Below are 230,686 nucleotides of genomic sequence, written 5' to 3'. Positions count from 1 at the left end.
GCCGAGCACGACGGCGCGCGGGGTCCCCGGGATCGCGCCGGCCGCGCTCACGGCGGACATGATGCCCATGACATCTGTGTTGTCCGCGACCACGCGTCCGTCGTCCTCGAACGTGAGTGTGTTGGCCACGCCGAGCGCCCGCACGAGCGGGGTGACCCGGTCGGCGTCTCGGGCGGCGAGGGGTTTCAGGGGCATGGTGACCGAGAACCCGCCCCAGTCCCCCGCGGCCCGGGCGCCCGCCCAGAAGGTGTCCCATTCGCCCACGGGCACGTCCCGGCGCGTGTAATGCGCCGTGAGGCCCAGGGCCTCGTAGGCGGCCGCGTGCAGCACCGGGGACAGAGAGTGGTCCACGGGGTGCCCCAGCACCGCGGCCCGCACGGAGGATCGCGTCATCGCGCGCCCCTCAGGAGCACTTACCGGGGTTGTCCGAGCACCACTGCTGGTACTCCTGCACGTAGCGCTGGTGCTCCTCGTACGTCTTGGAGAATTTGGTCTCGCCGGTGTCGAGGTTCACCGTGACCCAGTAGTAGTAGTCGTTGTCCTCGGGGTGCGCCGCCGCGGCGATCGCGTCGTCGCTCGGGGACCCGATGGGACCCACGGGCAGGCCCGGGTTCGCGTACGTGTTGTACGGGTTGGACTTGTCCCGCTTCTCCTCGTCCGTGAGGTGCACGGTGGTGGTTCCGAGCCCGTAGGTCACGGAGGCGTCCGACTGGATGAACCCGTTGGTCTCGCCGTTCGGGTTGTTGATCCGGTTCTCGATCGCGCCGGCCACGGAACGGTAGACCTGGGGCGTGCCCTCGAACTCCACGATCGAACCGATGGTGAGCACCTCGAACCAGCGGTCCTCGGGGACGTCGTTCTTGGCCAGCGTGTCCTTGGTGCGGTCCACCATCTCCTGCAGGATCTGCTCCGCGGTGGCGTCGAGCGGGAAGTGGTACTCCCCCGGGTGCAGCCAGCCCTCGAGGTTGGGGAACCGGTCCGGGATCCCGAACTTCGCCTTGTCCGTGGACAGCTTCTCGAACTCGGACTTGTCGATCCCGGTGGCCTGGCTCAGGGCCGTGAACGTGTCCCCCATGCGCTGGGTCTTGGGGATGGCCGCGTAGTGGGTGGCCTCCCCCCGTTCCATGAGGGCGTCGATGGCGGCGTCGGAGCTCATACGGGTCTTGAGCTGGTACTCCCCGGGCTGGATGAACTGCTCCGGGTAGCGCTGCTGGAACGTGGAGACGAAGTGGGAGGCGTTGGCCACGATGTCCTGCGCCTGCAGGTCCTGGGCGATCTGTCCCGTGGAACTGCCGTCCGCCACGGAGAACGTGACGTCCTGGTCCCCGGAACCGCGGTAGTCCTTGCGTTCGAACAGACCGAACGCGGACCCCAGGACGGCCACGACCACGACCAGAGCCGCGATGAACAGCGCGATCGCCGTGGCCAGGGACGCGCGCGAACGGACCTTGCGGCGCTGCCGCTGTTCCGGGGTCACGTCGTGGTGTTCGAAGGCCCCCGCCAGGCGGGATTCCCCCGCGTCGTTCGAAGAGGTCAGCACGTCACCGTCGGACCGGTGGCCCTGTCCGTCACCGGTGCCGGTCTCCCGCGGCTCTCTGCTCACGAATTCTCTCCGCTCACGAATTCTCTCCGTCCGCCGTTCATGGTGCACGTGTGGGGTGCTGCGGGCCAGGATCACCGCCCGCACGGTCAACTCTAATCAGCAGCCCGGTCCGGGACGGGTTCGCCCGGTTCCGTACCGGTCCGCCGCCCCTGGTCCACCGCCGTCTGCAGGAACGTCACCGCGGCGGCCTGATCGACCCTGTCCATGTGATGACGTCGTGACACACCCGAGTCCGACAGCGACCGGTGCGCGCTCACCGTGGACAACCGCTCGTCCACCAGGCGCACCGCTGTGGTGCACCCCCGTGAGCCTAACCGACGAACCAGGGAGGCGGCGTAATCACGAGCCATCCGCGTCGAGGCATTCTCACCGCCGTCGAGGCTGCGCGGCAGCCCCACGTAGACGGTCACCACGTCCCGTTCCTCGCACAACCGGGTGATGATCTTCACATCGAAGGCCTTACGGGGGTTGCTGTCCCGCCCGAGGGTGTCGTGCGGGGTCGCGAGCACGGCGTCGGGGTCGGTCAGGGCGATACCCACCCTGACCGTCCCCACGTCCACGCCCATGCGCACACCGCGTGCGAAGGGTTGCGGCATCAGCCCGCCGTGGCCAGGATCTGCTCGCGGATCCCGGCCAGCGCATCGGGGATGCGGGCCGGGTCGGAACCGCCGCCCTGGGCCACGTCCGGCTTTCCGCCCCCGCCACCACCGAGCGCGGTCGCTGCGGTGCGCACGAGCTGGCCCGCGGCCAGGCCGGCGTCGCGAGCGGCGTCGTTGACGGCGACGACGACGAGCGGGCGCCCGTTCGCGACACCGGTCACCGCGGCTACGGCGGCGTCGGATCCCAGACGGGCGCGCAGGTCGAGCGCGAGGGTGCGCAGGGCGTCCGCCGAGGCGATCTCACCGGCGTCGTGCAGGACGGCGCGCACGGAGCCCACGGTCTGCGCGTCCTGCGCGAGCTGGCCGGCCTGCGCCTGCAGCTGCTGCTGGCGCAGCCCCGCGAGCTGGCGCTCGGTCTCCTTGAGCTTCTCGAGCGTCGCGGCGAGGCGCTCGGGCAGTTCGGCGCTGGACTGGACCTTGAGCATGCCCGTGAGCTGGTTGACCAGGGTGCGCTCGGCGGCCAGGTGGTTGAACGAATTCAACCCCACGAGCGCCTCCACACGGCGGTTGCCCGAGCCCACGGACTGCTCCGAGACCAGGGACAGCGAGCCGAGCTGGGACGTGGAGCCCACGTGCGTGCCACCGCACAGTTCACGTGACCACGGGCCGTTCATCTCGACCACGCGCACCTCGTCCCCGTACTTCTCACCGAACAGGGACATCGCCCCGAGCTTTTTGGCCTCGGCGAGCGGCATCTCGCGGGTCACGACCTCGAAGTCGTCCCGGATCGCGGTGTTGGCGATCTGTTCGATCTCCTGCACCTGGGACGGCGTGAGGGCCTCCCCGTGGGAGAAGTCGAAGCGCAGGTAACCCTCCTTGTTGAACGACCCGCGCTGGACGGCGTCGGGACCCAACACGTCGTGCAGCGCCGCGTGGATCACGTGCGTGCCCGAGTGGGCGGCCTCGCCGTCGTGACGGCGCCGCGAGTCCACGCGCGCGGTGACCTCGTCACCCGTGACGACCTGGCCCGCGGCCACGGTGACCCGGTGCACGGACAGTCCCTTGACGGGTTGCTGGACGTCCTCCACGATCAGGCGCAGCCCGTCCGCGGAGTCGATCACGCCGGTGTCGGCGGCCTGGCCACCGGACTCGGCGTAGAACGGCGTAGCCTCGAGCACGACCTCCACGCGCGCGCCCTCGCTCGCCGCGGGCACCGGGACGCCGTCGGCGAGGATCGCGCGCACGGTCGTGGGGGTCACGAGCTCGGTGTAGCCCGTGAACCGGCTGCCGTGGTCGTCCAACAGGCGGCGCAGTTCGGACAGGTCCGCCATGGCGCCCTTCTTGGCGCGCGCGTCCTGCTGGGCCCGCTCACGCTGCTCGGCCATGAGCTCACGGAAGGCCCGCTCGTCCACGGCCACGCCCGCCTCACCGGCCATCTCCAGGGTCAGGTCGATGGGGAAACCGAACGTGTCGTGCAGCGCGAACGCGTCCGCGCCGCTCAGGGCGCGCTTCTCGCCCTTGGCGAGCTCCACGGCGTGCTCGAGGCGGGTGGTGCCCGACTCGATGGTCTTGAGGAACGCGCGTTCCTCGGCATACGCGATCTTGGAGATCCGTTCGAAGTCATCCGCGACCACGGGGTAGACGCCCTTCATCGCGTCGCGAGAGCGCGGCAGCAGCACGGGCAGGCAAGGGTCCGTCACCCCGAGCAGGCGCATCGCGCGCACCGCGCGGCGCAACAAGCGGCGCAGGATGTACCCGCGGGCCTCGTTGCCCGGCGTGACACCGTCCGCGATCAGCATGAGCGAGGAGCGCACGTGGTCGGCGACGACGCGCATGCGGACGTCGTCCTCGTAGCCCTGCTCCCCCGGCTTCTCCGCGCCGCGGTAGGCGCGACCGGACAGTTCGGCGGCGGCGTCGAGCACGGGGCGGACCTGGTCCGTCTCGTAGAAGTTCTCCACGCCCTGCAGCAGCATGGCCAGACGCTCCACGCCGAGACCGGTGTCGATGTTCTTCTGGGGCAGGTCCCCCAGGATCTCGTAGTCCTTGCCGTTGCCCTCGCCACGCTGGTACTGCATGAACACGAGGTTCCAGATCTCGATGAACCGCTCGTCGTCCACGGCCGGACCGCCGTCCTGGCCGTAGCGCGGGCCGCGGTCGTAGAAGATCTCGGAGTCGGGACCCGCGGGGCCCGGCTGGCCGGTGTCCCAGTAGTTCTCGTCCCGGCCCATGCGCTGGATCCGCTCGGCGGGCAACCCCACGGTGTCGTGCCACAGGTCGTAAGACTCCTGGTCCCCCTCGTACACGGTGACCCACAACCGCTCCGGGTCCAGCCCGAAGCCGCCGTCCTCGAGCGAGGAGGTCAGCAGCTCCCACGCCATGGGGATCGCGCCGGACTTGAAGTAGTCACCGAAGGAGAAGTTCCCGGCCATCTGGAAGAACGTGCCGTGCCGGGCGGTCTTGCCGACCTCGTCGATGTCGAGGGTGCGGATACACTTCTGCACCGAGGTGGCCCGCGAGTACGGGGGCGTCTCTTGGCCCAGGAAGTACGGGATGAACGGGACCATACCGGCAATGGTGAACATGGCTCCGGGCTGCTGCGACACCAGCGAGGCCGAGGGCACCACCTGGTGGCCCTTGCCCTCGAAGTAGCTCAGCCAGCGCTGCGTGATCTCATGGGAGAGCATTACCGGTCATTCCCTTCCGATGGGACGTGTGTGATGATCCGACCCCGGGGGTCGCCCGGTGCGGGGCCCGGTTCGTGGGCGGTGTCCGCCCGCCACGGGGCATCCGGCGGTGGTGCGGCGTGGTGCGGGGCGTCCGGGTGGTTCGCGGTGTGGTCCACGGGCGTGCGCACGCCGAACTTCTCGTGCAGCTCGGCCTCGCGTTCGTTCATCCCCGCGCGCACCCGGGCGGCGAAGTCCTGGAACCGCCGCGCGGCGGTGCGGAAGAGCTCCACGGCGCTCCCGCTCGCGCGGCGTTCGACGGCGCCCGCGGAGCCGTGGCGGGCCACCGCACCCTGGGTGCCGCTCTGCACCTGCCGCCCGATCGCCTCGCGTGCGGCGGGGTCGGAGGCCACGCGCGTGGCCGCTCCGCCCACCACGGCACCCGCGGCGAGCAGTGCGAGTTTGGACCACAAACCCATGCTCAGCTCCTGGTGTCCGAGGGCCCGGTCGCGCGGCCTGCAGCGTGCGGGTCCGTGGACCCGGTGGTCGTGCCGGTCGCCGCGCCACCGGGCGCGGCACCGGGCTCGGTATGGGGGCCGGGCCGGGTCTGGGCACCGGCCTGGGGGCTGAACGCGCGGCGCAGCCCGTGGGAGAAGGACGCGACCTTGATCAGCGGCTGCCCCACCGTGGAGGCCACGAGCGAGGACAGCGCGGAGACGTTCGCGGAGGCGTCCGAGACGTTGGACGTGATCCCGTCCACCTTCTCGAGCTGGGTGTTGGTGGTGGCCACGGTACGCGTGACCTCGTCGATCAGCGGGGCGGTGCCGTCGTTGATGGAGCGGATGCTCAGGCGCAACTCATCGAAGACACGACCTAGCTTGATGATGGGCACCGCGAGCAACCCCACGAGCACCGCGAAGACCAATGCCGCGAGCAATCCGGCGATATCCCCACCGTCCATGGGCGACCACAACTCCGTTCCTACTTCGAGATCAGGGTCGGACCCGCGCGCAAGACCGACCGAAGCGCAACTCTACCCAAGAACCCGGGTGCAACGGGGAATCCGGCGCCACCGGGCCCGGTGTGCCCGTGCGCCGTCGTCCCCGGGACGCGAACAGCCCGCAGCCGAGGGCCGCGGGCTGTTCGCCCGTCACCCGTGACACGGGCGACGGAGGGCACGGAGGATCAGACCATCCGTGCGTAGTACTCCACCACGAGCTGTTCCTCGCAGGTCACGGGGACCTCGGAACGCTGCGGCTTGCGCGTGAGCTTGGCCTGCAGACGGTCGATCGTGACGTCCAGGTAGGCCGGGGTGTCCGGGAGGACATCCTGGTTGGCGCCGGTCGCGGCGATCTGGAACGGGACCATCTTCTCGGAACGCGGGTGCACGTGGACCGTCTGGCCCGGGCGCACGCGGTACGAGGGGCGGTCCACGCGCTGACCGTCCACCATGATGTGGCGGTGCACCACGGCCTGGCGGGCGGCGGCCATCGTGCGGACGAAGCCGGCACGCAGGACAAGGGCGTCGAGACGGGTCTCGAGCAAGGCGATGAGGTTCTCACCGGTCTGACCCTCGACACGCTTGGCCTCGACGTAGGCGCGGTGCATCTGCTTCTCGCGGATGTTGTACTGCGCGCGCAGCCGCTGCTTCTCCATCAGCCGGACCTTGTAGTCGGAATCCTGCTTGCGGCGGGCACGGCCGTGCTCACCGGGAGCGTACGGGCGGCGCTCGAAGTACTTCTCGGCCTTCGGCGTCAGCGGGATGCCGAGGGCACGGGACTTGCGCACCTGACGGCGCACACGAACACTGTTGGAGCTGTTGGACACAACTTGCCTTTCATGCGGTTCGACGGCGTACGGGATGGACCCGCGTTCCGTTCTGGGTGGTACTGGCCTCCGGCGCGGGAATCGGTTCCCACGGGAGAGGTGCGGATCAGCCGCAATCCGACGGACCTAGCGTCCGCCGGGCACGCGCGGGATCGTGAGGGTGCCACGGGTCCCGGGAGTGCGCCGACGAGACGTGCCAGCCAACCGTCCACTATAGCCGATTCAGTCCACGTCCTCGTTCACCCAGTCGAGCGACTTGGTCACGGCCTTGCCCCAGTTGCGGAACAGCTTCTCCTGCTGCTCACGGTCCCCCTGGGGGTCCCAGCGCTTCTCCTCGGCCCAGTTGCGGGAGATCTCCTCGAGGTCCGCCCAGAAGCCCACGGCGAGACCGGCCGCGTACGCCGCACCCAGGGCCGTGGTCTCAGTGATCTTCGGCCGGATCACGGGCACACCCAGCTGATCCGCCTGGAACTGCATGAGCAGCTCGTTGGCCGTCATGCCACCGTCCACGCGCAGTTCCGTGAGGTCCTGCTTGGAGTCCTTGTTCATGGCCTCGACCACCTCACGGGACTGATACGCGGTGGCCTCGAGCACGGCACGGGCGATGTGCTCCTTGCGCACGTAACGCGTGAGCCCCACCAGGGCGCCGCGGGCGTCCGGACGCCAGTGCGGTGCGAACAGACCCGAGAACGCGGGGACGAAGTACGCCCCGCCGTTGTCCTCGACCGCGCGCGCGAGCGGCTCGATCTCCTTGGCGTCCTGGATCAGCCCCAGGTTGTCCCGCACCCACTGCACGAGCGAACCCGTGACCGCGATGGAACCCTCCAGCGCGTAGACCGGCTTCTCGCCCTCGATCTGGTAGCACACGGTGGTGATCAATCCGTGCTCGGAACGCACCGGGGTCTCCCCCACGTTCATGAGCAGGAAACTGCCGGTGCCGTAGGTGTTCTTGCCCATGCCGGGTTCGAAACACGTCTGGCCGAACATGGCCGCCTGCTGGTCACCCAGGATGCCAGCGATCGGGACCTGCTTGAGGAACCCGCGGGCGCGGCCCTTGCCGTAGACCTCGCTGCTGCACCGGATCTCCGGGAGCATGGACATGGGCACGCCCACGGTCTCGCACAACTCCTCGTTCCATTCGAGGGTGTCGATGTTCATGAGCAGGGTCCGGGACGCGTTCGTTACGTCCGTGACGTGCACCCCGTCCTCGGAGCCGCCGGTCATGTTCCACACGAGCCAGCTGTCGGTGGTACCGAAGAGCAGGTCCCCGGCCTCGGCGCGCTCACGGGCGCCGTCCACGTTGTCCAGGATCCACTTGACCTTGGGGCCGGCGAAGTAGCTGGCCAGGGGCAGACCCGTGAGCTCGCGGAAGCGTTCCTCCCCGCCGTCCTTGGCGAGTTCGTCCACGATCTCCTGCGTGCGGGTGTCCTGCCACACGATGGCGTTGTACACGGGCTCGCCCGTGTTCTTGTCCCACACCACGGTGGTCTCGCGCTGGTTGGTGATGCCCACCGCGGCGAGATCGTCCTTGGTCAGCTCCGTCTCCGCGAGGGCGTCCGCGACGCAACGGCGGGTGTTGCGCCAGATCTCCTGTGCATCGTGTTCGACCCAGCCGGCGCGCGGGAAGATCTGCTGGTGCTCGTACTGGCCCACACCCATGATGGTGCCGGAATGGTCGAAGACAATGGCGCGGGTGCTCGTGGTGCCCTGATCGATGGCCATCACGTACTGGGGATCACCAGAACCTGTGGTCCTGGTACCTCGGGCGGTCTTGGTGGTGTTTGATGTGCTCATGGTGCTCACTCCTTGGGTCGAGGGGCGGAAATCGATGGTGGTGCGTTCAGGGGATCAGAAAGCCGCGCCCGGGAACAACTGGAAGACACCGCCGGCGAGCAGCGCGCCGAGGATGGGACCCACGATCGGGACCCACGCGTAGCCCCAGTCGCTGCCACCCTTACCTCGGATCGGGAGGATCGCGTGGGCGACGCGAGGGCCCAGGTCACGCGCGGGGTTGATGGCGTAGCCGGTGGGGCCGCCGAGGCTCGCACCGATCCCGACCACGAGCAGCGCCACGGCCAGGGGGCCCAGGCCGGAGGGGGTCCCGCCGAACATGAGGATGACGAACACCAGGACGAACGTGGCGATCACCTCGGTCAGCACGTTCCACCCCGCGGAGCGGATCTCCGGTCCGGTGGAGAACGTGCCCAGCTTGGCGGCCGGGTCCAGCGGCTCGTCGTAGTGCTGCTTGTACGCGATCCAGCAGACCACGGCACCCAGGAAGGCGCCCAGGAACTCGGCGGCCAGGTAGACCAATGTCGACGCGGCGGTGATGGCCACCCCCGGCGCGTAGACATCGGCGCCGGAGGCCCAGATGCCGACCGTCACGGCGGGGTTCAGGTGGGCGCCCGATTGCCAGGCGACGTACACGCCGGCGAACACGGCGAGACCCCACCCGAAGTTGATGAGCAACCAGCCGCCGGCATTGCCCTTGGTCTTGCCCAGGAGGTGGTTGGCCACGACACCGACACCCAGAAGGGTCAACAGTGCGGTGCCCAGGACTTCGGACCAGAACACCGTGCCCAGGGGCACCACTTCCGCCGCCTCCATGGGCAGCATCGCGCTCAAAGTGGTCATGGATTGACTCCTTGCAGTTCGTGTCGGCGTTGGGTGATTCGGGCACACCGCCTCCCGATAGCGTGAGCCAGCGGGAAGCGGTGTCGGCGGGAACGGGACGCCCGCCTACGTCACAGGGTGTTGAGCGAGGGGGCTGCGCTGCGCGCGGCCGCCGCGGAGGCGTCGTCCGTGGTCTGCGCGGCGGCGTCCTCGGCGGCGCACACGGCGCGGTAGGCCTCGATCTCCTGCTCCTTACGGGCGTCGTCCCAGCCCAGTTCGGCGGCGAGCAGATCGGCGACCTCCTCGACCGCGGCCAGACCGTGATCGGGCTGGTCGTAGGACATCCGGGTCCGGGTCTCGAAGACGTCCGAGACGTGCAGGACACCCTCGTGCCGCGCCGCCTGGACCACCTCGGCCCGCAGGTAGGCGGGCGCCGCCGCGAGCGGCCGGGCCAGATCCTCCTGCTCCGCCACGAGGTCCTCTATCTCCGTGATGGCCGATCCGTAGCGGTTCAACAGGTGGTTGACCATGTCGTCGCTCCAGCCGTGGCGTGCGCCGATCCGGTCCGCCTGCCGGGTCATGGGAACGTACCCGTTGGCACCGTGGAGCAGCGTACGGTCGGTGACCGAGGGCAGGCTCTTGGCGCGCTCCTTGCCGAGTGCGAAGTCCACGGCGTCCTGGGCCATGATGCGGTAGGTGGTCAACTTGCCGCCGGCGATCGAGATCAGCCCCGGCGTCGCCTCCGCGACCGTGTGCTCGCGGGAGATCTTGGTGGACGCGGTTTCCGTGCCCTCCTTGACGCCCGGCTGCAGCAACGGCCGCAGACCCGCGTAGGTGCCCATGACGTCGTCCCGGGTCAGGGGCTCGTCCAGGACCACGTTCGCGTGTTCGAGTACGTAGTCGATGTCCGCGGCCGTGGCCACGGGGGCCGAGATGTCCTGCTCGTAGGGGGTGTCCGTGGTGCCGATGATCCAGTAGTGCTCCCACGGGATCACGAACAGCACCGATTTCTCGGTCTGCAGGATCAGGCCCACCTCACCGCGGATCCTGTCCCGGGGCACCACGATGTGGATGCCCTTGGATGCGAGCACCTTGAGGCCCCCGTCCGTGTGGGCCATGTCCTGGGTCTCCTCGGTCCACACGCCGGTGGCCGCGATGACCTTGCGGGCGCGGATCTCGTGCTGCGTGCCGGTCTCCAGGTCCGTGACGCGCGCGCCCACGACGGCGCCGTCGTCGTTCTTGAGGAGTTCCGTGACTCGCGTGCGGGTCGCGGCCAGGGCGCCGTAGCCCACGGCCGTGCGGATGAGCGTCAGGACCAGACGGGCATCGTCCACGCGACCGTCCCAGTACTTGACGGCGCCCACCATGACGCCCGGCTTGATGCTGGGGAACGCCTCCTTCACACCGCGCTGCGAGAGCTGACGGTGGAAGGGCATGGACGCGACCTTGGAGCCCACGTGGGCCAGGGTGTCGTAGAGACCGACGCCCGCCGTCACGTACGGGCGCTCCCAGAACCGGTGCAGGATCGGGTAGAGGAAGGGGACGGGCTTCACCAGATGGGGAGCCAGCGTGTACAGCAGGCGCTCCCGTTCGTGCAGCGCCTCCGTGACGAGCTTGAAGTCGAACTGTTGCAGGTAGCGCAGGCCACCGTGGACCAGCTTGGACGACCAGCGGGACGTCCCTCCCGCCCAGTCCTGGGCCTCCACGATGCCGGTGCGCAGCCCTCGCGTGGCCGCGTCCAGCGCGATGCCGGCACCCGTGATGCCACCGCCGATCACCAGGACGTCCAACTCGGTCCCTTCGCTCATTTCACGGAGCGCGGCCTGACGGGTCTCGGAATTCAATTGGGTGGCAGTCACAGTATCTTCCTCACTCAATGTCGGTGTGGATGCGGTGTGGCCCGCAGTTCTTGCGGATCATGCTACGCACTGGGATGTGACGTACATCCCATTTCGTAGCCGTGCGCACTACCATGTCGCGCCGATGCACGTATGCTCAACCTATTTGCACATGTGTGCACGGGAGGTGAGGGGCGATGCACGACGATTCACTGCTCTACCAAGCCGCGGAACTGTACTTCGTGCAGGACATGACCATGGGTGCCGTGGCCGAGCGGCTGGGGGTCTCACGGTCCACGGTCTCGCGCATGCTGGCGGATGCGAAAGCCAGGGGCATCGTGACGATCACCCTGCGCCCACCCGACACACCCACGGACCGGCTGTCCCGTCGCATCCACGACACGTTCCGGGTCACGGCGCACATCGCGGGGACCCAGCGGGCGTCGCATAGCGGCCAACGACTCGACGCGGTCTCGCGCTACACCGCACAACTACTCGCATCGTGGGTCCAGGACGGGACGTCCCTGGGGGTCGCGTGGGGCACCACGACCTCCGCGATCGCCTCGCACGTGCGCCACACCAATACCCAGGACGTCTCGGTGGTGCAGCTCAACGGGGCCGCCGGGCCGCGGACGGCCGGCACGGATACGTCCGCCCCACTGCTCTCGACGTTGGCGCAGGCCTTCAACGCCGAGCTGTACCCGTTCCCGACCCCCGCTTTCTTCGACTGGGAACAGACCCGGACGCTGCTCTGGCAGGAATCCTCGGTTCGCCGCATTCTCGCGGCCCGGGCGAGTGTTGACCTGGCGGTGTTCAGCGTGGGGGCCTTCCACGGCCCGGTGCTGTCCCAGGTCTACACGGAGGGCCACCTCAGCTCGTCCGAGCTGCGCAGTCTGAGCGCGCACCGCGTCGTCGGGGACATCTGCACCGTCTTCATCCGCGAGGACGGCAGTTACTCGGACATCGAGCTGAACCGGCGGGCCTCCGGACCCACCCCCGCGGATCTCGCCAGGATTCCCCGCCGTGTGTGCGTGGTGTCCGGGCGGCACAAGGTGCGCGGCATCGTGGGCGCGCTGCGGTCGGGGGCGGTGACGGACCTGGTGATCGACGACCTGACCGCCAAGGATGTGCTGGACCACGTGGACGGCGCGGGAGCACGGCCCTGACCACGCATCGTCGTAACCGCGCCCTACGGCCGGGTGTCGCCGCGCACGATGTCGCGCAACCGGATCACGCGCTGCGCCAGGTCCCGTTCGTGGCCGTACCCCGTGGGCCGGTAGTAGTCCTTCCCCACGAGCTCGTCCGGCGGGTACTGCTGGGTGGCCACCGCGTTGGGCGTGTCGTGGGCGTAGACATAACCCGCGCCGTGGCCGAGCTCGTTCGCGCCCGGGTAGTGCGAGTCCCGCAGGTGCGGGGGCACGGGCCCGGCACGTCCGGCGCGGACGTCCGCGATGGCCTCGTCGATGGCCAGGTACGCGGCGTTCGACTTGGGCGCGGTGGCCAGGTGCGCGACGGCCTCGGCGAGTGGGATCCGCCCCTCGGGCATCCCGATCAACTGCACGGCCTGGGCCGCCGCGACCGCGGTCTGCAGCGCCGCGGGATCAGCGAGACCGATGTCCTCCGACGCGCTGATGATCAACCGGCGCGCGATGAACCGCGGGTCCTCCCCGGCCTCGATCATCCGGGCCAGGTAATGCATCGCGGCGTCCACGTCCGAGCCGCGGATCGATTTGATAAACGCGCTCACGACGTCGTAGTGCTGATCGCCCTGCTTGTCGTAGCGCACCGCCGCGCGGTTGACGGCCTCCTGCGCGTGCTCCAGCGTCACGGTCACGACCGATGCATTGGGGGTTTCGCCCGCTGCCCCGGGCTCGGCCGCGTCGTCGTCCGATACCTCGGCTCCCGAACCCTCCGTGCCCGGGCCCTCGGCCCCGGAACGCGCGGCGCCATCGGCGTCGTCGTCCAACGCCGCCGCGTGGGAGAGCGCGACCGCCGCAGCCGCCTCGAGGGAAGTGAGCGCCTTGCGCGCGTCTCCCCCGGAGACGTCCAGCAGGTGCTCGCGCGCCTCCGGGCTCAGGACGACGGCACCGTCCAGCCCGCGCGGGTCGGTCACCGCGCGGTCGAGCAACTCCCCGATGTCCGGGCGCTCGAGCGGTTGCAGGGTCAGCAGCAGGGAGCGCGAGAGCAGCGGTGCGATCACGGAGAACGAGGGGTTCTCGGTTGTGGCGGCCACGAGGACCACCCACCCGTTCTCGACCCCGGGCAACAGCGCGTCCTGCTGCGCCTTGGTGAACCGGTGGATCTCGTCGAGGAACAGCACCGTGGTGCGCCCGTGCAGGTCGCGCGCGGTCAGCGCCTCGTCCATGACGCGCCGCACGTCCTTGACCCCGGCCGTGACGGCGGACAGCTCGACGAAGGTGGTGTCGTGGCCGCGCGCGATCACGTGCGCGATCGTCGTCTTGCCCGTGCCCGGCGGGCCCCACAGGATGACCGACGACGCCGCGGTCGGTCCCGAGCGCCCAGCGGTCAGTCCGCGCAGGGGCGAGCCGGTGCGCAACAGGTGCTTCTGGCCCACGACCTCGTCCAGGGTGCGGGGGCGCATGCGCACGGCGAGCGGTGCGCGGGAGCGCGCGCGGGACGGGGTCCGATCCCTCGCGTGGGCGGATGGGCCGGACCCGTCCTCGCTCAGGGGATCCGGGACGTCGAACAATGCATCGCTCACGCCTCGACCCTACTGCCCGCCTCGGACACGCACGGGCCGCCGCGGGTTCAGTCGCGACGCGGGCGCTGCAGCTCGTCGCTGTCCACCACGAGGGTCACGGGCCCGTCGTTGACGAGCGAGACCTCCATGTGCGCACCGAACTCCCCGGTTTCCACCGGCAAACCGCGCTCCCGTAGCGCCGCCACGAAGGCGTCGAAGAGGGGTTCGCTCACGTCCCCGGGGGCGGCGCGGGACCACGACGGTCGGCGCCCCCTCCGCACGTCCCCGTACAGCGTGAACTGGCTGACCACGAGCACCGGGGCCGAGCGGTCCTCGCATGAGGTCTCTCCCGGCAGGATGCGCAGCCCGGCGATCTTGGCCGCGAGCTGCGCGGCGATCTCCGGGGTGTCCGAGTGGGTGACCCCCACGAGTGCGACGAGCCCGGGGCCGGTGATCTCGCCCGTGCCCCGTTCCCCCACGGTGACACTGGCCCGTGACGCCACCTGTAGCACGATTCTCATGACGCCAGTCCATCACACTCGCGCGGCGGGGCCGCCGACCCCGGGGTGACATCCCGGATCGGCGGCCCCGCAGCGTGTAGCGACGGTGTCACGTGTCGATGGCGTTACTTCGCGTCGCCGTCCTTGTCGGCGGAGGCTGCCTCGCGCGGCGCCTCGGCCTTCTTGGGCTCGGGCTTGGCGTCCACGCCGGCTTCCTTGCGCTGCTGCGCCGTGATGGGCGCAGGCGCGGCGGTCAGGGGGTCGTAGCCGTTGCCGGTCTTGGGGAACGCGATGACATCCCGGATGGACTCGGTGCCCGCGAGCAGCGCGACCACGCGGTCCCAGCCGAAGGCGATGCCGCCGTGCGGGGGCGCGCCGAACTGGAAGGCGTCCAGCAGGAAGCCGAACTTCTCCCGGGCGTCCTCCTCGCTGAGCCCCATCACGCGGAACACGCGGTCCTGCACGTCCCGGCGGTGGATGCGGATGGAACCGCCGCCGATCTCGTTGCCGTTGCACACGATGTCGTACGCGTAGGCCAGCGCGGAGCCGGGGTCCGTGTCGAAGGTGTCCATGAACTCGGGCTTGGGGGACGTGAACGCGTGGTGCACGGCCGTCCACGCACCGGAGCCCACGGCAACGTCGCCGGACTCGACCGCCTCGGACGCGGGCTCAAACAGCGGCGCGTCCACGATCCACACGAAGGCCCAGTCATTCTCGTCGATCAGGCCCACGCGGTGGCCGATCTCCACGCGCGCGGCACCGAGCAGCGCGCGGGAGGTCTTGGCCCCGCCCGCGGCGAAGAACACGCAGTCGCCGGGCTTCGCGCCCACGGCCTCCGCGAGTCCGGCCTTCTCCTCCTCCGAGATGTTCTTGGCCACCGGCCCGGCGATCTCGCCGTCCTCCTTGAACAGCACGTAGGCGAGGCCCTTGGCGCCGCGCTGCTTGGCCCACTCCTGCCACGCGTCGAGCTGGCGGCGGGGCTGGGATGCACCGCCTGGCATGACCACGGCACCCACGTACGGGGCCTGGAACACGCGGAACGGGGTGTCCTTGAAGTACTCGGTGAGCTCCGTGAGCTTCAGGTCGAAGCGCAGGTCCGGCTTGTCGGAGCCGTAGTCGGCCATGGCCTGGGCGTAGGTCATGCGCGGGATGGGGGTCGAGACGTCCACGCCGATCAGAGCCCACAGGGACTTCACGATCTGCTCGCCCAGGGCGATGACATCGTCCTCCTCCACGAAGGAGGCCTCAACGTCCAGCTGGGTGAACTCGGGCTGGCGGTCCGCGCGGAAGTCCTCGTCCCGGTAGCAGCGGGCGATCTGGAAGTACTTCTCGATCCCGCCCACCTGCAGCAGCTGTTTGAACAGCTGCGGGGACTGCGGCAGCGCATACCAGGAGCCCGGGGACAGCCGTGCCGGCACCACGAAGTCGCGCGCACCCTCGGGCGTGGAACGGGTGAGGGTGGGGGTCTCCACCTCGGTGAAGCCGTGGTCGTGCAGCAGGTTGCGCGCGACCCGGTTGACCTCGGAACGCAGGCACATGATGCGCGCGGGCTCGGGGCGGCGCAGGTCCAGGTAGCGGTACTTCAGGCGAGCTTCCTCGCCCACCTCCACGTGCTCGTCGATCTGGAACGGCAACGGCGCGGCCGTGTTGAGCACGGTGAGCTCGTCCACCATGACCTCGACCTCACCCGAGGTCAGGTTGGGGTTCTCGTTACCCTCCGGACGCCGCTCCACGGTGCCCGTCACCTGCAGGACGTACTCGTTGCGCAACTGGTGGAACTGGTCCTCGTCCCGCACCACGATCTGCGCCACACCGGAGGCGTCCCGCAGGTCCACGAACGCCACGCCGCCGTGGTCGCGGCGCCGGCCGACCCAGCCCGCCAGCGTGACGGTCTGTCCAATGTTCTCGGCGGTCAACGTGCCAAGTTCATGCGTTCGCAACAAGTGCATTCACCTTTTCAATCAATGGGATGGTCGGGTCGCGGGCCGGTGGAGCGCGTCGCGCCGGGTGCCTGCGGTGCCGCACCGGATCGGGCGCCCTGGAGCAGGGCGTGCTCCCGTCCCCGCGAGTCTACAAGCCGACGCCGCGTGCGCACGGCCGTCGCACGCGGGCACGCCTCTCGTAGGACGGAGCCGGTATCAGTCGTCCGTGTCGGCGGCGCGCAGCACCGTGGCGTGCAGGTCCTCGGCGGGCGGCTGCCACGACGCGGGGTCCGCGGCCACCTGTTCGCCCGAGCGGATGTCCTTGACCTCGTGGGTCGGGCTCCCGTCCTCGGCCACGGACGAGAACCACACGAACGGGATGCCGCGGCGCTCGGCGTAGCGGATCTGCTTGCCGAACTTCTGGGCCGTGGCGGCCACCTCGGTCGCGATCCCGCGAGCGCGCAACTGCCCGGCGACGTCCTGCGCGGCGGACCACGATGCGTCGTCGTTCAGGGCCACGAGCACCGCGGAGGGCACCGAGCGGGAGGCCTGGGCCATGGAGCGGGACAGGATCCGGGTGACCAACCGGGTCACACCGATCGACAGGCCCACACCGGGGTAGGTCTTCTTGCCGGAGGACGCGAGGGACTCGTAGCGACCGCCCGAGCACACGGAGCCGAGCTGTTCGTGACCCACGAGGACCGTCTCGTACACGGTGCCCGTGTAGTAGTCGAGCCCGCGAGCGATGGACAGGTCCGCCACGACCTTGCCGGGGGCGCGCCGGGAGGCCTCCCCCACGACCTCGGCGAGTTCGTCCAGGCCCTCGTCCAGCAGCTCGTTGCTCACCCCGAGTTCCCGCACGCGCTCCACGAAGGACGTGTCCTCGGTGCGGATCGCCGCGAGGGACAGCGCCGCCTCCGCCTGTTCGGGCGTGGCACCCACCGTGTCCTGGAGATTCCGGGAGACCTGCTCGGCACCGATCTTCTCGAGCTTGTCGATCTCACGCAGCACCGCGGGGGCGTCCGTGAGACCCACACCGCGGTAGAAACCCTCGGCGAGCTTGCGGTTGTTGACCCGCAGCACGAACGGCGGGATGGGCAGCTCGGACAGCGCCTCGATCATCACGAGCGCGAGCTCCACGTCGTAGCGGAACGCGAGCGTGCCGTCCCCCACCACGTCGATGTCCGCCTGGGTGAATTCGCGCGCCCGGCCCTCCTGGGGGCGCTCGCCGCGCCACACCTTCTGGATCTGGTAGCGGCGGAACGGGAACGTGAGGTAGCCGCTGTTCTCCACGACGTAGCGGGCGAACGGCACGGTCAGGTCGAAGTGCAGCGCCAGCGCGTCCTCGCGCGAGGAGTCCTCGTCCTGCTGCAACCGGGAGACCCCGTAGACCTCCTTGTCGATCTCGCCCTTGCGCAGCAACTGCTCCACGGTCTCCACCGCGCGCGTCTCGATCGAGGAGAAGCCGTGGAGTTCGAAGGTCCTGCGCAGGGAGTCCAGCACGTGTTGCTCCACGATCCGTTCCTCCGGGAGCCATTCGGGGAAACCGGACAGAGACGTGGTGCGGGCCATGGGTGGGAACTCCTCGGTAGTGGGTCTCGGGCGGTCCGGGGCTCGGCCGGTGCGCCGGGGAAGCCCCGGGCGGCGCGGCGTCGTCGTACGAGCAACCCCCGGAACCGGGGCGTGCGCGAGCGCGGACGGTGTCAGCTGCCAGTCTAAGCCGCGCGGCTCGATAGGATGGCCGGTGTCCACCATTGGAAACCCCACCGGGACGCCCGCAGCTGCGGGCAGCGCCGGCGGGGTCGTGCAGAAAGAGTTGTAGCGGTGACAGAACGTCCTGAATCCGACGACCGCCGTCCCGTCCCGGGTCCGGCCACCCCCGCGGCGTCCGCGCCCAAGCCCGCGGCGCCGTCGACCCCCAAACCCACCCCGAGCGCGGCACCCGCGCCCGCACCGGCGGCGGCCCAGCCGCGTCCCGCGGAGGGCACCCACGCCGCGCTCGCCCCGGCCGAGTCCGTGGAACGCGCCCGGGCCTTCGGCCGCGCGGACGAGAACGGCACCGTGTACGTGAGCGTCCAGGGCACCGAGTACGAGTGCGGGCAGTTCCCGGACGCCACGCCCGACGAGGCGCTCGCCTATTTCGCGCGCAAGTTCGACGACGCCGAGGCGCAGGTCGCGCTGCTCGAACAGCGCATCGCTGCCAAGGCACCCGCGGGTGACATGCGCAAGACCGTGGACCACGTACGCGAGCAGGTGGACGCGCACACCATGGTGGGCGATCTCACGGATCTCTCCACGCGCCTGGACACCCTTGAGGACGCGATCAAGGTGGCCGTCAACCGCGAACGCGAGGAGGCCAAGGCCGCCAAGACGCAGCAGCTCGCGCACCGCACCGCGATCGTGGAGGCCGCCGAGGAGGTCGCCGCGCAGGACCCCGCCAAGACGCAGTGGAAGCACTCGTCCGCGCGCATGGCGGAGCTGTTCTCGCAGTGGCAGGACCACCAGCGCTCTGGCGGACGCCTGCCCAAGTCGGACGAGGACGCCCTGTGGAAGCGCTTCCGCAAGGCCCGCACCACGTTCGACCGGCACCGCAAGGCCTTCTTCTCGTCCCTGGACGAGACCAACGCCAAGGCCAAGCGCGTCAAGGAGGGCCTGATCAAGGAGGCCGAGGCGCTGTCCTCGTCCACCGAGTGGGGTGAGACCGCCGGGAAGTACCGCGAGCTCATGGACCGGTGGAAGGAGGCCCCGCGCGCGTCCCGCAAGGAGGACGACGCCCTGTGGGCCCGGTTCCGCGCCGCCCAGGACGTGTTCTTCTCCGCGCGCACCGCCGCGAACGAGCGGATCGACCAGGAGTACGCGGGCAACCTCACGGTCAAGGAGCAGCTGCTCGCCGAGGCCAAGCAGATCCTGCCCGTCAAGGACCTCGACGCCGCCAAGAAGCAGCTCGCGTCCGTCCAGCAGCGCTGGGAGGAGGCGGGTAAGGTCCCCCGCGCCCACATGCGCCGCGTGGAGAACGAACTGCGCGCCGTGGAGGACGTCGTCAAGAAGGCCGAGGACGACCGCTGGCGGCGCACCGACCCTGAGACCAAGGCGCGCTCCAACTCCATGCTGTCCCAGCTGGAGAACAAGATCGCCGATCAGCGCGCCGCCCTCGAGGCCGCCCGTGCGGGTGGCAACACCAAGAAGGCCGCGTCCCTCGAGAAGGACCTGGCCACGAGCGAGCAGTGGCTCGCCACACTGCAGGCTTCGGCGTCCGAACTGCGCTGATTCCCTGCCGCCGACTGCAGGAACGCCCCCGTCCCGGTTCGCCGGGGCGGGGGCGTTCCTCGTGATTGCGACCGGGGGTCCGGCCGTTCCTCGCCGCGGAGCGCGATGCGTGCGGTACCGGCCCGCGCACCGTCGGGGGATCTCGCGGCGCGGCTCGTTGCACGGGCGTTCTCCACAATCCGGCTGCTGCCCTGCCCTTCCGGTACGCCGTGGGGTGGGATTGGGTCCATGACTTCCGTGCTCACCGCTCGCGGCACCACCGCGCCCCTCGTCCTGCTCCCGGGCCACCCGTTCAGCCGCGCCGAACTGAGCGCGATGGCCGAGGACGGTTTGTTGCGCCGCGAACTGCTCGACGCCTACGTACCCGCGACCGCCGCCCCCACGCTCCAGTTGCGAGCCACGGCGGTGAGCAGGGTCGTGCCCGGGCACCTTCAACGGCGGGGTGTGCTCGGGCGGCTCGGGGCCGCATGGTTCTACCGCTGCGCGCCCGAGCCCTCGCCCGTGACGATCCTCGTGGACAAGTCCGCGCGCACGACCACCACGGTGCCGCCGGGTCTCGTGATCCATCAGACGGGGTTCGCGCCGCGGGACCTCGTGGTCCACCACGGCATCACACTGACCACTCCCCTGCGCACCGCCGTGGACCTCGCGGTGCACGTCACCGGCCCGGCCGGCGACGCCGCTCTGCTCGCCCTGCTGAGCGCACCGCGCCTGCACTGCTCACCGCAGCACCTGCTTGCCGAACTCGAGGCCCTGGCCAAACTGCCGGGTCGCCGGGTCGCGATCGCCCGCGTCCGCAAGCTCGCACGGGCGCTCGAGGCCGGACGCGCGGGCGGACCCTTCAGGAGTTGACCGGGCGGTGTCCCGAGGTGCGGTAGACGTCGTAGACGCCGTCGATCCGGCGCACCTGGTTGAGCACGTGGTCCAGGTAGCGGGTGTCCCCCATCTCGAACGAGAACCGGGAGATCGCCAGCCGGGAGCGGGACGTGTGCACCTGCGCCGAGAGGATGTTCACGTGATTCTCCGACAGCGCCTTGGTCACGTCGTAGAGCAGGGACTTGCGATCCAGGGCTTCCACCTGGATCTCCACGAGGAACAGCGAGGACTGGGTGGGCGCCCACGAGACGTCCTTGATCCGGTCGTCGTCCTCCGGGATGACCCGCATGTTGGCGCAGTCCTTGCGGTGCACCGAGATCCCGGACCCGCGCGTGACGAAACCCACGATCTCGTCCGGGGGCACCGGGGTGCAACACCGGGCGATCTTGACGTAGACGTCCGAGGCCCCCTGCACGAGCACACCCGCGTCCGAGACGCCGGGGCGCACGGGGTGGGTCACCCGCGTGGTCTCGGCGAGGTCCTCCTCCGTGCCCTCGGCCCCGCCCAGGTGCTGCAACAACTTGTCGACGACCTGGTGGGCGCCCACGGCGTCCGAACCGATGGCTTCGTAGAGCGCGGCCACGTCCCCGCGGTTGAAGTCCTGGGCCACCGCGAGCAGCGCTGCGCTCGTGACCGTGCGCTGCAGCGGGAGGTGGTGCTTGCGCAGCGCCCGGGTGAGCTGGTCCTTGCCCCGCTCGATCGCTTCCTCGCGGCGTTCCTTGGAGAACCACTGCCGGATCTTGGTGCGCGCCCGCGGGGAGCCCACGAACTTGAGCCAGTCCTGGGACGGCGCCGCCTGTTCCGACTTGGACGTGAGGATCTCCACGCGGTCCCCGTGCTGCAACCGGGACGACAGCGGGGCGAGCTTGCCGTTGACGCGCGCGCCGATCGTGCGGTTGCCCACCTCGGTGTGCACCGCGTACGCGAAGTCCACCGGCGTGGACCCCGTGGGCAGGGCCATGACCTCGCCCTTGGGCGTGAACACGTACACCTCGGCGGTGTTGATCTGATAGCGCAGCGAGTCCAGGAAGTCCGAGGAGTCCTTGGCCTCCTCCTGCCACGACACCAGGGAGCTGAGCCAGTTCAGCTCACCCTCCTTGGCCTTGGGGGTCGCGGAGTTCGCCTGGTTGACCTTGTCCTTGTACTTCCAGTGCGCGGCCACGCCGTACTCGGCGCGGCGGTGCATCTCGTGGGTGCGGATCTGGATCTCCACGGGACGCCCCGCGGGCCCGATCACCGTGGTGTGCAGGGACTGGTACATGTTGAACTTGGGCATGGCGATGTAGTCCTTGAACCGCCCGGGCAGCGGCCGCCACTTCGCGTGCAGCACACCCAGCGCCGCATAGCATTCGCGCACGGAGTTCACGAGCACGCGCGCGGCCTGCAGGTCGTGGATCTCGTCGAAGTCCTTACCCCGCACGATCATCTTCTGGTAGATCGAGTAGTAGTGCTTCGGCCGGCCCGTGATGGTCGCCTCGATCCCGGACGCGTCCAGCGCCTCGGCGATCTGACCGCGGATCTCCGCGAGGTGACGCTCGCGCTCGGGGGTGCGCTCCCCCACCATGCGCACGATCTCCTCGTACACCTTGGGGTGCAGGGCCGCGAAGGACAGGTCCTCGAGCTCCCACTTGATCGTGTTCATGCCCAGTCGGTGGGCCAGCGGAGCGAAGATCTCGAGGGTCTCGCGCGCCTTGCGCCCGGAGGACTCGGAGGACACGAAGCGCCACGTCCGGGCATTGTGCAAACGGTCCGCGAGTTTGATGACCAACACGCGGATGTCCTTGGCCATGGCCACGATCATCTTGCGCACGGTCTCCGCCTGCGCGTTCTCCCCGTACTGGATCTTGTCCAGCTTGGTCACGCCGTCCACGAGCGCGGCGACCTCCTCGCCGAACTCCTCGCGCACTTGCTCGAGCGTGTAGGACGTGTCCTCCACGGTGTCGTGCAGCAGACCGGCCACGAGCGTGGCACCGGTCATCCCGAGTTCCGCGAGGATCGTGGTCACGGCCACCGGGTGGGTGATGTACGGGTCCCCGGACTTGCGCTTCTGTCCCTCGTGGTGGGTGTCCGCGACCGTGAAGGCCCGCTCCAGGACCGAAAGGTCCTCCTCGGGATGGGTGTTCTGCACCGTGCGCAGCAGGGGCACCAGGATGGGCGAGCTCGGGACCGATTCACCGCTGAGCACCGAGAGGGTCGAGCGGGTGCGTTCGCTGCGCCCCGGGAAGACCGCCCGCCCGAACACGGGCCGAGAGGCGGGCAGGACGAAATGGGTGCCCCCGAAGTCGCCGCGCGCGGCACTCGGGCGAGCGGGCGGCGCGGAACTCGGACGGGACGCCTCCTGAGCGGAGGCCGCGCCGGAGGACGTGACCGCGGAGCCCACGGGTGCCTGGGCACCACCGTTCTCGGACTGGCTGGACATGATCCGTGGCCTCCTCATCGTCGCCGCGACCGCGGGAGGCCGGACATGAGCCCCCGCGGGCTGATGTCCCAGTCTAAGCCCGCGCCGACACGCCGCGGACAACGGTGCCGATGCGCCGCGGACACAGTACGGACGTGCCGCGGACGCAGTGCTCACCTGCCGCGGGCGGGGTACCGAGCGGCGTCGCCGCCCGCACGTTCGGTCACAACGCACGTGGCCGGTCACGCCATGCGCGACCGGCCGCGAGTGCGAGGTGTCGCGTCAGACCGCCACGGGATCCGCGCTCACCGGAGGCGCCTCGCCCGTGCGGTGTTCGAGCACCCGGCGGGTCTGCTCCCGCACGCCGGGTTCGCGGTCGCGCAACCACGAGTACAGGGGCGCGGCCACGAACAGTGTAGCGAGCGTGCCCACGATGATGCCCACGAACAAGGACAGCGAGAGGTCCTTCAACGTTCCGGCCCCGAGCAGGTAGGCACCGATGAACAGGATGGACCCCACGGGGAGGATGCCCACCACGGACGTGTTGATCGAGCGCACGAGGGTCTGGTTCACGGCCAGGTTGACCTGTTCCCCGAACGTGCGTTTCCTGCGTTCCTCGGGCGCGCTGCCGTCCACGAGCCCCGCGGTGTTCTCACGCACCTTGTCGAAGACCACCACCGAGTCGTAGAGCGAGTAGGACAGCACCGTGAGGAAGCCGATCACCGCGGAGGGGGTGATCTCGAAGCCCACCAGGGAGTACACACCCGCGGTGATGACGATCGTGAAGAGCATGGCTGCGATCGCGGACACGGACATCTTCCACGTGCGGAAGTACAGCGCCATGAGTGCGAGCGCGAGCACCACGAAGATCACGAGCCCCCACAGGGCCTGCCGGGTCACGCCCTGGCCCCACGTGGGTCCCACGAAGTTGGAGGTCACCTGGTCCTCGCCCACGCCGTAGGCGTCCTGCAGCTTGTTCTTCAGGGTCAGGGTCTGGTCGTCGTCGAGTTGCTGGGTCTGCACCCGCACGGTGCCCGGGGCGATGTTCGTCACGGTGGCCTCGTGGGCACCGGGGGTCTCGGCGACCGCCCGCTCGCCCAGGGAGACGTCCGTGGTGGACACGTCCGAGACCGTGAACTCGGAGCCGCCCGTGAAGTCGATCCCCAGGTTGAACCCGCCCTTGATCACGGGGATCAGCACGGAGATCACCACGAGGGCCAGGCTCACGGCGAGCCACGGTCCCCGCTTCTGGACGAAGGGGTAGGACGTGCGCCCGCTGTGCAGGTCATTGCCGAAACGCGCGAGTCGGTTGCTCATCGCTGGGTCTCCTCGGAATCGGGACGGGCGGTGGCCGCGGTGGAGCCGACGGACGCGTTCCCGCCGGGTTCGGCGGCGGACGACGGCGCTGCGGACGACGGCGCTGCGCTCGCCTGCTGTGCCGCGCGGCGTCGTCGTTCGGCGATCGTGAGACCGTCACCGTCCTCGGGGCTGCGCAGCCGGCCGGCGCCGCGGTAGAGCGGGACGGCGTCGAGCGCTTCGGGGTCCAGACCCGAGTGCCGCGCGCCGTTGCCGAAGTAGCGGGTGCGTGCGAGCAACACCATGATCGGGTGGGTGAACAGGAACACGACCAGCAGGTCCGCGATCGCGGTGAGACCGAGCGTGAACGCGAAGCCGCGCACGTTGCCCACGGCCACGAAGTAGAGCACCACGGCGGCCAACAGGTTCACGGCCTTGGACGCGAGCACCGTCTGGCGCGCGCGTTGCCAGCCGTGGTCCACGGCGGCCGGGATCGTGCGCCCGGCGCGGATCTCGTCTCGGATGCGTTCGAAGTACACGATGAACGAGTCCGCGGTCTGACCGATGGCCACCACGAGACCCGCGACGCCGGCCAGGGACAGTCGGTAGTTCGCGCCCCACCCCAGCAGGGTGATGGCCAGGTAGGTCACGACACCGGCCACGACGAGTGAAGCGATGGTCACGAGACCCAGCCAGCGGTACTGGAACAGCGAGTAGATGCACACGAGCGCCAGACCGATCAGGCCCGCGATGATGCCCATCCGCAACTGGTTGCTACCCAGGGTCGCGGAGATCTGCTGTTCGGAGTCGATCGAAAAGGACACCGGCAACGCACCGTACTTCAACTGCTCGGACAGGAACTTGGCCTCGTCCTCGGTGAAGTTGCCGGTGATCTGCGCACGGCCGTCCGTGATCACGGCGTTCATGGTCGGCGCGGAGACCACGGAACCGTCCAGCACGATCGCGAACCGGTTGCGTGCACCGTTCTGTCCGCCCTGGCCGAGCCCGTAGAGCCGCTCGGAGAGTTCCTTGAAGGTCTGGGTGCCCTCGTCGTTGAACTGCAGGTTCACGGCGAACCCGCCCGTCGCGTGGCCCTGGGAGTTGGTCGCCTGGGCGTAGGACGCCGTGGCGATGTCCGTGCCGGGGATCTCGACGGGGCCCAGGATGAACTTGGAGTTGCTCTGCGGATCGCACGCCACGATCGCCTCGTCCTGCGGCTGGGAGGCGCGCTCCTCCTGGGGCCGCGGCGCACTGCAGTCGAGCGCCTCGTACCTGGCGAAGAGATCCCGCGTGACCCACTTGGGGTCGGACGAGTTCTCGGGCTCACCCTCCGGTTGGGGGATCGACTTGGGGTCGGTGCGTTGGTTCTCCGGGGTGGCCGCGCCGGGACCCGAGACGATCACGGGACGGAACGCCATCTGCGCGGAGGTCTGGATCAGCTCACGCGTCTCGGACGAGGGCACACCGGGCATCGACACCACGATGTTGCGACCGGACTGCGTGGTGATCTCCGCCTCGGAGACACCCGCACCGTCCACGCGCTGGCGGATGATCTCGACCGCCTGGTCCAGTTGCTCCTGGGAGATGTCCTGACCGGAGTTCTCCCCCTGCAGCGTGGGCGAGAGCACCATCTGCGTGCCACCCTCGAGATCCAGCGCCAGCTTGGGCGCCCACCCGGTGCGGTCGGTCGTCACACCGTAGACGAGTACCCCGGCGAGGATCGCGATCACCGCTGCAAGAGCCACCAGGGCCTTGCGCGCCGACGACGCCGCCGCGGCCGCTCCGGAGCGGGGTCGCCGCTTCGCGGTACCCGTCCCGTTCCGACCGGACGTGCCGTTCGCCGCTGCGGTCCCGTTCCCGGGGGTCCCCTCCGAGGTGCCGGAGGCCTTGGTGCGCCGCCAACGGGACCCGCCACGCGATCCCGGGGTCTGCGCCTTCTTCTCTGCTGCCATTGCTGTCCTTCAACGAGCCCTCGACCGGGGCCGCGGCCCGGTCGACACATGAGAAACGGGCCGAGGTCCTCGGCCCGTGTCCCGGTGGGGGAAAATCAGGTGGTGGGGTTACCGCGGTCGTCGCGGTCGCGGGCGTCGCGCCAGGTTTGGTGCGAGGCGTCCGGGGCCGCCGCACCCGGTGTGGTGCCGGACTGGGCGGAACCGGGCTGGATGGTGCCGCGCTGGGTGGTGCCCTGCTCGCCGGCGGCCGTGGAACCGTCCACGGGGTCGATCGGGTCCACGCGGTGCGCCGAACCGGCCGCCTCGGGGGTACCGGCCCGCACGGAGTCCGCCTCGACCACGCCGGGGGCGGCGGTGGTCGCGGACTCGGCGGGCAGCTCGTCCACCACGGTGGTCACGGTCTGGGAGTGCACCGTGACGAGCTGGCCCGGGGAGATCTCCAGGACGGCCTTGTTGTTCTCCCGGTCCATGTCCCGCAGGGTGCCGTAGAGACCGAAGCTCGTCATTACACGCGTGCCCGGTTCCATGGTGGCCTGCTTGGCCTTCATCTGGGCCTGGGCCTTCTTCTGTCGGCGCATGGGCAGCCACAGCAGCAGGACCATGACCACGAGCATCACGGGCAGGAACCATGCGGTTCCGGCGCCGCCACCGGCAGCGTCCTGGGTCTGAGCGAGGATGGTCACGAAGGATCCGTTCTGTCGAGGTGCACGTACAGCGCGACCGGGCACGACTGCGCAGGGGTGCGAAGGTCCCGGCCGATCCTCCCCAGCTTAGGGGATGGATCTGGTCACGTGCTGGACGGATCCTCCGAGTCCGGTTCGGTCGCGAGCGCGGTTCTCAGCGCCGGGTCCTTGAACGCGGCGTGCTCGGGGACGTCGAGTCCCAGGTGCTCCCACGCCGCGGCCATGGCGATGCGCCCGCGCGGAGTGCGACCGAGCAGGCCCTCCCGGACCAGGAACGGTTCCGCGACGGTCTCGACCGTCTCGGTCTCCTCCCCCACGGCGATCGCCAGGGTGGACAGCCCGACGGGGCCGCCGTTGAACTTGTTCACCAGCGCCGAGAGCACGTTGCGGTCCAGGCGGTCCAGACCCCGGGCGTCCACCTCGTACATGTCGAGTGCGGATCCGGCGGCCCGCGCGTCGATGCGCTCCACGCCGTGCACGAGCGCCCAGTCCCGCACGCGCCGCAGCAGTCGGTTGGCGATACGAGGGGTGCCGCGCGAGCGCGATGCGACCTCCGTGAAGGCCTCGCTCGACATGGTGAGGTCCAGCAGCCCGGCCGAACGGCGCAGCACGAGCTCGAGTTCCTCGACGGAGTAGAACTCCAGGTGACCCGTGAACCCGAACCGGTCGCGCAGTGGTCCGGGCAGCAGCCCCGCCCGGGTCGTGGCACCCACGAGCGTGAACGGGGGCAGGTCCAGCGGGATGGACGTGGCACCGGCGCCCTTGCCCACCACGATGTCCACGCGGAAGTCCTCCATGGCCATGTACAGCATTTCCTCCGCGGGCCGGGACATCCGGTGGATCTCGTCCAGGAACAGCACCTCCCCGTGGGTCAGGGAGGACAGGATGGCCGCGAGGTCACCCGCGTGCTGGATCGCAGGGCCGGACGAGATCCGCAGGGGGACGTCCAGCTCCTGCGCGATTATCATGGCCAGGGTCGTCTTGCCGAGGCCCGGGGGCCCGGACAGCAGCACGTGGTCCGCGGTGCGCCCACGCAGCTTGGACGCCTCGAGCACGAGCGACAACTGTGCCCGCACCCGTTTCTGCCCCACGAAGTCGTGCAGGGTCCCCGGGCGCAGGGACGCCTCGAGCTGCTGGTCGTCGTAGTCGCCCTCAGCGCCCACGAGACGCTGTTGGCCCACCGATCCGCGTTCCTCCACGGCCATGCTCACCGCCCCCTGGTCCGCGTGTGGGACGTGGCCTTGGCGGTGCCGAGCCACGACAGCACGGCGCGCAGGATCTCGGCCACGTTGGCGGACTCCGCGAGCTCGGGCTGGGTCTCGAGGGCGTCGTCGATCCCGCGAGCGGCGTCCTTCTCGCTCCAGCCCAGACCCGTGAGCGCGTCCACGACCTGTTCACGCCACACCTGCATGCCGGGCTGTGCGCTCTGCTGCGGCGCGGGGTCCGGCAGGACGATCTTGTCCGCGAGTTCCAGGACGATGCGCCGCGCGGACTTCGGTCCGATCCCGGGGACGGCCGTGAAGGCCTTGTCGTCGCCGGCGGCGATCGCGCGCCGGGCGTCGTCGGGCCCGAGGACGGACACCGCGGCGAGCGCGGTGCGCGGGCCCACCCCGGAGACCCCGAGCATGACGGAGAAGATCTCCTTCTCGTCCGCCTGGGCGAAACCGAATAGCACCGGGGCCTCGTCCTTGCGCGCGATGTACGCGGTGTGCAGGTGCGCGGTGGCACCGACCCGCAATCCGGCGAGCGTGCGGGGGCTCGCGTTGACCTCGATGCCGAAGCCCGAGACCTCCACCACGGCGAGCGTGGCGCCCACGAAGCGCACCTCACCGGTTATCGAGGCGATCACGGTGCCCCTCCCCTCCCACGGCCACCGGCCGAGAACGTCGGTGTGCCCGAATGCGCCGCGACCTGGGGGCAGGACGTGGTGCGTCGTTCGAACACGTGTACGAATTCCTGCTCGTCACTGTACCAAGCGCCGGGGACACCTGGAACGCGTGCTCCCGCTCGGGAGGCGGGCCGCAACGGGCGCTCAGGACACCCGGCCGCGCCGCCCGCGGGCACCGGTCGCTGCACCCGGCGCGCGGGACGCGGCCGTACCGGATGCGCGGGGCGCGGTGGCACCGGGGGCTCGCGATGCGGCCTCGGCGCGTCGCCACGCCTGCTGTGCCGGAGTGAGGCCAGCACCCCGGCGGGTCTGCACCGGGCGCGAACCCGAGTGGGTGGACGTGCGCTCGGCCGCGTTGACACCGGCCATCCCACCGCGCCACCCGTGGCACACGGCCAGGGCCAGCGCGTCGGCGGCGTCCGCGGGCCGCGGCGGGGCGTCCAGGCGCAGGATGCGCACGACCATGCGGTTGACCGATTCCTTGTCCGCGGAGCCGTCCCCGGTGACCGCGGCCTTGACCTCGGACGGGGTGTGCCACGCGACCGGGATGCCCCGCGCCGCGGCCGCCGCGATCACGACGCCCGTGGCCTGGGCCGTGCCCACGACCGTGGGGGCGTTGTTCTGCGCGAACACGCGCTCCACGGCCATGACGTCCGGGCGGAAGCGGTCCATGAGTTCCTCGGCGGCCCGCATGATCGACAGCACGCGGTGTTCGAGGGCCTCGTGCGCGCGCGTCCCGCTCACCTGGACGTGCACGAACGTCCCGGTGCGCTGCGCGGACATGTCCACCACGGCGAAGCCGCACCGGGTGAGACCGGGGTCCACCGCGAGCACGCGCTGTTGGGACTGCCGGGCCACCGCAGGACTCACGGACTTACTCGTCGTCCTCGAGCTCGGCCATGACCTCGGCCGGGATGTTGGCGTTCGAGTAGACGTTCTGCACGTCGTCGAGCTCCTCGACCGCGTCCGCGAGCTTGAGGAACTTACGGGCGCCCTCGGCGTCCAGGTCCACCTTCATGGTGGGGCGGAACTGGGGGTCGTCGTTGTTGTACTCGAGACCGGCCTCGTCCAGGGCGGTGCGGATCGCGGGCAGATCGGTCGCCTCGCTGACCACCTCGAAGTCGTCGGATTCGTCGAGCACTTCCTCGGCGCCAGCGTCGAGCACGGCCATCAGGACGTCGTCCTCGGTGAGACCGTCCGTCTTGGCGACCTCCACCACGCCCTTGCGCTCGAACAGGTACGCCACGGAACCGGAGTCCGCCATGGTGCCGCCGTGGCGGGTCACGGCCACGCGCACCTCGGAGGCCGCGCGGTTCTTGTTGTCCGTGAGGCACTCGATGTACAGCGCGGTGCCTTGCGGGCCGCGGGCCTCATAGAGGATCTCGGTGTAGTCGATCGTCTCGCCCGTGAGCCCGGCGCCGCGCTTGATCGCGCGGTCGATGTTGTCGTTGGGCACCGAGTTCTTCTTGGCCTTGGAGACCGCGAGTTCGAGCGCGGGGTTACCCGAGGTGTCCGCGCCGCCCATGCGGGCCGCGACCTCGATCCCCTTGATGTACTTGGCGAACGCCTTGGCGCGCTTGGCGTCAATCGCCGCCTTCTTGTGCTTGGTCGTGGCCCACTTGGAGTGACCTGACATGAATGACCTCCTCGAAAGAATGCGTCCGGCCCCTGCGGACCGGACACGGATCGACCTCCATGATAACGAGCGCGGGGCGGGGCCCGTCAGCGCGGGCGCGACGCTGCGACGTCGCGGGCGCGCTGCGCGAGCGTGTCGTCGAGTTCGCCCTCGGGCAGGGTCTCGCCGCGCAGCTCGAGTGCCGCCGCGAGCAGGAAGTCCGCGACACGCGGGTTCTTGGGCAGCAGCGACCCATGCAGGTAGCTGCCCAGCACGTTCGCGGTGCGCGCACCCTCCGTGGCGTCCTGCCCGTTGTTGCCGGCCCCCGAGACCACGCTCGCGAGGGGTTGTTGCCCCGCGCCCAGGTGGGTGAGCCCCGAGTGGTTCTCGTAGCCGATGATCGTGCCCAGGTCCGGGGACTCGGTCACGATGTTGCCGATCAGCCGTTCCGGACCGGCCACCGTCTCGAGGTCGAAGATCCCGATCCCGGACAGTGTCTCCCCGGTGCCCGTGCGGAAACTGTGCCCGAAGAGCTGGTAGAGCCCGCAGATCGCGAGCATGGGCACGCCTCGTGCCACGGCCTCGTGCAGTCGCGGTGCCACCACGGCGAGGTCGTCGGCCACGCGGAACTGTCCCGAGTCCTGTCCTCCGCCGCCCACGAAGAGGTCGGCGTTCTCGGGCCACGGGTCGCCGGGGTTGTAGTCCACGATCTCGGTCCCGAGGCCGTGGCGTTCGGCGCGGCGCTTGAGCGTGAGTGTGTTGCCCCAGTCGCCGTAGATGTTCATGTCCCGGGGGTAGAGCTGCACGATGCGCAGCGCCCGGGCGGTGTCGTGTGCCACGGGTGTCCTCCTAGATGGCCGCCACGTGCGTCATGTCGCCCAGGATCCTGCGCAGGGAGAGCATGGCCGTGTACGTGCAGAAGATTCTCATGGGGCGCTCCCCCGAGTCCGCGATGAACCGGCGTAACGCGTCCTCGAGGTCCGGTTCCACCGCGGCCACGCGCACGAGGTCGTAGTCCAGGCGCAGCGCCATGTCCCACGCGCGCACGCCCGAGACCATGTCCACGCCGCCGTCGCGCAGCGCGTCGAAGTCCACGTCCCACAGCCACGAGACGTCCCGGCCGTCCGCGTACTGGTCGTTGATCGCGATCATCGTGGCGTAGTCCTGCGCGGACGCCGAGGCCAGGGAGAGCCGGAAGCCCGCGGGGTTCTTCACGAGCAGCAACTGCAGGGGCTTGTCCTGGACCGTGATGGTCTCCCCGCGACCGAACGCCGGGGTGACCTTCCCCAGTTCGGCCACGAGGGAGGGGACGTCCGCGGCGTCGCCGAGCACCTGCAGGCTCGTGGCGAGGGCGGCCGCGGCGTTGTACTGGTTGTAGACGCCGTACAGGTCCACCGTGGCGTCGTGCTTGCGCCCGCGCACGTCGAGTTCCACGCTGCGCGCGTTCACGGCCTCGAGCACGACGTCGGCGTCGGGCCGGCGCGTGGACGGCACGTCCGAATCCTGGGCGCCGGGGTCCACCTGCCGCAGCCCGTCACGCATGTCGTCGTCGGACGGGAACATGGGGCGCAGGGCGTCCGAGAGCCCGAACCAGCTCACGGCGGTCCCCTCGGTCACGTCCTGGGCGAGACTTGCGATCCGCGGGTCCTCGCGGTTGAGCACGACCGTGCCCGTGGTGGCGCGCGCGACCTGGCTCAGCATCCGGCGCGTGGTGTCGATCTCCCCGAACCGGTCGAGCTGGTCCCGCATGACGTTGAGCAGTAGCGAGATCCGGGGCCGGACCTGCTTGACGAAGTGCACCGCGTGGGCCTCGTCCAGCTCGAGCACCGCGACGTCCGCCGCGAGCCGACCGAACGCGTCCATCTCCGCGAGCAGGGACGCCGCGACACCGCGCACGAAGTTGGAGCCCGTGCGATTGGTGAACACGCGCAGTCCTTGTGAACGCAACAACTGGACGGTCATCTTGGTCGTGGTGGTCTTGCCGTTGGTGCCGCTGATCACCACCACGCCGAGCGGCAGCTTGGCGAGCTCCTCCGCGACGAACCGGGGGTGCAGTTTCTCCATGACCAGGCCGGGAAAGGCGGAGCCACCGCCGCGCAGGCTCGACGCCCAGCGCACCCCCTGGCCGAGGACACGTACGAGTGGTCGGGACATGGTCTCCATCCTAGTGAGCGGGCGGATCCGCCCGGCGGGGCGGTCCGGGGCCCGCGGGGGGGGTCAGTCCCGGGGCCACGCGCGGGCGATGTCCTCGCGCGTGGCCGCCAGGGTCTGGATGAGGGGTTTGGTGTGGGCGACGACGGGCATGAAGTTCGCGTCCCCCGTCCAGCGCGGGACCACGTGTTGGTGCAGGTGCTCGGACAGCGAACCGCCGGCGGCCTGGCCCAGGTTGAGTCCCACGTTGAACGCCGCGGGGCTGGCGACGTCCCGGATCACGAGGACCACGGTGCGGGTCAGCGTGTTGAGCTCCCACAGTTCGTCGTCCGTGAGCTCCGTGAGCTCCGCCACGTGGCGGTACGGGCACACGAGCACGTGGCCCGGGTTGTACGGGAAGAGGTTGAGCACCGCGAAGCAGTGCTCCCCGCGGTGGACGATCAGCGCGTCCTCGTCCGAGCGGGCCGGCGCGGTGCAGAACGGGCAGCCCGGAGGCTGCTCCACGGACGTCTCCTCCCCGCGCACGTACGCCAACCGGTGCGGGGTCCACAGCCGTTGGAAACCGTCCGGGTCGCCGGGCAGTTCGAACTCGTCCCGGCTCACGCCCTCCCCGTCCGACGCCGCGGCGTCCGGGGCACTCACGACTGTCCCGACGCCGCGTCACCCGCCGCGGTGTCGGCCGCGACGGCGCCGTTCCCGGCCTCCGGGGCCTTCGGGGTGTCCTGCGCGGGCGCCGTGGGGTCCGCGTTCTGACGCCGATCGATGTGGCCCGTGATCAGTTCCACCGCGTCCTGCTGGGACACTCCGTTGTACTGCGAGCCATCGCGGAAGCGGAACGAGACGGTACCGGCCTCGGCGTCGTCGCCCCCGGCGATCACGACGAACGGGATCTTGTCCTTGGAGGCCGTGCGGATCTTCTTGGGGAACCGGTCCGAGGACGTGTCCACCTCCACACGTACGCCGCGTTCACGCAAGGCCTGAGCGAACTCGTCGAGGTAGTCGTCGAAGGCGTCCGCCACGGGGATCGCCCGGACCTGGGTGGGCGACAGCCACACCGGGAACGCCCCCGCGTAGTGCTCGGTGAGCACGCCCATGAACCGCTCCACGGACCCGAACAGGGCCCGGTGGATCATCACGGGCCGGCGCCGGGTGCCGTCCGAGGCCTGGTACTCGAGGTCGAAGCGCTCGGGGAGGTTGAAGTCGAGCTGGATCGTGGACATCTGCCACGTGCGCCCGATCGCGTCCCGCGCCTGCACCGAGATCTTGGGACCGTAGAACGCCGCTCCCCCGGGATCCGGTACGAGCTGGAGCCCCGAGTCCTGGGCGACCTCCTGCAGGGTGCGAGTGGCCTCCTCCCAGATCTCGTCCGAACCCACGAATTTCTCCGGGTCCTTGGTGGACAGTTCCAGGTAGAAGTCGTCCAGACCGTAGTCCTTGAGCAGGGACAGCACGAAGTTCAGGGTGCTCGTGAGCTCGCCCTTCATCTGCTCACGCGTGCAGTAGATGTGGGCGTCGTCCTGCGTCATCCCACGCACACGCGTCAGACCGTGGATCACACCGGACTTCTCGTAGCGGTAGACCGCACCGAACTCGAACAACCGCAGCGGCAGTTCCCGGTAGGAACGGCCCCGGGAGCGGTAGATCAGGTTGTGCATGGGGCAGTTCATGGGCTTGAGGTAGTAGTCCTGGCCCGGTTTGGTCAGCTCACCCGTGGCCGGATCGCGCTCCTCGTCCACGTGCATGGGAGGGAACATCCCGTCCCGGTACCAGTCCAGGTGACCCGAGACCTCGTAGAGATGACCCTTGGTGATGTGGGGCGTGTAGACGAACTCGTACCCGGCCTGGGCATGGCGCTCGCGGGAGTAGTCCTCCATCTCCTTGCGGATGATCCCGCCCTTGGGGTGGAACACCGGCAGCCCGGAGCCCAGTTCGTCCGGGAAGGAGAACAGGTCCAGCTCCACACCCAGCTTGCGGTGGTCGCGGCGCTCGGCCTCTGCCAATCGTTCCTTGTACTCGCGCAGTTCGTCCTTGGTGGGCCATGCCGTGCCGTAGATCCGCTGCAGCTGCTTGTTCTTCTCGCTCCCGCGCCAGTACGCGGCGGCCGAACGCATCAGCGCGTAGCCGTTGCCGATGTGCTTGGTGTCCGGCAGGTGCGGGCCGCGGCACAGGTCCCGCCACACCACGTCCCCGCTCTTACGGTCCAGGTTGTCGTAGATCGTAAGGTCACCGGCGGCCACCTCCACCGAGGCACCCTCCGCGGACTCGTCCATGGCACCGGAGCCGGGACCGCCGGCCAGGTCGATGAGTTCGAGCTTGTACGGCTCGTCCGCCATCTCCGCCCGGGCAGCGTCCTCGCTCACGCTGCGCCGGCGGAAGATCTGGTTCTTGTTCACGATCTTGAGCATCGACTTCTCGAGCTTCTTCAGATCGTCCGGGGTGAACGGCTCCTCGACGTCGAAGTCGAAGTAGAACCCGTCCGTGATGTAGGGCCCGATCCCCAGTTTCGCGTCCGGGCGCAGCTCCTGCACGGCCTGGGCCATCACGTGGGCCGTGGAGTGGCGCAGCACCTCGAGGCCCTCGGGGTCACCGATCAGCACGCGCTCCACGGTGTCCCCGTCCCGCAGCTCGGTCGCGAGGTCCTTGAGCTCACCGTTGACGTGCGCCACCACGACGTCGCGCTGCTCGCTGTACAGCTCCGCGGCCGTGGTGCCCTGGTCCGCGGTGCGTGACTCGCCGTCCACCGTCAACCGCAGGGAAGGGGCATCCGTCATGGTGTTTCTCCTCGTCAGATCTTGTGTGCGCCCGCCCGTACCGGGGGCGGGCCGTCGTGCAGGACTCGCGCGCTGGACGCGCCGACGACCTCATTGATGCTACCGCCCCGGCCCCGCCGCCATGAAGACGGGCACGACGCCGCTGCGGGGCCGCGTCCGTGCGGACCGCACCTCTCCGGCCGAGCGGCCGCCTCCACGACAGCGCAGTGCGCGGACGCGGGCGTGCCCCGGCGCGGTTGTACCCGGACATGGCTGTACCCCGGGCTGGAACCCGGGGTACAACCGTCAATGCTCACACGGCGTCAGCCGCGCGCCGCGGATCAGCGGCGGGGAGCCTCGCCGTCACGGCCGAGGTCACCACGATCGACGTCGGTCTCGACATCGACCTGTTCCTTGCGGACGTCGGCCTCGACGCGCTGGGTCTCCTGGACGGTCTGCTTGTTCAGTCCGACCTCTTCCACGGCTACGGTTTCCTTCTGGACGACGGGACGCTCTTCGTACAGGGTCACGTCCACCTCTTCCTCACCAATGGTGCCGTTGTCCACGCGGGCGTTCGTGTCGTTGATCGGCGTGCGCTCGACGGTGACCTCTTCGCGCTCGACGGGGACGTCCACGGTCTCGTGGTCGGTCACGACGTACTTGCGCAGGCGGGCGTGTCCGGCCTCGCGCTCCTGCGTGCCCACGTTGAGGCGCTCCTCGTGGCGGACCACGGAGGCCTCGTCACCGGCGGTCGCGGCGACGTCGCGGCGGTCCTGGGCCACGGCGGCGCGGTCACGATCGGCGGCGCCGGCGACACCCGCGGTACCAGCGGCAGCGGTGGCGCGATCACGATCGGTGCCCGCGGTACGGCCGTCGTCGTAGTTCAGCTCGTAGTAGCGGTACAGCTCCTCTTCCTCGGCCGGGGAGAGGTGCTGGTCGGCGTCGACCTTCGGAGCGTCCTTGATGACGTCCTTGGTGTAGGGCAGGACCACACGGTCGCCGTCCTGACGAGCACCCTTCACAGGAACGAAGTTCTCTTTGGCGCCGAACAGACCGGTGTTGACGGTCAGGAACGTCGGCTCGCCCGAGTTGTCGTCCAGGAAGACCTGCTCGACCTTGCCGATCTTGTCACCGTCGGAACCGTAGGCCGTGCTGGACAGAATTGCATTCACGTCGAACGTGGTCATCGCATTAACTCCTCAGTAAGTCTCTGCTGCCGGCGCACGGTTTGTGCGCCGTAGGCCGCCGCACCCGCAATGGGTGTGTGGTCCGGCTTCGTGCCCCATATTACGACCCCCATAGTGACGCGCCACTGATTTCCCGCACGTTTCTCTCACGGGGAAACCGGCGCGCCGTTGCCGTGGGGGCGCCGCGGCATGTGATTATCAGCGGCACTGGCATGGGGCCTACGGGAGCACGTCGGTGTCGTAGGGCACAATGGGCTGGACCACGTGAGATGGATCCCCGGGCTCGCACCGGGGCATCCGAGAACCGATGACACCGGACGAGGACGGAGCCGCACCGTGTGGGACGCACTGGTCAACAATCCCTGGATCCTGTGGCTGATCGTGATGCTGGTGCTCGCAGCCATCGAGATGCTCACCCTGGACTTCCTCTTTCTCATGATGTCGCTCGCCGCCCTGGTCACCGCCGGCGTGAGCCTGGCCGTGGACAGCTTCACCGCGCAGGTCGTGCTGTTCGCGCTGGTGTCGGTGCTATTGATCTTCCTGATCCGCCCGATCGCCCTGCGACGTCTCAACAGGTCCACGCCCACGACCCGCTCCAACACCGACCGCCTCATCGGGCTGCGGTGCATGGTGCTGGAGCCCGTGAGCCAGCACAGCGGCCTGGTGCGCCTGGAGGGTGACATCTGGACCGCCCGCACCGCCACAGCCGCCGCCCTGCCCGAGGGCAGCACCGCCTACGTCCACCGCATCGAAGGAGCCACCGCGGTCATCGCGGACGTGGCCCCGGTGCCCACGCACACCGACCCCGGGCGCGGCGTCCGACCCTGACCCCGGACGAGCGCCCCGGCGCACCGCCGAACCCCCACCGAAAGGACCCCATGTCCATCGTCATCATCGTCCTGTTGACCGTGGTGGTGCTCGCCGCGGTCATCGCCCTCATCAAAGCGGTGCGGATCGTCCCGCAGTCGCGCGCGGGAATCGTGGAGCGACTGGGCAAGTACCAGTCCACCCTCAATCCCGGGTTGCACTTCCTCATCCCCTTCATCGACCGGTTGCTGCCCCTGATCGACCTGCGCGAACAGGTCGTGCCGTTCCCCGCCCAGTCCGTGATCACCGAGGACAACCTGGTCGTGGGCATCGACACCGTGGTCTACTTCCAGGTCACTGATCCCCGCGCCGCCACGTACGAGATCACCAATTACATCCAGGCCGTGGACGAGCTCACGAGCGCCACGCTGCGTAACGTGGTGGGTGGGTTGAACCTCGAGGAGACCCTGACCTCCCGCGACAAGATCAACGCGGAGCTGCGCGGCGTACTGGATTCCACGACCGGGCGCTGGGGCATCCGGATCTCCCGCGTGGACATCAAGGAGATCACTCCCCCGCCGTCCATCCAGGACTCCATGGAGAAGCAGATGCGCGCCGAGCGTGACCGCCGCGCCGCGATCCTCACCGCCGAGGGCGAGAAGCAGTCCCAGATCCTCACCGCCGAGGGTGAACGTCAGGCCGCCGTGCTCTCCGCGGAGGGTGACGCGAAGGCCGCAATCCTGCGCGCGGACGGTGAGGCGCAAGCCATCGCCAAGGTATTCGACTCGATCCACCGCGCCCGCCCCACCCAGAAGCTGTTGGCGTACCAGTACATCCAGACCCTGCCCAAGGTCGCCGAGGGCACGGCCAACAAGGTGTGGATGATCCCCGCCGAGCTGAGCACCGCACTGCGCGGTGTGGGTTCCTACCTCAACCCCGGCGCGTCGGACGGCCCCGAGGACGACGAGTACGAGGACGAGGCCCCCGTGGCACAGGACCTGCCGGAGAGCGCCCCCATCGTGGAGCACGAGACCGTCAAGGTCACCGAGAAGGACCTGGAACCGGACCTCACCCTCACGGAGCCGAGCGAGTTCGAGATGCCGGATTCGCCCTACACGTCCCCGATCGCGCAGGAAGCCGCCGATCCCCACGTGGACGAGGTCGACCTGCCGGTCACAGACCCCGAACCCACGACCGCCGACACCATCGGGACGGATGCCGAGTCCGGCTCGTCCGCGCGTCACGCCCGCCCGGAGGCTCCCGGGGCCGATCCGGGGAATGAATCCCGCTGACTCCCCGTTACGCTGGGGAGGAACGGGTGGGTCCGCGTGGACGGGACGCCGGGTGTGAACGCACCGCAGCGTCGTCGTCCCGCGGCCCACGAGAACGTACGTCGGGAAGGATCGTCGCGTGAGTGATCGCAGCCTACGAGGGATGCGCCTGGGCTCCCAGTCCATGGAAACCGAGGCCGGGGTGGAGCCCGCGCCGCGTCAGCGCGTGGAATACCGCACCGCGGACGGCGAGTCCGTGTCCGTGATGTTCGCGGCGGAGGCGGAGATCCCCCCGGTGTGGACCACCAAGACCGGCCAGGAAGCCATCCTGGTCAACGGTGAGAAGCCCGAGAACCCCAACGAGAAGCACCAGCGCTCCCACTGGGACATGCTCCTGGAGCGGCGCAGCATGGAGGAACTCGAGCAGACCCTCGAGCAGCGGCTGGCGTTCTACAAGGAGCAGCACGCTCTCTGATCCCTTCGGGCGGTCGATGATCGACCGCCGACACACCGACGGAACGACCCCCGCCCGATGGGCGGGGGTCGTTCCGTTGGACGAATAGCAGGTACGCGCGAGGCGATGCCGGCGCGGCGGCTCGAACCGACCCGTGAGCCGGCCGGGCACGGAGCAGCGGCCGGTCAGCGGCCCAGGCCCAGCTTCCCGGCGAGCGTGCGCGCACGGGCCGTGAGGCCCCACTTGGCCACGCTCGTGGCGGCCTCCACGGTGACGTCGTTGCTCATCTTGGACGCACCCTCCTCGCGTTCGACGAACGTGATGGGCACCTCCACGATCTTCAGCCCCAGGCGCTCGGCGCGCCACGCGAGGTCGATCTGGAAGCAGTAGCCGCGCGAGCGGACCGAGTCCAGGTCCAGGGCCCGCAACGTGGTGTCCCGGTAGGCGCGGAAGCCACCCGTGATGTCGTGGATGGACGTGCCCAGCAGGACACGCGAGTAGATGTTGCCACCGCGCGAGATCAGCTGTCGCGGCAGCGGCCAGTTCTCGGTGCGCCCACCCGGGACGTAGCGCGAACCGATGGCCATGTCCGCGCCCTGCTGCACGGCGTCGAGCAGCAACGGCAACTGCTCGGGCTGGTGGGAGCAGTCCGCGTCCATCTCCACGAGGACGTCGTAGTCGCGCTCGAGACCCCACGCGAAACCGGCCAGGTACGCGGGCCCCAGGCCCTCCTTGGCGGGTCGGTGCAGGACGTGGATGTTGCCGTCCTGCTCGGCCATGGCATCGGCCATGTCACCGGTACCGTCCGGGCTATTGTCGTCGGCGACCAGCACGTGGGCGTCCGGCACGGCGGCGCGCAGCCGCTTGATGACCGTGGGCAACGATTCACGTTCGTTGTACGTGGGGATGATGGTGAGAACTCGCACCGGGCGTCCTTTCATGCCGCTGGCAGCCGGGCACCCGAGCCCGGACAGACCACTGGGCGGGCCCATCCGCCTTCGGACCAGAGCGGCCCGAAGGGCGCGCGCTGTTTTCTAAGGACGGATGAACCCACCCGGCAGTAAGAACTCAGTCTAACGTCAGGGGCGATCAGGACCAAGATGAAAACGCGACGTCATGGGCGCGGTTCCGCGCCGCTCACGAGTGTCCCGGCCACCACGGTGGCCTCGCACCGCGGCAAGCGGGAATCGTCGAGCGCGGGCAGGACAGGCGTGCGTGCCCTTGGGTCCGTGCTCCACGACGCGCCCGTGCCCTGGGCCTGCTGCACCATGACGGATTCGGCGTCCCACACCGCGAGCGTGGCCTCCGCGCCCGGCGCGAGCTGCCCCGCGAGGGGTGTGCCCCCGCGGTGGGCGCGCCACACCCCGCGGGTCAGCGCGAGGAAGGCCGCGCGGGCCGAGGTCCGCAGGTGCTCGTCGGGGGCCTCGAGGGCGGTCTTGACGGCGGTCCACGGGTTGGGGTCGTCGGTCATGAGCGTCACGGGCACGCCGGCGCGTGAGAGATCCCGCAGCGGCGCCCGCCCGGGCTCGCACGAGACCGTGATCGCGAGACCGGCCAGCCGTTCGCACTGGGCCTCGGACAACCGTTCGACGCCCACGATCCGGTGCCCCCGCGCATGGAACGCGCGGCCGCCGAGCTCCTGCGTGGCGGCGTCCGCAGCGTCCAGCAGAGCGTCCACGCGGGGATCCTCCGACGACGACGCCGCGTCCTGCCCCGCGGTTCCGGCCGACCTGTTCTCACAGGGGACGTCCCCGGTCGAGCCCTCTCCCGACGAACCGTCCCCGGACGGGCCGCCCTCGTCCGACGAACCGTCCTCGGACGGAGGCAGGACGAGCACCGCTTGCAGTCCCGCCCGCGCGCACGCCACGAGGTGCTCCCGCGCGGCATCGGCCAGGGCGGCGGGATCACCGAACGGAGCGGCGTCGAACCCCAGGGTGGGCGACGGCAGGGCCGGGGGGTCCAGCTGCTCGGTGTCCCGTGCGCGGCGCACCAGGACCGGCAGGGCATGCAGCCCGTCCGCGCGGACCTCCCGCGTCGCGGCGTCGAGCGCGTCGGGGTCCGAGCTCAGCAGTTCCACGGCTCCGTAGCCGTGCTCGGCACGCGGCAGCTGCCGGGACCCGTCCACCCGGTGGTGCGCGACGAACGCGGGGGTGACCACGGCGGCCCTCAGATCCCCCGGGGTGACGTCCGCGCCGGCCATGGCCCGGGCGGCGTCGTCGGAACCGACCCACGCCACGGTCGCACCGTCCAGGAGGACGGCGGTGGCGAACGGGTCCGCGGGCGAGTACACCGATCCGTTGACCCACACCCGCACGGTTTGCTGTTCTGACTTCACGTGTTTCCCTCCGGCCGGGCGCGCGGGACCCCCGCCCCCGGCATTGTCTTACTGGTCGAAGACGCTGTACTCGACGACACCGCGGCGCACGGCCTCGATGGCCCGGTGCGCGGTCTCGCGCAGCTCGGGATCGAGCCCTTCCACGCCGCGCAACTGGTCCAGCACGTCCACGGTCTGCTTGGCCCAGCGCACGAAATCCCCCGCGGCCAGGTCAGTGCCGGTGAGCGTCCGGGTCAGGGTGGCGCCCCGGGCCCAGCGGTACATGGCGTCCGCGAGCCCCAGCTCGGGGGCCGCGGTGAGCGGCAACCGGTGCTCGGCCTCGCGTGCGGAGAGTACGGACCAGTTGTCGAGCAGGGTCTGGACGGACTCCTCCATGTGGGCGGTGGGCATCTTGGGGCGCGCGCCCTGGTCCTCGCGCCGGGGCTGGTAGACGAGCGCCGTCATGACCCCCGCGAGCCCCGGGGCGTCCAGACCGTCCAGGAACCCGTCCCGCAAGCACAGCGCGAGCAGCAGGTCCCGCTCGCCGTAGAGGCGGCGCAACTGCTCGCCGGCCGCCGTGGGCTGCAGGTGACCGGACTCGTCCGGGCTCAGGTACTCGAAGTGCGTGAGCACCGCGCATACGCGGTCGAAGGTCGCGGCGATGCTCCCGGTGCGCCCGGCGATCTGCTTGCGCAGCGCCTGGGTGTCCTTCTCGAGCTTCCACGCGCGCTCCGCCCAGCGGGCGTGCTGTTCGCGGTCCGAGCAGCCGTGGCAGGGGTGCGAGCGCAACCGTCGACGCAGGTCGTCGATCCGGTGATCGCGCGCCGAGGTCCCCCGGTCGAATCGGATCGCGTGACCTCCCGAGCGGGCGCGCGCGGGACGGTGCTCGCGCAACGCGGCCCGCACGGTCGCCGCGAGGTCCTTGCGTTCCTGGGGCGATTTGCCGGAGAAGTGCTTGGGGATCCTGATCCGGGATTCCGGTTCCAGGGAACCGTCCAGGTCGTTGACACCGACCCGGCGCAGCTTGCCGTCCACGGTGAGGATGTGTGGGCGCGGGTCGAAGGGGTGCGCGTCCTCCCGCAGCACCACGGCCCACCCGGCGTTGCGACCCTGGGGGATCTCGATCACATCACCGGGCAGCAGATCCTGCAGGGCCACCGCGGCGTCGTTGCGCTGGCGCGCCGAGCGGGATTTGCTCGCGGACTTCTCCTCCGCCGTGAGTTCACGGCGCAGCGCGGCGTACTCCGTGAAGTCCCCCAGGTGGCACGTCATGGCCTCCCGGTAGCCCTCCAGCGTCTTCTCCTGCGAGCGCACCCGCTTGGCCAGGCCCACGACCGAGCGGTCCGCCTGGAACTGCGCGAACGAGGTCTCCAGGATGGACCGGGAGCGCTTGGCACCGTAGCGCGCGATCAGGTTGGTGGACATGTTGTACGTGGGCCGGAAGCTCGAGTTGAGCGGGTACGTGCGCGTGGACGCGAGTCCCGCGACGGCCTGGGGGTTCATGCCGTCCCGCCACAGCACCACGGCGTGGCCCTCGACGTCGATCCCGCGCCGGCCCGCGCGCCCCGTGAGCTGGGTGTACTCCCCCGGGGTGATGTCCACGCGGGCCTCACCATTGAACTTGTCGAGGCGTTCGAGCACCACGGAACGGGCGGGCATGTTGATCCCGAGCGCCAGTGTCTCCGTGGCGAACACGGCCTTGATGAGCCCCTCGGAGAACAGTTGCTCGACCACTTCCTTGAACACCGGCAGCATGCCCGCGTGGTGGGCGGAGATCCCCCGGATGAGCCCCTGGTACCAGTCCTCGTAGTTCAGCGCCGCGAGGTCCGCGGTGGACATGTGCGCGGTGGCCTCCGCCGCGAACGCGCGCAGGGTGCGTTGTTCCTGGGGCGTGGTGAGCCACAGGTCCGCGGCCACGCACTGGGCCACGGCGGCGTCGCACCCGGCGCGGGAGAAGATGAAGGTGATGGCGGGCAGCAGGGCCTCGGCGTCGAGCCGGCGCAACAGCTGGGGGCGGGAGATCCGCTCCTGCCGTCCGGTGCGCGGCTCCTGGTGGCGCCCGCCGTGGCGACGACGATTGCGGTGTCCGGGACCGCGCCCGCCCGAGCGACCCCCGCGGGGGTGCTGGGCGCGGAACAACCGCAACAGCTCGGGGTTGACCTCGGGTTCGTCGCGGTGCTTGTCCGAATGGCGCTGCGCGGCCTCCTCGACCGTGGTGTCGTCCACGAACAGGTCCAGCAGCTGCGGGCCCACCTGGACGTGCTGCCACAGCGGGACCGGGCGGTGTTCGGAGACCACCACGTCCGTGCTGCCGCGGACGTCGTCGAGCCAGGCCCCGAACTCCTCGGCGTTGGAGACGGTCGCGGACAGGGACGCGAGCTGCACGTGCTCGGGCAGGTGGATGATGACCTCTTCCCACACCGCACCGCGGAAGCGGTCCGCGAGGTAGTGCACCTCGTCCATGACCACGAAACCCAGGTTCATCAGGGTGGAGGAGCCCGCGTAGAGCATGTTGCGCAGCACCTCGGTGGTCATGACCACCACGTCCGCCTCCGAGTTCACGGACGTGTCCCCCGTGAGCAGACCCACCCGGTCCGATCCCCAGCGGCGGGAGAACTCGTGGAACTTCTGATTGCTCAATGCCTTGATGGGCGTGGTGTAGAAGGCCTTCTTACCCCGGGTCAGCGCGAGGTGGATCGCGAACTCCCCCACCACGGTCTTGCCCGCGCCCGTGGGGGCCGCTACGAGCACACCCCGACCCTCCTCGAGAGCGCGGCACCCCTGCGTCTGGAACGGGTCCAGTTCGAAGTCCACGGTGTTCTCGAAGGCCGACAGCTCCGTGCTCGCGTGGGCCGCGCGAGCCTTCGCGGCCATGTACCGTTCGGCGGGGGATAACATGCTCCCACCCTACGCGGTGGCTCCGACGCCCCGGGAATCGGAGCGGTCAGTCCTCGTGGGCGGTGCTGCCCATGGACCGCAGCGCCTCCGCCGAGGTCCCCCGGTCCGCGCTCGCACCGGTCGCGGCGGCCTGCCGAGCCTCCTTCTTGGCCCGACGACGGTCCAGGTACAGGCACAGCCCCACGGCCACGAAGAACAGCAACAACAAGGGGATGGCCAGGTACAGCATGGTCACGGGATCCGGCCCCGGCGCGGCCATCGCGGCGATCACGAGCACGACCACGACCACGATCCGCCACGCCTTGAGCACGGTGCGCCCGGACAGCAGTCCCAGCATGTTCAGCCCCACGAGCAACACGGGGACCACGCACGAGATGCCGAAGGTCAGGATCAGTTGCAGGAAGAAGCGCAGGTAGATCCCGGCCTCCACGAAGTTCGCCCCGCCCTCGGGCGTGAACGCGGTCAGCGCGTAGACGGCCGCGGGCAGCGCGGTCACGGCCAGGGCGCACCCACCCAGGAACAAGGGAATCGCCGCGGCGAGGAAGCCCATGGCGTAGCGGCGTTCGTTCTTGTGCAGCGCGGGCGTGATGAACGCCCACAGCTGGTAGAGCCACACCGGGGACGCGAAGATCAGCCCGAGCACCACGGCGACCTCCACCATGATGTTGAAGGACCCGCCCACCGAGGAGTAGTTGATGGTCGCGGTGCGCCCGGACTCGGCCAGGCGCTGCAGCGGCTCGGTGATGTACTGCATGAACGGCTCGTACGCCATGAAGCCGAGCACCGCACCCAACACGGTGGCCACGGCGGACTTGATGAGCCGGTTGCGCAGCTCCCTCAGGTGCTCCTTGAGCGCCATCTGGGCCTGCGGGTTGTGCCGCCGCGACGTGGTCTTACGACGTTCCCGGCGCTGTTGCCGGGTAGAACCGGGGGCCTTCCCGGAATCCGTGGTGGACATGGGTCCCTGTCCTCTCTGACGGGCCGTTCACCCGCATGCGACGGGGCCGAGCCGTGCGGCTCGGCCCCGCGCGGGTCCCGACGGAAGATGCCGGGATCAGGCGGTGGGGCGCTGGTTCTGGTCCACGGTGGGCGCGGGCTGGCCCGGCTGCGGGGTGATCACGGTGGGCTGCTCGGCGGCCGGCTGTTGCACGGAGGGCTGCACCGTGGGCTGGGCGCTCGGCTGTGCGGCGGCCTGCTGGGGAGCGGCCTGCTGCGGCGCGGCGGGCTGTGCGGCGGTGGTGCCGGCCACGGGCTGGCCGTCGGCGACGGGCTGACCGTTGACGGTCACGTTGGGATCGTCGTCACGCTTCATCTCCTTGACCTCGGACTTGAAGATGCGCATGGACTGGCCCAGGCTGCGAGCCATCCCGGGCAGCTTGGGGGCACCGAAGAGGAGCAGGATGACCACGAGGATCAAGACGAGGGTCAGGGGGCTGTCAAACAAGCGGCCCATGGCGGAGTCCTTTCTGTTCAGCCCGGCGCACGTCCGAGTACCTCTGGGGTTGCCCCAGGGTGTCCCTGCGCTGCATCCTGCGGATGAGCCGAGCTGTTTGTCGTTGGTCCCGGCCGCTACGGTAGGCGGCGCGGGTCTCGTCCACCGGGGTGAACATGGCTGGCGGGGCGGGTGTGCGCAACGGCGTGGAGTGTCCCTGGGCCGCGGCGTTCCAGCGGGTGGCGAAATCGGTGCCGCTGCGCTCGATCTCGTCCAGCGCGGGCAGCACCTGTGTGCGCACGACCCGGTAGAGCACCCACCCGATGAACGCGGCAGCGCCCAGGACCAGAACGGTCCACAGCACGACCCACATCCACCACAGCATGGCCCCAGTATAGGCAGTCGGCGGCTACGGACGCCCGGGGGTGGGCTCGGGACAGCTGCTGTTCAACCACTGTTCAACGGCGGCCACGGCCTCGGGTGGTGAGACCACGCCCACGTGTCCCGCATGCCGTGTGACCAGGGACGACAGCGCGTCCAGCGTGGGGAAGTCCACTTCCGCGGCCACGTACTCGGGCAGGGGACGCGGCCCCCGCGCGGCGCGTGCGCGGGACCCGGGAATCGGCTGGGAGTTCGCGTCGCGGGGCGCGGCGTCGGAGTCCTCCGTCTCCCCCGGTGCCGGAGGCACGGAGACCTCCACGAAGCGCTTGGCGTGGTAGTGCTCCACGATCCACCGCCCGCGCCGGTCGGTGACGACCACGGCCTGCACCGGACGACGCTTGGCAGGTTGGATGCTCGAACGCACCTCCGATTCCATGCGCGGGTGCACCTCGGCCTCACCCGCGTCCTCGCAGCCCACGATCCGGTCGGTGCGGAACGTGCGCGGCGCATTGGCCTGCAGGCACCAGCCCCGCACGTACTGCTGACCGTCCGAGAAGATCATCCGCACGGGGTCCACGTGCCGCTCCGTGACCTCGTCCCGGGAGGCCACGAGGTACTGCAACCGCACGCGCCGGCCGTTCTTGATCGCGTCCCGCAGACGGGTGACCAGTTCGCTGTCACGGGGCTCCGCAGCGGCGTCGGCGTCCGGTGCCGCGAGGGCGTCCGCGAGCGGCAGGGCGTCCGCGGCAGTCGCGACCTTCTGCATGGCCGAGCGCACGACCCTGCTGTCACCGCCCGGCACGGCTTGCAGGGTCTGCAACCCCATGAGCAGCGCGCTGGCCTCGGGAACGGTCAACCGCACGGGTTCGGACAGTTCCTGCGCGTTGCCCAGGTAGATGTGGCCGTCGTCCCAGGACGCGTCGATGAGCTGGTCCGGCATGTGCCCCGGGCGCCCGCACACGAACAGGGTCTGCAGGTCGTTGACGAGTTCCGCGTCCGTGATCCCGAAGTGCCGGGCCGTCTCCTCGAGCTCCGCGCCCTGGTGGGCGTAGACGTGGCGCACGATGTGCAGCAACCGGGCGAGGTGCTGTTCGGTGCTGGTCTTGGCCGCGCCGTGACGCCGCTGCTTGCCCCAGCGCACGTCCACGCCGGGCATCCGCGCCTGGAAGGCCCGCGCGTCACGGAGTCTGCGGGCCACGGCGTCGGCCACGGCGTTCTGGGTCGCGATGTCCTCGGCGGTCGGGGCGTCCTCGCTCGTCGAAACGGACTCGGCCGACGGCCCGCCCTCGGTCGTCGGGGCGCTCCCGCCCTGTGCGGCGTCGTCCCGAACGCCGGGCGCGGGTTCGCGGGGCACCCGGGCGTCCGGGCCCGCCGCGCACACGTGTTCCGCCGCGGACTCGGTGTCGTGCACCGCGAGCGCCACGGCGTCGAACCCCTCGGGGGCCCGCCACGCGGGCGACGGCGCGGGGGCGGCGATGCGGCGCAGCAACTGTCCCGCGCCCTCCCGCACGAACACGATCACGCGCAGGTGCGGGCGTTGGCGCACCATGCCCGCGAGCCGCCCGCCCATGGAGAAGTTCCGGGGCGGGTCGAAGGTCTCGCGCGTGACCGCGACCTCGGAGATGATCCGTGAGAGCCGGAACGTGCGTTCGGCGTTGCGGTCGGTGTCCCACCCGGCGAGGTACCACGCGCCGTAGCGGGAACCCACACCCCACGGTTGCACCGTGCGCTGGGTGAACGCGCCCGTGCGGTCCACGTAGTCGAAACGCACGGTCCGGTGGGCGAGTACGGCCGAGAGCAGGGGTTCGAACGCGGGGTCCGCGACGGCCACCGTGGGCTGGAGATCCTTGCCCGGGGCGGCCTCCGTGCTCAGCGCGGGTTCGAGTTTGTCGAGGGCGCGGCGCGCCAACCGGTCCTGGGCGGCGTCGTTCCAGGCGTCCGCGGCGACCGCGAGCACCGCGGATTCCTCGGCGCTGAAGCGCACCTGCGGCAGCCGGTACGAGCCCCGGGGCACGCGGTAGCGCGGGGTCAGTTGCGCGTCCGAGGCCCAGGGATCGTCGTCCGGGATCTCCTCGACCGGGTACCCCAGGGACCGCAGGTGGGCCTTGTCGCGCTCGAACATGCGCTCGAACGCGTCCTGATTACCGGCACGGTCGTAACCGGGCACGATCGCGCGCAGTTGCTCGCGCGTGTACCCGGACTCCCGGTCCAGCAGGGCGATCAGCAGATTGAGGAGACGCTCGGCCGAGGCCGTGGTCGAACGGCGGGCCGTGTCCTCGACGTGAGGGGGCATTCAGCGGACGTCGAGCAGGTCCACCACGAAGATCAAGGCCTCGTCCGGGCCGATCACGGAACCGGCGCCGCGCTTGCCGTAGGCCAGCTCCGAGGGGATCTCCAGCCGACGGCGCCCGCCCACCTTCATGCCCAGCAGACCCTGGTCCCAGCCCTGGATGACCTGACCCACGCCCACGGTGAAGTCGAGGGGCTCGTTGCGATTCCAGGACGCGTCGAACTCCTCGCCGCCCGAGTAGGTGACGCCCACGTAGTGGCACGACACCGTGGCACCGGCCGTGGCCTCCTTGCCCGTGCCCTGGATCTCGTCCACGATCCGCAGCTCGGTGGGAACCGGCTCCCGCGGGAAATCGATCTCCGGCTTGGAACGATCAAGCTTGCGCTGTCCGAATGACACGGGCTCTACCTTTCGTCGTGGGCCCCGGTCGCGGGGCCGTGCCGAGGACCCAGTTTAGCGGCCGTCACCTCCCGGACGCGGACGCCTCGGGACTCGGTTTCGCACTCTCGGAAGCGCTCGGGGCGCTCGCGGACGGCGAGGGCTGCGCGCTGCGGGTCGCGGCCTCGGGGGTGGGCGTGGTGCCCAGGATGTCCACCACGAACACGAGGGAACCCGCGGGGTACTGGGACTTCTCGCCCAGTGCCTTGGCGCTGCCGTAGGCCTTGTCCGTGGGGATCACGAGCTCCACGCGCGAACCGACCTTCTTGCCCGCGAGGCCTTCCTTCCAGCCCTCGATCACGTTCGCGAGCGGGAAGGAGACCGGGGTGCCCTTCTGGTAGGACGAGTCGAAGACCTTGCCGTCCGCCCAGCGCACACCCACGTAGTTGGCGATCACCGTGTCGGTGGGCTTGACCTCGTCCCCGTCGCCCTCGATCAGCACGTCCGTCTTCAACTTCTTGGGCTCCGCCCCGGAGGGCTTGGCGATGGTGGGCGTGCCGTTGTCGTCCTGGGACACGCCCGGCATGCCCTTGGCGGGGGTCTTCATCTTCTCGTTCAGCGGTGCCATGAGCTTCTTGGTCACCTGGTAGACCTCCACGGAGGTCGAGTCGTCCCCGGCCTTGCCGCTGGTCTTGGGCGAGCTGTACGCGATGATCTCCCCCTCCTTGGCGTTCGTGAGGGCCTCGTACATCTCCGGGAGGGATTCCTTGAGCTTGTCGTTGACCGTGAGCACCTGCCCGGCGCCCTGGCCGTACGTGTCGCCCAGGGACGAAGCGTCCGAGCCCTTGTACAGGGCCGCCTGGAGCATGACGTTGTCACCGGGGTCGATCTCCTGGCCGTCCCCCTCGCGCAGCACCTTGGTCTGGGCCTCGTCCACCTTCAGCGGCGTTTCGAAGGACACCGACGGCGCCGTGCCCTGCGACGGGTCGTTGGACAGTTCCACGGAATCCCACCCGGACCCACCGCAACCGGTGAGCAGCAGGGACAGGGCGACGGCGGAGGCGCCGACGGGAATGATCTTGCGCAAGACGGGATGACCTTTCGTCAACGGGGGCGTGGCTCGGGACCAATGTAGAGCACCCGCGTGGATCGTGGCTGGGAATGCCCCCGGAGGACGGCGTGTGGGCGCGGGCTCACGGGGCCGCGCTCCGGGGTTGCCGCCCGGGAACGACGGCGCTGTGGGGACGCGGCGCCCGGGGACGCCGTATCCGGGGGCGGCGCTCAGGCGCGGCCCGCGAGGACCTCCTCGATCATGGCCTCGGCGTCCGGCTGGGTGGTCGCGAACGGGTCCTTGCACATGACCATGCGCTGGCGGTGTTCCCCGTTGAGCTTGAGGTGGACCCAGTCCACCGTGGAGTTCACGCCCGCGTCGTGGGTCGCGGCCACGAAGCGCCCCCGGATGCTCGCGCGCGTGGCGGGAGCGTGCTCCCGGGCGTGCTGCGCGTCCTCGGGTGTGATGAACGAGTCGACCGCACCGCGGCGTTCGAGCATGTGGAACAACCCGTGGGACGGCGAGGTGTCGTGGTACGCGAGATCCAGTTGCACCATGCGCGGGTGGGAGTAGTGCATGCCGTGGGCCGCAGCGTACGAGTCCAGCAGCTTCTTCTTGATGGCCCAGTCCAGCTCGCGGTCCACCAGGGTGAAGTCCTGCTGCTCGACCGCGCGCAGTCCCCGCTCCCACAGTTCCAGGAGCCAGTCCATGTGCTCGTGATGCGCACCGTGGCGCTGCACGAAACGGGTCACGGCCTCGAGGTACTCGTGCTGCAGGTCCAGCGCCGAGCGCCGCCCACCATTCGCGAGCTCGAGGACCGCGGTGCCCGTGAGGTCGTGGGAGACCTGGCGCAGCGCGGACGCGGGGTCCGCGAGCGTGCGGTCCGGCAGGATCTGACCGGCCTCGATCATCCGCAGCAACACGTCGGTGGTCCCGATCTTCAGGGCCGTGGTGGTCTGCGACATGGACGAATCGCCCGTGATCACGTGCAACCGGCGGTAGTGCTCCGCGTCCGCGTGGGGCTCGTCCCGCGTGTTGATCATGGGCCGCGAGCGCGTGGTGGCGGAGGACGAACCCTCCCAGATGTGATCGGCGCGCTGTGAGAACGAGTAGCTCGCGGCGCCGTCGCCGGGTGTGAACGCACCGAATGCGGGCGGACCGGTGGGGTGGACGCGGCCCGCGCCCACGAGGACCTGGCGGGTCACCAGGAACGGCAGCAGGTGCTGGACCAGGCGGGAGAACTCGGTGCGTCGGGCGATCATGTAGTTCTCGTGCGAACCGAACGAGTTGCCCGCGGAGTCCACGTTGTTCTTGAACAGGTGCACGGTCCCGCCCACACCCTCGGCGTCGAACGTCTCCTGCAGCTGTTCCCGCAGCCCGTCCACGATCCGCTCCCCCGCGACGTCCTGGGCGACGACGTCGCGCAGGGTCGCGGCCTCGGCGGTCGCGTACTCGGGGTGGGAGCCCACGTCCAGGTAGAGCCGCCCGCCGTTGGGCAGGAACACGTTGGACGCCCGACCCCACGCGAGCACGGGCGCGAACAGCCGGCGCGCGGTCTCGTCCGCGCCGAGCCCGCGGCCCTGCGGGGCGCTGTGGGTCAGGCCGAACTCGGTCTCGATCCCGTAGATCCTCTGTTCCACGGTGTTACTGGCCGCCCTTTTGCACGAAGCCCTTCACGAAGGCCTCCGCGTTGGTCTCGAGCACGCCGTCGATCTCCGCGAGCAGGTCGTCCGTGCCCTGGGTGTCCCGCTGGGCCTGTGCGGCGCCCGAGGTGGGCGGGGTCGCGGGGGCCGGGGCGTCCGGTTCCTCCTCGCGGCGGGAGCCGGTGCCGAAGATGCGTTCCTGTGCCATGGTGTCCTCCTGTGGCTTCTCGATGGATGTGTGCTGGGCCCGGGCGGGCGGTTCAGTCGATGTCGCTGCCCGTGACGAGGGCGGGCCGGTTCGCGGCGACGCGCTCGATCCAGGTCTCGACGTCCGGGGCGTCGAACCAGTCCTCGCACGTGTCCCGGGTGAGGTCGTGCGGTTCGGGCATCCTGACCCGCGCGCCCCGGCGGATCCCGGGGAACGTCACGGTCAGGGTGTCCCAGCCCACCGCGGCCATGTCCCGCGGGTACCGGGACACCGCGGTGCCCCGGAAGTACGCGCGGGTGTCTACCGGTGGGTGATCCGCGGCCGCGGTGATCCGGTCGTGGTCCACGAGGGTGCGCATCCGTCCGGCGGCGGCGAGCTTGTGGTAAAGCCCCTTGTCGGGGCGCACGTCCGCGTACTGCAGGTCGATCGCCACGAGCCGGGGATCGTCCCACTCGAGACCGTCGCGCCGCCGGTAGGCGGTGAGCAGCGCGTACTTGGCCGCCCAGTCCAACCGGTCGGACAAGCGCGCGGGGTCCTCGGCGAGGTCCGTGAGCACCTCGTCCCACGTGCCGAGCACGTGGGCGGTGTCCGCGTCCAACCCATCGGGAGCCAGCTCGGTCTCCAGTGCGAGCGCGGCGCGGTAGTACTCCCGTTGCAGTTCCACCGCGGTCAGTTCCCGACCGTCCGCGAGAGCCACGGTGGTGCGCAGGGTCGGGTCGTGGCTGATGGCCTGCAGCGCGGCCACGGGATCCTCGAGCACGAGGCGCGGCGCCCGGTCGTGTTCCACCAGGTTCAACACCAGGGACGTGGTCCCGAACTTGAGCAGCGTGGCCACGTGGGAGAGGTTGGCGTCCCCGATGATCACGTGCAGGCGCCGGTAGCGGGTGTCGTCCGCGTGGGGTTCGTCCCGCGTGTTCACGATCGGGCGGTGGATCGTGGTCTCGAGCCCCACGGTGCGTTCGAAGAAGTCGGCGCGCTGGCTCAGCTGGAACCCGGGACGTGAACCGTCCACCCCGAGGCCCACGCGGCCCGCACCGCACATGATCTGCCGGGACGCGAAGAACGGCAGCAGGGCCGCGGTGATCCGCTCGAAGGGCACGGCGCGGTCCACGGTGTAGTTCTCGTGCGCGCCGTAGGAGACCGACTTGTTGTCCGTGTTGTTCTTGTAGAGGTTCACCGGTGCGGCATCCGTCCCCGCGGAAACCTCCGCGAGGTACTCCACGGAGCGGGCGGCCACCACGTCCCCCGCGGCGTCCCACGTGAGCGCGTCCAGGGGCGTGGTGACCTCCGGGGACGAGTACTCCGGGTGGGAGTGGTCCACGTAGACCCGCGCACCGTTGGGGATCACGGTGTTCATGATCACGCGGCGCCAGTCGAGGTCCTCCGTGTACATCGCGGATTCACTGATCGCCTCCGCGGCGATCTCCTCTGCGGTGAGCACCGGCGCCTCATCGGTGAGCTGACTCGGGTGGGCGTCCTCGCGGGCCACGGTGAACCCCCGGGCGTCCTCAAGCGGGGCCTCGGACCCGTAGTCCCAGCCCGTGCCGAGCGGGACATCCGCGGAACCGGACCGCGCGGCGTCATCGTCGGCCGACGGCGCGGGCCCGGCCGAGCCCACGGACCGTTGCCCGTGTGCCGACTCCTGTTCCCGGAGCTGCCGGGCGACCCACGCGGCGTAGCCCGTGACCACGCGGGTCGAGAGCACCGTGGGGTTCGCACCCGGTTCTCCCTGGGCCAACACACCGAACTCGGTCTCGCTGCCCATGATCCGCCGCACCGTCATGCCGCGCCCCCGTCCGGACGCTGCGTGCCGGAGACCCCGGGGCGGTCCACCGCGATCCGGACGTCCTGGATGGTGTCCGCGCGCCGTCCGGTCAACCGGGCCCAGTCCTCCGGGTCCGCGGTGTTGGGCAGGTCCTGTTGTTCGTGGAACTCCTGGTTCACCGCATCCACGAGGTGCTGCGCGGTGATCCCGCGCCGGCCCGTGGTCAGCAACGTCTTGATGGCCTGCTTCTTGGCGCGGTCCACCACGTTGCGGATCACCGCGCCGGACGCGTAATCCGCGAAGTACAGGGTCTCCTGGACGCCGTCGCGGTACGTGATCGTGAGGAACTCGGTGTCCGGGGTGCGCGCGTACATGCGCCCGATCGCGGCGTCCACGAGCTCCCGGGCGGCCTGCGCGCGGGAGCCGGCGCGAGCGACGTCGTCGTCACGCAGGGGCAGGTCCTCGGTGACGTACAGCGAGAAGATCTCCCGCGCGCCCTGTTCGTCCGGGCGGTCGATGCGGATCTTCACGTCCAGGCGACCGGGGCGCAGCACCGCGGGATCGATCATGTCCTCGCGGTTGGTCGCGCCCACCACGATCACGTTGTCGAGCTGTTCCACGCCATCGATCTCCGTGAGCAACTGCGGCACGATCGTGGTCTCCACGTCCGAGGACAACCCCGAACCGCGCACGCGGAACAGCGAGTCCATCTCGTCGAAGAACACGACCACGGGGATCCCGCGCGCCGCCTGCTCGCGCGCGTGCGCGAAGATCGAGCGGATCTGGCGCTCGGTCTCCCCCACGTACTTGTCGAGCAGCTCGGGACCCTTGATGTTGAGGAAGTAGCCCTCGGGCCGCGAACGCCCGGCCTTCGCGGCACTGCGCTCGGCGAGCGAGCGCGCCACTGCCTTGGCGATCAGCGTCTTGCCGTTGCCCGGGGGGCCGTAGAGCAGGATGCCCTTGGGCGGGCGCAGACCGTGTTCGCGGTAGATGTCCGGGTGGACGTAGGGCAGCTCCACGGCGTCGCGGATCGCCTCGATCTGGGGGCCCAGCCCGCCGATGTCCGTATAGCGGACCTCCGGGACCTCCTCGAGCACGAGCTGTTCCACGTCCGTGCGTTCCACGGGTTCCAGGGCGAAGCCCGTGCGGTGGTCTACGGTCAGCGCGTCCCCGGGCTTGGGGCGCTCACGCCGCAACCGACCCGAGAGCAACAGCACGCGTTCCTCGTCCGAACGGCCCACGGTGAGCACGCGGTCGTGGTCGATGACCTCCTTGACGGTGGCCACCTCGCCGGTGCGTTCGTAGTCGAGCACCGCGATCACCACATAGTGCTCGTTGAGCAGCACCCCCAACCCCGGCTCGCACGCGCTCAGCGACACGAGCGGGCTCAGGGCCACGCGCATCTTCCGTCCCGCGGAGAGCACGTCCACCGACGGACCCGTGACCACGGGGCCGTCCCCGGTGGCCTCCCCCACGGGCTGCCGACCGTGGTTGACCTGCAGCACCACGGCGAACGTCGCGGGCGCCTCGGCCTCCGCCGCCACGGTCTTCTTGAGCGTCACGATTTCCTGGCGGGACGCGTTGAGCAGTCGCACGAGCTTCTCGTTCTGAGATCCCACCGCCGCGAGCTGCTTGTCCAGGTTGCGCTTCTGGTCCCGCAGCATGTTGATCTGGCGCTGGGTGATGTCCGCGGCCGAACGGCCCGCGGTACCGCCCGACTCAGTCATCGCGCACCTGCCCCTCGTCCGCGCGGGCCTGCTCATCGATCTCCCGCTGGGCGCGCGCGGCGTGCTCGGCCAACGACGCCGCATCGCGGCCCGCGCGGCGCAGCTTGCGGTCCGAGACCACGCGCTCACCCAGGGCCACTGGAGTCCACGCCTGCAGATCCTCTTCCGTGTACTCGCTCTTGGACGCGCGCCGCTTCGGCGCCAACCGGGGTGCCCCGTCCACGAGCCGGCGGGACTGGATCAGGAACCCGGTGTGCGCGACCATGCGGTGGTCCGGGCGCACCGCGAGCCCCTCCACGTGCCACCCGCGCACCATGGTCTCCGAGGCCTCGGGCTCGGTGAACCGGCCGTCCGCACGCATGGCCTCCGCCACGCGGGACAACTGCGGCACGGTGGCCACGTAGCAGATCACCACGCCGCCGGGCGCGAGGGCCGTGGCGACGGCGTCGAGGCACTCCCACGGGGCGAGCATGTCCAGGATCACGCGGTCCACGGACCCGGGCTCCTCCCGCGCGCCCAGTTCCTCCGCGAGGTCCCCGAGGCTCAGTTCCCACGCGGGGTGCGGGCCGCCGAACATGGTCTCGATGTTGCCCCGGGCGATTTCCGCGAACTCCTCGCGCCGCTCGAACGAGTGGACGTGGCCCTCGTCCCCCACCGCGCGCAGCAGGGAGATGGTGAGAGCGCCGGAACCGACCCCGGCCTCCACGACCCGGGCGCCCGGGAAGACGTCCGCCATGGTCACGATCTGCCCGGAGTCCTTGGGGTAGACCACCGCGGCTCCGCGGGGCATGGACAGCACGAAGTCCTTGAGCAGCGGCCGCAGCGCCTGGTACTGGATCCCCGAGGTGTTGGACACGACCGTGCCCTCGGGCTGACCGATCAACAGCTCGTGCGCGAGCACCCCGCGATGGGTGTGGTGTTCCCCTCCGTCCACCAGGGTGATGGTGGTCATCTTCCCGGTCTCGTCCATGAGTTGGACGCGCTCGCCGGAGCGGAACGGGCCGCGCCGATTGGCTGCTCCCCGCACGGTGGCGCCGGTGGGGTTCGGGTGGGATTGCTGCTGCTCGCTCATCTGCTCGCTCTCACGCGTGGTCGTCGTCGGGGCCGTCCGGCTCCGTAGGTACGCCCGCACCGCGGGCCGCCCCGGGCCATTCTCCCACCGTAGCCCCGTTCGGATCACCACGCCCCGCGGTGATGGCCCCCACCGCCCTCGTGGAGCGATCAGGCGCGCAGGGCGAAGCGCGCGAGGTCCTCGTGGTGCACCACGCCCGTGACGTGACCGGCACCGTCCACCACACACACCCAGGCGCGGCGCCCGGATTCCAGCACGCGGGCCAGTTCGCCGCCGGGGGTGTCCGGGTCCACGGTGGCGTCCGCGGGGTGCCATTCGGCCACGTCCCCCACGGCGACGACGCCGCGGTGCGCGGGTGCCACCCGTTCGGCGAGCTCGGGGTCCAGCAGGCCCACGGCACCGCGGTCACGGACGACGACGTCCGGGGTCCACCCCCGGTAGTCGTCCCCCGTGGCGGCCATGACGGTGGCGTCCACGAGGGCCAGGGGCGTGGTCGGGGAGAACTCCATCGCGGGACGCGCGACACCCCCGGCCCGCACGGCGTCGAGCACGCCCAGAATGCGCGCCTGGCGCAGGGCCTGTCCCGCGCCCAGGAAAATGAACCCGGCCACGAGCAGCGTGATCACGAGCACCACGGGCTGGCGCCACACCTGCGCCCACAACAACCACGCGACCGTGAGGATCGCGATCCCGCGCCCGCACCACGCGGCCACGGTCGTGCCCTTGGCCTCCGAGCGGGTCAGCGCCCACACGACCGACTCCACCACGCGGCCGCCGTCGAGCGGCAGTCCGGGCAGCAGGTTGAACAGCCCCAGGATCCAGTTGGCCAGGATCAACAATTGGACGAGCGCCCACCCCGGGCCCGCGAGGCTGTCCGCGGTCATGAAGAGCACACCGGTGCCCAGGGCGGCGAGCACCACGTTGCTCAGCGGCCCGGCCAGGGACACGAGCGCGGTGGGCAGCGGCGTGGTGCGTACGCTGCCGAACGCCGTGTGCCCGCCCATGAGGGTCAGCACGATCCGGGTCACCGGCCACCCCGCGGCGCGACCCGCGAGCGCGTGGGCGAGTTCGTGCACCAGCACGCTCAGGGCCAGGCCCACCGCGAAGCCCAGGGCCAGGAGAAGGTTGAGCCAGCCGAGCTCGGGGTACAGCCGCCACAGCACCGGCCCGTACATCACCAGGGTCAGCCCCGCGATGAGGAACCACGAACGGTCCAGCAACAGTTCCACGCCCAACAGCCGACCCAGCCGCACGCCACGGGGTCGGGGGCCGGTGGGGGCCGGTGCGGCGCGGTCGTCGGAGGGCTGGCGAAACCGGGGAAGGGGCATGCTGAACATGGTAGGTGCGCCCGCCGGTACCGCGCTGGGGATCGGCTCGTGGAACACCCGCACGGGCCGTACAGTGGGACGGTGACCACGTTGGACAATAATTCGGAGCAGCCCGGTATCGGCCCCTTCGGGGTCGTGCGTGACGGTGCGGACCAGGAGACCGTCACGGTGCTCATCGCCGCGTTCGAGGGCTGGAACGACGCCGGCGACGCCGCCACGGACACCCTCAAGCTCATCCGCGAGCAGCTCAACGCGAAGGACGTGTTCGAGGTCGCCTCGGACGACTACTACGACTACCAGTACTCCCGTCCCGTGATCCGCCGGTCCCTGACCGGGGAGCAGAAACTGCACTGGCCCACCACGCGGTTGTCCAAGGCGTCGGTGCCCGGGACCAACCTGGACGTCGTACTGTTGCACGGCTGGGAGCCGTCCTACCGGTGGCGCGCCTTCACCGCCGAACTGCTCGAGCAGGCCACCGCCCTGGACGTGGACTTCGTGATCATGCTCGGTTCACTGCTCGCGGACGTCCCCCACACCCGCCCGATCCCCGTGACCCTGACCTCGGACACCGAGGAACTGCGCGAGGAACTGGACATCGACGCCCCCCAGTACGAGGGGCCCACCGGGATCGTGGGGGTGCTCTCCCACATGGCCGCGCTCGCGGGCTTCCCCACGCTGAGCATGTGGGCCGCGGTCCCGCACTACGTGGCGCAGTCGCCCTCCCCCAAGGCGCAGCTCGCGCTCGCCCGCCGCCTCGAGGACCTGCTGGGCATGGCCCTACCGCTCGAGCCCGTGGTCGAGGACGCCGAGGCGTGGGAACGCGGCGTGGACGAGCTCGCCTCCGAGGATCCGGAGGTCGCGGACTACGTGCGCCAGCTCGAGGAGGCCAAGGACACCGTGGACCTCCCGGAGGCCACCGGGGACGCGATCGCCCGCGAGTTCGAGCGTTACCTGCGCCGCCGCGACGACCGCGGCTGACGCGGGCCCTGGCCCAGCGGCGGGTCGCTCAGAGTTCGACGCCGAGCAGCGCCTCGACCGTGGCGCGCGCCAGCGCGGCGTCCTCGGTCGACGCCCCCGCACCTCGCGCGGCGGCACCACCCAGGTTGCGTGCGGCCCACGCGTCCACCGCGATGAGCGCCGCGGGAGCATTGAGATCCTGACCGAGGGCCGCGCGCACGGCCTCGAGCAGAGAATCCGCCCCGGCCGTTTCGGGCTTGGCGGCGGCCTCGCGCCACGTGGCGAGACGGCGCTTGGCCTCCTCGAGCAGGTCGTCGGTCCAGAACCAGTCCGTGCGGTAGTGGTTGGCGAGGATCGCCAGGCGGATCGCGGCGGGGTTTACGCCCTCCCGGCGCAGGCTCGACACGAGCACCAAGTTGCCCTTGGACTTGGACATCTTCTCGCCGTCCAGGCCCACCATGGCGGTGTGGACGAAGTGCTCGGCCATGGGCTCGCCGGACAGCGCATACGAGTGGCCCGCGCCCATGTCGTGGTGCGGGAACGCGAGGTCGGAGCCCCCGCCCTGCACGGTGAACGGCGCGGGCAGGTACTGCAGCGCGATCACGCTGCACTCGATGTGCCATCCGGGGCGGCCCTCACCCAGTGACGCACCGTCCCAGAACGGTTCGCCCTCGCGCTTGACGCGCCACAACAGCGGGTCCAGCGGATCCCGCTTGCCCGCGCGTTCGGGATCGCCCCCGTGATCCGCGAACAGCGGCAGCATCCGCTCCCGGTCCAGGCGACACGTGGAGCCGATCACCCACGCGTCGGGGTCGTCGGCACGCAACCGCCCGGCGGCGTCGACGTCGAAGTAGACATCCCCCGCGGGCTCCGGGCGCCCGTCCTGGCCGGTGCCCTCCGGGACGCGGTACGCGAGCCCGCGTTCCACGAGGCGTTCGACCGCGGGCACGATCCACTCGACCGCCTCGGTGGCCCCCACGTAGTGATCGGGGGCCAGCACGTTCAGGGCCGTCATGTCCGTGCGGAACAATTCCGTCTGGTCCTCGGCGAGCTCGCGCCAGTCCACGCCGGTGTCGTTCGCCCGCTCGAGCAGGGGATCGTCCACGTCGGTGACGTTCTGGACGTAGTCCACGGGGAAGCCGGCGTCCCGCCACACCCGGTTGAGCAGGTCGAACGTCACGTACGTCGCGGCGTGGCCCATGTGCGTGGCGTCGTACGGGGTGATCCCGCACACGTACAGCCCCGCCCGGCCCTCACGCGGTTCCAGCCGTTCGAGCTCCCCCGTGCTCGTGTCGTGTACGAGGGGTGCGGGCGAGGTCCCGGGCAGTTGCGGAACCGGACGGCTGGACCAACGCTTCATGTTCACCTTCGCTTGGACGATTCTTGGACTTCCTCGTGCGCAACGGGCGCACCGGGGCGGCTATTCCCCGGTCACCGCGAACGCGCACGTCACGGGCCGGGGGCGGTGCCGGTCAGGCGCTGATGAGCCCCGTCCCGAGCATCACGAACAGCGCGGCACCCAACAGGATGCGGTACCACACGAACAGGTTGTAACTGCGTTCCGAGATGTAGTGCATGAACCACCCGATGATCAGGTAGCCCACGCCGAACGCGATCAGGGTGGCCACCGCCGTCTGGCCCAGGGAGTAGACCCCGCCGGGTTCGGCGCCGCTGACCGCCTTGTACAGCTGGTACAGGCCGGAGGCGAACACCGCGGGAATGGCCAGCAGGAACGCGTAGCGCGCCGCCGCCGCGCGGGTGTAGCCCATGAGCAGACCCGCGGTGATCGTGCCACCCGAGCGGGAGACACCGGGCACCAGTGCCAGCGCCTGGGCGAAACCGAAGCCCACGGCATGCTTGACGGTCAGGTCCTCCAGGTGGCGTTCCTGCTTGCCCATGTAGTCCGCGATCGCCAGGAACAAACCGAAGACGATCAACATGGTCGCGGTGATCCACAGCGAGCGGAACTGGGTCTCGATGTAGTCCTGCAGCAACAGACCGAGCACGGCGATGGGCAGTGAACCCAGGATGATGAACCACCCCATGCGGGCGTCCGGGTCCTTGCGGTCCACGCGGCCGCTCAACGACAGCGCCCACTTCTTGATGATGCGCACGATGTCCCGCCAGAAGAAGATGATCACGGCGGTCTCGGTGCCCAGCTGGGTGATCGCGGTGAAGGTGGCCCCGGGGTCCGCCCCGTTGGGCAGGAACTCGCCCACGATCCGCAGATGGGCGGAGGAGGACACCGGCAGGAATTCGGTCAGCCCCTGTACGAGGCCCAGGATTATCGCTTCGATCCAGTTCACGCGACAACTGTACGGCACCCCCTCCGAGGTGCTTCCCGGCCCGTCCTGGGAAGCCGCTGGACACGCACGAAGGCCCCCGCCCGCGGCGGAGGCCTTCGCAGCTCACGTGATCCGATCCCCCGGGTCAGCGCCCGGAACGGCGTCCGTTCGAGGAATCGCGGTCCTCGTTCTCGTCGTCGTCATCGTCGTAGTCGTCCTCGTCGATGAGATCCTCGTCCATCATCTCGTTGTCCTCGAGAAGATCGTCGTCGTCATCGTCGTCATCGTCGTCGTAGTCGAGGTCGTCGTCGGAGTCGTCCTCCTCGGCGAAGACGGTGAGCGGGGTGACCTCGTCGTAGGCGTCGTAGAGGGCTTCCTCGTAGGCTTCGAAGGTGTTGGCGATGGCCAGGTAGGCTCCGTCCACCGTGGGATCGTCGTCCGAACGGCGGTTCGCCGCGGCGGCGAGGTGTTCTTCGAGGGCGTTGACGAGCGCTTGCAGCGCGGCGCGGGGATCGGTGCTCATGGTGTAGACGTTAGCCGTTATCGGAGCAGAATGGGAGCAATGAAAGAACAACGTCTGAAGCACAGTTCGGTATCCGGTCACCCCACCATGACCGGGCGCGACGACCGGTACGAGTACCTCTCGCTCACGGTGGCGCCGCGCGAGAAACCCGCCGAGGCACGCAGCCGGGTGCGGGAACACACCGAGTACGGCAAGTGGGAACTCATGCGCTCGGCGGTGCTCTACGGGGGCCAACGCCGCTATGTACTGCGCCGGCGGATCATGCGGGTGGACCGCACGTTCTGAGCCCGGGATCCGCTCAGGACGAGACGGGTCCCAGCAGGGATTTCGCCGTGGCCGCGTGGACGGATTCCTCGTCCGAGGGGTGGTACATCCCCGCCAGCACGTCCCGGTAGAGCCGCTCGAGCTCGGAACCGCGCCGGTACTGCGCTCCCCCGGACGCCCGCAGCGCCAGGTCCACCACGGCGCGCGCGGCTTCCGTGGCCCGGTGCTTGACCCCGGAGAACAGGATGAACCACCGCGGCCCGTGCGCCGGCTCCCGGTCCGAGCCCAGGGCGTCCACGTCCGCGCACAACTGCCGCAGTTGCAGTTCCGCCCCGTCCCGTAGCACACCGGCCCCGGCCACGTGCCGGCGGATGTCCGGGTCGTCCGAGTACGGGGCGTCCTTGGCCAGGGATCGCCTCGTGGTCGTGATCTCCACGGCCACGTGGATCGCGCGGTCGGCGATCCCCGTGTACACCGCCGCGAGCAACAGTTCGAAGCACCCGAAGATCCCCCACACCACGGGGTCCGGGTTGGGTGCGGCAGGGGTCCTGGTGAGCACGTCCTCGGTGCGCAGCAGCGCACCGTCCAGCACCGTGGTGCACGACTGCGAGGCCCGCATCCCGAGCGCGTCCCAGTCCTCGCGCACCGTGACCCCCTCCGCCGGGGACTCATGGTCCTCCCGGGTGAGGAACCCGAAGACGAGGGGTGCGGCGTCGTCGTCCCCGGGAACCCGGGCGTGGACGAGTAAACGCTTCCAGCGCGGGGACAGGGACGTGAAGATCTTGGTGCCGTGCAGGCGCCAGCCCTCGGCCACGGGCTCGGCGCGCGTGGTCGCGTCGAAGAGGACGGAATCGTTACCCGCCTCGGAGATCCCGAACGCGAAGACCTCCCCGGCCACGGCGTCGCGGAAGATCCGCTGCGCGCGATCGTCCCCGCGCAGGTGGAGGGTGTAGCCGATCCCCACGATCACATGGTGCATGTTGATCCCCAGCGCGGTGGCCGGTGCGGCCGTGGCGAGGCGGCGCTGCGCCTGCGCGGCCTGCTCGAGCGTGAAGCCCAGCCCGCCGAACTCGCGCGGGACGAGCATCCGCAGGTAACCGATCTCGCGCAGCGCATCGAAGTCCTCGGCGAAGAACGCATTGTCGCGGTCGGTCGCGGCGGCGCGGTCCCTGATCTCGGCGAGCAGCTCGTCGGGTAGCAGTTCGGTCACGGCGGTCATGGGGCTCCTTGGGTGGTCGGGCCGGTGGAATGGGGCGGGCTCAGTACGTGCGCAGCAAGCGGTCCAGCACACGCGAACCGAACTCGAGCGAGGCCACGGGCACGCGCTCGTCCACGCCGTGGAACATGCCCGTGAAGTCCAGTTCCGGAGGCAGCTGCAGCGGGACGAATCCGTAGCCGGTGATCCCGAGCGTGGCCAGGGACTTGTTGTCGGTGCCCGCGCCGAGCATGTAGGGCAGCACCACGGCGTCGGGGTCCTCGGCCTGCAGCGCGTCCACCATGGCGTCCACCACGTTGCCCGAGAACGGGACCTCCAGCCCGATGTCCTCGAACTCAGCCTCGAAGCGCACCTTGTCACCCGCGAGCTCCTGGAGCTTCTCCATCACCAGATCACGCTGATCCGGCAGGAACCGCACGTCCACGGTGCCCTGCGCGGTCCCGGGGATCACATTCGTCTTGTACCCGCCGTCGAGCATCGTGGGGTTCGAGGTGTTCTGCAGGGTCGCCCCCACGAACCGGGCCACATCCCCTAGTTCGCGCAACAGCCGCTGCGGGTTCTCCGGATCGAACTCCACGCCGGTCAGCTCGGTGACCTCGTCCAGGAACGCGCGGGTGGTCTTGGTCAGTTCCACGGGCCACGTGTACTGCCCGATGTTTGCCATGGCGCGGGACAGGTGCGTCACGGCGTTGTCCTCGTGCAGCCCGGAGCCGTGCCCGGCCTGGCCCTGTGCGATGAGCTTCAACCACAGCAGGCCCTTCTCCGCGGTCTGCAGCAGGTAGGCCCGCTTGCCGCCGATGTTCGCGGAGAACCCGCCCACCTCGCTCAGGGCGTCCGTGACACCGTCGAAGACCTCGGGATGTTCGCTCACCATCCACTTGGAGCCGTAGCGCATCCCGGCTTCCTCGTCCGCGAAGAACCCGAAGACGATGTCCCGCTCGGGCACGGTTCCCGTGCGGCGCATGTGGCGCAGCACCGAGAGCATCATGGCGTCCATGTCCTTCATGTCCACCGCGCCGCGGCCCCAGATCATCCCGTCCCGCACCTCCCCCGCGAACGGGTCCAAGGACCAGTCCTGCGCCGCGGCGGGGACCACGTCCAGGTGGCCGTGCACGAGCAGCGCGTCCGCGCTCGGGTCCTTGCCCTCGATACGGGTGAACACGTTCGCGCGGCCCGGGGCGGACTCGAAGTACTGGGCCTCGAGGCCCACCTCGTGGATCAGATCGGCCACGTACTCCGCCGCCGCACGCTCGCCCTTGGCCTCGCCGCTCGCGTAGTTGCTCGTGTCGAAGCGGATCAACTCGCGGCAGATCCGGGCGGTCTCGCCCTCCGGTGTGGAATCGGTCTGGGGGTTCTCGGTCATGGTTCTCGCTCTCCTCACTACCGGCGGACGGTGGCCTCCGGGCTGCGGTCCCCGCGTGGGACGACGACGCCGCTCGCGCCCAACGCGGTGCCGTGGGCCGGGGCTCGGACGGGCCTGCCCCTCCACCGTAGTACGCCCGTGGAAACCGGGGTCTTCTCGGTTACCCTGAGGGGCAAGAACTACCGTGTGCACCGATGACCCCATGGGAGGCCATGATGACTGGAACCATCACGCTGATCGCGCGGACCGAGCTGACCCCCCGGGAGCTCACGGCCACGAGCCGTTCCGTGACGGACGAGGACACCGCCGCGCTCGCCCGGTTGCTCCGGGAGGCCTACGGTTCCGGGACCGTGGGCACGCAGCAGGACGCGGAGACCACGGTCCGGGACGCGTTCCGAGGTGAGTTCGGCCCGTTCCTGCAGGAACAGTCGCAGGTGATCGAGGACGAGGACGGCAATCCCGTGGCCGCGGCCATCGTGCTCGAGCGCCGCGATGACCCGCAACTGCCGGACGTGCCGTACCTCTTCGAACTGTTCACGGCGTCCTCGCACCGCCGCCGCGGTCTGGCCGAGCAGCTCGTGCGCCAGGTCATGACGTCCCTGCACGAGAACGGCTACGACGAGGTGTGCGTGCGGATCCCGGAGGACAACTCCGCGGCGCTCGCCCTGTACCTCACGCTCGACTTCAACCGCTGGATCCCGGAGCAGGACGAACTCTGACCATGTCGCGGCCAATGCGGCCGCGCCGGATTGATCTGCTCACAACCGCGCCATACTGAACCGACGCGAACACGGAGGACCCGGGCCGTCCCATGGGCGACCCGGGTCCTGTGCCGTCGGCCTCTTTCAGCCCTGCTCAGCGCAGTGTGAGCTCGTCGCTGCGCGGCGGGACCTGGGACGCATCCGTGCGCGTGGCCCAGCGCACCGTGATCTCCAGGACCCGCAGGTTCTCGGGATCGTTCGTCTCGGTCGCGCCCGGGTGCTGTGCCGCGAGCGCCTGACCGGCCGGAGCGGCGTCGGCCCCTTCGAGGACCCTGGCCTCACCCTCGAGCTGCACCTCGTGCGTGCCGTCGCGCATCACGACCATGGACACGCGCGGGTCGGACGTGATGTTGGAGAACTTCCGGGACTTGGTGTTGGTCCCGAAGACGATGTGTCCGTCGTCCGTGGCGGCCACGTGGACGTACGCGGACTCCGGATATCCCGTGCCGCTGTTGCTCGCGAGCACGCCGGCTCCGGCGGAGCGGACGAAGTCGATCAGCCAGCGCGTGTCATCGGTCAGGGTGTTGCCCAGTTCAACCATGTCTACCCCCGGTTCTCGTCGGTGTGGGTGCGTCGGTGCACCGTCTCCACCATAGGCAGAGGGCCGAGGACTTGCGGTGCGGCGGGCCGCACGGAGGATATTCGCCGGGGTTGTGACACGATCCCCGGGCGCGGCTACAGCAGGGTCTGCAGGGGTTCCACGAGGTACTCCCCCTGGGACTTCACCGACCCCACGTCCGTGCTCACGGCGTGCATGCGCCACTGTGCGGCCACCTCCAACGCACCGGCCACCGCGCGGTCCACGAGTTCCGGGGCGTGGTCCTTGTCCGGGGCGATCCACTCGCGGGCGAACGCTTCGGTCATGCCCATGGGCAACCGGTTGTGCAGGGCTCCCAGCGCGGCGAGGTGCGGGTCCTCGTCGTGAGCGTCCGGGGCCTCGCGCGTGAGGATCGAACACGAGAGCAACCACCGGCCCGCGTCGTCCTGCGCGTTCTTGCCCGGCCGGGTCTGCTCGGCGCGCGCGAGGTCCGCGGTGTCGTCGGGAACGCGCCACCACTCGTAGATCCCGGCGAACCAGATCGGGGAACCGTCCTCGGGGTGCACGAAGTACGGTTGCTTCTTACCGCGCCCGGACTCCGGGGCCTTCCACTCGTAGTAGCCGTCCGCGGGGATCGCGCAGCGCCGCGCCTTGACCGCGGCGCGGAAGGACGGCTTCTCGGTGACGGTCTCCGAACGGGCGTTGAACATCTTGGACCCGATCGACAGCTCCTTGGCCCACGAGGGTACGAGGCCCCAGCGCGCGGCGTGGATCTCCGGGAGCAGTTGCCCGTCCTGCGAGAGCCGTTCGAGCAGGATCGGGACCGTGTGCGTGGGCGCCACGTTCCAGTTGGGTTCCACGTCACCGGCGATCGAGTCGTCCACCCGCGCGTCGAAGGGCAGGGCGAGCTGGCCCGGGGTCCGGGCGATCACGTAACGACCGCACATGGCGTTCTCCTCCCGTGAGGGGTTGTCGGTCCTACCGCGGTCCGCTCACGGGGCCGTAACCCATGTAGGACGCGTACCGGTCGTACACACTCGTGAGCGCCGCCTCGACCTCGGCGACCGTGGTGCCCGGTCGGACGTCCGCGACGCACCCGGCGGTGGCCGGTTCCCACGACACGCCCAGGCACGAGTACACGTCCTCCAGGACGCTGCGCAACGGTTCGGCTTCCTCGATCACGAGCACCGTGGAGAAGTACCACGCCCCTGCCACGACGCGCTGGGCCGTGCCCGCGAGTTTGACGGGCTGGCCGGGGTCCACCGCGGTCCCCGGTGCGTGCACGCTGTACTCACCCGCGCAGTACTCCCCCGGGATCTCGCCCACCTGGGCGGGGATCTCGAGTTCCTCGAGCGCGGCCACCACCATGTCTCCGAACAGGCGGTACCGGTCCTGGATACCCGTCTTGGGGTCCGGATCCGGTTCCACGTGGTCGATGACCAGGCAACCTCCGTGGTACGCGGCCGCCCGGCCTCCCACGCGGCGCACGAGCGGGGTGAACGCGGCGTCGAGCGCGGCTTGGCGGGCCCTGGGGAAACCGGGATTGAGCTCGTCGCGGCGACCGAACGCCACCGTGGGCCGCGGTTGGTACACGCGCAGCACGGGTTCGGTGGCGCCACCGCGCGCGGCGTCGAGGATGGACAGGGCGCGGCGGTAGTCCTGTTCGGCGCCCAGGGACTCGCGCTGACGTATGAGTTTCATGCTGGCGCCAACTCTAGTGCAGCGGGGCCCGCTCGGAACCCGGACGCGGCGGCACGGGCGGGTCCGTTCCCCGCAACTCCTCGCTCACCCGGCCGGACGTGGCGCGCGCTACGTCGACGACGTGTGGAGCATCACGCCGCGGAGGTGGTCAACCGCGCGGCCGGACGGGGCGGGGTGATGAGCGCAGTGGCCATGCGGCTCTCCTCGGCCGCGGTGACCGGACCGTGAGCGGCGGCAGCTACCATCGCGGTCTTGAGCACGTGGTGGTTCGCGAGCAGATCCGTGGAGTTGCCCAAGGAACGCAGCACCCGCCACGACATGGCCACACCGCCGCGCGAGACGTAGCGATTGACGTAGCGCACGGCGGCGTTCCACCGTTTGCGCTGGTCACGGGTGAGTTCCGCGCCCTCTTCCTGTTCCTGCAGCCACGCACGAGCACCCACGAACACGCGGGACACCAGTTCACGTTCGAACGGTTCCACTGTGCCGGCTCCGCGCATGAGCTGGTTGAGCGTGCCCAGCTCGGCGACCGAGAGCACTGATTTGACGGACGATTTTGCTCGCATCACGTTCAAGCCCCCTACGAAGATCTCCCGTGGCGAGTGCATGACTGTGCAGTTCTTCACGGTTGTCGATCGTGCCCCCACCAACCCGGCGTTCCCCCCGGAACGCCTGAGGGTTGGCGGGAAACCTCTCCCCTTGCGGCTCCAGCCTAGGAACAGCGGCCACGTGATGACAGCCGCACATTGGGGGACGCACGCCGCGCGTCTCCCGCTCTCCACTCCACGGCCCATCCCACGGCCTTATGACCCGCACACTCCCACCCAACCCGCCCCCTCACCCCCTTTGCCCCGCGGCGAGCGCACTGCACCACATCTGTGCTCCGATACGCACCGGAATCGGGGGTAGAAGTGGTCCTTTCGCAGCACAGATGTTCACCCACATCAGGCCCCGCCAGCCCCGCCCGCGTGTCACACCCTGCCCACCACGCCCGCGGATCGCCCACCCACCACCCGCCACGGCATGCGACGAGGCCCGGACCCACACCACCGTGCGGATCCGGGCCTCGGAACACCCTTCGTGAGGGCCGTGACTCAGTGACTCAGAAGTCCCAGTCCTCGTCCTCCGTGTTCACGGCTTTGCCGATCACGTAGGAGGAGCCGGAACCGGAGAAGAAGTCGTGGTTCTCGTCCGCGTTCGGGGACAGCGAGGACAGGATGGCCGGGGACACGTCGGTCATCTCCCGCGGGAACAGGGCCTCGTAGCCCAGGTTGTTCAGGGCCTTGTTGGCGTTGTAGTGCAGGAACTTCTTGACGTCCTCGGTCCAGCCGACCGACTCGTAGAGCGCCTCGGCGTAGGCCACCTCGTTGTCGTAGAGCTCGTCCAACAGCTCGTACGTGTACGCCTTGAGCTCCTCTTGACGCTCCGGGGTCTCCTGCAGCAGACCGCGCTGGTACTTGTAGCCGATGTAGTACCCGTGCACGGCCTCGTCGCGGATGATCAACCGGATCAGGTCCGCCGTGTTGGTCAGCTTGGCGTGCGAGGAGAAGTACATGGGCAGGTAGAACCCCGAGTAGAACAGGAAGGACTCCAGCAGGGTGGAGGCCACCTTCTTCTTCAGAGGATCGTCACCCTTGTAGTACGTCAGCACGATGTCGGCCTTGCGCTGCAGGTGCTCGTTCTCACGCGACCAGCGGAACGCCTCGTCGATCTGCTTCATGGACGACAGCGTGGAGAAGATGGACGAGTAGGACTTCGCGTGCACGGATTCCATGAACGCGATGTTCGTGTACACGGCTTCCTCGTGCAGGGTCTTGGCGTCCGGGATCAACGAGACCGCGCCCACGGTGCCCTGGATGGTGTCCAGCAGGGTCAGGCCCGTGAACACCTTCATGGTGAGGTCCTGTTCCTCGGCCGTGAGCGTCTTCCAGGACTGGACGTCGTTGGACAGCGGGACCTTCTCGGGGAGCCAGAAATTGGACGTCAAGCGGTCCCAGACTTCGGTGTCCTTCTCGTCCTGGACGCGATTCCAGTTGATGGCCTCCGCCGGGTGGCGGAGCAGTTCGACCTTCTCGGTGGTCATGGCGCGCACTGGCTCCTTCGTGGATGGGGGTTCCCGCCCCGCTGGATGACGCCGACGGCGCTCGGCGGGCGAGCGCTGCACACCGGTTCTCGCGGGGTCGGCTCGCGCGCGGGACGACTTCCCAGGGTACTCCACTTCGACGAAGGACGGACCGGGCTCGATACTTCGGCGGGAAAGGAACGAGCCCGATTCCGCCCGCCCCTGGCCCATCGCGCCGTGTTCCCTCAGGGCGAACCCCGTGGCGGGACCCTTCCGTGCGCGCCGGTGGCCGTGCAGGATGAATGTACCGACCCGACACCGGGCTGGTTCACCAACCGGAAGGACACAGATCATGCCGGATCTCGGAGGACTCGCGGACAAGGCCAAGGACGCCGCCGGAAACCACCAGGACAAGGTCGACCAGGGCATCGACAAGGCGGGCGACGCCGTGGACGACAAGACGGGCCACAAGTTCGAGGGCCAGGTCGATCAGGGCCAGGACGCCGCGCGCGATCGGCTCGGCGGCAACGAGTGATCTGCACCGCCGCATGAGAACGGGGTCCCTTCCACTGGGAAGGGACCCCGTTCTCACATTGGCCCAGGGGCTCGGCCCGCGGACCGGTCACCCTGGCGGCAACGCCGCGCGCCCAGCACAGTGGCGTCCCGGATTCACACCTCACAGCAAGGACGCCCAGCGGGACACGAGAGCGTGACGCCCAGCGGGACACGAGAGCGTCGCGCCGACCTCAGGCCTCGTCCGCCTCCCGGGCGAGCGCCGTGAGGCGGGAGACCGCTCGGTAGTACTTCTTCTGGTAGCCGCCGGCCATCATCTCGTCCGTGAACACGCGGTCGAACGGCACGCCCGTGGAGAGGATGGGCAGATCGCGGTCGTACAACCGGTCCGCGAGCACCACGAAACGCAGCGCCACGGCCTGCTGATCGATCGTGCGCACCCCGCGCCACGCGATCGCGTCCAAGCCCTCGATCAGCGCGCGGTAGCGCGAGGGGTGCACGCGGGAGAGGTGCTCCACGAGCGCGTCGAAGTCGTCGATCGCCACGCGCCGGCCCGAGAAGTGCTGTTCGACGGCGGCGTCCAGCGCGGCGTCGTCGGGCAGGGGCGACGGCGCGTCCGGCAGCCCGCGGTGGCGGTAGTCCTCGCCGTCGATGCGCACGACCTCGAACTGGGAGGACAGCACCTGGATCTCACGCTGGAAGTCCTGCGCCGCGAATCGACCCTCGCCCAGGGAACCGGGCAGGGTGTTGGACGTGGCCGCGAGCTTGACGCCCGCATCCGCGAGTTCACGCATGAGCCGGGACATCAGCACGGTGTCCCCGGGGTCGTCGAGCTCGAACTCGTCGATGCACACGAGGGTGTATTCCTTCAGGGCGTCCACGGTGCGGCGGAACGTGAGCGCACCCACCAGGTTGGTGTACTCCACGAACGTGCCGAACGCCTTGGGTCCGGGCACGGCGTGCCACAGGGACGCGAGCAGGTGGGTCTTGCCCACGCCGAACCCGCCGTCCAGGTAGATCCCCTGCGCCGCGCCGGAACTCTTCTGCCCGCCGAAGAACTTGGAGAAGAACCCGCCACCGGAGGCGCCGCCCCCGGACACGCCCGCCGCAAAGGCCTGGAGCTTCTCGACCGCCTGCGCTTGTGAGGGCTGGGACGGATCCGGGCGGTACGTGTCGAAGGACACCTCCCCGAAGCGTTCGGACGGGGTGAAACCGGCCAGCAGTTCATCGGCCGAGACGCGCGGATCGCGCTCCACGAGGTGTTCGATCTGAGTGCTCACGTAACAGGGCCTCCCGACCGGTTCCGGACCGCGCGCCGCGGCGGGCGCGCACCGGGGACCGGTCCTGCGGTAAACGGACAGTACGTGGGACGCGCCGGGCGTCCCGTTCTCCCCCGATGCTACCGGTCAGCCCGTGGTGAACACGGCGCCCGCATATGACGGCGCACGCGGGCCCGGCATGCGCCGGGTGCGCGCGCACCACTACGCTGGAGAATGAGACGCGCACGGCACTTGCGTGCGTAGCGCCCACGACAGCACAAGGACAAGGAGAAGTCTCATGGCTGTAGAAGCAGAGCAGAACGACGCGTTCGCGCAGTACGCGCACCCGGAACGTCTGGTGTCCACGCAGTGGGTGGCCGATCATGTCGGCACGCCCGGCGTCGTCGTCGTCGAATCGGACGAGGACGTCCTGCTGTACGAGACCGGGCACATCCCCGGGGCCGTGAAGGTGGACTGGCACACGGACCTCAACGAGCCGGATACCCGCGACTACGTGAACGGGGAGCAGTTCGCCGAGCTGATGTCCCGCAAGGGGATCTCCCGGGACGACACCGTGGTGATCTACGGCGACAAGTCCAACTGGTGGGCCGCCTACGCCCTGTGGGTCTTCACGCTGTTCGGTCACCGGGACGTGCGCCTGATGAACGGCGGGCGCGACAAGTGGATCGCCGAGGGACGCGAACTGACCACCGACGCGACCCCCGTGACCCCCACCGAGTACCCCGCAGTGGAGCGGGACGACTCCGTGATCCGCGCGTACCGCGAGGACGTGCTGGCCGCGCTGGGCACCACTCCCCTGATCGACGTGCGCTCCCCCCAGGAGTACACGGGCGAGCGCACGCACATGCCGGACTACCCGCAGGAGGGCACGCTGCGCGGCGGACACATCCCCACCGCGGCGTCCGTGCCGTGGGCCCGGGCCGCCGCCGAGGACGGGACGTTCAAGTCCCGCGAGGACCTCGACGCGATCTACCGCGACGAGGTCGGGCTCGGGCAGGACGACGACGTGATCGCGTACTGCCGCATCGGCGAGCGTTCCTCGCACACGTGGTTCGTGCTGACCCACCTGCTGGGCTTCGACAACGTGCGCAACTACGACGGGTCCTGGACCGAGTGGGGCAACGCCGTGCGCGTGCCCGTGGCGCAGGGTGAGGAACGCGGCGAGGCCCCCGGGGCCGCGCGGTGAGCACCCAGGACCTCCCCGAACAGTTGCGGGAGCTGGTGACCGAGTTCCACGAGGTCCCGGAACCCGACAAGCTGCAGTTGCTGCTCGAGTTCTCCCGGTCCCTGCCCGAGCTGCCCGCGCGGCTCGGTGAGCACCCGGAGGAACTCGAGCAGGTCACCGAGTGTCAGTCGCCGTTGTTCCTGACCGTGGAGCTGGACGGGTCCGGTGCGGACGCGCCGGTCGCCCTGTTCTTCTCCGCGCCGGCGGAAGCGCCCACCACGCGCGGCTTCGCGTCCATCCTCCACGAGGGACTCAACGGTCTGCCGGCGTCCCAGGTACTGGACGTGCCCGACGACCTGCCGGAACGCTTCGGGCTGACCAAACTGGTGTCCCCGCTGCGCATGCGCGGGATGTCCGCGATGCTCGGTCGGATCAAACGCCAGATCCACGCCCGGCTCGGCGAGTGAGCGCCGCGGGCAACCAGTCACGGATGGCCCGCTCGTAGCGCTTGCGGTCGATGTTCCATTCCTTGGTGTGCCGGGCCCCGGAGAACCCCACGAAGTCCACGTAGGGATTGCGGTTGGCGAGTTCCACGGACCCGGCCACCGGCACCACCTCGTCGTCCGTGGAGTGCAGGATCAGGGTGGGCGTGGCGATGTCCTCCCAGCGGGAGAGCCAGTCCAGGGCATGCAGGTCCAGGGGCGCGGCCAGCCCGGTGATCCGCGGGCCCATGCGGTGGGAGATCAGGTCCGCCGCCATGCGACCCACGCGCCGCGGGATGCGGTGGATCCGGGTCTGGTGGGCCAATAATTCGTACCAGTCCACGACCGGACCCGTGAGCACCAGCGCCCGGATCCGGTCGCGGTACTCGGTCAATTCGGTCGTGCGCAACACGATGGCCCCGCCCATGGACCACCCGAACAGCACGATGTCCGACGCCCCGTGGTCCAGTGCATAGCCGATCCCCGCCTGGATGTCCTCCCATTCGGTGAATCCCAACCCGTAGCGCTGATCCGGTGTGGAGGGCGCCTCCTGGTCGTTGCGGTAGGACAGGATCAGGCTGTGCAGCCCCATCTCGTGGGTCACGCGGGCGCCGCGGATGCACTCGGGTCGCTGCGCGCCGCGCCCGTGCACCATGACCGCCCACGTCCCCGTGTGTTCCGCGGTGGCGGTGTCCCCGTCCGCGGGGATGACCCACGCGGGAGCGGATCCCAGCGGCGTCTCCACATGGGTCTTGCTGTAGGCGAGCCCTGCGTCCGACGGTCGGGCGTACACGGTCCCGGTCCACCACCCGCGCTTGCCCACCGCGAGCTCCCCGCGGTACACGCGCTCCACGAGCCGCGTGACGGTGCCCCCGGTCTGGCGCACGATGAAGCCGATCCGCGCGAGGCCGCGACCGTCGTCGAACCGTAGGGCGTACGTCCCGGCGACCCGCGTGTCCGGGTTCGCGGGCAGCGTGATCAGTTCCTGCCCCGAGTTGGGGTCCTTCTCGAGCTTGAGCACCGCCACGTTGCCGGGCCGGGTGGACGGGGTGACCACGTGGCGCGCGACGAGCGCCGCGAGACCTCCCGACAACGCGAACGTCGCCGTCGCCGCTCCGATACTCGCGGCGGCGCCCACCACCGCGCCGCGGCGCCACGAGCGCGCGTTCGAATCCTGCCCGGGGATGATCAGGGTAGTCATGTCGTCATTCTGGCACGCGCCGATCACGGGGACCTGGATGGCGGGCCGGTCACCGCAGGCACCCAGACACACGGCGCGCGGGTCGTCGAACGGCGGCCACGCGACGTCGTCCGGGCATAACCGGCGCGAACGCATGGTTGGACAGGGAGGAAGTCACACGACGACGAGGAGGAGGCGCCCCGTGACCACGGAGCCGAACCACGAGACGAACGCCCGCACCGGCGGAGCCCTGAGCCCGGAGGCCGCCGCGGCGCGCACGGACGCGCAGTGGCGTGAACGACTGAACCCGCTCGAGTACCAGGTGCTGCGCCAGGCCGGGACCGAACGCCCCTTCACGGGCGAGTACGTGGACACCACCACGCAGGGCGTGTACGAGTGTCGCGCGTGCGGGGCCGAACTGTTCCGCTCGGACACCAAGTTCTCGTCCCACTGCGGGTGGCCGTCCTTCTTCGCGCCGCTCGCGGAGGACCGGGTGCGCTACATCGAGGACACGACCATGGGGATGAAGCGCGTGGAGGTGCGCTGCGCGAACTGCGACTCGCACATGGGTCACGTGTTCGAGGGCGAGGGCTACGACACCCCCACGGATCTGCGCTACTGCATGAACTCGGTGTCCCTGCGCCTGGTTCCCGCGACGCACGACTGACGCGCCGGGTCAGCCCGCCCCCGGACGACGCACGGCGATACGCACGAGCGACACGATGCCAAACGCGCGGTGAAGGATAACGGTGTGGTTACTGTGACCTTGTGGGAGCGGTAAACGAGCTGAACAGCACTCCGGACGTGTTTCGCGCAGTCGTGCAAGCCCTGGAGACTGCCCGCTTCCGCCCGGAGATCGCGCTGCGCCGGATCGTCCCCCCGCACGGACTCGCGCCGCACGCGATCTCCTTCGCCGCGGAAGTTCTCCCGGGTCCGCACCGGCGCGACACCGCACCCGACAGGCCCCGCACCGCGGACGACGCACCGGCGGCTGGGCGTTTCGTGGTGTTGTACGACGAGTCCTGCCCGCAGCCCTGGGAAGGTCCCTTCCGGATCGTGAGCTGGTTCCGGTCCCGCACGGACACCGCCATGGGCCGGGACGACCTGCTGACCGACGTCGGTTGGTCCTGGCTCACGGACACGCTCACCGAGCACGGCGCGCAGTTCACCGCCGAGGGCGGCACGGCCTCCCGCACGGTGGAGCGCCACTTCGGCAGCCTGACCGAACACGCCGACTCCGCCCAGGTGGAGGTGCGGGCGTCCTGGACCCCGGTGCCCCACATCGGCCCGCCGCACTGGGCCCTGACCCACCTGGGTGCGTGGGCCCAGGTGTTGTGCACCGCCGCCGGTCTGCCACCCCATCACGAGGGCGTCACCTACCTCTGACCGGCACCCGTCATCCGTCCCGTCCGGCGGTGCGGATCACCCGTACCGCCGCCGATCCATCCTCCGAGGAACATCCCATCAACAGCAATGCCAAGGACCCCAGGACCGCTCGAGCACCGGAGCCACCCGAGATCGTGGTCCCCGGATTCGAGCATCTGCACATCCCCGCGACCGTGCATCTCAACGGCCCCGCGGAGGGGCTCCCCCGCGTGGTGGACACCGCCCGCGGCCTCACGCGCGCCGCGGAGCAACTGGCCGCGGCCACGGGTCCCGTGGCGATCGACACCGAACGCGCCTCGGGGTTCCGCTACGGGCAGCGCGCGTTCCTCGTGCAGTTGCGCCGCGAGGGCGCGGGTACGATCCTGATCGATCCCGAGGCCGTGGGGTCCCTGGCGGTCGTGAACGAGGCCCTGCGCGACGTCGAATGGGTGTTGCATGCGGCCACGCAGGACATGCCGTGCCTCGCCGAACTGGACATGCACCCGGACCGGCTCTTCGACACCGAACTGGGCGGCCGGTTACTCGGACTGCGCAAGGTGGGCCTGGCCTCCATGACGGAGGAGCTGCTGGGTTTCACGCTGTCCAAGGAGCACTCGGCGGTGGACTGGTCCCAGCGTCCGCTGCCCGTGGACTGGCTCAACTACGCCGCACTGGACGTCGAGGTGCTCGTGCAGCTGCGCTGGGCCACGGAGGATCGCCTGGTCCAGGCCGGCAAGCTCGAGTGGGCGCTCGAGGAGTTCGAGCACATCCGCACCCTGCCCCCGCCCGCACCGCGCCAGGATCCGTGGCGGCGCACCCACGGCGTGGGCAACGTCCGTGGCCGGCGCAAGCTGACCGCGGTGCGCAATCTGTGGCAGGCGCGGGAGTCGCTCGCGCGGCACAAGGACCTCGCGCCCACCCGGTTGCTCCCGGACTCGGCGATCGTGGCCGCGGCCAATGCGATGCCCCGCACCGTGCCGCAGCTCATGGCCACCCCGGGCTTCCACGGTCGTCTGGCCTCGCGCGAGGCCACCCGGTGGCTCACCGCGGTCCAGGACGCCCGCAACACCGAGGAGCCCGTCCCCGCCACGATCCCCTCCAACGCCCTCCCGCCGGTCAAGGGCTGGGATGCCAAACGCCCGGAGGCAGCGGCGCGGCTCAAGGTCCTCAAACCCGCCGTGGCGGAACTCGCCGAGCACCTGGAGTTACCCACCGAGAACCTCCTGACGCCCGAACTGTTGCGCCGGTTCTGCTGGCAGCCCCCGCGTTCCACCGCCGACGACGCCGTGGCCGCCCGGTTGCGCGAGCTCGGCGCCCGCTCGTGGCAGGTCGAGCACGTGACGCCCGTGATCGGGGCCGCGTGGCGTGACCTGCGCTCGCGGCGTCGGGCGGAGAAGAGCACCGAGGCGCACGAGTAGATCGAGGGCGCGGAACCGGACGTGCACCGGACCGCCCCATCCACGACACGACAGTGGCCGTGCACCCACGTGGGTGCACGGCCACTGTCACGGGGCGGCGCGGTCACATGACCCGCGCCGCCCGTCGCATCAGTTCTTCATGTCCTTGGCGTCCGGGCCCGGGTGCGCGGGCTTCATGTCCACCTCGTCCTCGGTCACGGCGGGCTCGGGCAGCTCGGCGTCCGAGTGGTTCGCGGACGTACCGGAGTCCTGACCGCCCTGGGAGGCCTTCTGCTTCACGGTCTCGGCACCGCCCTGCGCCTTGTCCTTGACGGACGCGGCACCCTGGGCGGCCTTGTCCTTGACGGCGGCCGCGCCCTCGGAGGCCTTGGCGCCCACGGTACCGGCGGCCTTCTGCGCGCCCTCGGCGAGCTTCTCGCCCACCACGGGCACCTCGGACTTGACCCAGTCCGTGCCCTCGGAGACCTTGGCCTGGACCTTGGGGTCGTTCCAGGTGTTCAGCGCGCTCTCGCGCAGGGACTCGTAGCTCTTGCGACCGGATGCGGAGCCGACCACGAAGCCGATTCCGAAACCGGCGACGAATGCAAGACGTTTGATCATGGTGCCTTCCTTCCTGTACCGCGGACCGGGATCCACCCGTCCGCTCCTGGTCCCATCGTACTGAGGAAACACCCCGCCCCCGCGCCCCACGCCGGGTCGTGACCGGTCCTAGGATTGAGGGCACGGCTTCGAAAGGATCGCACCGCCATGACCACCTCACCCCTGTCCGAGGACCCCGCCGCCCGGGACACGCCCCCCTCCCCCGCGCTGTTCACGCGGCGGCGCGCCGTGGGTGCCGCCGGCATCGCGACCGTGGGCGCGGTGGGGCTGAGCGCGTGCGGCTCGGGTGGCGGAGCGGACGACGACGCCGCGGCGTCGCCCACCGCGCCGGCCACCCCCGTGGACGTGGCCGCCGCCGCGGACATCCCCGTGGGCTCGGGCGTCAAGGTGGATTCCGGCGGCGTGCAGGCCGTGGTGGGTCAGCCCACCGAGGGGACGTTCACCGCGTTCTCCCCCGTGTGCCCGCACGAGGGGTGCATCGTGAACCCCGCCAACCGGCAGTACGTGTGCCCGTGCCACAGCTCGGCGTTCGACATGGCCACGGGCGAGGTCAAGGGCGGACCCGCGCCCACGGGACTCACCGAGTACCCGGTCACCGTGCGCAACGGCCGGGTCATCGTGGGCTGAGCGACGGGGTTCGTCGCCTCCCCCGGTGACGCCCGGGCGACCGCCGGGACCGGTCAGTTCTCCTCGCGCGGCTGTTCGCCGGAGCGCGGCACGGTGAGCTGTGCGGCGTCGTCGGCCACGGGGCGGGCGTACGGGACCTTGGTTCCCAGGACGGACGCGAGCGTGTCCTGGGCGATCCGCTGCGCGGTGAGCCCCGTGTGCTGCAGGATCTGGTCGCGGCTCGCGTGCTCGAGGAACTCGGTGGGCAGGCCCACCTCGTTCAGGGCGGTGTCCACGCCCTGAGCGCGCATTTCCTGACGGATGAGCGAGCCGATGCCGCCGGCGCGCACGCCGTCCTCGATCACGACGACGATCCGGTGCGTGGCCGCGAGTTCCACCACGGCCTGCGGCACGGGCAGGACCCAGCGGGGGTCCACCACGGTCGAGGAGACGCCGTGCGCGGCGAGGCGTTCGGAGACGTTCAGCGCGGTGACGCACATGGCGCCCACGCCCACGATCAGGACGTCGCGGTGGTCCGTTCCGCCGCCCGATGCCTCACCGTTTCGAGCGAGGACGTCCACCCCGCCGTTCAAGCGCTCCAGCGCGGGCAGGGGCGCGCCCACCGCGCCCTTGGGGTAGCGCACCACGGTGGGCGCGTCGGAGACGGCCACGGCCTCGCGCAGTTCCTCGACCATGGTGGCCTCGTCACGCGGGGCCGCTAGGTGCAGCCCCGGCACGATCTGCAACAGCGCCAGGTCCCACATGCCGTGGTGGCTGGGCCCGTCAGGTCCGGTGACACCCGCGCGATCCAGCACCACGGTGACGCCCGCGTGATGCAGGGCCACGTCCATGAGCAACTGGTCGAAGCCGCGGTTGAGGAACGTCGCGTACAGGCCCACGACCGGGTGCAGCCCGCTGAACGCCATTCCCGCGGCCATGGTCAGCGCGTGCTGCTCCGCGATCCCCACGTCCACGACGCGCTGCGGGTGCGCCGTCTGCATCTTCTGCAGGCCCATGGGGATCAACATGGCGCCCGTGATGCCCACGATGTCCTCGCGTTCATCGGCGATCGCGGCGATCTCGTCGCGGAACACGTGCGTCCACGAACGGGCCGAGGCGGTGCTCGTGGGCTTGCCCGTGGTGGGGTCGATCACGGGCACGGAGTGGAACTGGTCGTTCGCGTCCAAGCGGGCGGGCAGGTAGCCGTGACCCTTCTCCGTGATGGCGTGCACGATGACCGGCCCGCCGAAGTTGCGCGCATTGGTGAGCGCCTGCTCCATGGCCGCGAGGTCGTGGCCGTCCACCGGACCCACGTACTTCATGCCGAGGTCCTCGAAGATCCCCTGCTGGACCACCACGTCCTTGATGCCCTGCTTCATCCCGTGCAGGCCCCGGTACACGGCCTGGCCCAGGTGTCCCGAGGACGTGAGCAGGCGCTTGGCCTTCGCGAGGGCCTGTTCGTAGCGGCGGTCGGTGCGCACGGCGTCCACGCCCTGCTGCACGCTCGCCTGCAGCTCGCGCAGGTGGTTCGCGAACCCGCCCACGGTCGGCGCGTAGGAACGGCCGTTGTCGTTGACCACGATCACGACCTTGCGGTCGCGGTCCGAGGCGATGTTGTTGACGGCCTCCCAGGCCATCCCGCCGGTCAGGGCGCCGTCGCCGATCACCGCGACGGTGTGCCGGTCGTCCTGGCCCGTGAGCGCGTAACCGCGCGAGATCCCGTCCGCCCAGGACAGGGACGACGACGCGTGGGAGGACTCCACGATGTCGTGTTCGGACTCCGCGCGGGACGGGTAGCCCGCGAGGCCACCTTCCTGGCGCAGGGTGTCGAAGTCCTGGCGGCCCGTGACGAGCTTGTGCACGTAGGACTGGTGCCCGGTGTCGAAGACGATCGAGTCCTTGGGCGAGTCGAACACGCGGTGCACCGCGAGCGTGAGTTCCACGACGCCCAGGTTGGGCCCCAGGTGGCCGCCGGTCGCGGAGACGTGGGTGATCAGGAAGGAACGGATCTCCGCGGCCAACTGCTCCATGGCCGCGGCGTCCAGCCCCCGTAGGTCTTCGGGTCCCTCGATGGTCTCCAGAAGCGTCATTGCCTGCTCTCCGTGGGTGTCTCGTCCTCTTCGGGCCCGCACCGGACGCTCGCTCGTCCGGCGGGGGGATCGTGATGCGCCCGAATACTCCGTCCGATCTTACTCGCCCACCCCGGGGCCCCGCCCCACGGCGTGCTCCGGGCCACGGCGAACGACGCCCGCAACGCCGTCGGCCGGTGACCCCCGGGAAGGGATCACCGGCCGGCGGTGCGGTGCGAAAGGTCGTTACTTGGCGATCTGGCGCAGCACGTACTGCAGGATGCCGCCGTTGCGGTAGTAGTCGGCCTCACCCGGGGTGTCGATGCGCAGCACGGCGTCGAACTCCACGGTGGAACCGTCTTCCTTGGTGGCCGTGACCTTCAGGGTCTTGGGGGTCTGGCCGTCGTTGAGCGCGGTGACCCCTTCGATCGAGAAGGTCTCGGTGCCGTCCAACCCCAGGGAGTCCGCGGACTCGCCCTCGGGGAACTGCAGGGGCAGCACGCCCATGCCGATCAGGTTGGAGCGGTGGATGCGCTCGTAGGACTGCGCGATGACCGCGCGCACACCCAGCAGGGACGTGCCCTTGGCCGCCCAGTCACGCGAGGACCCGGAACCGTACTCCTTACCGCCCAGCACCACCAGGGGCACGCCGGCCTCCTGGTAGTTCATGGCGGCGTCGTACACGGCGGCCTGCGGGCCGCCCTCCTGGGTGAAGTCGCGGGTGAAACCGCCCTCCACGCCGTCGAGCAGCTGGTTCTTGATCCGGATGTTCGCGAACGTACCGCGGATCATGACCTCGTGGTTACCGCGGCGGGAGCCGTAGGAGTTGAAGTCCTTGCGCTGCACGCCGTGCTCGGTGAGGTACTTACCCGCGGGGGTGTCGGACTTGAACGAGCCGGCCGGGGAGATGTGGTCCGTGGTCACGGAATCGCCCAGCTTGAGCAGCACGCGCGCGCCCTCGATGTCCTCCACCGGGGTGGTCTCCATGGTCATGCCGTCGAAGTACGGTGGCTTGCGCACGTAGGTGGACTCGGGGTCCCACTCGAACACGTCACCCGTGGGGGTGTCCAGGTTCTGCCAGCGCTCGTCACCGTCGAAGATGGTGCCGTACTCGCGGTCGAACATGCCCGTGTCGATCGAGGCGTCGATGATCTTCTGGACCTCGGTGGGGTCCGGCCAGATGTCCTTGAGGAACACGTCCTGACCGTTCGAGTCCTGGCCCAGGGGCTCGTTCTCGAAGTCGAAGTCCATGGTCCCGGCCAGCGCGTACGCGATGACCAGCGGCGGGGACGCGAGGTAGTTCATCTTCACGTCCGGGTTGATCCGGCCCTCGAAGTTGCGGTTACCGGAGAGCACCGAGGTCACCGCGAGGTCGTTGTCCTGCACGGCCTGGGAGATCTCGGGCTCCAGGGGCCCGGAGTTACCGATGCACGTGGTGCAGCCGTAACCCACGATGTAGAAGCCGAGCTCCTCGAGCGCCGGGACCAGACCGGACTTCTCGTAGTACTCGGTGACCACGCGCGAGCCCGGGGCGATCGAGGTCTTGACCCACGGCTTGGCCTTGAGGCCCTTCTCCGTGGCGTTGCGCGCGAGCACGGCCGCGGCCATCATCACCGAGGGGTTGGACGTGTTGGTGCAGGACGTGATCGAGGCGATCGACACGGCACCGTGGTCCAGCTCGAAGGAACGCCCGTCCTCCATGGAGACCTCCACACGGTGCTCGGCGCGCTCCCGCAGGTCGTCCGCGGAGCTCTCGCGCGGTGCGTCCTGGGGGTCCTGCTCGTCGGTGGCGTCGTGGGACGGGGCGTCGGAGGCCGGGAAGGACTCGACGACGTCCGGGTCCACCTCCACGGACTTGTCCTCGGCCACGTAGTTCACGAGGTCGTCACGGAACTGTTCCTTGGAGCGGGTCAGCTCGATGCGGTCCTGGGGACGCTTGGGCCCGGAGATCGAGGGGACCACGGTGGAGAGGTCCAGCTCGAGGTACTCGGAGTAGGCGACCTCGTGCTCGGGGTCGTGCCACATGCCCTGTTCCTTGGTGTACGCCTCGATCAGGGCGATCTGCTCCTCGGAGCGGCCCGTGAGCGCGAGGTAGTCCAGGGTCACCTGGTCGATCGGGAAGATCGCGGCGGTGGAACCGAACTCCGGGGACATGTTGCCGATCGTGGCGCGGTTGGCCAGCGGCACCGCGGCCACGCCCTCGCCGTAGAACTCCACGAACTTGCCCACGACACCGTGTTCGCGCAGCATCTCGGTGATGGTCAGCACCACGTCCGTGGCAGTCGCACCGGAGGGGATCTCGCCGGTGAGCTTGAAGCCCACCACGCGCGGGATCAGCATGGAGATGGGCTGGCCGAGCATCGCGGCCTCCGCCTCGATGCCGCCCACACCCCAACCGAGCACGCCGATGCCGTTCTCCATGGTGGTGTGGGAGTCGGTGCCCACACAGGTGTCCGGGTAGGCGCGCAGCGTGCCGTCGACCTCGCGGGTCATGACCACACGTGCCAGGTTCTCGATGTTGACCTGGTGGACGATGCCCATTCCGGGCGGGACCACCTTGAAGTCGTCGAACGCGGTCTGGCCCCAGCGCAGGAACTGGTAGCGCTCACCGTTGCGCTGGTACTCGATGTCCATGTTGCGCTCGATCGCGTCCGCGGAACCGAACGCGTCGATCTGCACGGAGTGGTCGATGACCAGCTCGGCCGGGGCGAGCGGGTTCACGCGGGAGGGGTCGCCGCCGAGGTCGGCCACGGCCTCACGCATGGTGGCCAGGTCCACGATGCAGGGGACGCCGGTGAAGTCCTGCATGATCACGCGACCAGGGGTGAACTGGATCTCCGTGTCGGGCTGGGCCTCGGGGTCCCAGTTGCCCAGGGCCTCGATGTGCTTGCTCGTCACGTTGGCACCGTCCTCGGTGCGCAACAGGTTCTCGAGCAGGACCTTCAAGCTGTAGGGGAGCTTCTGTGCTCCCTCCACGGCGTCCAGTCGGAAAATTTCGTAGTCGGTGCCCTTGACGTTGAGAACGCCCTTGGCTCCAAAGCTGTCCACAGTCATGGTGTGGAACTCCTCTCGCCACCGTCGGTTGCGTTCGGCGCGCGCGGCACACCACAGGTGTCCCCCGCGCGTGGAACAGTCCCTGTCAGTGTAGCCCGTGCGCTCCGTCACTCCGGGGATCCCCGGGCGTCCGCGTCACGATGACGTGGGCCGTCGTCCGGCCGCCCGGTTCAGCCCTCGCAGTTGAGCACAGCGACGGCTTCCACGTGGTGCGTGTTCGGGTACAGGTCGAACGCCTCGACGCCCTCGATCCGCCAGCCCCGACGCCGCAACCGCCCCAGGTCCCGGCCGAGCGCGGCGGGATCGCACGCGACGTACACGATCGTACGCGGCGCGGCTCGGTCCACCGCGGCCAGCACCTCCTTGGCCGCTCCCGCGCGCGGCGGATCCAGCACGACGACGTCCGGGCGCGGGGGCCGTGGCGTCGTACCACGACCCCGTCGGGACGACGACGCCGCCGCACCCCGGCCGCGATGCCCACCCCGGCCGCCCGGCCCGGTGAGCACGCGCGCCACGTCCCCGCGCACGCTCGTGACGTGAGGGGCGTGGGCGAGGTTGTGAGCGGCGTCGGCGGAGGTCACGGGCGAACCCTCGACCGCGAAGACCGAGCCCGTGGGGCCCACCTCACGGGCGGCCACGGCGGTGAACAGGCCCGCGCCGCTGTAGAGGTCCCACACGGAGTCCCCGGGGCGCAGACCGGCACCCCGGAGCACGGCCCCGGCCAGGGTCTGCGGGGCGCCGCGGTGGATCTGCCAGAAGCCCGTGGGGCTCACGCGCCAGCGCAGCGGCTCGGGATCGGTAGCGCCGGGCAGCTCGAGGGTCTCCTGGACGTGGCCGGCGCCCGCCCACAGCTGGGTGTCCCGCTCGTGCGGTGAGCGCGCGGTGACGCTCACCCCGTGGTCGTGCGCCCACGCGCCCAGCCGTTGCCGTAGTGCCGCGACCTGCCCGGACGTCGCGTCCGGGCGCAGGCCCACGTGCACGAGCGGTGTCCCGCCGCTCGCGGGTGCCGCGACGTCCACGCGGGCCGCACCGGGGTAGGCCGGCGACCACGGGGCCAGGGCGCGGATCGCGTCCGTGGCCAGGGGCATGTCGGCGACGGGACCGAGCTCGGTGCTGCGGTGGGGGTACATCCCGGGTGTCCCGTCCGGGGCCACGTCCAGGTGCAACCGGGTGCGCCACCCGGTGCCGTCGGGGCTCTCCCCCGCGACGGGTTGCACCTCGCCGTCCCAGTCGTGGCCGGCCAGGTGGCCCAGTTGCTCGGCGATCACGTGGCGTTTGAGCTCGCGCTGGGTCGCCAGGTCCGCGTGCCCGAACTCGGCCCCGCCGAGCGGTGACCGGTCCGCGCGCGCCGCGACGAGCGCGTCCGCCTGCTGCCACGGGTGTGCCTCCCGGCGCCCGGGGGCGGGTTCGAGCACGTCCGTGACGTCAGCGCGCCAGAACGACGCCGCGGGGTCCCGGTCGGTGAGCCGCACCCGGACCAGCTCCCCCGGCAGCCCGTGGCGCACGAAGACCACGCGCCCCTCGTCCGTGCGGGCCACCACGTGGCCGCCGTGGGCCACGGCGCCCAGGCGCAGCTCGAGGTGATCGGGGGCGTCGGTCATTCGTTGTTCTCCGTGAGTCGTAGTTCGCGCACCGATTCGAGGTGCCAGGGCACGGAGGCGATCATGACTCCGCGTTCGTAGTGCAGCCGCGCCCGCAGCGGGCGGATGGCCTGGTTGTGCAGGAAGCGCTCCCACCCGCGGCCCACCACGTATTCGGGCAGGTACACGATCACGAGGTCCCGGGGGGACTTGCGGCGGATGCCGCGGATGTGGGCGATCACGGGTCCCACGCTATCGCGGTAGGGGGATGCGAGGACGGTGACCGGCACGGGGATCTCCAGGGCCTCCCACTGTCGCACGATCTGTTCGGTGCGTGCGCGGTCCGTGTCCACCACCACGGCCTCGAGGCTCGAGGGGCGGGAGGCCCGCGCGTAGGTCAGGGCGCGCACCACGGGTTTGCGCACCGAGGTCACCACGATGATCGAGTGCACCCGGGAGGGCAGGGCCCGCACCCCCGAGTCCTGGTGCACCTCGAGTTCGGTGTCCACCGAGCGGTAGTGGTGCCCGATGGCGCGCATCAACACGGTGATCAGGGCGATCGCGACGATCGTGAGCCACGCACCCTGGGCGAACTTGGTCACGAGGACCACCACGAACACCGCCGCGCACGCGATCAGGGCGATCACCGCCACGGCCCAGCGTCCGGCGATCCGGCGGTGCGGGCTCTGCGACGTGCTCGTGCGGCGCACCCTGGCCCAGTGCCGCACCATGCCCGCCTGGGTCAGCGTGAACGCGAAGAACGCCCCCACCACGTAGAGCTGGATGAGCCCGTTGACGTTCGCGCCGAACACGATCGTGAAGACCGCCGCGACCACGGACAACAGGATGATCCCGTTGGTGAACGCGAAGCGGTCCCCCCGGCTCTGCAGCTGCCGGGGCAGCAGCGCGGCGGACGCGAGGCGCGAGGCCAGCACGGGGAAGCCCGAGTACGCGGTGTTCGCGGCCATGAACAGCACGCCCACGGTCACGAGCACGAGGATCACGAACCACACGGAGTCCGCCCCCGTCACGGCCTGCGCGATCTGGCCCAGGATGGGCACCTGGTAGAAGTCGGGCTCCGGTGCGCGGCCGTCGATCAGCAATTGCCGCGCGGGGTCCATCACGACCACCGCGCCCGTGCGCCGGGTCAGGTAGAGCACGCCGAGCAGCAACACCGCGGACAGCCCCCCGAGCACCGCGAGCGTGCGCGCCGCGTTGAGGGCCTTGGGCTTGCGGAAGAACGGCACGGAGTGCGTGATGGTCTCCACACCGGTCACGGCCACGGCACCCGAGGAGAACGCGCGCAGCACGAGCATGGCCCCGGCCAGGCCCATGAGCCCGCCGTCCATGCCCGCGGCCGGGACGACGTCGTAGTCCGCCGACGGCGCGCGCTGCAGCGTTCCCGTGACGTCCTGGACGAAGCCCACGAGCACGAGGAGCAGCACGACCGCCACGAACGCGTACGTGGGCACCGAGGACGCGCGACCCATGAACTTGAGTCCGCGCAAATTGAGCAGTCCCACGAGCGCGATCCCCGCTACGGCCACGACCGTCTGGTGGCCCACGAGCCACGGGACGGCCGCGGCGAGGTACTGCGCGGCGGCGGCCATGGACACCGCCACGACGAGTGTGTAGTCCACGAGCAGGGCCGCACCCACCGCGGCACCGGCGGGCCGGCCGAGGTTCTTGGACGCGATCTCGAAGTCCGCCCCGCCCGAGGGGTACGCCCGCACGTTCTGCCGGTACGCGGTGATGATCACGGCGAGCACGGCGAGGACCGCGAGGCCCACCCACGGGGACAGCAGGATCGCCGCGGAACCCGCGAGGGCGAGGGTCAGGACGATCTCGTCCGGGGCGTACGCGACCGAGGACAGGGCGTCGGACGCGAACACCGGCAGGGCGGTGCCCTTGGAGAGCACCGTGCCCGCGGCGCGCTCGTTGTGGATCGGTTTGCCCACGAGCGCGCGGCGCAGCATTTGGGACACATACACGTGGGAACACGCTAGTCCCTCGGCCGGGCCTTGTCCCGTGCCGCGGGCCCTATGCTGTGGCTCATGGCGCATTTCGTGATCATGGGCGTGGGCCGGGTGGGGATCACCCTTGCGCACGCCCTCGAGGACTCAGGGCACACGGTGGCCGTGATCGACCAGGACGACCGGGCGTTCCGCAAACTGCGGCCCTCGTTCAGCGGCAAGAAGGTCACGGGCCACGGTTTCGACCGCGAGGTGCTGCAACGCGCGGGGATCGCGGACGCCTACGCGTTCGCCGCGGTCTCCTCCGGGGACAACTCCAACATCATCGCCGCGCGCGTGGCGCGGGAGACCTTCAAGGTCAAGCACGTGGTCGCCCGGATCTACGACCCCACCCGCGCGGAGTTCTACCAGCGCATGGGCATCCCCACGGTCGCGTCCGTGCGCTGGAGCGCGGACCAGGTGCTGCGCCGCATCCTGCCCGAACACGCCATCACGGGCGACTTCCGCGAGGCCTCGGGCCGCCTGCAGCTCGGGGAACTACCCCTGGACGACGCGTGGTCCGGACTGCACCTGGACCGGATCGAGGAGGCCGCCGGCGTGCGGATCGCGTTCGTGACCCGGTTCGGGGAGGGCATCCTGCCCGCGAGCGACACGAGCTACCAGCAGGGGGACATCGTGCACGCCATGATGCGCGTGGAGGACGTGGAACGCGTGGCCCGGGTACTGTCCCGACCGCCGTCGGACGAGGTCATGGAGGCCGTGGCGCTCGCCGCGACCCCAGGGACGCGGGGGCGTGACTGATGCACGTGGTGATCGTGGGCGGAGGGTCCGTGGGATCCTCGATCGCCCGGGAACTGTTGTCGCACGGCCACGACGTGGTCGTGGTGGACGCCACCGCGGAGGTGATCGGACGCTCCAACCTGCGTGGTGCGCAGTGGGTCGTGGGGGACGCGTGCGATCTCGACGTCCTGCAGCGGGCCCGCGCGGAGGAGGCGGACGTGGTCGTGGCCGCGACCGGTGACGACAAGGCCAACCTGGTCGTCTCGCTGCTCGCGCGCAGTGAGTTCGGGGTGCCCCGCACGGTGGGGCGCGTGAACAACCCCAAGAACGAGTGGCTCTTCGACGACGCGTGGGGCGTGGACGTGGCCGTGTCCACCCCGCGGTTGATGACGGCGCTCGTGGAGGAGGCCGTGGAAGTGGGCGACGTCGTGCGCCTGCTCAGTTTCCAGACCGGTTCGGCCACGCTGTCCGCCTACACGGTGCCCAGGGAGCACCCCGTGGTCGCGAGCACCGTGACCCAGGTGCCGTGGCCGCCGGACGTGGCGCTCGTGGCGATCCTGCGCGACGGCGTGCCCATCGCGCCGTCGGGGGACGACGTCCTGGAGGGCGGGGACGAACTGTTCTTCATCACCACGGCGGAGGGCGAGGACCAGTTGCGGGCCATGTTCACCACGGCCCGGGACGTCAACCTCCAGGCTGCTCGCGGCGAGGGCGGCTCCACAGCCATGCCACCCACAGCACAGCGGCGTACAGCGGGGCCCCCATCACCAACCGCGTGATCCCCAGTACCGTGACGTTCTCCGCGAAGTACAGCGGGATCTGCACGAGCAACCGGGTCGCGAACATCGCGATGAGCAGACCGTTGACCCGTTGGTAGGCGATACGCCGCAGCGGATCGCGCCGCCAGTCCACGGACTCGCCGCGCACGTACCCGAAGACGACGCCCAGCAGCGGCCACCCCACGGCCGCCGAGATGCTCAGCAGCACCAGCGCCACGACGTTGGTGAAGAACCCGGGCACGTAGTAGTCCAGCGCTTGCCCGCCCGCGCGGGCGAACAGCGCGCACACGCCCACACCCATGAGTCCGGCGATCGCCTGGGTCACGGCCTGGCGCTGGGCCAGGCGGAGCACGGTGAAGACCGCGGCCGTGCCGAGTGACGCGATCAGCGCGGTGGCCAGTTGCCCCGTGAGCACCACGCACGCGAGGTACACGAGCCCCGGGAGGATGGATTCGATCACGCCGCGCCACCCGCCCACGGCGCTGAGCACGTCCAGTTGCCCGTTGGCGTCCCTGCGCAGGCCCGACCGGCGCGCGAAGTCCTCGGCGGCGCGTCCCATGCGGTCCCCCGCGCTCTCGGGGGCCGGCTCGCGCGGGTCCGGTGCGTCCGTCATCGCACGGCCTTCTTGGGGGTGATGATCTCGTAGCGCGGATTGTACATGGTGGCCACCCCGTCCGGGAAGCACACCACAGCAAGGCATCGCAGCCGGGTGCCCGCGGTGACCCCGGGGACCACGTGCTGGCCGTGCCACAGCAGTTCCAGGGTGCATGGCTCCGCCCCCGGGTTCGTCACGCGCAGCAACGCCCGGTAGTAGGGCGGCGCGGTCACGGGCGCGATCGTGACCTCCACGACCACGCCCTCCACGACCGCGCGACGCCGCTGCCGCGCCCGGTGCTCCGGGGTCAGGTCCGCCGCGTGGGCCTCGGGTTCGGCGACGACGTCGATCGCGCCCGTGAGCGGGTTGTTGACCACCCGGCTCAGCCGATCTCGGTGATCTCGGGGCCGCGCCGCGGCTCCTGCACCGCGGGGCCCGGCTCGGCCGGGGTCCGGCCCGCGTCGTCGTCCGCGCCGGTCGGCGCGCCGGCGGGGTGCACCTCGGCGTCCTCGGGGATCGTGAGCGGCAACAGGTCACGCGGCGGGTGGGGATCATGGCCGCGGACGACGACGAGCCCGCGCACGGCGTCGTCGAGCACCTCCGCCGTGGGTCCGGGCAGCGCTGCGTCGCCCGTGTAGACGCAGCGCAGGAACCAGCGCGGACCGTCGATGCCGACGAAGCGCGCGAGCCGGAACCCGTCCTCACCGGAGGGCGTGAGCCCCGCGAACCGGGCGTTGACCTGCATGCCCAGGGGGCCGTCGGAGACCGTGGGCTCTCCCCCGTCGCGGCGCAACCCGGCCACGAGCTCCGCGCGCACCTCATCCCACAGACCGGAGGACTTGGGCGCGGTGAAGACCTGCACCTGTACCGAGCCACCCGCGAAGTCCATGTTCACGGCCCGCGGCACCCGGTCGCGCGGATCCAGCTCCAGGCGCACGTTCACGCCCGAGACGGCCTTGAGCAGTACGGCGCCGAGGTCCAGGTACTCGTCGCGCTCACCCGGCAGTTCGCTCTCGTCCCACGGACCGTATGCGCGCGGGTCCTGCGCCTCCTGCTCCGGGGCGGCCTCGGTGGCAGCCGACTCGGTCGTGGACTCGGTCAGTGTCTGCTCCGCGGCCTCGCGGTTGCGCTTCTTACGTCCGAACATCAGTTGCTCCAAGAGTGGGTGGGGAATCTGCGGGGGCGAGGGCCGGCGATCAGCGGGCCCCTATCGAACGGCGGGTCCCGGTCTATCAGCGGGTCCCCGTGGACCCGAAACCGCTCGCCCCGCGCTCGCTGTCGGGGAGTTCGGTGGTGAGCTCGAAGCGGGCGGTGACCACTTCCTGGATCACGAGCTGGGCGATCCGCTCACCGCGGCGCACCGTGTAGCTCTCATGCGGATCCGTGTTGAGCAGGCACACCTTGAGTTCGCCACGGTAGCCGCTGTCCACGGTGCCCGGTGCATTGACCACGGTCAGCCCGTGCTTGGCCGCGAGCCCGGAGCGCGGGTGCACGAGGCCCACGTACCCCGCGGGGATCGCGAGCGCCACCCCGGTGTCCACGAGCGCGCGCCGGCCCGCGCCGAGTTCGACGTCGTGGCGGGCGCGCAGATCCGCCCCGGCGTCACCGGGACGCGCGTAGGCGGGGGCGGGCAGGTCCGGGTCCAACAGGTGCAGGGCCACGGTCACCGCGGCCGACTCGCTCATTTCGGTCACAGTGCCCCACTGTAACGCGCGGGCCCGACGGCGCGGCGCGGACGCGGGCGGCGTCCAGGGGGAATGTGTCAAGGTGGGGGCATGAGTTCCCACCCAGATTCCGGGGCGGCCGCGGCGTCGTCGCCCGCAGAGCACCCGTCCCAGGCCCAGGAGAACGTCCGAGCGGACGTGCAGTACGAGGAGAAACTGACCGTCGCGTGGTGGGTGTGGCTCATCGTGGTCCTCGTGGGCGCCGCCGGATTCGTGGCCGTGGCACCCATCAGCATCGCCGTGGGCGTGATCGTGGCCGTGGTGTTGATGGTCGTGATCGGGCTCGTGCTGCACCTGGGGGCGCCGAGCATCGTGGTCACCGACCAGGACCTGCGCGTGGGCCGGGCGTACATCGAACGGCAGTACGTGGGCGAGGCTCGTCCGCTGGTCGGCGCCGAGGCGCGTGCCGCGCGCGGACCCGACCTGGACGGGCGCGCCTTCATGAACTTCCGTGTCTCGATGCCGGACCTGTGCCGGATCGAGATCGTGGACCCGGTGGACCCCACCCCGTACTGGCTCACCGCGACCCGCCACCCCGAGCGGTTGGCCGAGGCGATCAACGCGGGCTCCCGCTCGGCGGGCGACCGCGGTGACCGGGTCTGACGAGCACGATCACGGACGAACACGAAGACGACGGGCGCTCACCCGAGGGTGAGCGCCCGTCGTCATGCGGTCGCGGGCCCGGGGCTCAGCCCAGGCACTCGTGGCAGTACTTCACGCCGTCGCGCTCCTCGGCGAGCTGCGAACGGTGGCGCACCAGGAAGCACGAGCCACACGTGAACTCGTCGTCCTGGGCCGGGAGCACCACGACGGACAGTTCCTCGTTGGAGAGGTCCGCGCCGGGGAGTTCGAAGCTCTCCGCCGCGGTGGCCTCGTCCTCGTCAACGCTTCCGGACTGATGGTCCGACCGCCGGGACTGGAGCTCCTCGATGGAGTCTTCCTTGAGGTCTTCGTCCTGCTTACGCGGTGCGTCGTAGTCTGTGGCCATGTGTCTATCCGCTCCAACCGGTCTTCACGAAAATCCCTGCGAAAAACGACTCCCGAGGGCTCTGCCCCGGGGCCGTGTCGCGTAGATTGTTCACCATGGGCGCGGAAAAAGCCAGTGGTGACGCCGCGGTTTTCTCGCAGAGCAAGATTTCCACCTCGGGCGGTGGATCCGCTCGTCCGGATGACACACGCGGTGCCCGTGCGGGTGGCCGTTCCGCCGGTCCCGGACGGCGCCCGGGCGTGCCACTAGACTGACGCTACGAGCGCGCCGAGCGCACCCCGGATCGCGTGGTGCCCCCAACGGCGAGGGAAGGACAGCATGGAGCAGTTGCGCCTGGTAGGAGTGCACGACGACGGTGAGCACCTCATCGTGGAGACCCCCGATTCGACCCGGTACCGGCTGAAGATCGACCAGCAATTGCGTCAGACGATCCAGCACGCGCGTCGCAAGCCCCCCGCCCGGGGCCGCGGCGGAGGGTCCTTCGGTCCTCGTGACATCCAGGCCCGCTTCCGCGCCGGCGCGAGCGTCGAGGACGTCGTGGCCGAGTCCGGGTGGGAGGCCGAACGCGTCAAGCGGTACGAGTGGCCCATCCTGGCCGAACGCTCCCACATGGTCGCGGAGGCGTGCCGGGTCACGGTCTCCGGGACCAACCCCTCCCACGACGGCTACCGCTCCGTGTTCGAGGGCGAGCCCCGCACCCTGCGCGAGACCGTGGACGAGCGCGCCGCCGAGCTCGGGGTGGACCGCTCGTCCTTCGACTGGGACGCGTGGTTGCGCGAGGACCAGTTGTGGACCGTGCAGCTGAGCTTCTCCGCGGAGGACGCCTCGCAGGACGCCCCGGACACCCCGGGTCCCGCGCAGTGGAGCTACAACCCCGCGAACCGGACCGTGCGTCCCGAGAACGACTGGGCTCGCGCGCTCGGTCAGGAGCACCAGGAGACCGGCCCGCTCGGCACGGCCGCCCACGCGCTGCCGCCCGCACCCACCGCGCAGTTGCGCCAGTTGCAGCACGAGGCGAGCCAGGCGGACGACCTGCTCGACGTCCTGCAGTCGCGCCGCGGACGGCGGATCGGCTCGGACGAAGCCGGCGACGACCGGCTCGCGGAGATCCTCGGTCGCGGCATGGGCCAGGTGGACCAGCGCCCGCGCCCCATCGACGCCCCGGAGGATTCCACGGTGTTCGACCGGCCCATCCAACCGGCCGCTTCGCAGGTCGCCGAGGCCCAGGCCCTCGCCCAGGACGACGGGATCGAGATCGTGGACGATTCGACCCCCCTCGAGCACGACGACGCCGCCCCTTCCCGGGACGAAGGTGCCCCCGCCGTGCCGTTCGCAAAGGCCTCGCACGACGACTCCCCCGCAGCCTCCCGGAACGAGAACGTCCCCTCCGCCGTCACGGACCCCGAGCCTGCGGAGCCCGTTTCCCAGGATTCCGCACCGGAGGACACCGGGTCGGAGCACCCCGGTTCGGACGAACACGCGGCCACGGAGACCGGAGCGCGCGACACGACGTCGGACAGCGCGTTCGCCGTCGACGCCTCCGGCACCGCCACGGACGTGGCGGACGAGGACGAGCCCGCCGCGCAGGACACCGACGAACCGGCCCGTTCCAATGAAACGGACGCCACGGACGAATCGGGATCGGGCGACCGTCCCGCCCCGGGCCCGCGGGGTCGCACCCCCAAAGCCAAGCGCTCCTCCGTGCCGAGCTGGGACGACATCGTCTTCGGGGCCAACCGGTCCTGACGTCGGCGGTCCGCTCTCACGAGCGGTTGTGCGCGGGGAAGCCGGCACGCGGTAAAGTCACGTGAACGCACCGGGCCTGGGGAGAACATGGTCCGGTCGTGGACACGCACGGGCGATCTCGAGGGAATTTTTGCATGGGCAACTCCATCCAGGACGATTTATTCGGCGACGACACTCAATCCCCCGAAGGCGCCGCGACTCCGGCCCGCTCGGGTGTCCGGCGGTACATGGCCCCCGTCGCGCTCGGTGGTGCGGCCCTGCTCGTCCTGGTGGGTGTGGGGGCCGTGGCCTTCACCGGTCTGTCGGGCTCGTCCGACGACGACCCCGCGAACTTCGCGACCGAGACCCCCACTGTGACCCCCTCCCCCACGCCGAGCGCCACCCCGAGCGCGTCGCCCACGCCGTCGCCGCAGATCACGCCGCTGGTGCCGCCCTCGAGGCCCGCGGAGCAGTACTACGTGCCCGCTCCGCCCCCCGTGGTTCCCGCACCCCCGGTCGCTCCCGCACCGCCCGTCGCGCCGGTACCCCCGGCTCCCACGAGCACACCTCGGCCCGCTCCATCCACGGCTACGCCCGAGCCCACGAAGAGCCAGGCACCGGAACCGACCCGCGCGCCTCGGCCGTCCCAACCACCGGCGCCCACGCGGCCGCCGGCGCCGACCGCCGATCCGGCCCCGACGCAGAATGAAAGCAAGCCCGCGCCGATCACCACACCAGCGCCGGTACGTACCTCTCCCGGTCGGTGAGCGAGCCGTGCTGGCCCACCATGGCCAGGGGCCGGGTCCCCTGTCGGGAGACGTCGTACAGGGCGATGTCCTCGCGGGCCAGCACCCACACGTCGCCCGCCCGTTCGAGCAATCCCTGATCCGGTTCGGGGCCGAAGTACCCGTGCGCCGCGAGGTGCTGCTTGGTGGCCACCCACACGGCATCCCCGTAGTGCGCGCGCCAACGGCTTTCCAGTTCCTCCGGATCGGTGTCCGCGTCCGTGTGCAGTTGCACCGCCCGGGGCTCACCCGCGGTGAGCCGCACCCCGGCCATGAGCTCGGGGACCGCGCTGTAGTCCACGCGGTGCTCGGGGGCCACGTCCACCATGCCGTGGTCCGCGGTGAGGATCACCCGGGTGTTGGCGGGCAATTTGGTCACGAGCCGCTTGAGCGCGGAATCGAGGTCCTCGAGGGAACGTAACCAGTCGTCCGAGCGCCACCCCGCCTTGTGACCGGTCTTGTCCAGCTCGTCCCAGTAGAAGTACACGAGCCCGCGCCTGCCCTCCCGCAGTTGCTCGAGGGTGCGCGCGGTGCGGGCGTACACACCGTGGGCCCCCACGAAACGGCCTCCCCGCAGGACGGCCCTCGTGAGGGCGGAGGACTCGAAGCGCGGTGAGCTCACCGTGACGGCGTCCACGTGCTGCGCGGCACGGTCCAGGACCGTGGGCTCTGGTTGCCAGGCCAGCGGGTCCACGTCCGAGGGCCAATTACCGAGCATGTTCACCACGCGGTCGGAGGCGGGGTCCACGACGTCGTAGCCGAGCATGCCGTGACGCCCCGGTGTGGCTCCGGTGCCCAGGCACGAGAGCGAGACGGACGTGGTCGTGGGGAACGCGGCGTCGAGCTCACCGAGTGACTGGGCCGCGCGCAGGGTGGGCGCGTAGCTCGCCGTCTCCCTCAGCAGGCGCGAACCGAGACCGTCCACGAGCACCACGACGTAGCGTTGCGCCGACGGCAGGCTGAGGGCGTTGCGGAAACCGGGGACGCCCAGGGCCGCGGCCGCGGAACCCATGACCTCCGCGACGCTGCGCGAACCGTAGCGCGGCGCACGCGGCAGCTCCGGGGCGGCGGGATCCTCCACGCTCACGCGTTGCGCCCCGAATCGCGGCCGTTGAACCGGTGCCCGAACCGCGGGCGCGGTGCCGGCGGTTCGGGACGGGCCGCGGTGGGGTGCTGCGGCGGGGACTGCGCGATCTGCGCACCGGAATCCGTCAACGGCGCCACATTGGCCCGGCGCAGCGTGCGCGCGAACTCGCGAGCGCCCTCCACGGCCTCCTGCCCGTCCGCCTCGGAGCTGATGCGCATGACCACGTCCTCGCTCGCGGCGGTGCCCGTGTAGCCGTGGTCCGCCTGGCACTCGGGGTCCTCGCACATCGCGGGATACAGCTCGAGCTGCTGGGTCCCGGTCCAGCTCACGGCCAGGTTCAGCTCCATGATCGCGGTGCCCGGGACGTAGTTCTGCGGCTGGTGGTACGCGTAACTCAGCGTGACCGAGCGGATCTGGGAGATCGGCACGGTCTCGGAGGAGACCCGGGCCACGGTGTCCGAACCGTTCTCGTCGTACTGCTGGTCGTCCACGTGCGTGATGTGCAGGACGTCCTCCGCGAGCACGAGGGCCGTGATGTGCCGGTGCAACTCCGTGTTGGTGAAATGGGTTTCCAACTGCACCAGGTGGGACACCGGGCGCCGCCCGTCCAGGGAGTCCATGACCACGTCCGTGACCAGTTGCGGATAGAAACCGGCCTTCTCGATGTCCTGGACCAGGCGCGATCCATCGGGTGCTGAGTATGTCATGGCGCCATTGTCCTCCACCGCGCCGCCCGGGGCACATTGCGACCCTCCGCCACCCGGCGCCTCACGGGGTCACCACGCACGAGACCGTGCCGTCCTCGAGCTCCGAACAGATCGGGGTCACGTCCGTGGTGGGCGCCGGTTCCGGGTCCCGCGTGGGAGAGATGGTGGGGGCCGGTGTCTGCGCCGGTGACGGATCACCACCCCACTGCGCCAGCACGGGGCCGAGCCACAGGTACCCCGCGGCGAGGGCCAGGAGCGCGAGCGTGAGCGCCAGGACCCACCACGGCCAGCGGACCGCTCGCCGAACGTGCGGCTCCGGTTCGTCCGCCGTGCCACCCGGGTCCACGACGCCGCCGGCTCCCGTGTCACGCCCACCCGCAACCGGGCCGGTCGCGGCACCAACGGCACTGATCCCGGCGGGGTCCGCGCTCGTGAAGCCCGCGGGATCCACGATCGTGATCTCCTCGGACCGGTCCGGGGCACTCGTCCCTCCCGAGGAGCCCACGGGACGCCCTTCGAGCATCGTGGGCGCGTCCTCCACGGGGTTCAGCCGCTCGGTCGTGTCCTGCCCGGCACCGGTTCCGATCACGTGCGGAGCGGTCACCTGGTTCACGGGGGCGAAGGGGCGCAACCGGTCACCGCCACGCTCGGCCATGGGCCGGTGCTCACCCCCGGCGATCGCCTTGCGGTGCACCGCGTGCCACGCGATGGGCGCCTCCGTGGTCCCGCCCGCCCCGGGAGGCAACCGCGCGGCGTCGAGCACCGGGGACAGCTCACGCTCCGTGGTGGGTTCGAGGACGTCGAAGACCTCGAACGGCTCGCCGTCCGCCGTCTCGCTGGGCCGGTCCTGACGCGCGGCCGCCGTGGCCGTGAGACTCGCGAGCAGCTGGTCGGCGGCGCGCGTGCGCTCTGCGGGCACGGTGCTGAGCAGTCCGGCCACGCCCGCGCGCAACAGCGGGGAGCCCTCGAACAGGCCGAGGCGGGCCACGTCCTCCGGGCGTAGGGGGTCGCCACTGAGATCCACCGCGGGCAAAACCATGCGTACCGCCGTGACCCCGGCGGCATAGAGGTCCATGGTGCGGGACGGATTCCCCGGGGCGTACGCCTCGGTCGGCAGGTACCCGGGGGTGCCCACCACGGTGCCGGCGTGGGTGAGGCGGGCATCGGTCACGCGCACGGCGATCCCGAAATCGGCGAGCCGGGCCACGGGGGTCCCCGAGCCCGTGGGTTCGAGCAGCACGTTGGCGGGCTTGACGTCCCGGTGCACCCAGCCGTGTTCGTGGACGAAGCGCAGCGCTCCGAGCAGCTGACACATCAGCTCCTCCGCGAGCCAGTCCGCCACGGGACCGTTGTCCTGCAGCGCGGCCTCGAGGGTGCCCCCGGAGACGAGTTCCATGGCGATGGCCACGTGTTCGTCCTCCGCGGCCCAGCCGTACGGAGCCACGACGTGCGGGTGCTCGAGGTCCACGGACTGTTCCCGCACGAAGCGCAACAGCTCCGCCGAATCACGCTGCCGCAACACCTTGGCCGCGCATTCCCTGCCCCGACGTAGGTCGTGGGCTCGCCACACGGCCCCGCTGCCACCCTCGGCGATGGGTGTCAGCAGTTCGAAGCGCCCGGCAATCGTGTCCCGCACTCGGTTCGCGGTCCCGTGCTAGCCCAGCATGGCGCGCCGGGCGCTGTCCGTGCGTTGTCCCGGGTCCCCGATCTTGACCGCGGCCGAGAGCACCGTGAGGACGGATCCGGAGAGCACGACCGGGTTCAGTTCCAGGAACGCGATCTCGGGGAAGCGGTCCTTGAGGAAGGCCACACGGTTGATCAGCTGTTCCAATCCGGTGGTGTCCACGGGCGGGACGCCCTGGTAGCCGAACAGTTTTCGCGCGGCCTTGGGCGCGCGCACCATACGGGTGATGTCCCGGTCGGTCAGCGGAGGCACGCGGTGGGCCCAGTCGTCCAGCAGGTGGACGGCGTCCCCGGCCATCCCGAAGGACAGGACGGGACCGATCAGCGGGTCCTCCGCGGCGCGCACCACCACGGTCTGCCCCGTGGGCGCCATGGACTGCACCTCGAAGTCGCTTGCGTTCCACCCCGCGAGCGTGCGCTTCATGGTCTCGATCGCGGCACCCAGTTGGTCCGCGTCCGCGATGTTGAGCACCACGCCACCCAGATCCAGGCGGTGGCGCAGGAACGGGTCCGTGGTCTTCAGGGCCACGGGGTAGCCGAGCCGTTCGGCGGCCGCGTACGCGGCCTCCGGGTCGGTGAACCGCACGGACTCGAGCACGCGGATCCCCGCGAGACCCAGCAGCTCGTTGCGTTCGGCGATCCCCAGTTCGTAGAGCGCGTCCCCGCTGATCTTCTCGCGCAGCCGTTCCAGGAACTTCTCGACGCCGTCGGACTCGAAGCCCTCGGGCGGCACCATCACGCCCTGGTCCTGCGAGCGCCAGGTCGTGTAGTCCACGACGCTCGCGAGCGCGCTCAGGGCGGCGCCGGGCGAGTCGAAGCACGGCAGGGCGGCGTCGTCCGCGGTGTGCACGGACGTGGTCATGGCGTCGGGGCCGTGCTGACCCGTGAACACGACCACGGTCGTGCGCCCGGCGTCGCGCGCGGCCCGGGCGACGTCGCTCGCGAGCGCCGCGGTGTCCAGACCGGGCACGGGCATGAGGACGAGCACGACGCTGTCAATCCCGTCCGACGAGAGCTGAGCGCGCACGGCGTCCAGGACGGCCTCGTGGGCCCGCTCGGGCCCGTTGGAGGTGTCCACGGTGCCGTCCACGACGGCGGGGTCGAGCCGTAGGCGCAGGGCCGTGTCCTCGGCGAGCTGCGCGAGCGCGAGCGCGTTCGAGACCACGGCCACGCGCGGGGAGGCGGGCAGCGGCTGGCTCTCGGTGATCGCGGCGATGTCGAGCAACTGCTCGGCCGTGGTCGCGCGGATCACCCCGGCCTGACGGAACATGGCGTCGAGCGCGCCGGCCGGGGCCTGGGTGACCCGGCCCGTGTGGCCCGGCGGCAGCCGTAGGCCGGTGACCTCGGACTTCGCGACGATCACGGGCTTGCTCAGCGAGAGCCTGCGCGCGATGCGCGAGAACTTGCGCGGGTTGCCCACCGACTGCAGGTAGAGACCGCACACCGTGGTGGCGGGGTCGTCCTCCCAGTACTGCATGAGGTCGTTACCGGAGACGTCCGCACGGTTTCCGGCCGAGAGGTAGCTGGACATCCCCACGCCGTGGCGCTGCGCGGCACCGTAGAGCATGGTGCCGATCGCCCCGGACTGGGAGAACAGTCCCAGTCCGCCGCGGCGCGGCAACTCGGGCAGCACGGATGCGTTGAGCGAGACCTCCGGATCGGTCGTGAACAGGCCCAGGCTCGCGGGGCCCACCACGCGCATCCCCGCGGCGCGCGCGATGCGCACCAGGCGGCGTTGGGCGGCCGCGCCCTCCGCACCGTCCTCGGCGTAACCGCCCGTCATCACGACGACGGCGCGCACTCCGGCCCTGCCGCACTGCGTCACCGTCTCCTCCACGGATTCGCGCGGCACCGCGATCACCGCGAGGTCCACGGTGCCCTCGATCTCGTCGAGGGAGGAGACGAAGTGCAGCCCGTCGCGCTCGTACGGGGAATGACCCACGCCGTAGAGCGTGCCGGTGTAGCCGCCCGTGAGGATGCCCTCGACCGCGTGGAACCCGGCATGGTCCCGGTTCGCGGACGCCCCCACGACCGCCACGGTGGCCGGTGTCAGCAGGTCCGTGATGGACCGGGCCTCCGCGCGGTGCTCGCGCGCGGCCATCACCGCGAGAGACTTCTCGGTGGGGTCGATGTCGAAGTCCACGACCACCACGCCGTCCTCGAACTGGCGGGAGACGTCGTACCCGGCCTCCACGAAGACGTGGAGCATCTTGCGGTTCTCGGGCAGCACCTCCGCGGTGAAATGGTCGATCCCGTTCTCCCGGGCGGCCGCGGCCAAGTGCTCCAACAGGATGGACCCGATCCCCCGGCCCTGGTGGTGGTCGGAGATCATGAACGCGACCTCCGCCGAACGCTGCGTGGTGCGGTCGTAGCGGCCCACACCGATCATCCGCTCCCCCAGGATCAGCACGAAGCACACGCGGTCCCGGTGGTCCACCGTGGAGAAGCGATCCAGCTCGCGCTGGGACAGGGTCGGTTTGTAGGAGAAGAACCGCAGGTAGATGCTGTCCTCGGACTGCCCCGAGTGGAACTGCTGGAGCAGGTCCTGGTCCTCGGGGCTGATGGGGCGAAGGTGCGCGGTGGCGCCGTCGCGCAGGATGACGTCCGCCTCCCAGTACTCGGGGTAGGCCTGCTGCTGCGCGGCGTCGTCGGTGGTACCCATAGACTTCAGAGTAGCCAACCGCCTGCTCCGGTCACAGGAGCACGCCCCGATTTCAAGGAGTTACCCCTCGATGGCTCGTCGCCGCTCAGCCACGCGTTCCCCCCAGGACGAACTGCCCAAGGACTTCACCGAGCACATCGTGGACGTGGACGTCACGCAGGAGATGGAGACGAGCTTCCTGGAGTACTCCTACTCCGTGATCTACTCCCGTGCCCTGCCGGATGCCCGGGACGGCCTGAAGCCCGTGCAGCGGCGGATCCTGTTCATGATGGACCAGATGGGCCTGCGCCCGGACCGCGGCCACGTCAAGAGTGCGCGCGTGGTCGGCGAGGTCATGGGCAAGCTGCACCCCCACGGGGACGCCGCGATCTACGACGCCATGGTCCGCATGGCACAGTCCTTCGCGATGCGCGTGCCGCTCGTGGACGGGCACGGCAACTTCGGTTCGCTCGACGACGGTCCGGCGGCCCCGCGCTACACGGAGGCTCGGATGGCCCCGGCCGCGCGCACGCTCACCGGGGACCTCGACGAGGACGTCGTGGACTTCGTGCCCAACTACGACAACCAGTTCCAACAGCCCGCGGTGCTGCCCGCGGCCTACCCCAACTTGCTCGTCAACGGCGCCACGGGGATCGCGGTGGGCATGGCCACGAACATGGCACCGCACAACATGCGCGAGGTCGCGGCGGGGGCCCGGCACCTGATCCTGAACCCCGAGGCCACGCTCGAGGAACTGATGCGGTTCATCCCCGGTCCGGACCTGCCCTCGGGCGGGCGGATCGTGGGCCTCGAGGGCGTGCGGGACGCCTACCGCACCGGACGGGGGTCCTTCCGCACCCGCGCCACGGTCTCCGTGGAACAGGTCTCGCCCCGCAAGCAGGGCATCGTGGTGACCGAACTGCCGTACATGGTGGGCCCCGAGAAGGTCACCGAGAAGATCAAGGACGCGGTCCAGGCCAAGAAGCTCGCGGGGATCTCCGACGTCGTGGACCTCACCGACCGCACCAACGGGCTGCGCCTGGTCATCGAGCTGAAGAACGGGTTCAACCCGCAGGCCGTGCTCGCCCAGCTGTACAAGCACACTCCGCTGGAGGAGTCCTTCGGGATCAACAACGTGGCCCTCGTGGAGGGTCAGCCGCGCACCATGGGCTTGCTCGAGCTCTTGCGGGTCTACACCGACCACCGGATCAGTGTGGTGCGCCGGCGCACCGCGTTCCGCCTGGCCAAGCGGCAGAACCGGCTGCACCTCGTGGAGGGCTTGCTGATCGCGATCCTCGACATCGACGAGGTCATCCAGATCATCCGCTCCTCCGAGGAGACCGCCGAGGCCCGGGACCGGTTGATCGCGGTCTTCGACCTCTCCCGCGCACAGTCGGAGCACATCCTGGAGCTGCGGTTGCGGCAGCTGACCAAGTTCTCCCGGATCGAGCTCGAGGCCGAGCGGGACACCCTGCAGCGGGAGATCGCCGAGCTCGAGGCGATCCTGGGCTCGGAGACCACGCTGCGCGGCGTCGTCGCGGACGAGCTGTCCGAGACCGCGGAGAAGTTCGGGGACGACCGGCGCACCGTGCTGCTCGAGGCCGAGGACCTGCCCGCGATCACCGCGGAGAACGCGCGCGGGAAGAAGAACGCGGCGCCGTCCGTGGCGCTCGAGATCAGCGACGACCCGTGCTGGGTGTTCCTGTCCACGACCGGGCGCATCGCCCGCAGCGCCGTGCGCGCACCCCTGGCGGACGGTTCCCGGCGGTTCAAGCACGACGCCCTGACGAGCGTGGTCCCCTCGACGGCGCGCGGGGAGATCGCGGCGATCACGTCCACGGGCCGGATGCTGCGCGTCTCGTGCGTGGACGTCCCCGTGCTGCAGGAGTTCGACGGCGTTCCCCGCCTCGCGGACGGCGTCCCCGCCGCGGACTTCCTGGGTCTCGACAAGAACGAGACGCTCGTGGGGCTGGTACCCATCAATGCGGTCTTCGCGATCGGGACCTCGGACGGCGTGGTCAAGCGCGTGAACCCCGACTACCCGCTGAACCTGGACCAGTGGCCCGCGATCAAGCTCAAGGACGGGGACTCCGTGGTGGGCGTGGGCGCCGCGCCGGACAGCGCGGAACTCGTCATGGTGTCCTCGGACGCCAAGCTGCTGCACTTCCCCGCGGCCACGGTGCGCCCGCAGGGCCGTACCGCCGGTGGTGTGGCGGGGATGAAACTCGTGGCGGGTGAACACGTGATCTTCTTCGGTGCCGTGGCCCCGAGTGACGCCACCGTGGTGGTGACCCAGGCCCGCAGCGACGGTCAGCTGCCCGAGATGGGCGAGGCGTCCGTGAAGGTCACACCGTTCGCGGAGTTCCCCGCCAAGGGCCGCGCGACCGCGGGTGTGCGGGCCCAGCGATTGCTAACGGGTGAGACCGGGTTGACCCTGGCGTGGGTCGGCCACGGGCCGGGCAAGGCGGTGTCCACGGCGGGCGTCGCGCGGTCCCTGCCGGTGGAGTACGGGCGCCGGGACGGTTCCGGGGTGGGCATCGACCGCGCGGTCGCAGCCGTGGGACCCGCGCTCGGAGGTCTACCCGTGCCGGGGACCACGACGGATGGGGAGTCAGCCGCGGACGGCGAATGACCCGGGGACCGAACGCCGGCGGCGTCGGGTGAACCGGGCACGGTGGGCAACCCACCCGCGGACCGGGCCCCGGCGCCGTCGCCCGCGGACGACCGACCGTCCGGGGCGCGCGCCGCCCGGCGCGCGCCCCGGCGGCGCGGCTGCCCGAGCACACCATCTGAGGCGCTCAGGCGTCGATCTGCTCCTGGTTGAGCTGGGCGGCACCGGCCACGATGAAGTCCTTGCGCGGGGCCACCTGCGAGCCCATGAGCAGGGAGAACGCGCGCTCGGCGGCCTCGGCGTCGGACACGCGCACGCGCCGCAGGACACGGTGGCGGATGTCCATCGTGGTCTCCGCGAGCTGATCGGCGTCCATCTCCCCCAGGCCCTTGTAGCGCTGGATGGGCTCCTTGTACCGACGGTCCTGCTCCTCGAGGCTGCCCAGCAGCGTGTCGAGTTCGCGCTCCGAATACGTGTAGACCATCTCGTTGGGCTTGGAGCCCGGGTTGACGATCTGCACCCGGTGCAGCGGGGGCACCGCGGCGTAGACCCGCCCGGCCTCCACGAGCGGGCGCATGTAGCGGTAGAAGAGCGTGAGCAACAGGGTGCGGATGTGGGCGCCGTCCACGTCCGCGTCCGTCATCATGATGACCTTGCCGTAGCGGGCGGCGTCCAGGTCGAAGCTGCGACCCGACCCGGCCCCGATCACCTGGATCAGGGCCGCGCACTCGGCGTTCGCGAGCATGTCCGTGATCGAGGCCTTCTGCACGTTCAGGATCTTGCCGCGGATCGGCAGCAGCGCCTGGTAGTTGGAGTTGCGGGCGAGCCGGGCGGTGCCGAGCGCGGAGTCGCCCTCCACGATGAACAGCTCGGAACGGCCCACGTCCGCGGAGCGGCACTCCACGAGCTTGGTGGGCATCGACGACGTCTCGAGCGCGTTCTTGCGCCGCTGGGTCTCCTTGTGCACCCGGGCCGAGATCCGGGACTTCATCTCCGCGACGACCTTCTCGAGCAGCTGACCGGCCTGGGCCTTGTCGTCGCGCTTCTTGGAGGTCAGCTGCTTGGTGAGCTCCGCCTCCACGACCTTGGCGACGATCTGGCGCACCGCGGGGGTGCCCAGCACCTCCTTGGTCTGCCCCTCGAACTGGGGTTCGGCCAGCCGCACCGTGAGCACCGCGGTGAGCCCGGCCAGGACGTCGTCCTTCTCGAGCTTGTCGTTACCCGCCTTGAGCTTGCGGGAGTTGGTCTCCACCTGCTTGCGCAGGGTCTTGAGCAGCGCGGTCTCGAAACCGCTCAAGTGGGTGCCACCCTTGGGCGTGGCGATGATGTTGACGAACGAGCGCACCGTGGTGTCGTACCCCACGCCCCAGCGCAGGGCCACGTCCACCTCGCAGGTGCGATCCACGTCGGTGAGCCGGGCATGGCCGGACTCGTCCAGCACGGGGACCCGCTCGGTGAAACTGCCCTGCCCCTGCAGCCGCCACACGTCGGTGACGGGAGCGTCCGCGGCGAGGAACTCCGCGAACTCGGAGATCCCGCCGTCGTACTGGAAGACCTCCTCCACGGGACCGTCCGCGCCCGGGGTGCCCGGCAGGCGGCGTTCGTCCTGGACGGTGATCTTCAGCCCGGGGATCAGGAACGCGGTCTGGCGGGCGCGGCGCACGAGTTCCTCGGTCGAGAAGCGCGCGTCCGGGGTGAAGATCTGGTCGTCGGCCCAGTAGCGGATCCGCGTACCCGTGACCCCGCGCTTGGCCTTACCCACGACCTGTAGCCGCGAATCGGTCGTGAACGCCTCGAACGGTGCACTCGGGGACGGCGCCCCCTTGTCCGTGAACGTCCCGGGCTCACCGCGCTTGAACGACATCTGGTACGTCTTGCCGCCACGGTCCACCTGCACGTCCAGGCGCGCGGACAGCGCATTGACCACCGAAGCACCCACGCCGTGCAGCCCGCCCGACGCCGTGTACGACCCGCCGCCGAACTTGCCGCCGGCGTGCAGTTTGGTGAACACGACCTCCACGCCCGTGAGGCCCGTGCGGGGTTCGGTGTCGATGGGGATGCCGCGACCGTCGTCATGGACCTCCACGCAGCCGTCCCGGTGCAGGATCACCGTGATGTCCTGGCCGTACCCCGCGAGCGCCTCGTCCACGGAGTTGTCGATGATCTCCCACAGGCAGTGCATCAGACCGCGCGAGTCCGTGGAGCCGATGTACATGCCCGGGCGTTTGCGTACCGCCTCGAGGCCCTCCAGGACGGAGAGGTGGCGGGCGTTGTATTCGGAACGGGACGGTGTCACGGTGGTGCTACTCCGGGGTTCGGGGGCGGCCCGCGGGCGGTGCGGGACCTTCCCACTGTAGTCGGCACCCGGGGTTTGTGCGCGGTGGGCGAAACAGGGCCTTCGTGGGAAGCATTGTCCGCGCGCGTGGGTTGTACTGGTACGTGCGATCGGGGCGTGACACCCCCGGTGGCCGTGCGGCGGCTCAGATGAGCGCCGTCGCATTCCGTACCCCGTGAGGAGGATCCCATGAACGCGACACTCGAAGCGCGTGAACTCAACGCGACCCACCGTTGCGACGCCTGCGGTGCCCAGGCATACGTGCGCGTGGTCCTCGAATCCACCGGTGGCGAGCTGCTGTTCTGCGCCCACCACGCTCGTGCGAACGAGGAGAAGCTGCGCCCGTTGGCCGCCACGTGGCAGGACGAGACGCAGCACATCGGCGCCTGATCGACAGGCCCACCCCGCGGCGTCCCGGTCCCCCGCCGGAACGCCCGGACACGAAGGAAGGCGCGCATCCTCGGATGCGCGCCTTCCTTGTCATGTGTCCTTCATGTCATGTGTCCCTCACGGGCCGGGCTTGCGGCCCCACAGGATCACGTTGGTGCCCAGGTACTTGGTCTCGAAGTCCACGTCCGTGAACCCGGCCTCGCGCATGAGCTGCGCGACCTGCGCGGGCTGCATGAATCCGAGGGTGGAGCTCTCCAGGTAGGAGTAGGCGTCCTTGTCCTTGGCGACCACCCGTCCCAACAGCGGCAGCACGATCCGCATCCCCGCGGTGACCGCGAGCTTGAGCAGCCCCCGGGGCGGTGCCGTCTCCAGGACGACCACCCGCCCCCCGGGCGTGAGCACACGGAACTGTTCGCTCAGCACGCGCGGGACGTCGCTCACGTTGCGCAGCAGGTAACCATGGGTCACCGCGTCGAACGATTCATTCGGGTACTCCAACGAGTGGGCGTCCGCGAACTCCCACGTGATGCCGTCCGCGCCGGGCTTCGTGCGGGCGCGCTCGAGCATGTTCTCGGAGAAATCCACCGCCGTGATCTCGGCGCGGGGTTCACGACGCCGCGCGGCCAGCGCGATCTCCCCCGTGCCCGTGGCGATGTCCAGCAGCCGGCCGTACGGCGTCACGGCCGCCCGCTGGGCCACCTCGCGGCACCACTGGGCGTGCCGACCCAGGGTCATCAGCGTGTTGATCCGGTCGTAGGAGTCCGTGATCCGGTCGAAGATGCCCTGGACCTTCGTGTCCCGTTCGGTCATGGAGTGCTTACCGTTCTTGTTCACCGAGGACATCAGTCCAGGTAGTCCCGCAGCACCTGCGAGCGGGACGGGTGACGCAGCTTGGACATGGTCTTGGACTCTATCTGGCGAATCCGCTCACGGGTGACGCCGTAGACCTTCCCGATTTCGTCCAGGGTCTTGGGCTGACCGTCCGTGAGCCCGAAGCGCATGGCCACCACACCGGCCTCGCGTTCGGAGAGCGTGTCCAACACCGAGTGCAGCTGCTCCTGCAGCAGCGTGAAGGACACGGCGTCCGCGGGGACCACGGCCTCGGAGTCCTCGATCAGGTCGCCGAACTCGGAGTCACCGTCCTCGCCGAGCGGCGTGTGCAGCGAAATGGGTTCGCGGCCGTACTTCTGGACCTCCACGACCTTCTCGGGGGTCATGTCGAGCTCGTTGGCGAGCTCCTCCGGGGTGGGTTCGCGCCCCAGGTCCTGCAGCATCTGACGCTGCACGCGGGCCAGCTTGTTGATGACCTCGACCATGTGCACCGGGATGCGGATGGTGCGGGCCTGGTCCGCCATGGCGCGGGTGATGGCCTGGCGGATCCACCACGTGGCGTACGTGGAGAACTTGAAGCCCTTGGTGTAGTCGAACTTCTCGACCGCGCGGATCAGGCCCAGGTTGCCCTCCTGGATCAGGTCCAGGAACAGCATGCCGCGGCCCGTGTAGCGCTTGGCCAGAGACACCACGAGGCGCAGGTTGGCCTCGAGCAGGTGGTTCTTGGCGCGGCGACCGTCGTGGATCACCCAGCGGTAGGCGCGGCGGGTGTCCGCGTCCATGGAGTCCTGTTCGTCCGCGAACTTGTGCTCGGCGTACAGCCCGGCCTCGATGCGCAGGGCCAGGTCCACCTCCTGCTCCGCATTGAGCAGCGCGACCTTACCGATCTGCTTGAGGTAGTCCTTGACGGGGTCCGCGGTGGCACCGGCGACGACCACCTGCTGGGCGGGAGCGTCGTCGTCGTCGTTGTTGGTCAGCACGAAGCCGCGCGCGCTCTTGTCCTGGCGGCCCTTCATGAGCGGGGCCGATTCCTCGACGGAGGCCTGCTGGGACTCCTGGGTGTCCTCGTCCTCGAGGTCCTCCGGGGTGTCCTCGGGCACCAACTCGTCCTCGGCGAGCGCCTCCTCGACGGGATCCGCCTTCTTCCGACCGCGCCCTCCCGCGGGGGCCTTGGCGGCGGGCTTCGCGGCGGTCTTGGTGGCCTTGCGGGTGCCCGTGGACTTGGCGGTGCCCTCCGCGGAGTCCGCGGTGGTCTTGGTGCCGGTCGTGGACTTGGTCGCCGCGGTCTTGGTCGCGGCCGTCTTCTTGGCGGCGGTCTTCCGGGGCGCGGTCTTGCGGGTGGCGGTCTTCTTCGCCGCGGGCGCGGCGGTCTCCGCGGCGGTGTCCGTCTCGTTCGACGCCGCATCCGATGCGGCGGCGGTGGCCTGCGACGACGCCGCGGCGGTTCCCCGCGTGGCGGGAGCGGTCTTCTTGGCGGCGGTGCTCTTGCGCGCCACGGTCTTCTTGGCCGCGGTGGCCTTCTTCGCGGCGGGCTTCTTGGCGGCGCCACTCGTGCTAGCGCCGCCCGTGCCTGCCTGAGAAGTGGTCTCAGCGGGGTCCGTCTGCGCCGTGGAGGCCTGAGAAGCGGACGCGGTCTTGCTGGCAGCTGGTGACACGGAGAACCTTTCGTTGGACAGATCTACGGGTGCGCACCGCATCAGCGGCCAATACACCTATGACCCTGTCAAGTCCGGCGTAGTGACACGGGGTCCCGCCGAGACTCTGAGGGTCTTATTCGCCCTAACACCGGCCTTTCGCAGTTTGTTCCCGCACCCCGTGAAAAGTTTTCGTCCGCTCCCCGTGACCTCTTCCGAGGCGCCCCTGCCTTCACCCATGGTCCGAGGCACCGCGTTCCCACGCGCCCCGGCCCGGCCACGCGGTGCGACGGTCCACGCACCACCACGGCGTGGGCTGGCGCCGCAACCGGTGCGCCACGTCGGCCGCCGCGGAACGGCCGGGCATCACCGGTCGTCCGGCCCCTGCGGCACCCTCCCGCTCAGCGCAGCGTGCGAGCAACCGCGACGCCGTGTGGGCGCGACCCCTGTACACCTCGAGCTGCGCCAAGGTGGCCACGACGCTCGCGGCAACCGCGGTCAAGGGTCGCCGGTCACTCGAGGGCTCTTGGTCAGCTAACGGCTCTTGGTCACTTGACACCCCTCGGTCGCCCGCCGCCTCCCGAGAGCCCGCTGCGACCTCGGCGGGGTCGGCGAGCGGGTCGCATCCCGCACCCAGGATCCCGTCCAACACCTGCAACACCCGGTACGCACTGTCCAGGGTGTCCCAGTCCGGCGGGCCGTCCCATTCCCCGGCCACCGCGACCATGCAGCGCAGGGCCTCGTCGATCTCGTCCTCCGAGGGCTCGGACCTCGAGGTGCCGCCGCCCAATCGCACCATGGCGGCCCGCAACCCTGCGAGCGCCGCCGCGGCCCGAGCGGTGCTACCGCTCAACCAGGCGTACAGCAGCGCGTCCCGGGCGAGGTCGTCGTGCACCCCCTCGATCAGCAGCGCGAGATGCCCGTCCGACAGACCCAGGACGGCATCCACCCAGTGCTGCCTGTCCGCCTGGACGCAACGCACCGCGCGGTGCCACGCCGTCAACGGATGCCGCAGATCGGGGTCGATGGTGGGCGGCGTCGAACCCGGCACCGTGGCCCGCGCAGGTGCGGGATCGCCGTCGTCCGTACGCAGTCGCTCCCACGCACGCGTGACATCCGGTGCCCTCCGGGCGAACCGGTGCCGCCACCGCGGATCGTGCTCGGGCGCATCCGGTTCGGCAGCGCTACCCAGCGCGATCATCTGGGCGTTGACCGCGCTGTCCCGGATCAGCTCGACGGGCAGCGCTCGGTCCGGTTCCGCGAGGTCCCACCAGTGTTGCGGACCCACAACCAGGGTGCGTAAAACGGTGAGTCCCGCCCGTTCCACGGCGCACTCCCACCGGGCCGCGGCCACGGCCTCTCGATCCACCCCGCCTTCGAGGGCATGGTCCGAGTACACCGTCACGACCACCTCCCCGCAGTGACGCACACGCGCGAGGACCTCGGCGAGCTCCGCACCGAGCTCGTACGGATCGGTGTCCTCGGTGGGTGAGTTCATGCTCAGGCACAGGGCGCTGGCGCCGGCCACGGGGAAGAACAGCACCGAGGTGTTACGGGGCTGGCGACCCACCTGATGGGGGATCAGCGCGAGGAGGTCCTCGGTGCTGCGGATGCGAACGGTGTCGGCGGCTTCATGGGAAACGGTCATGGCGCCACCCTGGCGACCGGACGCCCCTCGGTGGGGTCGGTCCGCGCGCATGTGCACGAGCGCGCTTCCGACGCACCCCGGGGTGGTGCTGTGGAGGGCGCTCGCCGCGGTGGGCGGAATGGGTGCCGCCTACGGTGGAGCGGAGAGGCGGGGCGAGCCGGTGCCGTAATGGGACGCGCGGCGCGGGTTCCCGCTCGCTCAGGCGTCAGACGGAATCGGGGCCGTGCACCCGACGAACCTTCCGCGTACAGCGCAGGATCGCGACCGTGCCCACGAGGGCCACGAGGGCCTGGGCGGCGATCGCGGGACGGAACGCATCGGCGTCGTACAGCGTGGGCGAGATACCGGCGCCGAACAGCAGGTCCAGCACGAGACCCGTGACGTAGATCGCGAGCAGGGACGCCGCGAACCCGCCCACGTTGGCGAGTCCCGTGGCGGTGCCGTTGCGCTGCGGCGGGTTGAAGGAGCGCACGATGTCGAACGCCAGCATGGACGCGGGCAGGGACAGGGCGATCATGCACACGGCCACGTAGACGACCACGGTGGGGGCGTGGCCCGGCCAGACGAGCAGTGCCGTCCACCCGGCCCAGCTCACGAGCACGCATGCCAGGGACAACGTGGAGCGCCGGCGCGCGAAGCGGGCACTGAGTTTGCCGATCACCGGCGCCACCGCCACGTTGAACACCACGTACACGGTCATCACGGCGGAGGCCTGCGTGGGGTCCAGCCCCTGCGCGTTCTGCAGGTACGGGTACGCCCACATGAGGGCGAACGTGTTGCCCACGAACTGCACGGTGAAGTGGACCCAGAAGCCCAGCTGGGTCCCCGGTTCCTTGAGGGCCTGCCCCATGGAGGTGCGCACGGTCGCCAGGGAGATCGCGTCGTTGAGCTCACGCGCGCCCGGCGGGTTGCTGCGCAGGAACAGGCCGGAGAGCACCGCGGCGAGCACGGCGATCGCCGCCATGACCGCGAAGGACGGCACCCAACCGACCACGTGCAGCAACGCCGCGAACGGGATCACGGAGAAGAGCTGGCCCAGGTTGCCCGTCATGCCCACGACCTGCGTGAGCATGGGCACCTTCAGCGCGGAGAACCACACGGGGAGCAAGCGCATGACGCACACGAACGTGGCGGCGTCGCCGGCACCCACGAGGATGCGACCCACCACGCCCTCGGCCACGGACTGCGCCGCGGCCAGCTGCAGTTGTCCCGCCGCCATGGCCACGGCCCCCACGGTGATCAGGATGCGCGGGCCGAACCGGTCCACGAGCACCCCCACGGGCACCTGCAACGCCGCGTAGACGAGCACCTGCATCATGGAGAACAGGGACAACCCCGAGGCCGCGGTCTGGAACCGGTCGGCGGCCTCCACCGTGGCCACGCCGAAACTCGTGCGCTGCGCGACCGCGGAGAAGTACGCGAAAACACCCACCGCGAAAATCAACCATGCGGTGGGTGAGTCCTTGTACCGGGACGGACGGGGTGCAACCGGTTCGGGCATGCGGATGGGCCTCCCACGGGCTCGCTGGCGGAGGCCCGTGCATACCGGGTGCGGGGCCCTACTCTCGGTGGTCTTCCGGGTCGCTCTGCGCGGCCAGGAACGCCTCCGCGGCGGCACCGAGGTCGTCGGCGTCGGGCAGGTCGGCGTCGTCGGGCCCGGCGAGAATCGAACGACGGGCGGACGCGTCCACCACGTCATCGTATCGCCGTTCCATGTTCTGGATGACGGCCTGGACCTCGGGCGAGGAGTTCGCCTGTTCGTCGATCTGACGGATCACGTCCCGGGAGGCCTCCCGCAACTCGTCCGTGGGCAGGGTGCGCCCGGTCACGGCACTGAGGTACTCGAGGGCCGCGACGGCCGCCTGCGGGAGATAGGACTCCGCGAGGTACTGCGGTACGTGCACCGACAACCCCACGTGATCGATCCCACCCTCCTGCAACCGCAGTTCGAGCAGGTGCGAGGCGGATGCGCTGACCTCGAACGTGGGCTTGTTGCCGTCGATCCGGGGCAGCAGATCGGCGCGCGGACCGTGGGCGGTCACCAGGATGGGCCGGGTGTGCGGCACGGGCATGGGGATCCCTCCCACGAGGGCCACCAGGCTCACCCGCAGCCGCTGCGCGAGCCCCACCACGGCGGAACTGAACCGCTCCCACTGGGTGTCCGGCTCGGGTCCGGTGAGCAACAGGAAGTGCCGGTCCAGCCCGTCGGTGACCACGTGCAGGTTCAGCTCGGGCGCCTCGAAGTCCTCGAAGTGGTCCTCCGAGAACTTCACGTGGGGGCGCCGGGAGCGGTAGTCGTAGAGCTGGTCCAGGTCGAAACGGACCACGGTCTCGCTCGGCATGGAGTCGAGGATGACGGCCTCGATCTGACCGGCCAGGTGGCCGGCCTCCACGTATCCGGACAGCGCCACGATCATGGGCAGCCCACGCAACCGCTCGTCACCCAGCAACGCGGCATTCCCCAGATACAGGGCCGTGGGATCCAGCACTCTTCCTCCTCGTCGAATCATGGGCGCGGCGCGGGGGCGCCGACGCTCGTGAGAAGGGAACGCCCGGAGCGACCCCGCCTATTCCCCGCTCCCCGGGGCTGTGCTGGCTAGGATCGGTGTCGTGCGCGCCACACGAACGCCGCGCACGTCGCGGCCATCCGTACCGCGCCGCATCGTCGTCAGCCACCCGTGAAAGGACACGACAGTGACCACACCGCAGGACATCCTGACCACCCACGAGGTGCGCCTCGAGACCAGCACCAAGCCCCTGGGCACCTCCCCCGACGCCCTCGTGCTGGGCGTACGCCACGACGGCGAGCTCGCGGTACCGAGCGACGTCAAGGCCGGCGTGCGGCGTCGTCTGACGGAGCTCGCCGAACGGGCCCGGGTCTCCGGCGCGCTCGACCGCGTGCTCGTGGTACCCGCCCCGGACGAGGTGGCCGCGCGGTCCGTCGTGTTCACGGGACTGGGCCGCGGCGAGGACGACGAGCGTGGCGAGAACCTGCGCCAAGCGGCCGGTGCCGCGGCGCGGACCCTGCGCGGGACCGCCGAGACCGCCGTGTTCGCGCTCCCCGTGGCCTCCGAGACGGAGGTCCAGGCCGTGGCCGAGGGGATCGGGTTGGGCGCGTTCGCCTACGTCACGCAGAAGTCCCGCACGGCCTCCGAGGCCGACGCCCCGCTGAGCGCGGCGACCGTGACCGTCCCCAAGAACCTCGGCAAGACCGCCAAGGACGCCGTCACCCGGGCCGCCCACGTGGCGCGCGCCGTGCGCCTGACGCGCACCCTCGTGGACCTCTCCCCCGACACCGCGACTCCCGAGTTCGTCACGGCCGTGGCGACCTCCGCCGCGAAGGGCACGAAGGTCTCGGTCGAGGTGCTCGCCGAGAAGGAACTGACCCGCGGCGGTTACGGCGGTCTGCTGGGCGTGGGGCAGGGCTCGGTCAACGGGCCGCGCCTGGTCAAGCTGCAGTGGTCCCCGGCCCGCGCCAAGAAGCACGTGGCGCTCGTGGGTAAGGGCATCACGTTCGACTCCGGCGGTCTGTCGCTCAAGCCGCCCGCCTCGATGATGACCATGAAGTCGGACATGGCCGGTGCCGCCGCGGTGCTCAGCACCGTCCTCGCGGCCGCCGCGCTCGAGCTGCCCGTGACCGTGACGGGCTGGCTGTGCCTCGCCGAGAACCTGCCCTCCGGCTCCGCGACCCGCCCGGGTGACGTGCTGAGCATGTTCAGCGGTCACACCGTGGAGGTGTTGAACACGGACGCCGAGGGCCGCCTGGTGCTCGCGGACGGGCTGTGGGCCGCGGGTCAGGAGAACCCGGACCTGTTGCTCGACATCGCGACCCTCACGGGCGCGCAGATGGCCGCGCTCGGCGTGCGCACCGCGGGCATCATGGGCGACGACGCCGCTCGCGAACGTGTCGTACGCGCCGCCTCCCGCGCGGGCGAACCCGCGTGGCCCATGCCGCTGCCCGAGCACCTGCGTCCGTCCCTCGACTCGTTCGTGGCGGACCTGAAGAACATGGGCGACAAGTACGGCGGGATGCTCGTGGCCGGGTTGTTCCTGCGGGAGTTCGTCCCCGAGCAGCGTGGCCGGCGGATCCCGTGGGCGCACATCGACATCGCGGGCCCCTCCTTCAACGAGTCGCAGCCCTGGGGGTACACACCCAAGGAGGGGACCGGCTTCGGGGTGCGCACCATGCTCGCGGTGGCCCAGGACCTCGCCGAGTAGGCTTCCCCCGATCGTGCGCCACGCTGCGGGGGTCCACCGGGATGCAATGTCTGGTGAGCCCCCCCGGGGTGGCGTTAGGCTGGACCCCAACCGTGACCGCCCCACACACACCCAGGATCGGGACCCGGGCGGGCATCAGAAACCAAGAACTCGAACCCCGAGGGAGCCAACGTGGCCGACAACCAATACGACATTCTGGTCCTGGGCGGAGGATCCGCCGGGTACTCCGCCGCACTGCGCGCGGTGCAGCTGGGTTACAGCGTGGCGCTGATCGAGAAGGAGAAGCTGGGCGGTACGTGCCTGCACTGGGGTTGCATCCCCACCAAGGCGTACCTGCACTCGGCCGAACTCGCCGAAGGCGCCCGGGAGTCGGAGAAGTACGGCATCAAGGCCTCCCTCGAGTCCATCGACATGGCGGCCGTGCGCGAGTACAAGAACAAGGTCGTGCAGGGCAAGTACAAGGGTCTCACCGGGCTCATGAAGATGCGCAAGGTGGACGTGATCCAGGGCAACGGCAAGCTCACCGGCCCCAACACCATCGACGTGGACGGCACCTCCTACACGGGCGAGCACATCATCCTGGCCACCGGTTCCTTCTCCAAGACCCTGGGCATCGAGATCGGCGGTCGCGTGATGACCTCCACCGAGGCCCTCGAGATCGACTTCGTGCCCAAGTCCGCGATCGTGCTGGGCGGCGGCGTGATCGGCTGCGAGTTCGCCTCCATGTGGCGCTCCTTCGGCGTGGACGTGACCGTGATCGAGGGTCTGCCCCACCTCGTGGCCAATGAGGACCCGGCCATCGTGAAGATCGCCGAGCGCGAGTTCAAGAAGCGCGGCATCAAGTACAACCTGGGCACGTTCTTCGAGAAGGTCGAGCAGAACGACGACGGCGCCAAGGTCACCCTCGCGGACGGCAAGGAATTCGAGGCCGAGATCGTGCTGGTGGCCGTGGGCCGCGGCCCCAACACCGAGGGCATGGGCTTCGAGGACCAGGGCATCCCCATGGACCGCGGTTTCGTGACCCCCGACGAGCGCCTGCACACGGGCGTGGCCAACATCTACGCGATCGGTGACATCGTCCCCGGCGTGCAGCTCGCCCATCGCGGCTACCAGCAGGGCCGCTTCGTGGCCGAGGAGATCGCCGGGCTAAACCCCGTGGTGGTCCCGGACATCAACGTCCCCAAGGTCACGTTCACCGAGCCCGAGATCGCCTCCGTGGGCTACTCCCAGCCCAAGGCCGAGGAGAAGTTCGGCAAGGACAACGTGGAGACCTTCGAGTACAACCTCGCCGGCAACGGCAAGAGCTCCATCCTGGGCACCGGCGGCATCATCAAGCTGGTGCGTGAGAAGGACGGACCCATCGTGGGGTTCCACGCGATCGGGACCCGCATCAGTGAACAGATCGGTGAAGGCCAGCTCATGGTGAACTGGGAGGCCTACCCCGAGGACGTGGCCGCATTCATCCACGCCCACCCCACCCAGAACGAGGCCATCGGTGAGGCAGCGATGGCATTGGCCGGCACTCCGCTGCACGGCTGATCCACTGCACCGGGTGCCCGCCCCACGGGGTGGGCACCCGGCCCCTCACCACCCCGGGGCCGCACGGACCCGGGACACGTTGCACATTTTCCGATCTTTAGAGAGGGACGGACGACACAATGTCTGAAACCGTTAACCTGCCCGCGCTGGGCGAGTCTGTCACCGAAGGAACCGTGACCCGCTGGTTGAAGCAGGTGGGCGACGAGGTGGCCGTGGACGAGCCCTTACTCGAGGTCTCCACCGACAAGGTCGACACCGAGGTCCCCTCCCCCGTGGCCGGCGTCGTTGAGAAGATCCTGGTCGAGGAGGACGAGGACGTGGAGGTCGGTGCCCCGCTGGTCGTCGTCGGTGACGGCTCCGGTTCGGGTTCCGATGACTCCTCGGACGATTCCTCCGACGCTTCCGCCGAGGAGGTCGAGGACGCCGCGACCGAGGCCGATTCCGGTGAGAACACCGAACAGGCTGCGGAGACCGAGACCGAGCAGGCCCCCAAGGCCGACACTAAGCAGTCCTCGGGCAACTCCGTGGAGGTCACCCTGCCCGCGCTGGGTGAGTCAGTGACCGAGGGCACCGTGACCCGCTGGCTCAAGGAGGTCGGCGAGCAGATCGAGGTCGACGAGCCCCTGCTGGAGGTCTCCACCGACAAGGTCGACACCGAGGTCCCCTCCCCCGTGGCCGGGACCCTGCTGGAGATCAAGGTCCAGGAGGACGAGGACGCCGAGGTCGGCCAGGTGCTGGCCATCGTGGGCGACGAGTCCGCCGCCGGTTCCGGTGACTCCGACTCCGACTCCGACTCCGACAACGGTTCCTCCGACGAGTCGGGTGAGACCAAGGCCGAGCAGATCGAGGACGCCGCGACCGAGGCCGAGCAGGTCGAGGACGCCGCGACCGAGGCCGATTCCGGTGAGAACACCGAGCAGGCCGCCGAGGCCAAGGCTCCCCAGAAGAGCTCCGGCTCCGAGGAGAAGTCCGCTCCCGCCAAGCAGTCCGAGCCCGCCGCTTCCTCCGATTCCGGTGCCAAGTCCTCGGACTCCGGTGCCAAGGACGTCCCCGGCTACGTGACCCCGCTGGTGCGCAAGCTGGCCCGTGAGAAGGGCGTGGACCTGTCCACGATCACCGGTACCGGCGTGGGTGGGCGCATCCGCAAGCAGGACGTGCTCGCCGCCGCGGAGGAGGCCGCCAAGCAGTCCGAGGCTCCCCAGGTCCAGGACACCGGCGCCAACATGGCACCGGCCGTGTCCCGCCAGGGCTCCGAGGCCCAGCCGGCCTCCGCCCCCGCGCCGGACGCCAAGCGCGGCACCACGGAGAAGGCCCCCCGGATCCGCATGACCATCGCCAAGCGCATGCGCGAGTCCCTGGACGTCTCCGCCCAGCTCACGCAGGTGACCGAGGTGGACATGACCCGCGTGGCCCAGCTGCGTCAGAAGGCCAAGGACCAGTTCCAGAAGCGCGAGGGCGCCAAGCTCACGTTCATGCCGTTCTTCGCCAAGGCCGTGGCCGAAGCGCTGCAGGCACACCCCGTGCTCAACGCCACGTTCAAGGAAGAGTCCAAGGAGATCGTCTACAACGCCTCCGAGGACATCGCGATCGCGGTGGACACCCCCCGCGGGTTGCTCGTGCCGGTCGTGAAGAACGCCGGTGACCTGAACCTGGGTGGTCTGGCCAAGCAGATCGCGGAAGTGGGTGCCGCCGCCAAGGACGGTTCCATCTCCCCGGATCAGCTGACCGGTGGGACCTTCACCATCACGAACATCGGTTCCTTCGGTGCCCTGTTCGACACGCCCATCATCAACCAGCCGCAGGTCGCCATCCTGGGCACCGGCACGATCGTCAAGCGCCCCATGGTGCTCACGGACGCGGACGGCAACGACACCATCGCCATCCGCCACATGTGCTACCTGTCCCTGACCTACGACCACCGCCTGGTGGACGGCGCGGACGCCGGCCGGTTCCTGGGCACGCTCAAGAAGCGCCTGGAAGCGGGTCAGTTCGAGTCGGAGGTCGGCCTGTAAGGGTTGCCCCCTGACCCACCGCGGTCAACCGTTCGGTTGATTTCCCGACCGCCGGGATGTGTTCTGGATCACTCAGGACGCATCCCGGCGGTTTCGCGTGACGGGGCTCCGATAGGCTCGAATCATGTCTTTCCTCTTCAGCCTCATGTTGTTCCTCCACTTCCTCGGTCTGGCCGTGATCATCGGCACGTGGCTCTTCACCATGAAGCGCCCCACCGTCACGTCCGGCCAGTTCTGGGCCGCGATCGTGATGCTGCTGACCGGTCTGGTCATGGTGGTCTTCCGCGAGATGCAGGACGGTTTCGCGGTCAACCACATGAAGATCGGCGTCAAGCTGATCATCCTGCTCGTCGTGGCCGTCGCGGCGTTCATCGGGATGCGCAAGACCAAGCGCGGTGAGCCCGTGTCCACCGGGCTGGCCCACGCGGTCGGCGGTCTGGCCGTGATCAACGCCGCCGTCGCCGTGTTCTGGTGAGCCACCCGCTTCCCTGAACGTCCCCCGTTCCCACCGCAGGCCCCGGCGCCGCGCGTTCCCTTCGGATCGCGAAGGCACCGGGGCTTCGCGCTGCTCGCGACCCGCGGGTCCGCGTCTCCGCCCATGGGACCGCGGCTGCCTCGCAGCCACCCGTTTCGGTGCTGTCGATGCCGTCGGCGCGCGGCAGCCTCCCACGGCGATCCGACCATAATGACGAAACCGTCACGAGCCGACCCTCATGTCGCAGCCGTCGCGCGGGGGCCGTCATGGGCCGACGGTCACGGGGCGGCCTCGACCGGTGTGACGTCGGCGAGCCGCCACCCCTGCGGGGTGTGGGTCACCGAGATCCGCAGGGTCTGCAGGGCCTCGTCCCCCTGCCGGGTCACGTGGGCGCCCGCGGGCAGTTCGCCGTGCCAGCCCCGCGTCCGGACTTCGGCGTCGTAGGTGCGGGTGCGCGCCGCTTCGGCGGGCGTGAGACCCGACCCGGCGCGGGGCCGCTGTTCGGTCAACCGCACGACGTCCATGCTCACACCGGACAAGGCCGTGAATCCCGATCCCGAGGTGTCCTGGGCCTTCGCGCGCCGGATCAGGTCCCGGTCCCGCACCGCGAGTCCCGAATCCGCGACGTACACGTCTGCGGCGGCCGTCTCGTCCCCGGCCGCGAGCGCCGCCGCGCGGGCGGAGACGAGGCCTTCGACGGCCCGCCGCGCCTCACCGTCCTTGTCCTGCATGGTCTCTCCCGGCGCGGTGACCGATTGCTGGGAAGCGCCCCGTGAAGCCCCCGCATCGTCCGGCACGGGTGTCGACTCATCGGGCCGCGAGTTCGTTCCGGAGGGTGTCCGGGCGGCCGCCTCCGGGGCCGACGACGCCGTACCCGACCCCACAGGTGCCTCACCCGCCGATCCGGCCACCGGTCCACCGTCGTCCCACGCGACGAATCCCCACGTCAGGGCCGCTGCACCCAGCACTCCGGCGGCCGCGAGCCACGCCCTGCGCCGCACGGACGTGTCCACCCCGGCCACGGCGACGCCGCCCGGACTCATCCGACCCCGACGCGGGGGAACGAGCCGACGGGGAACGGGGCGCAGGGGCACGAGTCGGCGGGGCCGCACCACGGTGCCGTCGGCGCGGATGACCTCCGGGGTCATGCGTTCGGGTGGCCGACCGGCCGGTTTGCTCCGCGTTGCGGAGGCCGAGAAACCCGCGGCGAGTTCCTGCGCGGAAGGACGCGCGGCAGCGTCGTCCGCCAGGGCGGCCTCGAGCATCAGCACCAGGTGACGCGGCGCGCTCGGACACATCAGGGTCAAGGGCACCCGGTGCGCATCGGGACCGGGGTGGCGGCCCGTGAGGGCGAGCCAACCCAGCACCCCCAGGGCGTGGACGTCCCGCGCGGCGGTGTAAGCGTCCGGCCGGCCTTCCGACGCAGCACCACCCACCCGTACCTCGGAACCCGCGTGAGCCGCCGAGGTCATGAATGGATCAAGGGACGCGTCCGCGTGACCGAGCGGAGCGCCGTCGACCGTGGGCCGGTCCGCGACACCCCACGGGACGGGAGCCGTGCGGCTGCCCGCGGGAACGCCGTACCCGTCCACGAGCGCGCGCCCGTCCGGCGTCAGCAGGACGTGATGGGCGGCGACGTCCCCGTGGACCCAGCCGCGCTCGTGCAGGTGGGCGAGCCCTCGCGCAACCGCCGCGAGGACGGGCGCGGTCTCCTCCGGCGTGAGTCGGCCCCGGTCACGCATCGCGTCCGACAGGTTCTGCCCGCGGACGTGGTCCGCCACGAGCGCCCGGGACGCGCCGCCGCCGAGGGTCGCGCGCACGCTTACGAGATCGGGGTGCGGCTCGTGTGACCACGTGTCGACGAGAGCGGCGAACAGGTCCGCGTGATGCCGTTGCTGCTCGCCGTCCTGTGCCACGGAGAACGTGACCGTGAACTTCTCGTGCGTCGTGCGTTCCCGGGCCAGCCACGTGCGGGTGCCCCCGCCCTCCCCGAGCTTCTCCACGAGCTCGAGCCCGTCACGCTGCGTCACGGTGTCCGTCATGGTTCCCTCGGCCGGATCCGCGGTGACGGGCGGCGTGGACCCCCGCGATCCGGCTCGCGACGACCCATCGCCGGACGGCGCGCCGTTCGACGAGGACCCGCCGTTGCTCGGCTCCGCATCCGGTGCCCCAGCTCGGGCCGGGCCCGCGCTCGGGGCGGCCGCGGCGTCGTCGAACCGCTCCTGTCCGCGCCGACGCCGCTCCCCCGCCCGAGCGGCCCGCACGCGTTCCCGGGCGCTGTGCCCACGGGCCGGAGGCGCTGCCCCCGTCCGCTCACCGGGGCGCACCGATGCGGCGGGATGCTCCTGCTCTGCGTTCATGGCACCACTGTGCCGGGAAACGCGGCGGCCCGCTCACGTTATCCACAGGCGGGCGGAAGGGATAGGCTGGCGGAATGGCTCTGCACTTCGAACGCATCGGTCTGGCACCGGACTTCGTGAACTACCGCGAGTGCCTGGACCTGCAGCGGGAGGTCCACGGTGAGGTCGTGGCCGGGACCCGCGGCAACACCGTCCTGATGGTGGAACACGAACCCGTCTACACCGCCGGACGCCGCACCGAGAAGCACGAGTACCCGTGGGACGGCACCGACGTGGTCCCGATCGGCCGGGGCGGGAAACTGACCTACCACGGTCCCGGGATGCTCGTGGGCTACCCCATCGTGCGCTTGCCGATCCCGCTGGACGTCGTGCGCTTCGTGCGCGTCCTGGAGGAGGTCATCATCGCCGTCGTCCGGGAATTCGGCGTGCCCGCGACCACCGTGGAAGGCCGGTCCGGCGCGTGGGTGCTCGCGGACGAGCGCGGTCCCGACCGCAAGATCTCGGCCATCGGTGTGCAGGTCTCCAAGCGCGCCACGATGCATGGCTTCGCATTGAACTGCTCGAACGACCTGCGCCCGTTCGGCAAGATCATCCCGTGCGGGATCACGGACGCCGGCGTGACCTCGATCAGCCAGGAGACCGGGAATCGGATCGACCCGGCGGACGTTGTGCAGCGTATGGAGCAGGAACTCGCGGCCCGTGAGGCGGACCTGTGTGTCCCCTTCGAACCCGATGTCCCGGCACCGCCCGTGCAACTGCCGCACACGGGTGACTCCCGAGCGCGGGACGCCACACCCACCGCGGTGTCCTGACCGGGCCGCAGCCACCGCACGAATCGCAGATCGTCGAGAACAGACCCCTGAGAACGGCCCGCACCGCTCATCCGCGTGAACCGGGCCCCGCCAGCGCCACCAGCGAGGAGTACTCATGACCATCGCCCCCGAAGGCCGCAAACTGCTGCGCGTCGAGGCGCGCAACGCCGAGGTGCCCATCGAGAAGAAGCCCTCGTGGTTGAAGAACACCGCCAAGATGGGACCCCAGTTCACGGAGCTGAAGTCCATGGCCCGGGGTCGCGGGCTGCACACGGTGTGCGAGGAAGCCGGGTGTCCCAACATCTACGAGTGCTGGGAGGACCGCGAGGCCACGTTCCTGATCGGCGGGGACACGTGCACGCGCCGCTGCGACTTCTGCGACATCGCCACGGGCAAGCCGGGCATGGTGGACGTCGCCGAACCCCGCAAGGTCGCCGAGTCCGTGCGTGACCTGGGACTGCGCTACGCGACCGTGACCTCGGTGGCCCGTGACGACCTCGCGGACGGCGGCGCATGGCTCAACGCCGAGACCATTCGCGCGATCCATGCCATGAACCCCAGCACGGGCGTGGAGATCCTGATCCCCGACTTCAAGGGTCAGCCGGACGCCCTGCAGCAGGTCATCGACGCCCAGCCCGAGGTCTTCGCACACAACCTGGAGACCGTCCCCCGCATCTTCCGCCAGATCCGTCCCGCGTTCGCGTACGAACGCTCCCTGGACGTGCTGACGCAGGGTAAGGAGAACGGGATGATCGTGAAGTCCAATCTGATCCTGGGCATGGGCGAGACCGACGACGAGGTCTACGACGCCCTGTGCGACCTGCACGACGCCGGGTGCGACATCATCACGCTCACCCAGTACCTGCGCCCCGGGCCCACGTTCCACCCCATCGACCGGTGGGTCAAGCCCGAGACCTTCGTGGAGCTGTCCAAGCAGGCCGAGGAAATCGGCTTCCTGGGCGTGATGGCCGGGCCCATGGTGCGTTCCAGCTACCGCGCCGGCAAGCTGTGGGCGCGCGCCATGAAGAAGATGGGCCGCGAGATCCCCGAGCACCTGTCCCACATCGACGACTCGGGTTCCGCGACCCAGGAGGCTTCCTCCCTGTTGGCCCGCCTGGGCTGACACCCGCACCAACACCGCTCCGCGGACGACGCCGCCCGCTTCCGGGCGGCGTCGTCCGTTCCGGGCGCCGCGCGGCACCCGGGAGGGCTTCCCTACGGACGAGACGCCGCGTCGTCGGGCCGCAGCGGATAGAATGGCGGGGATCCCCTGTGTCAGCGAGTGCGAGGAAGAACTGTGTCACCAGCCACGTCCACCAAGGCCAAGGCCGCCGAACGCGACCGTAAGCGCGAGGAGAAGCGCCAGCGCAAGGCCGCCAAGGGCCCGGGCATCTTCGCGCAGATGAAGCAGGTTTTCCAGATGACTCGCGAGCGCGAGCCGAACATCCTGTGGTGGATGATCCTGCTCGGCCTAGGCGTGCTGCTCGTGTTCCTGCTCATCGGTGTGCTACTCGGCAACTGGATCACGTGGTTGCTCATCGGCATCCCGTTCGCGGTGCTCGCCGCCGTGATCCTGCTGTCACGGCGGGCCGAGAAAGCCGCATTCTCGCGCATTGAGGGACAACCCGGTGCCGCGGGGGCCGCGCTGTCCACCCTCAAACGTGGGTGGATCGTGGAGGAGGAACCCGCCGCGATGGATCCCAAGTCCAAGGACCTGTTGTTCCGCGCCGTGGGCCGCCCCGGTGTCGTGTTCATCACCGAGGGCCCGGTCAACCGCGTGGACAAGCTCGTGAAGAAGGAGCGCCGCCGCATCGGCCCGGTGATCCAGAACGTCCCCATCCACGTGCTCAAGTCCGGCAACGGCGAGAACCAGATCCCCCTGAGCAAGCTCACCAAGGAGATGAAGCGCCTGGAGAACAAGCTCACCAAGCAAGAAGTTCAGGTGGTCCACCGCCGGATGAACACCCTGCAGAACAAGCTGCCGATCCCCAAGGGCGTGGATCCCATGCGTGCGCGCCCAGATCGTAAGTCCATGCGCGGTCGCTGAACCAGCGCCCACGCACCGTGGGGCGATCCTGCTGATCAGCGCACGCGCACCAGGACGGTGTCGACCGCGCGATCGTGCAGACCCCGTTGGTCCTCGTCCGCGATCAGCGCGGGGATCACCAGACACAACAGCAGCGTGCGAAGGGCCGCTCTGCCGAAACCGGCGGGGCGGCCCTTCATTGTCTGGACTTGCAACCCCATGATCCAGTGCCCCGGGGTGCGCCCGAAGAACCCGACCATGAGCACGCTGATCACGAAGAACACCGCGAGGTTCATCAGCCCCGACCCGTTCCACTGCGCCAGGAACAGCCCCGCGAGGACCACCGCAAGCACCCAGTCGATCACCAGGGCCACCAGGCGCGCAGGGAAGCGAGCGATCGAGCCCGGCCCCTCAGCGGGGCGACCCAGACGACGACCGGGGTAGGGCTGGCTTCCCTGGGGGGCGCCCTCGAGCCACGAGCCCATGTCCTGGCGAGAAATCATGACTTCACCCTAACGGGCCGACGTGGGAGCGCGCGCACCCGCCGGTAGACTGGGGATCGTACTGACCGGTCGGCGAGCCCTCCGTGCATCACGCTCCGGGCGTTACACGGACGAAACATTCGTGTCATGGACGGGCAACGCCAGGTTCCTACGCTGGACATCAGAACCGAACGACCGCGGTGGTCCCCGCCACCGCGGCGTCGATCGGACGCCCACACAGAAGGAGAACAGGTCCATGTTCCAATCAGCCGAAGAAGTGCTCGCGTTCCTCAAGGACGAAGAGGTCATGTTCGTCGATCTGCGTTTCACGGACATGCCCGGTGTGCAGCAGCACTTCAACCTCCCGGCCAAGGCGGTGGACGAGGACTTCTTCACGGACGGGCAGTTGTTCGACGGTTCCTCCATCCGTGGTTTCCAGGGCATCGCCGAGTCCGATATGCAGCTGATCCCGGACCCCCAGTCCGCGTTCGTGGACCCCTTCCGGCTCGAGAAGACGCTCGTGGTCACGTGCTCGATCGTGAACCCGCGTACCGGCGAGCCCTACCACCGCGACCCGCGCGGTGTAGCTGAGCGCGCCGAGGCGTACCTGGCCTCCACCGGTATCGCGGACACCGCGAACTTCGCGTCCGAAGCCGAGTTCTTCGTCTTCGAGGACGCCCGCTTCCAGGTCTCCCCCGAGCACACCTTCTACCGGATCGACTCGGACGAAGCCTCCTGGAACAGCGGCCGTGAGGAAGAGGGCGGCAACCTCGCGAACAAGACCTCCGTGAAGGGCGGCTACTTCCCCGTGTCCCCCGTGGACAAGCAGGCGGACCTGCGCGACGCCATGTGCGTGGCCCTGGACGAGGTGGGCCTTGAGGTCGAGCGCTCCCACCACGAGGTCGGTGCCGCGGGTCAGGCGGAGATCAACTACAAGTTCTCCACGCTGACCGCCGCCGCGGACGACCTGCTCAAGTTCAAGTACGTGATCAAGAACACCGCGGACTCGTTCGGCAAGACCGTCACGTTCATGCCCAAGCCCGTCTTCAACGACAACGGCTCGGGGATGCACTGCCACCAGTCGCTGTGGAAGGGCGGGGAGCCGCTGTTCTACGACGAGAAGGGTTATGCGGGCCTGTCGGACGTGGCGCGCTGGTACATCGGCGGCCTGCTGGAGCACTCCTCCGCGGTGCTCGCGTTCACCAACCCCACCGTGAACTCCTACCGCCGCCTGGTCAAGGGCTTCGAGGCCCCCGTGAACATGGTCTACTCGCAGGGCAACCGCTCCGCGGGCATCCGGATCCCCATCACGGGCACCAACCCCAAGGCCAAGCGCCTGGAGTTCCGCGCGCCGGACCCCTCGTGCAACCCGTACCTCGCGTTTGCCGCGCAGCTGATGGCCGGGCTGGACGGGATCCGCAACCGCATCGAGCCGGCGGACCCCATCGACAAGGACCTCTACGAGCTGCCCCCGGAGGAGGCCAGGGACATCAAGAAGGCCCCGGGCACCCTGTCCGAGGCGCTCGAGGCCCTCGAGGCGGACCACGAGTTCCTTCTCGCCGGTGACGTGTTCACCGAGGACCTGATCGAGACCTGGATCGAGTACAAGCGTGAGGTCGAGCTCAAGCCGCTCTCTGTGGTGCCCCACCCGCTGGAGTTCCAGATGTACTTCGGCGTGTAGCGAAAAAACGGGCCAAAAGGCCTGTCAGTCCGCAAACGGTCCGCCGGGGCCGGTCATGAGCGCTTCGATGGCCGCCCGGGCGGACTCGTTTTTGTCGGAGAGGAGGTGCCCGTACACGTTGAGCGTGGTCGAGGGTTTCTCGTGGCGGACGGCGTGCTGAACGGCGAGGATGTCGAGACCCGCGCCGATGAGCTGCGACGCGAAGTAATGGCGGAGATCATGGAACCGGAACCCTTCGGGCAGGCCGTCCACTTGCTGCTTGGCTTCGGTGAAGTGGTGTCCTGTGCGGTCCGGTGACGCCCCGCGCCCCCACTCGTTGAGCACGTAGCACTCCGGTTCCTTCACGTCCCGTAGAGAGCCGTCCAGGGCGTCTATGAGGGTCGTGGGGACGGGCACGGGCCACCGGGACGCATCCGTTTTCAGCGTCTCGTGGGGGTACTGGAAACGTGGGTTGATAGTACGCGTTTCTCGGTCCACGTCCTGCGGTCGCAGCGCCACGGCCTCAGCGATCCGTAGGCCCGCGAACGCTCCCAGGAGCACCGCATTCTTATAGAGCCCCGGCATGGCCTCGTACAGTGCCCATATCTGCCCTGTGGTAGCCACGTAGGGCCGTTGCTTTCCCATGCGCGGAGACGTCCTCCGAGAACACGGGTTACGGGTAATCAGCCCGTCATGTTGCGCCGCACCCAGAATGCTGGAAAGCCGGGAATGCAGCGCGTAGATCGTGGAATCCGCCAAGCCGTCATTCTTTAGCGCGGCGGTCCACTCGTTGATGTCGGACGGTTTGAGAGACCGCAATTTCTTCCGCCCGAAATGGGTTTCAATTCTTTTGATGTGGGTGCGCGCCTGTTTCACGGTGGATTGCTTATTGCCCCCGTACCCGGCGAACCATTTTTCGCACCACTCCCCCACTGTCATTGCGGCCTGTTTCGGGTCGAGATAATCCCCGCGCACCATGGACGCGGTGATCTCCTGTAGCCACGCCTCAGCGTCTCTTTTGAGCTTGAAGTGCCGTGCGTGCTCCCTGCCGTCCTCGTCGCGGTAGCGGGCTCTCCAGGCCCCGTTAGGGCGCTGCTTGATGTTACCCGTGTAGTTCTTGCTGGGCATTAGCCATCATCACCGATGGTAGCTTCTCCATAGACAGGCCGCGGCTTATTCCGCCAATCTTTTGATTCTACCAATCCCGTCATTTGCTCAACGACCGAACTAACACCGCCGAACTGATCAAACCAATTTCCGGTGGAGTACATTGCGGGGCCTTCGGCGACTACTCTCTGAATACAGTTTGACACCAGATTATGTGGGGTGCAGTAATTCAACGTTGCCTCGGCAGATTCTAGAACTTTGGTCGGAAAATCCGAGGATGCCGCAGCGAGTGAGGCATCGAGAGTGGAGAAAGATTCTAAGTAATTTTGCATCGGGCGGTGGAGTTCAAGAAATCGGTTAGAAACCTCTTTATCCACCTCTCTCAGTTCCTGCACGTGAACGTTTCTGTCCTCGATGTGCATGAGATCCTCAATGGAACAGTCAAGGATACCCGCGAGGTCATCGGCCTCGCGGAGCCGTAGGGGGCGCTCCCCCTTCTCGACGCTCGCGGCCGTGGACTGAACCCACTTCCACCCGCGATCTCTCATTCGCGCTGCTAGGTCTCTCTGGGGCATAGACATGCCTCCCCGCAGCTTCGCCACGTTCTGCCCGATCACAATGTCGTCAACCATGCTCTACAGGCTACCGCAATTGGCGATTGCGCGTGATCGGATTCTGTGGCATGCTATCGAGTATCGGGAATCCCGATACTCGCCGATCCGCGAATCGGATCACTCATTAGGAGGTCAGGGTGGCAGATCGACTGCTGTTCCTGGAAGAAGTGGCGGACATCCTCCGCCGAAGCCCCGGCGCACTCCGCTACATGGTCCACGCAGGGACCGCCCCGCCCAGCGCAAAGATCGCGGGCCGCCGCATGTGGCGTGAGTCCGAGGTTTACGCCTGGCTGGAAGCCCAGTTCGCCGACACGAACGCCTGAACTGCCCGTCCCTTGTCTGGCGACCGCCGGACCCCCAACCCCCGCATGTCCAAAACATGGAGGAAACATGACAGCACTACATGAAGTCGAACGAGTGGTCGAGGAGGCAGCACAAGCCGGCATGACCGTCACCCGCGCACTCGTTCGACGTCGGATCAAGGGCTTACGGGAACGCGGTTGGAGCACCGAGGACGCCGTGGCCCGCCTGATCAAAGACAAAGACCTGCTACGAGCGGGCAATCCGGCAGTTGGTCGCCGGGACCCGACCGGGCAGGAAGCCACGCTCCGCGCTGATGGTGTTCTCGTGACCCCCGATAGCGAGGTGGGTTTCATCCCCACCCAGAAATTCAATGCACCCACGAATCTTTAGGAGAAACTCGCATGAACAAGCGCTACGAAACCCCGCCGACCGGATGGACCCCCGCGAAGGACAGTGACGGGCATGTTCACCACTGGGACGGGCCAATGGTCTTGCTCAGCGACGAAATGATCCTGATCAGCACTTTCCGACACAGAGACGGGATCAGGGTCGAGAACATGGTGGACTTCACGACGTTCACCCTTGACGAGCTACTGGGCCTCGCGGACCGTCTCAGGCATCTTGACGGGGAGCCCATCGAGGATTTCGCCAATGGCCTCTTCGCCCCGCCCGAGTACTTTGCGGATCGTCTGGTTGAGATGCATCACGAGGTGGAGCGGGCCGAGCAGGAGATCAACCGATGAGCCCGCGCCGCCGTGGGGACACGCAAGAGCCGATCGAGGACTACCACGACACTGGCCGGTCCCTCGAAGAGCAGCACGCGGAGGGCCGCAGGATACGCGAGGACGCACTCGAGTCCTGGCGTCGCGTGTGGCGCAGTTTCCCGCGAGAGGACGACACGCAATGAGCCCCCCACAGGGAGAAACCCCGGCCAGCTGCCACGCCTCCGGGGTTCCCGAGAAATCCAATTCTCTCCTTTTCACAGACACCACCCATCAGGAGGTACCTGCAATGAACCATTCTACCCAGGCCACCGCCCGCCCCGCGAGCGTCCCGCCCAGGTTCCAGCCACAGCACGACACGGACGGCACGCTCCTTTTTTGGGGTGCGGATCTCGTTGTCAGTGACGAGCTGGAGGCGGAGGCCGTGAAGTACCCCGCGGGACCCGAGCACACTTTCTACAACCTCCGATTGGAAGTCGAAGAGGTCACGGCCGAAGACATCCGCGCCGTCCTGGACCGCGTGTGTGCATGGTGGGCCGCGCAGGAATCGCACCTCGACGGCACGGATGTGGCCCGATGAGCGCCCCCGCCATTACTCCACGAACCAAGTACCGGGCGCTGGTAGCCGAAGAGCTGGAACGCTTCAACGCTACGGCGGTCGGTGACCTGAATGATCTGAGGCACCCGTCCGCATACATTCACTACATCAACATTCACCGGTTCGATAACGCTGTACTGGAGGACCGGGAGGACTTTCGCGCCGTGTGCGGGTTCCAGTGGAAGCAGGCCCCGGAGGTGACCGAGCTGCGGAACTCCTTGTCGCCGTCGGACGAGTTCTGTCCGCGCTGCTGGGTGCTCGTGCACCGCGACCTCTTTGGGCGGTGGTCGCGGTGAAGGGGCTGCGCCTAACCACCCGCGGGCGGCGTGTCCTCGACGCGGCCGCCGTTCTCGCGGCGGCCCTCGTGGTGGCGGCGCTGCTGTACGGGGCGCCGCTGCTCGTGACCGCCGTGACCGGCCCTGAGATCGGCCCGGGGATCTGACCGTGATGGGGCACCTCGAAGGTGTCCCTACCGAGACCCTTCGCGCCGCCCTGGCTTTCCTGGATGATCCAGACCCGAAAGTCAGGGCGGCGTACTTGTTGGGGACGGAAATGGGACGCCACCACGCAGAAGAATCCCTGGACCCGCTCATCCGAAACGCTGTAAGGAAATCGCTGTCCGAGCAATTGGGCGCACCACCGTGGGAGAACAATCCGATCCCGGGGTATGACCGCCCGCTTACGGAAATGGAACGCCGGGAAATGTTTCCCCCGTTACGGGAAGCCGCATAAATCGTAGATGGAGTAAAAGATGGGTTATATCGACGATGAGACCCGCACCGAGTTGCGGGTGACGTTCGCTCACCAGATCAAACCTCACCGGCAACGGTGGCTGTGGGCACCCGAAGGGCAGGGAGTGATCCCCCTGGGCACCGGCACTATCGCAGCCGGGGCGGGCGGGGAAGGTAAGTCCACGTTCATGCTCCACGTTGCCGCCCAGCTCACCCGGGGCACCCTGCCCGGAGACCTCCACGGGCAGAAACACCCGGTGATCGTGTTCGGCCCCGAGGATGACTGGCCCACGGTGATGGTGCCCCGGTTGCTCGCCGCGGGGGCGGATCTGGAACGGGTTGCCCAGGTGCAAGCGGCCACGGTCACCGAGTTCGCCACCGCTGAACGTGAACTGCGGTTCCCCCTGGATCTTGCGTTACTGCGGGAGGCCGTGGACCAGACCGGAGCGCGGATGGTGATCGTGGACCCCGCCCCCTCGCTCATGGACGGCGACATGAACAAAGTGCAGGACGTGCGGAGGTCCTATGAACCGCTTATGGCATTAGCACAGGATAAAGACCTCGCTATCGTGCTGATTAACCATTTCGGTAAAGGCGCGGGAAATGTGGGCGCGAAATTGTCGGGATCACATGCGTGGCGTGACCTTACCCGGTCATATCTCGCGTTCGCCACGGACCCTGATACTAATGAGCGGATTCTCACGCAGGACAAAAACAATTACGGCACCGGGCGGGGTTCGTGGAAATTCGCCTTGGAATCCGTGGACGTGGACACCGAGGACGGCCCCACGAACGTGGGGGCGGTGCGCTTCCTGGGGGCCTCCGAAGTGACCGTGGGAGACCTTATCAACCGAGAACCGGGTGAGGCGGGGGCGGATGCCGAGGACCGCAACGAGCTGGACAGTTGGCTGATTGAGGTGCTCACCGAGGCCGGGGGCAGCATGGCCGTCAAAGACCTGAAGACCGCTGCTCGCGATGCGGGGTACGAGTTCAAGACGCTACAGAACCGTCGTCCCCGGATCAGCAACCCCAAGGTTGTATCTGGGCGGAACGGCTTCGGTAAAGGCTCGGTTCCGTTCTGGCAGATCGAAGAAGGCTCCATAGATCCCGGGCGAACCCCCATAGATCCCATACATCCCGACCCCGGGACCTATGGGATCTATGGGGAGGAAGCCGGGACCTATGAGGATTCGCGGCTGGAACGGGCTACTTCCTTGCAGACAACCGACGGCGGCAACTGCCAGCGCTTCGCATGCCAAGACACCGCGCTCGAAAACTCCCCGTTCTGTGACCACCACACCGCTCTCGCTGACAAGCCTGCGGCCTAAGACAAGGACACCACTATGAAACGCCTACCACTGGAACCCCGGGCCTACCTCTGGGACCCGGCAACCGACCCGCACCCCGGCGCGATCCTCGTCCGCGGCCAATACATCAAAGTGTTCATACCGCACGAAGAACTAGTCCGAGTCGCGGACGCGCTGATCGATATCTACGAAGAACAGGACCGGGAGGGGGTGACGGAATGGGCCTCCCGCAAGAACCAAGAACTCTCCGCCTAACACCCGGATCACAGAACAAGAAACCCGGGGTTTATATCACCACCAAAAACGCCACCGTGTTTATCCCGCAATGGGCGTTACCGGATATCCGGCGACAACTCACACAAATACAGAACAGATTGGAACAATCATGATTATCAACACGAACGATTGGATCAGGGTCAAAGAAATCCGACCCGGATTAGAGCCCCGCTTTCACCGTGTGGTCGCGTGGACCGACCACGGCGTCCCGCTGATCCTCGGCGTCCGGGGACTCCACGAACCGAGATTTACTCAGTGGCGACTGGACGACAAGCTCGCCACGCTGACCGTGCACGAGGAACGCGCTCGGGACGCCCTGGCCGGGGAACTCGGACGACGGGCGGGACTGCAATGACCACGCCGAACGCGCAGAGCATGCGCAACGCCCTCGCGGAAGCAATCGCGGCCAACGAGCTCCCCGGCCCCGCTGAGCCCCGTACCACCGAACCCACCCTGACCCGGGAACAAGCCCGGTTCGTGGGTGACCTCGCGTGGCGGTGCGGGCTGGGGCCGGCCGACCTGTGGACCGCGACCACACCCCGGCATCTACTCGACGGAGAGGGCAACCTCGACCCGCAGAAACTCGCGACCGCGATCGTGCGCGCCGCACAAACCAAGATCACCAGTAAGTAGGAGGAGAAACCATGAGCACCAACCAGGACGAGAACACTGCCGTGCAGGACGAGCAGCACGACGAGGACACCCCCGTGGAACGCCCCGACACCCCGCAGGACACCGCGCCCGGGCAACCGGAGCACGACGCCCAGCAGGACGAGCCCCACGGCGACGAGCAGGACAACAAGGCCACGCCCCTGGAGAAACAACTCGCCAAGGCACGCAAGGAAGCCGCAGAGCGCCGCGTGGAACTACGAGAAGCCACCGAGCACGTACGCGCGTTGACCACCGAGCTCGACGAGACCCGCGCTGAACTCGACCACCTACGCACCGGGCGGTTGCGCGACGTCCTCGCCCAGCAGCGCGTGACCTACGACGCGTTTACCGCCGCCGGTTACGACCTCCCCGGGATCCTCGACGAGAACGGGCAGGTCGATACCAAAAAACTCCGCGAAGCCGTGGATGACACCGCCGCACGCTACGGGGAGGACCTGTCATCCCCGGACGTCGTCGCGCGCCGAGGCATGGCCCACGCCCTCGAAGCACTGCGCGCCGAACGGGGCCGGAGAGAGATGCTCAACGGTCGTGGTGGTAACACGTGGGGTGACGTTCTGAAAAAGCAGTAAACACACCCGCGAGAATCCCCGCACCTATTACCAGGTGCGGGGATTCTTCGCATATAATAGTGAATGAGCAGGAATCCCGGAGATTCCCGTTCACGATACCGGCACCGGGTGCCGGAACCCAACAGAATACTTCAAGCGTCTCCAGGCGAAACGCACCAGCATTACCGGCAGGACCGACAGCTGGCAGAAGAACACCAGAGCACAACGCTCAACCGTTCATATCGCCAAGGAGGCGCATTTATCATGGCAACACTTTTCAGCAAAGACGCATCAGCAATCATCCCCGAGCAGGTCGCACAAGACCTGCTGATCCAACCGCTGATTGACACGTCAATTCTTCTGAATCCCGCGGTTAGCAAAACCGTCGTGACGGGCAACCATTCGATCCGATTCCCGCGACTCACGCAAGAAGCATCCGCCGCGTGGGTGGCCGAGGGTGCCGAGATCCCCGAAACCGGCATCGCCGTCGGTGACGTGGTAATCACCCCCGGCAAGATCGCCGCGTTGTCCAACGTGACGAAAGAGGCGGCCGAAGATTCCGACCCCGCCGCCCAGGAACTGCTCGGCCAGTCCATGATTCGGGGCATCCGTGCGCAGCTCGACAAGTCGTTTATCACGAGCACGAACGTCCCCACCCTCGCCAACCCGGAACCAACCGGGCTCGCAGGGCTGACCGGAGCCACGGAAGCCGAGCTGGACCTCGCGGACCTCGATAGCTTCGTCGAAGCCGCGTACGCAATCGCGGGACTCGGCGGCAACGCAACCGCCTACCTGGTCTCCGAGGCCGACGCACTGGCCATCGCCACGCTCAAGACCGGCACCGGATCGAATCAGAACCTTCTGGAGCGGTCCCAGCCCGGCGCGACCACCATCAACGGACTCCCGCTGATCGTGGTCCCGGACCTGACCGCAGGCACCGCCTACGCAGTGGACGCCGCGTCGATCATCAGCGTTGTGCGCAAGGACGCCACGGTCGAAACCTCCGACGCGCCTTACTGGTCGAGTGATCGCCTTTCCGTCAAGACGACCATGCGCGCCAGCTGGGGCTTCGCCGACGAAGCCCGCGTTGTCCGCATGACCCCCGCGTAACCAACCAACGAAGTGGCCCCGCATCTGCCCACACAGCAGGTGCGGGGCCATCTCGCAATTTAGGAGCACCCATGACCACAGAACGCACACACCGCAGATACCGCGAAGCCAAAGCCAGACTCTTCGCACGAGCACGCGCAACCGACGCCGCATGCCACCTATGCGGCGAACCTATCGCATGGGACGCTGACCCGAACAGCAACTACGCACCATCAGCCGATCACGCCGACGCGGTGGCCACATCAGGACCGAACGGCCTATTCGGACGACTCCTCATCTCGCATCGACTGTGTAACAGTCGCCGGGGCTCGAAGACCGTCGAGGACTACCTCGCCACACAGCCCCAGGACGCACGGCCGACACTCGTATGGTGACCGCACTGTAAGCCAGACAACCCGCAGCACAACAAGGCAGGGCGCTCCCTGTAACGCTGTATTGGCACCGAGTGTGTACGGAGTGGATGCCGAGAGGGCTGTGCCGTGCCCCAGTGGGGAGTGGTAATGGGGTCCCCCCCGCCATCATCGAAACCAGGGGTACCACGTTGTCCCCCCTACCCGGGGTACGGACCAGCCCTCTCGGCATCCCGTCCATCTCCCTCCAGGGTGCGGTCACCGTGTCTTATGTCTTTATTGTTGCTCTGGCTAGGGGTGATGGTTTTTACGGTGGTCTGAGGGTTTTGGCGATGAGCCGCTTGTGGTGTCTGTGAATCCTCCGCGTGTGCGTGGCGCTGATTGGGAGCGGGCCACGGCTGAGTTCCTGCGGGACTACGACACCATGATTGAGCTGATGGCACGTGCGCGTGCCACTGTGCAGGTGATCCGGGAGCGCAACGGCTGGGATTGACCCACCTGGATGGGAGCATGACCCTCTTGCTGATTCGCCCTGGTCCTAGGCTGACGGGCGAATACACTTCCCGGCCCACGCGTGCGCGGGCGGTCCGCATGGAGTCCGCAGAAGCGCCACATGCGGACTGTTTCCACCTATCACGGGCCACCTGTCGAACCGCGTATTCTCGCGGATTTTGCGGGTCACAACATCGCCCTATAGGCGGATGAAAGTTCCAGATGTACTTCGGCGTCTGATTCCCCGCTCCACACCAACGCGGCCCCGCTCCTCGTGAGCGGGGCCGCGTTCGCGTCACAGCACGGGCGACGTCGCCCGCTCGCCACGTGGGGGCCGCGCCACACGCCGGGTGGCCGGGTCCAGTAGCCACAGGTAGATGCCGTACGTCAAGGCCACGAGCGCGGCGATGACCCGCGCCGCGAAGAGGTTCAGGTCCAGGTAGGGGAACACGTCCAGCTGGTCCGCCACGGCGTAGACCATGAAGAACGCGGTCACGAAGAACAGCACGTCCACCTGCCAGTCGTCGCGGATCCCGGAGATCGCGAACAACGGGATGAGCCACACCACGTACCATGCCTGGATGATGGGGGCCAGCAGCACGAACGCGGCGAGCGCCCACGCGAGCCGGCGGAACAGTTTGGCGTCCCGCCCCACGAACATCAGCACGACCACCACCGCGGCGGAGAGCACCGTCCCGGCCGTGTGCACGGCGTCCATCCACGCGGAGCCGTTGAACCCCCACGAGCTGCCCACGAGCTGCGCGAACAACCCCAGCAGTCCGATCGGCGCGTACCAGATGTACACGGTGCCCGGTGTGGAGACCGCGGAGACCCAGCCGAAACCGAAGCCGTTGACGAATCCCATGAGCGCCAACAGGGCCACGGAGTAGGCCAGCGTGAGGGCCCAGATCGCGAACCGGCGCGGCCACGACGCACCGCGCCCGGCCCAGAGCAGGCCCACGAACGGCAGGAAGATCAGTGTGATGGGCTTGATCGCCACAGACAGGGTCACGAGGGTCGTGCCCGCGATCCCACCCTTCCAGTTGCGGTGCATTGCCGCCACGTAGGTCCCGATCAGGGCCAGGGCCAGCATGATCGCGTCGTTGTGGGCGGCCACCACGAAGTTCGTGAGGAACAGCGGATTGGCCACCGATAGCCACATGGCCCGCCGCGGATTGACGCCGTGCAGCCGGGCCAGGCGCGGGATGACCCACATGCACGCGATCACGGACACTACGCACAAGGCCCGAAACAGCAGCACGGAGGCGTCCGGGTCCGCACCGGTCACGAGGACCACGAGCTGTTCGAGCCACAGGAACACCGGGCCGTACGGGGGCGGGGATTCCGCCCATAACTGGTCCGCGCCCAGTTGGAAGAAGTTGTCGATCGTGGAGACCCCGGACTCGTACGGGTTCAACCCGTTCGCCATCACGCGGCCCTGCCCGATGTACGAGTACACATCCCGACTGAACAACGGGATGCTCACGAGCATGGGCGCCGCCCACGCCGCGATCGAGATCAGCACCCAGCGGGCGCTCTCCGGTCCCCACGGTCTGAGTTTCTGGCCCAGGCGCAGCCACTGCCGCACCAGGAGCATGGCTCCGAGGGCGAGCATCACGACCGAGACCACCACGCCCACGGTCTCGAAGCGCATCCACATGATCAGCGGGATGCGCCGCAGCGAGGACACGCTCGCGAGCCATCCCACGCCCAGGGATCCGAACAGCAACATGAGCGAGCCCAGCGAGCCCATCACCACGGTGCGGGTCAATGACGTCGACGACGTCGCGTCCCGCTCCGGGGCTGCGTCCCGTCCGGTTCCGGGGGGCGTCGGGTGACGTTCCGTCCTGGACGTGATGCGCACTACGGGCCTCCCGGTGCTTCCGCGGTGGCCGCAGATGAGGGGTCTGGGAATCGTCCGCCGCGGCGCGCGGTGCGCGGGGGCGGCGTCGGGGTGATCCTACCGTGCGACGTCGTACGCCCACCGGATGCCCGGGGCGAGGCGGCGTCGTAGTGGTGCGTACCCGACGCGATAGATTGGAGGGCGTGACGACTGGAAACCAGAGAATAGTGTGGATCGACTGTGAGATGACGGGGCTGTCCCTGTCCGATGACGCGTTGATCGAGGTGGCCGCGCTCGTGACCGACGACGAGCTCAATGTGCTGGGCAGCGGCGTGGACGTGGTGATCAAGCCCCCGCAGGCCGCGCTGGATCAGATGTCTGCGTTCGTGCGGAACATGCACGAGACATCCGGTCTACTGCCCGAGCTCGAGACCGGGATGGACATGGCGCAGGCGCAGGACGCGGTGCTGGACTACATCCGCGAATGGGTCCCCGAACCGGGCAAGGCGCCGCTGGGCGGTAACTCCGTGGGCACGGACAAGACCTTCCTCACGCGGGACATGCCGCAGCTCGTGGACCACCTGCACTACCGGGTCATCGACGTCTCCACGATCAAGGAACTTGCGCGCCGCTGGTACCCCCGGGCGTACTTCCAGGCGCCCGAGAAGACGGGCAACCACCGCGCGCTCGGCGACATCGAGGACTCGATCGACGAACTGCGCTACTACCGCCACATCCTCTTCCCCGGCGATCCCGGCCCCAGCTCCGACGACGCCCGCAAGATCGCCGCGCTCATCAAGGCCTCCCCGACCCGCTCGGGTTCCTGACCGGGACCTGACGCGTTCAGGCGCTCGATGCGGGAATCCGCCCGGACGTGCGCTATAGTGGTCGTCGTTGCCCGGGGGGATCGAACGGTTCTTCCACGGGTTCCATGGTGGGCGTAGCTCAGTCGGCAGAGCGCCTGGTTGTGGTCCAGGAGGTCGCGGGTTCAACCCCCGTCGCTCACCCCATGCACGAGGTGCGAACATCGATCGGTGTACCGGTCGGAGTTCGCACCTCGTTCTCGTTGGCGGGCCAGTCCGGCGTGACCTCGACCACCCGCTTCCCAGCGGACCGTCCGGCCCGGACACTCCCACCGCTGCGGCCATCCCCGCCACCCCGACCGCCGGCGCCCGCCGTCCAAATGCACAGTGGAGGAAGAGCAGCCTGGCGCGCGAATATCTGTTCTAACTCAGTAAAAGCACAGCCGGGGGCGGGCACCGCGAAGCCCCTCCTACCTCCGAGCGCGCCGCGAGGTGGGAGGGGCTTCGTCCATCTTTCTTAGAACCGGAACGGAATGGGGATGGGCCCGCAGCAGCAGACTCCGCTCACGTCGCCGCGGCCCGCGGGGCCGAGCATGAGTGCCGCCCGGTAGCAGGCCGCGAAACGGAGCATCGTGGGGATGATCCCTCGGATCACGCCGTACTGCGCAATGATGCCGCGCACCGCCGCGGAGCAGGACTGCCCGCCCCGTGCCACGAGATGCGCGCACGTGAATCCTTTACGCGGTGAGAGGTGGCGCTGGTATCCGCGGATGAGACGATCGACCCCACGGCGGGGTGCAGTGGCTACTCGAAGCAGTACGTCAGTCAAGGGCGACCGGCTCCTCTTCCCATGAGCATGATCGTGGTGTGCACAGGGTCATGGCTTGAGGACCACCTTGATGCAGCCGTCCTTCTTCTCCTGGAAGATCTTGTACATCTCCGGTGCGTCCTCCAAGGACACGTGGTGGGTGGCCAGTGACTCGAGGCCGAGGACGTCGTCCGGGCGGCTCGCGATCTCCAGCAGCTCATCGGTCCAGTGGCGCACGTGGCACTGGCCCATGCGCATGCTGATGCCCTTGTCGAACATCTCCATCATGGGCATGGGATCCGCCATTCCGCCGTACACGCCCGACGCCGAGACCGTGCCCGCGCGGCGCACGCTGTGGATCGCGGTGTGCAATGCGTCCAACCGGTCGATACCGGCCGTCTCGATGGCCTTGCGCCCGAGCGGCTTGGGCAGTCGCGCCGCACCGGCGACGATCTTCTCCGCAATGGGGTTGCCGTGCGCTTCCATGCCCACGGCATCCAGGACGCCGTCGGGGCCGCGCCCATCCGTCATGTCGACGAGCGTGTCGGAGACCTCGTCCACCTCACGCATGTCCACGGTCTCGATCCCCCAGCTCTTGGCCAGGGCGAGGCGCTCGTCCACACGGTCTACGGCGATGATCCGCTTGACGCCCTGCAGCTTGGCCGAACGCACCGCGAGCTGGCCCACGGGTCCGAGGCCCAGCACCGCGAGGGTGTCCTCTTCCCCCACGTTCGCGTACTTCACGCCCTGCCACGCGGTGGGCAGGATGTCGCTGAGGTAGAGGAAACGCTCGTCGTCGAAGTCCTTGGGCAGTTTCACGGGGCCGAAGTCCGCGTGCGGCACGCGCACCATCTCGGCCTGCCCGCCGGGCACGGAACCGTAGAGGGAGGAGAAACCGAACAGGGCGGCCCCGGTGCCCATCTCACGGACCTGCGTGGTCTCGCATGCCGCGAACAGCCCGCGGTCGCACATCCAGCAGTGACCGCACGCGATCACGAACGGGACGACCACCCGGTCCCCGGGACGCAGGCTGGAGACCCCGGACCCGACCTCCTCCACGATGCCCATGAACTCGTGACCCATCACGTAGTCCTTCTGCAGGTACGGGCCCAGCACGCCGTAGAGGTGCAGGTCCGAACCGCAGATCGCGGTGGACGTGACCCGCACGATGGCGTCGGTGGGATCCTGCAGGACGGGATCGGGGACGTTCTCGACCCGGACGTCGCCGAGTCCTTGCCATGTGAGTGCTCGCATCCAGCCAGTAAAGCACGATTACCCCGGCCGGGCACCACCCTTGCAGGGGGTCGAACCCGGGCGGCGCACCGCGTAGCGTGTCCCATATGACTGCATCGCATCAGGTTGCCCTCGTGGCCGGAGCCTCCCGTGGACTGGGGCTGCTCGTGGCCAAGGAACTTCTCTCGCGCGATTTCGACGTCGCCGTGTGCGCTCGCGACGCCGCCGAGCTGGCTCGCGCGCGCGAGATGCTGTCCCCGCTCGGTACGGTGCGCGACTACGTGTGCGACGTCGCCGAGGCGGACCAGGTCGAGGCCCTGGTGCGGGACGTGGAGCGCGATCTGGGACCCGTGGACGTGCTCATCACGGTCGCGGGCATCATCCAGGTGGGCTCGGTGGAGGGTGTCACGGTGGAGCAGTTTCGGGACGCCGTGACCACCATGACCATGGGTCCCGTGCACACCGCGCTCGCGGTGTTGCCCGGGATGCGCGAGCGGGGCCGCGGCAGGATTGGCACGATCGCGTCCGTGGGCGGGCTGGTCTCCGTCCCGCACCTGTTGCCGTACTGCACGGCCAAGTTCGGCGCCGTGGGCTTCAGCGAGGGTCTCGCGGCGTCCCTGTCGGGGACCGGCGTCACCGCCACGAGCATCGACCCCGGCCTCATGCGCACGGGCTCGCACGAGCGCGCCTACTTCACGGGCGAGACGCAGAACGAGTACGCGTGGTTCGCCCCGTCCGCATCCCTGCCGGTGTTGTCCATGAACGCCGACCGCGCGGCCCGCTTGATCGTGGACGGCGTGCTCGCGGGCCGCCCGATCGTGCTGCTGGGGTGGTTGCCCAAGGTCGCCCAGCGGGTCCGGGGGATCGCTCCCGGTCTCACGATCCGCGCGCTGGGCGTGGTCAACCGGGTGCTTCCGTCCGCCTCCCCCCAACAGACGGATCTCGTGGTGGGGGCCACCGCCAAGCAGCGCCTGGGATCCCGCGTGGTCAACGCCTTGAGCACGCTCGGCAGCAAGGCCGCACAGCGCAACAACGAGCGCTGAACGGACCGCCGTCGCCCGGCTCGTCGATTGGCTTAGTGCCGGACGACGGCGCTCACCTCGCCTTGAGCCGGAGGACGGCGTGGCGGGCCGCAGCGGCGTCGTTCGCGGCGATTGCGCAGCATAGCGGGCCGCGGCGGCGTCGTCTGCGACGGTTGCGCAGCATGGCGTGACGCCGCGACGACCCACCGGGTCAGCGGCGTCGAACCCTGACCAGCCGGTACACGATGCCGAGCGCCAGCACGAGAACGCCTCCCCCCACGGACGCGACCGGGAGCGTGACCACCAGGACGACGCACAGTGCCGCGCCCAGGGCGGACATCGCTCGCGGGTAGCGGCGATGCGGCCCGGTCTGCGTGAGGGCACTGAGGTTCGCCACGAGGTAGTACAGCAGCACCCCGAACGACGAAAAGCCCACCACACCGCGCACGTCCATCGTGAATACGGCGATCACGACCACCGCGGCCACGACGAGCTCGATGCGGCGCGGGACGCCGTGGCGCTCGTCGAGCACCGCGAGTGACGTGGGCAGGTCCGCCGTGCGGGCCATGGCCAGTCCGGTCCGTCCGATGCCCGCGGTGAGTCCCAACAGGGCACCCAGGGTGGCGGCCGCGGCGGCGATCGTGACCACGACCGTGGTCCACGGCCAGCCGGCGGCCGCGGCGAGGTCCGCGAGCGGCGTCGTCGTGCGGGAGAGGGCGTCGGGGCCAAGGACGTGGAGCGAGAGCACGGCGAGCACGCCGTAGATCACGAGGACCGCGCTCAGGGAGATGACGATGGCGCGCGGAATGGTGCGGGCGGGATCGCGCACTTCCTCCCCCATGGTGGCGATGCGCGCGTACCCGGCGAACGCGAAGAACAGCAGCCCACCGGCCTGCAGGACGCCGTACGCGCCGCCGGGCGGTGCGGCACCGACGAGGGACGCGGAGGGGCCGGGACCGGCGGAGAGCCCGGCCACGAGGACCGCGGCCAGGCCCACGAGCACGATGCCCACGAGCACCTTGGTGGCCGAGGACGTGCGCGTCACGCCGAAGCAGTTGACCGCGACGACGCCCAGCACCGCGAGGGCCGCGACGGGCCGTTGCCAGGGCTCGGGGACCACGTAGGCGGCGAAGGTCATGGCCATGGCCGCGCAGCTCGCGGTCTTACCGGTGAGGAAGCACCACCCGGCGAAGAACCCCGGCCAGGGCCCGAGGCGCTCGCGACCGTAGACGTAGCTGCCGCCGGCCACGGGGTATTGCGCCGCCAATTGGGCCGAGGACAGGGCATTGCACAGCGCGACCACCGCGGCCAGCACGAGGGCCAGCGGTAACCAGGCGCCGGCGGAGGCGGCGGCGGGTGCGAACACCACGAAGATGCCGGCGCCGATCATGGAACCGAGCCCGATGGTGACGGCGTCCGTCAGGCCGAGTCTGCGTTGCATGGCGGAAGGATTCGTCACGGGGCTCCCGGGGGTCACATCACGTGCCCATGACACGCCGGTGGGCGGGCCGCGTACTGCGTCCCGCCCACCGTGGTGTCATGTGCACTTATCTGCCGTGGCTCTCGAAGGTGGCTCAGAAGACGGGCTTGCCGCCGGTCACACCGATCACCGTGCCGGAGACGTAGGATGCCTCCGCCGGGCTGGCCAGGAACACGAACGCACCGGCCATCTCGGAGGGCTGTCCCGCGCGGCCGAGCGGGGTGTCCGACCCGAACTGGGGCATGCTCTCGCCGGCCTTGGTCGCGGGCTGCAGCGGGGTCCAGATGGGTCCGGGGGCCACGGCGTTGACGCGGATCCCCTTCTCCCCCAGCTCGCTGGCCAGGTTGACCGTGAAGTTGTTGATCGCGGCCTTGGTGGAGGCGTAGTCGATCAGGTTCTCGGACGGGTCGTAGGCCTGGATGGAGCTCACGTTGATGATCGAGGAACCACTCTTGAGGTACTTCAGCGCCTGCTGAGAGACCCAGAACAGGGCGTACAGGTTGGTCTTGAAGACGCGGTCCATCTCCTCGGTCTTCAGACCCTGCAGACCGCCGTCACGGCGGGCCCACTGGAAGCCCGCGTTGTTCACGAGGATGTCCAGGCCGCCGAGCTGCTCGGCGGCGTCGTCCACGACCTTGCGAGCGGTGGTTTCCTCGCGCAGATCGGCGGGCAACAGGACGGCCTTGCGGCCGGCCTTCTCGATCCACTGCTTGGTGTCCTGCGCGTCCGACTCTTCGTCCGAGAGGTAGTTGATGGCCACGTCCGCGCCCTCACGGGCGAACGCGATGGCCACCGCGCGGCCGATACCCGAATCGCCACCGGTCACGAGGGCCTTGAGGCCCTCGAGGCGACCGCGGCCCACCCAGTTCTCCTCACCGTGGTCCGGGAAGGGCTTCATGTCCGTGGACAGACCGGGCGGGGTCTGTTCCTGCTCGGGGAAACCGCCTTCTTCACCGGCGAGTTCCCGTGCTTTGTTGGCTGCTGCGTGCATTTCATCGGTCATGGTTCCATTGTGCCCCGCCGCACCCGGGCCTGTCGCCCACCCGGGAGGATGAATGCGCTGGTCGGTGCCGGATCACCGGGCGGATCAGACCGTGGTGGTGCGCTGCTGCTGGCCCGTGGGATCCATCCCGTGCTGGACGCCCCACAGGACGGCCTGGCTACGCCGCTCGACGCCCATCTTGCGGTAGGCGGAGCGGATGTAGGACTTCACGGAGTTGATGCTGAGGTAGCAGTTCCGGGCGATCTCGTCATTGGTGAAGCCCTGGGTGATCAGCGCGATCACCTCCGCCTCCCGTGCGGAGAGCCCTTCGGGGCGACCGGGCCAGTCGGGCAGCGTGATGTCCTCGTGCACGGGTTCGGGCGCCACCACGCGTTCCCCCTCGTGCACGCGCACGATAGCGTCCGCGAGTTCGTCCGCGGTGAGTTCCTTGGAGAGGTAGCCGTGCATGCCCAGGTCCAGGGCTTCGTCCACGTGCTCGGCACGCACGTGCCACGTGTACATCACGACCTTGAGGCAGTGGGGGTCGTCCAGCAGACGCATCACGTCGTGGGTGCCACGGTCCTTCGCGGCGAACGCGTCGTAGAGCACCACGTCCGCGTCCGTGTGCGGCAGGCATCCGGAGTCGAGTTCCACGACCCGCAAGCGGGGGTGGCCCTGCAGCATGCTCGCCACACCCTGGACGACCACGGGATAGTCGTTGATCAGGGCGAGGGTGATGACAGGGTGTTCGGAACTCACACCCCGAGCATAATAGTAAGCTCACGCATCATCGGTCGAACCCTGTTCGAGGACGTGCCAGTCCTCCCCCGTGCGTGTCAAGACCCCCCTGGCGTGCAGTTCTCGCAGCCACCCTTCCATGGGGTCGAATCCCCACGTGCGGCGGAAAAGGTTGGCGTTGCGGGCGATCGCCGCCGCGTGCTGGACGGGCGGCGACTGGGTGGGGTGGTACTGGTGGTACGCCGCGGCACCGCCGAGCCACCACAGGCTCCCCCCGGCCCTGGCCAGGCGCTGGCCGAAGTCCGTGTCCTCGCCCCCGTAGCCCACGTAGCGTTCGTCGAAACCGCCCGCGGCGTGCCACGTGCCCACGGTGGTCGCGATGGACAGCGACCACAGCATGCGCGGGTCGGCCTCGACCAGTTCCCCGGGCCCCGGCAGCACGCGGGCCGCGTGGTCGCGTCCCACGCGGGCCACGCCGTCGGCCGTGTAATCGGCCTCGGTCATCCCGTCCGGGAGGTATTGCACGCGCCCGCTCACCACGGCGCGGCGTCCCGCGAGCTGCGCGAGGGCGCGCGTGTAATCGGCCATCAGGTCACGGTGCGGGAGGCAGTCCACGTCCAGCAGCACCACGGTGTCCGCACCCAGCTCCTCCGCGCGCCCCACGCCGGCATTGCGGGCGGCGGCCAGGGGTAGCTCGGCGGTCGGTGGCAGTTCCACGAGCTCGGTGGGTAGTTCAGGGCGCCGTTCGAGCACCTCGCGGATCCCGGGGTCGCCCATGCTCACGACCACGTGGGTGATCGGGGGTTCGCTCTGCGCGGCCACCCAGTTCCGTTGCCGCCGCAGGTGGGTGTGCCGCCCGCTCACGATGGTGATCAGGGCGGCGGTCACGGGGTGTTCCCCGTCAACAGCTCCTCGAGCGCGCAGGCCGCACGATTTGCGCCGTCGCCGTGGCGCCACGCATCCCAGCGTGAGCCGCCGAGTTCCTGGGCGCGCGCGAGCAACCGGGGCCACGCGGCAGCGTCGGGCCAGTGCTGAAGGCCCACGCAGATGCCTGCGCGCTCGAGTGCGGCCGCCGTGGCCGCTTGCTCGTCGTGCGGTCGGGGTTGCGCGACGACGACGGCGCGCGCGTGCGCCGCGGACAGCTCCGCCACCGCGTTGTTGCCCCCGTGCGAGACGACGACGTCCGCCTCGTGCAGTTCGCGCCACAGGTCCGGGGACGGGTTCTCGGGCGATCGCACGGTCCACGTCCACCCGGGGGTTGCCGCACGTGCAGCCGCGATCTCCTCGTCCCCCACGGCGGTCCCGCCGCGGCCCCACACGACCAGCACGGTCTTGTCGCCGACGTCGCTCCCGGCGGACCCGCTCGTGCCTCGCGTTGCGCTGCCCTCACCGGAAGCCGACACACCGGACACGTGCGCGTCGGAGGCACGCTCACCGGGGACGTCCGGCACCCGCACGGGGACGTCGAAGCGGGAGATGGCCCCGGTGAACGTGGTCTTCCGGGTCCACTCCTCGGGCCAGTAGGTCTCCGCGGTCTCGCGGGACCACGGCGCGATCAGGGCGGTCGCGGCGTCGTAGGCCGCGCGATGGGTGCGGTCGGTGCGGTCGCCGCGCATGGCCATGACCACCGTGGGCACGCCCATCAGGCGCGCGAGCAGGGTGACCTCCGCGGAGGTGTCCGTGACCATGAGTTCCACGTCCGAGCGCAGACGCTCGGCCATGAGACCCATGCGTTCCCGGTATCCCTCGTGACCCAGCGGCGCCCAGTGCAGCACACCGTTGGCGGTGGGGTCCACCGGGTGCTCCGCGAGGTCCGGGGGCAGCTGGACCCACTCGCCGGGCCACTGCTCGGGGCGCTCCAGGGAACTGAACCCCGTCACGGGAACCGTGAGTTCACGGGCGATCTGCGTGGCCCGGTTGCGGTGGCCGAGGCCCTGGTGGTGGATGTAGTACCCGATCACGCGCGCACCAGTTCCCGGTACAGCGCGGCGTAGGCGTCCACGGTGACGTTGAGGGAACAGTGCTCGAGCGCGTAGCGGCGCACCGCTGCGCGGTCCAGGGCCACGACGCGTGGCAGCTCCGCGACCGCGGACGCCACGGTCTCCACCTCACTCGCCCCGGGCTGGGACGTGTGCCCACCGGGGTCGCGCACGATCTCGCTCAGTCCCCCGCGGGCCACGGCGAGCACGGGCGTGCCGCACGCCATGGCCTCCGCGGCCACGAGGCCGTAGGGCTCCTCCCACGCGGGCGTCACGAGGCTCGCGGCGCTGTTGCCCACCAGGGCGCGCAGCTGCTGCGTGTCCAGGTGACCCACGTAGGTGATGTCCTCGTTGAGCAACGGCTTCAGCCGCGCCTCGAAGTAGTGCCGGTCCGCGATGGGCCCGGCGATCCGCAGCTTCCAGCCGGCCTTGCTCGCGATCAGCGCCGCGATGTGCGGGGCCTTCTCCGGGACCACGCGCCCGGACCACACCAGGGCGTCACCGCCGGGTCCAGGCCGCCACTCGTGCGGGTCCACGCCGTTGCGGATCACGCGCGCGGGCGTGACCTTGCTCCACATCTGGGCCACCGAATCGCTCACGGCCACCGTGGGCGCCGTGGGCGTGAGGCGCAGCGCGGGTTCCAGCCACGGGGTGGCCGGGGTGTGAAGGGTGGTCAACAGGGGTTGCGGGATGGCCGGGGACATCACGATGGGCAGGAAGTGCAGGGAATTGTTGTGCACCACGTCGATGTCCGGGCGCCGTGCGAAGGCCCGCATGACCTGCAGGTACGAGAAGGTCTCCCGCACCTGCGCCTCCGGCGGCATGGCGACGTCGTTGCGCGCCTCGTCGCTGAGCACGAGCGGCTCCACGTCCAGTTCCTCGATCCCGAGCTCGGGGTCGGAGCCCGGCGCGGCGAAGACCACGACCTCCATCCCGCGGCGCATGAGCCCGCGGGCCAGGTGCCATGTGAAGGACTCGAGCCCCCCGGAGAACGGCGGGGCGATCGGGAACCGGTCGTGCGCGAGCAGTGCCACCTTCATGCGGCGTCCCCTTCCCCGGCCTCCCGGACCACGACGGCGCGGCGGTAGACCTCGGCGTGGGCGGCGGCGATGCGACGTCGTTGTTGGGTGCGTTCCAGGGAGCTCGCCTGCCACGGCGCGTTCCCGCGCAGACCCGCGAGCGCCTCCCGGATCTGGTCGGCGTTCGGCTGACCGTCCCGGTCCCAGTCGAAGCGCAGCACGCCCGGATGCTGTTCGTGGTAGAACCCCACGGACGGTGCCAGGACATGGGTGCCCAGGTCGTAGCACAGTTCGAGCCAACCGGAATGGGTGCCGAAGCGGTACGCGAGCACCGAGAGGTCGAGCCCGCGCAGGTACTCCCACAACTGCTCGTCGGTGTAGAACTCGTGGACGTTGACCTGAACGTTGGGTGTCCGACGCGCGGTCTCCAGGAGGTGTCCCACCACGGGGTCGTGGTGCGGGGTGCCCCGGGTGACCACGTCCGTGTGGACGTCCAGCCGCAACCGGATCTCCCCGCGGGCCGCGCATTCGAGCAGCACGCGCGCCACGGGCAGGGGGTTCATGTTGGCCCGCATGCTCTTGAGGTTGAGTCCCACCACGGGTACGGATCCCACGGGCGCGTGATCGCGCCACCGGTCCAGCGGGAGCAGGTGCGGGTGCGGGATGACCGTGGCCCGGCGGCCCCAGCGCCGCTCGATCACGCGTGCGGCGCCGTCGGTCAGGGTGATCAATTCGTCGGCGGACGGGATCAGCACGTCCAGGGCGGCGTCCTGGGCGGCGGGGTCCGCCTGGTGGGGGTTGCGCAGATCGTGCACCGTGTAGACGAACGGTTTGCCCAGCTCGTGCAGGGTGTCCACGATCCGTCGCAGCTCCGCGGGTGAGGTCTGGTCGAACCCGAAGTGCAGGTGGTAGATGTCGAACTCGTGCGCGTGCCGCCGGATCCAGGCCTCGCTCAGCATCACGAGGGGCCACCACGGAGCTCCGGGGACCGGGTGTGCGGGCGCGGGGTCCGGCAACCTGTGGACGGGCTGCACGGCGCCGGGGTCACTGAGGTGCTCGACGTACACGTGACCGTGGGGTAGGGACGCGACCCTCACTCGATGTGACCTCCTGCGCAGAACTGACGTGAACGGATGGGACGCCCGCTGGCTGTGCGGACCGGGAACGGCGCGGGATCCGGCGCCTGAACCGGTTGTGTGCACGGCCCCCGGCGACGATACACACATTACTGATGGTCAGGGACACGATATATTGTCCTCCGTCCGCCCGCCCTCCGCGCGGCCGCGCGGCGTGGGTCCAGGGACCACGCCCACATATGACGTCCACCCGTGAATCCCGAGGTGCTCTCCGCATGACCGTCCGTCCCATTGTGATCTCCGGTAACCCCGTGCTGCATCGCCCCGCGGCCCGGGTGACCACCTTCGACGACGCCCTGCGCGAGCTCGTGGCGGACATGCATGAGACCATGGACGCGTCCCACGGCGTGGGTCTGGCGGCGCCGCAGATCGGGGTGGGGCTGCGGATCTTCACCTACATCTTCGAGAACGAGGACGGTGTGCCCCCGCGCGGCACGCTCGTGAACCCCGTCCTGAGCACCGGGCGGATCTCCGAGACCGCCCCGGACCCGGACGACGAGGCCGAGGGATGCCTCTCGGTGCCCGGCCAGTCCTGGCCCCTCAAGCGGGCGGACTGGGTGCGGATCGCCGGGCAGGACGAGAACGGGGACCTCGTAGCGTTCGAGGCCAACGGCTGGTTCGCCCGGGTCATGCAGCACGAGTACGACCACCTGGACGGGAAGCTTTACGTGGACCGGCTCAACCGCAAGTGGTCCAAGAAGGCCCGCAAGGCCATCTCCGCGGAACAGTGGGGCACGGATTCGACGTGGCTGCCCGGTGTGGACGAGGACCCGTTCGGGCACTGACCCGCTGAGGGGATCCCGCATCACGGACGCGCCGTGGCGGCAGGCTCCCTCTCAGCGCCCTCGTCAGGCGAGCCAGTTGCTGCCCGTGGCTCAGCGCGGCTTGGTTACTGCGGATCCACCACGATCGTGAGCGTGCCCGCCTTGCGGGTCGTGGGTTCGGTCAGTTCCACCGTGAACCTCTCGGCCAGCGCCGCGCTCACCTGCTCCACGGTGTCCAGCGGACGCCCCGCTCCCCCGATCTCGCACAGCGCACGGGCCACGAGTCCCCGCGTGTGTTTGGCGTGATGTGACACCACGGACCGGTTCCCGTCCGGCTTGAGCTGCTCGACCCGTACCGTGACGGTCCGCGCGGCGGGAGGTTTCCACGCCGCGGCGTAGGCCGCCGAGCGACAGTCCACGATCACGCCGGCGGCGGCGAGCGCGTTCAGCACCGGGGTCAATCGCGGCTTCCACCACGCACCGAGCTTGCCGGTGTCCGGCAGCGCGGTCCCCATACTCAGGCGGTAGGCGGGGATGCGGTCGGTGGGTCGCACCGCGCCCCACAGTGCGGAGATCACGAGCAGCGACGCATCGGCGACCTCGCGGGCCTCGGGGGCGAGGGAGCTGACATCCAGCGCGTCGTAGAGCACCCCCGCATAGACGTCGGGGGTGGGCGCGGCAGGTGCGGTCGCGAGTTCACGGTTGCAGGCGACGTCGTCCGCGAGCGACGGCCCCACACCCAGGATCTCTAGGGCGTCCGGGCGTTCGCTGACCTCGGCGAGGTGCTCTGCCAACACTGCGCGATCACTTGAGAGCTCGGGGAAGCTGAGTTCGGCGGGCATGACGGGATTCCCGGTCGCGGGCGCGGTCTTGGACTCGGAGGGAGGCAGCAGAATCAGCACCCCACGAGTGTAGAGGGACAGGTGGGCCTGTGAGCCGGGTTCTGTGCCGCGGGCGGTTACCCGCACCGCGGTGACGACCATCCATCTAGACCGTGCGTTGCCGCACGGCTCGAGCAGCCTACCCGGACGCTCGGGCGAGCAGCCCTCGAACGCGCCCTGCATGGCCTTGCTCCGGACGGGGTTTACCGAGCCGCGCCGGTCACCCGGCGCGCTGGTGGTCTCTTACACCACCTTTTCACCCTGACCCGCTCGCGGCGGGCGGTCTGTTTTCTGTGGCACTGTCCTGCGGGTTACCCCGAGTGGGTGTTACCCACCGTCCTGCTCTTCGGAGCCCGGACTTTCCTCGAGACGCCGTCCTTCACGACGACGCCGCGCGGTCGCCCGGCCCACCTGTCCGCCGTCGATCCTACCGCGCCGCCGGGCCACCCGACGCTCAGCGCCTGGCACCTCTGGCGCGGGGCACCCGAGTCAATGCGAGCGGCCGATGAGGAGCGGGCCGCGCAGTTCAGGACCGGATGCGCGCGAACCCGGGCTCAGACCAGGAGCAGCGCGGAACACTCGGGGCACTGGGGCACGGTCTGCGCCGGAGTATTCGTCAGCGCCGCGGCGTCGGCGGGGCTCAACCGGGTGCCGCACGCCCCGCACGTTCCGTTCTCGAAGCGTGCGACGGCGATCCGGCCTCCCCCGCGGGCGGTGCGCAGGCCGTCGTAGCGGCTCAGCAGGGCGGGATCAGTGAACTCCGATACACGCGTGGAGCGCTCCGCGGTCAGCCGCGCGTGCTCCTTTTTGAGCCGGGAAAGCTCCGCATCCCGCTCGGCCACCGCCGCGCGGGCCTCGGCGTCCGCGGCGCGCAACAGGGGCAGCTTCCGGTCCCGGTCCGCGGTGACCTCCTCGGCGTGGTCCATGGCCTGCAACTGCGCGTCCTCGGCCCGTCCGCGCTGCGCGGTGAGGGTGTCGATCTCGTGCTGGATGCCCATGAGGTCCTTGGCGGAGCCGCCGTGGTTGAGCCGCTCGGTGTCCTTGTCGATCCGGTCCTGGACCCGGGTGACCTCCCGCTCCGCCTCGGCCACCGCCCGCTCGGCCTCCTGCTGGGCGGTCTCGAGGGCGCGGGCCGCCGCGATCGCCTGCGTCCGCCGGGCCATGAGGGAAGCCACCCGCTCGGAGGTCTGCAACTCCTTGGCCCGGGCCATCACGGTGAGCAACCGGGAGTCCACGGACTGGAGTTCCAACAGGGCGGGAAGGGCCGAGCGGGGCGAGGTCATGGCGTTCTCCTGGGGTGCGGCTGGTTGAGTGCGGTGGTAGGTCCGCGTGTGCTTCAGGTCCCGGGCGTGTCGATCCGGAAGTCCCACGGATCGGTGCGCAGCGAGCTGACGGAGGTCTCCACGGCGAATCCCCGCCGCTCGAGTTCGTGCCGCAGGTCCTCGGCGGCCCACGGCAACCACAGGGCCTCGCTCGCGGAGTGGGCGACGTCGATCAGCGCAGGGGTGCCCGATCCCCCGGGGCCCAGGGCGGCTTCCCGCGCTTCGGAGGCCGGGTGGTGGCGCAGGTCCGCGGTCACGAACACATCCGCCCCGTGGGCCCGGACCTCGTCGAAGAGGGAGTCCCCGGAGCCCCCGCACACCGCCACGGTGCTCACGGGTCGCTCGGGATCGCCGGCCACGCGCAGGCCCTGCGCCGTGGGCGGGATCCGCTGCGCGAGTCGGTCCGCGAGTTCGCGCAGCGTCACCGGCGTGGTCAGGGTCCCCACCCGACCCAGCCCCACGCGGGGGTCCGTGTCGTGCGGGACGAGCGGAGCGGCGTCGTCGGGAGAGACACCGCACGCCGCGATCAGCGCGTCCGACACGCCCCGGCGCGCGGAGTCCGCGTTCGTGTGGCAACACAGCAGGGCGCAGCGGTTCTCGATGAGGTCGTGGATCGCGCGGCCCTTGAACATGTGCGCGGCCACCGACGTGACCCCGCGCAGCAACAGCGGGTGGTGGGTCAGCAACAGGTCCGCGTCCCTGGAGACGGCCTCGTCCACCACGGCGGCCACGGGATCCACCGCGAAGAGGATCCGCCGGATCGGCTGCTCCGCCCGCCCCGTGACGAGCCCGGACGCGTCCCAGTCCTCCTGCAACGGGAAGGGCCACAGAGTGTCCGCGGCGGCGAGCACGTCCTCAAGCGTGGGCGGGGCGTCGGACGGGCGTTCGGTGCTCATGGCCTCATCCTAGGAGTTCGCGCTGGGCGAGCGGCGGGAATCTTCTGGCGCGTCACGCGTTGTAATGGGCATGACTTCATCGACACCGCAGACGTTCGTGCTGGCCGGTGGCTGCTTCTGGTGCCTGGACGCCGTCTACCGCAGGGTGCGCGGCGTGCAGGGGGTGCGCAGTGTGTACACGGGAGGGCACACGGACCACCCCGACTACGAGTCCGTGTGCTCGGGCACCACGGGCCACGCCGAGGCCGTGGAGGTCACGTTCGATCCCTCCGTGGTTCCCGCCGACGTGATTCTGGACCTGTTCTTCACGGGCCACGACCCCACCACGCTCAACCGCCAGGGCTACGACGTGGGCACGCAGTACCGCTCCGCCATGTTCCCCGCCGACGACGAGCAACGGCACCTCTTCGAGGCCGCGATCTCCCGGGCGCAGACCCTGTTCGACGATCCCGTGGTGACCACCATCGAGCCGCTCGGGCCCGTGCACGAGGCAGAGGACTTCCACCAGGACTTCTACGGGAACCAACCATTCAACGGCTACTGCCAAGTGATCATCAACCCCAAGCTCGCGAAGGTGCGCCAACATTACGCCGTGTGGCTGAACGACTGAGCCGCCACCCGGGCCACCGATACGCTGGAGAAGACTCTGTGCGGGGACCAGCACGTGTGCCATGCCCCGCGGACCGACTGAACAGGAGACATGTCATGGGCAAGATCTACAACGACGTCACCGAGGTCGTGGGAGGCACTCCCCTCGTCCGCCTGAACCACCTGGACAAGGACCTCCCCGGCAACGTGGCCGTGAAGCTCGAGTTCTACAACCCCGCCAACTCCGTCAAGGACCGGATCGGCAAGGCCATCGTGGATGCCGCCGAGGCCTCCGGCCAGCTCAAGCCCGGTGGGACGATCGTGGAGGGCACCTCCGGTAACACGGGCATCGCCCTGGCCATGGTGGGTGCTGCCCGCGGGTACAAGGTCATCCTGACCATGCCCGAGACCATGTCCACCGAGCGCCGGGTCATGCTGCGTGCCTACGGTGCGGAGATCGTGCTGACCCCGGGTGCCGACGGCATGCGCGGCGCCGTGGACAAGGCCCAGGAGATCGTGGACTCCTCGGACAACGCGATCCTCGCGAGCCAGTTCGCCAACCCCGCCAACCCCCAGGTGCATTACGAGACCACGGGTCCCGAGATCTGGAACGACTCCGACGGCGCCGTGGACGTCTTCGTGGCCGGTATCGGCACGGGCGGGACCATCTCCGGCGCGGGCAAGTACCTGCGCGAGCAGAAGCCGGACATCCGCCTCGTGGCCGTGGAGCCCTCCGACTCCCCGCTGCTGACCGAGGGCAAGGCCGGCCCCCACAAGATCCAGGGTCTCGGCGCGAACTTCGTCCCGGACGTGCTCGACCGCGAGATCTACGACGACGTCTACGACGTCACCGTGGAGAACTCCGTGAAGTACGCCCGCGAGCTCGGCACCCAGGAAGGCATCCTGGGCGGCATCTCCTCGGGCGCCATCGTGTGGGCCGCCCTGCAGGAGGCTGCCAAGGAGGAGAACCGGGACAAGCTCATCGTCGCCGTGGTGTGCGATTTCGGTGAGCGCTACATCTCCACGATCCTGTACGAAGACATCCGGGGCTGATCCACTCGACCCGACCGTGCGGGTGTCCGGGATGCGTGCCGTACGCGTGGCGCATCCCGGGCACCCGTTCTTCACGGCGGGCGGCCCCACCCCCGGCACACCACGGAAGAGGAAACACACGTGAGCTTCTGGCGCAGACTCAACGAGGACCTCGACACGGCTCGGACGCACGACCCCGCGGCGCGGTCCAACCTGGAGATCGCTCTGAACTACTCGGGGCTGCACGCCATCTGGGCCCACAGGTTGTCCCACCGGCTGTGGCGCAACCCGGACCGTCGGCTGCTGGCGCGCACGGTGTCCCAGCTCGCCCGCTGGGCCACGGGTGTGGAGATCCACCCGGGCGCCACGATCGGTCGGCGCTTCTTCATCGACCACGGCATGGGTGTGGTGATCGGCGAGACCGCGGAGATCGGTGACGACGTGATGATCTACCACGGCGTGACCCTCGGTGGTCGCTCCTTGGAACCCGTCAAACGTCACCCCACGATCCAGGACCGCGTGACCATCGGTGCCGGTGCCAAGATCCTGGGTCCCCTGACCGTGGGCCACGATTCCTCCGTGGGCGCCAACGCCGTGGTGGTCAAGGACGTCCCCGAGGACTCGATCGTGACCGGCATCCCCGGCAAGGTGCGCCGGCGCACCCCGGAGAAGCAGGAACCGCTCGTGGACCCCGCGACCTACATCGATCCCGCGATGTGGATCTGACGCCTACGACCAGACGGGTTCGACGAGAACGGGCCGGGTCCCCCACGTGGGGGCCCGGCCCGTTCTCGCCACCGCCTCCCAATCTGGGGAGCGGCCCACGGTTCACGTGCTCAGGACACGACCTCGGAGCGGTCCCCGCTCCACAGCACGTGGAAGCTGGAGTCCGGGTCGTCGATGCGCTTGTACGTGTGGGCACCGAAGTAGTCCCGCAGGCCCTGGGTCAGGGCGGCGTTGAGTCGCGGGCGGCGCAGGGCGTCGTAGTACGCGAGCGCGGAGGAGAACACCGGGGCGGGGATGCCGCGCTCGACGGCGCGTGCCACCACGCGGCGCCACGACGGCAGCGCGTCCTCGATGGACTCGATGAACTCGGGCGCGAACAGCAGGTTCAGCGGGGCCTTGTCCCCCTGGTACGCGGCCATGATCACGTTGAGCAGTTCAGCGCGGATGATGCAGCCGTTACGCCACAGGCTCGCGATGGTCGCGAGGTCCAGCTGCCAGCCGTACTCCCGCCCGGCCATGGTGAGCATGTCCAGGCCCTGCGCGTAGGACACGAGCTTGGACGCGTACAGCGCCTTGCGCACGTCCTCCACGAACCCGGGGTCCTTCACGACGTCCTCGGTGGTGTCGCCGATGCCGGCAGGCAGCACCTCCTGGGCCTCCTTGCGCATCGCGGGCTCGGACGATGACAGGGCGCGGGCGAACACCGACTCGGCGATCGCGGTGACCGGGGAACCCAGTTCCAGGGCTTCCTGCACGGTCCAGCGGCCGGTGCCCTTCTGACCCGCGGCGTCCGCGACGACGTCAATGAAGGGCTTGCCCGTGCGGGAGTCCACCTGGCGCAGGACCTGCGCGGTGATCTCGATGAGGTAGGAGGACAGCTCGGTGGTGTTCCACTCCTCGAACACGTCCGCCTGCTCGGCGGGCTCCAGTCCGGCCACGGAACGCAGCAGCTCGTGCGCCTCACCGATGACCTGCATGTCCGCGTACTCGATGCCGTTGTGCACCATCTTCACGAAGTGACCCGCGCCGTCGGTGCCGATCCACGCGCAGCACGGAGCGCCGTCGTCCGCCTTGGCGGAGATGTCCTCGAGCATGGGGCCCAGGCTCTTGTAGGACTCCTCGGAACCACCCGGCATGATGGACGGGCCGTTGAGGGCGCCCTCCTCACCGCCGGAGACGCCCACGCCCACGAAGTGCAGGCCCTTCTCCGCGCACTCGCGCTCACGACGCCGCGTGTCCTGGAAGTAGGAGTTGCCGCCGTCGATGATGATGTCGCCCTCGTCCAGCAGCGGGGTCAGCTGCTCGATCACGGAATCCACGGGCGCGCCCGCCTTGACCATGATCAGCACGCGGCGCGGCTTCTCGAGGGAATCGACGAGCTCCTCCATGGTCTCGGTGGGGATGAAGTCCCCCTCGGAACCGTGCTCCTCCATGAGGGCCTTGGTCTTGCCCTCGGAACGGTTGTGCAGGGCCACGGTGTACCCGTGGTGCGCGAAGTTGCGGGCCAGGTTGGCGCCCATCACGGCCAGGCCGGTGACACCGATGTGAGCTTTCTTTTCTGCTGCCATGGCCCCTAGCCTACGCACCCGCCCTGTGGGGTTGCAGCGATTGCCGCATGTTCCCCCGGACACGCTCGGACAGACCCGGAGACGCTTGGACATGCAGAAATCCCCGGGACTCGGGTCCCGGGGATTTTTCGAAGTGGTGGAGACCGACGGAATCGAACCGCCGTATCTGTCACGCCCGAAAGCGATCTAGCGCACCAGCGTCCCCTCGTACAAAACACGTAACCGACCGCGTTTACATCATCAGGTTAACGCATCGTGACCGCGCGGTGTCAAACGCGACGCCGGACGGGGAACCTCTCGTGGTCAACATCACACGCGGACTCGCGCATCGTGTTGGGTCCCGCCGTGACCTGCGGGTAGGCTGATCCGCAATCGGGTGCTGGCAGCTGGTCCAGTCGTGCCCACCCGATCCCGGGCCTTTAGCTCAGCTGGTAGAGCGCCACGTTTACACCGTGGATGTCATCGGTTCGATCCCGGTAAGGCCCACCACATGTACGGCGAACGGGCGTCCAGTCCGCCGCGCCGGGGTCGCGACATGGCCCGGGCACCTGCGATCGGTTATCCACAGGGGCGCATCCGGCCGTTCTGCGGCGTCGTGCGCCCGCTTAGCCTCGGACGCATGACCCAGGTTTACGATCCCTCCACCCACGAGCGGCCCATTTGGCCCCCGCCCTTCCCCACCTCTCCGATCCAGCGCGCCGTGGCCGCATTGATCGCCGGCAGCATCGAACTCGCACAGGTGCGCACGGCGCATCTCAGGGCGATCTTCGCGGGACCCGGAGGGAACCTTGCGGTCCCTCACGCCACGGACGGGCGCCACATCCCGATCGCGGGAACCGTCCCGCGGGACGGCACCGGCCCCCGGGAGATGAACCCGAAACGCGAGTAGAAGGGCACGAGGTCCAGTGTGGAGGCCTCGAGGTACGCCCCCGTGTGCTCGCGGTCGATGTGGGCGAGCCGCTCGTTGAGCAGCATGCTCCCCACGCCCGTCCGCTGCAGATCGGGCAGGGTCCCCACGGCCTTGAGGTACCAGTGCGGGGTGGCCGGGTGCTGGCGGTGGGCCAGGAACTCGGTTGCAAGGGCATCGGGGAGGCGATCACGGAACACCCGTGCGTAGGCAAGCAGGCCCGGCAGCATCCGAGGGATCGAGACCTTGCTCCCGGGGGCCTCCCACAGGGCCACGCCCAGCGGTTGCTCCTCACCCCGCCGCGCGGCGAGATACGCGTGACCGCCCGCCTGCAGGGTCTCCCGCACGATGCGTTCCCACAGGACGGTCAGCGACCCGATCACGTCACCGGGCGGGAGCAGACCCACCACGTGGGGGTCCACCGAGAACGCCCGGGCCAGGGTTGCGGCGGCGCGCTGGGTGTCCGCGGCGGCCGCGGGGAGGATGTCGATCTGCTGCGCGGGGTCGTGGTCGGCGCCCTGAGTCGTATGCACAACCAGAGAGTAACAGCACGCCCCTGAGAGCGGTCCGGGTGCCGAACCCGTCCATGACGTGCGCGTTCACCCGGCAGACATGAGACTTGTGACGTTCAGAGCAACCGCGGCTGCGTGGGCGTCTCCGCGGGTTTCTTGGCCCGACGACGCCGCGCCGGAGCGGCCTTCTTCGGTACCGTGTCGTCCTCGGGGGCCTCCGCGGCAGTGTCCTCCGACGCCGCGTCCGTGCCCTGCGAAGGGCGCCGGCCCGAGCGACGTCGTACGCCGCCGTTGCCACCCGGACCCGCGGCGGGAGGAACGAGGGTCTGCTGACCCGCGAGCTCCGCCTGCTGATCGCGCAGCACGTCAATTGCGCGCTCGAAGTCCTCGAGGTCGTCGAACGCCTGGTACACGGACGCGAACCGCAGGTAGGCCACGACGTCCAGTCGGCGCAGGGGCGGGAGGATGGACAGGCCCACGTCGTGCGCCTCGACCTCCGCGCTGCCGGAGGCACGGATGGATTCCTCGACCTCCTGGGCGAGCATCGCGAGGTCGTCCTCGCTGACCGGGCGACCCTGGCACGCCTTGCGCACGCCGTTGACGATCTTCTGCCGGTCGAACGGCTCGGTCACCCCCGAGCGCTTGATCACCGAGATGGTCGTGGTCTCGAGCGTGGAGAAGCGTCGGCCGCACTCGGTGCACCGGCGGCGTCGGCGGATGGACGTGCCGTCGTCCGAGGTGCGGGAATCCACCACCTTGGAGTCGTTGTGCCGGCAGAACGGGCAGTGCACGGCTCAGCCTTCCCGGCCCGGCGCGGTGGAGTCCGCCTCGGAACGGATCGTGACGGCACGACCGTGAGCGGGCAGGTCCTCGGTGTCCGCGAGCGCGACGATGTCGTCCTCGAGCTGCGCGAGCGCCTCCTTGCTGTACTCGATGACCTGCACGGCCTTCATGAACGACGCCGCTTGCAGCCCCGAGTTAAACACCGCGGTCCCGCCGGTGGGGAGCACGTGGTTGGAGCCGGCGGCGTAGTCCCCGAGGGGCACGGGGCTGTACGGGCCCACGAAGATCGCGCCGGCGTTACGCACTCGCGCCGCCACCGCGGAGGCGTCCCGCGTGTGGATCTCGAGGTGCTCGGCGGCGTACGCGTCCGCGACGGCCACGGACTGGTCGAGGTCGTCCGTGAGCACGACCCCGGACTGGGGTCCACCCAGTGCCGTGGCGATCCGCTCACGGTGTTTGGCGGCCGGCACCTGGACCGCGAGCTGCTCCTCGACCGCGCGGGCGAAGTCCTGGGAATCGGTGATCAGTACGGACCCCGCGGCGGGATCGTGCTCGGCCTGCGAGAGCAGGTCCGCGGCCACGAACCTCGGATCCGCGGAGTCGTCGGCGAGCACCGCGATCTCGGTGGTGCCGGCCTCGGCGTCCACGCCCACCACGGAGCGCAACTGCCGCTTGGCCATGGCCACGAAGATGTTGCCCGGGCCGGTCACGGTGTTGACGGGTTCCAGGACGTCCTCACCGTCCGTGATCCCGTACGCCATGGCGGCCAGGGACTGGGCGCCGCCCACGGCCCACACCTCGTCCACGCCGAGCAGACCGGCCGCGGCCAGGATCACGGGATGGGGCAGTCCGCCGAAGTCCTTCTGCGGCGGCGAGCACAGCACGACGGATTCCACGCCCGCTGCCTGGGCCGGCACGACGTTCATGATGACCGAGGACGGGTACACGGCCAGTCCCCCGGGGATGTAGAGCCCCGCGCGACGCACCGGGGTCCACCGGTGGTGCAGGACGGCACCGGGGGCGACCTCCACGCTCACGTCCTGCGGCCGCTGCGCCCGGGCGAAGGTGCGCGTGCGCTCGATCGCGGACTCCAGTCCGTGGCGCACCGCGGGGTCGAGTTCGGCCACCGCGCGCCCGATCTGCTCGGGCGCCACCCTGATCCGATGCTGGTCCACGCCGTCGAACTTCCGTGCGAGGTCCCGCAGGGCCTGTGCACCTCGCGCGCGGACGTCCTCGATGATCGAGCGGACACTGTCCTCCGCCTCCGCGACCGACGACGACGCTTGGCGCGGCACCGCGGCACGCAGCTCGTTCCAGTCCAGGTGCCGTCCCCGCAGGTCGATGACCCGCAGGTGGGAACCGGTGGTCGCCGGGGATGCGGATTCAAGGCTGTACTCACTCACCCGCCCAGTCTACAATCGCGCCCCGCACCGACCGCTCGGGCAACACCCGCACACGGCTCGAAGCCGCGCACCGGGCATGCCGAGGTCACGCAGCGACACGTCCGACGCCGCGCGGCGGCCTGGGCAGCGTCGCGCAACTACCCGTGCGGCGTCGAACCGCGGCCCGTTCGACGCCGCTCGGTCACGAGCGCCCGGTGACGCGCCCGGCGCCGCGGCGTCACGCCTCGAGGCAGGCCGGGCCCAGGAGGACCTTGAGGTCACCGAACAATGCGGGCGAGGGGTTGACCCGGTACTCGGGGCCCAGGCGCATCACCTGGACGCTGCGGCGCGTGTCCAGGTGGATCCGCACCTCCGAATCCCCCTTGTGATTGCGCAGCACCTCACCGATCCGGCGGATCACGGCCTCCGTGGCCCGGTGCTCGGGAAGTGCCACGCACACGGGTCCCGAGGAACCGTCCACGCTCAACTCGGGCACGGTGAGTTCCTGGGCGGAGATCGAGATGGAACCGTCGTCGCGGCGCTGCATGCGGCCCTTGATCACGCAGATCAGGTCCTCGGCCAGGACCCCGGCGATGGGTGCATAGGCCTTGCCGAAGAACATGATCTCGATGGAACCCGACCGGTCCTCGAGCTCCACGCGCGCGTACGCGTTGCCGGAGGACTTCGCGATCCTGCGGGACAGGGACGTGATCATCCCGCCCACGGTGATCACCGCGCCGTCCGGGCGTGTGTTCTCCTCGGTGAGCAGCGAGGCGATCGCGGTGTCCGTGTACTGACCCAGGGCGTCGTCGAGCCCGCGCAAGGGGTGGTCGGAGACGTAGAGACCGAGCATCTCGCGCTCGAACGCGAGCAAATCCTTGCGCTCCCACTCGGGAACGTCCGGGACCTCCACGAAAAACGTCTCCTGTTCGGCGTCGTCGGCGCCGCCCATCGCGAAGATGTCGAACGTGAACTCGCCGTTGTCCTCCTTCTTCTTCTGCGCGACGACGTCCTCGACGGCCTGCTCGTGGCACATCACCAGGCTGCGGCGCGTGTGACCCAGCTGGTCGAACGCGCCGGCCTTGATCATGGACTCGATGGTGCGCTTGTTGCACACGACCGCCGGGACCTTGGCCAGGAAATCGGTGAAGGACGTGAACTTGCCCTGCTCGGTGCGCGCGTCCACCATGGCCTGCACGACGTTGGACCCCACGTTGCGCACCGCGCCCATCCCGAAGCGGATGTCGGTGCCCACGGGGGTGAAGTTCAGTTCGGACTCGTTGACGTCCGGAGGAAGCACCGTGATCCCCATGTGGCGGCACTCGGTCAGGTACATGGCGAGCTTGTCCTTGTCGTCACCGACCGAGGTGAGCAGCGCGGCCATGTACTCGGCCGGGTAGTGCGCCTTGAGGTACGCCGTCCAGTAGGACACGAGCCCGTACGCCGCGGAGTGCGCCTTGTTGAACGCGTAGTCCGAGAACGGTAGCAGGATGTCCCACAGGGCCTTGATCGCGTCCTCGGAGTACCCGCGGTCGATCATCCCCTGGTGGAAGCCCTGGTACTGCTTGTCCAGCTCCGCCTTCTTCTTCTTGCCCATGGCGCGACGCAGGATGTCCGCTTGGCCCAGGGAGTAGCCGGCCACCTTCTGGGCGATCGCCATGACCTGCTCCTGGTACACGATCAACCCGTACGTGGTGCCCAGGATCTCCGACAGCGGTTCGGCGAGTTCCGGGTGGATCGGCGTGATCTCCTGCGCGCCGTTCTTGCGCAGCGCGTAGTTGGTGTGCGAGTTCGCACCCATGGGCCCGGGGCGGTACAGCGCGATGGTCGCGGAGATGTCCTCGAAGTTGTCGGGGCGCATCAGTTTGAGCAACTGACGCATGGGCCCGCCGTCCAGCTGGAACACCCCGAGGGTGTCCCCGCGCGCGAGCAACTCGTAGGACCCGGCGTCGTCGATCGGCAGGTGCTCGAGGTCCAGGACGAACCCGTCCCGGTTGAGCATGATGTTCTCGAGGGCGTCCGAGATGATCGTGAGGTTGCGCAACCCCAGGAAGTCCATCTTGATCAGCCCCAGCCCCTCGCACGTGGGGTAGTCGAACTGGGTGATCACCTGCCCGTCCTGCTCGCGGCGCATCAACGGGATGATGTCGATCAGCGGGTCCGAGGACATGATCACACCGGCCGCGTGCACACCCCACTGACGCTTGAGCCCCTCGAGGCCCTGGGCGGTCTCGAAGACCTTCATGGACTCGGGATCGTCCGCGAGGATCTCGCGCAGCTCCCCCGCCTCGTCGTAGCGCTTGGCGTCCTGGTCGTAGACGTCCTGCAGGGAGATGCCCTTGCCCATGACGTCCGGCGGCATGGCCTTGGTCAACCGCTCCCCCATGGAGAACGGGTAGCCCAGCACGCGGGACGAGTCCTTCAGGGCCTGCTTGGCCTTGATGGTGCCGTACGTGACGATCATGGCCACGCGCTCGTCGCCGTACTTCTCGGTCACGTAGTGGATGACCTCGGAGCGGCGGCGATCATCGAAGTCGACGTCGAAGTCGGGCATGGACACGCGGTCCGGGTTGAGGAAGCGCTCGAAGATCAGTCCGTGCTGCAACGGGTTGAGCTCGGTGATGCGCATGGCGTACGCGACCATGGACCCCGCACCGGAACCACGGCCGGGACCCACGCGGATCCCGTTGTCCTTGGACCAGTTGATGAAGTCCGCGACCACCAGGAAGTAGCCGGGGAAGCCCATCTGGATGATGATCTTCTTCTCGTACTCGGCCTGCTCGCGGACGTCGTCCGGGATGCCCCCGGGGAAGCGGTAGTGCAGCCCCTTCTCGACCTCCTTGATGAACCACGAGGTCTCGTCCTCCCCCTCCGGGGTGGGGAAGCGCGGCATGTAGTTCGCGGAGGTGTCGAAGTCCACCTCGCAGCGCTCGGCGATCTCCAGGGTGTTGTCGCACGCCTCCGGGAAGTCCCGGAAGAGCTCGCGCATCTGTTCCGGGGACTTGAGGTAGAACTCGTCCGCGTCGAACTTGAACCGCTTGGGGTCCTGCAGCGTGGAACCGGACTGCACGCACAACAGCGCGGCGTGGGACTTGGCGTCCTCCGCGTGCGTGTAGTGCAGATCGTTGGTGGCCACGAGCGGCAGGTTGAGGTCCTTGGCGAGCTTGAGCAGGTCCTGCGTGACGCGCTTCTCGATCCCGAGCCCGTGATCCATGAGTTCGCAGTAGAAGTTCTCCGCGCCGAAGATGTCCCGGAACTCGGCGGCCGCCTGCACGGCCTGGTCGTACTGACCCAACCGCAAGCGGGTCTGCACCTCACCGGACGGGCAGCCCGTGGTGGCGATCAGACCCTTGCCGTACTGGTTGAGCAGTTCACGGTCCATGCGCGGCTTGTACAGCTGGCCCTCGAGCGACGCCTTGGTGGACGCGCGGAACAGGTTTTGCATGCCCTCGCTCGTCTGCGCGAGCAGGGTCATGTGGGTGTAGGCGCCGGCACCCGAGACGTCGTCGCGGCCGCCGTCCGCGAACTTCACGCGGGAGCGGTCCTGGCGCGCGGTGCCCGGGGTGAGATAGGCCTCCACGCCGATGATCGGCTTGATCCCCGCGGCGCGCGCCTTGTTCCAGAAGTCGAACGCCCCGAAGACGAAACCGTGGTCCGTGGTGGCCAGGGAGTCCATGCCCAACCGGTGGCATTCCTCGAAGAGGTCGGTCAGGCGCGCGGCACCGTCCAGCATGGAGTACTCGGTGTGCACGTGGAGATGGGTGAAGCCTTTTTTGCCGGTCGCCGAAGTCACCGCCCCAGTCTAGGACCCCGCACCGACCCGCTGAGGGTGGACGCGGTGGAGATCCGTCACAGCTGCGGACCGCCCTCCCGCAGGGTCTCCACGGCATAGGCGAGATCCGCGGGATAGGGGCTCGTGTACTCCACGTCCTCCCCCGTGTCCGGACTCGTGAACCCGAGCCGGGTCGCGTGCAACCACTGCCGCGTGAGCCCCAGCCCCGCGGACAATGCGGGGTCCGCCCCGTAGGTCAGATCCCCGCAGCACGGGTGCTGCAGGGCGTTGAAGTGCACGCGGATCTGGTGGGTGCGCCCGGTCTCCAGGTGCACCTCCACGAGGGACGCGCGCCCGAAGGCCTCGAGCACCTCGTAGTGGGTCACCGAGCGGCGACCGTCCTGGAGCACCGCGAAGCGCCACTCGTGTCCCGGGTGCCGCCCGATGGGAGCGTCGATGGTTCCCTTGAGCGGATCCGGGATGCCCTGGACCATCGTGTGGTAGACCTTGGTCACCGTGCGCTCCTTGAACGCCCGCTTCAACACGGTGTACGCGTTCTCGTCCCGGGCCACGACCATGAGTCCGGAGGTCCCCACGTCCAGGCGGTGCACGATCCCCTGCCGCTCGGGAGCCCCCGACGTGGCGACCGTGATCCCGGCACCGGCCAGCGCACCCACGACGGTGGGGCCCTTCCAGCCGGGTGAGGGGTGTGCGGCGACCCCCGCGGGTTTGTCGATCACCACGTACCCCGGACTCACGTGCACCACGCGCAGGTCGGGTACGTGCTGCGCGGCGATGCGGTGAGGGTCCTCGGGCACCGGGACCTGGACCGTGTAGGTCTCGGCCGCACCCACCCTGTGGGACTTGGGTGCGGGCCGTCCCCGGAAGCTCACCCGCTCCTCGGCGCACAACTGTGCCGCCGCCGAACGGGACAGACCCGTCCAGGCGGCCACGGCGGCGTCGAGCCGGGAACCTTCCTGCTCGGCCGTGGCCGTGAACCGCTCCCTCACGTACTCGGGTTCGGAACCGGTGGGGCGGGTGTGCTCAACGGCCACGGGGCACCTCCATCTGGCGATTGGTCATGATCAGCACGAGGATCAGCACCACGCCCACGACCACCCCGCAATCGGCCACGTTGAAGATCGCGAAGCGGGGCACCGCGATGAAGTCCACCACGTGTCCGTGCGCGAAGGAGGGCTCCCGGAACAACCGGTCGGTGAGATTGCCCGCGGCACCGCCCAGGACCAGTCCCAGGGCGAGCGCCCACAGCGGGTCCCGCACCCGGCGCAGGTTCCACAGGATCGCAACGATCACCACGGCCATCACGATCGTGAAGACCCACGTGAAGTTGGAACCGAGGGAGAACGCCGCGCCGCTGTTGCGGATGTGTTCCCACCACAGCAGGCCGGGGATCACGGGGTACTGCCGGCCGATCGGGAGGTTCTCCACGACCCACAGCTTGCTGAGCTGGTCCGCCGCGTACCAGGCCGCGGCCACGAGCAGGGAGATGACGAGGCCGCGGCGGCCCACCCGGGAGGTCCCGGGGGCCGCCGCCGCGTCAGGGGTGTGTTCCGTCACCGGCGCTTACTTGGTGCCCGTGCGCTTGGTGGTCGCGGAGACGGGAGCGTCAGCGGGCTCGAGCGATCCGGTGTTGGCGAGATCGTTCAGCTGGGCGTTGAGGAAGCTCTTGAGGTTGCCGCGGTAGTCCTCCTCGAAGCTGCGCAGCTGCGCCACGGAGGCCTCGAGGTCCACCTTCTCGCGCTCGAGCGAGGACAGGGTCTCCTCCTTGGTGCGCTTGCCGTCCGCCACGAGCTGGTCCGCTTGCGCGCGGCCCTCGGTGATCAGGCGCTCACGCTCGGCCTGGCCCTGCGAGACGTAGTCGTCGTGCAGCTTCTGCGCCATGGCGAGCACCGCGGCCGCGGACTCGGCGGACTCGGTGGTCGGTGCAGTCTGCGTCGCGGCGGGCTGGGCCGACGTCGTCGTGCCCGCGCTCGGGGCCACGGTCGCCGCGGTGCTCGCGGACTGCTCGTCCGACACGCGCACGGGCTCGGACACGGTGGTCCCGGAGGTCTCGGTCACCGAGGCGGCCGGGGTGGAGGTGGTCTCCTGGACGTCCTCGGTGGACTGCGAGACCGCGGAGGTCTCCACCGCGGACTCCTCGGGACGTCCGCCCAGGGTCTCGACCTGCTTGCGCAGGGCGTCGTTCTCCTGGTTGATCCGGCGCAGTTCCACGACGATCTCGTCGAGGAAGTCATCGACCTCGTCCTGGTCGTAGCCCTCACGGAACTTGGTGGGCTGGAAGCGCTTGTTGATGACGTCTTCGGGTGTCAAAGCCATGGGATGTCCTCACTCCTCTTAATGAACTGAACCGCTCGGATCGTGACCGGGCCGCGGTGGTGACTGCCGCCGTTGCGCGGTGAATTCTGGCCCAGGATACAGCCGCGTGACCGTGACCGGTGGAAGGACCGTTCAGACCCGCAGCAGGAATCCGGCCAGGATGGCCTGCAGGATGCTGACGGCGAAGACCAGGATCAGGAACCCCAGGTCCAGCGCCACCCCGCCGAAGCGCAGCGGCGGCACGAGCCGGCGCAGCGCCTTCATGGGGGGATCGGTCAACGAGTAGATCGTGGACGCCGCCACGAGCGCCATGCCCTTGGGACGCCAGCCGCGCGCGAACATCTGCACCCAGTCCAGCACGAGGCGGCCCAGCAGGGCGATGTAGAGCACGTGGACCACGAGGTAGACGATCGACAGCACCAGGCCCATGCTCAGCCCTCGACCCGCTGGACCGAACCGGTGTCCTCGTCGATCTCGTCGGAGTGGCCCTGGTCCAGGACCTCCACGAAGGACGGGGTCAGCAGGAACACCTTGGCGGTGACGCGTTCGATGGACCCGTGCAGGGCGAAGACCAGCCCCGCCGCGAAGTCCACGAGACGCTTGGCCTCGGCCTCGCCCATGTCGGAGACGTTCATGATCACCGGGGTGCCGTCCCGGAACGCCTCACCGATGGACTTGGCGTCGTTGTACGACCGGGGATGCACGGTGGTGATGGTGCGCAATTCGTTGTCGTCCTCTCGGGAACTGGGAGCCCGCTTGATGGGGGTCACGGGGGCTCGGTACTCGGGGGACCGGCGGGCCACGGAGGTGCTGCCGGTCTCGCTCACCGCGGTCGTGGAACCGCTCGAGGCGTGCTGGGGGGTGTCCCGAGGGCGGGGGGTTTCTTCGGAGTGGTACTCGTCGTCGCTCTCGGCCAGCCCGAGATAGACCATGGTGCGACGCAGCGCTCCGGCCATATTCTCTCCTCAATCACTGAACGGACCGACTCAGGTCGGCCCGCATGTCGTCCGTCTTTACGCTACCGCACGGCGGGCCGCGGCCCGAGAACATCCGAACCGATCCGCACGTGCGTGGCCCCCGCGGCCACGGCCGCTTCGAGGTCCGCGCTCATGCCCGCGGAGATCGCCCGCGCGTCCGGGAATTCCCGCTGCATCTCCTGGGAGAGACCCCACAGTGTCTCGAAGGCCTCCCGCGGCTCGGCGCCCAACGGGGCCACCGCCATTACACCGCCCACGCGCAACCCCTCGGTCCCCGCGAGCGCCTGCGCGAGCTCCAGGACGGTGTCCGGGTGCGCTCCCCCGCGGTGACCGTCCGGCTCGGCAGCCGGGTCCAGGTTGACCTGCACGAGGCACGGCAGGTCGGCGTCGTCGCACGGGGCGGGCCGCGCGTCCCCCGCGAGGGCCGCGTCGCGGTGCGAACGCACCGCCTTGCCGAGCGCGGTGACGAGCGAGGGTCGGTCCACGGAATGCACCCAGGACGCGTACTTGACCACGTGCTTGGCCTTGTTGGACTGCAACTGACCCACGAAGTGCCACGCGGGAGGACTCACGGGAGGCTCCTGCCGGGCGAGGGTCTCGGCGACCTCCGCGGCCTTGGGCCCGGCCTCCTGGTCCTTGTTCTCCCCCACCGCGCGCACGCCGAGTTCCCGCAGGCGCAGGACGTCCTGTGCGGGGAAGAACTTGGTCACGACCACGAGCGAGGGCAGCTCGCCCCCGTGGGCGCGCTCGGGTGCGCGGCCCTCGGCCGCGTGCAGGATCCGTTGGCGCACCGCGGACAACCGTTGTGCGAGTTCCGCGGTACGGCCCGCGTCCTGCGGATCCGTGGTGGTCGTCATTCGGTGTCCCTCCCGTTGCGGGCCCACACGAGCCCCGCCAATCGCTGCGGTGTGGTGTCCCGGCGGTACGAGTACAGCGCGCGGTGCTCGAGCGTGCACCATGCCTTGCGATCCGTGCCTGCGGTCGCGACGCTCACGCCCCGCTCACGCAGCAGCGCGTCCGCGGCACCCGGCAGGTCCAGGCCGGGGGTGCCCCACGCCGTGGTGGTCGCGATTCCGGGCAGCGCGGCCTCGGCCGCCTCGGCCATCTCCGCGGGTACCTCGTAGCAGTCCCCGCACACCGCAGGGCCGATCCACGCGGTGATCCCGGTGGCACCGCGGTCCTGCAGCGCGCCGACGGTGTGCTGCAGGACCCCGTCCAACAGACCCTTGCGGCCCGCGTGGGCCACCGCGAGGACCGGCGCCACGGCGTCGTCGTCCGTGCGGCCCACGAAGACCACGGGAAGGCAGTCCGCCGTGAGGATCCCCAGGGGCGTGCCGTCCGTGCTCACGGCCGCGTCCGCCTCGGGGGCCCGTTCGGGCGCGTCGGTGCCCGTGGCGTCGTGCACCGTGGTGCCGTGCACCTGGTGCACGAAATGCACACCGCGAGCGCCGGGGCCCAGTTCGCGTTCCAGCGTACGACGCCGCTGCCGCACCACCGCGGGGTCGTCGCCCGTGTGGGTGGCCAGGTTGCCCTCGGTGGCGTCCGTGAACGCGATCCCCACGCCGTGGTGCTCGCTGCGGAACCACATGCCGCTCTCCTTCCAGTGCCGTATCCCGCGATGGGCGCGGGAACGTCGACGGGGTGGCCACCTCAGCGGTGACCACCCCGTCGTGCACCCGTGGGCCGTTCGGGCCGTGGGGTGCTCGGGCGCTGCGATGCCGCGTGCCCGCGGCCACCGGACCCGGTGTCAGTCCCCCGGAACGGTGCGCGCGACGCGCACCGCCGGACTCACTTCAGGAAGTCCGGGAAGTCCAGGGAGTCCTTGCGCCCGGAGTTGTTCGAGGACGACGGCGCGTCCGACTCCGCGGGCAGGTCGACGTCGAAGCCGGCGTCGTCGGGGATGTCGTCGTCCTGGTTCTGCCGGGACCCGAAGCCCCCGGCGGGAGCACCGTAGGACGAGCCGCCGCGCTGCGGGGAACGACCCAGACCCGAGGGCCGGGAGGCGTCCCCGCCGAAGGCCGCGCGGGTGTTCTCCGCCTGGCGCTGCGCGGGCGAGGAGTTGTTCGCGTTGGTCTCCTGGGAGACCGAGTCGAAGCCGGCGGCGATGACGGTCACGCGGGCCTGGTCCCCCAGGGCGTCGTCGATCACGGCACCGAAGATGATGTTGGCCTCCGGGTGCGCGACCTCCTGCACGAGGCGCGCGGCTTCGTTGATCTCGAACAGACCGAGGTCCGAGCCGCCCTGGATGGACAGCAGCACACCGTGGGCGCCGTCGATCGAGGCCTCGAGCAGCGGGGACGCGATCGCGAGTTCCGCGGCCTTCACGGCACGGTCCTCACCCTGGGCGGAGCCGATGCCCATGAGCGCGGAACCGGCGCCCTGCATCACGGACTTGACGTCCGCGAAGTCCAGGTTGATCAGGCCCGGGGTGGTGATCAGGTCGGTGATGCCCGAGACACCCGACAGCAGCACCTGGTCCGCGGACTTGAAGGCGTCCAGCATGGACACGTTGCGGTCGGAGATGGACAGCAGACGGTCGTTGGGGATCACGATGAGCGTGTCCACCTCGTCCCGCAGGGTCTCGATGCCGTTCTCGGCCTGGTTGGACCGGCGCCGACCCTCGAAAGTGAACGGGCGGGTGACCACACCGATGGTCAGCGCGCCGAGCGAGCGGGCGATGCGGGCCACGACGGGCGCGCCACCGGTACCGGTTCCGCCACCCTCGCCGGCGGTCACGAAGACCATGTCCGCGCCCTTGAGGACCTCCTGGATCTCCTCCTCGTGGTCCTCGGCGGCCTGGCGTCCCACGTCCGGGTTGGCGCCGGCGCCGAGACCGCGGGTCAGTTCGCGGCCCACGTCCAGCTTGACGTCCGCGTCGGACATCAACAGCGCCTGGGCGTCCGTGTTGATGGCAATGAACTCGACGCCGCGCAGACCTTCTTCGATCATGCGGTTGACGGCGTTGACACCGCCGCCGCCGATGCCGACCACTTTGATGACGGCCAAGTAGTTCTGGGGGGTTGAGGAGTCCATATGCACCTAACTCGCGTGGGCTTGCGGGAACAAGGGATGTTCGATTGGGGGTAAAGCTTCAACTTTGAGGTGAAACTCTTGAGGTATTGACACCCGCGGGTGCAATATTCCGATCAGGGTAAGGATAACAACCCCGCCCGGTTCTCCGTATCATGCTCCCACGTGTTACCGGAGTTTGCCATAAATCCCCTGGTCACGCCCAACTTTGAAGTTTCAGGGGCTGGTTTAACGATTCCGACCCGTTCTCACCGGACCACGGGGTGCAGCGGCGCGGACACGTCGATGAGCGTGGCGTCCTTCGTCGCGTCCGAGTTCACCAGGGCGGCCACGACCTGGGATTTCAGTTCGCTCTCCCCCGCGTCCCCCCACAGGACCTTCTTGCCGTCCTTGAGGGTCAGCTCCACGGCGGAGCCGGACGGGGCGTCGGCCGCGTCCAAACGGGACAGAACGTCCGCCGGCAGGGCGGCCAGGACCTCGGACACGTCGGTGAACTTCTGGGTGCTCAAGACGCCCCGGCCACCCGCCACGAGGGGCACGTCCGGGCGCTGGGCCCGGGGCACGGTGCTGAGGGGCTTGCCCTCGGAGTCCACGAGCACCAGGTTGGCGCCGTCCTCCACCACGGCGACCCCCACGCGCTCGTGCAGGTGCACCGTGATGGTGTGCGGGGGTCGCAGCACCACGTCCACCGATTTCACTTGGGGGACGTCGCCGACCGAGTCCATGATCTCCTGCTTGGAGATCCGGGTCATGGGGACTCCCTCGTACCCGGCCAGGGCCTGCTCCACCGTGCGGGGGTCCGTGAGGGTCGCACCCTGCACGTCGATCGTGCGGGTCGCGAACAACGGCGAGAAGAAGACCACGAGCGCCAGCGCCGCGAGCACCACGAGGCTCAGCAGCAGTGCGAGCAGGCGGCGGCGCCGGGCGCGCCGATGCGGGCTCGGCGGGAACGGGACCACGGTCGTGGAGTCCTCGTCGGGCTCGACCGCGGTCTCCTCGGGTGCCTCCTCGGTGGCGCGAGCGGCCCGGCGCTGGGCCCGCCACGTCGAGAACCGTCCACCGGCACTCGGCACGGCCTCGAGTTCGTCCGTGGCCACACGCGTGACCTTGGCACCGCCGTGCACGCGGACGAGGGTCTGTTCGTCCGGGGCAACGCCCATCGCGTCCTCGGGCGCGCTGCCGCGGCCGCGCGCGGACCTCGACCCACCCGAGGACGCACCGGGCGTGCGTCCCCGCGATCCCCGACCCACGGCCGACGACCCCATTCCGGTGGGGCTCGACGTCGGGAACGGGAAATCCGCGTCCCACGGGGTCGAGGCGTCCGTCCCGGTCCCGGAGATGTCAGAGATGCCGGACGGGTCGGCGGTTCCGGACGGGTCGGCGGCGTCGCGCGCGGCGGCGTCGTCCGCGTCGAACGGAGCGCCGCCCACACGGGGCTGGTGCGGAGGGACGGAGCGTGCCATCAGCGCTGCGCCAACGCGGAGAGGATCCGCGGCCCGAGAGCGGTCACGTCACCGGCGCCGATCGTCATGATCACGTCCCCGGGACGCGCACGGGCCACCACGGTCTCGATCGCCTCCTCGGCGCTCGGGGTGGAGACCACCCGGTCGTCGGAGGCGTGTCCGGTGATCGCGGCGCCGGTGATCCCCGGCTGGGGTTCCTCGCGCGCGCCGAAGACGTCCGTGACGCACGCGAGGTCTGCGATCTCGAGGGCGCGGCAGAACGCCTCCGCGAACTCCCGGGTGCGCGAGTACAGGTGGGGTTGGAACACAGCGAGCACGCGGTGACCCTGGGCGACGTCGCGCGCGGCCGTGAGCGCGGCGGCGACCTCCGTGGGGTGGTGAGCGTAGTCGTCGAAGACCCGCACCCCGCCGTCCTCGCCCTTGGGGTCGAAACGCCGTGACGAACCGTGGAACGAGCCCAGGCCCTCGGCGAGCAGGTCCGGGTCCGCGCCCGCGGCGAGGCCCGCGGTGAACGCCGCCGCGGCGTCGGCCACGTTGTGCGCTCCAGGAACGGCGAGCGTGAGCGCCACGGTGCGCCGGGCGCCGTCGCGGTCGAACGTGAGCGTGCAGGACGAGCCCGTGCCGTGCGGCGTGGCGTCCGAGACGACGACGTCCGCGGCCGGGTCCTGCCCGTACGTGAGCACGGCCTCCCCGCGGTCCCGACGACGCCGCGCGAGCCGGTCCGCGCCCGGATCGTCCGCGCACGCCACGAGGGCCCCACCGGGGCGGATGGTGTCGCAGAACGCCTCGAACGCGGCGTAGAACGCTTCCGCGCTGCCGTAGTGGTCCAGGTGGTCCGGTTCCACGTTGGTGATGATTGCGATCCGCGGGTGGTAGGTCAGGAAGGAGCCGTCCGACTCGTCGGCCTCAGCCACGAACCAGTCGCCGGAACCGAAGCCCGCATTGGCGCCGAGATCCGGGACGTGGGCGCCCACGGCCCAGGACGGGTCCATGCCCGCCGCCTGCAGGGCCACGGCGGCCATCGAACTCGTGGTCGTCTTCCCGTGCGTCCCCGCGACCGCGATCACGTTCCTGCCGTGCATCGCCGCAGCGAGTGCCTGCGAGCGGTGCAGGATCCGCGCACCCGCGGCACGTGCTGCGGCCAGTTCCAGGTTCGTCTCCTTGATTGCCGTGGAGACGACCACCGTCGCGGCGTCGGCCACGTGGGCCGCGGACTGCCCCACGAACACCGTGGCTCCCAGCGCCTCGAGCTGCCGCAACCCGGCCGAGTCCTTCGCGTCCGAACCGCTCACCGCCACACCGCGCGCGAGCAGCAACCGCGCGACCGCGGACATGCCCGCCCCGCCCATGCCGATGAAGTGCACGCGGCCCAGGCCGTGGGGATCGAGGGGTTGCTGGGTGTTCACTGGTTCTCCTGGGGACGTGGGGGGGGGAAGGTTTTCAGCGGCGGGCGTGGTCGAGGGTGAGCCGGGCCATCACCTGCGCGGCGTCGCGGACACCGTGGGCGGCAGAGGCCTGGGCCATGCGATCGAGCCGGGGAGCGTCGGTCACGAGCGGGACCACGGTCTCGCGGTAGAACGCGGCGGTGAACTCGGCGTCCCGCACGATCTCGGCACCACCCGCGGCTACGATGGAGCGGGCATTGAGTGCCTGCTCACCGTTACCGATGGGCAGGGGCACGAAAACGGCGGGCAGACCCACGGCGGCGACCTCGCACACCGTGGCCGCGCCTGCGCGGGCCACGAGCAGGTCCGCGGCCGCGTAGACCTTCTCCATCCCGTCCACGTACTCGGTCTGGACGTAGTTCGGCGCGCGCAGCAGCTCGCCGTCCGGGGTGCGCACTTCCTTGGCGCGCCCCGTCACGTGCAGCAGCTGGTACCCGTGCCGCGCGACCTCCCCCGCAATCGCGGCCACGGTCCGGTTCAGGGACTGGGCACCGGAGGAACCACCCGTGACCACCACGGTGGGCAGGTCCGGGTCCAGCCCAAGCGCCGCGCGGGCCTGCGCGCGTTCCGCGGTCCGGTCCAGCGTGGCGATCTCACGCCGCATGGGCATGCCCACGGTGCGCGCACCACGCAGCGGGGTGTCCGGGAAGGCGGTCGCCACGACGGACGCGAACCGGGCGCCCACCCGGTTCGCCATCCCGGGCTTGGCGTTGGCCTCGTGGATCACCACGGGGATCCGACGCCTCGCGGCCGCGAGGTACACGGGCGTGCACACGTACCCGCCCACGCCCACGACCACCGTGGCCTGTTGCGCGTCCAAGATCCGGCCGGCCTGGCGCACCGCGGCGGACAGCCGACGCGGCAGGCGCGCGAGGTCCAGGGACGGCTTGCGGGGCAGGGGCACGCGGTCGATCAGTTCGAGGGGTACACCGGCCTGCGGGACGAGCCGCGTCTCCATGCCGGAGGCAGTGCCCACGGCGCACACCGTGGCGTCCGCGCGCAACTGCTGCACGGCGTCGGCGATGGCCAGCAGGGGGCTGATGTGCCCCGCGGTGCCGCCACCGGCGAGCACCACGCGGGCGGATCCGGCCCGCTTTTGCTGGTGGTCGATGTCGTGCGTGGTTGTCATTCTCGTCCCTTTCCGAACCGCTGGGTCACGCGCTGCGCCCACGACGTCCGGGGGCGTTCCGGTTGCGTGGCCAGCCCGCGCTCGTAGGCCTCCTGGTCGTCCAGGATCTGGGTGCCCGATGCCGCCCCGGACCGTCCGGGACCCACACGCACCGAGCGCGGGACCCGGGCGAAGGACATGACCACGCCCACGGCCGCCATGGTCATCAGCAGCGCGGATCCACCGTAGCTGATGAAGGGCAGCGGGATACCGATCACCGGGAGCAGGCCGGTGACCATGCCCAGGTTCACGAAGGCCTGGCCCACGAGCCACGTGGCCACGCACGCGGTGGTGATCCGCACGAACGTGCTGCGGGTGCGCAACAGGATCCGGGCCATGGCCACGACCATCACGATGAACAGCGCCAGGATGATCACGGTACCCACGAGGCCGAGTTCCTCGCCGATGATCGAGAAGATGTAATCGTTGTGGGCCTCGGGCACGTAGTTGTATTTGAGCCGGGACTGGCCGAGCCCCACGCCCCACCAGCCGCCGGTGGCCAGGGCGTTGAGTCCTTGCTGTGCCTGCCAGCACGCGTCCGTGGCGCCGCACTCCCCGAACAGCCACCCGGTGATCCGGTCCAGACGGTGCGGCGCAGTGATCACGAGGAACAACCCGCCCAGGACGAGGCCGGCCGCGCCCACGAGGAAGATCTTCAGGGGTGCGCGCGCGAACCACAGTGCCGCGGCGTAGATGAGGCAGAACACGATGGCCGTACCGGCGTCCCCGCCGGCCAGCGTGAGGAGGGTGGGGACCAGGAATCCCACGACGGAGGGCCACAGGGCCGGCTTCCAGTGCTGCGCGACCGCATCTCCCTGGCGCGCGAACATCGCCGCGAGCCAGATACACAGCGCGAGCTTGGCGAACTCCGAGGGCTGGAACGACTGACCGCCCAGCACGAGCCAGTTGCGGTTGCCGTTGACCTCCCGCCCCAGGGGTGTGAACACGAGCAGGGACACGAGCACGCTGAGACCCCATAGCACCCACGCGATCCGCGTGTAGAAGTGGGGTGGCACCATCGACAGCGCGAACATCGCGATCAACCCCACGACCCCGAACAGCGCCTGGCGCGCGAACAGGGCGTACGCCGAGCGACTGTCGGAGATCGATTCCACCGCGGACGCGGAGAGCACCATCATCACGCCGATGCCGGTGAGCAGCACCACGCACCCGGCCAGGGCGTAGTAGGAGTGGAACAGCGGGCCGTCGGTGAGCTGGTGCCACCAGCGGCGCATCCTGGTGCTCAGCGCGGCGGAACGGGTCCCGGTCTCCTCGGAGTCGGTGTCCCGGGGGCGTGTGGGTGTGCGGGTGGCCATCAGAACCCCAATTCCTCGTGCACGCCGTGCATGAACGCGTTGCCCCGGTCCGCGTAGTCGGCGAACTGGTCCATGGACGCGGCCGCCGGTGCCATCAGCACGGTGTCCTTGGGTTCGGCGTGCTCGCGGGCCAGTCGCACGGCCCGGCGCATCACGGCGTGCCCGTCGCTCGGGTCGATCCCCGAATCCTCCGGCCCCGCGGATCCGGGCCAATCGGTGGTGCTGTCCAGGCCCGGGGTCGCCGCGAGGACGGGGACGCTCGGGGCGAGGCGCGAGAGCGCGTCCAGCAGAGCGGCGTCGTCGGTGCCGATCACGACGACCGCGCGCAGCCGGTCCGCGTTGCGCTCCACGAGGGAGTCGTACGTGACGCCCTTGGACAGTCCGCCCGCGATCCACACCACGGAGTCGAACGCAGACAGGGACGCCTGCGCGGCGTGCGGGTTGGTGGCCTTGGAGTCGTTGATCCAGCGCACCCCGTCCGATTCGGCCACGAGCTGGATCCGGTGCTCGCCGGGGCGGTGGGCGCGCAGCCCGTCCCGCACGGCCTCGGGGCTCACCCCGGCGGCGCGCGCGAGCGCCGCGGCGGCGAGCGCGTTGGCCACGATGTGGCGCGTGGGGATGGAGCCGGTGTCCGCGATCGAACCGATCTCCGCGGCGGTCGTGGCGCGGTCCGCGACGAACGCGCGGTCCACGAGCAGGTCGTCCACCACGCCCACCATGGACAACCCCGGGGTCTGCGTGGTGAAGCCCACCGCGCGGCAGCCCTCGATCACGTCCGCGTCCTCCACGAGCTGCTCGGCGCCGTCCTGTTCGGCGTTGTACACGCACGCGACCCGCGTGTTCTCGTACACGCGGGACTTGTCCGCGCGGTAGTTCTCGAAACTGCCGTGCCAGTCCACGTGGTCCTGGGCCACGTTGAGCACCACGGACGCCAGCGGGGACACGGAGTACGTCCAGTGCAGCTGGAAGCTGGACAGCTCCACGGCCAGGACGTCGTACTCCACGGGATCACGCAGGGCGTCCAGGATGGGCGTGCCCACGTTGCCCACGGCCACGGCCTTGAGCCCGGCGGCCTGCAGGATGGAGGCGGTCATCCCCACGGTCGTCGTCTTCCCGTTGGTGCCCGTGATGCACACCCACTCGGGGGTCTTGCGCCCCGCGCGGCGGTTCACGCGCCACGCGAGCTCCACGTCACCCCAGATCTGGATGCCCTCCTCGCGCGCCGCGGCGAGCAGCGGGTGGGTGGGCGGGAAGCCCGGGGACGTGATCACGACGTCGGGCCGGGCCCCGGCAACGTCCGGGACGTCCGTCATGGCGTCCGGCCCGAGGACGACGTCGCTCGCGCCCACGATCTTCAACGTGTCCGCGCTCTGGCGGTTGCGTTCGGTGTCCCGCGAGTCCAGGACCGTGACGAGCGCACCGAGTTCGATCAGGGTGTCCGCCGCTGCGAAACCCGAGACCCCGATCCCGGCCACCACCGCGCGCAGTCCCGACCAGGGGGCGTCCCAGCTGGTCAGCTCCGCGAGGGGGGGATCGTCCAGGACGGGGTTGTCGTTGCTCGCGTGCATCATGTCCGGTCTCTGCCTCATCCTCGTGTCGGTCGTGGGTGGTCTCGTGGGTGCCCGGCGCGCATCCCCCTCGAGAACGGAGGGTGCGCGCCGGGCGGTCAGTGCAGCGCTTCCGCGCCGGGGAACGCGCCGCCGTTGTGCAGCAACCAGTCACCGTAGAACACACCGAGCGCGGCGGCCACGAACAGACCGGCGATGATCCAGAACCGGACCACGATCGTGACCTCCTGCCAGCCCTTGAGCTCGAAGTGGTGTTGCAGCGGGGCCATCTTGAAGATCCGCTTGCCGTGGGAGAGCTTGAAGTAGCCCACCTGCAGGATCACGGACAGGGTGATGATCACGAACAGCCCGGCGATCAGGATCAGCAGCAGTTCGGTGCGCGAGAGCACCGAGAACGCCGCGAGCGCGCCGCCCAGACCGAGCGAACCGGTGTCCCCCATGAAGATCTTGGCCGGGGACGTGTTCCACCACAGGAACCCGATGAGCGCGCCCACCAGGGCCGCGGCCACGATCGAGAGGTCCATGGGATCCCGCACCTCGTAGCACGCCGCCTGGGCCACGTTCTCGCACAGGTGACCGGCCTGCCACAGGGTGATGAGCATGTACCCGCTGAACACCAGGATGGACGCGCCCGTGGCGAGCCCGTCCAGACCGTCCGTGAGGTTCACGGCGTTGGTGGTGCCCGTGGCGATCAGGTTCACCCAGATCACGAACAGGATGGCACCCACGATCGGCCCGGCGAACGCGAGGTCCACGCCGGTGTCCCGGGTCCAGGAGATCGCCGTGGAGGCCGGGGTGTTGCCCGCCTCGTCCGGGAAGAACAGCACGAGCAGGGCGAACGCGATGCCGATGGCCCCCTGCAGGGCCATCTTCCCGGCCGCGGTCAGCCCCAGGTTCTGTTTCTTGGAGATCTTCTTGAAGTCGTCCAGGAAACCCACGAGTCCCATGCCGAGCATCAGGGCCAGGGCGAGCACGCCGGACAGGGTGATCCCGCCGTTCTCCGGCCACGCGAGCACGCTGATCAGGTGGGTCACCAGGTAGGCGGCCACGACGGAGAGCAGGATGGCCACACCGCCCATGGTGGGGGTGCCGCGTTTGGTCTGGTGGGACGTGGGTCCGTCGTCGCGGATGTACTGGCCGTACCCGCGCCGGGCGAGCACCCGGATCAGGGCGGGCGTGCCGAAGATGGAGAACACGAGACCGAGCCCCGCTGCCACGAGCAATTGGATCATGGGCTCAACCCTCCTGGTGGTTCGTCTCGGTGGTGGCCTGGGCCACCCGGTCCCCCAGGTGCTGCAACCCCGCGGCGTTGGACGCCTTGAACAGCACGATGTCCCCCGGTCGCAGTGTGTTGCGCAGGTACTGCTCGGCGTGTTCCGTGTCCGGGACCCACGCCGCTTCCTCGCCCCACGACCCCTCGAGGGTCGCGGCGGTGTAGACCGGCCGGGCCACCTCCCCCACGGCCACGACGTGCGAGACGTTGAGCCGCACGAGCAACTGCCCGAGGTCCGCGTGGGCGGTGATGGACTCGTCGCCCAGTTCGAACATCCCGCCCAGCACGGCGATCGTGCGACGCGCGGGGTGCTCGTCGTCCCCGCGCCCCAGTTGGGCGAGGGTCTGCAGGGCGGCCCGCATGGACTGCGGGTTGGCGTTGTAGGCGTCGTTGATCACGGTCACGCCGTCCGGGCGTTCCGTGCGTTCCATGCGCCACCGCGAGCGGGGGCCGCGGCCCGTCAGGCCCTCGGCGATCTCCCGCGGGGGCACCCCGGCGCCGTAGGCCACGGCGGCCGCGGCGAGCAGGTTGGTCACGTGGTGCGCGCCGATCAGTTGCGAGTGCACCGGGTGGGCGGAGCCGTCCGGGAAGTGCAGGGTGAAGGCCGGGCACCCGTCCGTGCCCACCGTGACGTCCTCGGCCCACACGCGCGGGTCCTCGTGGCCCGGGTCATGGGCGTCCGGTCCCTGACCGAAGGAGATGATGCGCGCGTCGGTGCGCTCGCGCATGGGACGCACGCGGGCGTCGTCGTCGTTGAGCACCGCGGTGCCGTGCGCGGCCAGGCCCTCGACCATCTCGCCCTTGGCGCGCGCGATGTTCTCGACGCCGCCGAACTCACCCGCGTGGGCGTAGCCCACGCACAGCACGGCGCCCACGTCCGGGCGGACGGTGTCGCACAGGTAGCGGATGTTGCCGATGTGCGTGGCGCCCATCTCGATCACGAAGTACTCGGTGTCCTCGGTGGCCGTGAACACCGTGAGCGGCACGCCCACCTCGCCGTTGTACGAGTTGCGCGGCGCGACCGTGGGGCCCTGCGCCGAGAAGATCCCGTGCAGCAGGTCCTTGGTGGTGGTCTTGCCCACCGAACCCGTCACGGCCACCACGGTGACCGGGTGCGCCGCACGCAGTTGCTCGAGCACGTGGCTCGCGAGCGCGCCCATCGCGAGGACGACGTCCGGGACGACGACGCACGGGTACGGGGCCCCGGAGTCGTCGGTGACGGGCCGCTCGGTCAGGTGCAGCACCGCGCCGGATTCGGCTGCGACGGGCACGAAGCGGTGCCCGTCCGTGGTCTCACCCGGCTTGGCGACGAACAACGCGCCGGCGGTGACCTCCCGGGAATCGGTCGTGACCGAGGTGACGGTCACCGACCCGGGGTCCGGGACCCCCGCGAGCTCACCGTTCACGGCCCGCGCGAGCTGCGCGGCGGTCATGGCAATCATTGCTGCTCCTTCGTGTCCGCGTGCAACGCCGCCAGGGCGTCCCGCAGCTCTTCGCGGTCGTCCAGGGGCACGACCACGCCGTTGAAATCCATGGCGGTCTCGTGACCGCGGCCCGCCACGATGATGGCGTCGTCCGGGTGGGCCATGCGCACCGCGGTGCGGATCGCGGTCGCGCGCGGTTCGATGACCAGCACGTCCGTGGCGCGCGCACCGTTCGCCACGGCCTCGCGCGCGCCCTGCGCGACCTGCTCGCGGATGGGCGCGGGTTCCTCACCGTGGGGATCGTCGTCCGTGATGATCACGACGTCCGCCTCCTCCGCCGCGACCCGGCCCATGATCGGGCGCTTGGTGGTGTCACGCTCCCCCGTGGCCCCGAAGACCACGATCACCCGACCGCGTCCGTCCTCGGGGGTCACGGCGCGCAGCGAGCGCGCGAGCGCGTCCGGGTTGTGCGCGAAGTCCACGAGGGAAGTGGGCCGCGTGCCCACGAGCTCCATGCGCCCGGGCACGCCCGCGCTCAAAGGGTCGTGCTCGTCCAGAACGCATTGCAGGGTTTCCGGGGCCACGCCGGAGTCCAGGACCATGAGCACGGCGAGCGCCGCGTTGGCCACGTTGAACTCACCGGGCAGTCCCGTGTGCACGTCCAGCGCGCGCCCGTCCGTGTGCTGCAGCGTGAACGCGTGGCCAATGCCGCGGCGGGTCAGCGAGCGCAGCGTCCAGTCGGCGGCGTCCACCGTGGCGGTCCCGACGGGCGCGGTGCCCTCCGCATCGTTTACCTCGGGGCCGGTGGCTTCCGCGCGGGCCGCCTCCGTGCCGCGCAGTGCGACGGTCGTGACGTTCTCCGCGCCCAGGTTCTCGCGCGCCCGCTGCGCCATCGCGGCGCTCCACGGGTCCCCGTCCCCGAGGACGACGACGCCGCGGCGCGTGCGCTCGCGCGTGAACAACTGCGCCTTGGCCTCGAAGTACTCCGCCATGGACCCGTGCAGGTCCAGGTGGTCCTGGGTGAGGTTCGTGAACCCGGCGACGTCGTAGTGCACGCCGTCCACGCGGTGGAACTCGAGGGCGTGGGACGAAACCTCCATGGCGGTGGCGGTGATCCCGCGTTCACGGGTCAGGGCCAGCAGGGAGTGCACGTGCGGGGCCTCGGGCGTGGTCATGCGGGACGGGATGGGGGTGTCCCCCGCGAGGATCTCGATGGTGCCGATCAACCCGGTCGTGTGCCCCAGGGCGCGCAGGATCGAGGTGATGAAGTAGGTCGTGGTGGTCTTGCCGTTGGTGCCGGTCACCGCGAAGAGCTCCTGGCCGGTGCCGTCCGCCGGTTGGGAGTCGTAGACCGCGCGGGCCACCGGACCCACCCATGAGCGGGGTTCGGGGCTCACGAGCACCGGCAGGGTCACGCCCGCCTCGGCCGCGGCCCGCTCGCCGGCCGGGTCGGTGAGGATCGCCACGGCACCGGCCGCGGCGGCGTCGGCGGCGAATCGCGCACCGTGGACCTTGGCCCCGGGCAGCGCGGCGTAGAGGTCACCCGGCTGCACCTCCCGCGAGTTCAGGACCACTCCCGTGACGGGAGCGGTGGTCCCCGTGGGGGCGGGGACCACCCGCGCGCCCGTGAGCCGCGCGAGCTCCTCGAGCGAGTGGGCCACGGGTCGGGACGGACGCAGACTCTGCGCGTCGGTCCCCTCTTGGGCAGATGCCACCATAGAAATCCTCTTCGAACCTGTCTGTGAACGTACCCCGCTCACCCGGGCCGGTGCTCCACCGGTCGTCGCGTCTGCCATGTGCTTCTGTGTGGGAAGTTTAGTCCTGGGACTCGTCCCTGCCCGGCTGCGGCCACGTTTGCTCCAGCGCGTTCGTGGGCGTCACGCCCCGGTCCACGTTCTGCGGCACCTGCATGTCCAACTTGGGCCCCGTGGTGGTGGAGGGCGCCACGTTGAAGTGGTGCAGCACCTGGGACATGATCGTGGAGAACGTGCTCGTGACACCCAGGGTGTGCACGTCCCCCTGGGGGCGCTGCATGGTCACCGCCACGAGGTACTGGGGGTCCTCCATGGGGGCCACGCCCACGAAGGACGTCGTGTAGCCCTCGTAGCCGCCGCTCTCGCTCGGCGCCTCGGCCGTACCCGTCTTACCACCCACGCGGTATCCCGGCACGGCCGCTTCCTTCGCTCCACCCTGCGTGACCACGTTCTCCATGATGTCCAGCGTCTGCTGCGCGGCGGACTCGGAGAGCACCTGTTTGGGTTCGGGACGTTCGGGGGTCGTGACCGTCCCGTCCGGCGCGGTCACGGAGTCCACGAGGCGCGGTTCGATCTGGCGGCCCTTGTTCGCGACCGCCTGGAAGATCGACGCCGTGCGCAACGGGGTCTGGGACACGCCCTGACCGAACAACACCGTGTACTCCTGACGCGGGTCCCACTGATCCGCGGGCGCCAGGATGCCCGTGGACTCCCCCGGCAGTTCGATGCCCGTGGCGGAACCCACCCCGAAGTTCGCGAGGTTGTCGTGGCGGGCCTGCTTGTCCATCTTGGAGCCCATGATCACGGTCCCCGTGTTCATGGAGTCCGCGATGATGCCCGCGGCCGTGCGGTTCTGGGTGCCATGGTCGAACGCGTCGGTGATCTTCTCGGAACCGATCTGCAGGTACGGGGGCACGGTGATCTCCGTGGTGGGAGAGACGATCCCCCGGTCCAGGGCACCGGCCACCGTGGCGATCTTCTCCGTGGAACCGGGCTCCACGGCCTGGGTCACGGCGCGCGAACCGAGGTCGGCGGCGTCGGCCTTGCCCGGGACGTTGGGGTCCACCGAGGACGTGTCCGCGAGCGCCAGGACCTTACCGGTCTTGACGTCCATGACCACGGCCGTGCCCCATTCCGCCTTGAGCTGCTTGGCGCGTTCGCGCACGGCCTGCTCCGCGAAGAACTGGACGTCGCTGTCGAGCGAGAGCTTGACGTTCGAACCGTTCTCGGCGGCCTTCTGTTCCTGCGGGGCCACGGGGATGCGCACGCCGTCGCCGGAGATCTCGAAGCGGCGCTCGCCGTCGGTGCCGCGCAACAGGGAGTCCTGGGTCTGTTCGATCCCGCCGAGGGCCTGGTTGTCCCCGCCCAGGAACCCGACCACGGAACCGCCCAGGGAACCGTCCGGATAGCTGCGCTGGAACGTGGGCTGGCCGTAGATGTACGGCAGGTTCAACTCCCGCAGGGCGTTGTACTGCTCGGGGGTCACGCCCCGCGCTACGTAGTTGAAGCTCTTGTCCCCGTCCAGCGCGGCCTTCACGTCCGTGTCCTTCATGCCCAGGGCGTCCGCGATCTTGTACACGGCCTGCGTGGGGGTCACGGTCTCGGTGGAACCGTCCTTGTGGGGCACGGTCACGGCGGCGACGGCGCTCTGGTCCACGGTGATGTCGTAGCGCTGCAGTGTGCGGGCCAGCACCGTGCCACGGCTGTCGGTGATCTCCCCGCGCACCGCGGGGATGGACTCCACGAGCGTGCGCTGGGCGGCCGCGGCCTCGGCCCGGCCCCCGGGGTCCAGCCCCTGGACCCAGAACAGGCGGCCCACCACGAGAAGCAACAGGACCAGCAGGAAGGCGATGCCCACGTGCATGCGCGAATAGGGCCGGAACAGTCGGTTCTTGCGCGCTGACGATGCTGACACGGTCTTCCTCGATTCCTGGACTTCAGCGTGGTGGGGCCACCTCCGACGGGTTCTACTCCCGGTCCGCGGCGCGGACCGGCGCGTTCACTGGCCAGGCGCGCGCTGCGACGGCGCGGGGATGGAGCCCCCGTTGAGATCCCGGGATTCGTCGGCCTTCTGGGCCGCTTTACGCTGGGCGGTCTTCTTGTCCGCTTCTTCCTTGGCGCGCTTCTCCGCGCGTTCCTCGGCGGCGATCCGGTTCGCCTCCGCGGCGTCGGAACCCTTCATCTGCGCGGGCGGCACGAGGATGTTCTGCGCGTCCGTCTTCTCCGCGGGGGCGCTCGGGGCCGTGACGTCACCCGTGCCGAGCTGGATGCTCCCCACGTCCTTGGCCGGGACCATGCCCAGGTCGTTGGCGCGGGCGGCCAGGTTCTGCGGCGCGGAATTGGCCTCGATATCCTGCGTGAGCGCCTCGTTCTCCTGGGAGAGAGCGCGCTGCTGACCGGTGAGCTCGGTCAACTGGTACTGCCCCTGGGTGATCTGGATGTTGAGCAACAGGATGCCCACGAGAGCTGCGGCCAGGGCGAGGGTGCACATGACCACGGTGGAGACCCGGCTGCGGCGGGCCGCGCGGCGCGGCACCACGGAGAGCGGCCTACGCCCGTCCGCCCCCCGGCCCGAGGGGTCACCCGACGACGGGTGCGAGGCCGACGTCGCACTGCTCATCGCTCACTCCCTGGTCTCGTGGTCTCTCGGAGCCGCTCGACGGCACGCAACCTGGCCGAGGCGGCCCGGGGGTTGTCCCGGACCTCCTGCTCGCCGGCGCGTTCCGCCCCGCGGGTGAGAACCTTCAACGTGGGCTGGTGTTCCGGCAGTTCCACGGGAAAACCTCTGGGGGCCGTGGAACGTGCACCGCGAGTGAACTCCTGCTTGACAATTCTGTCCTCCAGGGAGTGGTAACTCATGGCGAGGACCCGCCCTCCCACCCTGACAGTTTCCACGGCGGCGGGCACGGCACGCTCCAGGACGTCGAGTTCCTCGTTGACCTCGATCCGCAATGCCTGGAAGGTCTGCTTGGCCGGGTGGCCCTTCTTGTGCTGGGCCGCGGCGGGGACCGCAGAGCGGACCACGTCCACGAGCTGGGCGGTCGTGCGCAGCGGGGCCTCGGTACGGGCAGCGACGATGGCGCGCGCGATCCGCGGCGCGAAGCGGTCTTCGCCCCAGCGGTAGATGATGTCCTTGAGCTGGGCCTCCGAGTACTCGTTGACCACGGTGTACGCGGACAGTTCCGCCCGGGAGTTCATGCGCATGTCCAGGGGGGCGTCGAACGAGTACGCGAAGCCGCGCTCGCGTTCGTCCAGCTGCAGAGAGGACACCCCGAGATCGAACAGGATGCCGTCCACCCGGTCCACGCCGGCGGTTGCGGCGGCCTGATCGATGTGGTCGTACGTGGTGTGGATGCCCGTGAACCGCTCCCCGAAGTGCGCAAGGCGTTCCCCGGCGAGGTCGAGGGCCTGGGGGTCCCGGTCGATCCCGACCACGCGCAACCCCGGGAAGCGTTCGAGCATGGCGTGGGTGTGCCCGCCCATGCCCAGGGTCGCGTCCACGACCACGGGGTGTTCGGTGCCCAGCGCCGGCGCGAGCAGGTCCAGACAGCGCTCCAGCATCACGGGGATGTGTCGTTGCTCGGCGGGGGCGTGGTCCATGCCGGGCTCCTGGTCTGTTGCGGATCGTGCGGGTACTACGGGTCGCAGGTCTCGGTGCGCACGGCACCGATGTCCTCCGGGGGCATCCTACGGTGCGCCCGGACACCAGATCCCCATCCGCCGCTCGCCCCTCGAATCCGGCCTGACTCGGGGGAAGTCGAGTCAGGACGGTGACGTGGGCGGCTGGAGATCTCATGTCCGGGGACGGCACCGGCGGGGGTCCCGCGCGGCGGTCCTCGGGTGATCAGAACAGCCCGGGTATGACCTCGTCCTCCGTGGCGGAGAAAGCCGCTTCCTTCTCCGCCAGGTACTGCTGCCAGGAGGCCGCATCCCAGATCTCGGCGCGGCTGCCCGCCCCGATCACCGCCAGTTCCCGGTCCAGGCCCGCGTACGAGCGCAGGGACGCCGGAATGGTGATGCGACCTTGCTTGTCCGGGACCTCGTCCGATGCCCCGGAGAGAAAAACGCGGATGTAATCCCTGGCCTGCTTGGACGACAACGGGGCCGCCCGCATCTGTTCATGGACCCTGGCGAACTCCTGCGCGCTGAACACGTACAGGCAGCGTTCCTGCCCTCGGGTCAGCACGAGTCCGTCCGCCAGTTCGGCCCGGAACTTGGCCGGGAGAATCAGCCTGGCCTTGTCGTCCAAACGCGGTTCGTATGTTCCGAGAAACACAGCCACCGCCTTCGAATTAGGGCCAGCCCAACCCTCGCTTCTCTACCACGCTCCACTTTACTCCACTGCCCTCCCCCGTCAACGCGCATCCCCTCCACGGCACGCCACGACGGCGCCGTCCCCGGCGCCGTCGTACCCCGCCTTTTCCGCCGCGAGCTGGGGCGCTACGGGCGGCAACGCGACCCGGACATGAAAGAACTCCCCGGCGTAGTGCCGGGGAGTTCTCGGAAGTTTTACGGCTGGGACGGCCTGTCGGGAGGCTCAGCGCTCACCCTGATTACGTTTGTCCCACTTCTCCTCGAGGTTCTGGAGGAAAGTGGAGGACTTGCGCGGACCGGAGGGACCGCGACCCGAAGGACCGCCACCGGAGGGTCCGTTCCCGGGGCCCCCGGGGTTGGCAGCGCCCTTGTCAGGGGTGGCCCGGCCCCGCACGGTGGCCACGTAGGCGCCGGCGGCCATCACGATGAAGCCCAACACGCCCACGATGATCAGTTGCAGGGCGACCCCGGCGAGCAGGACGCCCAGGCCAACCACGGCGATCACGACCCCCAGCACGACGTTGCGCATGGACCCGCGCCCCCGAACCGCTTCGGTGTGCATGGTCGACGCGAAGCGGGGGTCGTCGTCGTGCAACTGCTTCTCGAGCTGGGCGAGAAGCTGTTGTTCGTGCTCGGAGAGAGGCACGATTCCTCCTGTGGTGTTGAGGGAGCGAGGCGGGGGCGGTACGGCTGCCTTCCTCACGTACCGTCCAGAATATCCCGTGCGGGACGGATTGGCATCGTCGTTTCCATGAGTTTGGCTGGGCGCACAATTCCGGGGCCGAATCGGTGGTGCACGCGGTCCATGGCTTCCTCCGCGGCACCCCATTCCTCCTCCCGTCCGTCCAGGCTCAACTGGAACGCGTGATCGGCCCCGGTGAGCTTCTCCGCCCTGATGCCCACGAGCCGCACGGCCTGCGCTCGCGGGCCCAGACCGTCCAGTAGCGCGCACGCTTCGGTGTAGAGATCGTGGGCCGCGGTGACGGGGTGACTCAGCGTCCTGGAGCGGGTGATGGTCGAAAAATCGGCGTAGCGCAGCTTGAGTCCCACGCGCCCGGCGCGCAGTCCGTGCCTGCGCAACCGGACCGCGGTGTCGTGGGCCAGGCCCAGCAGCACACGTTTCAGAGCCGTACTGTCGGCGACGTCGCGCTGGAACGTCCGTTCGGCCCCGATGCTCTTCTCCTCGCGCGCGGGCGTCACGGGACGGGGGTCGTGGCCGGTGGCCAATTGTTTCAAATGTGTCCCGGACGCGGTGCCCACGAGCGCGTGCAACCGGGGCAACGGCGTGGCGGCGATGTCCCCGACCGTGGACAGCCCGGCGGACTGCAGGATCTCGGAGGTGCGCTTGCCCACCCCCCACAACTTGCCCACCGGCAGCTGTGCCAGGAACGCGAGGGTGTGCTCGGGCGTCACCACGAGCAGCCCGTCCGGCTTGCAGTACGCGGAGGCGATCTTGGCGACCGTCTTGTTCTCCGCGACCCCCACGGAGGCGGTGAGTCCCGTGCGTTCGTGGATCACGCGCCGCAGGGTCCGGGCGATCTCGACGGGCGGTCCGCTGCGCCGGATCGCCCCGGACACGTCCACGAACGCCTCGTCCACGCTCAGCTGCTCCACGCGGTCCGTGACCGAGCGGAAGATGTCCATCACGATCCGTGAGTAATGGGTGTACGCCTCGCGATGCGGTTCGAGCACCACCGCGGAGGGGCAGCGAGCGCGGGCCTGGGACACGGCCATGGCGGAGTTCACGCCGTACTGGCGGGCTTCGTAGGACGCGGAGAGCACCACCGAGCGCGGACCGGAACCGGCCACGATCACGGGGCGGCCGCGGTACTGGGGGGCGTTGAGCAGTTCCACGCCCACGTAGAACATGTCCATGTCCACGTGCAGGATGGCGCAGCGCCGGTACTCGGCCAGTTGCTGCGGACTCGGCCCTCCCATGGCGCCTCCTTCCACGACCCTCCGGCATCGGGAATCATCGACTCCTGGAACCCGTCCGGATCGAGACCCGTTGATGACGGACATGCCACCCGCGCGGGATCTGGTTCGTCTTTCGTAAGCCTAGGAAGGGGCTCCGACACGCACACGGGCCACGGCGCCACGAACTTGTCCGGCCCCGGGCCGCTCGACGGGGCGGCACCGCTACGCATCCGCGGCGCCGCGTCCGGTTAGGCTGGTCGGGCGCCCGCGGGGCGGCCCGGCGTCGTGGAGCCCGTGCCCGTGACGCCCGCCGCGACCCGCGGTACCGCGCAGCGCGGCCGACAGCATCCCCTCGATCAAAGGTGCCCTGGCATGACCCCTTCCGACGCGTCCGTCACCGCGACGCAACAGGACCGTGACTTCTCCGCGCTCCTGGACGAGCGGATCACCGAGTTCTTCGCGCGGGAACGCGAACGGGTCACCGGGATCTCCCCGCACGCGACCGTGCTCGTGGACGCGATCGAGGACCTCACGCGCGGCGGCAAGCGCCTGCGCGCACGGCTGTGCTACTGGGGCTGGCGCGCGGCTGGCGGGGCCGTGGCGGACGACGTCGCCGTGGCCGCCGCGGCGTCCCTCGAACTTTTCCAGACCGCGGCGCTGATCCACGACGACATCCTGGACCGCTCGGACACGCGCCGCGGCAAGCCCAGTGTGCACCGCGTTTTCGAGGCCCTGCACCGAGACGCCGGGTGGTCCGCGGACGCCGCCCACTTCGGGGTCAGCGCGGCCGTCCTCACCGGGGACATGAGCCTGTCCTTCGCGGAACAACTCTTCGCCGACGCCACCGCGCGCGTCGCCGCGGACCCGGCCGCGACCGCACGGGAGATCTTCTCCACGATGCGCACCGAGGTCATGGCCGGGCAGTACCTGGACATCCACGCGGAGGTCGCTCCCGCCGTGGGCGACCCCGAGGAACAACTCGAGCGTGCCATGACCGTGCTGCGCTACAAGTCCGCCAAGTACTCGGTAGAGCACCCCGTGGAGATCGGCGCGGCACTCGCCGGCGCGGACCGCGCGTTCCTCGCGGACTGCTCCGCGTTCGCGCTGCCGGTCGGCGAGGCTTTCCAATTGCGCGATGACGTCCTGGGGGTCTTCGGCGACCCGGAGACCACGGGCAAGCCCGCCGGGGACGACATCCGCGAGGGCAAGCGCACCGCGCTGATCGCACTGTGCGCGGCATCGAGTTCGGCCGAGGACATCGCGTGGCTCGAATCGGTGCTCGGCCGCGCGGAACTCACCGAGCAGGAGGTGCACCGCGCGCGGGACCTCATGCGGGACAGCGGCGCCCACGCGCGCTCGGAGGACCTCATCGCGTCCCTCGTGCGCACCGCGGACACGCAGCTCGCGCGGTTGCGCACGGACGACGTCGCCCGGGCCGGGTTGCAGGCGCTCGCCGACGCCGCCGTGCGCCGCGCAAAGTAGGCCGCCTCAGCGGGTGGGTGTCACCAGCCCAGGGCCTGGGCCCTGCGGCGCACCTCGGTCTTCTGGCCCCGGCGCAGCGCGTCGATGGGCCGCCCGGGCAGGGACTCGTCCTCGGTGAACAGCCACCGGATCGCCTGGGCGTCCGTGTAGGCGGCGTCGCGCAGGACGGCCACGGTCCCCTTGAGGGCATCCACGGGGTGATCACCGTCCATGAACTCGGCCGGGACCACGCGCACGCGGTCCTCGGGCCGGCGCACCTCGAGCAGGGCGCCGTCGTCCAGGAGCCGGTGCACCCGGGTGACCTGGATGTCCATGGCCTCGGCGATGTCGGGCAGGTGGGTCCACTCGCCCACCAGCGAGTCGAGTTCGGCGAATTCCTGGGCGGAGAGATCGGTTGAGTAGTTCACGGACCCTACTGTGCCACGGCGCACCGGCCCGCTCACAGAAACCGGTCGTGACGAGGGGTCGGGTAATCTGGGGGCACCCGTGCGGAATCCGAGGACGCCGCCGGATCTTCCCCTGCTCCCCCGTCCAGAGGTAGGAAACGCGAACATGCCGGTTGACCCGCCCCACGACCGCCGGTCCCCCCGTTCCACATGGTCCCGCCGCGCCGCGCAGGGCTCCGCCGCCGCGCTGGCCGCCCTCACCGCGCTGGGCGCCGTGGGTTCCGCGCACGCCGCCCCGGCACCCACCGTCCATGTGGCCCAGCACGCGCACTCCGGGCACGTGACCGTGTCCCCCGGGGACTCGCTGTGGTCCCTGGCCACCACCCACGGGGTGCGGGTCCAGGACCTGATGAGCGCGAACAAGATCCCGGCCCACGGCATGATCCGCCCCGGCCAGCGCCTCGTGATCCCGGGATCGGATCGCGGTCCCACCTCCTCCTCTTCCGCGTCGGCATCGCGCGCCGACGACGCCGCTCCGGCCGACTCCGGCCGCGGCGGGTCACAGCGGCACACCGTGGCCTCCGGGGACACCCTGTGGGACCTCGCCCAGCGCTACGGCGTGAGCGTGGCCGAGCTCATGGACGCCAACGGGGTCTCCGCGTCCTCGGTACTGCGCCCGGGTCAGGGCCTCACGATCCCGGGCGGGGCCGCGGTACCGGGCCGGGCGGCGTCGTCGTCCGAGGCCACTGCGTCCGGACGTGACGAGGCCGCCGACGGACGGACCGAACCGGCCGTGGGCAACACGTTCGCGGGACGCACGTACCCCCGCGAGGTCGTGGAGTCCGCCAACCGGCACCACGCCCAATTGCAACAGCGTCAGGTGCCCGCACCGGACCAGATCCGCGAGATGGTGCGCACGACCGCGCAGGACATGGGAGTGGACCCGGCGCTCGCGCTCGCCCACGCGGCGCAGGAATCCGGGTTCCGCCACGCGGTGGTCTCCCCCGCGGACGCCGTGGGCACCATGCAGGTGATCCCGTCCGCCGGTGAGTGGGCGTCCGCGATGGTGGGTCGGGACCTGGACCTGCTGGACCCCCAGGACAACATCACCGCGGGGGTCGCGCTGATCCGGGAGCTGCAGGCCAAGGCCCCCAACAGGGCCGCGGGGATCGGCGCCTACTATCAGGGACTGCACGGCGTGAAGACGTACGGTATGTACCCCGACACCAAGGCGTACGTGAAAGCCGTGAGCGCACAGGAACGAGAATTTGCCCAGTAGCAGCATGAACGACCACCGCGTGGGATCCCTGCTGGAGGGCCGGTACCAGGTCCGCCGCCTGATCGCCCGCGGTGGTACGGCCACGGTCTACGAGGGGCTCGACGAACGGCTCGAACGTCCCGTGGCCCTGAAGATCATGCACTCCCACGTCGCGGACGATCCGTCCTTCGTGGCCAGGGCACGGCGCGAGGCCAAGTCCGCCGCGCGCCTGCACCACCCCAACGTGGTGGCCGTCCTGGACCAGGGTCACACCGCGGATGGCGTGCTCTACCTGGTCCTGGAATACGTGGACGGGCCCACCCTGCGCGACGTCGTGGGCCGCGAAGCACCCATGACGGCTCGCCGCACGCTCGACCTGCTGATCCCCGTTCTGCGCGGGCTCGCCCAGGCGCACCGGATCGGCCTGGTCCACCGCGACGTGAAACCCGAGAACGTCCTGCTGACCCGGGACGGGCAGGTCAAGGTCGCCGACTTCGGGCTGACCCGCGCCGTGGACGAGCACACCACGAGCACCACGGTCATGGGCACGGTGGGCTACGCCGCCCCCGAGCTCGTGGGGGACGGCCCCGTGGACCAGCGCAGCGACGTCTACGCCGTGGGGATCATGGCGTACGAGATGCTCACGGGCTCACGCCCCTACACCGGTACCGCCCTGCAGGTCGCGACCGCCCACGTGAGCCGGGACGTCCCCGCCCCCGGCGGGCTCGCGCAGGGTGTCCCCGCCGCGCTCGACGAGTTCGTGCTGCGCGCGACGTCCCGCGACGCCGCCCAACGACCCGCCGACGCCGCGGCGCTGCTGGATCTCGCGCTGGCCATCCGGCGCTCGCTGCCCGAGCAGATCGACCCGCCCTCGTTGCGGGACACGGACACGGTCGTCCTGGGAGGCGGGTCCCACGCCTCGTCGGGTATGGCAGGGCCCGGTGCCGGGGTGGGGGCCACCGCTGCGGGAGCGTCCGCCGCGGCAGGGGCCGCTGATCTTCCCGGGGCGGCCGCCGTTCCCATCGCGGGAGGCGACGCCGCCGAGGTGCCGACTCAGGCGCTCGGCGGAGTACCCACGGAGGCCCTCGGCGGGACACCCATCGAGGCGTTCGGCGCGGCGCCCACGGAAGCTTTGAGTGGGACCCCCACGGAGGCGCTCGGCGGCACGCCTGCAGATCCCACCGGGGAGAACGCCACCACCCCGCTCGGTGCTCAGCACACGCATGTCATGGGCCGCCCCGGCGGACCCGAGGCCGGTGCGCCGATCCTGCCCACCTTCGAGCCCGATGCGACCGGGACCATCGCCATGACCCAGGTGGGCTCCACCGCCCACCGCTCCCCCGACACACCCCGGGTCCGTCTTAACCCCCAGCCCCCTGCCCTGCACCTGGCCGTGGGCGCCGTGGTCTTCGCGCTGCTGCTCTCGGTGGCCGGGTTCCTGGGCTGGTGGCTCGGCTCGGCCCCCGGGACGGCGTCCGCGACCGTCCCCGCCGTCGCGGGGCAGGACACCGCGACCGCGGAACGCGCCCTCAACAGCGCGGGCATCTCCAATGTGGGCGTGCGCTCGACCACGAGCCCGGAGGTCCCGCAGGGCATCGTGATCGCCACGGATCCCGGGGCCTCCACCACGGTGCGCGGTATCGAACAGGTCAACCTGGTGGTCTCCGAGGGTCCCGCCCGCGTGAGCGTTCCCACCGTGGTCGGTTCGGCGAGCGACGACGCCCGGGCCGCGATCACCGGCGCCGGGTTGCGCGTGGGCGAGATCTCACGGGAGTACTCCACGCAGGCCGCGGACACCGTGCTCGCCCAGTCCCCCGCGGCGGGGACGAGCGTGGACGAGGGCACGGCCGTGGCCCTGACCCTGGCCGCCGACACCCCGCAGGGTGCACCGCCCAACGTGGTGGGCCAGGACGCGGACTCCGCCCGGCAGAGCCTCGAGGACCAGGGCTACACGGTGGAGATCAACTCACCCGTGGGTTCCCACCTCAACCGGGTCGTGCGCCAGCGTGAGGATGGGGACACGGTGATCCTCACCGTGCTGTGAGTGCGGTGCGGACGAGGACACCGACAATCCGACCGGTCCGAGCCCGTGACACGTGAGGCAACGTGATGATGCACTTGCGACACCCCTGAACCGGTCGCCCGCGCCGTCGATCCCCCCGTCAGAAAACGATGACCCCGGTGCCGAGCGGCACCGGGGTCATCGTGTGTCAGTGAATCAGTTCTGCTGGGACAGGTACTCCGCGACCAGGAATGCGATCTCGAGGGACTGCATGTGGTTCAACCGCGGATCGCACAGTGTCTCGTAGCGTTCCGCGAACGAGGACTCGTTGACCGGGTCCGCGCCACCGAGGCACTCGGCGACGTCGTCACCGGTCATCTCCACGTGGATGCCGCCCGGGAACGTGCCCAGGGCCCGGTGCACCTCGAAGAAGCCGCGGACCTCGTCCACGACGTCGTCGAAGTTGCGGGTCTTGTACCCCGAGGGCAGCGAGACCGTGTTGCCGTGCATGGGGTCGGTGACCCACACGGGCTTGGCACCCGAGGCCTCCACGGCCTTGATCACCGGGGGCAGCTTCTCGCGGATGTTCTTGGCACCCATGCGGGTGATGAACGTCAGGCGACCCGGCTCGCGCTCGGGGTCCAGGGCGTCGATGAGCCGCAGGGCGTCGTCGCCGGTGGTGGACGGGCCGAGCTTGACGCCGATCGGGTTGCGCAACCGGGAGAGCAGGTCCACGTGGGCGCCGTCGAGTTCGCGCGTGCGCTCGCCGATCCACAGGAAGTGCGCGGACGTGCCGTACGGCAGGTTCGTACGGGAGTCGATGCGGGTGAGTGCACGCTCGTAGTCGAGCAGCAGCGCCTCGTGACCCGCGAAGAACTCCGTGGTCTTGAGGGCGTCGAAATCGGAACCGCACGCGGCCATGAACTTCACCGCGTGGTCGATCTCGCGCGCCATGGTCTCGTAGCGCGCGTACGCCGGGTTCGCCGCGAAGCCCATGTTCCAGGCGTGCACGCGGCGCAGGTCCGCGAACCCGCCCTGGGTGAACGCGCGGATCAGGTTCAGCGTGGACGCGGACGTGTGGTAGCCGCGCACCATCCGCTTGGGGTCGTGGACGCGGGACTCCTCGGTGAAATCGAACCCGTTGACCATCTCCCCGCGGAACGAGGGCAGGGTCACGCCCTCGCGGGTCTCCTCGTTGGACGAGCGCGGCTTAGAGAACTGCCCCGCCATGCGCCCCATCTTCACCACGGGAAGGGACGCGCCGTACGTGAGCACCACGGCCATCTGCAGCAGCGTGCGCACCCGGGCCGAGATCTTGTCCGCCGTGGCACCGGCGAACGTCTCGGCGCAGTCGCCGCCCTGCAGGAAGAACGCATCACCGTTGGCCACCTGGGCCAGGCGCGCGCGCAGCCGGTCGACCTCCCCCGCGAACACGAGGGGCGGGACGGCGTTGAGCTCCTGCATGCTGCTCGCGAAGTCGGGGTGCTGCGCCCACTGGGGGTGCTGACCGATCGTCTTGTCCCGCCACTCGTCCAGGCCGGGATAGTTCGCCGCGCTCGGGGAGGGGGACGACGCGGTTCGGATCTGTTCAGGCAGGGTTATGGAACTCATTCGGACAGTCTAGGCGGATTCCTTGGGACCGCGCTCGTCCGTTCCGTCATGTGAACGTCCCTGCAGTTTGGCGCCCAGGTTGCTCGCCTGCTGGGACACGGCGTCCGTGACCGCGCGTCCCTTGTCCCGGGTGGCCTCGACGACGTCGCGGGCCTGGTTCTTGAACGCTGCGGTCTTCTCCTCGGCGAGCGCACGCTTGTGATCGGCAGCGTAGACGTCCGCCATCTCCTGGCCAGAGATCTTCTGGATCGCGGCCATGATCTCGTCCGTCACGCGGCGCATGGTCGCGTGGTCCCCGCGCCGGGACATCAGGTCCGAGAAGTCCATGGGCTCACCGAAGACCGTGGTGACCTTGCCACGGCGCGGATCCGGGAACCGTGAGCCCAGGGGCTGCATCTTGTCCGTGCCGAACATCGCCACGGGGATCACGGGGGCCCCGGTCTCCAGCGCGAGGCGGGCCACACCGATCTTCCCCTTGTAGAGCCGACCGTCCGGGGAGCGCGTGCCCTCCGGGTAGATCCCGATCAGCTTGCCCTCGGCGAGTGCCTGGCCACCGGCACTGAGCGATTTGGCGCTGGCCTTGCCACCCCTGCGGTCCATGGGGATCTGGTTGATGGCTTTGAAGAACGCGCCGATCACGCGCCCCTTGAGCCCGGGGGTCGTGAAGTACTCGGACTTGGCCAGGAAATACACCTGGCGCGGCACGGCCACGGGCATGAAGACGGCGTCCGGGACGGACAGGTGGTTGCTCGCGAGGATCGCGGGGCCGTGCTCGGGGACGTTCTCCAGACCCACCACGGTGGGTCGGCACACCAGGTTGACCACGGGGCCCACCACGTAGGTCTTCAAGAACATGTACACCATGAGCGGGGAACCCTTTCGTCATCGCGGGAGTCACCGGATGCCCGCGGTGACCCGGCCGTGCACCGGTGCGCACACGCGGCACCGTGCCTTTGTTCCGCCACATTCTCTCACGAGTTCTCGCGGCGGCTGGCACAATGGCGCCATGTTCTCCGATCAGCAACTCCACGGCCCCCTGCACCTTCCCGGCTCCTCCTCCGTGGGGGTCCTCCTACTGCACGGCTTCACGGCCACCACGGCCTCCGTGCGGGATTGGGCGCACGCCGTCCACGAGGCCACCGACGACGCCGGAGCCCACCCGGGCATGCGCGTCCCCCTGCTGCCCGGGCACGGGACGCAGTGGGAGGAACTGGCCGAACAACCGTGGCAGGCCTGGCGGGACGCCGTGGACGAACAGTACTGGGCGTTGCGCCGCGAGCACGACCGCGTGGTCGTGGGCGGGCTGTCCATGGGCGGCGCGCTGGCCCTGCACACCGCGGCCCGGCGGGAGGTTGCCGGGGTGCTGCTCGTGAACCCCGCGCTGTCCCTCGTGAACCGGATGGCGCGGTTCAGTCACCTGGTGAGTCCCGTGGTCGCGTCCCTGCCCGGGATCGGTGGCGACGTCAAGAAGGAGGACGTCCTGGAGTCCACCTACGACCGCACGCCCCTGGCCGCCGTCGCGCAGTTGAACGTGCTGATGCACCGGACCGTGCGCATGCTCCCGGCGATCACCGCGCCCACCGTGGTTTTCCGTTCCGAGGTGGACCACATCGTCTCCGGGGACTCCGCGGACCTGGTGGCCGAGCACAGTTCCGGGGACGTCCGCGTGGTCGATCTGCAGAACAGCTACCACGTGGCCACCCTGGATCACGATGCCCCACTGCTCGAACGGATCTCCCGGGACGCGGTCCAGCGGTTGTCCCGGGGCGAGCAGTTCCTCCCCGAGGACCCCTCGTGAGTTCACGCCAACCACCGGAGGACCCGTTCGAGCGGATCATCCGCGGCAACTCGTGGGACGACGTCCCCCGCGACGACGAGGACCTCGAACCGTGGGCCGAGGACTTCCCGTGGGAGCCCCGCGAGCAACCGGCCGAGGAGATCCCCGTCGAACTGCGGGACACCCGGGAGGACGAACGCTACGAGCCCGATCCCGGGCCCGTTACGAGCGGGATCTCCCCCGCCATGCTGCGCGCCCTGAGCACCGTGCTCGCGGTCATCGTGATCATGGTCGGACTCGCCCTGTTGCCCGGTCCCCTGCCCCCGGTGATGTGGCTGCTGGGCCTCGTGGGTCTGGTCACGGGTCTGTACCTGGTCTTCCGCGCGCTGCCGCAGGACTCCCCCGAGGACGACGACGGCGCCGTCGTCTGACACGCCCGCGCGGCTCCGCCCGGAACGACCCGCCGTCCGTGCCGCCGTCGAGATGATCGAGGGCGATCCGGGGGCGGGCGTCATCTTTGTGGACACGTCCAGTATGTGCCGGGAGTGAGGCGGGACACACAGTAGGCTGAGAGCCGTTCCCAGCAGGAAGGTGCCCCTCCATGCGACGCGTCAGCGCCCCGGCCATCGTCGATCCCCTGCCGTACCCCGGTATCGCCCACATCCTCGCCGAACGCGCCGAGCAAAAACCTGACACCGTGCTCTACACGGTGCTCGCCGAAGGGCGCGAGCGGGACGTCACGGCCCGTCAGTTCCGCGACGAGGTCGTGGCCCTGGCCCGCGGGATCGCCGCGAAGGGCATCCGACCCGGCGAACGCGTGGGACTGTTGAGCCGTACGCGCTACGAGTGGACGCTCGTGGACTTCGCCCTGTGGTGGGTCGGCGCAGTACCGGTGCCCGTCTACGACACCTCCTCCCCCGAGCAGATCGCCCACATCATGTCCGATTCCCAGGCCGTGGCGATCTTCGTGGAGACGGACGAACTGGCCGAGCGCGTGCAGGCGGCCACCGGGATCACCGAGTTCGCGGCCGCGCAGCGGATCTGCGTCTTCGACACCGCCTCCGGTGAGAACTCCCTCGAGGCCATGATCGCGGGCGGTGCGGACCGCACGGATCTGGGGACGCCCTACGACGGCGTGACACTGGACGACGTCGCGACCCTCATCTACACCTCGGGGACCACGGGTGCGCCCAAGGGCTGCGAACTGACCCACCGCAACTTCGTCTCGTGCTCCCAGAACACCATCCCGGTGGCCGGGGACGTCATGGCGGAGGGCTCCCGCACCCTCATGTTCCTGCCGCTCGCGCACGTGTTCGCCCGGTTCGTGGAGGTCACGTCCCTGGACGCCGGGATCACCCTGGCCCACACGCCGGACGTCTCCCACCTCATGGAGGACCTCGCCCGGTTCAAGCCCACGTTCATCCTGGCCGTGCCGCGCGTCTTCGAGAAGATCCTGGTGGGTGCGCGGTTCAAGGCCCAGGCGGGCTCGCCCGTGAAGAAGCTGATCTTCGAACGGGCCGTCGCGACCGCCGTCGCGTGGTCGCGCGCCGCCGTGAAGGGTCCCGTCCCGCCGCTGCTCGAAGCCCGCCACCGCCTCTACGACAAGCTCGTGTACTCCACGCTGCGTCAGGCCATGGGCGGGGACGTGCGCTACGCCGTGTCCGGGGGTGCGAGTCTGGGCGACTACCTCGCGCACTTCTTCAACGGGATCGGCGTGTACGTGGTCGAGGGCTACGGGCTCACCGAGACGACCGCTCCCATCGCGGCCAACTTCCCGAGCCTCAACCGGCTCGGGACGGTGGGCCACCCGATCCCCGGCAACGAGGTCGCGATCGCCGCGGACGGGGAGATCCTGGTGCGCGGCGCCAACGTGTTCGAGCGCTACCACGGGCTGCCCGACAAGACCGCCGAGGCGTTCTTCGACGGTTGGTTCGCCACCGGGGACCTGGGCCACCTGGACGACGAGGGTCTGCTCACCGTCACGGGGCGCAAGAAGGAGATCATCGTCACCGCGGGCGGCAAGAACGTGATCCCCAACCAGCTCGAAGATCCCATCCGCGCGTCCGCGACCGTGGGGCAGATCATGGTCGTCGGGGACGACCGCCCCTTCGTGGCCGCGTTGATCACCCTGGACCCCGAGACGCTGCCCAAGGTGCTGCCCGGACTCGGGTTGGACCCGGACATGGACGTGGCCCGGGCTGCGCGCGAGGAGGCCGTGATCGACCACGTCCAGAAGATCGTGGACCACGCCAACGCCAAGGTCTCCCGCGCGGAGGGCATCAAGGCCTTCCGCATCCTGGACCGCGACCTCACGATCGAGGACGGCCACCTCACCCCGTCCATGAAGCTCAAGCGCGCCAAGGTCGCCCAGGACTACGCGCGCGAGATCGAGGACATCTACTCGCACTGACGCCTCCGGCCACCGCGCCCCCGGTACGACGACGCCGCCCGCCCCCTTTCGCGCAAGGGTGCGGGCGGCGTCGTCGTGGGGTCCCCGGGCCGGGCACTGTGCTTGGCAGACCGGCGTTTTGGGCCCGGATCAGTCGTCCGCGCGCTGCCCGGGGACGTCCAGTCCGAGCAGTGCGTTCTCCACGACCTCCGCGAGCGCGGGGTGGATCCAGTACTGGCCGCGCGCCATCTCGTGGGCCCGCAGCCCGAAGGACATGCCCTGGACGAGCGGCTGGATCAGGTTGGACGAGTCCCGCCCGATCAGGTGCGCGCCCAGCAGCTCACCGGTGCGGGCGTTCGCGATGAGTTTGCAGATCCCGGCGTGGTCCTCCATGGCCCAGCCGTAGGCCACGTCCCCGAAGTCCTGTTCCTTGACCGTGATCCGCTCGTCGTTCCGGGCGGCCCAGTCGCGGGCCTGGTCCTCGGTCATGCCCACGGATGCGATCTGGGGTTCGGTGAACACCGCGGAGGGCACGTAGCGGTGGTCGGTCGCGCGCAGCTCCTGCGGGTGCACCACGTTGTGGGAGACCGTGCGGGCCTCGGCATTGGCCACGTGCTTGAGCTGGAACGGGGAGCACACGTCCCCGAGCGCCCACAGACCGCTCACGGGTTCCCCGCCGGAGAGCACACGCTGGTACTCGTCCACCGCGAGCAGGCCGGCGTCGGTGACGTCCAGGTGGGCGGCTTCCGGGCGCAGGGTGTCCGCGTTGGGGACCCGGCCCGTGGCGAGCAGGACGACGTCGGCGGTGCCGTCCCAGTGCTGACCGGAACCGTCGGACGCCTGCGCCGTCACCGTCAGGCGGCCGTCCTCGGCGCGCTCGATCCCGGACAGCGACCACCCGAGTTGCAGGTCCCATTGTTCGGCGGCCTCGCGCGCGAAGCGCTCGGCGATCGTGTCGTCGTGTTCGCGCAGCAAGCGCTGCGAGCGGTTGAGCTGGGTCACGGACGCGCCCAGGCCGCGGAAGACGTGGCAGAACTCGGCGGCCACGTAGCCACCGCCCACCACGATCACGTCCCGGGGGAACTCGTCCAGGCGCATCACGGTGTCCGAGGTGTGCACCCCGGGCAGGTCGGTACCCGGCACGTCCGGGATGCGGACCCGCGAACCGTTGGCCAGCACGATCTGATCGGCGGTGATCCGCTGCCCGGACTCGGTCTCGAGGACCCCCGGTTCCACGAAGTGCACGTACTCCTGGATCACCGTGACGTTGTCGAGCGACTCGCGGTACTGCAGCCCGTTCTTGGAGATCGCGTCGATCCGGGCGAAGATCCGATCCCGCATGCCGGGCCAGTCCACACCCTCGATCACGGCGTCCAGGCCCAGCCGTATGGCGTCCCGCGCTTGGTCCCCCACGGTGGCCGGGTACGCGTACATCTTGGTGGGGATGCACCCCACGTTGAGGCACGTGCCGCCGAACCGGCCGGGTTCCACGATGGCGACGTCGAGGTCCGCGTACTCGTTTGTGAGGATGGAGTTGCCGGAGCCGGAGCCCACGATGATCAGGTCGAAAGAACGCATGCGCCCCATCCTAGGCCGCCGCCCCGCGCGTCCGAGGACAGGCGCGTTAGATTCTTGCGGAAATCCGCCTCGCTCATCGCCGCCCCGCGCGTCCGAGGACAGGCGGGGCGGCGGGATCCGTCACTCGGGGTCGATCACCAGCACCAGGTCCCCGCCGCTGACGTGCGCGGTGTCCGCAAGTGCCACGCGGGAGACCGTGCCCGAGACCGGCGCAGTGATGGACGCCTCCATCTTCATGGCCTCGATCGTGGCCACTGAGTCCCCCGCGGCGACCTTTGCCCCCTCGGAGACCGTGACCGTGACCGCACCGGCGAAGGGTGCCGCCACGTGCCCGGGCTTGGAGGTGTCCGCCTTCTCGGTCTCCACGGCCTGGGACTTCACCGACTCGTCGCGGATCTCGAGCAGGCGCAGCTGACCGTTGAGGGTCACCATGACCGTGCGCATCCCCTTCTCGTCCGGTTCGGAGATCGCCTGCAGGGTGACCAGCAGCCGCACCCCCTTGCCGAGCGAGATGACGTGCTCGTGGTCCTGTTTCAGCCCGTACAGGAAGTCGCGGGTGTGCAGGAGGGAGATGTCCCCGTACTTGGTGCGCGAGTTCTGGTAGTCACGCGTGGGGCCGGGGAAAAGCAGCCGGTTCAGGGCCGCGCGGCGCACCTCGCCCGGCTGGGCGAGCTCCTCGACATCCTGCTCCGAGAGCTCCTCGTCCGCCAGGTGCACGGTGCGTCCCTCCAACGCCTTGCTGCGGAACGGTTCCGGCCAGCCCGCGGGCGGGGTGCCGAGCTCGCCAGCGAGGAAGTTGATCACGGAGTCCGGGATGTCGAACTTGCGGGGATCGGCCTCGAACTCGGCGGGGTCCACGTCCATGCCCACGAGCTGCAGGGCGAGGTCGCCCACCACCTTGGACGACGGCGTGACCTTGACCAGGTGCCCCAGCATCCGGTCCGCGGCGTGGTACATGTCCTCGATCGCCTCGAACTTCTCCCCCAACCCCAGCGCGATGGCCTGCTGGCGCAGGTTTGAGAGCTGCCCGCCCGGGATCTCGTGGCGGTACACGCGCCCCGTGGGGCTCGTGAGACCCGATTCGAAGGGCTTGTAGATCGAACGCACGACCTCCCAGTACGGTTCCAGGTCGCTGACCGCGTCCAGGCTCAGCCCGGTGTCCCGGTCCGTGTTCTCGAGCGCCGCGACGAGCGCGGAGCCGGAGACCTGGGACGTGGTCCCGGCCATCGACGCGGAGGCCGCGTCCACGGCGTCGACACCGGCGTCCGACGCCGCGAGCAGCGTGGCCAACTGGCCCCCTGCGGTGTCGTGGGTGTGCAGGTGCAGCGGGAGGTCGAAGCGTTCGCGCAGCGCGGTGACCAGGCGGCGGGCGGCCTCGGGCCGCAGCAGACCGGCCATGTCCTTGATCGCCAGGATGTGGGCGCCGGCGTCCACGCACTGCTGCGCGAGGTCCAGGTAGTAGTCGAGCGTGTAGACGGTCTCCCGGGGGTCCAGGAGGTTACCGGTGTAGCACAGGGCCACCTCGGCGACCGCGGTCCCGGTCGCGCGCACGGCCTCGATCGCAGGGCGCATCTGCTCGACGTCGTTGAGCGCGTCGAAGATCCGGAAGATGTCCACGCCCGTCTCGGCGGCCTCGGCGACGAACGCGTTGGTCACCTCCACCGGGTACGGCGTGTAGCCCACGGTGTTGCGCCCGCGCAGCAACATCTGGATCGGGATGTTCGGCATCGCCTCGCGCAACAGGCGCAGCCGCTCCCACGGGTCCTCCCCCAGGAAGCGCAGTGCGACGTCGTACGTGGCGCCACCCCACGCCTCGACCGAGAGCAACCCCGGCAGCAGGTGCGCGTACGCCGGTGCCGCCGAGAGCAGGTCGCGGGTGCGCACGCGGGTGGCCAGCAGCGACTGGTGCGCGTCGCGGAAGGTCGTGGAGGTCACCGCGAGCGGCTCGTACTCGCGCAGCGCCCGGGCGAAGCCCTCGGGGCCCTTCTCCTGCAGCACCCGGCGCCACCCGTCGGGCACCTCGTGGGCGGACGGGCCGTCGAACGGGGAGCGGTAGGGCTCGTCGCGCTTGTCACCCGGGTAGTGGGGCAGCTTGTTGCGCGGGTCGATCCCGTCCACGCGCTCGCCGTGGGGCTTGTTGACCGTGACCTCGGCGAGGTAGTTCAGGGCGCGGGAGCCGCGGTCCGCCGAGCCCTTGCCCGCGAGCAGGTCCGGGTGGTTCTCGATGAAGTCCGTGGCCACGTCCCCGGCCAGGAAGTCCGGGTTGTGCAGCACGGCCTGAAGGAACTGGATGTTGGTGGCGATCCCGCGGATGCGGAACTCCGCGAGCGCGCGGCGGGCGCGGTGCACCGCGGTGGTGTAGTCGCGGCCGCGGCACGTGAGCTTCACGAGCATCGAGTCGAAGTGCGGGGAGATCTCCGCGCCCGCGTAGAGCGTGCCACCGTCCAGGCGCACACCGGCGCCACCGGCGGAACGGTAAGCGGAAACCTTGCCCACGTCCGGGCGGAAGTCGTTGGCGGGATCCTCCGTGGTGATCCGGCATTGCAGGGCGGCCCCGCGCACGCGCAGCGCGTCCTGCGAGATGCCCAGGTCGTCCAGGCTCTCACCGGCGGCGATGCGCAACTGGGACTGGACCAGGTCCACGTCCGTGATCTCCTCGGTCACGGTGTGCTCCACCTGGATCCGGGGGTTCATCTCGATGAACACGTGCTGCCCTGCGCGCTCCCCGGCGGTGTCCACGAGGAACTCCACGGTGCCCGCGTTGACGTAGCCGAGCTCCTTGGCGAACTTCACCGCGTCCCGGTGCAGGGCGTCACGGATCTCCTCGTCCAGGTGCGGTGCCGGGGCGATCTCGATGACCTTCTGGTGGCGGCGCTGAAGTGAGCAGTCCCGTTCGAACAGGTGCACGATGTTGCCCTCGTTGTCCGCGAGGATCTGCACCTCGATGTGCCGCGGGCGCAACACGGCCTGCTCGATGAACACGGTGGGGTCACCGAACGCGGTGTCCGCCTCGCGCATCGCGGCGTCGAGCGCGTCCGCCAACTGTTCGGGCTTCTCCACGCGCCGCATGCCGCGGCCCCCGCCACCGGCGACGGCCTTGACGAACACCGGGAAGCCGATCTTCTCCGCGGCCTCGATCAGGGCCTCCTTGTCCGAGGAGGGGTCCGAGGACTCGAGCGTGGGGATACCCGCGCGCCGCGCGGCGCGCAACGCCTCGACCTTGTTCCCGGCAAGTTCCAGGATTTCCGCGCGCGGACCCACGAACGTGATGCCCTCCGCGTCGGCCGCGCGTGCGAGGTCCGGGTTCTCGGACAGGAAACCGTAGCCCGGGTAGATCGCGTCCGCCCCGGACTCCTTGGCCACGCGCACGATCTCGGCCACGTCCAGGTACGCGCGCACCGGGTGGCCCTCCTCCCCGATGTGGTAGGCCTCGTCCGCTTTCTGGCGGTGGATCGAATTGCGGTCCTCGTACGGGAAGACGGCAACGGTCTTGGCGCCGAGTTCGTACGCCGCTCGGAACGCGCGAATGGCGATCTCGCCGCGGTTGGCCACCAGGATCTTGGAGAACATGACTACCGTTTCCGCACGCGGCGCCCTGTGGGGCCCGCGCACTGGGTGAGGAGACGACTACCGGGGACAGCTTACGTGAGCCGCGCCCCACCGGGGTCGCCCCGTCCCCGTGTCCTCGGGGCCGCTCTCGTGGATGACGACGCCGCGCGCCACCCCCGGCCACGGCTCGCGACGTGCGGTGATCCACCCACTAGCATGTAACAGGCTGGTGGACAGCCCCCATTTCAGGTGACAGAAGGGTGATCCGTGCAGATCGTCAGCATCAGCAGCCTCAAGGGCGGGGTGGGCAAGTCCTCCGTGGTCCTGGGGCTGGCCTCCGCCGCTCTCGAAGCACGCGTCCCCACCCTCGTGGTGGACCTGGACCCCCACGGTGACGCCTCCACGGCGCTCGGCGTCCACGCCCGCCCGGGTCACGAGGTGGGCACCGTGCTTCGTCGGCCCCGCAAGGGTGCGCTGGCCTCCGTGGCCACGGCGTCCTCGTGGACCAAGCACCCCATCACGCCACACACGGATCCCGCGGGCCCGGACGCCTCGGCCGACGCGTCGTCGCCCGGCGGCGCGGGCCGTCCTGGACGTGGCACCGGGCTCCGCGGCGTCGTCGCACCTGGACCACGCGGCGTTCCGGAACAAGGACCTCAAGCGGCTCGAGACCGCGCTACGGGGTCTGGACCGCTACGAGCTCGTGCTGATCGACTGCCCGCCCACGCTTAGCGCCCTGACCCGCATGGCGTGGGCCGCGTCCCACAAGGTGCTCTCCGTGGCGGAACCGTCCCTGTTCTCCGTGGCGGGCACCAAGCGCACCATGACGGCGCTCGCGCAGTTCGAGAGCTCACGGATCTGGGCGGTCCCGGAGGCCGGCGTGGTGATCAACCGCGTACGTGACGACTCGGACGAGCAACGTCACCGCATGCGGGAACTGCAGGAACTGTTCGGACCGCTCGTGGTGGACCCGGTACTGCCGGACCTCTCGGTGATGCAGCAGATCCAGGGGGCCGCGTGGCCCGTCCACCGCTGGCCGGGTGCGCCGGCCCAGGATCTCGCGGAACGCTTCGGCACCATTCTGGCGGGGCTCACGCGCTGACCCCCAGGGCGGCGGCGGCCGCGCGGTTGACGCCGGGGCGGGTCAGCCCGCGTTCTTCTTGCGACGGCGCGCGCGCCGGGCGGAGAGTTCGTCCTCCGGGAACGGATCCGCTGCGGGGGCGCCGTCCAGGCTGGCGTGCTCACCCGGCATGGACGCGAGCGTGCCCTCGACCTCGCGCCACACCCGGCCCACCGCGATCCCGAACACGCCCTGACCGCCCTGGACCAGGTCGATGACCTCGTGGGGGGACGTGCACTCGTAGACGCTGGCGCCGTCGGACATGAGCGTCAACCGCGTGAGGTCCTCGATGTTGCGCAGCCGCAGCGCGCCCACCGCGGAGCGGATCTGCTGCAGGGAGACGCCGGTGTCGAGCAGGCGCTTGACCACCTTGAGCACCAGGATGTCCCGGAAGCTGTAGAGCCGCTGCGACCCGGAGCCCTTAGCGCCGCGCACGGTGGGTTCCACCAGATCGGTGCGCGCCCAGTAGTCCAGCTGACGGTAGGTGATCCCCGCGGCCTTGCACGCGGTGGGTCCGCGGAAGCCCACGGTCTCGTCGTAGCCGCCCAGGTTGTCGGTGAACAACATCTCCTGGGTGCCGCCGGCGAGGGAGGATGCGCGCAGCTGTGCCGCGTCCAGCGGCAGCTCCGGATTGCTCAAGCGTCCTCCTCGTGCGTGGGTGGGGGTGTCCGATCCCCCGGACACGGGCACCAGCGCGCTGATGCTTCCTCGACGGTAAACCCACGGGTGGAGCGGGTCAAAGACATTGCCCGCGGGCGGGCCCGTGTCGTCAGCCTACCCGCACGAGGCCCGGACGGGGGTGGAATCAGGACTGGAAATCGTCCGGATCCACGTGGTCCAGGAAATCCCGGAACTCCCGGACCTGGGCCTCCGCCTCCTGTGGCGAGCCCCCCGCCTGTTCCCGCAGTTCACCGTCCGCGCTGAGCACCAGACCGGCCTCGTCCAGCACGGCCGTGGCGCACAGGATGGGGCAGGACGTGCGCGCGGCGATCGCGAGCGCGTCCGAGGCGCGGGCGTCCACCACGGTGCCGTCGTCGAAGGAGATGGCCGCGTGGAACACCGTGTTCTCGACCGTGTGCACCACGACGTCCCGCACGCTGCGCCCGAGCTGGTCCACCACGGACAGCAGGAGGTCGTGCGTCAGGGGGCGCGGGGGCTCGATGCCCTGCAGCGCGAACACGATGGACGTGGCCTCGTTGGTCCCCACCCAGATGGGCAGACGCCGGGCGCCCTGGAGCTCGCGCAGCACAACCACGGGCTGGCCCGTAGGCACGTCCATGCGCACTCCGGCGATCTCCATGCGCACGTTCGGGCTCATCGTGCACCCCCGTCCGTGTCCGGCGAGGCGAACGGTTGCACCGTCTCCTCCACCTGCGAGGTCACGAGCGCGGTCATCACGGTGAGGCACAGCGAGGCGATCTCACGGGCCCGCTGCACGGCTTTCCGCCGCGTCTCGGGGTCTCGGCGGCTGCGCAGTGGCGAGATGCTGCCCTCCACGAGGGCGATCACGCGTTCCGAGGCGCCCCGCAGCACGCGCAGGTGCCGCGGTTCGATCCCGTACCCGTTGAGTTTGCCCGCGGCCACGGCCACGGTGAGCGCGTGGCCGTCGAACGCACCGGCTCGTTCCACGAGCAGGCCGTGGTTGAGCAGTTCCCTCAGCAGGGGGACGTCCGTGCCCGACCGCGCCGCGAGCTCGCGCAGGGTGTACCGCCGACCGCCGTCCGGAGCCGGTGAAGCGGGTTGTGGCTCGACGCCGTCCCCGGGCCGTCCGGTCTCCGGTTGCTGCCGCTCGGTGTCCTGCGCGGGGTCCTCGCCCCGGTCCAACCGGTCACGGATGACCCGCAACGGGAGGTAGCGCTCCCGTTGCAGGGTCAACACGGTCTCCAACCGGGCGACGTCCTCGTGCGAGTACTTCCGGTACCCCGAGGCGCTCCGCAACGGGTGCACGAGTCCCTGGTCCTCGAGGAAGCGCACCTTGGACGCGGTCAGCTCGGGGAACTGCGGTTGCAATCGGCGCAGTAACGCTCCGATACCCACCCGCGGGATCTGCGGTCGTTCGGAATCAGGCATGGAGCGCGTCAGGAACCGTTCTGCACGGAGTGGTAGTACGTGAACCGGAACTTGCCGATCTGGACCTCGTCGCCGTTCTCCAGCACCTTGGTGGCGACCCGGTCACCGTTGACGTAGGTGCCGTTGAGGGAGGACTGGTCCACCGCCTCGAACGTGCCGTTGCGCCGGATGAACTCCACGTGGCGGCGGGACACCGTGACGTCGTCCAGGAACACCGAGCACGCCGGGTGACGACCCGCGACGATCTCGTCCCGGTCCAGGAGGAACCGGGCACCGGTCAGCCCGCCGTTCGTCTCCAACAGCAGCGCGGAGCCCGGGGGCAGGGAGGCCACCGCGTTCTGCTCGCTCTCGGAGAGCTTGTGGTGAGCGGCATGGGCCAGCACATCCCCCACGATCTGGATGGATGTGGTCTCCGGACCCGCCTGGGCACCGGATTTCTCATGGTTCGACATCAGGGTTCCCTCACCTCACGTGAAGTTAGCGAATTCAGTCCAGCAATTGCTGGTAGGCCTGGGAGTCCAGCAGCGATCCGGTGGCGTCCTCGGAGTCCACGCGCACGGTGAACAGCCAGCCGGATTCGTACGGGGACTCGTTGAGCGCGCCGGGGTTGTCCACGAGGTCGTCGTTGACGCTGACGATCTCGCCGCTGACGGGCGCGAAGAGATCGCTCACGGACTTGGTGGACTCGATCTCCCCCACCACGTCCCCGGCGGAGACGGTGTCCCCGACCTCCGGCAGTTGGACGAACACGACCTCGCCCAGTTCGTTCTGTGCGTGGTCCGTGATGCCCACGCGGAAAGTGTTGTCCTCGTGGAGGTCCTCGACCCACTCGTGCTCTTCGGTGTACGCGAGTTCCGCGGGAATGTTGGTCATGTCGGTCAGTTTAGGGCACGACTCACGCAGTCGGGTTCATCACACGTGCGCGTGTGCAGCGCGCCGGTGTCAGCTCAACGGCCCACGAGGTTCCGGCGCGTTCACGCGGCGCCCAGCCGGTACCGCCCCGGGGGGTGTACCTTGGCCCGGTGCCCATCACCGAGGCCCTCCGTCAGGCCGCGATCCGCGCGCGCACGCACGGGTCCAGGATCCCCCGCGCCGTCCCCCTGAGCCGACGACGCCGCGATCCCCTGCACCTGCACGAGCTCACCCCCGCGCGGTCCGCGCGGATCATCGTCACGGCCTTCCTCGTGGCGGTGCTCTCGGGCACCGGTCTGCTGATGCTGCCTCCGGCCACCACGGCCCCCGGCGGCACGGACCTGCTCACGGCCGCGTTCACCGCGACCTCCGCCCTGTGCGTGACCGGGCTCGTCACGGTGGACACCGCGACCTACTGGACGCCGTTCGGTCAGGTGGTCATCATCTGCCTGATCCAGGTGGGTGGCCTGGGGGTCATGACGTTCACGACCATGCTCGGGATCCTGCTGGCCCGCAAGTTCGGGCTGTCCACCCGGTTGCTCGCGAACGCGGAGACCAAGTCCCGCGGCGGAGCGCGCCAAGTTGTGGCGCGCATCGTCGGGACCACCGCGGTGATCGAGTCCACCGCCGCGCTGATCCTGTTCCTGCGGTTCTGGGGCCACTACCACTACTCGCCGGGCACGGCCCTGGCCCACGCGGGGTTCCACGCGGTGTCCGCGTTCAACAACGCGGGATTCGCGCTGTACACCCTCAACGTCATGGATTTCGCGAGCGACCCCTGGATCCTGCTCACGCTCGCGGCGTGCGTGATCCTGGGCGGGCTCGGGTTCCCCGTGCTCTACGAACTGCGCCGCCATATCCGGGTGCCTCGCCGCTGGAGCATGAACACTCGGCTCGTGCTGCTCGCGACCCCCGTGCTGCTCGCGGGCGGCACGGTGTTCCTGCTGGTGCTCGAGTGGAACAACCCGGGCACCCTGGGCGCCCAGCCGCCCGCCGTCAAGCTGCTCAACGCGTTCTTCCAGTCCACGATCTCCCGCACGGCGGGTTTCAACAGCATCGACATCGGTCACATGCACCCGGTGTCGTGGCTCGGGATGGACATCCTGATGTTCATCGGCGGCGGACCCGCGGGCACGGCCGGCGGTCTGAAGGTCACCACGTTCGGGGTGCTGTTCTTCATCGCGCTCACCGAGATCCGCGGCGGCGCGGCGGTGCCCGTGCTCGGCAAGCAGCTCTCACGCTCCGTCCAGCGCGAGGCCATCACGGTCGTGGTGCTCGCGACCGGGGCCGTGATCGGTGGCACGATGCTCATCATGCTCACGGACACCGGCCTGGGACTGGACCGCACCCTGTTCGAGGCCGTCTCCGCGTTCGCGACCGTGGGTCTGAGCACGGGGATCACCCCCACGCTCGCGCCGCTCGCGCAGTGGGTGCTGATCGCCCTGATGTTCATGGGCCGGCTCGGCCCGGTCACCGTAGCCGCGGCCATCGCGTTCGGCCGCCGGCCGCCCCGCTACGAACTGCCCAAGGAACGACCGTTGATCGGGTGAGCGGGGCCCCGCGGACACCTCGCCCGTCCCGGCCCACCCCGGGACCCCGGCACCATACGACCTCGACCCACGGAGGAACCCCCATGTTCGGATCCCACCCCACCGCCACGTCCCGCGATGCCATGTCCAATGCCGTGGTCGTGATCGGGCTGGGCCGCTTCGGCGGTGCCCTGGCCACGGAACTGATGCGCAACGGCACGGACGTGCTCGGCGTGGACCTGGACGAGACGGTGGTCCAGCGCTTCAACGGCAAGCTCACGTCCGTGGTGCGCGCGGACGCCACGGACGAGGACGTGCTGCGGGAACTGTCCGTGGACGAGTTCGACCGCGCCGTCGTGGGCATCGGTTCGGACATCCAGGCGAGCATCCTCGCGGCGTCGCGGCTCGTGAAGTTCGGGTGCCCCGCGATCTGGGCCAAGGCCATCACGGAACCCCACGCGGAGATCCTCACCCAGATCGGCGTGCAGCACGTGGTCAACCCCGAGAGCGACATGGGCACGCGTGCCGCGCACCTGATCCAGCACCGGATCCTGGACTTCGTGCCCATCGACGCGGATTACGCCCTGGTGCGGTGCACCCCGCCGGAGCCCATCCAGCAGCGACCCATGGACCTGCTCAACGTGCGCCGACGATTGGGGGTCTCGGTCGTCGCGGTGTGCCGTCCGGGCGGTCAGTGGGAGCCCATCGAGGCCGGGACCATGCTCTACGACGACGACCAGATCCTCGTGACCGGGCCCACCGCCAAGGTCGAACACTTCTCGAACCTGACCTGAGCGCCGCCCACGACGGCGCTGCGGCCCGTCCACCACGGGGCTCACCCGGTCTGGTCCGCACCCGGCGGCGGCACGCGTGCGAGCGAGCACGCCCGTCACGCGGCCTCCGCGCCCAGCGCAGTGCCTACAGGAACCGGGTCAGACGGCGCAGCTCACGGGCCGTGGCCGCCGGGGAGCCGTGGGGGCGCACGAGCGCGTCGAGACGACGGCGCAGCGCGGCGTCGTCGTGCTCCAGGCCGATGGCCACCATGCGGGACCGCGGCGGCTCGTCGGAGGGCCGGTCGATTTTCTCGACCGAGACGTAACCGGCCACGGAATGCGCCACGAACCGGCGGATCCCCCGGCCCGCGGCGACGTCCACGATCGCCTTGACCCGGTGGACGGACCCCGGCGGGTCCTCGAGCAACTCGGCGAGCGCCGCGGGATCCACGGTGGCGGGCGCATCCAGGCTCGTGGCGCGGTGGTGGACGTGGTGGTCGTGGTCGTGATGGTCATGACCGGGGGCCCGGCCGAACTCCCACAGCGCGAGTTGGCCGCCCTCGGGCACGGGGTGCTCGGCGGCGTCGAAGAACAACCGGGGATCGGCCGCGCCGTGGGGCGCGTCGATCACGAGCGCGTGCGGGTTGGCGTGGGCGATCCGCTCGCGCACCGCGGCGGTCTCCCGGGGATCGGCGAGATCGGTCGTGGTCAACAGCACGACCGCGGCGGCCTTGACGTGTTGCGCGAGGTCCCAGCCACCGGCCTCGGCGAGCGCCACGCGGCTCACGGCGATCACCTCGACGAGCCCGCCGAAGCGCACGTCGCGGACGTCGCTGCCCAGGACCATGTGGATGAGCCCCGGGGGTTCGGCGATTCCGGAACCCTCGATCACGATGGCGTCGAGCTCGAGGGAGGGCCGGGACAGCGCGCGCAGGGCGTCGTCGAGTTGGCGGGGGTCCTCGATGCAGCACAGGCACCCGCCCGCGATAGACACGGGCTCGGCCACGTGCCCCGCGACGAGCGCGGCGTCCACGTTCACGTCCCCGAAGTCGTTGATGATCACGCCGATCCGCGCGCCGCCGGTCGCGAGGAAGTGGTTGAGCACCGTGGTCTTGCCGGACCCCAGGTAGCCGGTGAGGATCAGGACGGGAAGCGTGCTCGGCATGGGTCCATGCTTATCAGTCCTCGAGTCGGTCCGCGAGCATGTCCCGCACGAGGGGCGCGACACGCGTGCCGTAGAGCTCGATGCTGCGCATGAGTTTGCCGTGGGACAGCGGGCCCGTGGAGATCTTCAGGTCGAACCGGGAGGCACCCAGAGCCCGTATGCCCGCGGCGATCTTGCGGGCCACGGTCTCGGGGGAACCCACGGCCATGGACCCGTGCTCCACCTCCTCCAGGAAGGATGCCTTGGTGGGCGCGGGCCAGCCGCGCTCGGCGCCGATCCGCTCGGTGGAGATCACGTAGGGGCGGAAGAACTCCTCGCGCGCCTGCTCGTCGGTCTCCGCGACGTACCCGTAGGAGTGATAGGCCACGGGGTTGTCCGGGGTGTGGCCGAACTCGGCGAGCGCGCGGCGGTAGAGGTCGCCGAACGGCGCGAACCGCTCCACGGGCCCGCCGATGATCGCGAGCATGAGCGGGATGTCGTAGTGCGCCGCACGCACGACCGATTGCGGGGAACCGCCCACCGCGATCCACGTGGGCAGCGGCCCGTTCTCGAGCGGCGGGTACAGGGTCACGTCCCGCAGGTCCTGGGTCAGCGTGCCCTTCCAGGTCACGGGTTGGCTCGTCCGCAGGGCCGCGAACAGCGCGAGCTTCTCCTCGAACAGTGCTTCGTAGTCCTGCAGGTCGTAGCCGAACAGTGGGAAGGACTCGGTGAAGGAACCGCGGCCCAGCACGACCTCCGCCCGGCCGTGGGACAGCGCGTCCAGCGTGGCGAAGCGTTCGTACACGCGTACCGGATCGTCCGAGCTGAGCACGGTCACGGCCGTGCCCAGGCGCAGCTGCTGCGTGCGCGTGGCGATCCCGGCGAGCACGATGTCCGGCGCGGAGATCGCGAAGTCGTCCCGGTGGTGCTCCCCGATCCCGATCGAGTGCAGCCCCACCTGATCGGCGAGCACGCCCTGCTCCACCACGTCGCGGACGGTCTGCGCGTGCGAGACGGGACGGTCGTCGTCGTCCCACGTGACGTCCCCGAAGGTGTCGATTCCCAGTTCAACGGTCATGCCACGCACAACATTGTGGACACGTCAGCTATTCCGGGGCGGGCCGCCGGCTCGCGCGTCGGCCCCGGGGCCGCGAGCCCATGCGGATCCCCACCGACGCGTACCCGGGCCAGCCCCGTCACGACGCGGCGAGTCGCCCGATCGCTTCCCCCCACCGCACACTCTTGCTAGGCTCGAGCGCGATGCCCACGTTCCCGATCGCCACTGCCGCGCGCCCGCACGCCGTCCCTCGCGGCAGCGTGTCACCCGGTCTGCTCGTCCGATCCGTGGGTACGAACGGCCAGGTGTCCTCGTGGGGCGCCAACCAGGCCGGCGCACCGCCGTCGGCCGCCGCCCACTGACCCGGAGCCGTTGCCGGCGCTCGTGAGCGCCCATGCCGTCCTCCGGCCCGCTCTGACCTCATGTCACCCCGGACCTAGGTGGACCCTTGCTACTTGCCTGCCTCGCGGGCGCGCTGCTCACGTGCGCGCTCGCCCCCCTGCTGACCCGCGTACTCGGCCGCGACGCCGGGTGGCTGCTCGCGGTACCCCTGCTCGGTGCCGCGGCGCTGATCGCGCTGGGGTACGACGACGCCGCGCACTCCCCCGCCGAGCCCACCCCCGCGGTGGTCGAGTCGCTGCCGTGGATCCCGTCCCTGGACGTGGGGCTCGCCCTGCGACTGGACGGGCTCTCGCTGGTCTTCTCCCTCCTGGTCCTGGTGATCGGGGCCGCGGTGCTGTGCTACGCGACGCGCTACCTCGAACGCACGGACCGGGTCGATCGCGGGAAGCACGCGGGGTTCTACGCACTCATGACGGGCTTCGCGGCGGCCATGCTCGCGCTCGTGCTCGCGGACGACCTCGTGGTGTTCTACGTCGCGTGGGAGGCCACCACGCTGTGCTCGTTCCTGCTCATCGCCCGGTCCGGGGACGGCGCACGGGAACCCGCGATCCGCACACTCCTCGTGACCGTGGCCGGCGGGCTCGTGCTGCTCGCGGCCGTCACCGTCATGATCGTCGCCACCGGCACGACCCGGATCAGCGCCGTCCTGACGCACGACGTGTGGGGTGGTCAGCCCGGGCTGACCACGCTCGTGGCCGTCCTCGTGGCGGTCGCCGCGTTCACCAAGTCCGCCCAGTTCCCGTTCCAGGCGTGGTTGCCGGACTCGATGGTCGCGATCACCCCGGTCTCCGCGTACCTGCATGCCGCGGCCATGGTCAAGGCCGGCATCTACCTCCTGTTGCGCTTCTCCCCCGTGTTCTCCGGGGTGCCCGCGTGGACCGTCCTGCTCGTGACGGCGGGCCTCGTCACCGCGGTGTTCGGGGCCGTGGCCGCGCTGCGCCGCTACGACCTCAAGGAACTGCTGGCCTACTCGACCATGAGTCAGCTGGGTCTGCTGACCGCGATGATCGGCGTGGGAACCACGGCCGCGCTCTCCGCCGCCGTGGTGCACACGGTCGCGCACGCGCTGTTCAAGTCCGCCCTGTTCATGGGCGTGGGCGTGATCGACCACAACGCCCACACCCGTGATCTGCGCAAGCTCGCCCGGATGAACCCGCGGATGCCCGTGACCGCCGCGATCATGGTGCTGGCCGCCGCCTCCATGGCGGGAATCCCCCTGTTGCTCGGATTCGTGAGCAAGGAGTCCATGCTCGCGGCCTTCCTCGACGCACCCGGTCCGGCGTGGACCCCGTGGTTGCTCACGGCCACGGCCGCGCTCGCCTCGGTCTTCACGGTCGCGTACTCCGCACGCCTCGTGTTGGGCGCACTGGGCGGTCGCCGCGGCACCATGGTGCGCGAGGCCCCTGTGACCTTCTGGGCCGCGCCCGCCGCGGGTGCCCTCGCGGGGCTCGTCCTGGGTCTCGCACCGTTCCTACTGGACGGGCTCGCCTCCGCGGGCGCGAGCGCGGCCGCCGGGTCCACCGTGGAGAAGCACCTCGCGGTGTGGCACGGCCCGGTCCCCGAACTGTTCGTCTCCCTCGCCGTGCTCGCCACGGGTGCCGTGCTCGTCCTCGCCCGACGCCGCGTGCACGCCGTGCTGGGCCCCCGCGCCTTCCCGTTCTCCGCCCTGGACGGCGTGGACCGGGCGAGGGAGGGGACCATCCGGCTCGGTGGCGTTGTGGGCTCGTGGACGAACAGCCCCGCCCCCGCGCGACACCTGGCCATCCCCGCGGTGTGCCTGAGCGTCGTCGCGCTGCTCGCCGTGTGGCGTACGAGCGAACTGCCGCCCGTGCGGATCGCGGCGAGCGAGCCCCTGGACTGGCTGCTCGCGCTGCTGATCGGGTGCGGCGTGGTGGCCATGATGGGTGCGCGCAGCCTGATCTCCGCGATCGTGGTGACCGGGGTCGTGGGCTTCTCGATCACCGTGTGGTTCTTCGACCTGGGCGCCACGGACGTGGCCATGACCCAACTGCTCGTGGAGATCCTCACCGTGTGCGTCATGGTCCTGTTACTGCGTCGGTTGCCCGCGCGGTTCTCCTCCCCCGGCGCACGACGCCGCGTGGTCGCGCTGCTCGTGGCGGGCGCCGCGGGGCTGGCGACCACCGCGGGCGTGTGGATGCTGACCGGGCGGCGCGAAGCCTCCCCCGCGTCCGAGTACTACCTGACCCACGGGTACAACGAGACCGGCGGGTCCAACCTGGTCAACACGATCCTCGTGGACTTCCGCGCCCTGGACACCCTGGGCGAACTGACCGTCCTGGGTGTCGCCGGACTCACGATCGCGGCACTGCTGCACGGGCGCCGTCCCGCCGCGGACGATCCCGCCCCGATCGACGAGCGCTCGCCCGTGAGCGATCCGGGGACCAACACCGTGTTCGTGCGGACCGCCGCGTGGTTGCTGGGGCCCGTGATCGTGGCAATGTCCGTGATCCTGCTGCTGCGCGGGCACTACGAACCCGGGGGCGGGTTCATCTCCGCGCTCGTGGGCGGGGCCGGCTTCACCCTGAGCTACCTGGCCGCACCGTCCGACGAACGGGCGCGCGTGCGCTTGCCGTACCTGTGGTTGATCGGGCTCGGCGTGGCCGTGGGCACCGTCACGGGCCTGCTGGGGTACCTGGACGGGTCGTTCCTACGGCCCCTGCACCCGAGCGTCCTGGGCTTCGAACTCACCACGGCGCTCGTGTTCGACGTGGGCGTGTACCTCGCGGTGATCGGCGTGATCCTGGCCGCGTTCAACCTGCTGGGGCGGCCGCCGTCGGACACCACCAAGGTGCTGCCCGGCGAGCCCGAGCCGGGGGCATCCGGTCCGGACGATCCACCCGGCTCCGACGCCGCCGAGGGTACGCGCACCGAGGTCCGCAAGCGGCGTCGTACCGCCCGACGCAATACCCCCGCGGACCCCGCGACCGCCCGCACACCGCACGCGACCCACGACCCCGGAGAGGTGAACCCCCGATGAGCTCAGCCGTGATCGCCGGACTGCTCGTGTTCGGTGCCGTGTACCTGTTCATGCAGCGCGAGATGCTCCGCGTGATCCTGGGCTTCGTGCTCCTGGGCCACGCGGGCAACGTGGTGCTCATGGCCGCCGGCGGAAGCGCGCGGCGCCACGAGCCCTTCGGAGCCCCCGGAGACCTGTCCACCGTGGCGGACCCCCTGCCCCAGGCGTTCGTCCTCACCGCGATCGTGATCGCGTTCTCCATCACGATCGTGATGCTCGTGCTCGCCGTGACCGGCCGGGACGAGGACGACGACACCGAGGCGGACCCCGAGGAGGCGCGCTCATGAGCGGTGCCCTCCTCCCCCTGTTCGTCGCCCTGCCCCTGCTGCTGTCCGCGCTGCTGCTCATCGTGGGAGACCGCCGTGTGCTGCACGCCGTGGGCCTCTTCGGGACCCTGCTGCTCGCGATCGGCGGAGCCCTGTGGCTCGTGACCGACTTCGCCGGAAGCGGCGGCGCCGTGGCCCACGGTGTGGCGCAGTGGCCCGTGGGGATCTCCATCCCGTTCGTCGCGGACATGTTCGCCGCGCTCATGCTCGCGGTCACCGCGGTGCTGACCCTGGTGTGCTCGTGGTTCGCGTACGCCTCCGGCCGGGCGGCCACGGTGTACTTCGCCCCGCTCGTGCTCGTGCTCACGGCCGGGGTGAACGGTGCGCTGCTGACCGCGGACCTGTTCAACCTGTTCGTGTTCATCGAGGTCATGCTCCTACCCTCCTACGGGCTGTTCGTTCTCGCGGCGCGGCACAAGGGGACGGAGCGGCAGGTCATGGGCGCGCGCCTGTACGTGACCCTGAACCTGCTGACCTCCACGATCTTCCTCATGGGCGTGGGGTTCATCTACGGCACCGCGGGCACCGTGAACATGGCCGAGCTGGCCGGACGCGCGGCCACCGACGGCACCGTGGCGATCTCGGCCGCCGTGTGCTTGTTCGCGGTGGCGATCAAGGCCGCGGTGGTCCCCATCCACGGCTGGCTCGCGGTCGCCTACCCGGCCACCTCCCCCGCGATCACCGCGTTGTTCTCCGGATTGCACACCAAGGTGGCCATCTACGCGATCTACCGGATCTACGCCGTGGTCTTCGACGGTGACGCCCACTGGCTGTGGATCGGCGTGGCACTGTGCTGCCTCACGATGGTCGCGGGCGTGCTGGGCGCCGTGGGTGAGAAGACCACGCGCTCCGTCCTGGCGTTCCACATGATCAGTCAGATCGGGTACATCCTGCTGGGGGTCGCGCTGTTCACCCTGGCCGGGCTCGCCGCGGGCATCTTCTACCTGCTGCACCACATGATCGTGAAGGCCTCCCTGTTCCTGTCCACGGGCGCGATCGAGGTCCGCTACGGGACCGGGAGGATCGGTGCGCTGTCCGGGATGGCCAAGCGCGAACCCGTGATCGCGGTCGCGTTCTTCGTGGCGGCGCTGTCCCTGGCGGGGCTGCCGCCGTTCTCCGGGTTCGTGGCCAAGTTCTCGCTCATCCTCGCGGCGGTCGACACCGGCCACGTCATCGCAGTGATCGTGATGCTCGCGGTCAGTCTCGTCACGCTGCTGTCGATGCTCAAGATCTGGAACGGCGTGTTCTGGGGCTCCGCCGAGGCGCCCGCACCCCACGCGCCGGCACCCGCGGGCGACGGCGCCGTGGCCACCGCGAGCGACGGCGTCGTCGCCACCGCGAGCGGGCGACGCATCTCCGCGGCCCTGGCAGGGCCCGCCGTCGTCACCGCGTGCCTGACGCTCGCGCTGGGCCTGGGCGCGGAAGTGCTCATGGGTGTGTCCACGACCGCCGCGGAGGGCCTGCTGGACACCTCGACCTACGTGAAAGCGGTGATGGACTCATGAGTTGGCTCACCTGGCCCTTCCGGGTCCTGGGATTCCTGGTGTGGTACGCCGGGCAGATCGTCTCCTCGAGCACCGCGGTGCTGCGGGACAACCTGACCCCGGGGCAGAACTCGACCCCCGGCGTGGCCCGTGTGCGGACGCGCTGCCGCTCGGATCTGGAGGTGACTCTGCTGGCCGCGCTGATCACGCTCACCCCCGGCACGCTCACGCTGGGGATGCACGACGCACCCGTGGCGGCGCAGCGCCGTCGTGATGCGGAAGACATCCGCACGCTGTACGTCCACTCGCTGTACTCGGGCGATGCCGACAGCGTGCGGGACGAGGTCCGGGAACTCGAAATACGACTGCTGCGCGCGGTGCGCCGTTCGGGAGGGACGTCATGATCGGTGTGACCGTGGGGATCGTGATCCTCGCCGTGGCCTGCCTCGCGGCGGCCTTCCGGATCCTGCGCGGGCCCACGGAGGCGGACCGCGCGGTCGCTGGTGATCTGCTGTTGTTCGGGTTCGTAGGCTTGATCGCGCTGTTCGGTGTGCGGGTGGCCAACGAGTACACCTTCGACATCGTGCTCGTGGCGGCGCTCGTGGGATTCCTCAGCGCGCTGTCCCTGGCGCGCGCTCTGACCAGGGGGAAGCGATGACCGAGATCCTGACCGTCCTGGGCAACGTCCTGATCGTGGCCGGAGCCCTCGTGTTCGCCACCGCGGCCCTCGGGGTGGCCCGCTTCCGGGACGCCTACATGCGGGTCTCGGCCGTGGGCACCGCCGGTGGGCTGGGCATCGTGTTCGTGGTCACGGGGGCGCTGTTGCTGCAACCGTCCGTGTCCAACGTGGTGAAGGTCGTGCTCATCATCACGATCCACCTGATCACGTCCGCGGTGGGGACCATGGCGATCGCGCGCGCGGCCTACCTCACGGGGACGCCCCTGGAGCGCTACGCGTTCGACGAGCTGGCCGCGGACTCCCCCACCTCGGACCGGGACAAGGAGCCCGCGCGTAAGCCGGCCGCGGAGTGACCCCCGCACGCCCCGCTCGCGGGACCCTCCGTGGGGTGGCCCTCGCGCATCCGGACTGAGGGCGGCCCTCCAGGATCAGCGGGCGGCCCGGCTGAGCCGGTCCACGGCCTCCACGATGGTCTCGGGTGCGCACGCGAGGTTGATCCGGGCGAAGCCCTTACCCGCGTCGCCGAACCTGGGCCCGTTGGACAGCGCCACCTCGGCGTGTTCGAGGGCGTACGCCGCGGGATCGTCACCCCAGCCCAGGGCGCGCATGTCTAGCCACGCGAGGTAGGTCGCGCGTCCCCGGCGGACGACGACGCGCGGCAGCTTCTCGGCGACTTCCCGCTCGAGCAGCTCGGTGTTGTCCTGGATCGCGGTGATGGTCTCGTCCAGCCAATCGGTGCTGTTGCGGAAACCCTCCCGGGTGGCGAGCAGACCGAAGCTTCCGGTGCGGTTCGCCACCTCTTCCGGCAGGTGCTCGAGCCACTGCGCCATGGGCGTTGAATCCACCACGAACATGGCGGTCTTCAGACCGGCCAGGTTGAACGCCTTGCTCCCCGATTCCGCGGCCACACCGTGTTCGCGCGCGGCGTCGGACACCGAGAGGTACGGGGTGAACTCGGTCCCGTGATGTGTGAGCGGGGCGTGGATCTCGTCGCTGACCACGAATCCGTCGTGCTCGGCCACGATCTCGGAGAGCCGTTCGAGTTCCTCGCGGGAATGCACGAGCCCCACGGGATTGTGGGGATTGCACAACAGCACGCCGCGGGCTCCCGCGCGCAGGGCGGCGTCGATGCCGGGCAGATCGAGACGGTAGCTCGCGGCGTCGTCGAGCAGCGGGACCTCCACGACCCGCCCGCCGGCCTCGACCACGAGGTCGAAGAACGGCGGGTAGACGGGCGGGGTGATGATCACGCCGTCGCCGGGCGCCATGAGACGGCGCAGCGACTCCACGATCACCACGCTCACGTCCGTGGTGTACGAGATCCGCGCCGGGTCCGGGCGCCACCCCCACCGCTGCGCGGCGAAGTCCGCGAACGCCTCCGCGGCGCCTCGGTCGGTCGGGGTGGCGTACCCGGTGTCGCTGTTCTCCACGGCGCTCTGCAGCGCCGCCTTGATGGCCGGCGGGGTGGGGAAGTCCATCTCCGCGACGAACATGGGCAGCACGTCCCGCGAGTACGTGCGCCACTTGGCACTCGTACGACGCCGCAGGGCGGGTATGTCATCGGCGGTCGTCATGGTCCCCCTCCCGTTACTGGCTGGTCCTCAGGACTCCGTGAGCTTCTTGGCCTGGCCCAGACGCAGCGACTCGAGGGTCTTCTCCTGCTCCTGTGCACGCTCGTAGAGGTTCTGCAGCAGGTCCTTGTCCAACCGCTCGTCCGGGACCTCCAGGAGCAACCGCCAGCCGAGGCCCTTGACGTGCACGGCGGCCACGAGACCCTCGAGTTCCTCGATGTCCGACAGCGGCGAGCGTTCCTTGATCCGCTCGTTCGGCTTGAGGCGCGCGAGCTTCTCCCCCGCCTTCGCGGGCAGATCCTTGTGCAGGGCCGGCTTGGCCCCGACCATGGACATGATGTCCTCCAGGGACGTCTGATCGCGGGCGATCTCCGGGACCAGCCGCTCGACCTGCTCCCGCACCTCCGGGTCCCCGTGGCCCTCGGCCACACGGCGGAACACATCCACCCCCGCGGCCGATCCGGCGTGGTGGTCCTGCAGGTATGTAGTGATGACGTTGCTGCTCATGGGATACCCCTTTCGTCGTGTCCCTCCACCTAAGCATGCTGAGCTCCGGACGGTCACACCCGGGTGGGTACATGACGTGCGCATTGCCCGATGACCCGCGCTGCCCCGCCCGCCACCCCCGTGTTCTAGTGGAGCAAAAGCAGCTTCGGTGCACCGAATCACGCCTTAGCTCAGTAAAAGCAGAGGGGGTGCGGCGTCGTCGTCCGGGGTGCGTGCGCGGCATACTGGACGGGTACGCGCCGCCGCGGGGGAAGCGGGGCGGATCATCTCAGGGGGGACAGTGGCACCGGCAACTTTCGTGGACTTCACCGCGCCGAACGGTCTGAGCTCGTGGTACCACGTGTGGGACTCGGGCACCGCGGGGATTATGTACTACTTCGACGGGGACTACTGGGACCTGGACGACACGTCCATCAACTGGCCGGACGAGGGCGATCTGGCCCGGCTCGCGGTGGCAGCACGGGCTCGGGACCTCATGTTCGTAGCGGTGAACACGCCGGACGAGGACGGCTCCGGCGACGGCTACACGTGGTGGGAGGACTGCAAGGCGAACGGCAAGTACTTCCGGGCGCTGCACGAGCACATCGTCGAGCGGAACCCGCAGGTGGACGCGAGCAACATCTGGCTCGTGGGCTACAGCGGCGGCGCCGAGTTCATCACCTACGAACTGCTGGACCGGGGCATTCCCGGGATGACGCACGGCGGCGCGGTGATCATCGGCGGCGGTGGTGCCAACGCGCCGGTGGCCACCAAGAAGAAGGCCCGGCCGTGCATCGGCAACACGGAGATGCACTGGTGGGTGGGCGATCAGGACGTGGACGGCGCCACGAACCCGCCCGAGTGGAGCGCGCTGGGCGCCGCGGAGGAGGGCGTCGCGGCGTTCCGGGACGCGGGTTTCGACACGAACCTGCACGTCCTGCCGGGCGTGGACCACTCGGGGTACGACGCCGTGGCATGCCTTTCGCACGCACTGCCCGCGGTCTCGCGCAAGGCGGGCCTGCGCGCCGCTCTGACCGACGGGTGGGTGCGGCTCACGCGGGAGACGTGAGGGGTCCTTGAGCGGCGGGGCGTGATTTCTAGTGGAGTTAGAGCAGCCACGGGCACGGAAAAGTGATTTAGCTCCACTAGAAATTCGGGTGGAGGCCGTGAACCTCACTACGCACGAAAAAACCGGCCCCGACCAAGCATCTCTGCCTGGCCGGAGCCGGTTCACTCGGTCGGGATGACAGGATTTGAACCTGCGACCCCTTGACCCCCAGTCAAGTGCGCTACCAAGCTGCGCCACATCCCGCGACCGTGTTCGGCACCGGTTCCGGCCCCGAACACCCGAGTTACATTACCCCAACCGGACCCGAATTTCACATCGGCGCGGGCGACTCGCGAGCCGCCCGCACCGAATGGAAACCGAGCCAGGAGGGCAACCACTCAGCGCTTACGCTGACGCTTCTCCCGCACCCGCATGGTGACCTCCAGCGGGGTGCCCTCGAAACCGAAGGTCTCCCGGATCCGGCGCTGGACGAACCGGCGGTAGCCGGGGTCCAGGAAGCCGGTGGTGAACAGCACGAACTTGGGCGGCCGGGACGCCACCTGGGTCCCGAAGAGGATGCGGGGCTGCTTGCCACCGCGCACGGGGTGCGGGTGGGCGGCCACGATCTCCCCCAGGAACGCGTTGAGCCGCCCGGTGGGGATCCGGCGGTCCCACGAGTCCAGGGAGGTGTGCAGCGCGGGGACGAGCTTGTCCTTGTGCCACCCGGTCTTGGCCGAGAGGTTCACCCGGGGAGCCCAGGATACGTGGGCCAGATCCCGTTCGATCTCGCGCTCCAGGTAGAACCGGCGCTCGTCGTCCAGGGTGTCCCACTTGTTGAACGCGAGCACCAGCGCGCGGCCCGAGTCCACAGCCATTTGCAGGATGCGCACGTCTTGTTCGGAGAGCACCTCGTCCACGGCGAGCAGCACCACGGCCACCTCGGCGCGTTCTAGAGCGGTCTGGGTGCGCAGCGACGCGTAGAAGTCCGCCCCCTGCTGCAGGTGCACACGGCGGCGGATGCCCGCGGTGTCGATGAAGCGCCACGGCTCCCCACCGAGCATCACGATCTCGTCCACGGGGTCACGCGTGGTGCCGGCGGTCTCGTCCACGACCACGCGCTCGGAACCGGCGAGCTTGTTCAGCAGGGAGGACTTGCCCACGTTGGGCCGCCCGATCAGGGCCACGCGGCGCGGTCCACCCTCGAGCTCGGCCTCGGCCACCTCCGAGTACTCGGGCAGCGCGGCCACGAGGGCGTCCAGCGCATCACCGGAGCCCTTGCCGTGCAGCGCGGACACCGGGAACGGCTCCCCCATGCCCAGGGACCACAGCGCGGTGGCCTCGATCTCGAGCTGCGGGGAGTCCGCCTTGTTGGCCACCACGATGATGGGCTTGGTCACGCGCCGCAGCATGGACACCACGGCCTCGTCGGTCGCGGTGACCCCCACGGTCACGTCCAGCACGAGCAGCACGGCGTCCGCGTTCTCCACGGCCAGCTCCGCCTGATCGGCCACGCGCTTGTGGATGCCCTTGGCGTCCTGCTCCCACCCGCCGGTGTCCACCAGGGTGAAGTTCTTCCCGTTCCACTCCGCCTTGTAGGACACGCGGTCGCGCGTGACGCCCGGGGTGTCCTCGACCACGGCCTCGCGGCGCCCGATCACGCGGTTGACCAGTGTGGACTTGCCCACGTTGGGCCGGCCGACCACGGCCACCACGGGGTCGGGGCGGCGGGCGTCCCGCTCGTCGTCGCCGTCGACCCAGTCCGCGAGCAGCGCGGCGTCCTCGTCGTCCAGCTCGTAGTCGGCCAGCCCTTCGCGCAGGGCCTGCGCACGGGCCTCGGCCTCGGCGTCGTCGATCGCGGCCAGGCGCTGGGAGATGTCCTCGTTGCCCCCGCCCAGGACGGACTGTTCGTAGGAGTCCACCGTGGGCTCGTCCGATGCGCTCATGGTTACCTCGCTTCTTCGGGGGCGTTGGCGCCCGTGTCGTGAGGCGCGGCGAGCGCCCCGTCGTGTGTGGTGGCGCGGATGATCAGGTCGATCACGCCCTGCACCGTTTGTTCCATGGTCAGTTCGGAGGAGTCGAGCAGGTGCACACCGTCCTGCGCCGTAGTGAAGTTCACCACGGTGGAGTCCTTGGCGTCCCTGCCCACCACACGGGCCTCCAGGTCCGACGACGCCGCTGCGCCCACCTGTTTGCCCCGCCGCGCCATCCGCGCGGCCTCCGAGGCGGTCAGCAGGATCCGCACATGGGCGTCCGGGGCCACGACCGTGGTGATGTCCCGGCCCTCGGCCACGATCCGGTACCCGCTGTCCCGGATGATGTCCTGCTGCATGCGCACCAGGACCTCGCGGGCGGGGATGGTCGTGGAGACCGCAGAGACGTGGTCCGTGACCCGGTTACCGCGGATCGCCGTGCGCACGTTCTGCCCGGCCACCGTGATCCGCTCCTCGTGGGGATCGGTGCCCATCTCCAGGGGGACGGTCTCGGTTGCGGCCGTGACGGCCTGCGGATCGGTGAGATCCACCCCGGATTCAAGGCACCACCAGGTCACCGCGCGGTACATGGCCCCGGTGTCCAGGTAGGCCAGGTCGAAGCGGCGGGCCACCTCCTTGGACACCGAGGACTTCCCGGAGCCCGAGGGCCCGTCGATCGCGACCACGAGTCGCGCGTTCGTGTCCCATGCGTTCATCACTGCACCACCTTCCAGCCGCGTTCCTGCAGCTCGTCCACGAGGCCGTCCCGGCGGTTGGGATCCACCGAGGCCACGACCAGGCCCACCGGTTGCCCGGGTGAGTGTTCCAGGCGCAGGTCCTCCAGATTGACCCCGATCTCCCCGATCTCCGTGAGCAACTTGGCAATGGTCCCGGGGGTGTCGTCCACGGCCACGGTGAAGGTCGCGAAGGCCCGCGGTGCCCCGCCGTGCTTGCCGGGGATCCGCGCCTGGCCCGCATTGCCCTCGGCCATGAGTTGGGCGATGTCCAATCGCGCACCGTCCGCCGCCGGGTCCTCCAGCGTGGCGATGAGCCGTTCGATGTCCTTGCGCACCTCGTACAGCGAGCGCACCACGGGCCGGGCGTTCGCGGAGAGGATCTGCACCCACAGACCGGGGTCCGAGCCCGCGATCCGGGTGGTGTCCCGCAACCCCTGACCCGCGAGGGACAGGTGGTGCAGCGGGGTGTCCTGCAACCGGGAGGCCAGCAGGGAGGACATCACCTGCGGTACGTGGGAGATCAGCGCGACGGTATCGTCGTGTTCGGTGGGGTCCAACACCGTGATCGTGGCGCCGAGGTCTACCGCGAGGTTCTTCGCCGCCGTGATGGCGCCCACACCGGTCTCAGGACCGGGGCAGATCACCCACGGCATGGATGTGAACAACTCCCCGCGCGCGGCCACGGGCCCGGACTTCTCCCGCCCGGTCATGGGGTGGGTCCCCACGTACCGGGTGAGGTCCGCACCGGACGCCGTGACGGCGGCCAGGATGGGGGCCTTGACGGAGGCGATGTCCAGCACCGTGGCACCCGGGTGATCGGTCAGTGCCTGTACCACGAGATCGGCCACGACGTCCGGCGGGGCGGCGACCACCACGAGCACGGGCTCGGGCACGTCCCCGCCCGCGGCGCGCACGCTGCGCCCCGCGCCGATGTCCTGGGCCACGGCCTCCGTGGTGGGCGAGGAGTCCCGCAGGTACACGCTCACACCCAGGTGCCGCAGGCCCAGGCCGATGCTCGCCCCGAGCAGACCGGAACCGATGACCAGCACCGGTCCGGTCGTGGATGCTGTCACGGGAACCACGATCACATCCCCACGGACGCGAGGAGGTTGCCCACCTCGGTGTGCGAGAGCTTGCGCACGGTGCCCTGGCGCTGGTCCCCGATCGCAATGGGGCCCACGTGGGTGCGCGCGAGCTTCTCCACGGGGTGGTTCACGGCGTCGAACATGCGGCGCACGATCCGGTTGCGCCCGGAGTGCAGCACCACCTCGATGAGCACGTGCCCGGGGGTGGAGTCCACGAGGCGGAAGTCGTCCACCTTCGCATCGCCGTCCTCGAGCCGGATGCCCTGCTTCATCTGATTGCCCACGCCCTTCTCCACGGGCCCGTGCACCTGGACCAGGTACGTCTTGGGGACCTCGTAGGAGGGGTGGGTCAGGCGGTTGGTGAGCTCGCCGTCGTTGGTGAGCAGCAACAGACCCTCGGTCTCCACGTCCAGGCGGCCCACGTGGAACACGCGTTCGTGCTTGCGCGGGTCCAGGAAGTCGCTCACGCAGCGCCGGCCGTCCGGGTCCTCCATGGTGGAGACCACACCGGCGGGCTTGTTGAACGCGTAGTAGACGAGCTTCTCGTCGGTCTGGATGCGCATCCCGTCCACGTGCACGGCCTGCAGCACAGGATCCACGCGCACGCCCAGCTCGGTGACGATCTCACCGTCCACGGACACGCGACCGTCCTGGATCATCTCCTCGCACACGCGCCGGCTCGCCACGCCCGCCTGGGCCATGAGCTTCTGCAGCCGCACGCCGTTCTCGTCGTGCACCTCCAGCCGGTCCACGGGCGGGTTCTTGGGACGACGACGCCGGTGCGGGCCGTGCTCCTTGATTGCCGCCGCGCGGCGCTCGTACTTGTCCACGCCCGCGAAGGCGCGAGGCTTCTGGGGTCCCTTGCGGGACGCCGCGGCCTTGGGCTTGCCCGCCGCCTTGCCGCGCCCGACACCCGGGCCCTTGGAGTAGCCGCGCCCGGCTGCGTCGCCCGAGCGGGATCCGGAGGCCTTACCGGGACCCGAGCGGAAGCCGGCCTTGGGCCCGGATTTGGAGCCCTTGCCGCGACCCTGGGGGCCGCGGGCTCCCCCGCCGCGGGATGGGTTGTTGCGTGATTGTGCCATGCGTCGATCAGTCCTCTATGTCGTCAAGTTGGTCGGTTCCCGGCAGCAGGGGTGCGATGTCCGGGAGCTCGTCCAGCGAGCCGAGACCGAGTTTTTCCAGGAAGAGCGGGGTGGTGGAGTACAGGACGGAGCCCGTGGCCTCCTCGCGCTCGTGGGCCGTGAGCAGCCCGCGCTGCACCAGGGTGCGTACCACGCCGTCCACGTTCACGCCGCGGATCGCCGAGACGCGGGAACGGGAGACCGGTTGCAGGTAGGCCACCACGGCCAGGGTCTCCAGGGCGGCCTGCGACAACCGCGAGCTGCTGCCCTCCACCACGAAGTCCGTGACGAGCTGCGAGTGCTCGCTGCGGGAGTAGATCCGCCACCCGCCGGCCACCTCGCGCAGTTCGAAACCTCGCACGCGGGCGGCGGGCACCGCCTCGTCGCGGGAGGCCGACCGTCCATCATATCCGGCAGTGCCGTCCCGTGGTGAGTGCGCCGGGGTGTTTCCGATCACGCCGTCGTAGTCGGCTTTGAGGTGTTCCAGGGCGCTGCGCACCCGGTGCACGGGTTCGCCCGTGACGCGCGCGAACTCCTCGAGCTGCACGGGGGCCGCGGCCACCATGAGCACGGCCTCCAGGGCCGAATACAGCTGCGCGTCGTCGACCCCGGCGGGCTGTCCGGTCTCACCGGGGTCGTGGTGCCCGGCGGCGTCCGCAGCGGAGCCGGCCACGTCCGTGGCGTGAGTGTCTGGGGTGTCGACGGTGTCGACAACGGGGGGTCGTGCGGGGCTGGGTTCCGCCACGCGCTCATCATCTCCTTCGGTACGGTTCACACCGATCCTGTGCGGGATTCATTCTCCCAGGTTTTGCTCCTCGGCGCTCGCCGCCGGTTCCGCCTCGGCACCGGTGTACTCGCTGCTCAGGGACTGGGCGGCCCAGTCCTCGGATCCGTCCCAGCGCACGAGCAGGGGCCCGAGCACCTCGTCCTGGCGCATCCGCACCACCCGGTCCCGGTACATCTCGAGCAGGGCCAGGAACCGCACCACGATCACGATCGTCGAGGTGGCATCCGCGATCAAGGACCGGAACGTGTGCTCCTCGCCGTCCCGCAGCGCCTCGGCGAGCGTCTCGGCCTCGTCCGCGACCCGCACCCGCGCGCCGTGGAGGTGAGCGACGTCGACCTCTTCGGGAACGTGCCGCTCGGGATCCAGCGCGACGACGGCCAGGTGCGCGAGTTGATCGGGGGTGAGCGTCCACGTGAGCGGCGGCAGGGCCGTGACCACCGCGGGGTCCAGGTCCACGTGGCGCGGGATCCGCACCGACTCCGCGGCGAAGCGCGCGTTGAGCTGCCCCGCGACCTCCTTGAACGCCTTGTACTGCAGCAAGCGCGCGAACAGCAGGTCGCGCGCTTCGAGCAGTTCGACGTCGTACTCGTCCTCGACCTCGCCGCGCGGCAACAAGCGCGCGGCCTTGAGGTCGAGCAGCGTGGCCGCGACCACGAGGAACTCGCTCGCCTCGTCGAGAGCCTTGGGCGAGGCGATCTCCTGCAGTTCGCGCACGTACTGGATGAACTCGTCCGTGACCGCGGACAAGGACACCTGGGTGATGTCCATCTCGTGCTTGGCGATCAGGGACAACAGGACGTCGAACGGGCCCTGGAAGTTCTCCAGCGACACGGTGAAGCCCGTGGCCGCGCCGGTCCGCGCCTCTGGCTGTTCGCCGGAGGACCCCGACGGTCCGTTCCCCTCGAGCTCGGCGGTGCTCACGAGCGCGTGGGGATCACGGCGCCCCGCCGCGCGAGATCAACTCGCGCGCGAGCTGGCGGTAGGACTCCGCCCCGGGGTGGTTGGTCGCGAAGTTGAGGATCGGCTCGGCGGCCACGGTGGCGTCCGGGAACTTCACGGTGCGCTTGATGACGGTGTCGAAGACCTTGTCCCCGAACGCGTCCACGATGCGGGCGATCACCTCGCGCGAGTGCAGGGTGCGGGAGTCGAACATCGTGGCCAGCACGCCGTCGATCTGCAGCTTGGGATTGATCCTGTCCTGGACCTTGGAGATCGAGTCCACGAGCAACGCGACCGCGCGCAGCGCGAAGAACTCACAGATGAGCGGGATGATCACGCCGTGCGACGCCGTGAGCGCGTTGACCGTGAGCAACCCCAGGGACGGCTGGCAATCGATGAGGATCACGTCGTAGTAGTCCTCGACCTTGCGCAGCGCGGAGGCGAGCACCTGTTCGCGGGCCACCTCGGTCACGAGCTGGACCTCCGCGGCGGAGAGGTCGATGTTGGCGGGCAACAGGTCCACGTTCTCCACGTGGGTCTGCTGCACCACGTCCCACACGTCCACCGAGCGGTCCATCATGACGTTGTAGATGGTCAGGTCCAGCTCGTGGGGGTTGGAGCCGAAGCCCGCGGACAGCGCGCCCTGCGGGTCGAAGTCCACCAGCAGCACCTTGCGCCCCAGCTCGGCGAGCGCGGCCCCCAGGTTGATCGTGGACGTGGTCTTGCCCACGCCGCCCTTCTGATTGACCATCGCGATGATCCGGGCGGGGCCGTGCTCCGTGAGTTCGGGCGGGTCCGGGAAGGTCCGCACGGGGCGGCCGGTGGGGCCTACGGCGTCCGACGCCGGGTTCTGCTGGGGCGTCTCATCACTGGTGTTGCTCACGGGCGACAGCCTTCCTTCCGGTTCCGGAGTCCTGGTCTCACCGGGCTACCCTACCGCCCACCTGCGGCGGGACTTCCCCGGCGACCGCGGGATCCTGATCGGGCCGGGTGCGGGGGCGGGCCGCGGCGAGCAGGCACGCCGCGGTGACCACGGCCAGTGCCGTGGGGACCCCGCGATTGACGAAGAACGCGTGGATCTGGGAGTGGTTGCTCACCACGGTGTACCAGAACGGCACCACCATGGCGGGCAGGCTCAGCACGAAGGCCACGCCCCACTGGCGCACCCCGCCGCGCAGGGCCGCAATCACCAGGGCCACGAGCACGGTGACGAGGCAGGCCCAGAGCACCAGGTGCGCGGTGGGAATGTGGGTCCACCAGAACGCCACGTTCTTGGTGACGCCCGCGCCGAAGGCGTCGGAGACGCCACGCCAGGTACCACCCGTGCGGAATCCCACGTTCTGCTTGACCATGGCGACGGTCCTGTCGAGGCCCAGGAACGCCGCACCGAAAACCCATCGGGACACCCAGGTGAAGGCGAAAGCCCCTCCCCATGCCACGGCCCCCAGGACACCCCACAGCGCCGCGGTTCCCAGCCGCCGTTCGCGGAACCAGACCGCGGCGGCCAGGGTGAACGCGGACAGCGCCCACGGGATCGCGGGGGTGGTGAGCAGGTCCACGTAGCAGAACATGCCTGCACCCACCACGGCCCCCAGCAGCCCCAGGTATGCACTGCGTCCGGCACCTGCCGCTGTGAGGGCGACCGAGATGAGGATGAAGGCGATCGAGATGGACTGGCTGAAGGAGGTGGACGGTGTGGACAGCATGTTCGTCCCCGCCACGAGCGGCAGGAGCAGGCCCACGGCCACCGCGGTGGTGGTCCGTGCCCGCACCGCCAGGAACGCACCGAAGAGAGCCGCGACCATGAGGGTGCCAGAGGCTATCCGCAGTCCGTCCATTCCCGCTACGGCAAGCACCGGGCGGGTGAAGACCGTGTAACCGGCCCAGTACTTGTAGTAGTCCATGTCCGCGAAGACCTTGCCGGCACCCACGGCCTTCACGTCCTCGGCCCCGCCGTCGCAGTTGCCGATCCGGGGCATGCGCGCGGCCCGGCTGCGCGCCGTCTCCTCGGGATCGGCCCCGAGACCGGTGCCCACGACCACGCACTCCGTGAACGTGTCCGACTGTGTCCCCATCCGATCGGGGATCGCGCTGGGCCCGTAGGTGCCCTCCTTGATGGCCGTGAGCAGGTTGTCCACGATCGGTTTGTCCGGCACTGCCTGCCCCACCACGAGCAGGCCCATGAACACGAACTGCAGGCACACCAGCACACCCAGGGCGCGCAGGGTCAGCCGCACGGGCCCTTTCCCAGGACGCTTCACCGCGGCGGTGGAGGCCATCACCGGGCCTTCCCTGCGGTGGTCCGGTTGTGGGAGCCGTCCTCTGCGGGAGCGGTGTCCGTCCCGCCGACGGCGCCCCCGGGCCCCTCGGCGCTCGTGCCGGACGGGGCCGACCGGAAGGGCGGCGGGTTCAGTCGCAGGTAGAACAGCCGGGAGGTCTCCCTGCGGGACATCACCAGCCCGTTGAGCACCACCCCCAGCACCAGGAACACCCCGGCGAGAATCATCAGCGCCGCCGCCAGCAGAGCGGTGGGCAGCCGTGGCACCAGACCGGTCTGAACGAAGTTCCACACCACGGGAAGTCCCAGGATCAGTGCCGTGGCCCCGAGCAGCAGCGACAGCAGCCCGTTGACCAGCAGCGGCCGCTCCAGGAAGAGCAGCTGGGAGAGGATGCGCAGGATGCGGAACCCGTCGTGGTAGGTCCGGAGCTTGCTCTCCGTGCCCTCCGCTCGGTCCCGGAATCCCACCGGCACCTCCACCTGCGGAACTCGGGCGTTGACGGCGTGGATGGTCAGTTCCGTCTCAATCTCGAACTCTCGGGACAGCGCGGGGAAGGATTTGACGAAGCGCCTCGAAAAGACGCGGTAGCCGCTGAGCATGTCCGTGACTTCTCGGCGGAACGCGAAGCTCACGATGCCGTTGAAGAGTCGGTTCCCCGATTCGTGACCGGTCCGGTACGCGGAGGACGTGACCTGTCGGCGCACCCCGAGCACGTGGTCGTACGGGCCGGACAGGAGGGTCTCGACCATCATGGGCGCGTCGGCGGTGTCGTAGGTGTCGTCACCGTCGATCAGCAGGTAGACGTCGGCGTCGAGGTCGGCGAATGCCCGGCGCACCACGTTGCCCTTGCCCTTCTCGTTCTCCACCCGGACGTGCGCGCCCGCCTGACGGGCGACCTCGGCGGTGCGGTCCGTGGAGCAGTTGTCGTACACGTAGACCTCGGCTGCGGGGACGTGGCGGTGCAGGTCGGAGACGACCTTGCCGATGGCCGCTTCCTCGTTGTGGCAGGGAACGATGGCTACCACCGAGGGGGACGGGGCGATGCTCATGGGAAGTCCTGTGGTATCTGGGGGGGAGGGGCAGATGCAGGTTCAGTGTAGGGGAATCGCTGCTGTCGCGTCCTCGTCCGCACGGGTCCACCACGTGACCGGCGCCCATCGTGGGACTGACGCCGGTCACGGCACGGGGTGCGGGGGGGTGCCTCTATGGTTTTCGTCAAGCAGCCAGGGCCACTGATGACGCGGTCTGAGGGTCGGTGAGGTCTTGGTAGAGGGTGCCGTCACGTAGCATCGCGAACAGGACGTCGGTCCGCCGGCGGGCCAGGGCGATGATCGCCTGGTTGTGGTGTTTGCCCTGGGCGCGTTTCCGGTCGTAGTAGGCCCGCGACGGGGCGTGGTGCAAGGAGGCGAAGGCCGAGAGGAACAGCGCCCGTTTGAGGGCCCTTCACAGATGAGCATGGGTAGGGGTCTTGCGCCACGGCCGGTGTCCGCCGGCGGCGAGCAGGGCGCGTAGGCGGTAGTTGTCGAAGTTGCGGAAGCCGCGGGCGACCCGGCGCATCGTCTCGATCACCCCGTTCACGGCCTCGGTGGGCCCGTTCGAGGCCCCGGCGGTGTCGAAGTAGGCCAGGATCGCGGCCTTCCACCGGCGTAAGGTCCGTCCGAGCCGGGCGATCTCCGGGATCGGGCAGGACGGGAAGGCACCGAGGATCTCGGCGACCAGCCGGCGGCCGGTCTCGGGGCGGGCGTGGTAGACCGCGCGCAGCTTCTGGTAGCAATGCCAGGCCAGGGTGACCTCGTGATGCGGGTCCCCGGCCTCGAGCTTCGCGTTGAGCCGGGTGACCTGCCTCTCGGTCAGGTGCTCGGCGCCGATCTGCAGGGTGCGGCGGATCCCGTAGAGCGGGTCCCCGGCCCGGCCCCGGTGGCCCAGAGTGTCCTGCTGCACCCGACGACGCACCTCGTCCACGACCTGCCCGCCGAGTTTCACCACGTGGAAGGCGTCCAGGACGGTGATCGCCTCAGGGAGTTCGTCGCGGATGGCGTTGGCGTAGCCGTGGAACGGATCCAGCGTCGCCGTGCGGATCCCGCTCGTGAACGCCGGCCCCTGCTCGGTGAGCCAGTCGCCGTAGGCCGCCCCCGTGCGCCCCTTGACCAGGTCCAGCAGTCGCGCCCGGGGCCGGCCGTCCTCGCCGCGGGAGTGGTCCACGATCCCGGTGACCAGCCCGGTGCCGGGTGGACCCACGTGGCGCCACACGTGCTCGTCGACACCGAGGGCGTCCA

At 69.8% G+C, this 230,686-nt stretch carries 207 protein-coding genes, 4 tRNA genes, 1 other RNA gene and 3 pseudogenes (1 of these 215 cut by a window edge); 69 read left to right on the top strand and 146 right to left on the bottom strand.

Going from position 1 to position 230,686, the window contains the following annotated elements; translation table 11 throughout:
* The 10 genes from AS25_RS03720 to AS25_RS03675 all read right to left on the bottom strand — a co-directional run.
* Positions 1 to 393, bottom strand: partial view of a shikimate dehydrogenase family protein gene (locus AS25_RS03720; protein WP_035961747.1) — the start only. The gene continues 525 nt to the left of window position 1, outside the view; the window shows 393 of its 918 coding nt (coding positions 1-393); its start codon is at positions 391 to 393; its stop codon lies off the left edge, out of view.
* Positions 394 to 403: 10 nt separating this feature from the next.
* On the bottom strand, positions 404 to 1,603 hold the full coding sequence (gene mltG, locus AS25_RS03715) for an endolytic transglycosylase MltG (RefSeq protein WP_035961739.1): 1,200 nt from the start codon (positions 1,601 to 1,603) through the stop codon (positions 404 to 406).
* A gap of 92 nt (positions 1,604 to 1,695) precedes the next feature.
* Positions 1,696 to 2,199 carry a Holliday junction resolvase RuvX gene (gene ruvX, locus AS25_RS03710; RefSeq protein ID WP_035961730.1) on the bottom strand — a complete coding sequence of 168 codons (504 nt, stop codon included), beginning with the start codon at positions 2,197 to 2,199 and terminating at the stop codon, positions 1,696 to 1,698.
* Entirely contained in the window at positions 2,199 to 4,886 is a 2,688-nt protein-coding gene (gene alaS, locus AS25_RS03705; protein ID WP_035961722.1) for an alanine--tRNA ligase, read from the bottom strand. Before alaS ends, ruvX begins: the two co-directional genes overlap by 1 nt.
* Positions 4,886 to 5,344 carry a hypothetical protein gene (locus tag AS25_RS03700; protein WP_035961714.1) on the bottom strand — a complete coding sequence of 153 codons (459 nt, stop codon included), beginning with the start codon at positions 5,342 to 5,344 and terminating at the stop codon, positions 4,886 to 4,888. Before AS25_RS03700 ends, alaS begins: the two co-directional genes overlap by 1 nt.
* A 2-nt stretch (positions 5,345 to 5,346) precedes the next feature.
* Complete coding sequence (locus AS25_RS03695; protein ID WP_035961705.1) at positions 5,347 to 5,826, bottom strand: DUF948 domain-containing protein; 480 nt, start codon at positions 5,824 to 5,826, stop codon at positions 5,347 to 5,349.
* A gap of 224 nt (positions 5,827 to 6,050) precedes the next feature.
* Positions 6,051 to 6,692, bottom strand: coding sequence for a 30S ribosomal protein S4 (gene rpsD / locus AS25_RS03690; protein ID WP_035961694.1), 642 nt, complete (start codon positions 6,690 to 6,692; stop codon positions 6,051 to 6,053).
* 222 nt (positions 6,693 to 6,914) lie between these two features.
* Positions 6,915 to 8,486, bottom strand: a complete 1,572-nt coding sequence (glpK, locus tag AS25_RS03685; RefSeq protein ID WP_052160672.1) for a glycerol kinase GlpK — start codon at positions 8,484 to 8,486, stop codon at positions 6,915 to 6,917.
* Between the two features lie 54 nt (positions 8,487 to 8,540).
* A complete protein-coding gene (locus tag AS25_RS03680; protein ID WP_035962350.1) occupies positions 8,541 to 9,275 on the bottom strand; it encodes an MIP/aquaporin family protein in 735 nt (244 codons plus the stop codon).
* A 161-nt stretch (positions 9,276 to 9,436) separates the two neighbouring features.
* On the bottom strand, positions 9,437 to 11,164 hold the full coding sequence (locus AS25_RS03675; protein WP_035961677.1) for a glycerol-3-phosphate dehydrogenase/oxidase: 1,728 nt from the start codon (positions 11,162 to 11,164) through the stop codon (positions 9,437 to 9,439).
* Between the two features lie 176 nt (positions 11,165 to 11,340).
* Between AS25_RS03675 and AS25_RS03670 the strand changes: the two genes are divergently transcribed.
* The gene (locus tag AS25_RS03670; RefSeq protein ID WP_035961666.1) at positions 11,341 to 12,309 is read left to right on the top strand and encodes a sugar-binding transcriptional regulator; all 969 of its coding nucleotides are present in this window, start codon (positions 11,341 to 11,343) and stop codon (positions 12,307 to 12,309) included.
* A 23-nt stretch (positions 12,310 to 12,332) separates the two neighbouring features.
* Here the strand turns inward: AS25_RS03670 and AS25_RS03665 are convergent, their stop codons facing one another.
* From AS25_RS03665 to hisS, 4 genes are all read right to left on the bottom strand, one after another.
* Entirely contained in the window at positions 12,333 to 13,865 is a 1,533-nt protein-coding gene (locus tag AS25_RS03665; protein ID WP_052160670.1) for a replication-associated recombination protein A, read from the bottom strand.
* Positions 13,866 to 13,912: 47 nt separating this feature from the next.
* Positions 13,913 to 14,365 (bottom strand): D-aminoacyl-tRNA deacylase, encoded by a 453-nt coding sequence (dtd, locus tag AS25_RS03660; protein ID WP_035961657.1) that lies wholly within the window; start codon positions 14,363 to 14,365, stop codon positions 13,913 to 13,915.
* Between the two features lie 104 nt (positions 14,366 to 14,469).
* Complete coding sequence (gene aspS, locus AS25_RS03655) at positions 14,470 to 16,287, bottom strand: aspartate--tRNA ligase (RefSeq protein ID WP_035962348.1); 1,818 nt, start codon at positions 16,285 to 16,287, stop codon at positions 14,470 to 14,472.
* 195 nt (positions 16,288 to 16,482) lie between these two features.
* A complete protein-coding gene (gene hisS / locus AS25_RS03650) occupies positions 16,483 to 17,838 on the bottom strand; it encodes a histidine--tRNA ligase (RefSeq protein WP_035961653.1) in 1,356 nt (451 codons plus the stop codon).
* Positions 17,839 to 18,282: 444 nt separating this feature from the next.
* Between hisS and AS25_RS03645 the strand changes: the two genes are divergently transcribed.
* Both AS25_RS03645 and AS25_RS03640 read left to right on the top strand, forming a co-directional pair.
* Positions 18,283 to 19,533, top strand: coding sequence for a DUF349 domain-containing protein (locus AS25_RS03645; RefSeq protein ID WP_035962347.1), 1,251 nt, complete (start codon positions 18,283 to 18,285; stop codon positions 19,531 to 19,533).
* Positions 19,534 to 19,761: 228 nt separating this feature from the next.
* Positions 19,762 to 20,385 carry a type IV toxin-antitoxin system AbiEi family antitoxin gene (locus AS25_RS03640; RefSeq protein WP_052160669.1) on the top strand — a complete coding sequence of 208 codons (624 nt, stop codon included), beginning with the start codon at positions 19,762 to 19,764 and terminating at the stop codon, positions 20,383 to 20,385.
* Here AS25_RS03640 and AS25_RS03635 read toward each other — a convergent pair.
* The 13 genes from AS25_RS03635 to AS25_RS03575 all read right to left on the bottom strand — a co-directional run bounded on the left by AS25_RS03635 (position 20,375) and on the right by AS25_RS03575 (position 36,329).
* A complete protein-coding gene (locus AS25_RS03635) occupies positions 20,375 to 22,828 on the bottom strand; it encodes a RelA/SpoT family protein (RefSeq protein WP_035961648.1) in 2,454 nt (817 codons plus the stop codon). The two genes, AS25_RS03640 and AS25_RS03635, sit on opposite strands and share 11 nt — an antisense overlap.
* Positions 22,829 to 23,089: 261 nt before the next feature.
* Positions 23,090 to 24,124, bottom strand: coding sequence for a protein translocase subunit SecF (gene secF, locus AS25_RS03630; protein ID WP_035961645.1), 1,035 nt, complete (start codon positions 24,122 to 24,124; stop codon positions 23,090 to 23,092).
* Positions 24,121 to 26,055: a protein translocase subunit SecD gene (secD, locus tag AS25_RS03625; protein ID WP_035961637.1), complete on the bottom strand. Its 1,935-nt coding sequence runs from the start codon at positions 26,053 to 26,055 to the stop codon at positions 24,121 to 24,123. Before secD ends, secF begins: the two co-directional genes overlap by 4 nt.
* 95 nt (positions 26,056 to 26,150) lie before the next feature.
* Positions 26,151 to 26,738, bottom strand: coding sequence for a preprotein translocase subunit YajC (locus tag AS25_RS13720; RefSeq protein ID WP_253270461.1), 588 nt, complete (start codon positions 26,736 to 26,738; stop codon positions 26,151 to 26,153).
* Positions 26,739 to 26,842: 104 nt separating this feature from the next.
* Positions 26,843 to 27,943 carry a Holliday junction branch migration DNA helicase RuvB gene (gene ruvB, locus AS25_RS03615; protein ID WP_035961631.1) on the bottom strand — a complete coding sequence of 367 codons (1,101 nt, stop codon included), beginning with the start codon at positions 27,941 to 27,943 and terminating at the stop codon, positions 26,843 to 26,845.
* A 2-nt stretch (positions 27,944 to 27,945) separates the two neighbouring features.
* The gene (gene ruvA / locus AS25_RS03610) at positions 27,946 to 28,587 is read right to left on the bottom strand and encodes a Holliday junction branch migration protein RuvA (RefSeq protein WP_035961627.1); all 642 of its coding nucleotides are present in this window, start codon (positions 28,585 to 28,587) and stop codon (positions 27,946 to 27,948) included.
* Between the two features lie 183 nt (positions 28,588 to 28,770).
* A complete protein-coding gene (ruvC, locus tag AS25_RS03605) occupies positions 28,771 to 29,496 on the bottom strand; it encodes a crossover junction endodeoxyribonuclease RuvC (RefSeq protein ID WP_156960883.1) in 726 nt (241 codons plus the stop codon).
* A gap of 4 nt (positions 29,497 to 29,500) precedes the next feature.
* On the bottom strand, positions 29,501 to 30,262 hold the full coding sequence (locus AS25_RS03600; RefSeq protein WP_035961624.1) for a YebC/PmpR family DNA-binding transcriptional regulator: 762 nt from the start codon (positions 30,260 to 30,262) through the stop codon (positions 29,501 to 29,503).
* Between the two features lie 86 nt (positions 30,263 to 30,348).
* Entirely contained in the window at positions 30,349 to 31,080 is a 732-nt protein-coding gene (locus tag AS25_RS03595; protein WP_035961621.1) for a type 1 glutamine amidotransferase, read from the bottom strand.
* A gap of 10 nt (positions 31,081 to 31,090) precedes the next feature.
* Positions 31,091 to 32,404 (bottom strand): Mur ligase family protein, encoded by a 1,314-nt coding sequence (locus tag AS25_RS03590; RefSeq protein WP_035961616.1) that lies wholly within the window; start codon positions 32,402 to 32,404, stop codon positions 31,091 to 31,093.
* A 54-nt stretch (positions 32,405 to 32,458) separates the two neighbouring features.
* A complete protein-coding gene (locus AS25_RS03585; protein WP_035961609.1) occupies positions 32,459 to 33,034 on the bottom strand; it encodes an HIT family protein in 576 nt (191 codons plus the stop codon).
* The gene (gene thrS, locus AS25_RS03580) at positions 33,031 to 35,163 is read right to left on the bottom strand and encodes a threonine--tRNA ligase (protein WP_052160668.1); all 2,133 of its coding nucleotides are present in this window, start codon (positions 35,161 to 35,163) and stop codon (positions 33,031 to 33,033) included. Before thrS ends, AS25_RS03585 begins: the two co-directional genes overlap by 4 nt.
* A gap of 320 nt (positions 35,164 to 35,483) precedes the next feature.
* Positions 35,484 to 36,329 (bottom strand): DUF2382 domain-containing protein, encoded by an 846-nt coding sequence (locus tag AS25_RS03575; RefSeq protein ID WP_035961601.1) that lies wholly within the window; start codon positions 36,327 to 36,329, stop codon positions 35,484 to 35,486.
* A 336-nt stretch (positions 36,330 to 36,665) separates the two neighbouring features.
* Here AS25_RS03575 and AS25_RS03570 point away from each other — a divergent pair, with 336 nt between their 5' ends.
* The 3 genes from AS25_RS03570 (at position 36,666) to AS25_RS03560 (ending at position 38,882) form a co-directional block, all read left to right on the top strand.
* The gene (locus AS25_RS03570; RefSeq protein ID WP_035961596.1) at positions 36,666 to 37,157 is read left to right on the top strand and encodes an NfeD family protein; all 492 of its coding nucleotides are present in this window, start codon (positions 36,666 to 36,668) and stop codon (positions 37,155 to 37,157) included.
* A 50-nt stretch (positions 37,158 to 37,207) separates the two neighbouring features.
* Positions 37,208 to 38,428 carry an SPFH domain-containing protein gene (locus AS25_RS03565; protein WP_035961591.1) on the top strand — a complete coding sequence of 407 codons (1,221 nt, stop codon included), beginning with the start codon at positions 37,208 to 37,210 and terminating at the stop codon, positions 38,426 to 38,428.
* A gap of 118 nt (positions 38,429 to 38,546) precedes the next feature.
* Positions 38,547 to 38,882: an RNA polymerase-binding protein RbpA gene (locus AS25_RS03560; protein WP_035961581.1), complete on the top strand. Its 336-nt coding sequence runs from the start codon at positions 38,547 to 38,549 to the stop codon at positions 38,880 to 38,882.
* Between the two features lie 164 nt (positions 38,883 to 39,046).
* On the opposite strand, the gene AS25_RS03555 is transcribed toward AS25_RS03560, so the two are convergent.
* The 15 genes from AS25_RS03555 to AS25_RS03485 all read right to left on the bottom strand — a co-directional run bounded on the left by AS25_RS03555 (position 39,047) and on the right by AS25_RS03485 (position 57,348).
* A complete protein-coding gene (locus AS25_RS03555; RefSeq protein WP_035961575.1) occupies positions 39,047 to 39,787 on the bottom strand; it encodes a polyprenol monophosphomannose synthase in 741 nt (246 codons plus the stop codon).
* Positions 39,788 to 39,975: 188 nt separating this feature from the next.
* Positions 39,976 to 41,196, bottom strand: a complete 1,221-nt coding sequence (locus AS25_RS03550; protein ID WP_035961571.1) for an amidohydrolase family protein — start codon at positions 41,194 to 41,196, stop codon at positions 39,976 to 39,978.
* Between the two features lie 48 nt (positions 41,197 to 41,244).
* Positions 41,245 to 44,073, bottom strand: a complete 2,829-nt coding sequence (locus AS25_RS03545) for a DEAD/DEAH box helicase (RefSeq protein WP_035961566.1) — start codon at positions 44,071 to 44,073, stop codon at positions 41,245 to 41,247.
* Positions 44,074 to 44,119: 46 nt separating this feature from the next.
* A complete protein-coding gene (gene tatC / locus AS25_RS03540; RefSeq protein ID WP_035962328.1) occupies positions 44,120 to 44,932 on the bottom strand; it encodes a twin-arginine translocase subunit TatC in 813 nt (270 codons plus the stop codon).
* Positions 44,933 to 45,127: 195 nt separating this feature from the next.
* The gene (gene tatA, locus AS25_RS15200) at positions 45,128 to 45,526 is read right to left on the bottom strand and encodes a Sec-independent protein translocase subunit TatA (RefSeq protein WP_035961561.1); all 399 of its coding nucleotides are present in this window, start codon (positions 45,524 to 45,526) and stop codon (positions 45,128 to 45,130) included.
* Entirely contained in the window at positions 45,510 to 45,890 is a 381-nt protein-coding gene (locus tag AS25_RS03530) for a hypothetical protein (protein WP_035961557.1), read from the bottom strand. Before AS25_RS03530 ends, tatA begins: the two co-directional genes overlap by 17 nt.
* Before the next feature lie 24 nt (positions 45,891 to 45,914).
* Positions 45,915 to 48,179: a WYL domain-containing transcriptional regulator gene (locus AS25_RS03525; protein WP_035961554.1), complete on the bottom strand. Its 2,265-nt coding sequence runs from the start codon at positions 48,177 to 48,179 to the stop codon at positions 45,915 to 45,917.
* Positions 48,180 to 48,575: an FKBP-type peptidyl-prolyl cis-trans isomerase gene (locus AS25_RS03520; RefSeq protein WP_035961543.1), complete on the bottom strand. Its 396-nt coding sequence runs from the start codon at positions 48,573 to 48,575 to the stop codon at positions 48,180 to 48,182. It abuts the gene before it with no gap.
* 64 nt (positions 48,576 to 48,639) lie between these two features.
* The gene (locus tag AS25_RS03515; RefSeq protein ID WP_035961540.1) at positions 48,640 to 49,641 is read right to left on the bottom strand and encodes an FKBP-type peptidyl-prolyl cis-trans isomerase; all 1,002 of its coding nucleotides are present in this window, start codon (positions 49,639 to 49,641) and stop codon (positions 48,640 to 48,642) included.
* A gap of 194 nt (positions 49,642 to 49,835) precedes the next feature.
* The gene (pafA, locus tag AS25_RS03510; protein WP_035961535.1) at positions 49,836 to 51,245 is read right to left on the bottom strand and encodes a Pup--protein ligase; all 1,410 of its coding nucleotides are present in this window, start codon (positions 51,243 to 51,245) and stop codon (positions 49,836 to 49,838) included.
* A gap of 4 nt (positions 51,246 to 51,249) precedes the next feature.
* Positions 51,250 to 51,456 (bottom strand): ubiquitin-like protein Pup, encoded by a 207-nt coding sequence (locus tag AS25_RS03505; protein ID WP_052160667.1) that lies wholly within the window; start codon positions 51,454 to 51,456, stop codon positions 51,250 to 51,252.
* Between the two features lie 52 nt (positions 51,457 to 51,508).
* Positions 51,509 to 53,221 (bottom strand): depupylase/deamidase Dop, encoded by a 1,713-nt coding sequence (gene dop, locus AS25_RS03500; RefSeq protein WP_253270460.1) that lies wholly within the window; start codon positions 53,219 to 53,221, stop codon positions 51,509 to 51,511.
* A 14-nt stretch (positions 53,222 to 53,235) separates the two neighbouring features.
* Complete coding sequence (gene arc / locus AS25_RS03495) at positions 53,236 to 54,948, bottom strand: proteasome ATPase (protein ID WP_052160666.1); 1,713 nt, start codon at positions 54,946 to 54,948, stop codon at positions 53,236 to 53,238.
* Complete coding sequence (locus AS25_RS03490; protein ID WP_052160665.1) at positions 54,941 to 56,020, bottom strand: tRNA (adenine-N1)-methyltransferase; 1,080 nt, start codon at positions 56,018 to 56,020, stop codon at positions 54,941 to 54,943. Before AS25_RS03490 ends, arc begins: the two co-directional genes overlap by 8 nt.
* A gap of 149 nt (positions 56,021 to 56,169) precedes the next feature.
* The gene (locus AS25_RS03485; protein WP_253270459.1) at positions 56,170 to 57,348 is read right to left on the bottom strand and encodes a site-2 protease family protein; all 1,179 of its coding nucleotides are present in this window, start codon (positions 57,346 to 57,348) and stop codon (positions 56,170 to 56,172) included.
* An 81-nt stretch (positions 57,349 to 57,429) separates the two neighbouring features.
* On the opposite strand from AS25_RS03485, the gene AS25_RS03480 reads away from it, so the two are divergent.
* Entirely contained in the window at positions 57,430 to 58,326 is an 897-nt protein-coding gene (locus AS25_RS03480) for a PAC2 family protein (protein ID WP_035961525.1), read from the top strand.
* 28 nt (positions 58,327 to 58,354) lie between these two features.
* Here the strand turns inward: AS25_RS03480 and mshC are convergent, their stop codons facing one another.
* From mshC to AS25_RS03465, 3 genes are all read right to left on the bottom strand, one after another.
* Positions 58,355 to 59,665: a cysteine--1-D-myo-inosityl 2-amino-2-deoxy-alpha-D-glucopyranoside ligase gene (mshC, locus tag AS25_RS03475; RefSeq protein WP_035961523.1), complete on the bottom strand. Its 1,311-nt coding sequence runs from the start codon at positions 59,663 to 59,665 to the stop codon at positions 58,355 to 58,357.
* A gap of 112 nt (positions 59,666 to 59,777) precedes the next feature.
* Positions 59,778 to 60,611, bottom strand: a complete 834-nt coding sequence (locus AS25_RS03470) for an undecaprenyl-diphosphate phosphatase (RefSeq protein ID WP_035961521.1) — start codon at positions 60,609 to 60,611, stop codon at positions 59,778 to 59,780.
* A 124-nt stretch (positions 60,612 to 60,735) separates the two neighbouring features.
* Entirely contained in the window at positions 60,736 to 61,113 is a 378-nt protein-coding gene (locus tag AS25_RS03465) for a hypothetical protein (protein WP_035961515.1), read from the bottom strand.
* A gap of 87 nt (positions 61,114 to 61,200) precedes the next feature.
* Here AS25_RS03465 and AS25_RS03460 point away from each other — a divergent pair, with 87 nt between their 5' ends.
* On the top strand, positions 61,201 to 61,398 hold the full coding sequence (locus tag AS25_RS03460; protein WP_094067061.1) for a DUF5703 family protein: 198 nt from the start codon (positions 61,201 to 61,203) through the stop codon (positions 61,396 to 61,398).
* A 13-nt stretch (positions 61,399 to 61,411) separates the two neighbouring features.
* Here the strand turns inward: AS25_RS03460 and AS25_RS03455 are convergent, their stop codons facing one another.
* Both AS25_RS03455 and AS25_RS03450 read right to left on the bottom strand, forming a co-directional pair.
* A complete protein-coding gene (locus AS25_RS03455; RefSeq protein ID WP_035961506.1) occupies positions 61,412 to 62,596 on the bottom strand; it encodes an acyl-CoA dehydrogenase family protein in 1,185 nt (394 codons plus the stop codon).
* Between the two features lie 40 nt (positions 62,597 to 62,636).
* Positions 62,637 to 63,956 (bottom strand): M20/M25/M40 family metallo-hydrolase, encoded by a 1,320-nt coding sequence (locus tag AS25_RS03450; RefSeq protein WP_035961504.1) that lies wholly within the window; start codon positions 63,954 to 63,956, stop codon positions 62,637 to 62,639.
* Positions 63,957 to 64,168: 212 nt separating this feature from the next.
* On the opposite strand from AS25_RS03450, the gene AS25_RS03445 reads away from it, so the two are divergent.
* Positions 64,169 to 64,675 (top strand): GNAT family N-acetyltransferase, encoded by a 507-nt coding sequence (locus AS25_RS03445; RefSeq protein ID WP_253270458.1) that lies wholly within the window; start codon positions 64,169 to 64,171, stop codon positions 64,673 to 64,675.
* Positions 64,676 to 64,811: 136 nt separating this feature from the next.
* Here the strand turns inward: AS25_RS03445 and AS25_RS03440 are convergent, their stop codons facing one another.
* The 5 genes from AS25_RS03440 to nrdF form a co-directional block, all read right to left on the bottom strand.
* Positions 64,812 to 65,258 carry a pyridoxamine 5'-phosphate oxidase family protein gene (locus tag AS25_RS03440; protein ID WP_052160664.1) on the bottom strand — a complete coding sequence of 149 codons (447 nt, stop codon included), beginning with the start codon at positions 65,256 to 65,258 and terminating at the stop codon, positions 64,812 to 64,814.
* A gap of 134 nt (positions 65,259 to 65,392) precedes the next feature.
* Positions 65,393 to 66,202 carry an SOS response-associated peptidase gene (locus tag AS25_RS03435; RefSeq protein ID WP_052160663.1) on the bottom strand — a complete coding sequence of 270 codons (810 nt, stop codon included), beginning with the start codon at positions 66,200 to 66,202 and terminating at the stop codon, positions 65,393 to 65,395.
* A 31-nt stretch (positions 66,203 to 66,233) separates the two neighbouring features.
* A complete protein-coding gene (locus tag AS25_RS03430) occupies positions 66,234 to 66,956 on the bottom strand; it encodes a lipoate--protein ligase family protein (RefSeq protein WP_035961502.1) in 723 nt (240 codons plus the stop codon).
* Positions 66,957 to 67,087: 131 nt separating this feature from the next.
* Positions 67,088 to 67,522 (bottom strand): hypothetical protein, encoded by a 435-nt coding sequence (locus AS25_RS03425; RefSeq protein WP_207387829.1) that lies wholly within the window; start codon positions 67,520 to 67,522, stop codon positions 67,088 to 67,090.
* Positions 67,523 to 68,058: 536 nt separating this feature from the next.
* Positions 68,059 to 69,039: a class 1b ribonucleoside-diphosphate reductase subunit beta gene (gene nrdF / locus AS25_RS03420; RefSeq protein ID WP_035961497.1), complete on the bottom strand. Its 981-nt coding sequence runs from the start codon at positions 69,037 to 69,039 to the stop codon at positions 68,059 to 68,061.
* Positions 69,040 to 69,370: 331 nt separating this feature from the next.
* On the opposite strand from nrdF, the gene AS25_RS03415 reads away from it, so the two are divergent.
* Positions 69,371 to 69,553 (top strand): antitoxin, encoded by a 183-nt coding sequence (locus tag AS25_RS03415; protein WP_035961489.1) that lies wholly within the window; start codon positions 69,371 to 69,373, stop codon positions 69,551 to 69,553.
* 211 nt (positions 69,554 to 69,764) lie between these two features.
* Here AS25_RS03415 and zapE read toward each other — a convergent pair whose 3' ends face one another.
* Positions 69,765 to 70,811, bottom strand: coding sequence for a cell division protein ZapE (gene zapE / locus AS25_RS03410; protein ID WP_035961480.1), 1,047 nt, complete (start codon positions 70,809 to 70,811; stop codon positions 69,765 to 69,767).
* A 277-nt stretch (positions 70,812 to 71,088) separates the two neighbouring features.
* Here zapE and AS25_RS03405 point away from each other — a divergent pair, with 277 nt between their 5' ends.
* Both AS25_RS03405 and AS25_RS03400 read left to right on the top strand, forming a co-directional pair.
* A complete protein-coding gene (locus tag AS25_RS03405; RefSeq protein WP_035961473.1) occupies positions 71,089 to 71,997 on the top strand; it encodes a sulfurtransferase in 909 nt (302 codons plus the stop codon).
* Entirely contained in the window at positions 71,994 to 72,443 is a 450-nt protein-coding gene (locus AS25_RS03400) for a SufE family protein (RefSeq protein WP_035961467.1), read from the top strand. The genes AS25_RS03405 and AS25_RS03400 overlap by 4 nt, the downstream gene beginning before the upstream one ends.
* Here AS25_RS03400 and AS25_RS03395 read toward each other — a convergent pair.
* Positions 72,409 to 73,659: an alpha/beta hydrolase family protein gene (locus tag AS25_RS03395; RefSeq protein ID WP_035962307.1), complete on the bottom strand. Its 1,251-nt coding sequence runs from the start codon at positions 73,657 to 73,659 to the stop codon at positions 72,409 to 72,411. The two genes, AS25_RS03400 and AS25_RS03395, sit on opposite strands and share 35 nt — an antisense overlap.
* Positions 73,660 to 73,888: 229 nt before the next feature.
* Here AS25_RS03395 and msrB point away from each other — a divergent pair, with 229 nt between their 5' ends.
* From msrB to AS25_RS03380, 3 genes are all read left to right on the top strand, one after another.
* On the top strand, positions 73,889 to 74,305 hold the full coding sequence (gene msrB, locus AS25_RS03390; RefSeq protein ID WP_035962305.1) for a peptide-methionine (R)-S-oxide reductase MsrB: 417 nt from the start codon (positions 73,889 to 73,891) through the stop codon (positions 74,303 to 74,305).
* Between the two features lie 137 nt (positions 74,306 to 74,442).
* Entirely contained in the window at positions 74,443 to 75,024 is a 582-nt protein-coding gene (locus AS25_RS03385) for a DUF3000 family protein (RefSeq protein WP_253270457.1), read from the top strand.
* Positions 75,025 to 75,158: 134 nt separating this feature from the next.
* Positions 75,159 to 76,421 carry an HRDC domain-containing protein gene (locus AS25_RS03380; RefSeq protein ID WP_052160713.1) on the top strand — a complete coding sequence of 421 codons (1,263 nt, stop codon included), beginning with the start codon at positions 75,159 to 75,161 and terminating at the stop codon, positions 76,419 to 76,421.
* 129 nt (positions 76,422 to 76,550) lie between these two features.
* Here AS25_RS03380 and AS25_RS03375 read toward each other — a convergent pair whose 3' ends face one another.
* The gene (locus AS25_RS03375; RefSeq protein WP_035961462.1) at positions 76,551 to 77,021 is read right to left on the bottom strand and encodes a hypothetical protein; all 471 of its coding nucleotides are present in this window, start codon (positions 77,019 to 77,021) and stop codon (positions 76,551 to 76,553) included.
* A gap of 147 nt (positions 77,022 to 77,168) precedes the next feature.
* On the opposite strand from AS25_RS03375, the gene AS25_RS03370 reads away from it, so the two are divergent.
* On the top strand, positions 77,169 to 77,648 hold the full coding sequence (locus AS25_RS03370) for a Rieske (2Fe-2S) protein (protein WP_084117975.1): 480 nt from the start codon (positions 77,169 to 77,171) through the stop codon (positions 77,646 to 77,648).
* Positions 77,649 to 77,701: 53 nt separating this feature from the next.
* Here the strand turns inward: AS25_RS03370 and dxs are convergent, their stop codons facing one another.
* The 4 genes from dxs to AS25_RS03350 all read right to left on the bottom strand — a co-directional run bounded on the left by dxs (position 77,702) and on the right by AS25_RS03350 (position 86,321).
* Positions 77,702 to 79,717, bottom strand: coding sequence for a 1-deoxy-D-xylulose-5-phosphate synthase (dxs, locus tag AS25_RS03365; protein ID WP_035961455.1), 2,016 nt, complete (start codon positions 79,715 to 79,717; stop codon positions 77,702 to 77,704).
* Positions 79,718 to 79,942: 225 nt separating this feature from the next.
* A complete protein-coding gene (acnA, locus tag AS25_RS03360; protein WP_035961450.1) occupies positions 79,943 to 82,750 on the bottom strand; it encodes an aconitate hydratase AcnA in 2,808 nt (935 codons plus the stop codon).
* Positions 82,751 to 82,920: 170 nt separating this feature from the next.
* Positions 82,921 to 84,351 carry a class I SAM-dependent RNA methyltransferase gene (locus tag AS25_RS03355; protein ID WP_035961446.1) on the bottom strand — a complete coding sequence of 477 codons (1,431 nt, stop codon included), beginning with the start codon at positions 84,349 to 84,351 and terminating at the stop codon, positions 82,921 to 82,923.
* A complete protein-coding gene (locus tag AS25_RS03350) occupies positions 84,348 to 86,321 on the bottom strand; it encodes an APC family permease (RefSeq protein WP_172644404.1) in 1,974 nt (657 codons plus the stop codon). The genes AS25_RS03355 and AS25_RS03350 overlap by 4 nt, the downstream gene beginning before the upstream one ends.
* Before the next feature lie 63 nt (positions 86,322 to 86,384).
* Here AS25_RS03350 and AS25_RS03345 point away from each other — a divergent pair, with 63 nt between their 5' ends.
* Both AS25_RS03345 and AS25_RS03340 read left to right on the top strand, forming a co-directional pair.
* Positions 86,385 to 87,104 carry a potassium channel family protein gene (locus AS25_RS03345; protein WP_035962299.1) on the top strand — a complete coding sequence of 240 codons (720 nt, stop codon included), beginning with the start codon at positions 86,385 to 86,387 and terminating at the stop codon, positions 87,102 to 87,104.
* A complete protein-coding gene (locus tag AS25_RS03340) occupies positions 87,104 to 87,862 on the top strand; it encodes a potassium channel family protein (RefSeq protein ID WP_035961442.1) in 759 nt (252 codons plus the stop codon). The genes AS25_RS03345 and AS25_RS03340 overlap by 1 nt, the downstream gene beginning before the upstream one ends.
* On the opposite strand, the gene AS25_RS03335 is transcribed toward AS25_RS03340, so the two are convergent.
* The 4 genes from AS25_RS03335 to dut all read right to left on the bottom strand — a co-directional run bounded on the left by AS25_RS03335 (position 87,768) and on the right by dut (position 90,142).
* Positions 87,768 to 88,475 (bottom strand): DUF3159 domain-containing protein, encoded by a 708-nt coding sequence (locus AS25_RS03335; protein ID WP_035961433.1) that lies wholly within the window; start codon positions 88,473 to 88,475, stop codon positions 87,768 to 87,770. The genes AS25_RS03340 and AS25_RS03335 overlap by 95 nt on opposite strands.
* Positions 88,472 to 88,834, bottom strand: coding sequence for a hypothetical protein (locus tag AS25_RS03330; RefSeq protein ID WP_035961427.1), 363 nt, complete (start codon positions 88,832 to 88,834; stop codon positions 88,472 to 88,474). The genes AS25_RS03335 and AS25_RS03330 overlap by 4 nt, the downstream gene beginning before the upstream one ends.
* Before the next feature lie 5 nt (positions 88,835 to 88,839).
* Positions 88,840 to 89,604, bottom strand: a complete 765-nt coding sequence (locus AS25_RS03325) for a DUF3710 domain-containing protein (protein WP_052160661.1) — start codon at positions 89,602 to 89,604, stop codon at positions 88,840 to 88,842.
* Between the two features lie 85 nt (positions 89,605 to 89,689).
* Complete coding sequence (gene dut / locus AS25_RS03320; protein WP_035961419.1) at positions 89,690 to 90,142, bottom strand: dUTP diphosphatase; 453 nt, start codon at positions 90,140 to 90,142, stop codon at positions 89,690 to 89,692.
* Between the two features lie 90 nt (positions 90,143 to 90,232).
* Between dut and AS25_RS03315 the strand changes: the two genes are divergently transcribed.
* On the top strand, positions 90,233 to 90,784 hold the full coding sequence (locus AS25_RS03315) for a DUF3093 domain-containing protein (RefSeq protein ID WP_253270456.1): 552 nt from the start codon (positions 90,233 to 90,235) through the stop codon (positions 90,782 to 90,784).
* An 85-nt stretch (positions 90,785 to 90,869) separates the two neighbouring features.
* Here AS25_RS03315 and AS25_RS03310 read toward each other — a convergent pair whose 3' ends face one another.
* A complete protein-coding gene (locus AS25_RS03310; RefSeq protein WP_035961415.1) occupies positions 90,870 to 91,169 on the bottom strand; it encodes a DUF4193 domain-containing protein in 300 nt (99 codons plus the stop codon).
* Between the two features lie 318 nt (positions 91,170 to 91,487).
* Between AS25_RS03310 and sepH the strand changes: the two genes are divergently transcribed.
* Positions 91,488 to 92,915, top strand: a complete 1,428-nt coding sequence (gene sepH / locus AS25_RS03305) for a septation protein SepH (RefSeq protein WP_035961411.1) — start codon at positions 91,488 to 91,490, stop codon at positions 92,913 to 92,915.
* 705 nt (positions 92,916 to 93,620) lie between these two features.
* On the opposite strand, the gene AS25_RS03295 is transcribed toward sepH, so the two are convergent.
* From AS25_RS03295 to AS25_RS03280, 4 genes are all read right to left on the bottom strand, one after another.
* Positions 93,621 to 94,691: an alkaline phosphatase family protein gene (locus AS25_RS03295; RefSeq protein WP_084118004.1), complete on the bottom strand. Its 1,071-nt coding sequence runs from the start codon at positions 94,689 to 94,691 to the stop codon at positions 93,621 to 93,623.
* 71 nt (positions 94,692 to 94,762) lie between these two features.
* Positions 94,763 to 95,473: a DUF5998 family protein gene (locus AS25_RS03290; protein ID WP_035961403.1), complete on the bottom strand. Its 711-nt coding sequence runs from the start codon at positions 95,471 to 95,473 to the stop codon at positions 94,763 to 94,765.
* A 61-nt stretch (positions 95,474 to 95,534) separates the two neighbouring features.
* On the bottom strand, positions 95,535 to 97,109 hold the full coding sequence (locus AS25_RS13715; RefSeq protein ID WP_052160660.1) for a serine/threonine-protein kinase: 1,575 nt from the start codon (positions 97,107 to 97,109) through the stop codon (positions 95,535 to 95,537).
* An 18-nt stretch (positions 97,110 to 97,127) separates the two neighbouring features.
* Positions 97,128 to 99,818: a bifunctional acetate--CoA ligase family protein/GNAT family N-acetyltransferase gene (locus AS25_RS03280; RefSeq protein WP_035961401.1), complete on the bottom strand. Its 2,691-nt coding sequence runs from the start codon at positions 99,816 to 99,818 to the stop codon at positions 97,128 to 97,130.
* 70 nt (positions 99,819 to 99,888) lie between these two features.
* Between AS25_RS03280 and AS25_RS03275 the strand changes: the two genes are divergently transcribed.
* Entirely contained in the window at positions 99,889 to 102,429 is a 2,541-nt protein-coding gene (locus tag AS25_RS03275) for a DNA gyrase/topoisomerase IV subunit A (protein ID WP_035961399.1), read from the top strand.
* Between the two features lie 166 nt (positions 102,430 to 102,595).
* Here the strand turns inward: AS25_RS03275 and AS25_RS03270 are convergent, their stop codons facing one another.
* Positions 102,596 to 104,704 (bottom strand): DNA gyrase/topoisomerase IV subunit B, encoded by a 2,109-nt coding sequence (locus tag AS25_RS03270; protein ID WP_035961391.1) that lies wholly within the window; start codon positions 104,702 to 104,704, stop codon positions 102,596 to 102,598.
* Positions 104,705 to 104,932: 228 nt separating this feature from the next.
* On the opposite strand from AS25_RS03270, the gene AS25_RS03265 reads away from it, so the two are divergent.
* Complete coding sequence (locus AS25_RS03265) at positions 104,933 to 105,133, top strand: DUF7455 domain-containing protein (RefSeq protein ID WP_035961388.1); 201 nt, start codon at positions 104,933 to 104,935, stop codon at positions 105,131 to 105,133.
* 117 nt (positions 105,134 to 105,250) lie between these two features.
* Here the strand turns inward: AS25_RS03265 and AS25_RS03260 are convergent, their stop codons facing one another.
* From AS25_RS03260 to AS25_RS03240, 5 genes are all read right to left on the bottom strand, one after another.
* Positions 105,251 to 105,967: a ubiquinone/menaquinone biosynthesis methyltransferase gene (locus AS25_RS03260; protein WP_253270455.1), complete on the bottom strand. Its 717-nt coding sequence runs from the start codon at positions 105,965 to 105,967 to the stop codon at positions 105,251 to 105,253.
* An 8-nt stretch (positions 105,968 to 105,975) separates the two neighbouring features.
* Entirely contained in the window at positions 105,976 to 107,619 is a 1,644-nt protein-coding gene (locus AS25_RS03255) for an RNA polymerase sigma factor (protein ID WP_035961386.1), read from the bottom strand.
* A 211-nt stretch (positions 107,620 to 107,830) separates the two neighbouring features.
* Positions 107,831 to 109,246, bottom strand: a complete 1,416-nt coding sequence (locus AS25_RS03250) for a DUF4192 family protein (RefSeq protein WP_035961383.1) — start codon at positions 109,244 to 109,246, stop codon at positions 107,831 to 107,833.
* 205 nt (positions 109,247 to 109,451) lie between these two features.
* Positions 109,452 to 110,747 carry an MFS transporter gene (locus AS25_RS03245; RefSeq protein WP_052160658.1) on the bottom strand — a complete coding sequence of 432 codons (1,296 nt, stop codon included), beginning with the start codon at positions 110,745 to 110,747 and terminating at the stop codon, positions 109,452 to 109,454.
* A gap of 58 nt (positions 110,748 to 110,805) precedes the next feature.
* Positions 110,806 to 111,735 carry a proteasome assembly chaperone family protein gene (locus tag AS25_RS03240; RefSeq protein ID WP_084117974.1) on the bottom strand — a complete coding sequence of 310 codons (930 nt, stop codon included), beginning with the start codon at positions 111,733 to 111,735 and terminating at the stop codon, positions 110,806 to 110,808.
* Positions 111,736 to 111,940: 205 nt separating this feature from the next.
* On the opposite strand from AS25_RS03240, the gene AS25_RS03235 reads away from it, so the two are divergent.
* The 4 genes from AS25_RS03235 (at position 111,941) to AS25_RS03220 (ending at position 117,490) form a co-directional block, all read left to right on the top strand.
* Positions 111,941 to 113,464, top strand: a complete 1,524-nt coding sequence (locus tag AS25_RS03235; protein WP_035961369.1) for a leucyl aminopeptidase — start codon at positions 111,941 to 111,943, stop codon at positions 113,462 to 113,464.
* A 171-nt stretch (positions 113,465 to 113,635) separates the two neighbouring features.
* Positions 113,636 to 115,003: a dihydrolipoyl dehydrogenase gene (lpdA, locus tag AS25_RS03230; RefSeq protein ID WP_035961363.1), complete on the top strand. Its 1,368-nt coding sequence runs from the start codon at positions 113,636 to 113,638 to the stop codon at positions 115,001 to 115,003.
* Between the two features lie 119 nt (positions 115,004 to 115,122).
* Positions 115,123 to 117,015 carry a 2-oxoglutarate dehydrogenase, E2 component, dihydrolipoamide succinyltransferase gene (gene sucB, locus AS25_RS03225; protein WP_035961361.1) on the top strand — a complete coding sequence of 631 codons (1,893 nt, stop codon included), beginning with the start codon at positions 115,123 to 115,125 and terminating at the stop codon, positions 117,013 to 117,015.
* A gap of 124 nt (positions 117,016 to 117,139) precedes the next feature.
* Positions 117,140 to 117,490, top strand: a complete 351-nt coding sequence (locus AS25_RS03220; protein ID WP_035961358.1) for a hypothetical protein — start codon at positions 117,140 to 117,142, stop codon at positions 117,488 to 117,490.
* Positions 117,491 to 117,768: 278 nt separating this feature from the next.
* Here the strand turns inward: AS25_RS03220 and AS25_RS03215 are convergent, their stop codons facing one another.
* Positions 117,769 to 119,850, bottom strand: coding sequence for a protein kinase (locus AS25_RS03215; RefSeq protein ID WP_084117973.1), 2,082 nt, complete (start codon positions 119,848 to 119,850; stop codon positions 117,769 to 117,771).
* A 74-nt stretch (positions 119,851 to 119,924) separates the two neighbouring features.
* Between AS25_RS03215 and lipB the strand changes: the two genes are divergently transcribed.
* From lipB to AS25_RS03200, 3 genes are all read left to right on the top strand, one after another.
* Positions 119,925 to 120,662, top strand: coding sequence for a lipoyl(octanoyl) transferase LipB (gene lipB, locus AS25_RS03210; protein ID WP_035961356.1), 738 nt, complete (start codon positions 119,925 to 119,927; stop codon positions 120,660 to 120,662).
* Positions 120,663 to 120,777: 115 nt separating this feature from the next.
* On the top strand, positions 120,778 to 121,785 hold the full coding sequence (lipA, locus tag AS25_RS03205; protein ID WP_035961355.1) for a lipoyl synthase: 1,008 nt from the start codon (positions 120,778 to 120,780) through the stop codon (positions 121,783 to 121,785).
* 174 nt (positions 121,786 to 121,959) lie between these two features.
* Positions 121,960 to 122,709: a DUF4191 domain-containing protein gene (locus AS25_RS03200; RefSeq protein WP_035961354.1), complete on the top strand. Its 750-nt coding sequence runs from the start codon at positions 121,960 to 121,962 to the stop codon at positions 122,707 to 122,709.
* Positions 122,710 to 122,744: 35 nt separating this feature from the next.
* Here AS25_RS03200 and AS25_RS03195 read toward each other — a convergent pair whose 3' ends face one another.
* Positions 122,745 to 123,191: an RDD family protein gene (locus tag AS25_RS03195; RefSeq protein ID WP_035961352.1), complete on the bottom strand. Its 447-nt coding sequence runs from the start codon at positions 123,189 to 123,191 to the stop codon at positions 122,745 to 122,747.
* A gap of 235 nt (positions 123,192 to 123,426) precedes the next feature.
* On the opposite strand from AS25_RS03195, the gene glnA reads away from it, so the two are divergent.
* Positions 123,427 to 124,851 (top strand): type I glutamate--ammonia ligase, encoded by a 1,425-nt coding sequence (gene glnA / locus AS25_RS03190; RefSeq protein WP_035961350.1) that lies wholly within the window; start codon positions 123,427 to 123,429, stop codon positions 124,849 to 124,851.
* Between the two features lie 24 nt (positions 124,852 to 124,875).
* Here the strand turns inward: glnA and AS25_RS03185 are convergent, their stop codons facing one another.
* A complete protein-coding gene (locus AS25_RS03185) occupies positions 124,876 to 125,958 on the bottom strand; it encodes a tyrosine-type recombinase/integrase (RefSeq protein ID WP_253270454.1) in 1,083 nt (360 codons plus the stop codon).
* A complete protein-coding gene (locus tag AS25_RS14535; protein ID WP_156960882.1) occupies positions 125,958 to 126,569 on the bottom strand; it encodes a helix-turn-helix domain-containing protein in 612 nt (203 codons plus the stop codon). Before AS25_RS14535 ends, AS25_RS03185 begins: the two co-directional genes overlap by 1 nt.
* A gap of 119 nt (positions 126,570 to 126,688) precedes the next feature.
* Between AS25_RS14535 and AS25_RS03180 the strand changes: the two genes are divergently transcribed.
* The 14 genes from AS25_RS03180 to AS25_RS15435 all read left to right on the top strand — a co-directional run bounded on the left by AS25_RS03180 (position 126,689) and on the right by AS25_RS15435 (position 133,661).
* Positions 126,689 to 126,874, top strand: a complete 186-nt coding sequence (locus tag AS25_RS03180) for a helix-turn-helix transcriptional regulator (protein WP_035961348.1) — start codon at positions 126,689 to 126,691, stop codon at positions 126,872 to 126,874.
* Between the two features lie 67 nt (positions 126,875 to 126,941).
* Positions 126,942 to 127,244 (top strand): hypothetical protein, encoded by a 303-nt coding sequence (locus AS25_RS14530; RefSeq protein ID WP_156960881.1) that lies wholly within the window; start codon positions 126,942 to 126,944, stop codon positions 127,242 to 127,244.
* 11 nt (positions 127,245 to 127,255) lie between these two features.
* A complete protein-coding gene (locus tag AS25_RS03175) occupies positions 127,256 to 127,597 on the top strand; it encodes a hypothetical protein (RefSeq protein ID WP_156960880.1) in 342 nt (113 codons plus the stop codon).
* The gene (locus AS25_RS14525; RefSeq protein ID WP_156960879.1) at positions 127,594 to 127,761 is read left to right on the top strand and encodes a hypothetical protein; all 168 of its coding nucleotides are present in this window, start codon (positions 127,594 to 127,596) and stop codon (positions 127,759 to 127,761) included. Before AS25_RS03175 ends, AS25_RS14525 begins: the two co-directional genes overlap by 4 nt.
* 104 nt (positions 127,762 to 127,865) lie before the next feature.
* Positions 127,866 to 128,156: a hypothetical protein gene (locus AS25_RS03170; RefSeq protein WP_035961342.1), complete on the top strand. Its 291-nt coding sequence runs from the start codon at positions 127,866 to 127,868 to the stop codon at positions 128,154 to 128,156.
* Positions 128,153 to 128,470 (top strand): hypothetical protein, encoded by a 318-nt coding sequence (locus AS25_RS03165; protein ID WP_035961339.1) that lies wholly within the window; start codon positions 128,153 to 128,155, stop codon positions 128,468 to 128,470. Before AS25_RS03170 ends, AS25_RS03165 begins: the two co-directional genes overlap by 4 nt.
* Positions 128,467 to 128,616, top strand: a complete 150-nt coding sequence (locus AS25_RS14520; protein ID WP_156960878.1) for a hypothetical protein — start codon at positions 128,467 to 128,469, stop codon at positions 128,614 to 128,616. The genes AS25_RS03165 and AS25_RS14520 overlap by 4 nt, the downstream gene beginning before the upstream one ends.
* A gap of 309 nt (positions 128,617 to 128,925) precedes the next feature.
* A complete protein-coding gene (locus AS25_RS03160) occupies positions 128,926 to 130,233 on the top strand; it encodes an AAA family ATPase (protein ID WP_052160657.1) in 1,308 nt (435 codons plus the stop codon).
* Between the two features lie 15 nt (positions 130,234 to 130,248).
* Entirely contained in the window at positions 130,249 to 130,467 is a 219-nt protein-coding gene (locus tag AS25_RS03155; RefSeq protein ID WP_035961337.1) for a hypothetical protein, read from the top strand.
* 202 nt (positions 130,468 to 130,669) lie between these two features.
* Positions 130,670 to 130,843, top strand: coding sequence for a hypothetical protein (locus tag AS25_RS14515; protein ID WP_156960877.1), 174 nt, complete (start codon positions 130,670 to 130,672; stop codon positions 130,841 to 130,843).
* Complete coding sequence (locus AS25_RS03150; RefSeq protein WP_035961336.1) at positions 130,840 to 131,121, top strand: hypothetical protein; 282 nt, start codon at positions 130,840 to 130,842, stop codon at positions 131,119 to 131,121. The genes AS25_RS14515 and AS25_RS03150 overlap by 4 nt, the downstream gene beginning before the upstream one ends.
* Positions 131,122 to 131,132: 11 nt before the next feature.
* A complete protein-coding gene (locus AS25_RS03145; RefSeq protein ID WP_035961334.1) occupies positions 131,133 to 131,729 on the top strand; it encodes a hypothetical protein in 597 nt (198 codons plus the stop codon).
* A gap of 243 nt (positions 131,730 to 131,972) precedes the next feature.
* Positions 131,973 to 132,818, top strand: coding sequence for a phage major capsid protein (locus AS25_RS03140; RefSeq protein ID WP_172644403.1), 846 nt, complete (start codon positions 131,973 to 131,975; stop codon positions 132,816 to 132,818).
* A 717-nt stretch (positions 132,819 to 133,535) separates the two neighbouring features.
* The gene (locus tag AS25_RS15435) at positions 133,536 to 133,661 is read left to right on the top strand and encodes a hypothetical protein (protein WP_301280189.1); all 126 of its coding nucleotides are present in this window, start codon (positions 133,536 to 133,538) and stop codon (positions 133,659 to 133,661) included.
* A gap of 294 nt (positions 133,662 to 133,955) precedes the next feature.
* On the opposite strand, the gene mptB is transcribed toward AS25_RS15435, so the two are convergent.
* On the bottom strand, positions 133,956 to 135,431 hold the full coding sequence (gene mptB / locus AS25_RS03135; protein WP_253270453.1) for a polyprenol phosphomannose-dependent alpha 1,6 mannosyltransferase MptB: 1,476 nt from the start codon (positions 135,429 to 135,431) through the stop codon (positions 133,956 to 133,958).
* A gap of 275 nt (positions 135,432 to 135,706) precedes the next feature.
* On the opposite strand from mptB, the gene orn reads away from it, so the two are divergent.
* Both orn and AS25_RS03125 read left to right on the top strand, forming a co-directional pair.
* The gene (gene orn / locus AS25_RS03130; protein ID WP_301280188.1) at positions 135,707 to 136,330 is read left to right on the top strand and encodes an oligoribonuclease; all 624 of its coding nucleotides are present in this window, start codon (positions 135,707 to 135,709) and stop codon (positions 136,328 to 136,330) included.
* A 107-nt stretch (positions 136,331 to 136,437) separates the two neighbouring features.
* A tRNA-His gene (locus AS25_RS03125) sits at positions 136,438 to 136,513 on the top strand.
* A gap of 310 nt (positions 136,514 to 136,823) precedes the next feature.
* Here the strand turns inward: AS25_RS03125 and yidD are convergent.
* Together yidD and AS25_RS03115 are read right to left on the bottom strand one after the other, a co-directional pair.
* Complete coding sequence (gene yidD / locus AS25_RS03120) at positions 136,824 to 137,135, bottom strand: membrane protein insertion efficiency factor YidD (protein WP_231885405.1); 312 nt, start codon at positions 137,133 to 137,135, stop codon at positions 136,824 to 136,826.
* A gap of 48 nt (positions 137,136 to 137,183) precedes the next feature.
* Entirely contained in the window at positions 137,184 to 138,368 is a 1,185-nt protein-coding gene (locus AS25_RS03115) for a zinc-dependent alcohol dehydrogenase (RefSeq protein WP_035961330.1), read from the bottom strand.
* A gap of 86 nt (positions 138,369 to 138,454) precedes the next feature.
* Here AS25_RS03115 and AS25_RS03110 point away from each other — a divergent pair, with 86 nt between their 5' ends.
* Entirely contained in the window at positions 138,455 to 139,390 is a 936-nt protein-coding gene (locus tag AS25_RS03110) for an SDR family NAD(P)-dependent oxidoreductase (protein WP_035961325.1), read from the top strand.
* Between the two features lie 190 nt (positions 139,391 to 139,580).
* Here AS25_RS03110 and AS25_RS03105 read toward each other — a convergent pair whose 3' ends face one another.
* The 7 genes from AS25_RS03105 to AS25_RS03075 form a co-directional block, all read right to left on the bottom strand.
* Positions 139,581 to 140,810: an APC family permease gene (locus AS25_RS03105; protein ID WP_172644402.1), complete on the bottom strand. Its 1,230-nt coding sequence runs from the start codon at positions 140,808 to 140,810 to the stop codon at positions 139,581 to 139,583.
* 133 nt (positions 140,811 to 140,943) lie between these two features.
* A complete protein-coding gene (locus AS25_RS03100) occupies positions 140,944 to 141,852 on the bottom strand; it encodes an SDR family oxidoreductase (RefSeq protein ID WP_035961317.1) in 909 nt (302 codons plus the stop codon).
* A gap of 84 nt (positions 141,853 to 141,936) precedes the next feature.
* A complete protein-coding gene (locus AS25_RS03095) occupies positions 141,937 to 142,590 on the bottom strand; it encodes a response regulator transcription factor (protein ID WP_035961315.1) in 654 nt (217 codons plus the stop codon).
* Between the two features lie 21 nt (positions 142,591 to 142,611).
* Entirely contained in the window at positions 142,612 to 143,457 is an 846-nt protein-coding gene (locus tag AS25_RS03090; protein ID WP_035961313.1) for a glycosyltransferase family 2 protein, read from the bottom strand.
* Entirely contained in the window at positions 143,454 to 144,530 is a 1,077-nt protein-coding gene (locus AS25_RS03085; protein WP_035961311.1) for a glycosyltransferase, read from the bottom strand. Before AS25_RS03085 ends, AS25_RS03090 begins: the two co-directional genes overlap by 4 nt.
* The gene (locus tag AS25_RS03080) at positions 144,527 to 145,588 is read right to left on the bottom strand and encodes a glycosyltransferase family 4 protein (protein ID WP_035961310.1); all 1,062 of its coding nucleotides are present in this window, start codon (positions 145,586 to 145,588) and stop codon (positions 144,527 to 144,529) included. Before AS25_RS03080 ends, AS25_RS03085 begins: the two co-directional genes overlap by 4 nt.
* Complete coding sequence (locus tag AS25_RS03075) at positions 145,585 to 146,793, bottom strand: glycosyltransferase family 4 protein (RefSeq protein WP_084117971.1); 1,209 nt, start codon at positions 146,791 to 146,793, stop codon at positions 145,585 to 145,587. The genes AS25_RS03080 and AS25_RS03075 overlap by 4 nt, the downstream gene beginning before the upstream one ends.
* 125 nt (positions 146,794 to 146,918) lie before the next feature.
* On the opposite strand from AS25_RS03075, the gene def reads away from it, so the two are divergent.
* Positions 146,919 to 147,488, top strand: coding sequence for a peptide deformylase (def, locus tag AS25_RS03070; protein WP_035961308.1), 570 nt, complete (start codon positions 146,919 to 146,921; stop codon positions 147,486 to 147,488).
* 104 nt (positions 147,489 to 147,592) lie between these two features.
* Here def and AS25_RS03065 read toward each other — a convergent pair whose 3' ends face one another.
* The 4 genes from AS25_RS03065 to AS25_RS03055 form a co-directional block, all read right to left on the bottom strand.
* A complete protein-coding gene (locus tag AS25_RS03065; RefSeq protein WP_035962273.1) occupies positions 147,593 to 148,369 on the bottom strand; it encodes a YaaA family protein in 777 nt (258 codons plus the stop codon).
* Positions 148,370 to 148,383: 14 nt separating this feature from the next.
* Positions 148,384 to 148,762: RNase P RNA component class A (gene rnpB / locus AS25_RS13740), an RNA gene on the bottom strand.
* Between the two features lie 140 nt (positions 148,763 to 148,902).
* The gene (locus tag AS25_RS03060) at positions 148,903 to 149,631 is read right to left on the bottom strand and encodes a zinc ribbon domain-containing protein (protein ID WP_035961307.1); all 729 of its coding nucleotides are present in this window, start codon (positions 149,629 to 149,631) and stop codon (positions 148,903 to 148,905) included.
* A gap of 53 nt (positions 149,632 to 149,684) precedes the next feature.
* Positions 149,685 to 150,566 (bottom strand): Nif3-like dinuclear metal center hexameric protein, encoded by an 882-nt coding sequence (locus tag AS25_RS03055; RefSeq protein WP_035961306.1) that lies wholly within the window; start codon positions 150,564 to 150,566, stop codon positions 149,685 to 149,687.
* Between the two features lie 70 nt (positions 150,567 to 150,636).
* On the opposite strand from AS25_RS03055, the gene msrA reads away from it, so the two are divergent.
* From msrA to epsC, 3 genes are all read left to right on the top strand, one after another.
* Positions 150,637 to 151,176, top strand: coding sequence for a peptide-methionine (S)-S-oxide reductase MsrA (gene msrA, locus AS25_RS03050; RefSeq protein WP_035962271.1), 540 nt, complete (start codon positions 150,637 to 150,639; stop codon positions 151,174 to 151,176).
* Between the two features lie 95 nt (positions 151,177 to 151,271).
* The gene (gene cysK, locus AS25_RS03045; protein WP_035961305.1) at positions 151,272 to 152,207 is read left to right on the top strand and encodes a cysteine synthase A; all 936 of its coding nucleotides are present in this window, start codon (positions 151,272 to 151,274) and stop codon (positions 152,205 to 152,207) included.
* Between the two features lie 120 nt (positions 152,208 to 152,327).
* Positions 152,328 to 152,912: a serine O-acetyltransferase EpsC gene (epsC, locus tag AS25_RS03040; RefSeq protein ID WP_035961303.1), complete on the top strand. Its 585-nt coding sequence runs from the start codon at positions 152,328 to 152,330 to the stop codon at positions 152,910 to 152,912.
* Positions 152,913 to 153,022: 110 nt separating this feature from the next.
* On the opposite strand, the gene gnd is transcribed toward epsC, so the two are convergent.
* The gene (gnd, locus tag AS25_RS03035) at positions 153,023 to 154,480 is read right to left on the bottom strand and encodes an NADP-dependent phosphogluconate dehydrogenase (protein ID WP_035961300.1); all 1,458 of its coding nucleotides are present in this window, start codon (positions 154,478 to 154,480) and stop codon (positions 153,023 to 153,025) included.
* 134 nt (positions 154,481 to 154,614) lie between these two features.
* A tRNA-OTHER gene (locus tag AS25_RS14510) sits at positions 154,615 to 154,685 on the bottom strand.
* A 208-nt stretch (positions 154,686 to 154,893) separates the two neighbouring features.
* Here AS25_RS14510 and AS25_RS03030 point away from each other — a divergent pair.
* Positions 154,894 to 154,969, top strand: a tRNA-Val gene (locus tag AS25_RS03030).
* Positions 154,970 to 155,278: 309 nt separating this feature from the next.
* Here the strand turns inward: AS25_RS03030 and AS25_RS03025 are convergent.
* The 26 genes and pseudogenes from AS25_RS03025 to dinB form a co-directional block, all read right to left on the bottom strand.
* A complete protein-coding gene (locus AS25_RS03025; RefSeq protein ID WP_035961293.1) occupies positions 155,279 to 155,920 on the bottom strand; it encodes a GNAT family N-acetyltransferase in 642 nt (213 codons plus the stop codon).
* Between the two features lie 311 nt (positions 155,921 to 156,231).
* Positions 156,232 to 156,690 (bottom strand): annotated as a pseudogene (nrdR, locus tag AS25_RS03020) (transcriptional regulator NrdR); the annotation flags it as partial.
* A 3-nt stretch (positions 156,691 to 156,693) separates the two neighbouring features.
* Positions 156,694 to 158,085 carry a histidinol dehydrogenase gene (gene hisD / locus AS25_RS03015; RefSeq protein WP_035961281.1) on the bottom strand — a complete coding sequence of 464 codons (1,392 nt, stop codon included), beginning with the start codon at positions 158,083 to 158,085 and terminating at the stop codon, positions 156,694 to 156,696.
* A 217-nt stretch (positions 158,086 to 158,302) separates the two neighbouring features.
* Entirely contained in the window at positions 158,303 to 161,797 is a 3,495-nt protein-coding gene (gene dnaE, locus AS25_RS03010) for a DNA polymerase III subunit alpha (protein ID WP_052160710.1), read from the bottom strand.
* Positions 161,798 to 161,913: 116 nt separating this feature from the next.
* Positions 161,914 to 162,891 carry an RluA family pseudouridine synthase gene (locus AS25_RS03005; protein ID WP_156960876.1) on the bottom strand — a complete coding sequence of 326 codons (978 nt, stop codon included), beginning with the start codon at positions 162,889 to 162,891 and terminating at the stop codon, positions 161,914 to 161,916.
* On the bottom strand, positions 162,881 to 163,414 hold the full coding sequence (gene lspA / locus AS25_RS03000) for a signal peptidase II (protein ID WP_035961271.1): 534 nt from the start codon (positions 163,412 to 163,414) through the stop codon (positions 162,881 to 162,883). Before lspA ends, AS25_RS03005 begins: the two co-directional genes overlap by 11 nt.
* 6 nt (positions 163,415 to 163,420) lie before the next feature.
* A complete protein-coding gene (locus AS25_RS02995) occupies positions 163,421 to 164,173 on the bottom strand; it encodes a DivIVA domain-containing protein (protein WP_035961265.1) in 753 nt (250 codons plus the stop codon).
* A 132-nt stretch (positions 164,174 to 164,305) separates the two neighbouring features.
* Positions 164,306 to 164,602, bottom strand: coding sequence for a YggT family protein (locus AS25_RS02990; RefSeq protein ID WP_035961259.1), 297 nt, complete (start codon positions 164,600 to 164,602; stop codon positions 164,306 to 164,308).
* Between the two features lie 2 nt (positions 164,603 to 164,604).
* Positions 164,605 to 165,129 carry a cell division protein SepF gene (locus AS25_RS02985; protein ID WP_035961254.1) on the bottom strand — a complete coding sequence of 175 codons (525 nt, stop codon included), beginning with the start codon at positions 165,127 to 165,129 and terminating at the stop codon, positions 164,605 to 164,607.
* Between the two features lie 62 nt (positions 165,130 to 165,191).
* Positions 165,192 to 166,007: a YggS family pyridoxal phosphate enzyme gene (locus AS25_RS02980; RefSeq protein WP_035961250.1), complete on the bottom strand. Its 816-nt coding sequence runs from the start codon at positions 166,005 to 166,007 to the stop codon at positions 165,192 to 165,194.
* Positions 166,004 to 166,738 carry a purine nucleoside phosphorylase YfiH/LACC1 family protein gene (locus AS25_RS02975; RefSeq protein ID WP_035961248.1) on the bottom strand — a complete coding sequence of 245 codons (735 nt, stop codon included), beginning with the start codon at positions 166,736 to 166,738 and terminating at the stop codon, positions 166,004 to 166,006. Before AS25_RS02975 ends, AS25_RS02980 begins: the two co-directional genes overlap by 4 nt.
* A gap of 200 nt (positions 166,739 to 166,938) precedes the next feature.
* Positions 166,939 to 168,183 carry a cell division protein FtsZ gene (gene ftsZ / locus AS25_RS02970; protein WP_035961243.1) on the bottom strand — a complete coding sequence of 415 codons (1,245 nt, stop codon included), beginning with the start codon at positions 168,181 to 168,183 and terminating at the stop codon, positions 166,939 to 166,941.
* Between the two features lie 245 nt (positions 168,184 to 168,428).
* Positions 168,429 to 169,643, bottom strand: a complete 1,215-nt coding sequence (locus AS25_RS02965) for a cell division protein FtsQ/DivIB (RefSeq protein ID WP_253270452.1) — start codon at positions 169,641 to 169,643, stop codon at positions 168,429 to 168,431.
* Positions 169,643 to 171,049, bottom strand: coding sequence for a UDP-N-acetylmuramate--L-alanine ligase (gene murC, locus AS25_RS02960; protein ID WP_035961239.1), 1,407 nt, complete (start codon positions 171,047 to 171,049; stop codon positions 169,643 to 169,645). The genes AS25_RS02965 and murC overlap by 1 nt, the downstream gene beginning before the upstream one ends.
* Before the next feature lie 34 nt (positions 171,050 to 171,083).
* The gene (gene murG, locus AS25_RS02955; RefSeq protein WP_052160655.1) at positions 171,084 to 172,217 is read right to left on the bottom strand and encodes an undecaprenyldiphospho-muramoylpentapeptide beta-N-acetylglucosaminyltransferase; all 1,134 of its coding nucleotides are present in this window, start codon (positions 172,215 to 172,217) and stop codon (positions 171,084 to 171,086) included.
* Positions 172,214 to 173,572: a putative lipid II flippase FtsW gene (gene ftsW, locus AS25_RS02950; protein WP_035961236.1), complete on the bottom strand. Its 1,359-nt coding sequence runs from the start codon at positions 173,570 to 173,572 to the stop codon at positions 172,214 to 172,216. The genes murG and ftsW overlap by 4 nt, the downstream gene beginning before the upstream one ends.
* The gene (gene murD, locus AS25_RS02945) at positions 173,572 to 175,143 is read right to left on the bottom strand and encodes a UDP-N-acetylmuramoyl-L-alanine--D-glutamate ligase (RefSeq protein ID WP_035961235.1); all 1,572 of its coding nucleotides are present in this window, start codon (positions 175,141 to 175,143) and stop codon (positions 173,572 to 173,574) included. The genes ftsW and murD overlap by 1 nt, the downstream gene beginning before the upstream one ends.
* 95 nt (positions 175,144 to 175,238) lie before the next feature.
* Entirely contained in the window at positions 175,239 to 176,372 is a 1,134-nt protein-coding gene (mraY, locus tag AS25_RS02940) for a phospho-N-acetylmuramoyl-pentapeptide-transferase (protein WP_035961234.1), read from the bottom strand.
* Positions 176,373 to 176,376: 4 nt separating this feature from the next.
* The gene (locus tag AS25_RS02935; RefSeq protein ID WP_035961232.1) at positions 176,377 to 177,855 is read right to left on the bottom strand and encodes a UDP-N-acetylmuramoyl-tripeptide--D-alanyl-D-alanine ligase; all 1,479 of its coding nucleotides are present in this window, start codon (positions 177,853 to 177,855) and stop codon (positions 176,377 to 176,379) included.
* Positions 177,852 to 179,555, bottom strand: coding sequence for a UDP-N-acetylmuramoyl-L-alanyl-D-glutamate--2,6-diaminopimelate ligase (locus AS25_RS02930; RefSeq protein WP_035961230.1), 1,704 nt, complete (start codon positions 179,553 to 179,555; stop codon positions 177,852 to 177,854). Before AS25_RS02930 ends, AS25_RS02935 begins: the two co-directional genes overlap by 4 nt.
* Before the next feature lie 97 nt (positions 179,556 to 179,652).
* A complete protein-coding gene (locus AS25_RS02925) occupies positions 179,653 to 181,455 on the bottom strand; it encodes a peptidoglycan D,D-transpeptidase FtsI family protein (RefSeq protein ID WP_052160654.1) in 1,803 nt (600 codons plus the stop codon).
* A 135-nt stretch (positions 181,456 to 181,590) separates the two neighbouring features.
* Entirely contained in the window at positions 181,591 to 182,211 is a 621-nt protein-coding gene (gene ftsL, locus AS25_RS02920) for a cell division protein FtsL (RefSeq protein WP_035961224.1), read from the bottom strand.
* Positions 182,208 to 183,191, bottom strand: coding sequence for a 16S rRNA (cytosine(1402)-N(4))-methyltransferase RsmH (rsmH, locus tag AS25_RS02915; RefSeq protein ID WP_035961217.1), 984 nt, complete (start codon positions 183,189 to 183,191; stop codon positions 182,208 to 182,210). The genes ftsL and rsmH overlap by 4 nt, the downstream gene beginning before the upstream one ends.
* A 244-nt stretch (positions 183,192 to 183,435) precedes the next feature.
* Positions 183,436 to 183,867 carry a division/cell wall cluster transcriptional repressor MraZ gene (gene mraZ, locus AS25_RS02910; protein ID WP_035961210.1) on the bottom strand — a complete coding sequence of 144 codons (432 nt, stop codon included), beginning with the start codon at positions 183,865 to 183,867 and terminating at the stop codon, positions 183,436 to 183,438.
* 261 nt (positions 183,868 to 184,128) lie between these two features.
* Complete coding sequence (locus tag AS25_RS02905) at positions 184,129 to 184,551, bottom strand: SCO2097 family morphological protein (protein ID WP_035961207.1); 423 nt, start codon at positions 184,549 to 184,551, stop codon at positions 184,129 to 184,131.
* 53 nt (positions 184,552 to 184,604) lie between these two features.
* Positions 184,605 to 185,843: a DNA polymerase IV gene (gene dinB / locus AS25_RS02900; protein ID WP_035961203.1), complete on the bottom strand. Its 1,239-nt coding sequence runs from the start codon at positions 185,841 to 185,843 to the stop codon at positions 184,605 to 184,607.
* A gap of 351 nt (positions 185,844 to 186,194) precedes the next feature.
* Between dinB and AS25_RS02895 the strand changes: the two genes are divergently transcribed.
* Entirely contained in the window at positions 186,195 to 187,304 is a 1,110-nt protein-coding gene (locus AS25_RS02895) for a polyprenyl synthetase family protein (RefSeq protein WP_035961201.1), read from the top strand.
* A gap of 20 nt (positions 187,305 to 187,324) precedes the next feature.
* On the opposite strand, the gene AS25_RS02890 is transcribed toward AS25_RS02895, so the two are convergent.
* On the bottom strand, positions 187,325 to 187,711 hold the full coding sequence (locus tag AS25_RS02890; RefSeq protein WP_035961198.1) for an Rv2175c family DNA-binding protein: 387 nt from the start codon (positions 187,709 to 187,711) through the stop codon (positions 187,325 to 187,327).
* Between the two features lie 145 nt (positions 187,712 to 187,856).
* On the opposite strand from AS25_RS02890, the gene AS25_RS02885 reads away from it, so the two are divergent.
* Positions 187,857 to 188,969, top strand: a complete 1,113-nt coding sequence (locus AS25_RS02885) for a LysM peptidoglycan-binding domain-containing protein (RefSeq protein ID WP_035961195.1) — start codon at positions 187,857 to 187,859, stop codon at positions 188,967 to 188,969.
* A 4-nt stretch (positions 188,970 to 188,973) separates the two neighbouring features.
* Positions 188,974 to 190,992: a protein kinase domain-containing protein gene (locus AS25_RS02880; RefSeq protein ID WP_035961190.1), complete on the top strand. Its 2,019-nt coding sequence runs from the start codon at positions 188,974 to 188,976 to the stop codon at positions 190,990 to 190,992.
* A gap of 174 nt (positions 190,993 to 191,166) precedes the next feature.
* On the opposite strand, the gene AS25_RS02875 is transcribed toward AS25_RS02880, so the two are convergent.
* Positions 191,167 to 192,561 (bottom strand): class II 3-deoxy-7-phosphoheptulonate synthase, encoded by a 1,395-nt coding sequence (locus tag AS25_RS02875; protein ID WP_035961187.1) that lies wholly within the window; start codon positions 192,559 to 192,561, stop codon positions 191,167 to 191,169.
* 9 nt (positions 192,562 to 192,570) lie between these two features.
* Positions 192,571 to 193,416, bottom strand: a complete 846-nt coding sequence (locus AS25_RS02870) for a lysophospholipid acyltransferase family protein (RefSeq protein WP_367379150.1) — start codon at positions 193,414 to 193,416, stop codon at positions 192,571 to 192,573.
* Between the two features lie 151 nt (positions 193,417 to 193,567).
* On the opposite strand from AS25_RS02870, the gene AS25_RS02865 reads away from it, so the two are divergent.
* The 3 genes from AS25_RS02865 to AS25_RS02855 all read left to right on the top strand — a co-directional run bounded on the left by AS25_RS02865 (position 193,568) and on the right by AS25_RS02855 (position 196,748).
* Positions 193,568 to 194,359 (top strand): alpha/beta hydrolase, encoded by a 792-nt coding sequence (locus AS25_RS02865; RefSeq protein WP_035961180.1) that lies wholly within the window; start codon positions 193,568 to 193,570, stop codon positions 194,357 to 194,359.
* The gene (locus tag AS25_RS02860) at positions 194,356 to 194,769 is read left to right on the top strand and encodes a hypothetical protein (RefSeq protein WP_035961177.1); all 414 of its coding nucleotides are present in this window, start codon (positions 194,356 to 194,358) and stop codon (positions 194,767 to 194,769) included. The genes AS25_RS02865 and AS25_RS02860 overlap by 4 nt, the downstream gene beginning before the upstream one ends.
* Positions 194,770 to 194,939: 170 nt before the next feature.
* Positions 194,940 to 196,748 carry an AMP-dependent synthetase/ligase gene (locus tag AS25_RS02855; protein ID WP_035961175.1) on the top strand — a complete coding sequence of 603 codons (1,809 nt, stop codon included), beginning with the start codon at positions 194,940 to 194,942 and terminating at the stop codon, positions 196,746 to 196,748.
* 129 nt (positions 196,749 to 196,877) lie between these two features.
* Here the strand turns inward: AS25_RS02855 and AS25_RS02850 are convergent, their stop codons facing one another.
* Together AS25_RS02850 and AS25_RS02845 are read right to left on the bottom strand one after the other, a co-directional pair.
* Complete coding sequence (locus tag AS25_RS02850) at positions 196,878 to 198,305, bottom strand: mycothione reductase (protein ID WP_035961166.1); 1,428 nt, start codon at positions 198,303 to 198,305, stop codon at positions 196,878 to 196,880.
* 120 nt (positions 198,306 to 198,425) lie between these two features.
* Positions 198,426 to 201,875: a pyruvate carboxylase gene (locus AS25_RS02845; RefSeq protein WP_035961162.1), complete on the bottom strand. Its 3,450-nt coding sequence runs from the start codon at positions 201,873 to 201,875 to the stop codon at positions 198,426 to 198,428.
* A gap of 246 nt (positions 201,876 to 202,121) precedes the next feature.
* Between AS25_RS02845 and AS25_RS15600 the strand changes: the two are divergent.
* A pseudogene (locus AS25_RS15600) lies at positions 202,122 to 202,956 on the top strand (ParA family protein).
* Between the two features lie 42 nt (positions 202,957 to 202,998).
* On the opposite strand, the gene AS25_RS02835 reads toward AS25_RS15600, so the two are convergent.
* The 5 genes from AS25_RS02835 to gcvH form a co-directional block, all read right to left on the bottom strand.
* Positions 202,999 to 203,541, bottom strand: a complete 543-nt coding sequence (locus AS25_RS02835) for a MerR family transcriptional regulator (protein ID WP_052160709.1) — start codon at positions 203,539 to 203,541, stop codon at positions 202,999 to 203,001.
* Between the two features lie 238 nt (positions 203,542 to 203,779).
* Positions 203,780 to 204,292: a bifunctional nuclease family protein gene (locus AS25_RS02830; RefSeq protein WP_035961159.1), complete on the bottom strand. Its 513-nt coding sequence runs from the start codon at positions 204,290 to 204,292 to the stop codon at positions 203,780 to 203,782.
* Positions 204,289 to 205,044 carry a transcriptional regulator FtsR gene (ftsR, locus tag AS25_RS02825; protein WP_035961157.1) on the bottom strand — a complete coding sequence of 252 codons (756 nt, stop codon included), beginning with the start codon at positions 205,042 to 205,044 and terminating at the stop codon, positions 204,289 to 204,291. Before ftsR ends, AS25_RS02830 begins: the two co-directional genes overlap by 4 nt.
* 8 nt (positions 205,045 to 205,052) lie before the next feature.
* The gene (locus tag AS25_RS02820; protein ID WP_035961155.1) at positions 205,053 to 205,496 is read right to left on the bottom strand and encodes an FHA domain-containing protein; all 444 of its coding nucleotides are present in this window, start codon (positions 205,494 to 205,496) and stop codon (positions 205,053 to 205,055) included.
* A 34-nt stretch (positions 205,497 to 205,530) separates the two neighbouring features.
* The gene (gene gcvH, locus AS25_RS02815; protein ID WP_035961153.1) at positions 205,531 to 205,917 is read right to left on the bottom strand and encodes a glycine cleavage system protein GcvH; all 387 of its coding nucleotides are present in this window, start codon (positions 205,915 to 205,917) and stop codon (positions 205,531 to 205,533) included.
* Positions 205,918 to 206,066: 149 nt separating this feature from the next.
* On the opposite strand from gcvH, the gene AS25_RS02810 reads away from it, so the two are divergent.
* Complete coding sequence (locus tag AS25_RS02810) at positions 206,067 to 207,506, top strand: TrkH family potassium uptake protein (RefSeq protein WP_084117970.1); 1,440 nt, start codon at positions 206,067 to 206,069, stop codon at positions 207,504 to 207,506.
* An 83-nt stretch (positions 207,507 to 207,589) separates the two neighbouring features.
* Positions 207,590 to 208,279 (top strand): potassium channel family protein, encoded by a 690-nt coding sequence (locus tag AS25_RS02805; protein ID WP_035961151.1) that lies wholly within the window; start codon positions 207,590 to 207,592, stop codon positions 208,277 to 208,279.
* 124 nt (positions 208,280 to 208,403) lie between these two features.
* Here the strand turns inward: AS25_RS02805 and AS25_RS02800 are convergent, their stop codons facing one another.
* Positions 208,404 to 209,423, bottom strand: a complete 1,020-nt coding sequence (locus AS25_RS02800; protein WP_035961149.1) for a CobW family GTP-binding protein — start codon at positions 209,421 to 209,423, stop codon at positions 208,404 to 208,406.
* 13 nt (positions 209,424 to 209,436) lie between these two features.
* Positions 209,437 to 210,480 carry an LLM class flavin-dependent oxidoreductase gene (locus AS25_RS02795; RefSeq protein WP_035961147.1) on the bottom strand — a complete coding sequence of 348 codons (1,044 nt, stop codon included), beginning with the start codon at positions 210,478 to 210,480 and terminating at the stop codon, positions 209,437 to 209,439.
* A 182-nt stretch (positions 210,481 to 210,662) separates the two neighbouring features.
* Between AS25_RS02795 and AS25_RS14505 the strand changes: the two genes are divergently transcribed.
* The 7 genes from AS25_RS14505 to AS25_RS02765 all read left to right on the top strand — a co-directional run bounded on the left by AS25_RS14505 (position 210,663) and on the right by AS25_RS02765 (position 216,740).
* Positions 210,663 to 210,821 (top strand): hypothetical protein, encoded by a 159-nt coding sequence (locus AS25_RS14505; RefSeq protein ID WP_156960875.1) that lies wholly within the window; start codon positions 210,663 to 210,665, stop codon positions 210,819 to 210,821.
* A gap of 86 nt (positions 210,822 to 210,907) precedes the next feature.
* A complete protein-coding gene (locus tag AS25_RS02790; RefSeq protein WP_084117969.1) occupies positions 210,908 to 213,859 on the top strand; it encodes a DUF4040 family protein in 2,952 nt (983 codons plus the stop codon).
* Positions 213,856 to 214,185: a cation:proton antiporter subunit C gene (locus AS25_RS02785; RefSeq protein ID WP_035961145.1), complete on the top strand. Its 330-nt coding sequence runs from the start codon at positions 213,856 to 213,858 to the stop codon at positions 214,183 to 214,185. Before AS25_RS02790 ends, AS25_RS02785 begins: the two co-directional genes overlap by 4 nt.
* Positions 214,182 to 215,729, top strand: coding sequence for a monovalent cation/H+ antiporter subunit D family protein (locus tag AS25_RS02780; RefSeq protein ID WP_035961143.1), 1,548 nt, complete (start codon positions 214,182 to 214,184; stop codon positions 215,727 to 215,729). Before AS25_RS02785 ends, AS25_RS02780 begins: the two co-directional genes overlap by 4 nt.
* Entirely contained in the window at positions 215,726 to 216,112 is a 387-nt protein-coding gene (locus AS25_RS02775; protein WP_035961142.1) for a Na+/H+ antiporter subunit E, read from the top strand. The genes AS25_RS02780 and AS25_RS02775 overlap by 4 nt, the downstream gene beginning before the upstream one ends.
* Entirely contained in the window at positions 216,109 to 216,366 is a 258-nt protein-coding gene (locus AS25_RS02770; protein ID WP_035961140.1) for an MrpF/PhaF family protein, read from the top strand. The genes AS25_RS02775 and AS25_RS02770 overlap by 4 nt, the downstream gene beginning before the upstream one ends.
* Positions 216,363 to 216,740 (top strand): cation:proton antiporter, encoded by a 378-nt coding sequence (locus tag AS25_RS02765; protein WP_035961138.1) that lies wholly within the window; start codon positions 216,363 to 216,365, stop codon positions 216,738 to 216,740. Before AS25_RS02770 ends, AS25_RS02765 begins: the two co-directional genes overlap by 4 nt.
* Positions 216,741 to 216,815: 75 nt before the next feature.
* Here the strand turns inward: AS25_RS02765 and AS25_RS02760 are convergent, their stop codons facing one another.
* A complete protein-coding gene (locus tag AS25_RS02760) occupies positions 216,816 to 217,961 on the bottom strand; it encodes a MalY/PatB family protein (protein ID WP_035961136.1) in 1,146 nt (381 codons plus the stop codon).
* A 27-nt stretch (positions 217,962 to 217,988) separates the two neighbouring features.
* Complete coding sequence (locus AS25_RS02755; RefSeq protein ID WP_035961134.1) at positions 217,989 to 218,465, bottom strand: hypothetical protein; 477 nt, start codon at positions 218,463 to 218,465, stop codon at positions 217,989 to 217,991.
* A 280-nt stretch (positions 218,466 to 218,745) separates the two neighbouring features.
* Between AS25_RS02755 and AS25_RS02750 the strand changes: the two genes are divergently transcribed.
* Complete coding sequence (locus tag AS25_RS02750) at positions 218,746 to 219,513, top strand: alpha/beta hydrolase (RefSeq protein WP_035961132.1); 768 nt, start codon at positions 218,746 to 218,748, stop codon at positions 219,511 to 219,513.
* 169 nt (positions 219,514 to 219,682) lie between these two features.
* Here AS25_RS02750 and AS25_RS02745 read toward each other — a convergent pair.
* The 12 genes and pseudogenes from AS25_RS02745 to AS25_RS02690 form a co-directional block, all read right to left on the bottom strand.
* A tRNA-Pro gene (locus AS25_RS02745) sits at positions 219,683 to 219,756 on the bottom strand.
* Between the two features lie 134 nt (positions 219,757 to 219,890).
* Positions 219,891 to 221,435, bottom strand: a complete 1,545-nt coding sequence (der, locus tag AS25_RS02740; protein WP_052160653.1) for a ribosome biogenesis GTPase Der — start codon at positions 221,433 to 221,435, stop codon at positions 219,891 to 219,893.
* A gap of 2 nt (positions 221,436 to 221,437) precedes the next feature.
* A complete protein-coding gene (cmk, locus tag AS25_RS02735; protein WP_035961130.1) occupies positions 221,438 to 222,178 on the bottom strand; it encodes a (d)CMP kinase in 741 nt (246 codons plus the stop codon).
* On the bottom strand, positions 222,178 to 223,287 hold the full coding sequence (locus tag AS25_RS02730) for a prephenate dehydrogenase (protein WP_035961128.1): 1,110 nt from the start codon (positions 223,285 to 223,287) through the stop codon (positions 222,178 to 222,180). The genes cmk and AS25_RS02730 overlap by 1 nt, the downstream gene beginning before the upstream one ends.
* Positions 223,284 to 224,366 (bottom strand): pseudouridine synthase, encoded by a 1,083-nt coding sequence (locus AS25_RS02725; protein ID WP_035961121.1) that lies wholly within the window; start codon positions 224,364 to 224,366, stop codon positions 223,284 to 223,286. The genes AS25_RS02730 and AS25_RS02725 overlap by 4 nt, the downstream gene beginning before the upstream one ends.
* A gap of 7 nt (positions 224,367 to 224,373) precedes the next feature.
* A complete protein-coding gene (gene scpB, locus AS25_RS02720) occupies positions 224,374 to 224,997 on the bottom strand; it encodes an SMC-Scp complex subunit ScpB (protein WP_437123706.1) in 624 nt (207 codons plus the stop codon).
* A gap of 201 nt (positions 224,998 to 225,198) precedes the next feature.
* Positions 225,199 to 226,023 (bottom strand): segregation and condensation protein A, encoded by an 825-nt coding sequence (locus AS25_RS02715; protein ID WP_052160706.1) that lies wholly within the window; start codon positions 226,021 to 226,023, stop codon positions 225,199 to 225,201.
* A 103-nt stretch (positions 226,024 to 226,126) separates the two neighbouring features.
* Entirely contained in the window at positions 226,127 to 227,014 is an 888-nt protein-coding gene (locus tag AS25_RS02710) for a ParA family protein (protein WP_035961116.1), read from the bottom strand.
* 37 nt (positions 227,015 to 227,051) lie between these two features.
* The gene (locus tag AS25_RS02705; RefSeq protein ID WP_085105877.1) at positions 227,052 to 228,410 is read right to left on the bottom strand and encodes a hypothetical protein; all 1,359 of its coding nucleotides are present in this window, start codon (positions 228,408 to 228,410) and stop codon (positions 227,052 to 227,054) included.
* Entirely contained in the window at positions 228,410 to 229,459 is a 1,050-nt protein-coding gene (locus AS25_RS02700; RefSeq protein ID WP_084117966.1) for a glycosyltransferase, read from the bottom strand. The genes AS25_RS02705 and AS25_RS02700 overlap by 1 nt, the downstream gene beginning before the upstream one ends.
* Before the next feature lie 166 nt (positions 229,460 to 229,625).
* Positions 229,626 to 229,853: pseudogene (locus tag AS25_RS02695) on the bottom strand (IS110 family transposase); the annotation flags it as partial.
* On the bottom strand, positions 229,854 to 230,686 hold an 833-nt coding region (locus AS25_RS02690), incomplete at its 5' end, for an ISL3 family transposase (protein WP_035961096.1).

The organism is Kocuria marina (assembly GCF_000786655.1).
Lineage (GTDB): Bacteria > Actinomycetota > Actinomycetes > Actinomycetales > Micrococcaceae > Kocuria > Kocuria marina_A.
Note: the sequence above shows the minus strand (reverse complement) of the source record. Positions and strands in the feature narration are given on the sequence as shown.

Coding starts and splice junctions, on each gene's coding strand:
- ruvX (WP_035961730.1), bottom strand. CDS start 2,199: ATGCCGCAACCCTTCGCACGCGGTGTGCGCATGGGCGTGGACGTGGGG.
- alaS (WP_035961722.1), bottom strand. CDS start 4,886: ATGCTCTCCCATGAGATCACGCAGCGCTGGCTGAGCTACTTCGAGGGC.
- AS25_RS03700 (WP_035961714.1), bottom strand. CDS start 5,344: ATGGGTTTGTGGTCCAAACTCGCACTGCTCGCCGCGGGTGCCGTGGTG.
- AS25_RS03695 (WP_035961705.1), bottom strand. CDS start 5,826: ATGGACGGTGGGGATATCGCCGGATTGCTCGCGGCATTGGTCTTCGCG.
- glpK (WP_052160672.1), bottom strand. CDS start 8,486: ATGAGCACATCAAACACCACCAAGACCGCCCGAGGTACCAGGACCACA.
- AS25_RS03670 (WP_035961666.1), top strand. CDS start 11,341: ATGCACGACGATTCACTGCTCTACCAAGCCGCGGAACTGTACTTCGTG.
- dtd (WP_035961657.1), bottom strand. CDS start 14,365: ATGAGAATCGTGCTACAGGTGGCGTCACGGGCCAGTGTCACCGTGGGG.
- hisS (WP_035961653.1), bottom strand. CDS start 17,838: ATGGCCCGCACCACGTCTCTGTCCGGTTTCCCCGAATGGCTCCCGGAG.
- AS25_RS03640 (WP_052160669.1), top strand. CDS start 19,762: ATGACTTCCGTGCTCACCGCTCGCGGCACCACCGCGCCCCTCGTCCTG.
- AS25_RS03635 (WP_035961648.1), bottom strand. CDS start 22,828: ATGTCCAGCCAGTCCGAGAACGGTGGTGCCCAGGCACCCGTGGGCTCC.
- secF (WP_035961645.1), bottom strand. CDS start 24,124: ATGAGCAACCGACTCGCGCGTTTCGGCAATGACCTGCACAGCGGGCGC.
- secD (WP_035961637.1), bottom strand. CDS start 26,055: ATGGCAGCAGAGAAGAAGGCGCAGACCCCGGGATCGCGTGGCGGGTCC.
- ruvB (WP_035961631.1), bottom strand. CDS start 27,943: ATGGCCGTGGAGGAACGCGGATCGGTGGGCCAACAGCGTCTCGTGGGC.
- AS25_RS03600 (WP_035961624.1), bottom strand. CDS start 30,262: ATGTCAGGTCACTCCAAGTGGGCCACGACCAAGCACAAGAAGGCGGCG.
- AS25_RS03590 (WP_035961616.1), bottom strand. CDS start 32,404: ATGGAGACCATGTCCCGACCACTCGTACGTGTCCTCGGCCAGGGGGTG.
- thrS (WP_052160668.1), bottom strand. CDS start 35,163: ATGACGGATGCCCCTTCCCTGCGGTTGACGGTGGACGGCGAGTCACGC.
- AS25_RS03575 (WP_035961601.1), bottom strand. CDS start 36,329: ATGACCACGTTCGACGTGAATGCAATTCTGTCCAGCACGGCCTACGGT.
- AS25_RS03565 (WP_035961591.1), top strand. CDS start 37,208: ATGTCCATCGTCATCATCGTCCTGTTGACCGTGGTGGTGCTCGCCGCG.
- AS25_RS03545 (WP_035961566.1), bottom strand. CDS start 44,073: ATGTTATCCCCCGCCGAACGGTACATGGCCGCGAAGGCTCGCGCGGCC.
- tatC (WP_035962328.1), bottom strand. CDS start 44,932: ATGGCGCTCAAGGAGCACCTGAGGGAGCTGCGCAACCGGCTCATCAAG.
- tatA (WP_035961561.1), bottom strand. CDS start 45,526: ATGGGCCGCTTGTTTGACAGCCCCCTGACCCTCGTCTTGATCCTCGTG.
- AS25_RS03530 (WP_035961557.1), bottom strand. CDS start 45,890: ATGCTGTGGTGGATGTGGGTCGTGCTGTGGACCGTTCTGGTCCTGGGC.
- AS25_RS03525 (WP_035961554.1), bottom strand. CDS start 48,179: ATGCCCCCTCACGTCGAGGACACGGCCCGCCGTTCGACCACGGCCTCG.
- AS25_RS03505 (WP_052160667.1), bottom strand. CDS start 51,456: ATGGCACAGGAACGCATCTTCGGCACCGGCTCCCGCCGCGAGGAGGAA.
- dop (WP_253270460.1), bottom strand. CDS start 53,221: ATGGGCAGCGAGACCGAGTTCGGTGTGTTGGCCCAGGGAGAACCGGGT.
- arc (WP_052160666.1), bottom strand. CDS start 54,948: ATGACTGAGTCGGGCGGTACCGCGGGCCGTTCGGCCGCGGACATCACC.
- AS25_RS03490 (WP_052160665.1), bottom strand. CDS start 56,020: ATGAGCGAGCAGCAGCAATCCCACCCGAACCCCACCGGCGCCACCGTG.
- AS25_RS03485 (WP_253270459.1), bottom strand. CDS start 57,348: ATGCCCCTTCCCCGGTTTCGCCAGCCCTCCGACGACCGCGCCGCACCG.
- mshC (WP_035961523.1), bottom strand. CDS start 59,665: ATGAAGCGTTGGTCCAGCCGTCCGGTTCCGCAACTGCCCGGGACCTCG.
- AS25_RS03465 (WP_035961515.1), bottom strand. CDS start 61,113: ATGAGCACCGATCCCCGCGCCGCGCTGCAAGCGCTCGTCAACGCCCTC.
- AS25_RS03460 (WP_094067061.1), top strand. CDS start 61,201: ATGACCGGGCGCGACGACCGGTACGAGTACCTCTCGCTCACGGTGGCG.
- AS25_RS03455 (WP_035961506.1), bottom strand. CDS start 62,596: ATGACCGCCGTGACCGAACTGCTACCCGACGAGCTGCTCGCCGAGATC.
- AS25_RS03450 (WP_035961504.1), bottom strand. CDS start 63,956: ATGACCGAGAACCCCCAGACCGATTCCACACCGGAGGGCGAGACCGCC.
- AS25_RS03445 (WP_253270458.1), top strand. CDS start 64,169: ATGATGACTGGAACCATCACGCTGATCGCGCGGACCGAGCTGACCCCC.
- AS25_RS03440 (WP_052160664.1), bottom strand. CDS start 65,258: ATGGTTGAACTGGGCAACACCCTGACCGATGACACGCGCTGGCTGATC.
- AS25_RS03435 (WP_052160663.1), bottom strand. CDS start 66,202: ATGTGCGGTCGTTACGTGATCGCCCGGACCCCGGGCCAGCTCGCCCTG.
- AS25_RS03430 (WP_035961502.1), bottom strand. CDS start 66,956: ATGAAACTCATACGTCAGCGCGAGTCCCTGGGCGCCGAACAGGACTAC.
- AS25_RS03425 (WP_207387829.1), bottom strand. CDS start 67,522: ATGCGAGCAAAATCGTCCGTCAAATCAGTGCTCTCGGTCGCCGAGCTG.
- nrdF (WP_035961497.1), bottom strand. CDS start 69,039: ATGACCACCGAGAAGGTCGAACTGCTCCGCCACCCGGCGGAGGCCATC.
- AS25_RS03415 (WP_035961489.1), top strand. CDS start 69,371: ATGCCGGATCTCGGAGGACTCGCGGACAAGGCCAAGGACGCCGCCGGA.
- AS25_RS03405 (WP_035961473.1), top strand. CDS start 71,089: ATGGCTGTAGAAGCAGAGCAGAACGACGCGTTCGCGCAGTACGCGCAC.
- AS25_RS03395 (WP_035962307.1), bottom strand. CDS start 73,659: ATGACTACCCTGATCATCCCCGGGCAGGATTCGAACGCGCGCTCGTGG.
- AS25_RS03375 (WP_035961462.1), bottom strand. CDS start 77,021: ATGATCAAACGTCTTGCATTCGTCGCCGGTTTCGGAATCGGCTTCGTG.
- AS25_RS03370 (WP_084117975.1), top strand. CDS start 77,169: ATGACCACCTCACCCCTGTCCGAGGACCCCGCCGCCCGGGACACGCCC.
- dxs (WP_035961455.1), bottom strand. CDS start 79,717: ATGACGCTTCTGGAGACCATCGAGGGACCCGAAGACCTACGGGGGCTG.
- acnA (WP_035961450.1), bottom strand. CDS start 82,750: ATGACTGTGGACAGCTTTGGAGCCAAGGGCGTTCTCAACGTCAAGGGC.
- AS25_RS03355 (WP_035961446.1), bottom strand. CDS start 84,351: ATGACCGACGCCCCCGATCACCTCGAGCTGCGCCTGGGCGCCGTGGCC.
- AS25_RS03345 (WP_035962299.1), top strand. CDS start 86,385: ATGGCGCATTTCGTGATCATGGGCGTGGGCCGGGTGGGGATCACCCTT.
- AS25_RS03340 (WP_035961442.1), top strand. CDS start 87,104: ATGCACGTGGTGATCGTGGGCGGAGGGTCCGTGGGATCCTCGATCGCC.
- AS25_RS03335 (WP_035961433.1), bottom strand. CDS start 88,475: ATGACGGACGCACCGGACCCGCGCGAGCCGGCCCCCGAGAGCGCGGGG.
- AS25_RS03325 (WP_052160661.1), bottom strand. CDS start 89,604: ATGTTCGGACGTAAGAAGCGCAACCGCGAGGCCGCGGAGCAGACACTG.
- dut (WP_035961419.1), bottom strand. CDS start 90,142: ATGAGCGAGTCGGCCGCGGTGACCGTGGCCCTGCACCTGTTGGACCCG.
- AS25_RS03315 (WP_253270456.1), top strand. CDS start 90,233: ATGAGTTCCCACCCAGATTCCGGGGCGGCCGCGGCGTCGTCGCCCGCA.
- AS25_RS03310 (WP_035961415.1), bottom strand. CDS start 91,169: ATGGCCACAGACTACGACGCACCGCGTAAGCAGGACGAAGACCTCAAG.
- sepH (WP_035961411.1), top strand. CDS start 91,488: ATGGAGCAGTTGCGCCTGGTAGGAGTGCACGACGACGGTGAGCACCTC.
- AS25_RS03295 (WP_084118004.1), bottom strand. CDS start 94,691: ATGGGTTCCGCGGCCGCGGCCCTGGGCGTCCCCGGTTTCCGCAACGCC.
- AS25_RS03290 (WP_035961403.1), bottom strand. CDS start 95,473: ATGACATACTCAGCACCCGATGGATCGCGCCTGGTCCAGGACATCGAG.
- AS25_RS03280 (WP_035961401.1), bottom strand. CDS start 99,818: ATGGGTACCACCGACGACGCCGCGCAGCAGCAGGCCTACCCCGAGTAC.
- AS25_RS03275 (WP_035961399.1), top strand. CDS start 99,889: ATGGCTCGTCGCCGCTCAGCCACGCGTTCCCCCCAGGACGAACTGCCC.
- AS25_RS03265 (WP_035961388.1), top strand. CDS start 104,933: ATGAACGCGACACTCGAAGCGCGTGAACTCAACGCGACCCACCGTTGC.
- AS25_RS03250 (WP_035961383.1), bottom strand. CDS start 109,246: ATGACCGTTTCCCATGAAGCCGCCGACACCGTTCGCATCCGCAGCACC.
- AS25_RS03245 (WP_052160658.1), bottom strand. CDS start 110,747: ATGCCCGAACCGGTTGCACCCCGTCCGTCCCGGTACAAGGACTCACCC.
- sucB (WP_035961361.1), top strand. CDS start 115,123: ATGTCTGAAACCGTTAACCTGCCCGCGCTGGGCGAGTCTGTCACCGAA.
- AS25_RS03220 (WP_035961358.1), top strand. CDS start 117,140: ATGTCTTTCCTCTTCAGCCTCATGTTGTTCCTCCACTTCCTCGGTCTG.
- AS25_RS03215 (WP_084117973.1), bottom strand. CDS start 119,850: ATGAACGCAGAGCAGGAGCATCCCGCCGCATCGGTGCGCCCCGGTGAG.
- lipB (WP_035961356.1), top strand. CDS start 119,925: ATGGCTCTGCACTTCGAACGCATCGGTCTGGCACCGGACTTCGTGAAC.
- lipA (WP_035961355.1), top strand. CDS start 120,778: ATGACCATCGCCCCCGAAGGCCGCAAACTGCTGCGCGTCGAGGCGCGC.
- AS25_RS03195 (WP_035961352.1), bottom strand. CDS start 123,191: ATGATTTCTCGCCAGGACATGGGCTCGTGGCTCGAGGGCGCCCCCCAG.
- glnA (WP_035961350.1), top strand. CDS start 123,427: ATGTTCCAATCAGCCGAAGAAGTGCTCGCGTTCCTCAAGGACGAAGAG.
- AS25_RS03185 (WP_253270454.1), bottom strand. CDS start 125,958: ATGCCCAGCAAGAACTACACGGGTAACATCAAGCAGCGCCCTAACGGG.
- AS25_RS14535 (WP_156960882.1), bottom strand. CDS start 126,569: ATGGTTGACGACATTGTGATCGGGCAGAACGTGGCGAAGCTGCGGGGA.
- AS25_RS14530 (WP_156960881.1), top strand. CDS start 126,942: ATGACAGCACTACATGAAGTCGAACGAGTGGTCGAGGAGGCAGCACAA.
- AS25_RS03175 (WP_156960880.1), top strand. CDS start 127,256: ATGAACAAGCGCTACGAAACCCCGCCGACCGGATGGACCCCCGCGAAG.
- AS25_RS14525 (WP_156960879.1), top strand. CDS start 127,594: ATGAGCCCGCGCCGCCGTGGGGACACGCAAGAGCCGATCGAGGACTAC.
- AS25_RS03170 (WP_035961342.1), top strand. CDS start 127,866: ATGAACCATTCTACCCAGGCCACCGCCCGCCCCGCGAGCGTCCCGCCC.
- AS25_RS03165 (WP_035961339.1), top strand. CDS start 128,153: ATGAGCGCCCCCGCCATTACTCCACGAACCAAGTACCGGGCGCTGGTA.
- AS25_RS03160 (WP_052160657.1), top strand. CDS start 128,926: ATGGGTTATATCGACGATGAGACCCGCACCGAGTTGCGGGTGACGTTC.
- AS25_RS03155 (WP_035961337.1), top strand. CDS start 130,249: ATGAAACGCCTACCACTGGAACCCCGGGCCTACCTCTGGGACCCGGCA.
- AS25_RS03150 (WP_035961336.1), top strand. CDS start 130,840: ATGACCACGCCGAACGCGCAGAGCATGCGCAACGCCCTCGCGGAAGCA.
- AS25_RS03145 (WP_035961334.1), top strand. CDS start 131,133: ATGAGCACCAACCAGGACGAGAACACTGCCGTGCAGGACGAGCAGCAC.
- AS25_RS03140 (WP_172644403.1), top strand. CDS start 131,973: ATGGCAACACTTTTCAGCAAAGACGCATCAGCAATCATCCCCGAGCAG.
- AS25_RS03115 (WP_035961330.1), bottom strand. CDS start 138,368: ATGCGAGCACTCACATGGCAAGGACTCGGCGACGTCCGGGTCGAGAAC.
- AS25_RS03110 (WP_035961325.1), top strand. CDS start 138,455: ATGACTGCATCGCATCAGGTTGCCCTCGTGGCCGGAGCCTCCCGTGGA.
- AS25_RS03105 (WP_172644402.1), bottom strand. CDS start 140,810: ATGCAACGCAGACTCGGCCTGACGGACGCCGTCACCATCGGGCTCGGT.
- AS25_RS03100 (WP_035961317.1), bottom strand. CDS start 141,852: ATGACCGATGAAATGCACGCAGCAGCCAACAAAGCACGGGAACTCGCC.
- AS25_RS03080 (WP_035961310.1), bottom strand. CDS start 145,588: ATGAAGGTGGCACTGCTCGCGCACGACCGGTTCCCGATCGCCCCGCCG.
- AS25_RS03075 (WP_084117971.1), bottom strand. CDS start 146,793: ATGTGTGTATCGTCGCCGGGGGCCGTGCACACAACCGGTTCAGGCGCC.
- def (WP_035961308.1), top strand. CDS start 146,919: ATGACCGTCCGTCCCATTGTGATCTCCGGTAACCCCGTGCTGCATCGC.
- AS25_RS03060 (WP_035961307.1), bottom strand. CDS start 149,631: ATGACCTCGCCCCGCTCGGCCCTTCCCGCCCTGTTGGAACTCCAGTCC.
- AS25_RS03055 (WP_035961306.1), bottom strand. CDS start 150,566: ATGAGCACCGAACGCCCGTCCGACGCCCCGCCCACGCTTGAGGACGTG.
- msrA (WP_035962271.1), top strand. CDS start 150,637: ATGACTTCATCGACACCGCAGACGTTCGTGCTGGCCGGTGGCTGCTTC.
- cysK (WP_035961305.1), top strand. CDS start 151,272: ATGGGCAAGATCTACAACGACGTCACCGAGGTCGTGGGAGGCACTCCC.
- gnd (WP_035961300.1), bottom strand. CDS start 154,480: ATGGCAGCAGAAAAGAAAGCTCACATCGGTGTCACCGGCCTGGCCGTG.
- dnaE (WP_052160710.1), bottom strand. CDS start 161,797: ATGCTGGACGGTGCCGCGCGCCTGACCGACCTCTTCGAGGAATGCCAC.
- AS25_RS02995 (WP_035961265.1), bottom strand. CDS start 164,173: ATGGCTTTGACACCCGAAGACGTCATCAACAAGCGCTTCCAGCCCACC.
- AS25_RS02990 (WP_035961259.1), bottom strand. CDS start 164,602: ATGGGCCTGGTGCTGTCGATCGTCTACCTCGTGGTCCACGTGCTCTAC.
- AS25_RS02985 (WP_035961254.1), bottom strand. CDS start 165,129: ATGGCCGGAGCGCTGCGTCGCACCATGGTCTATCTCGGGCTGGCCGAG.
- AS25_RS02980 (WP_035961250.1), bottom strand. CDS start 166,007: ATGACGACCACCACGGATCCGCAGGACGCGGGCCGTACCGCGGAACTC.
- AS25_RS02975 (WP_035961248.1), bottom strand. CDS start 166,738: ATGTGGTTCCGCAGCGAGCACCACGGCGTGGGGATCGCGTTCACGGAC.
- ftsZ (WP_035961243.1), bottom strand. CDS start 168,183: ATGGACTCCTCAACCCCCCAGAACTACTTGGCCGTCATCAAAGTGGTC.
- AS25_RS02965 (WP_253270452.1), bottom strand. CDS start 169,643: ATGGCACGCTCCGTCCCTCCGCACCAGCCCCGTGTGGGCGGCGCTCCG.
- murG (WP_052160655.1), bottom strand. CDS start 172,217: ATGACAACCACGCACGACATCGACCACCAGCAAAAGCGGGCCGGATCC.
- ftsW (WP_035961236.1), bottom strand. CDS start 173,572: ATGGCCACCCGCACACCCACACGCCCCCGGGACACCGACTCCGAGGAG.
- murD (WP_035961235.1), bottom strand. CDS start 175,143: ATGATGCACGCGAGCAACGACAACCCCGTCCTGGACGATCCCCCCCTC.
- mraY (WP_035961234.1), bottom strand. CDS start 176,372: ATGATCCAATTGCTCGTGGCAGCGGGGCTCGGTCTCGTGTTCTCCATC.
- AS25_RS02935 (WP_035961232.1), bottom strand. CDS start 177,855: ATGATTGCCATGACCGCCGCGCAGCTCGCGCGGGCCGTGAACGGTGAG.
- AS25_RS02930 (WP_035961230.1), bottom strand. CDS start 179,555: ATGGTGGCATCTGCCCAAGAGGGGACCGACGCGCAGAGTCTGCGTCCG.
- AS25_RS02925 (WP_052160654.1), bottom strand. CDS start 181,455: ATGCACGTGGGCATCGCCTTCCTGCTGGTCCTGTTGCTTCTCGTGGTG.
- ftsL (WP_035961224.1), bottom strand. CDS start 182,211: ATGAGCAGTGCGACGTCGGCCTCGCACCCGTCGTCGGGTGACCCCTCG.
- rsmH (WP_035961217.1), bottom strand. CDS start 183,191: ATGGACCACGCCCCCGCCGAGCAACGACACATCCCCGTGATGCTGGAG.
- dinB (WP_035961203.1), bottom strand. CDS start 185,843: ATGGGAGGGCCGAGTCCGCAGCAACTGGCCGAGTACCGGCGCTGCGCC.
- AS25_RS02895 (WP_035961201.1), top strand. CDS start 186,195: ATGACCCCTTCCGACGCGTCCGTCACCGCGACGCAACAGGACCGTGAC.
- AS25_RS02885 (WP_035961195.1), top strand. CDS start 187,857: ATGCCGGTTGACCCGCCCCACGACCGCCGGTCCCCCCGTTCCACATGG.
- AS25_RS02880 (WP_035961190.1), top strand. CDS start 188,974: ATGAACGACCACCGCGTGGGATCCCTGCTGGAGGGCCGGTACCAGGTC.
- AS25_RS02875 (WP_035961187.1), bottom strand. CDS start 192,561: ATGAGTTCCATAACCCTGCCTGAACAGATCCGAACCGCGTCGTCCCCC.
- AS25_RS02870 (WP_367379150.1), bottom strand. CDS start 193,416: ATGTTCTTGAAGACCTACGTGGTGGGCCCCGTGGTCAACCTGGTGTGC.
- AS25_RS02865 (WP_035961180.1), top strand. CDS start 193,568: ATGTTCTCCGATCAGCAACTCCACGGCCCCCTGCACCTTCCCGGCTCC.
- AS25_RS02855 (WP_035961175.1), top strand. CDS start 194,940: ATGCGACGCGTCAGCGCCCCGGCCATCGTCGATCCCCTGCCGTACCCC.
- AS25_RS02850 (WP_035961166.1), bottom strand. CDS start 198,305: ATGCGTTCTTTCGACCTGATCATCGTGGGCTCCGGCTCCGGCAACTCC.
- AS25_RS02845 (WP_035961162.1), bottom strand. CDS start 201,875: ATGTTCTCCAAGATCCTGGTGGCCAACCGCGGCGAGATCGCCATTCGC.
- AS25_RS02835 (WP_052160709.1), bottom strand. CDS start 203,541: ATGTTGTTCACCGACAACCTGGGCGGCTACGACGAGACCGTGGGCTTC.
- AS25_RS02830 (WP_035961159.1), bottom strand. CDS start 204,292: ATGAGCCCGAACGTGCGCATGGAGATCGCCGGAGTGCGCATGGACGTG.
- ftsR (WP_035961157.1), bottom strand. CDS start 205,044: ATGCCTGATTCCGAACGACCGCAGATCCCGCGGGTGGGTATCGGAGCG.
- AS25_RS02820 (WP_035961155.1), bottom strand. CDS start 205,496: ATGTCGAACCATGAGAAATCCGGTGCCCAGGCGGGTCCGGAGACCACA.
- gcvH (WP_035961153.1), bottom strand. CDS start 205,917: ATGACCAACATTCCCGCGGAACTCGCGTACACCGAAGAGCACGAGTGG.
- AS25_RS02805 (WP_035961151.1), top strand. CDS start 207,590: ATGTTCGGATCCCACCCCACCGCCACGTCCCGCGATGCCATGTCCAAT.
- AS25_RS02800 (WP_035961149.1), bottom strand. CDS start 209,423: ATGCCGAGCACGCTTCCCGTCCTGATCCTCACCGGCTACCTGGGGTCC.
- AS25_RS02795 (WP_035961147.1), bottom strand. CDS start 210,480: ATGACCGTTGAACTGGGAATCGACACCTTCGGGGACGTCACGTGGGAC.
- AS25_RS14505 (WP_156960875.1), top strand. CDS start 210,663: ATGCCCACGTTCCCGATCGCCACTGCCGCGCGCCCGCACGCCGTCCCT.
- AS25_RS02785 (WP_035961145.1), top strand. CDS start 213,856: ATGAGCTCAGCCGTGATCGCCGGACTGCTCGTGTTCGGTGCCGTGTAC.
- AS25_RS02780 (WP_035961143.1), top strand. CDS start 214,182: ATGAGCGGTGCCCTCCTCCCCCTGTTCGTCGCCCTGCCCCTGCTGCTG.
- AS25_RS02775 (WP_035961142.1), top strand. CDS start 215,726: ATGAGTTGGCTCACCTGGCCCTTCCGGGTCCTGGGATTCCTGGTGTGG.
- AS25_RS02770 (WP_035961140.1), top strand. CDS start 216,109: ATGATCGGTGTGACCGTGGGGATCGTGATCCTCGCCGTGGCCTGCCTC.
- AS25_RS02765 (WP_035961138.1), top strand. CDS start 216,363: ATGACCGAGATCCTGACCGTCCTGGGCAACGTCCTGATCGTGGCCGGA.
- AS25_RS02760 (WP_035961136.1), bottom strand. CDS start 217,961: ATGACGACCGCCGATGACATACCCGCCCTGCGGCGTCGTACGAGTGCC.
- AS25_RS02755 (WP_035961134.1), bottom strand. CDS start 218,465: ATGAGCAGCAACGTCATCACTACATACCTGCAGGACCACCACGCCGGA.
- der (WP_052160653.1), bottom strand. CDS start 221,435: ATGAGCGCATCGGACGAGCCCACGGTGGACTCCTACGAACAGTCCGTC.
- cmk (WP_035961130.1), bottom strand. CDS start 222,178: ATGAACGCATGGGACACGAACGCGCGACTCGTGGTCGCGATCGACGGG.
- AS25_RS02725 (WP_035961121.1), bottom strand. CDS start 224,366: ATGGCACAATCACGCAACAACCCATCCCGCGGCGGGGGAGCCCGCGGC.
- AS25_RS02705 (WP_085105877.1), bottom strand. CDS start 228,410: ATGGCCTCCACCGCCGCGGTGAAGCGTCCTGGGAAAGGGCCCGTGCGG.
- AS25_RS02700 (WP_084117966.1), bottom strand. CDS start 229,459: ATGAGCATCGCCCCGTCCCCCTCGGTGGTAGCCATCGTTCCCTGCCAC.